This window comes from Bacillus sp. FSL K6-2971, assembly GCF_038006405.1.
Classification (GTDB): Bacteria; Bacillota; Bacilli; order Bacillales; family Bacillaceae; genus Bacillus; species Bacillus pumilus.
Genome location: NZ_JBBOVD010000001.1, coordinates 1,151,307 through 1,374,857, shown reverse-complemented (window position 1 = coordinate 1,374,857; position 223,551 = coordinate 1,151,307). Strand labels below are relative to the sequence as shown.

The following is a 223,551-nucleotide window of genomic DNA, read 5'->3' as shown; positions in this document are numbered from 1 at the left end:
CATTTCTAACGCATCCGGTAGGTCATCGTGCCAATTCGAGCCGTACCGCTCAAACTGCTCGAGTAAGAGCGTTTGACTGCGGTGAAATTCGATCTCACCTTTTTCGATCTGCGGCATGAGTGCTTCGATACGGAGTTCTTTCCGCGATCGTTGATTTATTTTTGTGACGCGCGATCCAGCCGGGTATCCTTGTACTACCAACTCGCGTTTCAGCGTATCAATGAAGAACTCTTGCGCCATTTGAGACTCTGCCGCTATTCGATCGGGTAGGTACTCGATAACCTTCTCCACAATCCTGCGCAGAAACTTATCGGGATGTATTCGTTCTCCGTAAGCGTCAATGACGTAAATCTTTCCGGTCTTTTTATGTTTTGCGATTGTCACGATTGCCGAGAAGTCTCCTCGTTCTTTACCCATTGCGAAATCTATCCCCATATAAACGGCGTAGTCTTTACGATTAAGTTTAAAATCCGTCCAATACGAAAAGGATTCCGGCTTGAATAGCTGCGAATCCTCGTCGATTGGATTATTCATAAATTCGGTATTGAACGCCTTTATGCCGATATTGACCTTTTCGATCATCAGCGCAGGCAAAGGAAAACGCCCCGGCCATAAAACCTCGGCGCCTTCGTCCATTTCCGCTTTATGTTCTTCATAGAAACGGATAGCTGCGCGCGCATTCGGCGTGGACATCGAGTCTTCCGATTCTGCTTGCATCATTTCTTCGACTTCTTCGTCACTTGGTACGTATTCTTTGTAGATACGTTCAAATTTCGCCCATAGGTCGGTTCGCTTCGGCGGCTTGATGATCGCCGGAAAGCTGTTTTTAATGAAGTCGCGACGTTCTTGCAGTACGTAGTTCAGCAAACTATCGAAATGCACAAGTGTTCCCATGAAAATAAAAGCTGTTTTCGTAGGATCGCCCGCTGGCATAAGGTCTTGGTTAAGCCAATCCTTTGCCTTCTGACGCAGTTCAGGCGTATTGTTCGAGTCAAGCGACTCTAAGTCGTCCAATAAAACTAAATCCGGTCGCTGCGAACCATTACGGAAACCACGAATCTGCGTTCCGAGCGACGTCGCTTCCATTTTGATTCCGGTCGTTGTTATAAAAGCCGTTTCGGAATCCTTTTCGTTGCGCGTTTTCTGCTCGTATAGGACCTCGCCAAAGTCTTCGCGTAGCTTTTGGTTGTACTTAAGCTGTCCCGCGACCCATTTAATGAACTTGATCGATCCGGCATTCGTTTCCGAAATAATCAAGATCATGCGTCGTTTTTTATACACGATTTCACGCACCGGATAGGCATTCGATAGATACGCTGACTTTGCGTGTCCCCGCGACGCAGCCCATGCGATACGCGCCGTTTTATTTCGGTTAGATACCGAGTCGAGGATCGACGATAACTTGGTGTGGAAATTCGGCGCGTCGTCCATGTCTACCGCGGTCGTCGGTACAAGGTTATCCGGATTTCCCGGGTTTCTTGCTTCCGAAAAGTATTCGTAGAAGAAATAGAGCATATCGACCTCGGCACGGTGTACCCGTTTTAGTTTGGTGAGTTCGTCGCGGTCTTTCCGCATAAGATCGACATGGTAGTCCGAGTGTTTTCCCGCTTTGATAATGTCGCGTAATTTCTTCAGCCGCTCCGTGACGGCCTCTATCCGTGCCTGTCTTTCTTCACGTTCTAAAAACTTGCCATTTATATACGCCAAGTTATCGTCCTCCTTCCGTCTATTTGCCGTTGACTTACCGTATTCGTTATCGTATAATGAATGTAACTTAAAAATAATTAAAGTACATTGGAGTGAAACGTATGGCTAACGAAGTGAACCCGATCAAAAGTAAACGCGATTTCAATAAATTAAAAAACGCCCTCAAACCGGGGCGCGACCGTCTGTTATTGCAATTAGGGACGGCTTTTGGGCTGAGAATCTCCGATTTACTTTCGCTTAAGGTCGGCGATCTTCGCGGCCAAACGTCTCTTAAAATAACCGAAGCCAAGCGCGGAAAGACGCGTGTCATTACGTTCTCGGCATCCGTCAAAAAGCTCGTCAATGAACTCGAAGGCGCTGACGAAGACTACGTATTTGCCAGCCGCAAGGGCGCCAAGCCAATCAGTCGCGTCCAAGCCTATCGCATTCTAAACGAAGCCGCCGAGCGCGCCGAGATCGCTAAAAAGATCGGCAACATCGGGACTCATACGCTTAGAAAAACGTTCGGCTACCGTCTGTACGAAATGAATATCGCAGTCGATCGGATCATGGCTATACTCGGGCATTCATCCGAAAAAGATACGCTAAAATATATCGGTATCACGGCCGACGAGATTTCGGACGCAGATGAGAGCATCGCGATTTAGGTCGTGGTGCTTTTATTTATTCCGAAGAATCTATGCCGCCCCGACGCCAGTCGAGCGCATACGGTGACTCTACAGTTCCACAGCCGCCTTTTCTGCGATTATTTGGCGTCTTTTCATCCCCTCTCATCGCCGCGTCTAGTTCAGCTAGGGACCTCACCGTCTCTTTTACCTCGCGCTGAACCGCTTTGAGGCCTTTGATAGCCTCCGAAACATCTACGTCTACCTTTACGTTTAAATTGCCGACTGATTCGCGTTTGTTTTCCGCCATTCACGTCATCTCCCTTTCGTTATTAAAGCGTGCTTCACGTTGCAACACGCTTTTTACAGAGGCGACAGGAATCGAACCTGCCCACGCGGTTTTGGAGACCGTATCGCCACCTTGGAACATGCGCCCCTATGTTGTCACACCGGCCGTGGTCCGCTTCTTCGAGAGGCGTGCCGGTGAATGTACGTACGTCAACGGTCATTAGCCGTCTGATCAGTTAGACGCAAGCACAAAAAGACCTCCGTCGAATGGCCGGAAGCCTCGTTCTGATTGCGTGTTATTCGTTAACCTTTTCGTATGTCTCTTCGAAAATCTCCTTTTCAACCGGATAACGCTCGCCCCGAACCCCGGTGACGATGTAATGCTTACCGGCTTCAACCTCATACCAGCCTTCGAGAGTTTTGATCGCCGGTTTGTTATTCGCTTTAGGTATCGGTCCGCCTTTCGGAAAATACCCGATTAATTTGTCCGAAAACACCTGATAACTGGCGTAACCATCTTCCATACCGCTCTCAAAAAGAACCGCTTCGACTACAACCGGCTTTTTGCGATACTTCGTCATCTATTCGTCCTCCTTAAAAATAACATGAAATCAGCGCTTTTCACCATCTACCCTTACGAATACCCTAGTCGGCTACCAAAACGTCTAATTTCGTGCATTTTACGTGTTAAAATCGTTATGATAGTCCGTACCGTTCCCGCAATGCTTTCATATCGGCGGTGATTTCCGATTTGAGCGCGTCGATTGCAGACGGTTCTGAGCCGTCCGTAAGCCGTAATTGCTTAAGCGTCTCGATTTTCGTTCGTAGCGCGCTGTTCGTGATCGCGGTCGGGTAGTGCGTACCACAGACGATGCAGTCAAAGTATGTTTCGACGACGCCTTTTCGTACGGCGCGTTCTTTTAATACGATGGCGGTTCGCTGGTTGCATGCGTCGCAAGTAGCGAATGTAGGTAGCGCGGTCATGTACGTCCCTCCGTTTCCCAAACGATAAGACACACCTGCCCGTAATCGCCTACATACAACGGAGCTTTCTGTACCCACATTTTAAGGTCAGCTGAATCTACGTTATAAAGATATACGCATAATAAGGAACCGGAGAATTGTTCCGTCGGTATCCGATCCGGCACATATTTCGTATATAAACTCGCCAACACTTCCGAGGCGTTTTCTCCGAACGACTCTCGAAATGAATCACTACTGTCGTCGCTAACAAAAACGTTTTCGGCGATTTGAATACATCGGTCAATTTCATCGATCATCCTAACGCCCTCCTTCTCGTATAACAAAAAATACGTATCCGTCTTCGTCAGGAAATAACGGAATCTCTTCCGGAAATACACCCGAGGAGCGCGCAACAAGACGGTATGAATAGGCTCCGATCAGATACAATCCTAAGATTTCTTCTTGATCGCGTCTCAACTCGTACATTTCGTATAAGTTCGGAAGAGATTCCGAAGCGATTGCACCTAAGTATTCCCGCAACTTAGCGCTTGTGCCTCTCGTAAAATAGGCGTTAGAACCGTATTGAATGCAGCCGTCAGTAATTAGCGTCACGTTAGCGCCTCCTCTCCGTTTAATTTAGCGTATTAATCCTCTACCTGCTCCGAACATCTTCGGATAGCCACGACCGCGCGAATCGTAGCATAACGTATGTCTACGTACGGGTAGACGATTAACACCCCGAGTTTAAAAAATTGTGCGCAAGTTTTGTTCACTAGATTCCGCGTTTTTGTTTGGGGCGCTTGGGGGCGGGCGGCTTCCGTTTATTTATCGCATTTATTATTGAATAACGCATTCATAACGTTGCATAACGAAAGTAACAAAAAGACTTTCTGTTACATTCGCATTGATGACGAACGTTGATGCACAGCGGTTGGACGCCGTTAGTTCAGCGCAATGAAACGTATTAACTTTATACATCGCACCAGCCCCGCCATGCCGCTATCCGTGCGGGCTACCTATGCCGGCCGTCATGTATACGATCCTGCATAAACGGATTGGCTTCGGCTTCTGACCCCTCGAGTTTCGGAAGGCCTCGTCCGCTGGCGGCGCTTGCTTGATTACGGATGTCTTCGCCTGTCCCTCACCGTCACCCTACCGTCCGCCTTCGTACTATATTATATACACCACCTGTGCCTACCGTTACATAGCGCCTGTATGACGGTACCCTATTCGGCTAATCAACCGCTGCCTATCGTCTGCTGATACGTTGCCCTACCGTTAGTATGTTACGTTCATTTACGTCCTCATTATATAGGATACATATCCGCATGTTTTATGGGTATACCTACGCAATCATAACGATTAGTCATCGTTTATATGTCCGCTATATTAACGTTGTCCTTTCCGTATGTATTTAAGTACAGCGCCCTCGGCTCCGCCTCGTCCGCAAATAATAAGCCGCCTTCCTTCTATATATGTATTCTATTGCGTTATCTGCGGAACGGAGTGACGCTAGGTCTTTCCCTTAAGAATAAGACAACGTTAACGCCTAAAAACGGCTGTATCCCGTGTGGCTCTAAGCGTCAAGGCGGTTTTGACGTGTTCTGTTTTCGCCACACTGAAAGGCCGTTTTGTTCTGTTTTCGCCACACTGAAACGTCGGCTAACCGTTTTTCGGCGCAAAAAAAAGAGACGCTCGCCCTGAACGTCCCTACTTTTCGTCGCTGTCTTCGTCCTCTATTTCGAACAGATCCTCGTACTTCCAACCGCCCGCCTTCATGATCGCAACGACCTGCCAGTCTTCGTGCCGACTATTCGTATCGAACCGTGAGATAGAACCCTGCGGAACGCCCGACGCTTCAGACAGCCTTATTTGCGTCCAACCATCCGCCTTCATTAATTCTTTCAGACGCGGCCTTACGTTTATGCGCTTGCCCATCCGCACCACCTCCGTATTTATATAAGTAATTATACGATAACGAATATTATTTCGCAATATCCGTTGACATACGTTATACGATATCGTATAATAAAGGTACAGAAAGGAGGTGCACGAATTGATTGAACTAGCTACTAAAATATCCGTCTTGCTTGCGTCGTGGTTGGCGATCATCAAAACCGCAATGGAAATCACGTCATTACGCAAGAAGGCAAAGAAAAAGCGACGGTCTCCCTCCAAGAAGAAACGTCGCAAGTAAACGGACGGGGCGCTAAGCCCCGGTTCAATCAATTATATCACACATGCGCAAAATTAATACGCTTGATACGTTGCTCATTATCGTACTGGTCGTTTGGATCGCGTTCACGGATTACGGCTCAATGCAGCCGATAGATTGCGCAGCTATCGCAACGTTAATCATTTTCGGCTTTACGGTCGCTTTAAAATCACTAATAAAATAAGACGTCGAGCAGCCGTCCCTACCTAGACTATTACGACGCAATTAAGACGGCGCTGACGTACTAAAATCGTGGAGGATTCCTTATGATCGAGTATAATTGCCCGGACTGTTCATTCGCCCGGTTAGACGTAGAAATCGAAACGGCCGCTAAATGTCCGAACATCGAGGAGGAGATCGCTTAGTGGACGTAAAACTAACGGCTTTAGGCGGTACACAAACGACAGCCGATCCGCTGCAAAGAGCCGCCGAACTATTTAAAAGAGAACGCGACGATGCGCCTGCCGGCTTTGACTTCGGCTTTAGACTCGCTCTGATCGCGTTCGGATACGATATAAAACTCGAAGGAGATGACGTATATGAACCGCCTCATCAGATACGTATTTAAGCATAAAAATACAGGCAAGGTCGAAACAAAGCGCTGTTACTTAGCTGATTTAGAAACGAATCCAACGGAAGCTCTCGCCCCATTCGTTAATAACTCAGATTACGACTTAATATCCCGGGATTTATGTTTTGACGAAGAAAAAGGCGTGTTTGTCGGAGATTTAATCTATGTTACTAATTGGTTCGGAAACTATATAGCGTCAGTAAAATTCGGTGAGTACGAACAGGATGGAAGCGGGGATGAATACGGGCCGTCGAAATGTTTCGGTTTTTATGCGGAAGCTACAGACCCTGCCTGCACAAATGAAGGTGGTTATGTAATTGTACCGGATTACCTCGTCCAGGACACAATGCTCAAGCTAGATTCGTATGAGAGAATAGGCACCATTTACGAAAATAATGAACAACGGGAGGAATCAGAATGAAACGTTTTATTACAATAGCAATTGCGGTGGTACTAATGACTCTCGGCTTGGCAACGCCAGCCAACGCGGCATCTATAACGCTAAAGGTTGACGCACCCTACTACACGCCTAAAGCGACGTCAGTGGACGTTGTGGCATCGAAAAGCAGCGGCAGCCGCGTATATTACACAATGACGCTTCAGCAACAATACACGGACGGTTGGAAGTCGAAACAATCGCAAAGCGGCGAGTTTGTTAAAAGCACGCCGACCAAACGCTTTTACACCTCGACAATGACAAACGGGCAATATCGAATCAAATTAACGGCTTACAGTAACGCAGCCAAGACGAAGAAACTCGGCACTTACTATTCAAAGAGCTTCGCAGTGACGAGATGGTAGACGATTAAAATACGAAGGAGGACGACGATATGAAATTCCGCAGATTCTTGTACGGGTGGGCACGGTTCCTAGGCGATGTGAACGCGGTAAAAAAGAACGACGTAGGTGGACGGATCATGCGACGCGGCATCGGAAGGACTTTCGGTAAGTTGTTCAAATAAGCGCCAAGATACGTTATAATACGTAGGTTGTGAGGTGAAAGACGTGACTAGACCGCAGCCAGGCGATTATGACGTATCCGTCGTTTATGATATCCGCGAGTTACCGGACGTTAAGAGCGGACGTTGCGACAATTGCGATACGTCGAAGTTTAACAGTTCGATTAAAGGCGGAGTATTTCTCCGTAAATGCTCCGAATGCGGACTGACTAAGCGAATATAGCGCAAAAATAAAGACGTCCTTTAAGGCGTTCAGAAGGCAGGAGAGTCCGACATTCTAAATGGGGATTTTTTACTAATTTACCATATACATATTGCATCTTAAGGCTATTTAACCGAGAATTGAAATTGCTTTACATAATAGTCAAGGAGGATACGTAATATGAAGAAAGTCGTTTTAGGTTTTATTTCTCTACTGCTGATGTCGTCTGTTTTTGGGTATAATGTCAATGCCGCAGAAAATAGCAAAAGCCGCGATGCTGTTAAAGTAGAGACGATTCAAGATTACAAGAATTATATGGCTGATCAGATTGCTAAAGAAGGATTGGATGGCGATGCTGTTAAAGTTTTAAAGAAGTTCAATGCTCTATCCAAGGATAAACAACAGAAGTTTGTGGATGTCATGAATGATGAGAAGGCTTTAAAGGAAATGGCTGAAATAGATGAGTCTTCTCTCTCTGACAAAGGAGAAACTAAAGCCACTGCACTTAATGGCGATTATGAAGTTGTTAAAGAAAATACCGAAAATAAAGAACCGCAATTCTCTACCAATGCGGCGATTGAATGGAGAGCGGCTGTAGCACATACGCAAAAACTGCTTGGTGTTCCACTCGTTAAGACCACTGTGGAACTATATTATATGGCTGATGGAAATACACTAATAGGCTCTCCTAACAAAGTTAAATCATTTATCAATTACATTTACTTCCCTCCTGTGAAAATAACCAAGAATGGCACTAGGAAAGGCGGTATGGAAGTATTTTATGGTATGCAGAGATGGGCTTGGCACTTGGTCTCTTCAAAGTGGGGTACACAGTATGGGACTAGAGAGCAATACGTCTATGTTGAAGGTGGTACACACAAAGTCTGGGGAGATAATAAGTATATCAAATAAGCTGAAAGGATGTTGGAACTATGAATAATCCAGACAAAAAAAAGAACGAGAAAGAGGTAACAAAAACGAAGTTAGCAACAAAAGTCCTTTTATTGATCGGGTTATTCTGCATAGCACTCCTAGCCATATCAATTCATCTCTTGGTTAAATAAAAAAGTAAAGAGAATAACGTGTTTTCTTTACAATTCGGACGCCTTAATGGGCGTCCTTTTTCGTTTATTTAGACGCAGAACCGCCCGGCTTTACTTCGCCTGTCTTAGTGATAGCTTTGATCATCCGTCTCACCTCCCCGCAGTAAAATCATACCATACTAGCGTGCCTTCTTGGCGTGATCATCGAATAGTTTTCGTACGGCAACCGTCCATTCCGTTTTAAAGCCTTCGGGCTGGCGGAATAATAAATCCGGATGTACTAAGTAACGTACCTCGTTGCGTGTTCCGGTAACTAATACGGCGCCTACACCTTGCAGCCGTCCCATGATTTTCGATACCGTTGATGCGTCGTGTCCGATTAATTCAGCTAACGTTTCGCGTCCGATGTAGTCAATGTCCGCCTTCTTTGCGTTAGGGTCGGCGCAAAGATAATATTCGCTATAATGAAAGAACGGGATGATCTTATAAAGCATGCCGATTTCATTCAGGCGCAGATTATCGATCGTCTGCCGCGCTTTAACCGTATAGACCTTCGTAAATACTTCGTTTTTGATACGGCCACCCATCGTATGAAAACGACTGCTTACGTAAATGCCGTCGGCTTTTAGCTCGATCAAGCCGAGTTCAACCAAGCGTCCGACTAGCGCATTAGCATTCGAGCGGCTACGGTCAAGCAAACGGGCTATGTCCGACTTATTCATCGGCGCTTGATTCGCCCCTTTGACGAGCTTACCGTCGCTTTTGATACGCAACTGAAGCATGATTTTAACCATTGCGCCTGCTTCCGTAAGTGATAGGTCGCGTATGATAGCGCTAAGAGTATCATTGTAAGATACGATATAATTGCGACCATGATGAAACCGTTTCTTTGGCGCTAAGGTCGCTCGAAGTCGCGCCTTTTCGAGTTCATCCGGTGTTCTAATGACGGCTTTTATGGCGTCCGGCACAAATACGCCGAGTTCTCCGTCCTCATTTACTACGCGATCGTACTTCATCATACCCGCCCCTTTTCGTATTTATCGCAAAACAAAAGACGCCTATTGAGCGTCTGACCTTACCGTTTTGATGCCGGTTGCTATATTTACGGTGAATTGTCCGCTAGACTTTCCGCTTACAAAAGCGTTGTATCGTTTCCGCAGTTTCCTGTTTCGTGATTTAACGTCTTTGTTGCTCCATATTTTCCGAACAGGACGTCTGTAACTACGTCCGCCAATATCGACTGAACTAGCTTCACGCAATGAAACCTCTCGACCGGAACCTTCGGGTCTTTTTCTTACATGGCGGTCATCTTTGCGCCTATTTTCTTGATTTTCGGACATGATCGGATATTCTTCTGCCGTCATTTTATTGCGGCGCGTGTCCGATAGTTCTTCGTACAGGATTAAGTCGGAAAGACGTTCTAGTGCGGTTTCCGGCGGTGTGCCCTCATATGTCGCGAGTAAGGCGTCAATTTGTGCGATACGTTCTTCGCGTTCTAAGGCGCCGGCTTTTGTGCGTTCGTATAGAACCGTAATGGTTTCGTGTAGTTCTTCCTTCGTCAATTAGGCGCCCTCCCTTTTCGGTGTTAAAATGTAGCCGCATTTTTCACAGCCGTACACAACATTACTAGATCGATCCTCTAATTCGGCAATAGCTACCGGGTAGTAATGATGGGCGCACAGGAACTGTTTCATACGACTCGCGATACTTACTTTAAGCATCAAATCGCCCCTTTCGTATATCCGTACCCTTCGCCGTGTGACGCCCAATAGTAGTAGATGTCCGCGATTTTGTTAACCGCGACCGCAATATGCTGAGCCACGACATCCTGACGCACCCCGAGCGAGGCACCCGCCTGTGTTTGCGATAGATCATCGAAATAGACTAAACGTAGTGCCTTGTATTGCTTACCGGTCAGGGCCGCTAATTCAATTGCGCGTTCTAGGTCGATTAGAATATCGCAAGCAGCCATGTCGCCTAAGAAACGCCGTTGTCTTAACGTTGTGTAGTCGGCTAGAAGCGCCTTGACGCCGTCCGGTCCGTCGAGCTTATACTGCGCTTCATACCGTAAGTGCTGGTCGGGCTTGTTCGTAGATGCGCCCATTACGACACCTCTGCATCAATTCCGCACAGTAAATGAAGGAATTTAGTTTCAGCGCTAACTGCGCCGAACTCCGTTGGGTTTATTACATGGGCGGGGATCTCTTTCGATTCGATGAGATCGTCATAGGGGATTAAGTCATCATCCCAAGTCACGTCTAACTCTTCCGCGGTGAGGTCGGTATATGGAAGTACGTTCAGCGCTGAGAAATGCATAAAGTCGTCATGGTCGTTTTGAATAAAAAACGCACCTTTACTTTTTCTAGTCAGGACGTCGCAATGCACGACAACGGCATTCATTCCTCGGAATAGTAGATTAAACAACAGGAAAGGTATTGCGCGATCACTCATCTCTTCGCAGTGATAGAAATACCACGAAGGCTTGTAATCAAACGGTGAGTGCTTAATGCGATCAGACTGCCATTTTGCGATTGTGAGTCCGCCTGTACCCGCACACCCATCGTAGCTAGTAGTCGACTCAAGTCCGCCGTCAGTAACCCTCGCTAAAAGATCGGCCACACTACGCGGAGTAAAATCTTGTTTCTTAGTTTTTCTATCCGCGTGCTCATCCTGAAAGTATTCGTGGAAGACGTCCTTCTCAGTAGCATTAAGTACCGGGTCCGCTACGAATTGTCGGAACACCTCCTCACGACGCTCTCGATCAAACAAAATCTCCATAAGCCTTGACGGAGCTTTATACGAGTCATCTATACCAAATATACGATTAATTTTCTCCGTTACTGATTCGCCCAATCATACCGCCTCCTTCGTTTGCTTTCCGTCCGTGAATCGACTATAATCGTCTTATATAATAAGAGAGGTGTATCCGTATGGCATTAGAGTGGATTTCCGCGGTCAGTAATACCGCGTACATAACGTTGGATAGTCAGAAAAGAATATATGTTAACGCTGCGGCTAGGGCTTTACTTGGTATACCGCCAAACACGCCGTTTCAACTTACGATCGGCTACGACAAAGATGAATCGTGCCTAGTCGTTGCAAAGCCGGAAATGGTTAAAGCGGACGTCCAGCCGTTCAATTTCAATAAAGATGCGTATAGTAAGCGTGCTCGACACGTTTTAGAAGGCGCAGGTCTTGAAGAACGTGAATTACCGTTGCGCTTCTTTTTGATTGGCGACGGCGAGGCGTCTAAGCAGCCGCACCTAGCCTATCCGAAAGGTACCTACGCGTTCTCTTTGAGCTGATCGGCCATGATTTCGTCTAGCCGCTTATACAGGTCGTCAAGCGTGCCGTCATTTTCGATTTCATAATCGACCTCGAACCGATCGAGCGCCGTTTCTGTCGGGTGGTTTAAGTCGGCCGCTTTGAATTTGTCGCCACGTCTTTTTGCGCGATCAAAACGTGTTTCATACGGTGCAGTAATACGTAGAATTTTAAACCCCTCCGCCTTTGCGCGTTCGTATTCCTCCGGTGTCCTCATGTCCGTGATTAGTACGTTGCTAGGTCGGCAACAGCGTACCTTTTCGTGTTCCTTGATGCGCCGAAATACTACATTCACCCATACGTCTTTAGCGCCAGGTATCGGTAGTTCTCGGAGGCCCTCAATGAAATCACGCATAGGCTGGCGTTGTTTTGCGTCGCCGCGTAGTTCCGGAAACAGTTCGTAGAATAGCGCCTTACCTTTCGCGGAAAACGTAAACGGAAAGAATTCGTACATGGCTACGAGATAATCGACGGCTACGTCTTTACCGGCGCCTAGCTTACCCGTGATTGCGAGTTTCATAGGCCGGCCCTCGATAGACTTACGATTATCTGCGCGAACTCATCCGCAGTAAACGACAAGGCTCTCGGATCATCAGCCGTTACCTTTGCGAGCTGTTCGCCGAGACGGACTTTATCTTCGTGGAGGGCGTTGATTTCGGCTTGCATACGTCCGATCTCCGATTCGTAATTAGATACAACCGATTTCAGTTCGCTTAGTCCGTTGCGAATCTCCGGAATATACCCCGGCCCCATTTCGTTCCACCCGAGAGCTTTTTCGAATTGTTCGTTTTTCCGCTTTAATTCCGCCACCTCTGCTCCTAGATTGGCAAGTACGGTGATAACGTCGGATTCTTTCGGTTCAGGGTCGTCTTGAACCGGAGTGAGGACGTAATAGAACCCATGATCTATGAAAGTCGCCTTTTTACCGTTAATGATGCGACCGTTAATAATCACGGAGTATCTTAATCTAATGAGGACTTCCGAAACTAACTTCGGCCATTTACCGTCAACATTCTTCGCAATTACTTCTTCGCCTGCTTCCGCCTTACGATCTTCTAAACGGTAGCGCTCACCGTCAATGTGGATGATGTCGGTCGGCTCGAGTACGTGGTATTCCGTATGAAATATAGTGCCCTTATGGCTGAAGTCAGAAATGGCCTCAGCACTTCGTACGCAATCATCCGATTCCGAAAGAGCATCTACTGTAAAAATATCGCCTTCATTATACGGATCTTGACTACCGCTCTTCTCTACAATTACGATCTTCTCGCCAACCTCCGCGTTCCTATCCACCGCAACATATTCACGCTCAACACCGAGCTTTTCGTCCTTTAATACGTGTATGGTACGCTTTTCTTCCGTCATCATTCCGCCTCCTCGTATTGCGCTACATTTAGGTAACTTTCGATATCTTCGCATTCTATCCGTATACCGTTATCGAAAACTATTAAATGATCGCTTGCTTCAACAACTTTCGCGCCAACGATCGCAGTTAATCCGTCATAAACCACCTGAGCAACCTCCGCTATTTTATTTCGTTATGATTTCCGCCTCTAGCCGCTGTCGTCCGAATGCTTTCGCCTCGCCCACGCCCGCAACGTATAGATCGATATGACCTTCCGTAATTGCGCCGCCGCGATCTTCACATACCCTGACGCCGATGCCTTCGATATTCAGCCGCGTCCCGAACGCCAATGAAGGCGGACAGGCGATCGTATGACCCGTTTTGGTACGCGCGCCGCTTGCTGTTACTCCGTAGTCGGAATGGCCGGCTGACTTGCCCGTAGACTCGGCGCCGTTTGTATACGCAGTCACTTCGTATGTTTGCGCTAGTTTTGGCGGCGCCTTCTTGCGATTGACTACGTTTGGCAACGGTTTCTTAGCCGCCGCCTTCTTCAGCGCCTTTAATTCGCCCTCTAACGTCTTGATGCGCTGATTGGCTCGTTGTAAGGCCGCTTGATCATCCGTTAATATAGGCGCAGGCTTTTCCGTCGCTGGTTGCTGCGTACAAAGTAACCCGCACGCAAGCGTCATGGTCGACATTATACCGATGCAGACACCCCCTCGAAGAATTGCGCAGTCCACGGCTCGACTTCGACTACTTCTCGGCGAAGCGCTTCGGCTAGGTCGGCGATTTCCGCCTGGGCGCCGTTGCCCTTCCGTCTCTTAGCGTAGAAGTCTAGTAGAGCGCGCAGATTAACGGTCATTACGAGATTAGTAGCCGCTGCCTGCGGTAGAACTGCTCTCGCATCTTCTGCCGGAATACCGGCTTTACGGAGATCGTCGTAAGCCTTTTGCGCCGCCTCCATTGCGCTAACAAATACGTATTCCGTCGCCCCTATCTTCGCTTCCTTCGGAATCACGTAATCGAATCCACCTGATCGGTCTCCGCTACCCATTCGCACATACCGCTGTGATTGGACGCTGAAGCTAAAGCCGGCGCGGTGGCGTGTTAACTGCGCTAATAAGGCGCGGCTGACGCCTTCGATCGCAAAGGTGAACGTTAGGTGCTCCAAGGTCGACGTATGCTTCGATGCGACGATCTGCCGGAATAGTCGGTCGGCATCCGTGCCTTCGCCGCCATCTGATGCGCTGTTGCCGAAATACTTGGCGCCTTCTTTGGCTACGATTTCGGACGGCTTGTTGGCGCTATAGCACGTTCTAATTGCGGATAAGGCGACTGCTTGGCCGTCGGTCGGATCGAAATCATCGAAATAGTTACCGACACATCGACCGCGTGTAGAATCGTAGTTTACGTGGTCTAGTGATCGATAAAATTTATCGCTTAATTGCGTATGTGCGAGTAGCTGTACGTTCATTTTGGTTTCCGCCATTTATTCGTCCTCCTCTTCATACGTTATTTCCTCATCCGATACGGCGCTGAAAGACCATTCGCGGGGAAAATCTTCGTTGAATAACCAATGGTCGATTTCGTGCGTCACACAAGTTCCGTGAATTAATTCGTCTTTGTCGTAGATTACGTAGCCTTCAATTTTAACTTTTCGCACCTCTCCGCCTCCTTCTATAAATAATCAGTAATTAACCAACTACGACCGCAGCCAGTGCACTCGGCTTCGAAAAGGTTATCACTTACTTCGAATGTCCCATCATCAAACACCGTCACCACTCCTCTTGCGGGCACATCTTTACCGCACTCATCGCACTTATCTGTGACCATTTATCCGCCCCTCCTTGCGTTCTGTTCGATTTCTTCGTAGTCAAATTCGCTCGGCGCGCCTAAGAAATAGCATTCGGATGCTAGCGCTTCTACTTGGATACCGCCAGCTCCTCGTAATGTGAGCGTTTGGTACATTTCTTCATTCGTCGAGTACCCTTCGAAAAACCACAGCTTTCTATCGTGTACAAATAACGACCCATATTCGAATCCCATAAATTACGCCTCCTTCACTACTTCACGCATCTTCTCAACCGTCGTTATTCGGAAAGTCACGTCATTTTTTCCGTACATTTCGCAATCAACGACCCAATCACGAAATAAGTCGTTCATATAAGCGAGGTCGCCAGTTCCGTAAAGTTTTCCGTTTAAGAAACACGCATAGATTTGCGTCATTTGCCGACTCCGCTACTTCCGAAGCCGCCCGCACCCCGTTCCGTATCTTCCAGCGCATCCACAACCGTAAAGGTCGCTTGCTCTACCGGTTTGATGACTGCTTGAGCTATGCGATCTCCTTTGCGGATACTGTACGTTCCTGAATAGACTGTACTCGGAAGATGAATACGTTCCCCATCGGCGGTGTCGATGTGCCAAGCACGCTTGTGAAATACGCTATGAGGTCCGGCCTCCAAATGCTTAGCGCCGAGTATTGTCGCATTATCCACGATCACGCCGACCTCGCCCGCATATCCGCTATCTACCGTCCCTAGCTGAACGCGAAGGTGCGTCTTTAACGTAATGCCCGAACGCGGTCGAATTTGCATTTCGTAGCCCGGCGGAATCTCGAACGCCAAGCCCGTCGGCACTAACACCGTCTCGCCCGGCTCGATAATGACGTCTTCCGCCGCGTATAGATCGAAGCAGGCGTCCGTCGAATGTGCGTATGTTGGCGTAGTTGCGTCGGCGGATAGCCGTTTAATATTTACGTTCATTGCGATTCCTCCCCGATATTCTCAATCGAGACACCCGTAATATCACCGCGTCTGATATGATAAATCCAATCAGTTCGATTACACTGCAGATCGATAAACTCATTATTTTCGTAGTTATGATCGTCTATGAATTTAGATAAACCCCCGCTGTCTACATCTGCGGAATATCTTAAGTTGTTTTTGGCTTCGATTATAATCCGATACATCTACTCGGCCTCCTTTTTAGCGATACCGCCAACTAATAATGCCGACGTAATAGACACATATAAGATAACTGCTTCGATAATCGACGGACTAAAGAATCCCAGCCACGACAAGAATCCGAATATTGTTACGGAAGCTAAAACGTACTTCATCTACTCGCCCTCCGAACTTATTTCAACGGTGTCTTCCGTTACTTCGAAATCATCGCGATCTTCGCCCGTTTCTATCTCACTTACGTAATGTTCACTCCACGCCTTGCGTTCAGCCTCGTCCGCATCATTTGCGTTAACAATTCGTTCAACGTATTTTGTTACCGTATAGTAGCCGGTTACTTTGTATGTTTTCACCTACTCGACCTCCTCCGCCTTCTTACCGTCTTCATCCGTCATTGTTGCTACGTATAGTAAGAACGGCGCTCCCGCCGCCACGAACCACCAAAAGCCCGCTGCATGTGCGTACCAAAATGCCGGCACGATTGACGCCGCAATTAAAGCGCCTCGATTAATCGTCTGTCGCATACGATCAGCTCCTTATTTTCGCTTTCACTTATACAGTCGCATGTAGGCGGCGGAAATCGGGACATTAATCGGCGGGAAAATAAAAATCTTCGTCTTTAAGCGCCTCGGCCGTCGCTTTTTTATAACCCGTGCCCTTCATCGAGAAGAAGTCTTGCGATTTCGTCTTCGTACTCAGTCCGTTAATCACGATCGGGTTGACCAGCTCATCCGGAAAGTGTGCATCGAATCCGAGGTTCATGAGCGCCTTGTTCGCGTTATACCTAACGAATGCCTTAACGTCATGCGCCAAGCCGACCGTTCCGTATACATCGTCCGTATATGCGACCTCGTTTTCGTATAGATCCGCTAATAACCCGACCGACCATTCGTGTAAATCCGCCTTCACGTCGTCCGTCTGACGGTTGTATATTTCCTGCGCAAGCAAACCGACGTAGACGCCATGGATCGCTTCGTCACGGATAATAAGGTTAATTATCTCGCCGCTTTGCATCATCCGCCCCTGTCCGTAGAAATACAACGGATAATAAAAGCCGCTGTAGAATAGGAAACTTTCGAGATACACCGAAGCGACCATCGCTTTATACAACGAAATATCGTCACCTGCCTTGATATCGCGATAAAGGTCGGTGATCAGCTTCGCTTTGCGTTGCAAGTACCGGTTCTCTTTAACCCACTCGAAGACGGCCGTAATAGTTTCCGAAGGCGCCAGCGTTAAGAAGATGTTCGAATAGGACTTCGCATGCACCGCGTTCTCCATCATCGCCATGAAGTTAAGGACGGCTTTGCGTTGATGGCCGTCTACGTGCGCCATAATCGCAGGCATGCCGGTATTGCCTTGTTCCGTATCTAGCAGCGTCAGGCCGGCGAGCACTTTCATATACGTATCGCGTTCGGCTGGCTTGAGTTCGTGCCACGCGAGTAGGTCGCCATTAAGCGAGATTTCCTCCGGTAGCCAAAACTGCTTGACGTTCTGATCGTAGAACATAGCCGTGAAATTATCGTCTGATTGCGACCAGTTGGCCGCTGTGAATGTCGTCAATTATTCGTCCTCCTCAAAAAAGTTTAATAAATCCCTTTACATGCGATGACGCACATGATATATTATAAACAAGAGATGCGATAACGCACATTAAAGGAGGAAATAAAATGGCTAAATTAATCGAATTCCCTAATAACTACGTAAATGATATGGTGGGCAAAGCAGTAATCAGCATAGATGGTCCTGGACAGAGTGAAAAAGACCCTGCAAGATATGGAAAAATCATCGCTGGAACTTCTAATTTTTTTGGTGACTTTTGGGAAGTGCAATGGGATAATGGTAGTCAAGAACTTTACTCTAAAAGAACTATCAAACACATTAATGACCTTTATGGAATCGGAGTGTATTATCAATAATGACTGTGCTAAATAAAATTATGGGTGTAGATGAAGCCTCCGAGTTATGGGGGCTTTCACCCGGTTATATAAAAAATCTCTGCGCTAACGACAAAATTGAATGTAAAAAGATAGGCAAGACCTGGATAATATCAAAAGATCAGCCGAACCCTAAAAAATTATAAAATTATTCAGGGATTCCGTGTGATTTGATATTTGTAATTTCGAATGCGACTTCTTCTGTCATTCTTTCAACATCTTTGCTGTACATGAAAAATCCTGGTAATTTCTCTGCATTCTCGTACATATCAGACAGCTTCTGACTAAGTCTTTTAAGTTCTCCTTTTATTAGTTTTGTGTTAACGTCCTCATAAAAAGCCTGCACATCACCCAACTCAAAGTAACCGCTTCGTATTATTTTCTTAGCGCCCATACCGTCGGTCGTTCCTTCAAACACTATCTCGTATTCATCGTTTATTACCACTTTAACGGAATTTTCTTTGCGATTTACATACGCTTTTAAAGAGCCTTTCGAAATAACGTCCTTAGTTACACCGCGCATGATAAGCAACCTTCCTGACCCGTATCTTTAGTGCGCGCATAATAAAGCGTCTTGATTCCCTTGTGGTGTGCGTACAGGTCAATCCGATTCAGATCACGCGTCGTCATCGTATCTTTTAAGAACAACGTAAATGAGATGCCTTGATCGACGTGTTGCTGAATCGTTGCGATCATATCGACCACTTTAAACATATCCATATCGTACGCTTCTTTATAGAAGAACCAGTTTTGCGGCGATAAGCCCGGCATTGGATAATACGTCTTTGAGTTCCCGTAAGTCCGCTCTTCGATGCGCTCCATAATCGGCATGACCGAAGCCGTAGCCGACTGCACATACGAAATAGATCCGTTAGGCGCAATCGCAAGTCTATAGGCGTGGTAGAGTCCGTGCAGACTTACGTTATCGCGTAAGACTTCCCATTCGAGTGGCGTCGGAATTATGATGTCTTTAAACAACGCGCACACTTTATCCGTTTTTGGTCGGTAATCACCTTCGAAATACTTCTCGAAATACTCTCCGCTTGCATACGTTGATCCCTCGTATCCCTCAAACGTCGTACCCGTTTCCTGCGCCAATTCATTCGAACGTACCAACGTCCAATAGTTAACCGTCGCGAAGAATACGTTAGCAAAGTCCCGCGCTTCTTCCGATTCATATGCGATACCATTTTGCGCTAGATAGCCGTGTAGATTCATCGCGCCGAGTCCGATAGACCGCATCTCTCGGTTAGCCTTTGCGACGGCTGGCGCATTCTTGATATTCGTAGATTCCGAAACTACCGTAAGCGCATCGACGGCTAGTTTGACGGCGTTTTCGATGGAACCGCCCGCCATTACATTCGCGATATTAAGAGAGCCTAGATTGCACGAAATATCTAGGCCGATGTCGTCCGGTTCGCCGTAGTCGGTGTATTCCGAGACGGTCGAAGCCTGAAGCACTTCTGACCTTTTATTCGACGAATGACGCAACTCACTCGCCCGTTCTCTTATGAACTGCTTACGATTACTCGCAAGAGTAGACTATATCATCGACCATTAAGGTCGCCCGCCGTTTCCACCGCCATATGCTTGCGGCGTACTCTACTCCCTTCCGCGTTGTGCGTGGTTTCGATAGTCGTTCGGCATTTACTTCGTCGCAGGTTTTTGACTTACTTATCCAGTTCGTTTATAATTCGGGTAGTTAGGTGAGTTTAGGCGGTATAAAACCGTCGTAACTCCTATGCCGAATAGTTTGCCGTACTCAGTAGAGCTTCTATAGATTTCGCCGTCTATCTCTACCGGCTTACTATTCGCTTTTCTTGTTGCTTCGATCATTGCTTCCGTTTTAGGAACACCAAACATAGGATTTCTGCTGCCGCTTGAGTTACGGCTCTTTAATTTTCTTATTCTCTCTTTTTCCGGATGGCAAGTGAACGTATCTCCGCCGATTGAAGTTCCTTTTAAGTTATAAAACTCTTTACTACCAACCGCGTCAAACATATCAATGTAGTATTCTTCAATTTCACGCAGCTCTTCCTCTGAATCAGCTTCGTCTATAATAATCCGATAGAAATTATCTCTTCCGTATTTCTTTATTGCTCTCTTTAAGTAGACCCCACTTCCGAGATACTTTTCCCACGAATTTATTCTTGTATAAACACACTTACCTATATATCTCATGTTGTTCTTTTTGTTAACCGTTATATAAATGAATCCATAACGTATGTCCTACCGCTCCCTTTCTCCTGCGACGAAGATTTAGCACGGTATTGTCTTTTAAAAGAGTTTCACCGTTTAGGCGGGTTTGCTACGACCATTACTGATCGAAGGTGCTACAGTTAACACAAGTTAGAAAATTTAACGCGGCTGATATGGTTCAGCGCATGCTCTCGGTTAACGTTGTCTTGAAACATCAAGTACGGATACCCCGACTCTGAACGCAGAACGGCCATCTTTTCGAGTAGCTGGCGCGGGTTAATACGTTCCTTCCGCACCGCCGGATTATTCACGAGTTCATCGTACATTGCGCCGATATCCATTTCGTCTAAATGCGTGCCGTACGCCTTATAGACCGTATGCGGATAGAAAACGTAAGCCGGTCGGTCTTCTCGCGCTAGTTCGATGAATTTGTCGGGCACCACAACGCCAATCGATAACGTTTTGACTCGGACGTCTTCATCTGCCGAGATTTTCTTCGTATCTAGGAAATCGTTTATGTCCGCGTGGAATACGTTTAGATACGCTGCACCTGCGCCCTGCCGCTGGCCCATTTGATCCGCATATCTGAACGCATTGTCGAGTAGCTTCATAACGCCGACTACGCCTTTAGTCGCCCCAGCAACGTCCTTTATCGACTCACCTTTTGCGCGAATCTTCGAGAGGCTAAGCGAAACGCCTCCGCCTGACTTCGATAGCTGCATCGAAATGTCGATTGCGCGTGAAATATCGTTCAGCGAATCGTTAACTTCGAGCAGAAAGCACGACACCATCTCGCCTCTGCGTTTGCGTCCGGCATTCAGAAACGTAGGCGTCGCCGGCTGATATTCCTGGCGAATCATTAGTTTCGCAAACTCGATCGCCTTCTGACCGTCGCCTTTTCCGAAGTACAACGCGCAGCAAGCGATACGGTCTTCGTAGCGTTCGAGTATCTTTTTGCGGTCGTTAGTTTTCAACGCATAGTCATTATAGAATTTAAATGCGCTCATAAACGAAGGGAATCGGAACTTGGCGGCGTATGCCGTTTTATAGACCGCCTTGATTTCCTCGAAAGTGTAAGCGTCTAGGAACTCGGTTTCGTAGTAATCGTTGTCGCGTAGATAGTCGAGCTTTTCTTTTAAATCGTGGAAAAATACGGTGTTTTGATTTACGTAGTCGATAAAATAAGCACGGACGGCTTCTGCGTCTTTCTCAAACTGAAACCGTCCGTCTTTTTGAATCATAATTTCGTTATTTAACTCTATGTGTCGCTTCAAAGCGCCTTCACCCTTTCCGTAAATAATCGTACGTCCTCTTCCGTCCCTGCTAATTCGAATTTGCCGATCACCGGCACGTCATAAAGCATCGCAATAACGTCGGCAGCCGCGCCAAATCCGTCTCCCCACGCACGATTTCCCGACGCAGCCACCCCGACCATCAAGTCGCCACTATCCTTAAGCCACTCGCTTACCGTTGCGGGCGGCTGACCGAAGTCGTAAGTCGGCGTTACGAGCACGAACGGTTCCTCTACGACCTCGCCCGTCTTGATTTCGCGTGCCTGACCGCCTAGTTCGGTCTTAGCGATGAACCGCCGGACGTTGCCCGTCAGCGAGTAGAAATATACGTTCACGGCTGAACTCCGGTCGCGTACGCTAATAAAACCGCAGTAGGAATGATCAGCAAGACGAGGCCGGCGATTTTCGTCGTGATTTCTTCGTATGATTTCGCCTTCATTCCGCCCACAAATATGATGAGAATTGCGAGACTGAATAACGCAATGTACGTACTCATTCGTCTCCACCTTCCGATTCATCTAGCGTAGAAAGTTCGGATTCTAGTTTGCACACCTTTTCATACGCGTGACTAACCTCTCTTTCTAAGTCTTCAATTTCGCTTTTTCCGACTTCGATCATTTCGTAAATTTCGAAAAGTTCCGTCTCAATCTCTTCTCTCGTTCTCATCTGCGCCCACCTCTCCGTTCAATTTCCGCTTCTAATTCCGCAATTCTAGCAGCCGTCCGGTCACGCTCGATTTCCGTTTCAATCCGTTTAGAATAGAGTCGACTTAGACGGTATTCATGATCGATCAGATCGACCTCTAATCGGCGCTTCATATCGGTCAAGTTTACGAGTGGAACGCTATACATTTCCGCGTACTCGACCGCACTAACTTTACGTTTCTCAGCCGCTTTGATGTCGTCGCCATACCGTTCTTTAACGGCATCTATCGTCTCTTTTGAGTACGAGAAGAATGCGTTAGCAAACTCGGCTTCTTCAGGCGTAATGATCGCCGTTTTGTCCGCTTCTTTTTGCCGAAACTGATTGACTAGCGCGACAGACGCGTTTATCAAATTATCGTATGACTCCTGCGATATAGTAACGTTAGGCGTATCTTCCATCGTCATTTACCTCCGATCGTGTCAAGGATTTCTTTGATTGCGTAGTATTCCGGATTTAACGCTTGCATGATACCGCTGAACAACGCGATCATTCCGAAGATCACAGCTAAAATTGTAACGATGATTATTACGATAAATATCATACCGGCTCCAGCCTCTCGCAGCTTATAGTAAATCGTCTTCTCTTCTCCCCACGAAGGACATTCGCCTTTTGCGATAATAAGGTAATTCAAACGGAGTAGTACAGCAAAACCCGCCAACAAGATCGCTCCTACAATTATGTTAATTATTCCGAAGACGTAACTCTGATTAACGAGCACCCCGTAAACATGTTCCGCCGCCACTCCGAGCTTTGCGGCTAATTTGTCGATGTAAGCCATCGCTTTATCCATTTGCGCCCGCCTCCTTCGTCAGATTGTCGTCAATACGTTCGGTGATTTTCGTTACGTAGAAGATCGTATAGCCTTCGCCTCTTAACGAGTTAATCATAGATTCAACGTCATACTCGTCGCCACATCTCAGAACCTTCGCGTCTTTGTAATCGAAGCCTTCCGTTTTACCTGCGATAAGAAAATAGCCGTTTTCCATCTATTTCGCCTCCTTTTCTACGTTCTCGATCGCTTTCTGAACCGCCAATCCGTTAAGTAGGTGCGTAAATTCAATCGCGTTCTTATGGTCGCCTGTATAGTGGTTATACATGACTCCGAGAGCTGCGTTTGCAGCCGTAAAGAATGCCGTTAAGTCGACGTTCTTTAGTTCCGCAATAAAATGCTCGGATTCTTCGTTAAAAATTTCCCCTAATGCGCCTGTAATTTTGATTACGTATTCTTCGTGTTTATCCATCCGTAACGCCTCCTATATTTTCATTTCTAACGTAAGGTCATGGCCGCGTTTCTTTAACTCACGATTCAAATTCCGTACATGACTCCGTAATTGCATCTTCGCAATGTTCCAGGCGATCTTATGCGGAAATATACGCTGCCACGAAAAGTACGTGCGGTCGTAGAAGCCGATCGAGGCCGGCTCGCCTTTCTTCCATGCGGAGAAATTTAGCGTGACCGTCCATTTCGTTGCGTAGCTCGACATATCAACGTAGTGCTGTTCGTCAATCCACTTACGACCACTTCCGTTAGCGACGTTAATCTCTACGCGCATCTAGCCCGCCCCTTTCGGTTTCTCAAGTACGCCTTCATCGATCAGCCACGCAAGCCCAATCGCAGCTGCATCCGATTCATCGAAGTTGGCGAAGGTTCCGTCGTAGCCTGTTATCCGTCTCACACCCGCCTCCACTTCGTCCTTTTCTGCGTTGCCCGATCCGGCGACCAACGACTTAACGCGCGTCGCGGATATGCCGAGATCTTCCGTCTTTTTGCCCGGCTTCTTGTATTTATCGAACGTCAGCCCGAATCGTGACGTCGCTCGCTCACAAGCATTCCAAGCGCTGAGTACCGGATAGTTAGACCGTGACGTCTTGCCCGCAAAGTCTTCGCGAACCACGTAATCAAAGCCGGCGGTTCCGACGTGCTTATCGAGAAACAGCATCGCCCATCCTTCGATAACCTCCGCTCGGTGCGCATGCGATCGGCTCGTATTCGGCTTGACGTGGCTTAGCGCCTTGATGATCGGCTTACCCTTACGTACTTCTATGATCGAGACGCCCGGACATGTCATCGACGTGTCGAACGCAAGGCATCGGATAGGCTTGGCGGCGGTCAATTTACTACCTTCCAAGAATAGGCGGACCCCTTTTTCACTTCTTCTAAGGTAATTTCGCCGAGATCCACGTCTTTTAAGAACTTAAATAAATCGCTCATGAATATCTCCCGTCGTATATTCTGCGACTCATCTTCGATAACAAGTCCGGCACTTGATCGCGTAGAGAACCAATCGACGACTTTAAAATTTCCGGTCTCTCGTTTTTTATCGCGTTCGATCAATTCGAGGACATTCCCGCAATGGTGGTGTCTAAAGTGCGGGCTTTGAACTTCCTTATCACATTCGCTGCAATAAAAAATCTTGATTTTCCCGGCCATCAAACCGCCTCCCCTTCTCGTACTCTCTCGATAAATGCAAGCGCCTCTGCGTACTGCTGCTTCGTACTTGCGTATGCTCCCGATTTACGCATCTGCGCCACTTTGCCGCGAATCACCGTCATTTCATCGTCGGTCAGCGACTTGGCAATCGCAGTCTTAAAGTTGTTAAACGTCCATGCTCCGAGGTCTAGCTCCGGCGGCTCGCCCGCATCGACAGCATTTCGGATATCTACGAATCTATCAAGAATCGCGTCGATGTCATGCGGCTTGATTTCGAGGCCAAATGCTCGGATGTCCGGCGTCTTCTCGAACTCGCCTTCCGGATATACCCACGATTTCTTGGACGCATTGACGTATAGAATGACGTAGTAATCAACGCCGTACATCGGTCCGTAAGTCACGCATTGTGCGACGTGCTTCGGGTCCGGCTCTCGCATCGAGTGTAAAGACGTCCTAGCTGCGGACGTTTGCTTCGACTTGATTTCTAGTCCGACCCGTAGGATTTCGCCGTCTGCCGTCACATAGCGAAGAATACCGTCGCAAGTCCCGTATAGGTAGAACGTTTGCCCGCCGCGCTGGATCTTATGATTACGTTTGGCAAAGTCTTCGAATACCGGCGTTCCGTCTTCGTTGCGTTCGAAGTCAAACGGACATACACGACCGGTCTTTTTGCCGAAGTGCTTCGCCATGAATAGGATATCGCGCTGGATCATGTCGCCGATCGCCGTTCCCAGACGCGTCCAACGTCCTTGATATGGCGGCTTTGATTCGACGTCCTTCGGGTCATTCAACGCCTTGTGGTAAAGTTCGCGCGGACATGCGTTTGCTGCCGATGGCGAAAAGTACGGGCGCTTCGGAAATACGTTTGGCGCTTCCGAATACCATCGGTGTATATCCGCATCTAGTTGGTTATCCCACGTCTCGGGCAGCGAGTGCCATTCGTTAAGATACGATACGAGTTCATCCGCGATTGATTGCGCAAATGATGGCTCGGGAGAACCGCCGTTACTAAGTAATTGAGCCGCTAATTTTCGTTTGTCTGTCGTCAATTAATCACGTCCCTTCATATTGCGCTCGATGATAGAGCCGATCTTTAACGACATCGCTTCGTTATCCCTCAACGCTTGGTAAATACGCAGCAGATCCGCTTTAGATAGGGCAACCATTTGAACCTCCCAAACCATGGCGTGCTTAGGAACGAATTTCAACGGCCTATCCGGCGCCTCCATAACAACGTTCATAAAGTCGTTATATTCACCGGATACCTGTGGTAAGTATCTACGGAAAACTTCGATCGTTGCCTCTACGTCATTTAACGCGCGGTGATGTCCGTCTAGCGAAATTCCGTTTCGCTTGGTCACGTCTTTTAATGACGCTGATAACTCCGGCTCTACAAAACGCGCCATAGCTCTCGTACAGTAGAAACGTTCAGGCTCGATGTCGCCGCGACTAATGAACGAAAGATCAAACGGTGCATTCTGCGCAACAACGACAGCGTCTCCGATGAAGTTTTTTAAATCGTCCAGCGCGTCCCATTCTTCCGGAGCATCTTCGAGGTCTTCTTCTGTAATTCCGGTTAAATTCGTAATAAATTCCGGTAGATCGCGACCTTCTTCTAATGCGACCATCGTATGAAAACGGCTTACCTCTTCGAATTCACGCACCCGACCGCCAAGTCGAATTTTAATTGCGCCAATTTCGATAATCTGATCCTTTTTATGATCGAGTCCCGTCGTTTCTAAATCGAGCACTACGTATGTTTGTGGAATCACTAAATCTCCTCCTTATTTTTAAACCATTCGTCTAAGGGGACGCCTTCTCCCCATTTGCGCATAACTTCGATATCAGTTCCGTTAGGCACAACGTCTCCCCAACGATACGAGTTAAGCATAATATTGCGAATATCTTGCGCTTCTTCTCGGGTAAAATCTTCCGGAACTTCGAAAATCAACTCGTCATGTACCGATGACCACAATTTCCATCCCGGCTTGTTTTCGCAATACTCATGCGCCTTAATCATCGTAACTTTCGTTTGAATAGACGATGAACCTTGAACACGTGCGTTGGTCGCCTGACGTAAGGCTCGGTTAATACTCGAATTGTGCTTTCGAGCAGCGTCGTATTTAGGATCGTTCCACTTTCCGAATGGAATGTTTTTTCTTGGCAGTTTTGCGTCGGGAAGTCTGCGTTTACGAGCTTTTAAATCCGCCCATACGTATCCATTTTCGCGAACGAATACTTCGTTTTCTTTTAGCCACGCAGAGAGCTTCGGCATACTTCCGAATAGCTCTTCCTTAAACGCCGTAGCGTCGCTCTTAGAAGTACCGATCATGTCTGCGAGAGAATAGTCGCTCATACCGTATAGCGTCGCCAGCCACACAACCTTCATCTGTTTTCTCTCTTTCGTGTCGGAACCGTCGGGATTCTTATATACTTCCGCATACGGCCTTTTATAAAAGTTAGACGCCATCGTTGCGTACGGGTCGAGATTTCTCAAAAACGCGTCAATTAGAACGGGTTCTTCTGACAAGTATGCCACGCATCTAATTTCCTGAGCTTTGAAGTCGGCACCTACTAGAACTTTTCCTTTCGGAGGTATAAACATAGGTCGCGCTTCCGGCGGTTGGTTCTGCACATTGAACCCCTGCTGAGTCTTATCTTCTTCGTCCTTACCGGAGCTGAATCTCCCTGTCACGGTCCCCATTGGGTTGAATCGCGAGTGCCAACGTTTAGTTGTAGGGTTTTGCTTAGTTGGTAGAGTATCGATATATGTTCCACTCAACTTGCTGATTTTACGGTATTCCAAGAGCTTCGCAATGATATCGTGACTATCTTTTAACGGTTTCAGCGTTTTCTTCGCATCCATATTAGGAAGTTCTTTGCCGATCGATTTCGAGAGTGCGGGGCGCATTTGATGAGTCGAATTTAGATTTATCTGTTCGTCTCCTTCATGAAACGGCATCAACTCTGCGACTAATTCTTCCCGTAATTCTTCGGCACGTTGGTGCAACTTTTCTCCGTATTCCTTAGCGAAGTCCAAGTCGAGTACATATCCGTTGGCTTCTAAGGATACGATTACATATAGCAACGGTACTTCCACGGTTTCGTAGTATTCTAAGACCGTCGGCATTTGCGCCATATGTTTTCGCTGGAATTCGTAAAGTCTCCAAGTTAACTCCGTATCCTTCGCAGCATAAACTAGCGCTATATCTACAGGAACTTCTCTAAATTGCGCATTCTTTCCGAATAGACTGTCGTAGGTGTCCGACGGCGTTTTTAGGTATTTAGGCGCCAAGTCTTTTAGCTTAAACGATCCAGCGCCGTCGGTACTTCGATCACTTTCGTTCTCATTAAGAATATGCATCGCAGTCATCGTATCCCACACGACGCCTTTGAGGTCATGACCATGTCTTCGTAGCATTGCGATATCGAATATGGCGTTGTGCAGGACCTTTCCTATCTCATCGTCGTTAAATACGACCGCTAATTCGCTGAGTACGTATTCTCGACTAAGCTGTTCGCAATCAACGTGATCAATCGGTATATACACATGTCGGTCAGATCGCGGCAATGTCAACGAGATTCCCACGATGACGTCCGTGTACACATCTACGCCAGTTGTCTCCGTATCAACTGCGATTACTTCTTCGTTCCTAAGCTCGGTCAGTAGAGTCGAAAGGTCGTTTTTGGACGTAATAAGTTCGTAGTTGGCGGGCGTTTCCTCAACCATCTTACGTAACTTATCTTCGCGGTTCTGCGCCTGCACCGTTTTCCAAAGACGCAGCGCTTCCGCCTTGCTGAATTTCTTCGGCTTGCCGGCTTTATTAACGCAGTCAGAAGGATCGCGCGCCAACCGGCCGTCCTCCATAGCCGCCTTGACTTCGTTTAATTTCTGCCGGTCCGAATCGCTAAGTTTGCTTGCGTAGATGCGACGCCATGCATCCTCGATTGGCTCGACGGCATTGGCCGCTTGCTTACGTTTGGCAACGTCGGCAGCCGACGCCGCCTTGCCCACATTTACGTTTAGTTTTAACGGCTTGATTTCCACGTCGCGTCCTCCTTTCTTCGTTAAAAGTCGATGCTATCCGTCCACTTCCGCTTATGAACCGTCTCGTTATCCATATAAAACTCCGACCAGCAGTCGCCGTCGCAACAATACTCATCGTATAGTGAGTCGTAGATGGCGCACTGGCCTTCGTTAATGGGCGCTTGGCAGGCGGCGCATTTAGCTGCGGTCAAAACGTGCCTCGACCGGAGTGATTAGCGTAACTCGGCCTTTATTTAAATAATACTCGTTCTTAAATCCGACGCTATCGGTTGCTGCTATACGGACCTGATAGCTTAATAACTGTCCTTCGGAAACTTCTCCGATCCCCGAATTCCCGAACCAATTCGTATCATCATACGCAACAATATCGCCGACTTTGTACTCGCCAACTCTGCGTCCGATCTTCGCCCATTTCGCTTCGACAGAACGTTTATCTTCCGCTTCTCTGACGGCCGTGACTTCGGCTTCAGTTGCGTGGACTAGATCGGATTCTCTCGCCCAAACATAGCCGCCGGCGCTTTTTCCAATAACAACGTCGCATTTAAAAGGAAGTGTAGTTTCGTCGTCCTCCGTTATTTTAACGAAATCCCCCTTAGTAACCGCGTCTTGACCTGAATCATCGACCACCTTCGCATAATCACCGACTTTTAGGCGTGTATGCTTCTTGCGGAATAGTGTGTAGACGTCGCTATAGTAAAGGTATTTTTCATCGACGTCGTCAACTAAGTAAAATTCACCGATCGTCGCATCGCACCAGCTACCGTCCGCACATAAGACTAAATCGCCTACCTTCGCGTCCCCCTCAACGCGTTCATACTCAGAACCTTCATACGAAACTTTCGTGATTTCACCGTTTTTCATATCGATCGTCTTTACGCCTTTTAATGCCGCCATCGTTTCGTCCTCCTTTTATTGACCGTCCGACCCGGTAAGGTCAAACCGCCTCCGCTTCGTTTTCAATCGCCGCCAAGAAATCGCGATCCAAATTAAGTTTTAGTTCGGTCCATTCCCGCTTACCTTCGTTTCGCTTCGGCATCCAATAATCCGTAATGCCTCGGCACTCAAACATGTACGCCTTAGTCACGTCAGCTTCGATCAGGACGCCGATAAAATAGTCCGTGTCGGCTTTCGTGTACGCCATCCCCGTATTCTTGCGTCCACTAACTGTCAGATAGCCGCGGGAGTCCATCCGATCACGAATCGTCTTTACTTGAAACCGCTTGATAGCGCCACTAAACGGATCGGCTGCGAGAATATCATACGGCTCTTCAGTTTCCGGTTTGCTGACGCCTGACCAGCCGGCCGCCATTAAGGCAGCTCGGGCGATCATTTCGGCGAACTTGCCGATCGTTTCTTCTTTGTGCGCCATCTATTCGTCCTCCTTCGGGATGTGTTCCGAAATAATAGTGCCGATGTTCTCCGCAATATCTGACGTACAAACTCCAATCCGATCAATACTGTCTATCGTTGACTCGTTATAATTCCATTCGAGATTATGGTAAACTACGTCGCTATCAATCTCGACGAGGGCCGCGGATAACACGATCAATTCCGCCAACGAAACTTCTACGGTGACCTTTTTCGATAAATCTAACGTCTGCGCTTCCGTTTTAATTTCTCGCATCTTTACGCCCTCCTTAAAATGGCAAGTCTTCGGCTGGTAGTTCGTCGTCTGCTGGCGTTTGGTTCGGTAGCACGCTTTTGTCGATGCCGCCGACCGCCTCGCTCAATAGCGTGACAATGTCGTCCTTTTCGCGGAAATTAGCGAGTTCCTCAAAGCCGAAGTCTGCGCCAATGAACGCTTTTGCTGCTTCGACTACATCGTCTTCTACGTCGCCCGATTCGAGTGAGTACGTCTTATCGACTTGCTTAAAGAACGCCGCTTCCCCTACGATGGAGTATTCCGGATTCTTCGTCGCTTTCTGCATCGTTTTCTCGATCTTATCGTAGTCAGCGATCAGGCTATCCGCATGGAACTCCGCGATGTCAATGACACGGTACGTTTTATATTGCGGATCATAAACCGGAATCATGAAGAACATCTTACGTTTTGCACCGGCTTTGCACGATAAACACTCGTCTTTTCCAGCTCGCAGGTAATTAGCTAATTCGGAAGCCTGAACGACTCCTTTTGGCGAGTGAGAGCACGTATGCTTGCGGAAATTGTGGTCGTAGCCGCGCCCATTATACGTCTTGTCTTCGTGTACAAAATAGATAAACCAATCGTCCGGAGACCCTAACAATACGAGAGTACGGCCGTCTTTATTGATCTCGCCATGTCTGCCGAGTTTTACATAACGCGTGACACCTTCCGGAAACTCACTTTCTCCACTCGCTGCTTTATCACGTGCCTCTGATCGTTGTTTAAGAATATCTCTAATGCTCATCCGATTACCTCCGTTAATTTGTTTTAGGGTTTGACCCTCGCAAAACACCGGTATCTGCGCCCGAGACGCCGCCAGCGCACGGCATAGCGACGCGACAGTTTTACTTAACGAACGCCCCGGTATTCTCCGAGCGTCGGCGGTCATTCGCCGCCTTTATTCCGTCTTTCTTCGCGCACAATCGACCAATACATGCCACTGATAATGAAGGTCGAGATACTGCCGACGAATGAAAAATACATTAGAAAGTCGTCAAACATATAGATCACCGAATTTAGAAATCGCATTAATGTCGGATTCCAATTTTTCTTCGCGTGATTTAAGTGCTGCGTACTCGGCCTCTTCAGCGCTGAGCTTCTCGTTAATCGCATCGATCGTCTTCGGCGCCTTAGCCTTAGCGAGATTGACTTTTAAATGCGCAATATCTAGGTTCTTCTCCGCGATTGCGATCTTCAGCGCGCGCAATGAACGGTTTTTGTTTTTGACGATCGTATTTGATTTACGTTTAATTGCGTCTTTAAGCTCTTCCGGCAATGACTTCGTTTGACTCGTCGTTAATGGTTCAGGCATCTCGTAAACAGTAACGATTAAGTCACCGTCCAGAATTATACGAGTACGTGATTTAATATGATCGCGTACTTCGCAGTTTTTTCCTTGCTTGTTCTGCGTTGTACCGACGTTCGCAGCCGTTTGCATAAGCTGCTGTAAGCGTGATTTTGCGTTACGTCGCTCGTACCCTAAACGTTCAACAGCTCGGTCTTCTGCGTGCTTAGATACTCGGTATTGTTTCATCCGACGCGCACCGCCTTGATCGTAGTTGGTCGGTAAAAGTCAGCCGGATCATCTTCGCGGTTTAGTGAACCTTCGTAGAGTAATTCCGTTAATTTTTGGATGTTTACTACAGGTGGGAAATCGTTTGTAGGTTGTTTCATAGTACGTTAGTCTCCTTTTCAATTAGGTTAAACGTACTAGACGGAGGGTTGTTCGCATGGTGTTCGCTTGAAATTCGATTCTCAATCGATTATCATTAAAATACGTAGCGAAGCCCTCGTGCCTAGATACGTGATTATGCTGTTAGTTCGCGCTGGCAGTGTAAACGGAAACGACGGATGAACTTGCGATGTGCTTCGAAATTTCCTCCTAAACGTTGCGTCAACAACGTGGAGATTTCGGTCATATTCGTACATCCTTCGCTCCAACATCTAAGTATTAATTCTTTGCGAAGATCGCCTTGCGTCAACAGGGCGGTCTTTTCTTTTAGTAAAACTTCGCCTTCGACGTCCGTCAAAACGTCTTGAGGCTCCCACGAGACATTACCGTCATCTCGCATTCCTTCTATAGATAAAGCCGCTTCTTTTCGTGAAGCCTTCAGATACTTATTTCGTTCCCTTACGATAATGCGCTGGATCAACGCTTTCTTATCGCGACCATTCCCTTCATATCGTTCCAGCCAGTAACCTATCGCTAGTAAGGTCCGCTGCTCGAACGACGTTTGGTCGGGGACTAAGTGTGCGATTCGTTGCGATTCTCTTTGAACATACGGAATCGCTCCGTAATCTGCGGCCATCTGAAGTCTATTAAATTTTTCTTTATTCAAGTTTTTTCTCCTCCCGTCCCTTACACTTATACAGTCGCATATGGTCTGTTAGTTTCGGGACATTTGATATAAAGTTTTTTATATTTTTTCTTCCATGACCATATATTAGCATCTGAGGAGGAGAAGTTTGTGGTTTTTGGATAATCTTAGTTTTTTAGACTTTTCCGAAAAATATCATAAAAAAAGACAAAAGAAAAAGGCCAACTGGCCCGTTCTTTTATCCGCCTACTTTTATTGCGCTTGTCTGTATCGGTGTGTTTTCATCCGCTAAATCTTTTGTTGATCCTTCGGTATTAAGAAGCGAAAGAACTAATGCCCCTAAAACAAAACCCGTTAATAAAATCTTTTTCATAAACAACAGCTCCCTTAGTTTTTAATTTAATCGACTTTAAAGCATTAACCTGATCAGGGTCTACTCCAACAATACGTAGGGTTTCCGCTGCGAGTGATGCGAAGAAGAAATTCATCTCTTTGTGGAAATGGCTAAATGCTCTATATATATCGCCCAATTCCCTCCCCTTAACATAGTTAAAGTATACTATAAAATCCTCATCACCTCCTAGAAGTAATCTGTCTGTAAATTTAGTTAGATCAGGTAAATTTCCGCCGTTGAGAAAATCAAAAAGTGTCTTCACGAAATTTAAGTTATTCATCGCTTCTGTTATTAAAACATCTTCATTTGTCATTCTTGCGTAATCTACACTTTTAATTAAAAAATCGATACATGCTTCTCTATCTTCGTATAAACTACTCATACCTAAATAGTAATAACCGTCAGATATATGCTTGTTGTTGAGTCCGGTTTCAACAAGGACCTTTGCATGTTCTTGACATAACTCTAAATCATTTAAATGTAAATATGCTGGCGCTAATAATTCTGATAAACGATAAGAGAATGATTCTCTGAAAAACGCCCTTCTTTTCCCGATCTTTTTTACCGAGTTATTTATATCATTAGCCACCCTTGCCATTCCTAGAAAATCACCTTCATAATAAAGAGAAACGCAGATATAAATATCTTTTAACACTGCAAGGTCTTTGGAACTTGATACTTTTTGTTTTTTTACATTCTTGCATAATTCATTGAAATTGATTCTATCAGTCATAAAATTCAGTAAAAGACTGTACATCTCAATGAATTGCTTCACACCAGGTTCTTCTTTGTTTTTTTCGAGAAGCATCCCTAATAACTCTGAATCTCTCTTTAACGCAGCGTACTCAAATGCTTGTTTAATCCACTCAGGTGACTCGATTTTCATACACCAATCGCGCATTATTTCGTGATATTGTTCTTTATAGAAAAACTTTGAAAGTGTCACTAAGTGCTTAAAACCAATAGACCCGCTGTCAGCGAACTCATATAGTACGTCTTGGTTAATTCCAGTTTTTGTGGAAATACATGATATACTTAAGTCGTATTTTTCTCTGAGGTTGATAAAATCATCTTTAATTGACTGCATAATACACACCCCTTATAGACTTGCGCCTTCTCTCTGTTTATAATATAACATATATGCACACTTTTGTGTGCGGGAATTTAAGGAAAAGGAGATTTTTTTTATGATTAGTTATGAACCGCTTAGGACTTACCTGGCTGAAAGAGGATTAACAACTGGAATTCTAAGGGATAAAGTCATTCATAGGAACCTTGTAACAAAGATTAACGAGGACAAGCCTGTTAGTTTATCAACTATAGAAGCTGTTTGCCTCGAATTGAACGTGCCTATCGAAAAGGTTGTCCGTATTCTTCCAAATCCGCCCGAATGACGGCGGTTATGTGATATAATTTCCTTCGTAAAGCACGCGCATTAGTGCGTGGATTGAAATGCTTTGCGGAGGTGTTTATCTCGCAGTATTCGGTCGTATCTTGCCGGATAAAGGAGCTGTGCTATAAACGCGGCTACACGCTTACCCAACTCGCAGATATGGTCGGAATCTCTAAAACGCACCTTTCCGATTATATTTCGCTAAGGAACATTCCTAACGTTGAAATGGCGTATTCCATAGCGCGCTGCCTCGACTGCCCGGTCGAAGCCTTATATGATTGGCGTCCTTTATCCGGTAGCAACACGGAGGGTTAAGACAACCTCCGCCGACCGGAAGTTCGTATATTCCCGAACCTTACGTTAATACTTTCCGCCTCCGCACGATCAACAACTCGCTTAAGAGCGCCCTCACCTTCCGCTATTAATAATTCATTCGCATCCTTAAATCCTTCCGTTATATAACCGTGCGCAAGCCTGACTTTGCCGCGCATCTTTAGCTCGACCTCCTTCCGAAGTTTTGTTCCGGCTTCGTCATTGTCCGTAATTACTATTAAATATTCGATCGGCGACTGCGCAATTATTTCCGCCTTTCGGTCGGAAAATTTACTGCCGCCTGTCGCAATGCCGCAAAAGCCCACCGTACGCCACGAAAGCGCATCGATTTCAGCCTCGGCAAGCACCGCTGTTTTAGCGCGATCAGCATATACGGTTTCTATTCCGTAGATTAATTCACGGATCGGCCAGCCGCCTTTCGCGTACCAAAACGCTTTATTGCGCGTTGATCGGTATTTTACGTTTGCCAGACGATTGTTAGGCAACCGCCACGGAATCACGGCAGTTTTTCCGATCAAGCCTACGCCTGCTTCGCGCTGGACGTCTTCGCTTATTCCGCGGTTAGTTAAGTAAGCATTCGGGCCGATTTTAACGTCGGTCAGTAAACTTTCGGCTAATGGCCGACTAGGCTCAACGATTTTCAAACGTGGAATGCGGAGTTTTAGGCGTGTATCACCTTCGCCAGTACCATTGGTCTCGACGAGGTAAGAAGCCGTCTCTTCCTCGGTTTCTTCACGCAAGAATGCGAGCAGTTTAATGAATCCGCCACGTTCGCCCGTGCCGCTGTCTCCGAAATAACCGGCCTTGGCTGTCGCTGTGTCCTCGTAATAAACGTAAAAGCTAGGAGTACGGTCGTCACGAAACGGGCTTGCCGCCGTTAAACGGTCAGCGTGCCACGTTGGACGATCCCATTCAAAAAGTTCTAATTCTTCGCGTATGTCGACGTCTACAGCAACGCCATTTATCGTAATTATCGACATGTATATACGACTCCTTTCGTTATATTACACTAAACCAATCGACATTGTAGTCGTAATTTGTCGAAAATATTCAGAATTATTTAGTGTAATTGTTGGTACGTATTCCATTTAAAACCATATTGCTAGAAACCGAAGGCTTTTAACTCAATATCTCCGGCCGCCACTTGCTTAATTAGTCCGACTTGCGGCAGATAAACGATCTCAACGACTTCATCCTCTCCGCCATCGCGTCCCTTATTGACGCCAATCAAGCCGCGTCCTTCTCGTGCGTTCGTATCAACCGGGATCAATGCCGCGGCGTCTTGCAGTAAGGATGACGTTTTCATTACATCCTTTCGTTTCGGCAACTTAATTTCACGGCTACCAGCTTCGTCTTCGGTCGCGTCATCTTCTCCGGCTTGTGTGATAGCGAAAATTACCACGTCCATTGTTCCGGCTAGACGGCGCATCTTCTTAGAGGTATCAGCAGCCGCACCGCCTGTCGTTTTATTCGAGTTTGCCTCGTAGTCAAGGTAGTAGAAGGGGTCAATCATAACAACGTCTGCCTGCGTTTGCTCAATGTCCGCTTTAAGGTCTTTTAGCGAACGAGAATCGAAGTCTTTGTCGTCAACTGCACGCACTGTAATAGAACCGTCGATAATCGTATTTAACGTCTCGATAAAGTCCATAAAGGCCGCCTCGAATTCCTCCGATAACTTGCCCTGGCGAACTGACCTCGAATCAAATCCGGCCTCCATTTGCTGACCGTCAATTTCGGTTAAAGCGACGCCCTGATCCCCGGAAAGTGAAACGTAGATGCGAACGAGAACTTCGAACCAGCCCATCTCCATCGACCATATGAGCGTATTTGCGCCTTGAATTGCGCAGTGAATGACTTCTTCCAGCGTAATCGCCGACTTGCCGCGTCCCGATTTTCCGTAGACAACGTACATGTTCGAGCTGACATAGCCGCCGATTGCCGTATTAAGCGCCGGAAACTTGCTGTTCCATATACGAAATGACTCGCCGGACTTCCGTTTTTCGTATTCGGCACGAAATTTATCGACGTCTGTCACGACGTTTGTTCCCACTGTTTTGCGAACGCTTGTTCTCATTATACTCTGTTCCGCGACGGTTTTCAACCAATCAAATAACTCCTGCGGATTTCCACTTTCCTGCGCGCGGTTGAACCGTTGAACAAAGTCTGAGTCCGCCGTCTTGACACCGTTCGCTCCGTATTTATCATTAAATTTCGAAGCGAAATCGTTCATCACCGCAGCTTCCTTCGCCTTCTTCGCTAAGTATTCAAAGGTCGCGTCAATACTAAATTCCGGCTGGAATGTCGGCACTTCAGTCGCAACCATTTCGGCGGTCGGCGCTTGGTTTCCGTGCTTTTCCGCATATGCGCTGATGTATTCGAAGGCTGCCCGTTCGCCATCCGTTTGAAAATCTTTGCGCGTTAAGCCGTAGCGCAATAAGGCCGACGGGTCGTTCGCTTCGATTACTTTCGATAAAAGACTAGTTCCGAAACTCATCGGCGTTCAGCTCCCTCGACTGTCAATCGCGCCATAGTTTCGTCCATTTTCGCCTTAAACGTCAATTCACCCGTCTTTTCATATTGCGCTTTATACCAGTTGTAGATGTCGAGCAAATTATCGGTTTGTTCCGTTGCATCTTTACGTTCCTGTTTACGCTTTTGTACTCGGCTCATTATCGGCTTCTCTTTTGCCGCCATTTCCTCCGCCTCCGTTTCGTAGTTTATTAGATAAACAGTACTTCTAGCCGGCGGATAGTCTTCGAGGTTGAAGTCCACCAAGAAATCCTCCGCAACAAGCGCGTTAGCTAACAACGTCATGTCCGCCTCGAACGCTTCTAGCCACTCGCCGTTAATCGCGTCGTACAGGTCGTATTCTATGAAGTTAAAGACGGCCTCTTTCGACGTTTCCTCGATGTACCGCGCGCAGTCAATGTAAAAGACGCGTCCTTCGTAGCCGCCGACCGAAACTAGATCGCCAGTTTTATAGGCTGGCGTGTGGTCCGCAAATTCTAGCGCATCGAGTTTATCGAAGATGGCGAGTTTTGCTGCGCCTTCTCCGTTAGCCAACGAATCCGCAACGAGCAGGTCGCGTAGGTACTGAATTTCCGTCAATGATAAGCCGCTCATTTACAGCCGCCTCCTTTTTGATCCGCCCGCAAAGACGATTTCTCTGCACTGGTCGGCGATCCGGTCCGCCAGTCGAGCTTCTCCGAACACTTCCGGCAGGTCTGCCATTTTAATGTTCGACGTATAAACGGTCGGCATTCGGTTAGTCACGCGATAGTTGATTATCGTATGCAAATCGCCGCGAAATCCTTCCGTTACGTCTCTCATGCCTATTTCGTCCAGCACTGCGAAAGGTGCCCGTTTTGCCGCTTCTAGCGCCTCGTAATATCTTTTAGCCGCCGGCTCTGCGATTGAGTCCGGAACTCGCGGTCTATTAAACTCGTTGTATTCGTTCTGCCACGCGTTGACGTCGAGGAAATACGCCGGTCGCTGGTCGGGCTGAACGCCCCGTTTTAAGGCGCCAATGTAATGGACCGTTAAATATTCGTTTAACAGAGCCGCCGCCGTCGTCGTTTTACCGGTGCCTGATTTCGCGCTGTATAAATATAGCGATTTAATACGTTCAGCATCAGCATCGAATTGGCGGTCGAACGTCTGCGCATATACATCGGCCGCCTTGTAAGCTCCGGATTGGTCGGCACGTGCCGGCGAATTCTTAAGCGTCACTAGGCGGTAATCTTCCGCCAATCCAGCCGCGCCCGACCGTCCGCCTCCGCCATCTAAGCCGTGCAAGCCGAGGTATAGTTCGCAGTGTTTCGTACAATTAACGCCGCCGGCTTGGGCGCATTTGCTTGCGAGTAGGCATCGTGATTCATTCGTCATTCATAACCGCCTCCTTTCGATTTAGTTTTCTACGATATTGAGAACGTGAGCCTTTCCGCTATTTTTCTCAACGAAAATATAAACGACACAATTACTGCCTTCGACTACCCGAAGAGTCCCTTCCGTATAATCTAAGTACGGTTCGATGGTTGTGTGGTCGAAAATCATTCGCCCTCACCCGCTCCCGTATCGTCAATGATTACGTAACCACCGCCGGAGCCTTGTAGTGCGCTAATACTTACGGTTGAAACTGGTTTTGTAGTTCGTTGGATATCGTCATCCACGACTTTAAGAATGTAAGCATTGTGGTAATTAATAACATCACCCACACGAACCTCTGTTGGCTGCGGCACGTTTAGAAATTCCGCAGGCACTTCGAGACCTAACGCACGTCTTAACGCAATAGCCTTGCCGATGTGTGCGTTGAAGCAATCGACAGGAGCGCATTTAGCGATTCCATAAAACGCTTTGCGACTATTCGGTACTTTAGCCGTAACTTCAACGGATCTGTTTTCCGCGTTAACACTGATCTCGATATTAAACGCCTTTGATAATCGATTACGCATTTTCAGCGTTTCGACGTCCTCCTTCGCCTTCTCGATGATCTCATCCCGTTTCTGTTGGTCGGACTTCTCATGCGTACCGTGCGCCGCCTCGATATCCGCATCAAATCGTCCTTGATCGTAGCCTAGTTTATATGAACGTGTTCTTAACGTCTTCATTACGTCTTCGCTTAGCGAAACTAATTCGTCATAGTCCATTTCGTCAAGGTTCGGGATTGGCGGGTGTTCTCCGATGATGACTTCGTACTCTTCGTGGTATATGAGGCGCCCAATGTCATCATGTACCGCGTCGTCGCCACGTAATGAGCCCACACGGAGCACTGCTCCATTTTCATAGCGGGTCTCCATCACATTTACGTCCGTAATCAAAATATGCTCGCCTACGTTTGCTTTACGTTTCTCCGTCTTATAATTAGGTTGCGTCATATCAAAACATCTCCCCGTAGTTTATTTGCGACTGTTCCGCCGCCCTTTTATCGTCTTCTTCCGTCTGTTGAGCCGTCTTCTGCTTCGCGAGCAATGGCGGCAAGTGACGGTCTCGCATATACGAAAACATAAAACCGAAGTTGCAGCCCGGCCACTGAGCCGTCGGTTTCTTAGCCGCGAAGCAAGCGTCGATAAAATCCCGGACGATAGCCGCCCCATGTTCGCCGATCATCGTCTTTAAGTTCCGCGCTTCCATGCCGCGATTATTTGCGACGTATTTAATGCCGTAGACTTCGAGGTGGCGGTCGTGTAGATAGACGATGAAGTCGCGTGCCGTCCATTTTTCGATAGGCTTATTTATTTCGGGCATTCTCCCGTTCCTCCTTACGTTTTGCGTCCGGGTTATACTCGAGCTGTAATCTGCATAGACCACGCGTTGAAATGGTAACTTCTCCGTGACAACTGCTGTAATTTTCGTTCCAAGTCGTATCAATCGTTAGTAAGTCTCGATTCATTAAACGCTCAGTACCTAACGCCTTCAGTCGTTTATATTCCTCTTCGGTCGTATAGTACGTAAAGTTTCCGCCTACTCGATATGAACCTTTCACGATGTATAACGGTTTGTCGTACATTACGCATTCACCCCTTCGATTTTGATGCCGAGCGTTTCGAGCGTATACCTGATGGCGTCTTGTATATCGTGACCGGTCGCCTCGTCTCTAGCTGTGTGCAAGGCCTCTACGTAATACTCTTGTAGTGTCTCTTCCGGTGAGCCGGCGACTTTGTATCCGTTGATTAGTGCGGCAGCAAGTGTAAGTAGTCCGATCTCATAAATAACTTCGTAGCCATACCCGGCTAATTCTCTTTCTCCTTTCGAACTGAGGGTGTCTTCAATGTAAAATCTTATTATCCACTCATCACTGTAGATTTCGCGTAGAAACTCGATAGCTTCCGACTGCTCTTTCGTGATTTCCGGCTTCATTTTATCGCCTCCTTCATTCGGTCTAATATGAATCTAACGTAATCCTTAACGTGCTCCGGCGCACTGATCGCGAGTAAATGTTCGGTCGCATTCCGGTCATCAAATTCCTCCGGCATCATGTCTCGTATACGAGCGAGGTGATCTACGTATTGTTCATTCTCCGCAATAAGCCCCGCCATTGCCTGACGTAATTCTGCGATTTCTTGATCCTTCGTTTTAGTCACGATTTAACCGCCTCCTAGCCGTTTTATTTGTCGGTAGTATTAGCTCCCTCGATCGTCAATAAAGCCGCTAATTCCGTGCGAAACTCACGCACCATTTGCGCAATCTCGGATAAAGACACCGCGTCCGACGTTTTGATCCGTCGGTTCATGACGTCCAAGACAGCGCGATCAACCGTAGAATGGAACGAAACTTCTCGCCAGCGCTCGACCGGCGTTGGGTCAGCGTCAGGGTTCTCGGCTAATTTACGCGCCCAGCCCGGCGATTTGGTCGGGTCGGTAAAATAGCGCTCGATGACGATGATGTTGTGTACGTCGGATGTAAGGCGGTAGTCGGGTGATAACGGAATATTAATCGTCATGATTATCGGACTCCTTTTCGTTAGATTCGATTAAGTTCATTAAGTCCGGAAAATACGGCTCGTCGCGATTAATAACAACGTAATCATTTACTGGACGCCTTCCCTGAGCCGTCCGGTTAAGCATGATTTCGACTTGTAAGTCGTATAAATGGCGCTTTTGTTGGTCTGTTGCGTACCGAGCAATTTCGGATTTCTTTAAGACTACGTATGACATACGCTCACTCCTTTTCGTTTATTAGTCGCAATACTTTGTCGCTTAAATCAGCTACCTTTAGTTTTACGCCGTCTTTAAATTGCGCCTGAGTGCTCGGGTGTAGTTCGGTAAGTGCTTCGTATATAGTAACGAGTTCATGTTTCGTAAACATAACGCACCTCTTTTCGTTTTATTTAAAACCGTAGCAATTCGTTCGCTAACGCTCACTCTTTGCAAATAACCTTTATCGCGATAGATATATCTTTTAAATAAGTATCTGCGCGAAAGGTTTTAATTGAGCGCTATTATTTATCTAGTTATTAATGGATCTAGTTAAAAGATGGTTCTAGTTAGTGTGACGCCGAGCCGTGTGCGGGTCGGCCGTATATGAATAGACGTCACACGGCGTTTTATAACTCTTCCGTATCTCCGTCAAATATCGCGAGCTGGCTAATCGGAAGTATCGTATACCGCGCATTTTCCCACCGCTGCGACTTTCCTTCGCGTCCTTGTTTCTTAATGACGAGAGGACGATCCTGCCACCGATATTCACAAAGCGCCTTAATCCGTCTGTTTGCCGTCTCTCGGCTTACGTTTAATGCGCCGGCTATCTGTTCCTGCGTCGGGTAGCATTCCCCGTTTGCGTTCATAAACGATGATAGTACGCAAAGCGTCTGCCAACGTTCCGGTCCGATGTCCGCGATCAAGCCTTTCTTGACGGCATCGACGTACATCTTAACGAAGATACGAGTCTCGGACTTGCCGGACGTTAAGTTATATTCCGACTGAGTTTCTACGGAGACGAGTCGTTGGTGATCGTTTGTCATATAAACCTCCTCCGATATTTTCCGTTGATACTTAATCATACGAACCGTACTTGAATATCGCGCAAAATTTACGAGATTATTTTCGTTTTCATAAGTACAGTCGCATGTGGTCGGTCGATATCGGGACATTTAAAGCAAAAAAAAATAACCCGACCTTATGGCCGAGTCATCTTCTTTTAAGTTTCCGTTGTTTATTCAGTTTTTTTCTTACGGCATTGATTGCGGAATATTTATCGTGTTGTTCTGTTAAAGACCTTCCCGACAGATGAGTATATCTCATAACCATACGCAAGTCGCTATGACCTAGTAACATCTGAAGGTGTCTTATATCCCCTCCGGCTTCTAAGTACATTGTTGCGGCTGTGTGACGGAAAAGGTGCGGATGTACACGTTTCTTTATACCGACTTCCTTTGCGTATTCTACTAACCTTTTTCTAAAATGATCACGCGTTAACGGCTCTCCGTAGTTTGCGAGGAATAAATAGTCAGAATCAAAATCGGCTTTATTCTCGGTAATTAATTCGTTTAAAAGTTTCGCTGTACCAAACTCAATGGGAACGGTGCGCGCCTTCCTATTTTTAGCGATAGAAGCCGGTATATACAACGAACATCCTTTAAAGTCGAAGTTTTCAGTACGCAAACCTAACGCTTCAGAAATACGCATCATTCCGTCCAATAAAACGTTCATTAAAACGTAGTCTCTAAAATCAGCGTAATCACGTTGGTTTGGGGACGCAAATAATATCCGGAGTTCATCCTCATCTAATATAACGATCTCTTCTTCCGGCTCTCTAACGTTCTTTATACCGTACATCGGATTCGATTCAATTAAGCCTTCGTCATGGATCGTTTTAAAGAACACACGCAAAGTTTTAAGTCGAGTATTAATAGTAGACGGCGCCAAGCCTTTTGTCATATGTCGTTCTTTCTTAAATGCGTGGTCCTCGAATTTCACCCATTCATCCTTCATGTAGACGATATATCTACGAATGACGTCCCTATTTATTTCATTGATTGACCGCGCTATTTTGTGACGGTCGAGATATTCGATAAAGAAGCCGTAATTATTTTCGTATTGCTCTATCGTACCTTCAGCTCGCCCCTCCGATTTCTTTATCGCGCGAAATTGAATAAATAATACATCGAGATTGCTCGACGTTTTACGTAACGTCCGTTCTTTTTTAACACGCTTGCCCGATCTATTTGCGGACATAGTATCGCCTCCAAATCGATTAAGTCATCGAAGTGAAAACCGCTACCTTGGCGACTATACGACCGCTACCCTGCGTCATAAAACGCCTAAGTCATCGACTAAGTCAACGCAATAAAAAACGGCTAGAAACGTTGATATAACGCCTCTAACCGCCGTGGATGATTCCGACTGGGCTCGAACCAGCGACCTCTACCCTGTCAAGGTAGCGCTCTCCCAGCTGAGCTACGGAATCGGATTATGTATCAGTTCTGGGCTTTCTGTTACTGACAGTCTCTATTATATAATCATCATGATCCGTCGTCAATGGTTTTGTTGAAAAAAGGTCAAAAAGCCGGCGGCTGTGCCGGCTTTTTCTCTTCTTTATGATTGGTTTACAAGAACGGGCTTTAGTTGATCGAGTGCTTGTTTGAAGTCGCGTTTGAGGTCTTCTCCGTTTTCTACTCCTACACTTAATCGAAGCAGGCCGTCCGTAATCCCTCTTTTTTCTCTTTCTTCTTTTGGCATAGCAGTATGTGACATTTTGGCTGGGTATGACAGAATGGATTCGACGGCGCCAAGGCTGACGGCGAATACTGGTAATGTGACAGCATCCACTAATTTTTTGACCGCTGCTTGGTTTTCTAATTCAAATGAGAGAACTGCTCCAGCTCCGCTCGCTTGCTTTCGCTGAATGTCTGCCCCAGGATGGTCATTTAAGCCTGGATAGTATACTTTTTTCACCGCAGGATGCTCTTTGAGGAATGAAGCGAGTTCAAATGCCGTTTGGCTTGCTTTTTCTAATCTGACTTGAAGGGTTTTTAACCCTCTTAATACGAGCCAGCAATCCTGCACGCCAAGGACCGCACCGAAGGAGTTTTGCAGCGAATAAAGTTCCTCACCCAGTTTCTCGTCTTTCACTACAGCTAAGCCTGACAGTACATCACTGTGACCGCTCAAAAATTTCGTTGCGCTGTGCAGGACTACGTCAACGCCAAGGTCAAGCGGACGCTGAAGAGCGGGTGTTAAAAATGTATTATCTAAAAAAGTCAGACAGTCATGTTCTTTGGCAAGCTGGACGACGCCCCCAATATCCGTAATTCCTAGCGTCGGGTTTGACGGCGTTTCCATGTAAATGACTTTTGTATTCGATTGAATGCCTCTTTTGACTTCATTCAAATCCATCATGTCCACAAAGGTATGCTCAATGCCAAATCGCGAAAGAACTTGAGTAATCATTCTGAAAGTACCGCCATACACATCTCTTGTGACAAGGACGTGATCTCCTTTTGATAATAGAAGAAAAGCAGTTGAGATGGCTGCCATGCCTGATGCAAAAGCAAGCCCTCTTGTTCCTCCTTCTAGCGCCGCAATCGTATCCTCTAATGCTTGACGTGTAGGAGTTCCCGATCTTGAGTAGTCATATTGACCAAAATCATCGAAGCTGCTTTGATGAAAGGTGGATGCATGCTGAATCGGCACACTGACTGCACCTGTTGAACGGTCTGTTTTGAATGCATTATGAACGAGTTGGGTTTCGAATGTCCAATCATGTGTGGTCATTTGGCATGTACCTCCTCTTTTACTTGTGATAGTGCCTGCTTTAAGTCTGCCTTCAGGTCATCTACGTGCTCAATACCAACGGAGAAACGGAGCAGTTTGTTACACACACCGTTTGCAATGCGAATTTCCTCAGGAATATCCATGTGCGTTTGCGTCGCAGGATACGTAATGAAGCTTTCGATTCCGCCAAGACTTTCAGCAAAACAAATCGTTTTCAGCTGCTTTAAAAATGGATTGACCCAGTCCTCTTCGGCTACACGGAATGACAGCATTCCTCCTTTGCCTGGGTAAAGGACATCTTGAATTTCTGGCTGTTTCTTTAAAAACTCAGCTAGCTCCTTCGCATTTGCCTCGTGCTGGCGCATTCTAAGTGCCAGTGTTTTCATCCCTCTCATTAACAGCCATGAGTCAAATGGAGATAAAACGGCGCCAATTGCGTTTTGATGCTGGAACATGTCTTCAGAGAGCTTCTCTCCTTTTGTCACCACAAGCCCGGCAAGAACGTCATTGTGTCCACCTAAATATTTGGTTGCACTATGGATGACAATGTCCGCTCCAAGCGTAATCGGCTTTTGCAAAACGGGTGTGTAAAAGGTGTTATCGACAATGACCAAAGCGCCATGTTCTTTTGCAATCTTCGCTATTTTTTGAATATCCGCTTCCTGCATAAGTGGATTTGTCGGCGTTTCAATAAAGACTGCTTTTGTGTTTGGCGTGATTTTAGAGCGTAAACAGTCTTCATCTGAAAAATCATCGTAAAGAAAACGTAAGCCGTACTTTTTCCATTCGTTTTCAAACAAACGATATGTACCGCCATATAAGTCTGATGAGACGATGAGTTCATCACCGCTTTCAAATAGCGCCATGATCGTTTGGATCGCAGCCATTCCCGAACTGAAGGCAAATCCGGCCGTCCCTTCTTCGAGTGAAGCAATCGCATCCTCTACAAGCTGCCTTGTTGGGTTTTTCGTTCGAATGTAATCAAATCCGGTTGATTCCCCTATGCCTCTATGTCTGTATGCTGTTGAAAGATAAACGGGGGGACTGACCGTACCAGTCGCCTCTTCGCTACGGTTTCCAATTTGCGCTAATGTCGTTTCCACATGTTCTGTCATTTGACACCATCCTAAGTAAAAATCTGATTTCAAAACAGAAAACCCCTTCTTCATAAGAAGAAGGGGTTTTAATCGCTTCCTCTTATCTTCCAAGCAAAAAAGCTGCTTGCTGGATTTAGCACCTTGGTACATCACATGAAGTGATGCATACCGGTTGCTGAGGTTTCAAAGGGCCAGTCCCTCCACCTCTCACGATAAGAATGTGTTGTCTGTCTGTTCTAATTCTTAATACTGTAACGCATTAAATCTCATTTTTCAAGAGGAATCTGAACAATTAATTGAAATTTTCTGTATTTTATAACAGATTCGGTGTTAACTGAATTGATTGCATGTTAGCATATAGGAACAACGCTATTTTTCATGTTACAATGAATGGAAACGTTTCACTTTGTGATGAAATCGGTTAGCTGGAGGAATGGATTATGGTGAAGAAAACAGGCATTATTCAAGAAGAAACCTTACATTCAAAAGAACTTGGGGCGGATATGACCCTTTTGATCTATTTGCCAGTCAATTATTCCCCCCTTTATACATATCATGTCATCATTGCCCAAGATGGTCATGATTATTTCCGCTTAGGAAAAATAGGCAGACAGGCAGAAGAATTGATGCAAAACAAAGAAATGGAACGCTCCATTATCATTGGTGTCCCTTATGAAAATGTCACGGAAAGACGGAATACGTATCATCCAGATGGCACAAAATTTGAAGCATATAAACGCTTTTTAGCAAATGAACTTGTCCCATATATTGATACGCACTATCCAACCTATCAAATTGGCTCAGGACGCACGTTTATTGGTGATTCACTAGGTGCTACGATTTCTCTTATGACAGCGATTGATTATCCTTCTTTATTTGGCGGACTCATTTTGCAGTCTCCTTACGTTGATGATTCAGTCTTAGAAGCTGTTAAACAGTCGACAGCCCTTTCTCATTATGCGATTATCCATCAAATTGGACTGGAAGAAACGGCTGTGAAAACGACAGATGGCCAAGTGCTTGATTTTATTCAGCCAAACGACGATTTAAAGGCACTTCTTGAACAGTCAGGTGCGGATTATTTATTTGAGACATTCGAAGGGGATCATAAATGGACGTTTTGGCAGCCGCTCATTGCGCCTTCGTTAAAAAGAATGCTCCCATATTCGTTAATCAACTGAATTTTGTTATAATAAACAATAATAAATACTTTCTTAATCAGGAGGGAACACGATGAAATACGGAGTTGTTATATTTCCATCAAAAAAATTGCAAGATATTGCGAACTCTTACCGGAAGCGTTATGATCCGAACTATGCACTCATACCGCCTCATTTAACACTTAGAACACCTTTTGAATTAACGGATCTAGAAGCGGCTGAGGTCGTCTCAACGTTAAGAGAGTATGCAAAAAATGTTTCTCCTATTACGTTACGTATTAAAAAATTCAGTTCATTCGCTCCTGTAAACAACGTCATTTATATGAAAGTAGAACCGAACGAGGAAATCATGGCGCTCAATGAAAGATTGTACACAGATCCACTTGCTGGCACACCTGAATATGCCTTTGTTCCGCATGTGACAGTGGCTCAAAAACTATCAGATGATGAGCATTCAGACGTTCTTGGCACATTAAAGCTGAGAAAGATTGACCATGAAGAAACAGTGGATCGCTTCCACCTTTTATATCAATTAGAGAACGGATCTTGGACCGTCTATGAAACATTTATTTTAGGAGAAGAGGGTTAAAGACATTTGAAAACAGTCATCGCAACAGCACAAACACAACGAGAAGATGCATATTACGTTCGAAAAGAAGTATTCGTCAAAGAACAAGAAGTCCCAATAGAGATTGAAATAGATGAACTAGAAGACGAGGCCATTCATTTTGTCATTTATAACGATGAAATGAAGCCTCAAGCAGCCGCTAGATTACGGATCATTGAAGGGCCAAAGGCAAAGCTAGAACGAATTTGTGTGTTAAAAGAGGCGCGTGCTTTCGGCCTTGGCCACAAACTATTAGAAGCGCTGGAAACAGAAGCCATTGCGAATGGAGCGAAGGAAGCAGTTATGCACGCACAAGTCCAAGCTCTTCCTTTCTACGAAAAAAAAGGCTACAAAGCCGTATCTGAACCGTTTGAAGAAGCGGGGATCACACATGTCAAAATGACAAAAACACTGTCTGTTTGACCAAAAGAAAAGCCAGAGCATTCAAGATGCCCTGGCTTTTCTTTCTTTATCATCGTTCGTCAATGGAAGAAAGCGCAATCATTTATATATACGTATTAATATGAACGCCTTTGCCTTCCTCCATAAACATATCTTGTACAAAGCGTTCCCGCTTTTTTTGCTGTACTTTCGTTTCCGCTTCTGTCACTAAGTCCTCTTTTTTCTCCAGCTCTCTGTATATCTTGTCATGAAAGGTGCGAGTAACCTTAGTTACTTTCGCGTAGTCTTCTTTATCCTGAGGAGCAGGACGATTGATATACTGAAAATACAGATCCGGCTGAATCGGGGCTATATATCCCATCAAGAACGCCTCCTTTGCTTCTCTTCTACTCTACTATTCCCTAATTATGACTGTTTGAAACACGTCTCATTTGATATGATTAGATGTGTTTCTTTTTAAGATTGATTAACTATTGGAGGACTAGCTTTGAAATGCGCACGACGACATGATCGAACGATCTCATTACATACGTATTCGAGAGAACATTATCAATTCCTCCATGACGAGGGAAAAAAAGGGCACTTATTCTGCCCATATTGCGGACAACCAGTCTTTTTCAGATTAAATATACATGAAGAACCTGCCTTTATTCATAAACATATGTCTCAGCACGAGCTGTGTGAACAAGCAGAAGAACAAGATAATCAGAAAAAACACGCAGAGCGAGAGGAAAGTGCTTCTTATAAAGAACTTGAGGGCTTCCGTTTTCCAACAGGTAAACAAATCATCTCGCAAACGAATGAATCATATGACTGGCAGGAACCAAGGTCGATTCAATTTAGTGATGCGTTACATTTAGAAGAGAATGAACAAGCACATACCATCGATCTCTTTCCGCATATCACCTTTAGCACACCGCAGCTTCAAGCTGTCACACATAAAGACGGTCCAATGCTGGTGCTGGCTGGCGCTGGCAGCGGGAAAACAAGAGTCCTGACAGCAAGAGCGGCTTATCTCATGTCACATCATCATATTCCTGCCCACCATATCTTACTTGTGACTTTCACCACAAAAGCCAGCAGTGAAATGAAAGAAAGACTGCGCAAGCAATATCAGCTTCATCCATCACAAGCAAGCCAAGTGGTGACAGGCACCTTCCACAGTCTTTTTTATAAAATGCTGCTTCACGATGACGCAAACAAATGGAATGGGCAGCACCTGATTAAGTTTGATTGGCAGAAGGAACAGTACATTCGGAAAGCCATCATGAATGAAGGACTAGATGAAAAAAACTACCCTACCGATCAAGTCCTGCAATCGATCGGCTATTGGAAAAATGCTTTTTTACCAGGTGAGCTTCCTGATTTGAAGGATGAAAAGGAAAAGCACATGTGGACGATCTATCAATCTTATGAACATCAAAAACGAGACAATCAGCAATTTGACTTTGATGACATGGCCATTGCCTGCTTGCACATGCTGACTGAACAGCCTGAACTGCTGGAACGGTATCAAGAACGGTTCAAATATATATTGGTGGATGAATTTCAGGATATAAATCCAGTTCAATATCAATTGATTCAGCTGTTAGCTGGAGAATGTGAGCAGCTATTTTGTGTCGGTGATGATGATCAAGCCATTTATGCCTTTAGGGGCAGTAATCCTGCTTTCATTCTTGAATTCAAACGAGATTATCCTTCGGCTCAGATTGTCCATTTACATGCCAATTATCGGTCGCATCATACAATTGTCGCAAGTGCGGATGCCATTATTAAGAAAAATCAGCATCGTTATGAGAAAACGTTAAAAGCCGTCCGATCGGAGACAATCCCTCCTACGCTCTTTTATCCATATGACGAGGAAGAAGAAGCGACCATGATCGTGGCAGATATTCAGGAGAAAATTAAAAACGGCGCAAAGCCGAATGATATCTGCGTACTCTTTCGCACCAATACGGGAGGCCGCGCGATTTATGAGCGTCTGCATCAATCCGCGATTCCGTATGAGACGGAGGCTGGTGTCAAAGCCTTCTACAGCAGACGAATTGTTCGGGTTCTTCTCGCCTTTCTCTCTTTAAGTCAGGATGCCGATGATGTGGCGGCTATGAAACAGCTGCTTCCGGTTTTCTTTTTAAAGCAGCAGACCTTAAACACAATGAAGGCACTAACCATCACGGAAGATTGTTCAATGGTCGACGCACTCGGAAAACTAACAGATATTCAGCCGTTTCAACAGAAAAAACTGCAATCCATTGTTCCTCTGTTCCGCACGTTACGAAATTTAAAGCCGTCTGATGCTGTGGCGTTTATTGAACAAAAGATGGGACTTGGTGATTACTTAAAAAAACGAGTGAATGATACGAATGTGCTTGAAAAAGGGGCGGATGACGTACGAGATGTAAAAACCGCCGCCAAACGCTTTGAAACGATTGAAGCCTTTCTCGCACATGCCGAACACATGAAATCTGCCGAAAAGGAAAAAACAGACGAACCAGGTGTTCAGCTCATGACGATTCACCGTGCAAAGGGTCTGGAATTCCAAACGGTGTACATCACTTGCGTGGTCGACGGAGCACTGCCTCATGATTTCTCACTTGATGAACTCAGAAACGGTGATGAAGAAGCCTTGGAAGAAGAGCGCCGTTTATTATATGTGGCCATGACAAGAGCTAAACAATCTCTTTATCTATCGGTTCCATCATTTAGACGAGGGAAAACCGCTCATCGCTCGCGCTTTTTATATCCCCTTCTAAAGAAAAACCGAGAATTATTCACAGAAAAACAACAGGCCCCCCTTTAAGCGGAGAGCCTGTTGTTTATTTTTTGTTGTTCATCATTTTAGCGATGGTATTGAAATCAAGCTTTTCTTTTCCACTTGTAATCGATTGAACGATTTTGTCTTCCATTTCTTTCGGTACACGTTTATTCGCAAGCTGCGCTACTTTTTTAATGACGCCTCGAACCGTTGCTTCATCTTTAAAGTTGGCATTTTGCAAAGAACCTGCAAGCTTGAAGACATCGTTCATATTCACACCTGTTTTATTTTCAACGCTTTTAAAGAATTTATTATCCATTCATTTGCCTCCTCTTTGTGGAGTAATCACCTTACTATATGAAAATAGGCGAGATATGTGCCTATCCTAAAGCCTTGTTTGCCCAAAGAGAAAGGAAAGCAAAAGGCTCCCCTATTGCTTCCCTCACCTTCTTACTGTTTAGTTAAAGAAAGAAGCACCAACGATGATTAAAAGGATGAAAAGCACAACGACAAGAACAAATGTTGATCCATATCCGCCGCCATAGCCTCCGCCGTAGCCGCCGCAAGAACCGCCACCGTAACCGTAACAACTCATATATAAGCACCTCCTCTTCTCCCTTACAAAATATGAAAAATACAACAAATGGTTTGGACGATCACATAAAAAAGTGCGGAATTTTTATTTTCGCTGTTTAAAGACGTAATCTGCCTCTCCATGACGTATCATGAATGCTTCTGTTTCTTTCGCAAAAGCATCCATCTTCACGCCAAATGCTTTTAAATGCTCCTCAAGATCCTTCGCTTTATCCGTTAGATCCATTTCAACCTTTTCATGCGCTTGCTCTTTCCCATCATGGGGTTTAGTGAACAAGGAACCGATTAATTGTTCGAATGCATCCATTCTGATCACCCCTTCTTTCTTACATATGCATCACTCAAAAAAAGGGCAACAAAAAACCGGATAAATCCGGCTTTTGTTTTCTCTTCTATTGACGTTTCTTTTTCTTTCCACAGCCGCAGCCTGCTTTTTTAATTTTCTTCGTATAAACAGATTGTTGATTTGACTGCGCTGGATAACCTTGAAGCGTATGTGACGGCGTTTCAGTTGGTTTCATCGCAACCCTTCCTTTCCTATTCCATGATAGTATATGCATTTTTTAAAAGCGTGTCTGATCAGAATGCCTGTTTATTTCACCAGCTTTGAGACGATCGCTTCAATCATGCCTGCTGCTGCGGCAATCGCTAATAGTAAATTAAGCCACATGCTAATGACAGGAAATAATATGTATATCAGAAGTAAAGCAGCAGTGCACCACATGCCAGTACACCAATAACAGCTTAACAGCTCTCCTACCCAAGACCGCAGCCCTTTACCTTTAATGATAATATATGTCTCTACTTCACCTTGTTCATTGACCTCTTCTTGTTCTTCATGAAATAAACGGCGGAAAGGAGCAGTAATGGTATCAAACACAATGAGCCTCGTCAGTCTAAACGATGCGAGGGCAAACACGACAAATGACAAAGCACCGCTCAGGAGCCTCCACCTCCTTCTTTCTTTTTTTTGCGTCCTTTCTTTATATATGCAAAAAGAAAGACCGCCATGATGAATCGAGCGGAAATAAAATTGGGTTGTACTTTTTCACACTTTCCGATTCCACCTTGAGCCTCTGCTGCATTAAATAATGTATAGATAAGAAAGGAGTGAAAGTATTGTCTATTGAAGAAAGTGCTGATTTATTATACACACAACTGTTAAACGAAATAATCAGCAATTATGATGATTTCATTGAGATCAAAGATTCCGAAAATGTCACAATTCATAAAACAGATGTAACAGCCGCACTCTCCCTTCAAGCGACCGTAACGACAATCATTACTCTTTTAATCCAACTTCTTGTACCAGACGATGAATTGGCTACAGACATCACAGATCAGCTTTTAGCCACACAACAAGTGACAGTCCAAAAGAAAACTGTGATCCAAATCATCAATTGCTATAACGTCACGATTACATTATCAGATGCATCTATTATGAACTCTGTCCAAATTCTCACTCAAACATTGAATGTACTATTAGTTGAAGCCGGCATTCTTTGACCCTTTCTTTTTCTAACATTATGTATGAAAGAGGTGAAATAATCGTGGCTGAAGAGAACGAAAAAAAGGAATTCCAAATCAACACCGATGTTGATCCATTAACGAGCCTTCTTGTAAGTGATATTTTAAACAAAAACAATATCACAGATGATCAGAAAGCAAATATTTCAGATGATCAAAGAAGAATGATTTTGAAATTAGTTGAGGACTTACAAAAGAAAGCAGATGACTTCGTACAGCAACAGCAGGAGAAAAAAAGGCAGGCTGAGGCAGCAACACATGTGGAAGAAGCAGAGCCTGAACCGCAAGTACGTCCAAAACGCAATTCACTTCGAGATCGTATTCAGCAGCGCCGTGATGCGCAGCGAAACAACGATTAAATAAAAATGGGTTGCCTGCTAGGGTAAATGCCCGAGACAAAACCATTCATTGCAGCATTTAATAAAGTAAACGGAAGGAGGAATAGAAATGGAATCTAAACCATACTCTTGGGTCGCTCTAGATCGTAACTGTACACACCACGGCGATTACAACAACTACGAAAGAAAAGCAGTTTGTGACGGCCACTATTATGATGATGAAGATGTCTTACAAGACTTTGATCAAGTGAGTTTTACAAAGCAGACGTCTGAGGAAGTCATTATCGTCAGAGACTCTTGTGACATTAACGTATCTTCTGTTGACGCACAGGTTGCAGCATCTATCCAAGTAGCTGTTCAAACAGCGATCATCACCATTACAAATATCTCAATCGCAGACGGTGATTTAGCAGACCGCGTCACACAGGATCTTTTACAAGCCGCTACTCACAAACAAACAAACCGCCAAAAACTTGTTATCGAAAATTCAAGAAACGTTACAGTATCGACAATCGATGCGGACATCTCGATCGCAATCCAAACACTTACTCAAACACTTGTTGCGACAATCGTTGCAATCGGTATCCTCTAATGTCCAAAAGCAGAGCGAAAAGCTCTGCTTTTCCTTTTATAAAAATACAACAAATATAAATAGTCATTTACCCACACCAACTAGAGGGCGCATACATATGTTGTTAAGGACTAAAGTCAAATACCTTGTTAAAGGAGCTGAAATCCATGAGCTGCGGAAAACACCATGGCCGACATGATGAAAACTGTGTATGCGATGCGGTTGATAAGATTTTAGCAGAGCAGGAAGCTGTAGAAGATAAATGTCCTACGAGCTGCTACAGTAATTTATTAAGCCCAACCGTTTCTGGAAAAGATACGATTCCGTTTTTACTTTTCGATAAAAAGGGCGGATTGTTTTCTACTTTCGGAAACATTGGAGGATTTGTTGACGATTGCCAATGCTTCGAATCCATTTTCTTCCGGGTTGAAAAATTACACGACTGCTGTGCTACGTTATCTGTATTAAGACCTGTTGATGTACACGGACATACGCTGAGCGTTTGTCACCCTTGTGACCCTGACTTCTTTGGTTTAGAGAAAACGGACTTTTGTATCGAGGTTGATCTAAACTGCTTCTGCGCGATCCAATGTTTAAACCCAGAGCTTGTCGACAGAGTCATGCCATCGAAAGATAAAAAGCATCATCACCACGGCTAAATCAATCGTCCGTTGACCTAACTTGTCATGAGTCAAAGCATCCCCTTCCTTACGAATGACAGCCAATCATGCGGAGCAGTCAGCATAAGAGCTGCCGCTTCCGCATTGATTGTAAGTAGAAGTATCAACCGGCAAAACAAAAAGCTTGTAGATGATGACAGTGCTCAAACACTCAAACAAATTTCCTAGTATAGGAGGGTTGATTATGAGCCGCAAACATTCATGGAATTGTGTAGCAGAGGCTGTTGAAAATATTAACGACTTACAAAATGCCGTCGAAGAAGAATGCCCGACCAGCTGTTACAGCAATCTCCTTTCTTCATCCCATTCATTAGGTGACACTGTCCCGTTTGTTCTCTTTACATCCAAATCAAAACCATTCGTCGCATTCGGAAACGTTGGAGAAGTAGATGCAGGTCCTTGTTTCAGCACTACATTTTTCAGAGTCGAACACATCTCTGACCACTGCGCAACACTCAGCTTGCTTATCGCATTTGACAAAGACCGTCATATTTTAGATTTTACAGATAAAGACTCCGTATGTGATGTGTTCCGATTAGAAAAATCGAAGTATTGCATTGAAGTAGATCTTGACTGCTTCTGTGCAATCGAGTGCTTAAATCCACGACTCATCAACCGTAACTGCTAACAAAAAAAGTCCCTCTATGGGACTTTCAGGCTGTCGAGAAAATCTCGACAGCTTTATTTTTTTCCTTAAAGTTTCCATTCCCCCGTTTTATAATAGAGAAAAGCATACTAAAGGAAGGTGTTTTTCTCATGTTCCACACTAGAAATTCTTCTCAGCACGAAGCCGAATTTGTATTGCTAGATCAACTGGTCGAAGAGGATCACCTGCTTCGTAAAATTGATCAGTACATTGACTTTTCATTTATCGTAGATAAAGTAAAACCGTATTATAGCGAGAATAAAGGTCGTCCTTCTCTTGATCCACTTATTTTATTCAAAATGATGTTTATCGGATACCTGTACGGTATCCGTTCTGAAAGACAACTTGAAAAAGAAATTTACTATAACATGGCGTATAGATGGTTTTTAGGTTTGAACATCAATGACCCCGTTCCCCACCACTCGACCATTAGCTGGAATCGTCGTACTCGATTCAAAGATACAACGATTTTTCAAGACATTTTTGATGAAATTGTGCTTCAAGCCATTAATCATGATATGGTAGGAGGCCGCGTTCTTTTTACTGATTCGACTCATCTTAAAGCCAATGCCAATAAACATAAATATACGAGAAAAACGATTGAACAAGATACTCAGAACTATATAAATGATTTAGAAGAAGCGATCCAAGAAGATCGAGTGGCACACGGAAAAAAGCCCTTAAAGGTAAAAGAGGAGGTGAAAACGAAAAAAGACATTCGTCAAAGTACGACTGACCCTGAAAGTGGCTATCTTTATCGTGAAAATAAACCAGAAGGCTTTTTCTACCTAGACCACCGTACAACGGATATGAAGTACAATATCATCACGGATGCCCATGTCACGCCCGGCAATATCCATGACTCTGTTCCGTATCTTGATCGATTGGATCACCAAATCGCCCGATTTGGTTTTCAAGTAGAAGCTGTTGCCCTTGATTCTGGTTATTTGACAACCCCAATCTGTAAAGGTTTATCCGATCGCCGTATTTTTGGTGTCATCGCACATAGACGCTTTCATCCAACAAGAGGATTATTTGAGAAGTGGAAATTTCAGTATGACTCTGAACATGATCACTACATATGCCCAAATGGTGAGAAGCTATTATATACAACAACTGATCGAAAAGGTTATAGGTTCTACAAGTCAGATCCTAAAAAATGCGTATCGTGTCCTTTCCTTGAGCGCTGTACAAGATCGAAAAATCATCAAAAAGTGATCTCAAGACATGTATGGGAGGAACACAAAGAAAAGATCAGACAAAATCGTCTGTCTGCCTCTGGAAAAGAGCTATATCAAAAAAGAAAAGAAAAAATAGAGCGAAGCTTTGCAGATTCAAAACAACTGCATGGGCTTCGCTACTGCCGGTTGAGGGGAAAACAAAATGTGAGTGAGCAAGTGCTTCTCACAGCTGCCTGTCAGAACATGAAGAAGATTGCCATACACCTAGCGAAGCTAGGCTAGGTGTGTGGGAGGCCTTTTTCATTAAATCTCATCCATCATCATTACGATGAAAATAAAAAAGATTGTAGAAAAACATGAGTTTCTCTACAATCTGAAAGTCCCTCTATGGGACTTTTTTTTATTTGTTAAAAGCCAAGCGGATGAATTGAGGAAATTTCATCTATTGCTAATTCAACTGGATTTCCCCCGCCTGCTGTTCGAATGACCACTGTATCTTCTTTTCGATCCATGATAATCCCTCTATATGTTTTACCAGCAGCTTCAATCAGGCAAAGGGCTCTTGGCATATTATGAGGCAGGCTTGTGAGAAAATCGACTTTTTCGTCAATGCTCATCTGACTTAAAGGCTTTTTCACTCGTTTTCTTCTAGGTTCTTCTTTTGTTTCATGAAATACACCTTCTGGCGGCTTCTCCTCTTCTCGCTGAGGTTTTTGTTCTTGTATAAGCTCTGGTTCTTTTATGATGTCTTGTTCTTGGGTAAGCTCTGCTTCTTGCATCATGTCTTGCTCTTGCTGACGCTCAGGCGGCTTTGCTTCTTTTTTCTTCTCGATTTCTTGAGCCACGGGTTCCTCGTGTGTACTTTCTTCGACCTTGTCTTTTTTACTCTTAGAAATTTCTTGTGGTTTTTCTGATTTCTTTCGCTTTCTCACAATATTTTGCATGGCCGGCATTGATTCATCATAGCTCGGCTGAACAATATACATAAGCGGCTTCTGGTTCTCATCACCTTTATTTGACATACTAATCCCTCCCGATTGATTCATTCCTTATATATATGAGCGGACGACTCAAATCAGAAGAAAAATAAAAAACAGCATACCCTTATTCGGTATGCTGCAAATCATTTAGTTGTTTAGCGAGCAATGATATGGAAGCCAGAATCAACATGCAGATTCTCACCTGTCATGCCGCGTGATAGATCACTGAATAAGAATAGAGCTGTATCGCCAACTTCTTCAGGAGTCGTTGTACGACGAAGCGGTGCACGCTCTTCAATATCCTTCAGAATGGTATTAAAGCCGCTGATGCCTTTTGCAGACAGCGTACGGATTGGACCAGCAGAAATACTATTCACACGAATACCTTCTGCGCCTAAATCAGCTGCTAAGTATTTCACACTTGCTTCAAGTGCTGCTTTCGCTACACCCATTACGTTGTAGTTAGATACCACACGCTCTCCGCCTAGGTATGTAAGCGTGACAATGCTTCCACCTTCTGTCATCAATGGACGTGCTGCTTTTGCTACAGCTGTTAAAGAGTATGCACTAATGTTGTGCGCCAAAAGGAAACCTTCACGGTTCGTGTTTAAGTATTCACCGACAAGCTCTTCTTTGTTTGCAAATGCAATCGCATGCGCAACGCCATGAATGACTTGTACTTTTTCTTTAATTGTAGCGAAACATTTTTCGATTTCTTCGTCACTTGTCACGTCACATGGAAGAATGATTGAATCATCACGCTCAAGTGTGCTTGCAAGTTCTTTTACAGATTCAGCAAGACGATCTCCAACATAAGTAAAAATCAAACGAGCTCCAGCTTCGTGAAGTGAGCGGGCAATTCCCCAAGCGATGCTTCGTTTATTGGCAACACCCATTACCACGATATTACGGCCTTCTAAAGAAAAGTTCATATGTAATAAAGCCTCCTATTTTTTCAAGACATAGTATTAGTACCTGATCATAATATTATCACAGATCACGAGAGAATGACAATTTCCGCTGAAAGAAAGTTTCTTTTTCATCAAAAAACCGTCCTCGCAAATGAAGACGGTTCGATTCTCTTATCGTTTGAGCCGGTTTTGCTGATAAGCAAAATGGTTGGTAGGTCCGTGTCCAGCCCCAATATTTAAAGGGAACTTGATGGCTTCATGGACAAAGGTTTCTGCTGTGTCAAAAGCCTCCCTCATGGAGGATCCTTTCGCTATTTCAGCTGTTAACGCCGCTGCAAACGTGCAGCCTGTGCCATGTGTATGCGGTGTATCAATATGTTCATTTGTGACTTCTATAAAGCCTTTTCCATCATACAATAGGTCTGTAATCAACCCGCCAGATGGACCGTGACCGCCTTTGATCACGACATGCTTCGTACCAAGCTCATATAAACGCTCCGCTGCTAGATAGCGATCCTCTTTTGTCTGAATGCGCATGCCTGTCAGCACTTCTGCCTCAGGAAGATTCGGCGTTACGGCATAGCTGATAGGCAGCAAGTGTGTTTTCAACGCTGAGACCGCATCTTCATTTAATAAAGAAGCGCCTCCTTTTGCGATCATCACTGGATCGACAATGAGCTTCATGTCATATTGAACCGTTTTTTCAGCAACTATCTTGATCATGTCTGCGCTCCACAGCATTCCTGTTTTGACGGCATCTGGCAGTAAATCCTCTGCCACTGCATCAATTTGACTTTCTAACGCCTCGTTTGAAAGCGGATATACTCCGTGAACACCTAGTGTGTTTTGTGCTGTAATCGCTGTGATCGCAGACATTCCGAACACACCGAGCTCCTGAAAGGTTTTTAAATCAGCTTGAATGCCTGCTCCGCCGCCAGAATCAGAACCTGCAATTGTGAATGCTTTTTTGATCGTCATTTCATCACACCTCTCATTAGCCAATCCATTGATGATAAATGGTTCTTGCTTTTGCCACATCATTTGTGCCATGGACAAGGGCTCTGCCGTCTTTAAATAAGACAAGCTTATATTCATTCTTTTGACAGGAAAGCAAATACGGATTTTCAAGAACATCCATCCCTGCTTTCTTTAACCGAAGAGCCACTTCGTGTAACGACGGCGGGGTTTCGGCTGCACTGCGGATTTGGACCGTATTGCGGCCGCATAGTACATCTGCTTTCGCTCTCTTGTCATAGGAGAGAAAAGGATATGTCTTCAGTCCGCAGCTTGGACATTGTTTCTTCTTTAAGGAGCTGGTTGATCGGATGTCAGACCGCTCATTGGTCCATAAATCAAACGATCTTAAAATTGGCGTCACTTGATGACCTGTTAAATACTTCAGGGCATCTGCCACTTGATATGCTGCCACCTGCTGCACAACTGGACTAATGATACCGGCTGTATCACATGTCATGCCCTGTGCAGGTAAATGTTCAAGCAGACAGTGTAAACACGGCGTTTCACCAGGAATGACAGTAAATTGAATACCATAGCTGGCGACACAAGCTCCATAAAGGAATGGAATTTGATGTTTCACAGCAGCATCATTAGCGATCATTCTCACCTCGAAATTATCCGCTGCATCGACAATAATTGAAGCGCCGCTGACTAGTTCATCAATATGTTCAGCGGTCACATCGACGACGATTCCTTTGACCTGCACGTCACTATTTATCTGTTTGAGTCTATTTTCAGCCGCCACGGCCTTTGGCAGCCGATCCTGCACATCTTGCTCTGTGTAAAGCTGCTGACGCTGAAGGTTGCTCCATTCAATATAATCTCGATCTAAAATGGTGACAGACCCAACGCCAGCACGAACGAGCATTTCCGCACTAGCTGTTCCAAGCGCTCCCGCACCAATAATGACAGCCTTTGAGTCATTTAACCGCTTTTGCCCCTCTATGCCAATTGGCTGAAAGAGCTCTTGTCGTGAATAGCGTGTGCTCAAAATGCCGGCATTCCTTCCTGCGGACTGCTTGCTGTCCCATAGTTTTTCAAAGGAATACGTCCCGCCTCGAAGCCTAGCCTTCCTGATTCAATCGCCAGCTTCATGGCTTTTGCCATTTTCACAGGGTCCTTTGCACCTGACACAGCGGTGTTCAGTAATACAGCGTCAGCCCCTAGCTCCATCGCATAAGCCGCATCCTTTGGAGAGCCTACACCAGCATCAATAATCACCGGTACCTTTGCCTGCTCGATAATAAATGAGAGATTCAGAGGGTTTAGTAAGCCTTGCCCTGAACCAATCGGCGAAGCACCTGGCATGATGGCATGGACACCAAGCTCTTCTAATTTTCTTGCCAGTACCACATCATCAGATGTATATGGAAGCACGATAAATCCTTCTTCGAGTAGCATTTCGGATGCTTTTAACGTTTCGACTGGATCTGGCAGAAGAGACCTTGAGCAGCCAATGACTTCTACCTTGATCATGTCACACAGTCCAGAAGCCTTCGCTAAACGAGCAATTCGAACTGCCTCTTCCGCTGTACTAGCACCAGCTGTATTCGGAAGCAGCGTATATTTTGATAAATCAAGCTGCTCCAAAAAGTTTGGCTGAGATGCTTCGAAAATGTTCATTCTTCTCACAGCAAAGGTTAATATTTCTGCTTCTGATACGTTCACGGCTTCTTTTTGAACTTCAAATGATGGGTACTTCCCTGTACCAAGTAATAATCTAGATGTGAATGTTTTCCCGCCAATGTGCAGCATGTTGTCATCCTCCTCCTACAAAGTGAACGATTTCGATCGTGTCATTAGGTTCAATTTTCACTTGTTGAAACGCTTCTTTATCAATAATTTCTTGGTTCTTTTCCACAATCACTACTCGATTTTCAAGCTGATAGTCTGATAGCAGGTCATAGATCGTTCCATTCTCTTGTTCGAAATCAACGATTCTGCCATTCAATTGAATTTTCATACAAACAGTGCCTCCTTTCGGCCAATACGAAATGCGTGAAGCCATTCCGTTTTGACCGGCTCACCTAATATCAGGTCGCGAATGATTTCTCCAGTAATCGGGGCAAGTAAAATGCCATTTCTGTAATGCCCTGCAGCAAAAAGAATACGCTGATCTTCTGGATGTCTACCAATGTAGGGATGCCGGTCGCTTGTCGCCGGACGAAGGCCAGCCCAGCACTGATCAATCGGCATCTCCTTGATCGAAGGCATCAGCTGTGACGCCTTTTGAATGACAGCTTCGATGCCGCCCAGCGTCGGAACAGTTTGCCACTCGTTTGGCTTCATCGTTGCGCCAACGACCAGTTTGCCGCTATCTCGTTGAACGATGTAACAATGATCATGATAAATGGTGTGTTGGAGTGCTGGACCATGATTCCATACAGACACACATTCCCCTTTTACTGGATAAAGAGAATGAGATAATCCAAGCTCTTCAAAAAAACGGCCAGACCATACACCACTTGCTACAGTGAGATCATCACATGTGAATGTTCCCTTCGTTGTTCTAATCGCTAACTCTTCTTTCTCCCGCTTCACTTCGATCACGGGTGTACACTCTTTCACTTCTGCCCCGTACCTGACCGCCGCCTGCCAAAATGCCCGGCATACCGCATAAGGTTCGACATGAACATCCTCTTTAATCAAACCTGCTCCTAAAATGTTCTCTGCTATTTGAGGCATGCATTTTTTTACGCTGCTTGCGTCAAGCCACTCAAATGTAGACAAATGCTGCATCCGGCAAAGTGCTTGTTTCTCCTCTTCTGAAAAGGCTACCTTCATGATACCGCCCGCTGATGTTCGAATATCAATGCCAGATTCATGCTGTAGATCGACTTTTAACTTTTCGTACAATGCCTGGCTTGCTCTGCCTACTTGAAAAAAAATATCCTCATGACCCTCTCCTTCAGCATGTGCACCGAGCATCCCAGCAGCCGCACTTGTTGTTTGCTTCCCTACCTCATTCGCCTCAAGTAAAACGACCTGCTTTCCTGCTTTTGCAAGGTGATAGGCAATGGACATCCCTATGATTCCACCACCAATGATTGCAACATCATAATGCTTCTTCATAAGGATGCTCCTTTACTTGTTTAGAAAATGCTTGTGCCATCTTGCGCGGCTGATGATGAGTAAAAATTCCAGACATGACAGCAATCCCTTTCACATTCGCATGTCTCAATTCTGGAATGCGGTCAGGTGTCACACCACCGATCGCCACGACTGGAATAGATAGTAGAGATGTCAGTTCTTTCACAAGCTGTACGCCTCTTGCCTGAAGTCCTGGTTTACAAGTGGTGTCATATACGTGCCCAAATATGACATACTCTGCTCCATTTTTCTCAGCTGCTTTCCCTTCTTCTATCGAATGAACAGAGACGCCCGCATGAAGATGAGGGAATTTTTTCCGCAGCTCTTTTGGCGAAAAGCTATGGCCCGGAAGATGTACCCGGTGAATATTGGTGAGCAGCGCAACGTCTACTCTGTCGTTGATGATGAGCTTCTCTTTCGGTACACCTTCTAAAAGGAGACCTTTCACGAGATCAACAAGCTCACTTGCTGTTTTAGACCGTTCCCGGATATGAATAAAATCCACTTCAGGTGCAATGTTTTTTATTTGTTTGATCAGCTCACCCGCAGGAAGCGAATCATTTGTCACTGCGTGGAGTTCCATTTGCACCAACCCCATCTAAACATGCTGTTTGCCACAATTCTTTTTGATACGCCATCTCCCAGAAATGGTATTCGTAATAGCTAGAAATCACAAAATTTTCTTTCATATTGGCCCGTACATGTTCTGGTGCTTTTTCGGCTAGTTCATCAAAGCGGTTGACCTGTTCAAAGACGAGTTCCTTAAACCAATCCCCTCCATATGTCAAAATCCATTCTTGATAAATCGGATGGTCAGGTGTGGTTTGTTTCAGCTTTTCACCCACCTCATAATAAAGCCAGTAGCACGGCAATAACGCAGCTAAAATCTCTTCGAATCGTCCACTTTTCACAGACCGGTACATATGTGAGGTATACGCGTAAGCAGTGGGAGAAGGCTTAAAGTTTTCGATGGCTTCATCTGAAATCTCTAAAAGCTCTGTAAACTTTCTATGCAGCGACAGCTCCGCTTCATACGTTCCCTGCGCATGATACGCCATTCTGCCCGTCGTATGTAAGTCCTCACTAATCGCCGCTCCATATGCTTGCACCTTTGCAAAATGAGTTAAATAATATGAATCCTGCATCACATAATACGTGAAACGATCGAGTGACAGTGTGCCATCTCCAATCCCTTTCACAAAGGGGTGTGTAAAGCTTCCATTCCACCATGTTGCTGCTGCTTCTTTACATTCAATTGAAAACGTCATGTTCCTCTCCTCCTGTTTTTCCATATAAAAAAGCCACTTTCCGCGTGGAAAGTGGCTTGGAATTTGTCAAAAACATAGTCAAAAACCGCACCACTTCCCTACGCAGGTATGAACCTGTTCAGGTAATGAGGGTCTAAAAGTCGATACTTTTATCTCAGCCCTTTTAAAGGACTCCCCTAGTGGATCAAATATATGATGTTGTACTTCTATCTTAATCAGGAATTGTTCATTGGTCAAGGGTTCATTCTCACTCTAATTGGGCTCTAAGTCCTGCTACATACTCACGAGAGCCCGACACAAGCACACGGTCACCGCTTCTAAGCGTCGTATCTCCATGTGGGACTAAACTGTCTACCCCTCTGAAAATACGGACAAAGACCAAATCGCCGGTAAACGGAAATTCCCTCAACATGACATTGTGATAGCGATGATTATTCATTTGAATTTGATACAAGGAAGTATCCTCATTTGTTAATAATCGAATCGCATCCGGTGCTTCAATCAAGGCTCTTAGCACCGTTTTAGATGATAGGAAATTAGAAAACGTATCAATGCCCGCTTCCTTCAATGTCAGCTCTGCCTCAGCTTTGCTCACACTCGCAATGACTTGTTTCGCTCCTTCTTCCTTTGCAAATAAAGCAATTTTCTTATTTTTCGTCTCACTGCCTGTTGCGACGACGAGGACATCCTCCTGGCCGACGCCTGCCTTTCGCAGCGTCTCATCATCGTACTCTTCAATCGATTCGACTTCAAAGGTGGAGTCGGCAAGCATCGCTTCTTTATTTTCTTGAAAGACATGCAAAATTCGAATATCATATTCATCCTGATGTAAATCGAGTGTGACAGGTAAGGTCAGCTGATTTGCACCAATAAAGGTCACACGTTTTTTATGGCTCGCAGCTTGTTCTTTTTTAAACAGCGCTTTAAACCAAACTGGCGTTAAAATACTCGTGAGTATCGCAACTAAAATCAGCGCGCCGGACATTTTATGATCAATGACTCCGAGCCGCTCCCCGATCGTCGCAGCTGCAATGACGAGTGATAATGTCGATGTTAATAAAAAGCCAGAACCGATCACTTTTTTCATGTCATACCATTTTTTCAAATAAAGAATCGGGATGAGCTTACTAATCAGTAATGCAATAAATAGCAGCGGGATCATGATCATAATGGTTGGGTCCTTGAACAGTGCCCATATATTCAAATCCACGCCGACCATCACAAAGAAGATGGGGATCAAAAACCCGTAGCCAAATGAATCCAGTTGCTGGACAAGCTCTTTATTCGGCGAAAGAAGGGACACAAGTACGCCCGCTAAAAACGCTCCAAGAATATTTTCAGCACCGAGTGATTCAGATAAGGCAACTAAGACTATAATGAGAGTAAAGATCGCCCTTGTCCCAATTTGCACGGTCCCTTTTGACATGGACTGAAAAATTGACTTTGTCTTAAATACGCGGCCAAATAAATAAAGAAGGATGCCCGCAGCAAATAATAAGAGCAGAAGCCACATATTCCCTGTACCATCGCCATAAATGGAGGAAAATACAGCAAGTAAAATCATCGTCACCAAATCAGCAATGACAGCGACAAGCAAGATGATTTGACCGATATTCGTCTGCATCAACTTTTCCTCTTTTAAGGTGGGAACCACTACCCCTAATGAGATCGTCGATATAATAAGCGTCATTAAAAAGGCATTTTGGATAAACCCTGCAAGGACAAACGCATAGGACAGAATAAAAGAAATACTAAATACGCCAAGAAAAACAATAGTGGCTGCTTTAAACGTATTCGGTTCTTTTAGACCATTTGGTAGTTCTCGTGCTTTCTTCTTTGACTCGAAAGAAGAAAAATCTATTTCAAGTCCACTTAAAAACATCAGAAAAATAAAACCGAGCATGGATAACGTATCTAACCATGCATCATGTTCAACAACCAGCTGAAGACCGCTTTTTCCAATGATGAGCCCCATGATGATTTCAGCAACAACGACCGGAATGGTCAGCTTAAATCGGTGCAATAAAAGTGGGGTGAAAAAGGCGACAATAATAACGACAACGAGTGATGAAACAGATGTATGCTCCATTGGCTAAAGCCTCCTAACATTGATGTTTAATCTTCTAAGGTTTACGTTAAAGCATTGATTCTAACAATTGCCTAAACGAAAAGAAAGCCATTCGTTATATGTTCTAAAATTCAAACTTCTTTAGCCCCGATGAATGGATGAGAAAAATCAGGAGGAAATCTTATGGAATTTGATATCATTGGTGATATCCACGGCTGCTACGAAGAGCTGCTTACCCTCATACACAAACTAGGATACGAACTCAAACATGGATTACCCGTCCATCCTGATAAGAGAACGCTAGCCCTTGTCGGTGATTTAACAGATCGAGGACCTCAGTCAGTAGATGTGATGCGATTTGTCATTCATGCCTACTCACACGGCGCGATCCGCTACGTACCTGGCAACCATTGCTTTAAGCTTTATCGTTATTTAAAAGGAAATCCGGTGAAATTACTTCATGGCATCGAAACCACAGTGAACGAAATAAAAAAGCTGCCCCTTCATGAACAAACCAAATTGTCACATGAATTTAAGCAGCTATTTGAGAAGGCTCCGCTTTACGATGTACTTATTCCTGATGAACTGATGATTGCTCACGCAGCGATGAAGGAAAAGGACATTGGTAGAAAGCCGAACAAACAGATGCGATCCTATCTATTATTTGGCGCAGTCACAGGAGAGACGTGGCCGGATGGACGACCTGTGCGGAAGGATTGGGCAAAAGAATATCGCGGAAAACCATGGATTGTCTACGGACATACACCAGTGAAAGAACCACGATTTGTTGGCAGAACTGTCAACATTGATACAGGCTGCGTATTTGGCCACCGGCTGTCTGCCCTCAAATATCCTGAGCTTGAAACGGTTTCTGTTCCTTCCTCTATGCCTTATGACGATTCAAGGTTTCAGCATTTCACATCATAAAAAAACCCGGCCCTGCGCTTGCAGGTAGCCGGGTTTCTCTATTTAAAGCAGCAATGATTTCATGTCTTCTGGAAGCGGAGCCGAAAATGTCATTACCTCTCCAGTCATCGGATGAGGAAAGACAAGAGTCTCACTATGCAGTGCCTGCCGGTTCATCCGCTCACTCGTTCCGCCATATAACGTATCTCCGATGAGTGGGTAACCAAGATACTGCATATGAACACGAATTTGATGGGTTCTCCCCGTTTCAAGTGCTAGCGTCACATCTGACATGTTCAACTCAGCGTCCACCGCTCGCACTGTAAAATGCGTCACAGCTTCCTGTCCAGTATCATCGACCATTCGCTCAATGATACTATCTCCTTTTCGGGCAATTTTTGCACGAATGGTTCCATGCTTTTCTTTGATCATGCCATGTGTAAACGCTCTGTATGTTCGTTTGACCGCTCCACTTTTCTGCGCTTTTGATAAAAGGCTGTGGGCAAAACGATGCTTGGCCACAAGCATGACGCCAGATGTATCACGATCCAGACGATTCACTAAATGAACTGTCAGCCGAACAGACTGCTCTGCATAATGGTGCAGCAACCCATTTGCAATACTGTGCTCTGGGTGCTCCCTAGAAGGAATGGACGGGATATATGGCTTTTTATTTAGCACAAGGACATGCTCGTCCTCAAATAAAATATCAAGCGGAATCGGAGCAGGCTTTAGCCCTTCACTCACTTTTTCCTGTGGGAATAAAATGGTGAGCCTGTCTCCGTTATGCAGCTTGTATCTCACAGTCACATGCTCTCCATTAATGAGAAGATCACCGCCATCAAATTTAATATCCGTCAGCATTCTTTTCGAAATGCCAATATCTATTAAATAATCCTTTAAAAGCAGCCCTTCTTCTTTGGCTGTCATGGTTTTGTTTAGTGTAAAGTATTCCAGCGAGAACGACCTCTTTCTTATTCTCCTTTTCCGATAAAGGAATCTTGCACCCTTTTCCAAAACGGAAATGGTCTAAATCGGGCAAAGCGGACATTCTCGTCTGCTACCCGGCATTGAATGGATTTGACATCCTTATGAAGCAGCGTCAAATGATCAATGGTTACCTGAAAATCGACATCATTCCTCGGCTTTATGACACAAGTATGGTGGTCTGGTAAAATAAGCGGCGAACCGACCGTTCGAAACACTCTGTTATTGATTGAAGCCATTTCTGCCAGCTGAATGGCTCTAATGGAAGGATGAATAATGGCGCCCCCAAGTGCTTTATTATAGGCTGTACTGCCAGATGGTGTAGACAGACAAAGACCGTCACCTCTGAATGTTTCAAACAGCTGACCCCTAATTTCAACATCTGCCACAAGTGTCCCTTCCATACTTTTAATCGTACATTCATTCATGGCTAAATATTTCTCTTCTCTGCCACCGTCGTTGTATCTGACAATGACTTCTAAGATCGGATATTCCACAATGTGATAAGGGGTTTTCGCAATAGCTAAGACGAGTTTTTCAATTTCACTTGGCACCCAGTCAGCATAAAAACCAAGATGACCTGTATGAACACCGACAAAAGCTGTTTCATTCAGACGGTCGCTATAACGGTGAAACGCATAAAGAAGGGTGCCGTCTCCACCAACCGTAATGACAAGATCTGGTTCCTCTTCATTGAGTTCCATCCCGAAATCCAATAAATAGGTCTGAATTTTACTTTTGAGTGTGTCAGATACAGAATTCCCTTTCGAAGAAACTGCAAATTTCATGAATTCTTCTCCTTTTCTACCTTGCTGCTATGAGAGGGCAGCATCATATTTGATCAAGCACAGGCTCAGCTATCGTTTTTCTTTTTCCGGGAAAATGCCACTTGTGCTTCTTGAATTTCCCCTCTAATTTCAGACATCTCATCATCAAGAAGAGATGCTGCCTCAGAAGCTCTTTGAAGGCGCAGCTTGACTTTTTCCGGGATATTCCCGCTATATTTATAATTCAGAGAATGCTCAATGGTCGCCCAAAAGTTCATCGCAAGTGTACGAATTTGGATTTCGACGAGGAGCTGCTTCTCTCCGTTGATCGTTTGCATCGGATATAACACAACAAGGTGGTACGAACGGTATCCGCTTTCTTTATGCTCTGCAATATAGTCGCGTTTATCAACAACCACAAAGTCTTTTCGTGACTGGAGCATTTTTTTCACGACTTGTATGTCTTCTACAAACTGGCACATAATGCGAAGCCCAGCAATATCCTGCATCGTTTCGATTTCATGCATTGGGATGTTTTTACGCTTTGCCTTTTCTAATATGCTGGCAACAGGTTTCACTCGGCCTGTAACAAATTCTACTGGTGAATGGTCATCCTCGAATTCATATAGCTTTCGAATGCCTTTTAGTTTCACTTTTAATTCTTCGACTGCTTGTTTATACGGTGCGAGGAATTGATCCCATTGTTTTTTGTCCATGAAACTTCCCCCAATTCCATATACCTAATTATTTCAGAGGAATGTGCTCTTCACTTTCTCTTCCATATCTCCGTAATTGGCATTGTCTTTAATATTGTCGATTAAATAATGTAATTCTTGATGAAGCTGAATGAGTTCTAACGAATGTCCTCCCGCTGTCAAATAGACAGGGATGTCAAGATTCATTGCTTCTTTTAATGGAGCCCATGTATGTTCCCCTAAGATAAGATATGAAAAGGACTGCTCGTTTTCAAGTATGTAAACGAACGCAAAGTGATCAGAATCAACAAGCATTTGTCCTGATGCTTTTGCTTTTTGGATTTGCTCTTCTGACTTGGTCGTCAAAATCAGCCTGTCTTCTTTTAAAGTTGCTTCTGCGATTTCAATTCGGTTTTGCATCATGATCTCCTTTACAACAAAGTACAGCTTTATTTTATCATATCAAGTTCAATATTGATAAACCGAACTTATTGAGAAAATCCTATTTTCTTCTTATAAATGATCCTTTCACGTAATTATCCATTGATTTTGGCACATGTGGAAAGAGAAATAATAGATAAAAACAGTCTTTTACATGATGAACATACTTCATGTACAATAATCATATTTCCTCTAAATGAAAGGTTGATGTCAAAATGGCACAGGAAATTGAAATAGAACTAAAGCAATTGTTAATGAAAGAAGAATTTGAACAGTTGAAACAACATTTTCAATTGAAGGATTCGGATTTTCACACGCAAACCAACCATTACTTTGATACACCTCAATTTGATATAAAATCTCAATTCGCTGCATTAAGAATGAGAGAAAAAAACGGCCAGTGGGTTCTCACGTTAAAGGAACCACACGAAATAGGCTTGCTCGAAACCCACCAAACAATCGCTCCTCCTTCAAGCCTTGACGATTTTCAGCTACCAAAAGGTGAAGTGGCTGATAGGCTAGACCATCTGAACATTCAAAAGGATCAAATTGTGTATTTTGGTTCACTTGAAACGTCAAGAGCTGAAAAAATGATCAAAGAAGGCTTAATTGTTTTGGATCACAGCCGATATTTAACAGTAGAGGACTATGAACTTGAATTTGAAGTGAGCGACCTGGAAATCGGACAAGCCGCATTCTCCGCATTGCTCCAAAAATTCCAAATCCCTGTACGAAACACGAAAAACAAAGTCGTACGTTTTTATGAAGAGAAAATGAAAACACAGAAATAGATGAATTCCTTGAAGGAGGAACATGATGAACGTCAATCAACTTCAATCCTTTATGCAGCTCCAAGCGCTTAAAACATTACAATCAGACCCTGGACAAACGCAAATGCCGGGCGGCCAAGAATCGAATGCTCAAGCTTCCTTTCAGTCGCTGCTGCAAGATTTTTTAGGCGGATCAGAATTATCACGTCTGCCGCTTTCAATTTCTGCATTTATGGGAACGGACCCATCAACGGCTCCGAACACGCAATACGCGCGTACAAACCCATACTTATCTGCTATCGCTGGCGGTGAGCAGCTTCAAGCTCAACCTTCATATGCGAATGACGCTCAATTGAATACAGCGAATGGTATTGGAAATGTCTTAAACAACAGCTACACGCCGCCGCTTCAAAAGGCTGTTTCAAGCGGCTCATCATCAAAAGAAATTAATCAAATTGTGTCACAAATGGCTCAAAAACATGGTGTTCCAGAAAAGCTGATTCATGCGGTCATCAAGCAAGAATCCGGCTATCGTACGAATGCGGTCAGCCATGCAGGCGCGCTTGGCCTTATGCAGCTTATGCCATCTACAGCTAAATCACTTGGCGTGAATAATGCCTTTGATGCGGCCCAGAACATCGAAGGCGGCACGAAGTATATCAAACAAATGCTTCAGAAATATAATGGAAATGTCTCACTCGCCTTAGCTGCTTATAATGCAGGCTCAGGAAATGTTGATAAATACGGCGGCATTCCACCATTTAAAGAAACACAAAATTATGTAAAGAAAATTACAGCACAATATTTCGCTTAAACCGAAGAGAATAACCTCTTCGGTTTTTTGTATGTCGCTTTTCACCCTTTTTTGACTGAATGTGTTATGATATGGTCAATTGATCACGGAACCCGCCTCTCCCCTTATTTCCAATAGACCAAAGCGGTTTGTTTGTGGAATTGAGATGAGGTTGTTAAAATAAGTACAAGAATAGAAACATTAAAATAGAACAAACTGAAAATCACTTTTGAAATAAATGAATTCACAATAGGGCGCTTCATCCTATTAACTACGAGTAAAAGGAGTAGTCAACATGGTACAATCGTTTAACGCACCTTACGAAGCGGTTGGAGAGGAACTTCTATCGCAACTTGTTGATACTTTTTATGAAAATGTAAAGTGTCATCCTTTGCTTCATCCTATTTTCCCGGATGACTTAAAAGAAACAGCAAGAAAACAAAAACAGTTTTTAACGCAATATTTAGGCGGACCTCCGCTTTATACAGAGGAGCATGGCCACCCCATGCTACGGGCGAGACATCTCCCTTTTCCGATTACTGAGGAGCGGGCTGACGCATGGCTTGAATGCATGGAGGATGCAATGGATCAAGTAGGATTAACCGGCGATATTCGTGACTTTTTATTTGAGCGGCTTTCTTTAACGGCTCGTCATATGGTCAACCAAACACCTGAAAAGGATGGACGATCTTGAGCTGCAATACGCACGATCAATATTTCTCACACTGTCACGGACATCCTCAAAAGCCGATTGAAATTTATGTATTCATTGACCCTCTAAGTCCAGACTGCTGGTTATTAGAGCCATCCATTAAAAAATTGAAAATGAAGTACGGCCGTTTTTTCACTTTGCGAACGGTGACAAGCTCTAGTATTAATGCATTGAATCGAAAACGAAAAAAGCATTTACTGACCGAAGCGTGGGGGAAATTTGCGACCAAAACTCAGACAAAAAAAGATCAAATGCTGTCTGAACAAATTGTGACTTCACCTTATCTCGCCTCGCTTGCATTAAAAGCGGCTGAACTTCAAGGCAGAAAATGCGGAATGAAATTTCTACGTCTCATTCAAGAATCACTTTTTTGCCATCAGCAAGATGTTACAAGTGAACATGTACTGCTAGAAAATGCAAAAAGCGCTGGACTAGACATCGAGGAATTCCAGCGCGATATTCATTCTCAAAGTGCTGTCAAAGCACTAAAATGTGATATGAAAATTGCCGCTGAAATGGACGTGTCTGAGCTTCCGACCTTTGCCTTTTTTAATACAGTAAACGGAGATGAAGGATTAAAAATTTCAGGTGCGTACTCTTATGATATATACGAGGAAATCCTTTTTGAAATGATTGGTGAAAAACCAACACCTTCAGAACGGCCTCCAATTGAATGGTTTATTGCTTACTTTCAATTTGCATCTGCCAAAGAGATTGCGGTTGTTTATGACCTGACACTTGAAGAAGTTGAACGAGAAATGAAAAAGCTAGCTTTCGCTAAAAAAGTCGAACGTGTACAAGTGCATCAAGAAATGTTTTGGCGCTATAAAGAAGATGATCATCATTCAGATCTTGATGTCTATCGCTGTGAGAATGAACATGGGTGCTGACCCATGTTTTTTCTTTACCTCAAAAGGGAACATTTGTTCTTTTTTAAACCACGAAGAAACCGCGCCGGGATAAGCGCGGTTTCACTATGTCTTAACGACAACAAAGGGGATGGGAGAAATTTTTCACGGTCAAACAAAGGGGTAATGTTTGTATGTGATTAATTTCACATCTGTAGTATATCAAATTTTGTCGACTTATGACAACAGATATACTATATGTTCATATTTTTGTCACAAAACATAAGAGGGTTGTCACTTTCATATAGTGAAAGTAACGAAAAAATGGAGGGATCTGCATGCGCAGCACAACCATTGGACTTGTTTCCATTGGCTTATGTTTCTTTTTAAACATATTAGGCTTAATGAAAATGCTTCCTCTTTATCTCACATCGCCACTCTTATTTGCTGCAATACTTTTTACACTTTATCGAATGAACCACCGGAAGACCTTTAAGGGATTTAAAGGTTGATGTTAAGGATCGGCCTCTTCATGCGAAGAGGTCTTTTTTGTGAAAAAAACTCCTGTCAAAAGATGAGTATGCACTCACACGTCTGACAGAAGTCTTTTCATTACTCACCCGTTGTGGAGATGAGTTCTTCCATTTCTTTTAATTTTTCTTCGAACAATTGACATGCTGCTTCGATTGGTTCTTTGGAAGCCATATCAACACCCGCTTTTTTCAGCACATTGATTGGATAATCAGAGCTGCCTGCTTTAAGGAAGTCTGTGTAGCGCTCCACCGCAGGTTTTCCTTCTTCTAAGATTTGCTTGCTTAATGCCTGTGCAGCACTATAGCCTGTTGCATATTGATAGACATAATAGTTGTAATAGAAGTGAGGGATTCTCGTCCATTCTAATCCGATTTCTTTATCCACAACCATGCCGTCTCCAAAATACTTCTTGTTCAGGTCGTAATAAAGGTTCGTCATGAATTCTGGCGTTAAAGCCTCTCCTTCTTGTGCTTTCACATGAATCAGATGCTCAAACTCAGCAAACATCGTCTGTCTGAATACCGTTCCTCTAAATCCTTCTAGCAAGTGATTTAACACATACAAACGCTGTTTTTTATCATCTAGATGATTCAGCAGGTATTCTCCTAGTAACGCTTCATTTGTCGTGGAAGCTACTTCAGCTACAAAGATGCTATAGTTTCCATACGGATATGGCTGGTGCTTTCTTGTATAGTAGCTATGAACAGAGTGCCCAAATTCATGAGCCAGTGTAAATAAATTATCAATATTATTTTGCCAGTTCATGAGGATATAAGGATTTGTGCCATAGCTTCCAGATGAATACGCACCGCTACGTTTCCCTTTATTCTCATAAACGTCTACCCAGCGATTATTGAGTCCCTCTTTTAACACGGACACATATTCTTCTCCTAATGGCGCTAACCCTTTTAGCATATAATCCTTTGCTTCATCGTAGGTTAGCTTCATGCCAGCATCTTTTACAAGTGGTGTATACAAGTCATAATTGTGCACTTCATCAAGCTTTAACACCTTTTTACGCAATTCAATATAACGGTGTAATAACGGTAAATATTGATGAACTGTATCAATTAGATTGTCATATACTTCTTCTGGAATACTGTTTCGAGATAGTGCTGATTCTCTTGCCGATTTATAATTTCGTACTTTTGCATAAAAATTATCCTTTTTAATCGAACCGCTCAGTGTCGAAGCAAGCGTGTTTTTATACTGATCATACGTTTTATACACAGCTTTAAAGGCATTCTTTCTCACTTCACGGTCATCACTGTTTAAAAATGTGATAAAGTTGCCGTGGGTAATTTTCTTTTCTTCCCCATTTTCATCCTTTACAGAAGGGAACGAAATATCAGCATTGTTAAACATACTAAAAGTAGTAGATGAAGTTGAGAGAGGTTCAGATGCCTCAGCTAATAAGGCCTCTTGCTCTTCACTTAAAATATGTGGACGTTCTTTATTAATTTCTTCAAGAGCATGGGAATACAGTTTTAATTCTTCTTTTTCCAGAATAAACTGCTGCAATTTATCTTCTTGAATCGATAAAATCTCTGGAACAATATAAGCAGAAGTACTAGAGAGTTGTGTAAATAAATTCGATGCTTTATCATTCAGCGCTTGAAATGATGAGTTAGTTGTATCCTCATCGTATTTCATGTGCGCATATGTATAAAGCTTGCCAAGCTTTTCAGAAAGCTGATCCTGAAAGGTTAGGGCTTCATACAGTACATCAGCAGAATGGGCGAGCTTGCCTTTAAATTGAGCGAGCTTAGGAATTTCTTTTTTGACCGCTTCGAATTCCTTGTTCCATGCATCGACGCTTTCAAAAATATCTTCAAGTCGCCATTTGTTTTCTTCTTTTACTTCGCTTCTGTCTGGTAAATGGTTGTTTTTGCTTTGTGAAGTCATATGAATCCCCCTTGCATAAGTTGTGTTGAACCAACCTTTCGGAAAGTGAAAGAAATTGGTGTTGTATTTATCTTCTTTGTTTTGAACTATATTTGTCAAATCATATGCAGAAATAAATACCAAACAGACTAAAAAAATGAGAAAAAAGCGTTTCTTTCTATTCAATCGCAACACCACCTTTTTCTTATCATGATCAAAGTGGGCATGAAACATGCTAATGAAATAAGAAAGTATCTCGTTTGAACGCTTCATCTACTGTTTGTATTGGCATTTGATTTGACGCTACTTCATAATTACCCTCTTTTGTCATGTGTAAAAACCCTTGTCTAACAAGCGCATGAACATATGCAGTGATGACCTCTTTTATTTCTTCTATTGAAATATCGCCATATCGGAGCTTTACTTCTTTCATCTGGACACACCGCTTGATTTCTTTCATCAGCAGTTGAATCGTTACTGGCCTGTTTCCTTTTTTCCTCATTATCCAATCATACAGACACCCCTGCCAGACGTAAACGGGACTTGTGAAGATATACGCTTCTTTCAGCGGGATAAATAATTCAGTTGGCAGAAAAGGAAAAGCTGTTTGATGATGCTCATAAAAAACGTTTCTCAACTGTTTGCTTTCATTTGATAAAATGCGAGGAGGCCGCTGCCTAAATTGCTGTATACATTTTAGCCATTGTTTGTAGACTTGACGCTTGCTTGAGGGCGGCGATAGAATATCCGAAAGTTTGCGGTATGCTGTTGGCGGTCTGACAGTCATGGCAGCACATATTTTCGTTGGTTGAAATACAAGGAGTTGAGCAAGATGGATGAATCGGTTCTGGAGCGGACAATAAAAAATCAGACTTCCTTTCTGTGATTCCCTTAACATTCCCCAATGAATGGAGGAGAAGGAAAAGAGCTGGGCAGATTTTCGCTTTAAACGATTTGCTCCTATAACCCATATAGGGAAGAGCCCTGCTTCGCGGATTCCTGCTGTCCTTTTACGGAGCTCTTGCCGTGAAATATTTGAGCATTGATATTCGATTGCATAGCTTGTTCCTCCAATAGAGACAGCCACGTCAGGACGCTGATGAATCTTTGACACATACTTTTCAAGCACCGGTTTATGTCCAAGCCTCTGAAGCCAATTCATAATGGCTTCTTTCCCCGCCTGATGATATGCCGTTTCGCCTGAGGCTAGTGGACATGTTGTCAGCTGTTTATGTGCAAAATGATAAACACGTTGTTCACCAAGCCTTAATTGCACTTCTTCCCTGCATTCAGGGCAGTAAAATTTGCACGTCGTCCTGACATGTTCCAACCTGTTTTTAGATAAGTGATGTGTAATTCGAATAAGTTTTCCATTATCCATGATCGCTGTATTCATTCAGTTCGCCCCTTAGTCTTTGTTGACCGTATTATAGCTTTTTCATCTATAAGAGAGCGACTAGGTAAAATGAACTTTTATTGTGTGAAAACATGATTTTACTGTTGTTTTCCTGAGGAAAATGAAAAAACCCCCTCATAAAAAAGGGGGGAAATACAATCTTTATAGTAATGGCGATAATAATCTTGCTGTTGATTCAAAGAGTCTTACCCTTAACGGTCTCTTTGCAAATTCTTCTGGGACAATCTCGTGCGACTGCTCTAAATCACCTAAGAAGTCGTTCACGAGCTTCTCAGTGCTTTTCGTTTTATAGAGGAAGGCATTCACTTCAAAATTCAAATGAAAGCTTCTCATATCCATGTTGGCCGTTCCTATCGAAGCCAGCTCACTATCCACAATGATAAATTTACTATGCATAAAGCCTTGATCATATTCATACACCTTTGCCCCTGCTTCTAAAAGCTCCGGGAAGTATGAACGGGACGCATGGAAGACGATCCGTTTATCTGGATTCTTCGGTGCAATAATCCGTACGTCTACTCCGCTTAATGCAGCAATTTTCAGTGCAGACAAAATATCATCATCTGGCACAAAATATGGTGAAGCGATCCAAATAGACTTTTTGGCAGAGATAATCATGGAGAAAAAGAGATTTTTAATGACCTCCCACTGTTTATCAGGTCCGCCAGCGATCATTTGTACGCCTTGTGTTGTGCTTTCAAGGTGGCTGAAATCTTTAAAGTAGTCCACACCTGCGCATCTTTCATTCGTCATATAGTACCAATCCTGCATGAAAATCTGCTGCAGGTCACGAACAGCTTCACCCTTAATCATCAAATGGGTGTCACGCCAAAATCCATATTGTCTACTTCTACCCATATATTCGTCTCCAATGTTCAGCCCGCCAACAAATCCAACTTCTCCATCAATCACGACAATTTTTCGGTGATTTCGGAAATTGATTTTATTATTTAACAGAGGCAGCCTCACGGGTAAAAATGGAACGATCTGAACGCCAGCCTTTTCGAGGTCAGCAATATATTGACGAGAGAGCTTTAAACTCCCTACATCGTCATATAAAAAGCGGACAATCACGCCATTTTTCGCTTTATCAATGAGAATATCTTTTAATTCTTGTCCAAGGTCATCGTGGCGGAGAATATAATATTCTAAATGAATGTGATGTGTCGCCTTTTTGATTTCTTCAAAAATATGAGAGAATGTTTCTTCTCCATTCGTCAGGACTTTAGAGGACGTGCGATACGTAATAGGGGTATGTCCAAGTCTGTGGGCCAGCTTAAATAAGAGCTGCTGATGATCACCCATATGCGTCATTTTCTCAATCGCTTCTCTATGAATATGTTCATCTTCCTGGATTAACTGTTCGTCCAGGATGGCTTTCTTTTCAAACAACCGGCGCTTTTTGATATTGCGTCCAAAGAAAATATAGAACAAAAAGCCGAATAACGGAAAGCTGCCAAGCAGGACAAGCCACGTTATCGTTTGAGATGGATTCCGGTTCTCCAAGAATATGACAAACCCGATGAAGATAATCGATAAAGTGAATAGAACACTGACAGAACTTAATACACTTACCGCTAAATCACCGGCAATTAATTGAATGACTAAATAAGCACCTATCGTAATGATAAGAAAAAATAGAACTTTGACTAAATTTCTCATTTCATTTTCTCCTTGCCGATCTCTTTATTTACCTATTCATTCAGATAAAAAAGCCGATTCCTCTATAGAAATCGACTTTTGTTGGTTACGAGAAGTGCTGTTGAATCGTTTCAAGGGCATTACCTTCGATAATCAGCTGACCATATTCTTTCAGTCTGTAAATGCTGACCACTGATTCATGAGCATATTCAAGCAAAATGCTGAGCTTATTCTCCACTTGCTCATCTGACAAATCCTCGCGGAAGTCAACATATAGATAATAACGGTTTTCAAACGAATATAAACTTGTGGTAAAATCCTGCATATTTAATTGAGAAAGTGCAATCAAATCTTCAAAGTCATCCATTTTCAACACAAATTGAAGTTGAAGTTTTTTGTCCTTCTCATTATCGTCTTCTTGATCCTGCTCTTCTTTTTGAAAATCATCAAGCAGTGCGTCTAGACTTTCTTCATCTGTTTGATCTTTTTTATCTTCTGGAATCGGCAATTCGAGCTTTTGTCCATCTTTAGAAAGTTGGGCTTTCGTCACGACAATTTCAAGACCTTTGTCAAGTGCCTGCACTTGAATCCAAAGCGGTCCCTCAACTGCAAATTCTTCTTCTTCGTGCACTTCGTCCATTACTTCCCAAAACAGCTCTTCACTGCGTTCACGATTATACCAAATCTCTTCACGGTCAAATCCGCGGTCTTCAATATCACCGTAGGAAATATAAAATTTCACTGTATGTTCATTAATTCTTTCAATTTCCATTTTGCCAACCTTCCCTTCTATATAAGATGTTGAAGGGACATACAAGCTCCCAATTAATAGTACTTTACTACACTTTACCCGTTCCGTCTACATGTTAACCTTTTAAAGAATTGAGGTATTGCTTTGTACTGTCTATTTTATGATATATATTGTTTTCGTGCAATTTTAAGACCTTTCTTTTCCATAAGAACACAACAAATTAAATCATCTTTTCAAACCAAAGGAGATCATACATTTTCGCATTTGAATGCAACTTTTGTTATCTTCGTGTTATCTTTTCTGCAAAGATAACAAAATAACAAAAAAATAACTGTCCTGTGAAAGACAGTCGAAATTGTGAGTAATATAAGAAGAAGTTAACCATTGAAATATACAAATTTTTATAAACCCGTTTCCGTGGGTAAACCGTATATTCTAATTATACACCACATTTAGACACCTCGAAAACATTCTGTTAAAATGTTTTCGAGGCGAGAGTATGACTGATCTCGAAAGAAAAATTTATCGAATCATTTACAATATGAGCAGATTCCGCAAGAACCCCACAATGGACGACTTAAAAATAAAAACAGGTAAAGACGAACAATCTATAAGAAAAGCCGTTAAAAATCTTATGTCAAGAAATGATCTGACATGGGATAAAGAGAAAAAGGAATGGCGGTTCAAATAAAAAAGAAGCCCCTGTAAAGGGCTTTTTCTAATTGAATTTATTAAAGCCGACACTTGATGTATGACCTCTTATCGCCTCATCATGATTCTGTGATAGTGCAAAATAACCGATTGTACTTAATGTCCCCACAATAATAAGGGTTGCTATTACTGACTTAAATTTCATAAAGGCAATCGCTCCTTTTAATTAATTTTTGGAAGAAAAGAACCTTCTCATAAAAGTTCGACGCCCGATCCTTATCTCCTACTGAATTGTACTTTCTTGCTGCATCTTTCGATAATTCTTCAAGAATTGCGTACATGCCTTTTTTGCTCAAATAATCAATGTCACTATGAACTTTATCATAATCTTCCTTTACATAAAGCGCCTTATAGAATGTGAACACTTTAAGCATTACATCATCATTTAATTTTTCAGCCAACTCTATTCCCTGGTAGAGGGCGTATAAGCCGAGATCACTGTCATTATTGTGAAAATACGATCTTGCTAGCATAATCAACGGATCGAGAATTCTGTTCAAGTGTTCATATCCTTGTTCCTTAAAACTTGTCACCGATTCTTTAAAGTATTTTATTGCATTATCTAAATCTTCGGAATGGAAATGGCTTAATCCTAAATTATATAGAGCCGATCCCCTTAATCTTTTAGTCGTACTATCTACTGATTTTTCTAAGGCTTTTTCGAAATGAGGCATTGCTTTTTCGGGGCATCCCATATCAATATAATTCAGTCCGATGATGAAGGAGCATTGAATTTCTCTAATTGTATAGGTGTCTTTTTCTCTATAGCATTCTATGGCTTTCGCTATGTGGTGCATAGACATGTGGGTTTGTTTCATGTGGTAATAGATTTCAGCCATTTTGTAATTGAACTCAGCACGCTCAATATCGTCACTAACTAGAGAAAGTTTTTTTTCAGCACGTTTATAAAATGTAATAGCGTTCAAATAGTTATACTTCTCAAATTCATACATACCGTGGAAGAAGTTAAAATAGTATTCAAGTAATCCCGTTAGCTTCTCTTGTTCCCTTTTTATTTCCAAAGTTAGTTTCTTGAAATCAGCACGCTCATGACCATCTTTCAACGGATCAAGATAATCAAGCATGAGTTTGTGTCTAAACTCCATTAAAGAGAAATATAAAAGTAAATCTTGGTTTTCTTCCATGCGGTCTAACGATGCCTTTATTTCCTCTTTATAAGCCTCTGCATCCGCTACGTTAAACCTTTGAATATGATAATACCATTCGTTGATTTTAACTCCTACGTGCGACGATAGAACTTTCTCCATTCCCATCTAACCTCCCTATATCATCCCTACATTTACATATAATAACATACCCATTTATTACTATCACCGCAAAATTCACGCAATTTAGACATTGATCAATACATTATTATTGATCGTTTTTGCGGTCGTAACGCTTAAAGACATGATTACATATTGTAACTGTTAAATATATCCCGAAGAAAACGAGTAAAGCAATGAATATATCATTTAAACGATTATCAGCAAAATAAACGATAGTTCCGACTACAGTCGCAACCAATACAGTTGTAATAAGATCTTTCATCTAGATCAATCAACCTTTCAATATATTTTCTACATTTTATTACAAAAAAGGTGGTAATCACACAATTAACTGTTTATAATAGTCAATGTATTACAATATTACTAGAAAGAGGGTTATTATGAAAATTTACAAAAGTTTATCTATCGCCGCTATGTCTCTTGTTTTAACGTTTTCTGTAAGCGTTCCCATTTTTGCTAACGAGAAGGTTCAGACTCCAATTGCACATACCGATCAAACCTCTTATTCAGTATTGGATGACAACGTCTTGAAATCAGAAGTAGAAACTCAAGCTAGTTGGGACGGTCAATTCAAATCAGATTATACCATCCCGTCTCATATTGTTGCAGCCGCCGCGGGTGCTGGCGCATATAAAATTAGTCAGTATATGATGAGGACGTTGAATGTCGGTGGAGCTGCTGCGGCTGCGTTTACTGGTATGGTTATGAATTACGTTTCAACAAAAGCCAAAATTAGACTTGTTTCGACTGAAAAATACAGATGGATCAAGAAATACACTAAAGCTGAATATCAAGCGACAACAAAAATATATCTAAATGGCAAGTATAAAACAACTAAAACAAAAAAATGGATTTCGGAAGTAGACACCAATATTGATAGTTTGGATAAATAAAACCAATAAGAACCCCCCATCCAGTAACGGACAGGGGGTTTCTTGTTTAACACTATCTATAGTCGTATGTCTATAGATTTTTATTTTAATAGCTTTTCGAGGGCTGCTTTAGTCTTTGGACCATAAATGCCATCAGCAGCAAGTCCATGCATGAGTTGGAACCGCTTTACTGCATCCGCCGTTTTTGGTCCGTAATAGCCGTCAATACCGTTGTTTTTCGCGCCCTTATCAGGATAGAAGAAAAGAGCGGCTAGGGCTTGTTGTACGGCTTTTACTCCCGCTCCCTTCGTAAGAGGCTTTGTAACTTTTAAAATGCCAGAAGGCAGGTTGTATGTCTTTTTAGCAGGCTTGGAAGCTGGTTTTTTGGATGGTACTGGTGTTGCCTTCGTTGGTTTTGTAACTGTTTGCTTTACTGTACCAGCTAAAACCGCCTTATAATCAAAGACAGGACACGCTTTCCAAGAATAGCCCGGAAACTCATTGTGCCCTCTTGTTCTTTTGTAGTTCGGCATATCTTTCTTCAATGCTGTTACTAAAGCTCGGAAACTTGTTTCCTGTGCAGCTGTCGGCTTTTCACTTCTGAAATCGCCCACAAGACAAATGCCAATCGCAAAGCGGTTTGAATTGCCTACATGATAGGATTTGATTCCTAAATCATGATTCCATTCGATTGTTCCGTCTTTGAGAATGACAAAATGATAAGCTACACCCGGCCAACCATTAGTGCCTACATGATAGTTTGCAAAAGATGCGCTGTTTCCCGATGTTGTTAAACTGTGATGTACTGCAATATCAGTCTTAGCATTGACACCGACATTTGAATAACTCCCTTTACTCTTCGTTTTTCCCCGAAGATCAACAAGCTTGCTTAATTGTCTAAAATTCATTTACATTCTCCCCATTCGTTTAATGGAATATAAAAAGCCACCCGAAGGCGGCTTCTATTTTGTTAATCCTTTTTGTTTTAGGACTTCTTTCTGCTTCTGTCCTTTTGATGTCACATAGTTGTTTTTGAACCATGTGATTAGCGTCATAACCGTTGTAAAGAGTGTAGAAAAAGCAACATATAAAATGTCTGCTAGATTGTTTACGGACTCTTCATCCAATGGTAAAGGCGTTTTGCCGAACATCACTAAAAACTGATTAATCAAAGCAACTAAAAGAAGCACCGTGCGGATCACAGTGCCTTTGTCGAAGTTTTTCATATTAAGTTCCCCATTTCTTTTATTTTTGAATGAGCGTGTACACAAGGGCAATTCCTCCACCGATTAGCCCTGTGGAAAAAGCGGTGATAATTGCGCCAGTAATTGTACGCTTAATCCATGTTGTATTTTCCTCGATTTTGTTGAGCTGACTGTTCAAGCTGATAATTTGCTGGTCATGCTTGTCTTGACCTCTTTCAAGTATATTGACACGCTGCTCCAAAGTAGTATGACTGTTTTTTAATTCCGATATATCCTTTTGTATGATGTTCACATCGTTAACCTCCGTCATTCCTGACATCAGTAAGCCCCCCAACCTATTACATGTTTTTACACCTCCTTAAAGAAGGCAAAATAAAAACGCCTACTCAGCGTGGTTTGAATCGTTTTGTTTGAATTTAAGTAACTCTTCTTTAAGCCGTTTATTTTCATTATCGCAAACTGTAAATTGTGCCCTTGCTTCCGCAAGCTCTAAATGCGCTTTTGTTAGCTGCTCCGATAAAGCCATTGATTTATAAAAAAACAACTCTTCTTTTTCTGTCAGCTGTTGTTTTTGTTCCATCTCAATTCCCCATTTCTTGTATTTGATTTTCTAAAACATACACCCTATCTTTCAATTCCTTAACAATCGGAATCAACAAAGCATACAAGCGGTCATACATAACGCCTTCGATTTGCCTTTCTCCGTTCTCGTCTGGATCACTCCAGAATAGATATTCCTTCAATCCCGCTTCGTAAAGATCCTCGGCTATTAAACCCGGCACTCTTTCAAGATAAGGTCTGTCACCATCATCTGAACTGTTTGACTCAAGTATTTCTGCATATGATTCCACAACTTGTTTATCAAACCATGTTTTCGGTTTCAATTTTAAAATATTTTCTAGCTTGTCATCAGGATATTCTTCAATGTTTAATTTGTATTTTTTTGATGAAACAACACGGCCCAAAGTTCCATATTGTGTTATATATACATTCGCTGATCCTGTGTACATTCTAAAGTATATATCTTCTGACCAGACACGCTTTCCGGTGTTATCCCTTCCGAGAAATAATGATCCGTTCCATGATCCTGCATCTAATGAAATTCCACCGTCTTTTTCTCCCCCTCCTTGTATTACAACACGTCCACTAGATCTTAAAGATATACCCTTATCTCCTATTATAGTAGTCCTGTCTTGAGAGGTTATAGTAACAGATTTCACTGCACGTAATCCTATATCTTGATTTGCATGAAATGAAACAGATTGATCTGCTTCAACTCGATAACCTTTTAAATAAGCTAGATGATCTGTTTTTCTTCCACTAATAAAAAGCCTTGGTTTTCCACCTGCTAAATCAACGTTAACCGTCAAGACGCTTTCATCGTTCTGCGAAAAAGTTAGTTTCGAACCACTCCTACTTACAGTGCCTATTTCAGTAGGAACCCCCGGATTAGACTCTATTCTTAACTTATGTGAAATGTTTTCGTTTTTAGGATTTGCTTCCGCAAAGAAATTGATTCCGCCTCTTTTTATATCAACGGTACTAATCGGTTCTTGCGTTTCATTCTCACCAATTCTATTTCCATATTCTTGTGAAATTAGGCCAGATTTGATTGTGAGTTTTTCATATCTTTTTACAGTGAAATCATATATAACTTTTCTATATTGATAAATTTGATCTGCTTCAATGAAGGATTCAAATGCAGTTGATCCTGAAATAGGTTCAATTCGCGCCCCTCTTATTAGTGAACCTTCTATTGTGATCCCTTTAATCGTTCCAGCATTGATTTTGTCCGCAGATAGATTGGCTATTTTAGCATTTGTAATAGCACCATCTGTTATGTGAGCAGTATCAATAATTGCAGTACCTAGATGTGCTTTTTGGATTGCGGCATTTTGAATGGCTGCCGTTCCGATTGCAGCATCATTTACGTGCAGGGCTGTCACAGATTTTTCAGTGAGCATTACATCGTAAGGGCTGGCAGACCATTCTTTTATTTCATTGCCTACTCGTAATTGGACATTACGTATATCGAATGAAACAGATGTGACATCTAAAGTTTCTATACCTTCTACAGCTGTAGATGATCTCGTGACACTGCCTATAATGGTATCTTGTGAATTTGGTGTAAAATCGATCCAAGTTGAATTATTGTTGTATTGCCATTGAGAGCCGTTATATCGCACTACTCTAAAATCATATGTTTGTACAGTGACACCGCTTGTAAATCTTGAATTATCTGATCCAGTAAACATTAAAAAGGCATTGGATTCAGTAGAATTTGCGCCAGTACCTTCTAAATTTGTGCTAATTTCGGTGCTTCCCTTTGGAAATTTGTAAATAGTACCGTCTGGCGTTGTAAAAGAAGCATTTTCACCGAAGATAACTTGAATTTCCCCCGGATTATACGAAGCAGTGAAGTTCATATTTTTTAAAAACTGTATGTCTCTTACTGCTCCACCACGTTGAACCCCATTTACTATTAGGGCAGGTACCTTTCCACCTAAACCAGCTATTACAATGTAGTAGTCGGAATTTGTTTTACCAGTAAATTCGAAAGGAATATCATATCTCACAAATTCTTCTTCTGGATAATTGGTTATGTCCGTGTATGGTGATGGAATCAGCACACTTTCCGTACTAGTAGCAGTTGTATTTCTTCTTGCGTAAACATAATTAAAGTTATCCATCAAACCTCTTTTTGCTTCGAAAGACAAGATATATTGTTTTCCGTTTGTTAATTTCAACGCCTTTCTTTGACCCGTTATAATCCCCACAGCATTGAAAGTTGAATTTCTCATGACAGTAACCATATTAGATCTTTCATTTTCCTTGAAGAAAAGAAAGCCATTATTCACCGGTGTTAAATCACTTGATCGCAGAAGTGACCCCGGTAATATATTTGAATTCTCAATGTCCGTGTACAGTTTTTCAGCCGTTACTGACAACGAAGCCAGTTTATCAGCTGTGACAGCACCAAACATAATATCATCAGTAAGGATTCTCACCGTCTTTGCTTCATATTCTTCTGACCAATCGCTGGCCGTCCCATGTGTGTTTATGGTTCTCAAGCGGTAATACCATACTTGATCAGCTTCCACGCCGTCTTGATGATGCCACCCGCCTGTTTTGCCTCGGAAAATAAGCTGTGCGGCTGTAGGTGTAAACCCCTTGTTTTGTGATGCGTACACTTCATACGCAGCTATAAAGGATCTAGGGTCATAATCCCATGTAAGTGAAATCGTCTTGTAAAGACCTTCTACTTTGATATTTGCTGGACGGGGCGGCTTTGTATTCGGAAAACTGCCATCTGTCACATTTCCCGCTTCCGGCTTTCTTTCCCAGGTGCCACGATTACTATCAATTATCTTTTGCAGCTGCTTTACTCGATCATCGCCCTGTAAGGCTGACAAGAACTGTCCTATCTCAACGACACACGTATTTTCAGGATCAGTAATGTCATATTCCATTGAGATAATGCGCTGTGAAGTTTCGATCGGGATAGCAAAATTGCGATCAATAGCGATGGTTGTATCTCCAAGATCGACATGCTCGTGCTCATACCCCTCAACGCCTTCAAGCAGACAAACTGATAGCTCATAATTGACCTCTGTTTTTGATGCCACAGTGATTAAATGATTGTAAGTTGCTTTCAACAGCTCTTCTTCATCTTCTATTTCTTCATCACTGAAAATGCCTTCTCTATGGATCAATGATCCATTTTTCAAGCGACCGTATTTTTGCAATAAAGCAGGATCGCCTACCCACTCTTGGCCCTTTGGTTTGTCTACTGGATCGCCTTTTGATTTTTTCCACTCAACTTCCGAAAAATCAATGAAACGGGAATAACCACCTGTTTCTTCTCCGTCATCATCTGTTGTCTCTAATGAAGCACCGTAACCGTATAATGCCGTTTTTGGATAGCTGATCACAGTACGTCTGATACTTTCAGTGTCCTTGTCTATTTCAAAACGTTTGCCGCTGTCTTTTCCTCTTCGTGATAATACCTTGATAGTACGTTTGGTGATGGTATTCCCGTCAAACTCCACCACGTCTTTAAACTCGCCGCCCCATTTGTTCAAAACATCGCTTAGGCACTCGAGAACGGTCATTTTATAGAATGAAGTAGAATTCAAGCCCAGCTCGGCGGTCACCTCTACAGTCCAGCGAGTTCTTTCAAACACTTGATCAAGAACATACTGCGCCGTTTTATCTTTTGGCCGCTTCTCTTTAATGATGGTTTCAGCCAATTCCATCATTGCGGCTTCACATGTTACGAGAGTGTTAATCTCGGCACCATCATCTGTATCATCAAGCTCTTTTATAACAAACGCCCGCAATTCGCCGTCCTTATCTCGGAACACGACTTGATTCTCTTCAAACAGATACTTAGCATCTGGATGTGAAGCATCTGCAATAAAAGAAAAAGAAGAACCCAAGTTGAGTTCTTCTTTGTATTTAGCATCCCAAAAATTACACGAATCCTGTCCGTCACTGGACAGAACAGCCAAAAGTTCATCTTCTGGCGATAAAATGAATATCTCAGCCATGACGGACCCCCTTTCTTATCTATAGATAGGCTTCATTGAATTTGATACTACTTTTATGGCTGAATCTTAGCTTGACCGGCTTTTGAGCAGGAAAATCGAAAAACTCAGATTGGATTTGCAGACCATTCATGATAGCTTTTCCATTGTTCATTATTTTTCGTTTAGCAATGTCAATCACAAGCGTGTCACCAACGATGAAATTATAAACAATTTTAATAGTTTTCCTCACACTGTTATCTGAGTTTAGAAGAGACACCTCATATGAAGTGGCTGCTGCCGTAAATACACATTCAATCTTTGGTTCGATTGTGGCTAAACTTGGATTCGTAAAAGTCCTCAAGCCGCTCTCGAATTCATAAATCGACGCTAATCCGTATTTTTTTGGATCAGAACAAAGGAAAGTTAGTGTGGCATGTTGTAAGCCTCCCTTTGTCTCACCCTCTGTCAAACTCTCAAATATGGCGTTATATGTCCTGTCTGGTTCATCGAAGAAAACAAGCGGCTTTTCTTCATCTGTGTGAAGAATATAGTTTAATTCCTCCTGTTTTTTCTTCAATTCACTTTCACTACTGAATGCGAATAACACTTCTAGGGTTATCACTCTTACAGGCAATCTAGTACCACGAAGAAAACCGCCTGCGCGGTTTCCTATCGTGTCTATTTTCACCTCTCGACCCACAACACCCCTCCCGCTGGGTGTCTCTTTAAGGTAGAAATATTGTGATATATCAGTTCCGTTAAAAGTGATCTTCCATTCGTTGGGGACAAGTTGTTGATAATTGATCATGTGATCCTCGTCCTCCTTGCGTTTGCTCTCTTCTGTTCATTTTCAACCGGCTTGGCAACACCTTGACCAACCTTTTTGCTGTCCATTTCAATAACAATCACTTGTTCAGGAAGTTCAATATTTTGAAGCTCAGCACTCAATTCGTGTTTAACCGCTCCTAATTTACTGTTTGTAATAGAAGCATCGTAAGCGATGTTTAAATCCTCTTGTTTGATGTACATAGCATCCTTTACATCATTCATCGCTTTACTCACAGTACCCACGCCCTGCTGAATCCCCACAGCAATACCAGCTGGCACCATGACACCCACTTGATCACGCATTAAACGTGAAGGCGAATGAATTTTCAGCTTCTTCTTGATCGTTTTTTCAATTGTGGAAGCAATATTGTTGGCTTCCTTCGCAAGCTCGCCTTTCATTCCTTTCATGCCGGATATAATGCCTGACATCGTGTTATATCCAATCGCTTGCCCGCTCTTTTTAAGCGATCCAAGCTGCTTAACATTGACAGTCAATTGTGAAATTTTATTCATGTAATCAATTTTCAATTTGTTCAATTCTGTATTCGCTGCACTTCTCAATTCTGCGATTTTCTTAGTTGTTTCGTTTTTAAGTCCAGCAAGTTCTTTTGTCGCTTGTTCGCTTGCCATATTGTGCTTCTGTTTCCATAGTGAGATATATTTATCTAACTCTGGTTCAGACATAGCAGCAATAGCTTTTATTTGATCAGCTGATCCCACGCCCATTTGTCTTAGTTCCTCAACGAACTCTTTAGGCGCATTACTTGATAATTTCGATAGATCAGATTGGAAACTTTTCATTCTATCAATTTGCGCTTGCAGGTTATTTAACAGCTTGGAACCACTGACTTTTTCAGTTTTCACACTATCAAACAATCCCATTGCATTGTAAATGGAATCAGTACGATCTTTAAGAGCGTTCTTATACTCTTCATTGGCTTTTTTGATGTCACTAGTTAGCTTGTCGTTAATGCTTTTAAACTTAGATAGATAAGAATTGTTTGCTGAAAGAAGACCTTTATTCAGCTTATCAGCCGCTTTTCTCTCATCATCTTTTTTCTTCTGTGCTTCTTTTTGAAGTTTGGTTCTAGTTGCATAAATTTCTTTCTGAACCTTATTGCGTTGTGCAGCTGTCAGTTTTTCTTTCTTTTTTATCTTCTCAAGCTGCTTCATATACGTCTGACCGCTTATTTTCTTGGTGTCATATTTCACTTCTGCATTAGCGATCTTCTGTGAAACCTTCTTTTGATAAGCAAGCTGCGCTTTTGCCTTTTTGCGCTGCGCCTCAAGTGCCTTCTTCTTCTGTTGACTCTGTGTTTTCTTTTGTGCATTGTAAATTTCCCGCTGAATCTTTGCATTTTGCGTGGATGTTAGCTTGTTTTTCTTTTTAATCGCGTTTAATTGTTTGATGTATGTCTTTGAGCTGATCTTACCTGTGTCAAACTTGGTTTCGACAGCTCTAATCTTGTTATCAACGCCTGTTTTTCTTCTCGCATTCGCTTTACGAGCCGCAGCTGCTTGTTTTTTCTTCAAAGCTGCCGCTTGCTTTTGCGCTTTCTTCATTTCAGCTTGCGAAGCTCTCTGCGCTGCCTGTGTTGTCTTTTTAGCAGAAGAAACAACTGTATTTGTTGATCTATCTAAACCAACAGCCATACCGGCACCCAAGTTATAACCGATCTCATCACGCATCCAGCGTGAAGGAGAATGAATGTTAAATAGTTTGGTAAAGGTATTTTTAACGTTACCTACAATATCAGACGCTTTTTTGTATAGATCTCCAGCAACGCCACCTATACCCCTTATCAAACCTCGAATAATGTCTTTTCCTATTTTGAATAAGTCAATTCCTTTAAAAAAAGCCATGACCTTATCCCAAATACTCTTGATCTTGCTTTTGACATCATTCATTTTGTTACCGACAGAGTTTTTTATATCGTTGAATTTGCCGGATACAGCCTTCCATATACCACCGACAACGTTTCCGACTGTCGTTTTGATCTTATTCCAAACACTCCCGATAAACGTCTTTACTGTGTTGAAAACAGTCGTTGTCGTACTTTTGATTTTGTTCCAGTTGTTCACGAAGAAGTTCTTAATTCCAGATAAAACGTTGCTAAAGAATGATTTAATCCCATTCCAAACTTTAGATGCAGTATTTTTCAAACCATTCCAAACAGTTGTGACAACCTTTTTGATAGTGTTCCACGCTGTTGTAAAAATAGTTTTATAGATTTTAAATACTGTCGTAAAGTACGCTTTAATTCCGTTCCATATGGTTGTAGCCGCCTTCTTGATTCCATTCCAGACACCAGTTATAAAGCCTTTGATTCCACCCCAAACACTAGAAGCAACTTTTTTGATACCGCTCCATAAGACTTTCAGAAAAGTCATAATTCCATTCCAAGCATTCTGCGTAAAGCTAGTAACCTTGTTCCACAAGTCGATGAAGAATTTTGAAATAGGTTCCCAGTATTTAATGACAAGGAATACAGCTGTTCCGATCGCAGCAATTGCTAACAATATAGGGTTTGCCATAAATACCTTGGAAACAATCCCAAAAATTGTTCCGATCAATTTAATAGCTGACCCGACTTTTGTTGCTATTGCTACTATATCTTGCCACTTAAACAGTGTAGAGAAAGAAACAATCATCGGGGTTAAAGCTCGCACTACACCAATAGTAGAAAGAAATCCTGCTATTAATTGGCCTATGATCGGATTTGCTTCCATCGCAGCATTGGAAAATTTCAAGAAACTATTTACATTTTCCAAGATCGTCTTTCCTAATGGTGCCATTCCAACAAGTAGATTTATAATAGTCCGGGAAATTTGACCAAGTGTGCTCCACACTGTCGGACCTGTTTTTTCAATGTAGGCGATGAAGTTCTTAAATCCTTCTGTGTGTTGAACACTTCCCGCCCATTCTCTGAATCTAGCGGTCATATCAACCAATGATGTGAGCATGTCGGAAGACATTGGACCAAACGCAGCAAATAGACGGCGCAAAGCACCTGAGAAGTTAGTAATGACTTTTAATAGTTTCGGACCGTTTTCTCTTGTATAAGCTATGAAGTCTTGGAATCGTTGTGATGAGCTTAATCCTGCTGCCCATTTAGCCCAAGACGCTGTGGCTTTTTCCATGCTTGCAGCCATATCATTCCCTAGAGGGCCAAAAGCCACAATAAGGTTCATAACTGTTCTCATGACGTTACCAGCGATATTTCCAAATGTCACAAAAGCTTTTCCTGCATTATTGTTCATCCATTTGATGAAGTTTTGAAGATCAGGAGCTTTAAAAGCATTATCCATGTTCTTTGATAATGTAACCGCTCCATTTGCAACATTCATAAACATAGGTCTTAAACTATTCAGAACAGTTTTAAACGTTGTGAGTGAGTTGGTGAATGATTTAAGAATAGGTTTCTGGGTTATGCTTGCGATCTCTTGCCAGTTATCTTTGAAATCTTCTAAAGTAGCAAGGGCTTTCTTCTCTTCTTTTCCAAGCGACTGCTGTAACACGTTTATCTGTTCCATGATTTTAGCCCGCTCTTTTGCATTGGTGGCATCATCTAGCTTGGCTTGGAGTTTGTCCAGGTCTTGGCCCGTTTTAATGACATTCCCAATGGATGTAACAGCTAATGCACCAAATGCTACTGCACCTGTTCCAGCAGTAGAAAAGGCACTAACAAGCCCCATTAATCCACCTGTAGCAGATCCAATCATTGGCCCAAGTGAACCTAGCACGCCAACAGCACCAGCTAAAGCAGGAGCGATAGCAGGTAGTAAAGCAAGCAATCCGCCACGTAAAGCATTTCCCATGACGTTTGAAATTGAATTTGTGATCTTTGAAAGCCTGTTCATGGCATTTTCAAATTTATCTAGACGCTTTTCAAAACCCTTCCATACTGCCGTTATTTTAATAACAACATTATTAGGAAGGCTCGCCAAAGCCGCTCTTGCAATCGCTACCGAACGAATCAAAGCCGCAGAACTAGCATTTATAATGGTTGTGACTCTATTCGGTATTCTCGCTAAAGCCGCAATTCCTGCACTAACTCCTAAAAGAAGTGGCCCCTCACTTGCTGATAGAACAGTCGTTACTCTAGAAGTAATCGAAGAAAGAGCGGTACGAGCAACGGCAACCGTTGAAACTAGCGGGCTGGCGTTTCCAGCGATTACTGAAGTTACCCTTTGAGAAATAGTAGATAATGCCGTACGTGCAACAATTACAGCTCGTCCTAAAGGAGTAGGATTTCCGGCAATGACGGTTGTCACTCGTTGAGCGATAGACCTCAGCCCCGCTTTAGCACGAGCTATTGAACTCGTTAATGGATTGTTATCACCCGTAAAATAAGTATTGATTCGTTGTGGTATTTCTCGCAATTTTTGACGAGCCATCCGAACAGCCCTTGTTAAAGGGTCTGCATCGGCATCCAGGTCAACCCGGTTGCGTTCATGTCGGCGCAAGAAACTATCCATCTGCTGTTCTGCCTCACGTACACGCCTTTGGAAATCAGCGATTTCAGCATCTACTTCGACAGTGTGATGATCACGCATACGGCGCATCATATCATTCACTTTGTCCATTTGCTTTTTGAATTTACGTGTTTGCGCCTCAACAACCGCCGTTAATTTTTCGATCAAACCCTCACCCCTCTTCTTTTGGTTTTCTAAGCATGTTCCTTAATCCAATGTTGAGATCATTCAAGCGTTTAGCATCCACTTGATTTTTGAATCCATTTCCAGTGACATCACGCTCAAGCTCTGCCCTAGCTTTTTGTGCATCAAACATTTGTGACGGCTTAACTTTTTTGGCATTTTGCGCATACCGATGAAACATAGCATTTATAGTCATTCGATCTATTTCATCAATCTCACGCAATTTAGCCGCTTTAAGCTTGCGTTTATACTCGTTTGGAGTCCATGACATGATGAGATCGTTGTCATAGACACCCATCCAACGAGCTGCATCTTCTATGACTTGGAGGTAGTCGATCCCATCCGCTCTTTTCGGGCTTGCTTGAGCATTTCCATGTATTCCTTCGATTGCTCCTGTTCCTCGATCCGTTTCGCTGCCATTTCTGGCGTTTCGTTCGGTGCCGCTTTCTTCGGTGCCCCCATTTTCTCCATCATGGTCCATTGCTGACGGATCTTGCCTTTGAAAAAACCGGCATTCTCAAGCGTCTGGAATGCTTCGTTAATCAAACGGTCAGTAGCATCACCTTTAGTGTCTTCGTCAATAATTTTCATAATTGCATCTTCAATTTGATCTGATGACGGTTTACTGCCTTTAAGATGAGAGAGAGCACAATCCCAAAAAGCTGAAAGCATTAAAGCATCTTCATTTAGCAAGCCCATGTAAATGTTCATTGTGCCGCCTGCTTTGTCTTCCTCTTTGGTTGTGTATTTTTCGTTTGCTGTACGGTCAAATGCAAAGTCACATCTTGCTGTATATTCTTTTGAACCAATTGTTAAAGTAGCCATTTATAAAAACCCCCGATTTGTTTTTTGGAATAGAAAAGAGCCTCCAGATAATAGAGGCCCTTCAAGTGTTATTCTCCTGTTTCAGCTGGTGCCGTCTGTGTAACGATTTCACTCATTGGAGACTCGCCAACTTCATTTACTGCTGTCACATTAATGGTCAGTTTCGTATCAGGGTTCATCCCTGATGCCGCATAACTTGTATCAGTGACGTTTTTATCAAGACGCTTATCTGCGCCTCTGTATACGTTATATGAAGTCGCCCCTTCTACCGCATCCCACGTAACTGTTATGCTGTCAGACGTGGCGGTAAACGATAGATTTTGGGGCTCCTTAGGGTGTCTCAACTTTTTTATTAAGTTCGCCGAACTGCTTGAAGCTGTCAGCTCCAGCAGTAGAACGAATTTGATCAATAAAAGCAGGATCTAACGCATTTAACTCACCTTTTTGCGTTTTCCCCAATACAGGTAAAGTTGTTGAGACTTCAATGAAGCCATCCTGCGGTGCGCTTTTCTCAAGGTTTTCAATAATGGCATGACCATATTCTGAATCATGCTTTCCGTTTTTATTTAGGTTTAAATTTACTTTCCATACCTGGATAGCTTCTTCGTTGTCAAAAGCTGCTTCAATGGCTTTTTGCCCTGGATCATCATCCGCAGCGTAGAAAGATAATTCCATAGATTCACTTTTCGGACCGTAACCAACAATACGACCTGACTTTGTGCTTTCATCCAGCGTGTCCTGCTCTTTTGTGTGAGAGCCTTCCGTCTGGAAAGCGATAAATAAACCTTCATCGGCAGTTGCATTCATTGGTTGAACAAAATAGAGTTCGTCCTTACCATTCAACAAGTTCATTCAAAACATCCTCTCAATTGTTTATCGTGTATCTCATTCGCAAGATACCATGTCTTGTATATCCATCTATGTCTGTGATGACCTGCATCCCTCGCAGCTCAGAACGGCATAAAGAAAAGCCCTCTATTTCTAGGGGCCTTTTCGTTAATGCTTGCAACATGAGGTCTATGACCTGCTGTGCTTCTTTTTTTCCGTTGTAATCTGACCAGCAATGTAAAACGACATTCACAACTTCGCCAGCAGATGTTTTTGTCTCGAATAAGGCCACATCGTCATCACCCATTGAGACATAAGGCTTTTTAATATCTTTGGAAACCGCATCAAAAACGCCTGTGACTCGTTCGTTTAACCGCTTATCCATAGATAGCCTTTCAAATATGGCAGCCTGTAACGGCCACAATGATGAGCGCATTTGAGCAGCTCCTTTCTATTGCGTTTCACGGGCAAAGTGCCTCATGCCCTCTTCGACAGCTGGGTTAAAGAATGGCTGCGCCCTCATACCTCTAGTCATCACCCATCGGCCTAGCTTTTCATCATAATAGACCCACGGTGTTTGACGGCCGCCGCCTGATTCACTATAAATTCCTGTTCCATATTCAACATAAATCGCATAATCGGCACCAACGGTGATGATGGCTTTCAATCCTTCGTCTCGATATTCAACTTCAATCGAGTTTTTAAGGTTCCCACCATCAATCATTGCTGTTGGCGCATTAATGACAGCATGACTGTATATCAGTTCTGCTGTTTCAGCGACAATTTGTTTTGCTCGATCTATGACTTTTCGCTCGAATTTCTCAACCGTTTTCGCCATTTGTTTAGCCCATTTCCCGGATACCTCAGCCATTGAGCACCTCCGAAACTTGGCATTTGAGACACATGATTTCATGTTCCCCGCCTTGATCAATTGTATCTGATTTCAGGATGAGTATTTTATTTTCGTATTTGATGCGCATAGTCTTTTTGATATCTTCCCTGTACTCGAAATAGACATTGTGATCAACTGGGTTTTGCAGCTGTTGAGCTTGATAAAATTCTCCCGATTTAACACTTGTCACCCGAGCGGGAATTATCAGATGGTCCACATACTCTTCATTGTAGCCACCGCCACCATCCGGCACTTTTTCAAGCTTTTGAAACGTGATTTCATGTGGGAACTCTTCAAACACATAACTCACCAATAAGCCCTCCTATATGGGTAAAGGTACTTAGTGACCGTTTCAGGAAAATCAGTGTCATAAGAGTACAACACATCACCCATGCTTCTACTTTCCAAACCTGCTGGCTTCATGTTGAACTCAACAGCTTTCGCAACAAAGACTTTTACACCCGCTGGCAGGTCATCTGCATCAAACTTGTTCTTACAAAAATCAGAAGCGTATTCAACAAAAATAGGAACAACCTCTGATAAGTAATCATCATGCTTATCTGTGGTCATTCCTATCATTCTTTTTACTTTTTGGATGTCCATTGGATCACCCTTTCAATTTTTCAATCAGTGTTTCACGCTTCATGTTGTAATAACCAGCGATTCCCTTATCTTTCGCTTCCTGCTTTAGCTGCTCAACAGTCATATCTTCATAAGAAAGTTCCTCTTGAGCGGCACTCTTTTCCATGTCAGCGCGCCTTTTCAATTCTTGTTCCAAGAGCCAAAAGGTTGTTGCTCCCATTTACTCAGTGCCTCCTTCTGCTTCCGTTTTAGTTGCGATTTCTGACATTGCAGATTCGCCGCTCTCATTAACAGAAGTGACATTGATTGTTAACTTAGTATCAGGCGTTAGACCGTCCGTGCTGTATTCAGGCTTGGTTACATTCTTATCAAAACGCTTGTCTGCTCCCCGATAAACATTGTATGAATCCGCCCCAGCTACGGCATCCCAATTGACAGTCACAGATTTACTTGTGCTTGTAAACCGTAGGTTTTGGGGCGCATTAGGGCGTAGGAGTAGGCTGTTTCACTGGAAGTGAATCATCAACAATAATAGATTTTTGAAGGTATGTTCCAAAACCTACATCAGCTCTGTTGTTAGGAATGAACTCAATCAAGTTTTGTTTCTGTAAATTTGTATGCGTTACCGAATGCATTGCAATTGAAGTGAATTTCCCTTTAGCATCCCCAAGTAATTGAGCTGCATCAAGAATCACTTCACCGCTTAATTTTGATTTAGCTGCTGCATCTGGCCCTTCATTGGAAATGATCTTCACAATTCGAACTTTCTTTTTGTCATAAACACGTTCATAGTTCTTTGCGCTCGCCAACTCTTTGAATGTAGGCATTTCTTTAGCAACATCAGCTTCAGTCCATTTGAAACCACGTGGATGCATAATAAACTTCTTACGATTGATCAGAATGTCCTCACCTTTTAGTGAGTTTCGATCTGTTTCCGTTGGTGTTTTAGGCATTCCCGGAGCATAACCAACAGCACCGCCAGCAAATAGGTAAGTTGTGTACTTTTTCCCGTCACCGCTCGAAATGTCTAAGACTAGATCACCATCATTGTTAGTGATGTTGCTACCAAAGACACCATCCAACATAAGGAAGATCATTCTTTGAAACTGTCTATCCCAATAGTAGTTCACACGATCCCCAATTGCTCTCATTGGATCTGATCCTGCAAGCTCTCCTGCTAAATCTTCTGCACTCCAAGCCTTTCCATACTCAAATACCCGGGCAACGTCTTTACCTGATTTGATTTTCTCTGGAGTTAAAGCAAAGTCTGATTGAATAGCTTCTGGATCTCCTTCAAGGTCATTCCAGAAAGGCATATTCACTGTATCTCCGCCATTCGGAACAATTAGGCCCGGTACAGGCTGAATAATTCCACTTCGATATACTGCTGTTTGTTCAACAGTGTTGTTCATAGTGTACTGGTTAAAAATTTCCGGGATGATAACATCCTGAACTCTAGTTACTGCCATTTAAATTCTCCTTTATAATCCATAGATTGCAGGATTCCCGCCTGCTTGGATGATTAATTTTTTAGCTTGCTCTGGATCACTGCTTAAAATTTGACCCTGCTCAGTTAGGTTTAAATGGTCCTGACTGAATGGATTTTTAGCAGTTTGCAAATTAGCCACTGAATTTCCTGTTCCATGCGGCTGCCTACCCGCTAAACCCGGAGAACTATCATTCTCTGCATTGAATAGGTAGCTGTCACTCTCTTTTAGAGCGGTTAACTGCTCATCAAGACCAATTACCTTGCCATCAGATAATTTAAGCCCATCAACGTTTAAATTAGCTTTTACAGCCTTGATGTTTTTCGCCTTTGCATCACGTAAAGCACTTTCGAGAGCAAAGTCAAAGGCTTGTTTGTCCAACTTTTGCTGATATTCCTCAGACACCTTTTTATTTTTTTCTTGCAGCTGCTCAATTTCTGATTGTAATTCTTCGTTTCCTTTTGCTTGCTTTTGTAGTGTGCTTAACTGCTGATCCCGCTCGTCAAGCTGGCTTTTCAATTCCTTCTTTTCATTGTTCACTGCGTCAAACCGCTCCTTAGGGAACCATTGACCGTTACTAACAATATCAATTTTTTGATCTCCTGCTTTTTCTACTACTTGAGCATACAGATCGTCACCGAGTAATTCTTTTAAACTCATTTCAACCTCTCCTTTGATGTTTTTTTGCGTGTCCACCTCACGCACAGGATTTACGCTTAGTTTGGCTCCAAGCCTTTAGAATGAGCAAAAGAGCCTTTTTACGTCATGCTCAGGACAGTTCATTAATTGTTCTCTATTGTTTTGTACCACTCTTCATAGGTTTGGTATGGAATGACCTCGCCCGCTCCAGAACCGCCTTTTCTCGCTCTTCTCGTGTCTGGCATTTTGCCATTCACTTTGAAAGAGATCGTGCAGCGGCAGTTTATATCATCCTTGGCGTTATTCATGTGACCAGGAGCGGGACCGACACCACCATAAATAGAAACGAACAAACCATTTTCAGCGGTCTTCCCATCTAGTTTTCTATGACCCGCCCGCGTTTTTAGATCAAGGGTAGCATTCCAAACCTTTTCTAAATTGGCGTGCTTAGAAGCCTTTTCAGCGCTTTCCATTCTTGCTGATACCTGTACCCTATGAACTTCGGTTCTCGCTACGTCACGGGCTTTCTTTCGAGCAAATTCGGTCGCTCTTTCAATTCGCTTGGCTATTTTTGAGTAATCTTCGCCAGCTTGTATGCCTTGAGCAATGGAAATTTGAATCTGCCGGACATAATCATCACGGTGACGCTTATATAAAGCGGATAAAGTCAATTCAGCTATTGGGTTTAGAATAGCTTGCTGAATCATTGCCGTTGTTGGCAACGTATAACCCATTTTCACCGCTGCTTCTATCTCGTAGAGATAAGCTGACCTCATATAGTTCTCAAGAAACTGCTTGGCGGCCAACGCCTCCACAATGATGATCACAGTTTTGAACGCTTTGCTTGATTCCTCTGTCATCCGCTCCATTTCTTTTTTGAAGCGGTTGTATTTGTTGAGATCCGCCATAGACAGCTTGCCATCTATGCTGTATTTCGCATAAAGGGCCGCGATTTGTTGATTGATTTCTTTCAATCTCTTAGCGAAGACAGTATCTATTTTCTTCATTTCTTCCGCTATCATGTCATCTAGCAGTTTATCAATCTCGTTTTGATTCATCTTCATCACCGCCCGCTTCTAGTTCGATCTCAGTTAACGGTGGCATGCTGTTTCTGTATTCGGCTTCCTCTGCCTCGATACGCTTTAATTCCGCTTCTACATCATCTACCCACGGATGATTTGCAATGCGTGTTTCACGGCTTAAATCAGTACTTTGATTAGACATTTGAACCTGCTCAAGCTCGTTTGTCATTCGAGAGCGGTTAAATGTCATCTGTAAGAGCGTGGGGTCGTATTCTCCTTGACCTGTCATTTTTAGATATTCAGTGAAGAACCAAAAAAAGGCGCTTAAAGCTGGCCGGAATTTCCGCTCTGCTTCATTCGCCTTTAGATCAAGCAAGGAATATAGATTTTTAATAGCAACGTTGGTCGGTGAATTTCCCACTTTGTCAGGATTGTTGTTTACACCCTGTCCGAAGCGGTATATATTCTCTTCTAATCGGTCCAGATGTGAATTTGCGCTATCCATTGGAATTTCAGCACTCTTCATTTCTAAACCGCCTTCACCAGACACTTCCACAGCTTTATAGTGACGTAGATTCGTAGTAAATTCGCTCAAGTCTTGACCTGCGAAGTTTTTCAAGACATAGATCAAGTCTTGCATTTCATCAAACGTGTTTGCGTTATTTGAAATGTTGTTATTATATTGATCAATCAAGTCTTTATAGAAGATAAGGTCACTGACACCCTCTTCATTGTTCTTAAACTCGATCATTGGAACCTTACCCCAACCATACCCTTTCCCTTGTTTAGTGTAGAAATGGCTTTCAGGGTTTTTTTCATATTCGAAGTCTAATTCTAAAGATCCGTTACGCTCTACATAGTAGAAAATCTGTTCATCTGTGTACAACTCTACTTTTCGAGTAAGTTCATCATCTATATTTTTAATGTCATAATAACGGATAGCATAAAGCAGGCTGCGCTTTTTTGTTGAATCATAAATCGGTATGACTTCCTCAGCCGGAATGCGAAGATAATCAAAGTTACCTTCTTCATCAACAAATGGATGAAGCCATTCCTTGCCTTTGTTACTGGCGTTTTTAAGAAGCTCCTGCATACAATCATCAAAATCTTCGTCTATAAAGTCATTCACAACTTCAAGGAACGTTTCATCTTCTGCATTGAAGGTGATAGGTTTCCCTAAAAGGTACTGGACCTTCTGTTGCACCAGCAGCTTATGCCAGTTGTGAGAGATTCGATTGTTTGGTTTCTCCGTATCAACCTTTTTTGTGCCGTGCTCATAGAAATAGCGGTTACGCTTCTTGATGTCCGCTTGGTTAAGATAATAAGCCACACCTTCGAGCATCTGATCCCGCTCTACAGCATGTTTATCAATCATCTTTTGAAGGATGGTTGTATCGGGTAGCTTGTCAGATGTTTCTGCGCTGTCCTCGATGATTTTCAGCAGCTCTTCTGTATGTGTTGGTGAAGTTGGGTACATCTATTATTCCTCCTCTCTATACCATTGTTCAAACATGTGATCCATGAGCGTATGTGTCATGTTTAACGCCTCTTGATAAGTTGCGCCTCGATAAAACAATGTGTACTGATCTTGTTCAACCTCAGAAACAGCAATCATCTTGTTTATCTTTCCGCTTTTTGCATCAGCAAGCATTTTTTCCAATGATTCCACTATGTTTTTCTGATCTTCATTAAGCTGCACACGATTCTTTTTACGCCAATCATTCGGCTTTTCAGTTTCAAAACTGACCTTTTTCATGTTAATACCCTCACCCCCGATTGTTGCATATCGCGCTCAAATGCGTATCTAGTCGCATCAATAGAGTGATTTTCTTTATCCTCAAGGCGTGGTTTAGGGTTGCCGTCTTTATCTGTTTGATAATCAATGTTCTCAAATTCACGGGCTAGATTTGGTGTTCTCAATGGATCAATGACTATTTCATCTAAATCACCAAGCCATTCCTCACCATATTGAACCGAGTCAGGGCCTTTCTTTGCTCCTGAAACCCTCCTAATGCCGTGTTCCTTTTTCAGCTCGTCAATACTTTTGGGTTCAGCACTATCGGCTGTGATCTCGTTGCTTTCATAGCCTTTTGATTTAATCCACTTCGCCAGCTCTCTATTTGAAACCTTGTGATCATATAATTCAGCAAGTGCATATATTTTGCTTCGCTTCTTATCATAGTGCCATCTGACGAAAGCAAGCGGATCTGGACCATAACCAAAGTCAACGCCTTGACGTATATTATCAAAGGAGCGGACCATTTCATCAGTTATGCTACCTTTCTTGATATGAAGGTTATCGAACGGAACAACACCAGTTCCGATTGCTTCCCCAAGATATTCCCATCTATATTTCTTATCATTTTTGGCTTTTGTTTCCTCAGCCTCATTGATAAACGCTTTTGATAGATGAGGGTTGTCTAGGTATGTTGAATGATGAATATACGTGTTTTCGGCAGGGAAAGACGTTTCATACTTCTTGTTAACCCAATTTTGCTTACGCTTTGGCGGGTTATAGGTGTAATAGAACGTATAATCAAACTTTGCTGCTCTTTTACGTGGGTTGTCCGGCTTTGTTTTGTGTTTAAGTTCTTCACGTAACACCGAGTTCATGATGGTGCTTACTTCCTCGTCGGATTTGAATTCTGCAAGCTCTTCTATCCACATAACACCTATTGGAAAATCAGCGTCTTTGATTGATTTGAGCTTTTCAGGATCGTCAGCACCAGCAAAGTAAATCTTGTTCCCTCTCGGCTTGTATGTGATTTCTAACCTAGAAGGAACAAACTTGAATAGATGAGAGACTCCCAGCGTTACCGTTGCTTGCTTTATCTGTGCGAAAACAGATTTAACAAGCGTGTTCTGGACTTTACGAAGCACGAGAGCGGAAACAGGGTATTCGATAATATCTGTTACCACACCAACGCCCACGCTGAATGATTTACCAGAAGCACGGCCGCCCTTTAGTACGTAATGAAGATGCTCTTTTGCTCTTCTATATCTCCAAAACTCACGAAATGCCGGTGCCAGCACTTCCGATATTTTAATCATGGTCATCGCTATCACCTATATCATCAACAATACGAACTAGATCAACGTCACCCAATTCCAATTTCTCGACTTCGGCTTTTGTTTTATCAATGTTTAAGCGCATCTGCTCCAGTTTAAGCCGTCTTTCGTCTGTCTCATGGGCTATGTTGTCGAATTGCTTTATCAAGCTTCTCAGCTCAGACATTGCCCTAGATTGAGCGTTTAGGAATGTAGCATGACGGTCCCAAGCAAACTGAAATTCGTATTCCTCTTCTTCAGTTTCTTTTTCTTCAAGGTCGCCCTCATGAAAAACGTACCGTGCTTTTTTCAGCTCTTTGATCATTTCGTCTTTGCTTTCAACGAACATGATCTTTTGTGCCCGTACAATAGCGGTGAACTGAATTTGTATTTGTTCCCAAAGTAAATCAACGGGCGAAAATTCCTGAATGTCCTGCATGATCTCAAACGCTTCTGCTGGCATGTGCTTTGAATAAAAGCCGTGCGTCTTTGCGTTTTGGTTTCGTATTGGTGCTGCTCCCCCGCTATTACCTAACGCATTAACATTACCGGGTTGACCACCCTTTTTTGTGTGCACACTTTTTCTTTTGGGTGCACCCTTTTTTCTTTCCCAACCATGCCGCTTTTTCCATGATTTTATGGTGTTGATCGACACCCCGTATTTCTCGGCAAGGTCCTTGTATTTCATACCTTTGACGTAATCTTTCTCCGCCTGAATGTGCTTGGATTCCATTTACATTCACCTGCCGCCTCCTTCTGATTCGTGTTTGTTTCGGGAATTTTATTTCTTAGCTTGGTTCCTGATGAGGTTGTTGTACTCTTCAAGCCACTCAAAAGGAATTTCTGATCTTGCCGATATTCTTCGTTCAATAGCTGCTGCCAGATCTTCGGTTCTTCGTTCATCATGTATCCACTTAGGCATAACACCTAAAGGCGGTTCCGTTGTCATGTGATTCACTCCTTTAATTTGTTCGCTCTAAACTGCCGCCGCACTCTACCTTTAAGCCGATGCTTGGTGTAAAGAATTATCGGAAGCAGTTTACAGGGAACAAAAAAAGCACCCCGCGGGATGCCTTTGCTTTAATTACTTCACTTTTAAAATTTCATCAAGAACAGACTGTATTTCTTCAGTACTGATCATGCCACGTTTAACAAGAACTGTTATTAACGCCTCAATCTTCGCATCTACAATTTTTAATTGTTCTGTATTCATATATTCACCCCCTACCTTTATTTATCGGCAGAAAGTGAGCATATGGAACTATTCGCAGAATTTGTCGAACGAATCCCAAGCTCGCAAGAGCAAGTGAAAATATATTAAATTGTGGTGACGCGGGAAAATTGTGCCTCCCCGTCCTGCCTTCCATTTTACACTACGGTTTTTTCATCACTCAAGATATGCACAAAGTGGCAATATTGGCATAATTGGTCGATGATATTATCTTTCATTTGCCGTACCTTTTCACGAGACAGCCCCAAGTGAAGTCCAATGGCTCGATAACTCATACCCTCCATCATGCAGTCATAGACCACTCTGTGCTTTTCTCCTTCGATTTTGCTTGCTGCTGCCTCTATTGCATATACACGTTCTTCAAACTTACGAAGTCTCTTAAACAATCTTTCTTCCCTCATATCTATGTCGCGTAATTCAGCTTGGCTCTTTCCTTTGCTCCCCTTTGGCAATGTTGCCTCGATGCCGTATTGAGCAACGCCCCAACTACGCATAGGAATGTCAGTACCATATAAAACACGCTGGAGCCGTTGAACCTCTTTAGCCATCCAGTGATAATTGTGTATGAGTCCTTCAATCTCTTTTTTATTCATGGTTCATGCTCCCTTCGATCGTATTAAATCTAGTTGAATAGCAATCTTTTTCTTTGCTCGTTCTATGTTTTTTTGAACGGTGCCTTTGCTAACTCCCGTGAGACTTGCAATTTTGCCCAGTGAATTGCCATCAGCAACATGTGAGAGGTACATTTCCTTTTGCTTTTGTGTAAGGGTAGATAAGGCGTACTCGATCAGCCTTTTATCTTCATCGCTCACTGTGCGTGGTGACTCTTTCACGATGTTGTAATCATTCGCTAAAGCCTCAAGCACTTCTGGTGAAGCAAATACAGTACGCTGATAAACGGATCTGCGGTCAATCGCTCGTTTTGCTTCTGGCTGCCTACCAGTGGACAACCATTTCACCACGTACTCAAGATCATTTATCATTGCGCTGAAAATTTTGCGGCTTGGATCAGTTTCTTCCATCTGCTCATATCTTCTTTTTGTATCTTTCAACGCTCGTTTATATTCAAGAATCAACTCGTTCATCATTTCCTCCTATTTACGCTTGTACGCCCCGCCTTTGGCTCTTCTCAGTCTTTGCATGTTTTGCCCCATAAGCTCTTTTATCTCTCTTTCTGTAAGCTCCTGCGGTCGTTTTTTCGGCTTTTCCTTCTTCATGGTCGCTCCTTTCCGACAAATAAAAAACGGACACCAACCAGCACCCTTAAAAGGTGTTGATCAGTGTCCGCAGGCTCTCCGTCTTGGACTTATTTAGTTGTTTGATTAATTAAATTCGATTCCGTATTCATCACCATGATCCTCAATGAATTCTTTCAAAAAATCATCTAATTTATCGTAAAAGAACGAATCATCTTCCGCGCCGTTTATGAATTTCTCTATGTCTTTTTCATTAAGCTTTAATTCCGATAGACCTTCTCCATTCTCTAACTGAAATTTAAAGAAATTCCTAAATGCTTGTCTTGGATTCATACTTTATTCTCCTTTTGGCTCGTGCCGCTTTTTATAGTCATTCGAAAACTTTCGACCTTGCATATCTCAATAATTCGTAATCCTTTGCGCTGATATTCACATTTGCTTCACCACAGTGAGCACAATAGATGTTTCCCGGATGATTAAGCTCGTCAATATATGTCCATTCATCACAATCTTCACAGTAGTAGCTGTGCAAGTCTTCTGCTTTCATTCCGCTACCTCCTATTAGGTTAAAATATGTTTGCCCTCATTTTTGATAATTCTCTATTTTCCTTGTTAATTTGGTCAATCATACATGCCGCTTCTTCCTCGGTTACATATTCATTTTCAACTTGGAACCAAAACTTTTCGTCGGAATAATTATTCTTGTATTTATGAAATGTGATTTTTCTACGTTTGCTTACCTCGAATGTGGCGCCGAATACCCTACACATCCCATGCAATACACCTTTTGATACATACACGTCTGGATGTTCGTCTCTTCCAATAGGAACGGAATTATAGAGAGATCGAAGGAGATTTCCAGCCTCTTCTTCTAGCAATTCCTGCTGTTCAGATTCGTTTAAGTATTTCACTTCGCCACCACCTATCGGATATTAAATTTAACTGATTCAAAAGTTCCAATGTATTTTGTCTTTGCTGAATTGGCGTAACAATCAAGCTGGATCACGTATGTTCCTTTACCGGTACGCTTGCGAATTTCTTTTACACTAAACGACTTTAGAGGCGTTGACGCTTTGAAGCTGCCTCTTTGCACTAGATTAGTATCTGTTAAGCCGCCACCGCTTCGCTTTTTGTAAACGCCAGCAGTGTAATAAAGCGTGCTCGATCCCTTCTTTTCAGCTCTCCAATCGACCGTTTTTGCTCCTGCATAGTAATTGGTGTCATCCGTAAAGACTCTCGCTTGGTGCCCGTATCCTTCCGTTTGCCAGTTTGACCAAGCAGCTTGAGCAGACGGCGCATAAAGCACCGCCGCAATAATAATAGTTAGTGTGATTAGTAGTTTTTTCATAATGTTCCCCTTTCTTATATCAAGCTTCCGTCAATGAGCAGCGTCATTTCTTCTTCATTTGTTAAATCTTGAAGGACTTCTTCAAACGGTATCGTTTTTCCGTCCTCACCAACTGTTCGGCTGTATCTGATTGCTGCATATAGTCCTGTTACTTCTTTGATGTTCTCTGCAAGTTCTCCCTCTTCATCATCGGCGACAACATCAGTATAGATTGTCATAGCATTCTCTTTGGTTTTTGCTTTGATCAATGCGTAATATGGATCATGCACCTCGTAAAATTTCATCTTCATTCACCCTCCGTTTTCAATTTAAAGCCTGCCGTTAATGCATCCTGGTAAACTAGGCTTGCACTCAATGCGTGATGATTTCTGGCATCTGTACTACTGCTCCAGCCTTCATAAAAACCTGCCATCGCTTCATATTTTTGTGATATATGGTGATCATAACGAGCTTGAAAAGCCTGTTCTTGTTCCTGTAGCAACTGAATTGCCGTTTCAAGGTATGTCGCAAGATCCAACGTTTCTTCAAGTCCGTGCTGCAACCACCCTTTTAGATCATAGGAGGAGGTTTTGACATAAGCCCCGTACTTTTGCAGGCCCTTTTCCTGCTGTTGGTGCAGCTTTGTAATTACAGATGAGATAATCGGGTTGTTTTCGTTCATCGTGCTTTCTCCTTCTCATCAAACATTTTCAAAATTTCTCTAATAATCCTCTGCTGCGCCAAAAGGTTTTTTTCGCAAGACAAGTTTTCAAGCAACTCTCTGAGTTCTTCTCTTTTCTTCATAACTCTGCTTCCTCCAATAGATCAGGATTTTGATAGATGTTTCCGATGACTTCTGGAAGTCTTCTGTTTACGTTTAGTTCAAACCCTGACCATCCACCGTCGCCAGCGTTAGAGTGATACAAACTTAAAGGAACGAACTTATATCTCGCTTGATGACAGTCATAGCAAATGACACCTTTGATATTTTTATTTGGATCAAAAGCGATGTCTGATTCATAAATCTCAACGCCGTGCTTATCTTTTAGCCCTGTGTATTGCGTGAGGATTGACTTTTCACTATGGTTAAATCTCGGTTGGTGCAAGATGAAGTCATAGATGAACTTTTCTTTATTCTTAATCCACGAACGGAATTTAATCTCTCGCATCAATATCCCTCCTGCTGCCGCTTATGATTGACTTCGTTCTTGTCAATGTATGCTTGTTCTATTTGTTCAGGAGTGAAGCCAAGAGCTATCCCAAGTTCGTTAAATCTCATGAAAATCTCTACAAATGAAGATGAAACCTCTCCGCCAGTTTCTAACTCCACATGAAACGATGAAACTTCATAAAAAACAGCTGAAAATGCATTGACTCCACCATCATAGAAAATAGCTCTTTTCAAAATGTCCATATTATAATTTGATGGATACATAATGTGATTCCCAATACTCAAGATAAAATGCAAGCAGTCCACGTATTCTTCTAAGAGTGGATTTTTCGTGCCTGTCGTTCCTTCTCCGTTGCATTCTTCACACTTGATATATTCGTGTCCTCCGCTTCCTTCTGCGTCCTCTGCGACCCTTTCGTAATTCATATCGCCAGTGCCTTTACAAAGAGAACACTCTATCTCTTTTTCTGTGCATGGCTGCTGGTCATTGCTCCAGAACTTAAAGCCTCGCCACTCGTTAGCGCATTCAGCCAGTTCGACCTGTAGTGCCAAGATAAGTCCGGGAAGAAGGTCTTGACCTTCCAGCCCTTTTTCTCGAATGATTCGGCGGTCTAACTCCGCCTGCATTTTAAACATTTTTCCAAGGTTCATTTCAGTTGGCCCCTTTTCTATTTAATTTAATGAGAATGATGGAACTGCTCGAAATTCAATGTTTTTGTGTTGTCTGGACCAACCGTTTATAAATGGTTTTGAATCTCTGTAAAGTCGCTCAAACATTTCTTTACGAATATCTCTATGAAACTTCCATATCATTAACTCTTCATTCAACGATCCTTCAATATCTTTACGTTCCCATAAGTTCCAATCATCCCATGCATCACTTTCCAGCCAACTTTCTAAATCATAATCTGATTCAAAGACGAAGAAAGAATCACCATCATCGAGCGAATACAGTAGAAATAATTCATCGTGCATGTTACCTTCCTCCATAGATTCTGATGCTGAACTAGGGTCCAAGGTTCGAATTACATTTAGGTTTCTTGTGTTTTGCTCGTCCGTTTTTTTCAGCTCGTCTTTTATAAATTCAACCGCTTCCCTAAGTGTTCCCAATTCCTTTAACACATGTTCACTCATTTCGCATCCTCCTGAATATCCTTCTTTATAACTTTTAAGAAGAATGTTGTTGTATCTTTAACATCCACTTTGTCAAAGCACTTCCTGTCTTTTGTGTCGCAAAGAGGAATTCTTAATTGCATATTTGATTGTTCATAGATTTTATAGCTGGTAGTTTTTCTATTGCATAATGCACACGGTTTACTTTCATATGTTGACATGCTGCCTATTTTCACGATAATTCCTCCTAAGCCGCTAGGCGTTTAATTTCCAAGTAATCCAGCAATAGCAATGACCGCCATGAAAAACAGTAGAGTGAAAATGACAGGCCCGTTTGACTCACGCTTTGCCATGACGACATTGCCCTCTATAACAAGGTCATCATTTTCACGCACCAGCATTGGTACAACGTTTTCCGGCACTTTAAGATGGACAGCAGCATCCTGAATCGTAATCGCTTGATGTTTGCAAGCTTTGACAGTCTGAGAAAGCTCGATATGTTTTGGTAGACTCATTATTTCCCCGCCTCCATTAGCAAAGATCGTTGTAAGTTTTTCAGTTCAATGGTGACATCGGCTAGTTGCTCCGTAGCTAAATTCGCCTGTGTCTCGGCTTTTTTCCACTCGTTCAAATACTGTTCGTTCTTCCTATTAGACTTTCTTAATTCGCCTTTCAATCTCTGAATCTCGTTATATAGGTCCATTTCTGATTCGATAACAGGTACGTCTACTTTTTGCAGAAATTCAGCAGCGAAGTGTCCTGAAAAACCTTCTAGGAAAACAGCAGGTGCGCTTGGATTAAATTCATCAGCTGCACATTTCCACACTCTACCTTCGTTTAGCACCGCTTCCACGCATGTATGCATGACTACCATGTCGCCTTTTTTGAGTTTCTGACTCATACTTTTTCACCGTCCAATCCCTTTCCAAAAGCTCGTTCGTATTTCTTCTCGATGTTTCTCATGGCTGCTAATCCACCTCTGTGAAACTCATCTTTAGTTCTTTCGAAATGTCGCTGCTCCCAATCCAGTTCGTTTAAGAAAAACTGTGAGAATGAGTAAAGAGCATCATTCTTTTTCTCTATTTCTCTTTTTAAACATTCGACCTCATGCAAAAGGGCCTCAACGCTTAATTGATCTTTTGATAACATCGTGGTTCCTCCAATTATTTGATCTTGTATCCTATTTCATGGTCAACTCTCGCAAAGTGACCTTTAGCAGTTTGAATGATTGTTTTTCCGTGTTCAGGTGCGTCTGTGATGTGGGCAGTACCTTCGTTGCCGTCAATCACGATGATGCAGACCTTCCCAGGTTCTAAATTCTGATCAATGGTTGTAGCAAAATCCTTTATTTCTTTTGGCTGGTTCATCCGCTCCGCCCCGCTTCCATGTGTTATAATTAAAGTGTGAGATTTAATTAGCACTGGGGCCGCGGCTTCGGTGTTTTTTTATTTGTCTCTGACATACGGATTCATGAGATCAAAAATGATCAGCTTGGGCTTCAATTCTTCACGGTAAACGATTGGATGTTGATTGATATAAGCTTGTCTTTCTTCTTCTGTCATCTTCCAAGTGACAACCGGCCCATGCTTTCTAACGTTTTCCTTTTGCATTTCTACATCCTCCAATCTTCGGTATTTCTGCGCCGCCCATTCGTTTGCAATCTGAACCAAAACGACTGGCGCAATGTTTAAACTGCTTGCAACGTGTCATACAGGCCATAAGCTTATCTTCCTTTTGAACCCACAACGGACGATCGTCTGCTATTACCACGTTTAACAGTTGGTTTCCCCGCCTTCCTTTTCAGCTTTTTGAGTTTGTCCAGCTCGATAAACCCTAGTGACCGATCAAAAGCAATGACTTTTAGCGGCGTATCAAATTTGCGTTCATACAGCTTTCGCTTGATAGCAAACTCTTTCGTTTCCATTCCCTTGATGTCGATTATTTCTTTTGATCCATCGAGTTTAGTGATCTCGAAGTCTGCAATATATTCAATCTTCCGAAAAGTCTTGTCATGTTTCTTAAAGGCTTCTTGAAGCTCAAAGCGTGGTTGCAATGAAAAGTCTTTTATCTGTTTGGCTTGCTTGAGCCATTTAAGATGCTGATAGTATTTGGCTTCTGCCTTGCTGTCGAAGGTGACGCCATCTACTACCGTTTTGCGTGCGCCGTATTTATTGGACATGTTTTGTTAACCTCGCTTTCCGTTGCTGGAAGTGCTTTTTCAGTTCGGCAACGAGCTTTTCTTTTTCTGTTTCAGTTAGGTCAGTTCTTTTTAGTAAAGACGTGATGCTAGGTTTCATTGCTATTGTTTTGTGTTACCTCCCGTCATCCCGCAGCCATTGCAGGAGCTTCCTTTCCCTTGATGATGCTATTAAAGCGATAGTGATTAGTGCAGCCATCGTCTTCATGCTGTCTTTCCTTCCAGCGCCTGAGCTTTCGCCAACATTTGATCTAGCATTTCTATGACTGGCTTTAGGCTTTGCTTACGTCCTGTGGTGTTACAATCAGGACAAGGGAAGAAGCCCGCCATGAAGCTATTTTCGTTTATGACGACTTTCTCGCCATTGCATGTGTTGCACATCCGACATTCTCCTTTATTCGTATAATTCCAAAAGCAGTTCTTCATTTTCTTTTTGCGCTATCTTTTTCCGAATCTTTTCATTTGGCATAATCACAGGGAACGCTAGTTTTTCAATCCTGCTACTGATCCGACCGCTTTTATAGACTGTGTCAAGATCATCTATACTTAAATTGCTTGTAAGGATCGTAGGTTTCTTGTTTTGAAGTCGGTAATCAAGAATACGTGTGAATGTTTCTTCAACAAAATCAGTTACCTTTTCCACTCCAATATCATCTAGGACAACAAGATCCGCTGTCTTGACAGCATCCATAATGTCGGTACTCTTCACTTTTGATTCGCTATCAAACGTGCTCTTTATTTCTCCGATTAGATCAGCTGTAGACGAATAGATGATTTTAAGTGGTTTGTACGTTTGAGTTTCTTTGTCGTATACCTTGTCATGTGTTTTGGTTATCGCATGAAGAATACTGGCAGCAAGCCTTGTCTTCCCGCTCCCTTTCTCCTTACTAAAGAAATACAAGCCTTTTCCTAGATCCCTCATTTTTTCAAATTTCAAAACATAGTTTTTTGCAACTCTTTTCGCATTGGCTGCTCGCTCTTTTGATTCGGGTTTGTCATAAACATTGATATCAAAAGAGTTTAGAGAAGCGTCTTTGAACTCTTCTGGTAGTCTTGCGCTCATAAGTCTATTTGAGAGCTTTTTCACTTCCTTACAAGGGCATTCTTCCATAAACTCTTTGTTTTGCTCATGATCAATAATCCATATCAACCCCGACCCATCGCATTTCCCATACATGCAATGTTGTTCAGAAATCACAGTGAGTGTCTCGTATCTTTCCTGAGAGGCCCTTTTCACGGGCAAGCGCTTCGAGTCTTTCAACTTCTGCGCTAGATTTGGATTTGCTTTCTCCAACGACTTTAAGGTATCGCCCATACTCTGCATCTTTCTTCACTCCTTCTTGTGCCCGCTGATTTGAAAGGACCCGCTGAACATATTTAATGTTCTGAACACCGTTTTTCAAAGTGACCTCCATTGCTTTAATCACGTTTTCTTCTCCAAAATCATCTATCAGATCACCTATTTGCTGACTTACAAAGCTGTTTAGTGTTCCGCCGAAATGGCTTTCGTAAAATTCAAATGGGTTCATTGGCTTGTCCTCCTGTCGTGTTGGTTTTTCTTCTTTTGGCTTTTCAGGTTCTTCATCAGGTACAGGGGCAATGTTTGCTTTATTCTCAAGACTTATGATGCGATAACTGCCCGCCGCTTTACCTTTAGGCTTGTATTCAATACGGCCGTGTTTCATTAAAATGTCACGATGTTTATCCATGGTATTTTCGGCGACTCCTAACCGCGAATAAAGACGACTGTTTGACACCGTGAACCATTCTTTCCATCCGCAGCCGTTGTTTATATCCATCAAGTGAAACCACAGTGCTTGAGTGGTAGGTTTTAGTTCTGTTGTTTCAAGCCACCTCATGAAGCCGTTTATTTCTTTCAGATAGTTCATCTATTCACGCCCTTTCAACTTACATAGGGCATACATACCGCTAATTTTGATATAAGTAAGCCCAGTTTCGTTTCTCTTAATGAAGTCTTTTACATATGACCTAAACAAACTGGCTTGATCTTTGCTTGATTCTGATAAGGACAAGTAAGCATAAGGAATAGGGACCTTTATCAAAAAATCCTTTTCCATCAACCGATCAGCTCCGAAAAATGAATGATCCTGTTTAGTTGATTAGTGGAACGACAATACTTACATTTTTCGCACCGGTTTGGCGGCTCACCGCCATGTTTCACTTGAATGATTCGCTCCATATGCTTCTCAATATCTTCAAGCTCGACTTCCATTCTGGAATTGTCTATGTTGATAACGGCTTTGTCTGGTGGATCTTCTTTTGAAATGGCAACGATAAGAGGCTCAAGCCATTCATCCCTTTTAGCCATTTGTCTTTCTAACTCTGCATAAATTGCCATTTGTCCTATATATCCGTAAGCCTCTACAAATGAACAATAGCCTAGCTCTTGATCCCAAACTTTTTCACGAAGGGAACGTGTTGTTTTAAGATCAGCAAAACGTCCACCTGCGGGATTGTACACATCGAGTTTTCCTTTCCAAGGCACTCCGAACAGTTCACCTGTGATAATCACTTCTTTATCTCCTTGAAGAACGAACATACACAGATCATCATTTTGAATTGATTCGATCATGAGATCAGCCAATTGATATTGCTTGTACAGCTGGCCCTTTTGAGTGAACAATGATGGTGTATTCATCTTGAAGGAATCGAATGCCTTTTCACCCTCTAACCAAGCATGAACATATTGACCGAAGAGAAGAGCCTCAGAGGACGGCGGCTGCCATTCTCTGTTAATCTTTGCAATCGTAGCCGCCTCACACTCTAAGAAACTTTTATATTGAGAATTAGACATGTAGACTTTATCTATCTCATTAGAGTAATAGTTATCTTGATTGATCACCGGAATCCCCATTTACAGGATCACCCGCCTTTTTATTGCTTTCTTTTTGTTCCTTTTGTTTTTGAAAATCTTCTTCTGCCTTTGACTTGGTTGCACTGCTAACTTTGACATTGAAGTAATCTTCTTTCTTTGCCATACCATCACGTAATGAAGTGTAAATGCGACCAATCTTGAGATAATCTTGTTCAGTAAAGGCATCTAAATTACTACCGACATAATCCTCAATCATTTCCTTAGTAACACCAAAATCAGTTTTAAATGTTGATAATGCTATTCTTAAACGGTCTTCTAAAGGTTCTTGATGACCACTAATCAGTGTTCTTTGGCACATATCAACAGCGGCATCTACAATGTCTCCTGGTATTACTCCAAGAATGCAGGCACGAACACGGCGTGCCCCTAGATTAGCCACAAGCTCATAAATATCTCTCGAATCATTCAACTTGGTTACAGTTCCCTTTGCTTTCCGTTCATGTTTTACCGTGAATATTTTTGTTTGTCGTGTATTTGTCTCAAGATCCCACGCATATGCCATCACTGACGATTCACCGGCTTTTTGTTCGAGTTCCATGATTCCATAATCAATGTTCCCCCAATTTTGCGCTAATGCCTCAGCAAGCCGAATGGAAGGGCCTGAAACTTTCGAGCCGCCTCTCGGATATTCATAAACTGCACTTTCTGCCAACAGCTTTCTTTCACACGCTTTTTTGATTCGTTCAAACGCTGCATAGACATCTCTTGGAAAATTTTTTGCTATCACCATCGCCGCCTGAACCTCTTGCGCCTGCCTGCTCACCATCGCTTCTCTTGTGACGGAAGGTGCTGTGTTTCCTTGAGGCATATAATTCGAGTAATCAATATTGGTTAAACCATTCATTACATTTCCACCTTTCTGCGATATGCTGCCTGTCCTAGCTGAATGTACTTTTGTTTAGCTGCTGCGTTAGGAAAATTAAACACAGGTTGTCCCTTTTTATAGTCGATCCAACCGCCCGCTTGCTCTAAACGCTCCTGCGCTTCACGGCGATGGTCAAAGCTGATTTGATATTTACTCATCTGAATCACCTTCCTCAGATAGTTTGTTTTTGTTTCTATCAAGGTAGGAAAAACCATCACTTGTCAGAACAGCTCCGAAATAAGGAAGCTGGTCTGCTCCTGTTAATCCAGCAATGCTCGGATCATATTGCTCCAGTTCGTCAAGCGGCACCAATTTAACAAATGATGGATCAAACGCTTGAACCTCTCTTAATAAGTGAGCTTCCATGAAACCCCAAATTGTTGCGCCTTCTCCAATGTCTTTCATTATTTGCAGATGATTTTTTGATAATTCCATCATGTATACCTCCGTCATTGATTTTCATGTGTTTTCTTGGTATACTGTCGGTACCTAATCGAAGCAGTACACCTTAAAACTCGCTATGCCAAGCGGGTTTTTTTATTTGTCTTCATCGTCTTCCTCTTCGTAGCCATCGCGCTCCGCTTCATCTTTCCAATGACTCTTCGGATAACCAAAGCTATTAATCTGCGTCACCATCGGATGCTCAATATTCAATGATTTCAGTCCTTTCAGTTCTTGTAACTAGCTCAAGCCGCCCACCATGTTTTTTCTGTATTTCTGCCGCCGCTTGAATTAGAAGACCTTTGTTATTCATCCGTATAAGATCCTCGCTGATATTTCTAATGCTTCCAGCTAGACTTGCTAGTTCCTCATAATCACCATCTTTTAGTGCTTGATGAGCAAGAAGCATAAGCTCTTCTGCGCTTTGAATCTTTACCTTTGCCACAGGAACATCTTCTTTAATGAATTGTTTTTCTATCATGCTCATGCTAGTACAGCCTCTCTATCATGCCTTTTGTGCATTGCTACCTCTGCGACAATGGCCTTTTTCGACCATTTCTCAGTTAAGTCTGTTATCTTTAGTCCAAACTCCCTCGACATTGAATACATGAGCGTTTTGTTTGCCTGCGTTAGATCATAAATCTGTTTTATCGCTTGCATCGGAAGCTCCCCATGTTTTCCCGGACGGGTATTGTTCAGCCATTCGGCAAGCTCTTTAGTTGCTTGCTTGGCATCTTCCATTTCATGCACTAGATTGATCAAAGCCTTATGAGCACAATCATTCAGGGCGGGATCAATTGGAGCTGCAGCAAGTGGATGCATTTTGAAAATGTAGTGTACGAGATCAATATGTTCATAGGCTCCACATGCTTTGAACCAGTTAATGCACAATTCAGGTGTAGGTCTGACATAACCATTTTCAATGTCTGATACATTACGCTGATCACGCCCTCCAATTAATTTGCCTAGCTGATACTGTGAATATCCGGCTTCTTTCCTTACTCTCCTCATGATTTCAGGTAAATTCCGCTGATTATACGGGCTGTTCTGCATTTGTTCCCATCCTTCTTTATTCGATTTTTATTGGTAAAATTTATTAATGAAGGGACAGGCTTAGCTGGCCTGCTGCTTTTTCAAACGGTTGATGATGTAAGCTTGTCCCTTTGGCGTGATTTTCATTGTGAGCCATGCTTTCGATGACCCGTTTACTTCTCGGACACCTTGAGCAATTTCGAAGTAACCACGGTTCACATACTCTTGATAAGGCTCGTTCTTTTGGCTGAAAATCAATTTCCATTCTCTTAGTTGTTGAAATAGTTTTCTTTCGCCTATGACGATGCCTTGCTTTGATGCCAGCTTTGCAACCTCACGAACTAATAGCGACTTTTCTGAGGCCATACAGCTTTCAGCGAAGTTGACAAGCGGTTCTTGAATTTGCAGTGTTCGTTGTAACTGCTGTTTCTCTTCCTGTTCGGCGATCCATCGCTTTGCACGGCTGACTGGATCATCGATCATGTAAGAAGGAGCATTCATTTCTTGGATGTAGTTTTTCATTTTCTTGAATTCATTGATGAATCGAATTTTCATTTTCATTGCCGCCGGTGTTGTATATGACATAACAACTAGCGTGAAAGCATCTTCTGTAAGATTGAATTTGCGATATTTTCGCTTTTGCTCGTTTTCGTAAGTTGACTCCACAAAGTTGTGGAGTGAAAACTCCGTCTCATCAGCTTGTTTCAATTTTTCGATTTGGACCTCGATATCTCTTAAAACTGAATCGTGTCTTTTCTCGAAAACTCGTGAAATCGTAAGGCTGTCCGTAACAACTTGGTTATCTTTAATGAAAACGAGTTTGTTCATGCGGTGACTCCTTTCTTGAAATACTTAGTGTTGTCCTCAACCCATCTTGTGTTGTTCTCAATCCATTTGAACAACATGGCGGTAGGAATCTTTTTCCCAAATTCATTGTTCACAGGGAAATCAGGCCTAGCCATTAATTCAGCCATTTTAGTTGGACCGCATCGTAAAACCTTCATTGCTTCGTCTCTTGTGAGGATTTTTGGAAGCTCGTTGAGCGATGATAGTCTTTCAGTCAGAATTTCTGTTGCACGATCGGCAATCTTGTTGGCAACAGCATCAATGAATTTTTCGTCATACTGCATCGTGAACATTGTCTTTACCTCCTATGCGGTATTTGTTTTTGGATCATTGTAATTCTTCGATTCGTATATTTTATTCACAAAAAAATTTTGGATTGGTTCGTCTAGTACACTGGCAATATCTTTTAACAACTCAACATGAATCTTTCGTCTGCCAAGTTCATATGAGTTGTAAGTAGCTATAGGGACATTTAGTTCTTGTGCTACAAATTTTTGAGTCATTCCCTTTGATTTACGAATGTTGCGTAATTTTTCATTCACTTTCACGTAGATGCACCTCCTTATATACGAATTGAAGAACTTGCTGTTAACCCTATAATAATTCTCCGATTCGTATATGTCAACATAAAAATATACTTTTCGTTTATTTTTTTTACTCATATCGAAGAATGTTGTACAATTTGTAGAAAGTATGAATATCTTGGAGGAATAAAAATGGCTCTGGGAGCACGAATAAGAGCTTTGAGAGAAGCTAAAAAACTCACACAAAAAGCTCTTGCAGATAAATTAAAAATTCCACATCAGAATTTATCCAATTATGAACGTGGTTTTAGAAACCCCGATTATGAAACGTTGATCAAGATAGCTGAATTTTTTGAAGTTACAACCGATTATTTGCTTACTGGAAAAGAGCTTAACTCTTCTTCGAATCCTCATAAGGGTGACTTGATGGATCAGGCATTAAAGGTGTTAGACAGTCCCGAGACATTCATTGCAGCTTCTGACGGAAAAATCACACCTGAAATGCAGGAGTATGTTTTGGAGTATATTCTTGAGGAACTAAAAAAGAAGAAAGACAACAAATAATTATGTTTTGTTTATATTTCTTTATATGTTTTGTTTAGTTTAATTAATGCCGAAGGTTTTGCCTCAATTTTTGAGGTAAAGTCTTAGGTTGAGGAACTTTTCAACCTCATTTTTTGAGGTAATATCTTCGGTTGAATGACTGTTCAACCTCATTTTTTGAGGCAGAGTCTACAATCATTTTTTTCACAACTGAAGATTTTATGAAAAACAAAGACGTTTCGTTCACTATCCCAGTTAAATAAAGCCCTTTTCTTCCAGGGCTCTTTTTTAAAAAACCGAACAGAACATATATTCTCTATATTGATTTTATCCTGAAATTGAAATATCATAAAAGATACAAAATATATACAAATAATGGTTTTATGTAGGGAATTATCTTTAGAATGGAGAATGATGGAATGTTTGGTTTCTTCTTGCAGATTTTCTTTTTTTTAATCGGAGCGGTTTTCTGGATTTATCATCAGTACTTCTACAGACCAGACATGAGAGAAAACATCGTGCTCATAATCATTATCATAAGTTTCACAGCGATCTTCTTTTTTAAAGACATTGAATGGAAAAAAGCTGAATAAGGCCCTAAAACACTGGGCTATTTTTTAAAACTAAAAATAGAACACACGTTCTGAGAATTGTCGAAATTTGTTGAAAATTGGTCGTTATTTCCAGTACAAAATATGACAAAGTTCTCCTATAATTACTCTTAAGACCATATTTTTCCTAGGTGGAAATATAGATATTTTGGAGGGGATCAAATCATCATGGGGTATGTCAAAAGTCATTTAGAAGAATGGATAGAAGATCTCTACAAAAGTATTAACATTGAACACTCTCATCAAATTAATTTTGAACAAATTGCCGCTTCTTTGGGGATAAACATTAAGTTCAGTCCACAGAAAAGCTTTGGTTTCCGCGCACTTAGTAAATACGTAATTGTTTTAGATAGTAGAAAGAATAGGCATGATCAATGGTTGGACTTCGCTCACGAACTGTGCCACATACTCAGACATGAGAACGATTTCAGAATTATGCCTAACACCTGGAACGAATACAATGAAAGACAAGCAACGTATTTTGCATATCACTTTTGCGTGCCAAGTTTTATGTTAAAAAATTTAAGTTTGCCAGCTGATCAAAACATAGCTGCACAACTTGTAGCCGACATTTTCAAGGTAACTTGTGAATTTGCTAAACATAGGCTTAAAATTTACTTTAACAAACTGTCTAGGAGGTAAAACGATGCATTTCAAAGAGTTAGTAAAGGGTAAAAAATGGCTCGCTGTTGGGGATGGCCCACCTGATCCCGTTACCGGTAAACGTAAACAAATACCCAGACGAGGGAAAACAAAAAAAGAAGCAGAACAAAGAGTTCTGAAAGCTATAGCAGCATTAGAAGAAGACGGAATTGATGAATCTGTTGTAAAAAAGATGACTTTTGATAAACTTGCGAACGAGTGGTTAGAAGATTACATGAAAGTATCTGGAAATAAAGATAATACATTCAGAATCCGAAAAACTGAAGTTAAAATTCTTAATAGGAAATTTGCTAAATTAAATATTGCTAAAGTGACAACTAGGCTATATCAAAAAGGGTTAAATGAATTATCTGAGGAGCTTTCTTTAAATACACTTAAAGGAGTACATGCCGCAGCTGGTATGATATTTGATTATGCTGTAAGAGTACAGTTCTTGAAAGATAACCCCGTAAAAAGAGCCGCCATACAAAAGCAGCGATTGACAGTGGAAGCCATTGAAAATAACGGCATTGATGAGAAATACCTTGAAAATGCAGAACTAGAGGATTTTTTAGGAGCTGTAAAAAAGTATGGACTAGAATTGGATGTCGAGAGATTTTTTTTAATGGCATTCACAGGCATGAGGTCAGGCGAATTGTGTGCTTTAAAAGTCAATGATGTATTGTTTGAGACCAAGGAGATTAGGATCACGAAAACAATTTATTCAGATAGTGGGAATAGAAAGAAATACATTCTTACTCCCCCAAAAACAGCAGGGTCAGTACGCACTATCCCTTTAGACGATAAGATACTTGATCAATTGAAAGCCTTAATAAAGAGAAAAAACAAAAAAAGATTAGAATCACCTATAGATGCATCTAAGTATAATGATGATAATTTTCTTTTTTGTGATGACAATGGGTACCCCTATTTGCCGCAGAATATTGGCACCAGAATGAATAGAATACTAACAATGACAAACATCACAAAAAAGGCTACTCCTCATATATTTAGACATACACACATTAGTATGCTTACAGAAGCTGGCGTTGATATTCCAACAATAATGGAGAGAGTTGGACATAGTGATATGAAAACTACAATGCAAGTATACACGCACGTAACCAAAAAAATGAAAGAGAACTCCGTCAATAAAGTAAGCAACACTTTCGGCAAACTTCTTGATTTGGGGATATCTTAATAAGAAATGTTATTTTTTCGTGATTTTTTTGCGCTCTTAAAGCCAGAAACCCCTATAAAATCAAGCATTATAAGCATATATCGAAAATATTTGATCATCTATTTTATGATAAAACATGAATAAAAGAAATAAAAACGCATTTTTTGCAGAGAAAACTTACAGAAACATATATTTGAATTGTCTTCATATATTGGTTGTACGAGCTCTATTAGACATGAGGTGAAATGGATGGAAACAGAGTGGATCATATCCTTACTGATGATTATTGGCATCGATCTGATTTTAGGCGGAGATAATGCGTTGATCATTGCGATGGCTAGCCGCAGCTTGTCAAATGACAAACGCAATAAAGCCATATGGATCGGCACACTTTTGGCAGTGCTGATGAGAATAACAATGACAGGTGCCGCAGTTTATTTATTGACCATCCCTTATTTGCAATTTATCGGCGGACTTTTTCTCCTTTATATAGGATACAATTTGTTAATTGAACAAAAGAAAGAATCGATTCGCATTAAAAGCAGCGGCTCCCTTTGGCGTGCGGTTCAGACCATTGTGATTGCCGACCTCTTTATGTCACTTGATAATGTGATTGCAGTTGCAGGAGCGGCAAAAGGCAACATGCTGCTGACCGCTTTTGGCCTGATGATTTCAGTACCGATTATTATTTGGGGAAGTAAGCTGATTCATGCCGCTTTCACCAATTTTCCGTATCTATTATACGGAGGAAGTGCTCTTTTGGCTTTTACTGGCGGTGAAATGATTGTTCGTGATGTGAAATTGAATGAATTTATGGCTCAGCATGCGACTCTTGAATTGATGCTTCCGTTTTTAACAGTCGTAATGGTCATTTTAGCCAGCCTGTTTTACGAACAAACGGCTGAAAACAAATAAAAAAAGCTGCCAAATGATCGGCAGCTTTTCGTTTTTTCTATTAGTTAGCAAGTCGCTGAGCTTCTCTTAGTTGGAATGTACGAACCGTTCTTGGAAGGAAACGTCTAATTTCATCTTCATTGTAGCCAACTTGTAGTCTTTTTTCATCCAAGATAATTGGACGTCTTAAAAGACCTGGATGCTCATTGATCAGTTTATACAATTGTTGAAGAGGCATTGTCTCAACATTCACATTTAGCTTTTGAAATACTTTTGAACGTGTTGAGATAATTTCATCTGTACCGTCTTCAGTCATTCGAAGAATTTCTTTAATTTCATCGATTGAAAGAGGCTCTGAAAAGATGTTTCTCTCTTGATACGGAATATTGTGCTCTTCTAACCACGCTCTTGCTTTTCTACATGATGTACAGCTTGGTGATGTGTATAATGTTACCATAAATCTTCACTCCTCAATTTGTAGAATGAATATTGATCTGTATTCTTAAATTAAAATTGTTCTAAATAAGTAATCTTTATAGTGATTATACTATAAAAAAGTAAGTGTGAACAGATATTCTTGCAATTTTTGTGACAAAAACTAGACAATTTCATTCATTTTGTGGTGTTGCTTGATGTCTGAACATTCTCATTTAGTCGAGATGATCGAAAATATTTTTTTGTTTTCTATTTTCAATGACCTTCAACACATCATCAACATCCTCATACGACTGCCCATACCATTCTTCATCTTTATACGTATGGATTCGTTCATAGGTCTTCCTCATAGCCTCCATCATTTCTTCCTCATTATCTGTAAGAGGCGACCAATAAAGGATTTCCATGCGGTTCACTTCATTTGTTGCAAGTGACCTGCGTTTATAACCGATTGATTCGGCATGCTTGAAGTGCTCTCTTTGGTAAAACTTTAGGCGTTTTGCAGTATCTGCATCATCTTCATCTACAGGCTCGACCTCAAGCAAGATCGGTTTCTTTTTTTCCTTCAGCTTATGAATGAGCTTTGATCCGAGGCCTTCACCTCTTGCATCTCTGGAAACAAATAAATAATCAATAAAGATGAAAGAATCAAATTCGGCGTACATCATCACATGATGAGGTCCTTCTTCCTTATGATAAATTTCACTTCTTTCCTTTAATAAAGCTTCCATATGCTCTTTTGACTTCATTTCTTCTATCGGGAAGTATTCACTGAGCTTTTCATACCAATTCATGGATCCGCTCCTTATGATATAGTGAAGAACCACTTCCTTATATATTCCCGATTTCCTGCTATTTAAACGCCTGTACTAGTAAGACGCAGCAAAGTCTCCTCTAGTTTCACTTTTTTTCAAACAACAGAAAAAAGTTATCGAACGATTCATGAGTAATTGAAAACAGACAAACAGGATGAGTGTCATCCCAGTTTGGAACATGATGAAATAAAGATACTTCATGCGCCTTGCTTCCTCTTTCTGATTGCTTGTTTTCCGGTGAAGTATATATTCCACGAAAAAAGACAAGATGCCAATGAGCACCATAAATATGAGCATCCACTGCCCTCCATTTGGCTTTCTCAAAAAAGACGTTGAAAAAAATGAATACAATCAGAAAATGAAACAATGAGTAACGAAAAGTTTTCCATCTTAACATCTTATTTCTCCCTATCTTTTTTAATTAGGAATTACCATATTTTCAAAAACACCTTTTATGGTTGATATTGAAGAAAAATAACTTCCTAAAAATAGAATTTAAATTCAATTATTTATTTAATTCTTTTGTAAGAATGTTGATGGCTTCCTTAACTTCTTCAATATTTTCTTTGGTATTCATTTCATTTCTAGCGTGAAGTAATACTGGTCGGATTGATTCAACAGAACGCCCAAAGTTATACATCCAATCATATCTTGGAACCATCCAAGTATGAAAATGATGGGTTGTATCTTCGTTGTAAAAATAATAGACATGTTGAATCCCTAATGCGGTTCTTTGTGCTTTTCTTATCCTTGCTAATACGTCTATGTAGTCTAACCTTTCTAAGTCAGTTAAATCATCTAAACATTTGATGTGTCTTTTTGAAGCTAAAATTATTAACCCCCTAATTGGATAAGCGACATCTTGATGGGCGTGAAAGTGCTCTGTTTCAATAACCACGCCACCTTCTGGTTCAACTAATCCACTCGTTAATGCACAACTATGACACTCAACTTCAACCGTTTCCCCGTTTGATAAGGTTATTTTTCTCAATTGCCCTCTCCCCCAACGAAATAGTTTACAATTCCAACTTTCGTAACTTAAGCGTATCATACCTCCCCTTATTTTGAATTGAAATCCTTATTATCAGTTCATCTATTATTTTGATGACACTTTCTAATATGTGAAACCAAACCTAAATAAAAAGAAGCACTGACATAGCAGTGCTTCTTCCTTCTTATGATTGTTTTGCCTGAAGCTCTTTGAATTCTTCCTCTGTGCAGCTCACAAAGTGACCTGGCTTCACTTCACGGAAATCAGTGTTTGTTCCTTTGTGAACGGAAGGATCATACTTGATTCGCTTGCGGTTACGCTCATAATCTGGATCTGGAAGCGGAATCGCAGATAGTAATGATTTTGTATATGGATGAAGCGGGTTTTCGTATAATTCATTCGCTGGTGCCAGCTCTACCAATTTCCCGAAATACATCACGCCAATACGATCGCTGATGTATTTTACCATGGACAGGTCATGGGCAATGAATAAATACGTTAAGCCTTTTTCTTCTTGCAGTTCTTTCATTAAGTTAACGACCTGCGCTTGAATCGACACATCTAATGCAGAGATTGGTTCATCGGCAATGATGAAATCTGGCTCAACTGCTAATGCACGGGCAATTCCGATACGCTGCCTTTGACCACCAGAGAATTCATGCGGATATCTGTTTGCATGCCCTTTGTTCAAGCCAACGGTTTCAAGCAACTGGTACACACGCTCTTTACGCGCTTGCTTTGATTTCGCAAGGCCATGAATGTCAATGCCCTCTGCAATGATATCAAGCACTGTCATTCTAGGGTTCAGTGAGGCATATGGATCTTGGAAGATCATCTGCATTTGACGGTTGAACTCAAGCATTTTTTGTCTTGATTTCTTCCCGTGTACATTTTCCCCTTTATAAAGAACCTCGCCATCTGTCGCATCATAAAGTCTAATGATAGATCGGCCCGTAGTCGATTTACCACATCCAGACTCACCTACAAGACCTAGTGTTTCACCTTTGTAAATATCAAATGAAACGCCGTCAACTGCTTTCACCGTTCCTCTTGCTGTATGGAAATGCTGCTTTAAATTTTTGATTTCTAACAATTTTTCTGCCATGCTATTCACCCTCTTTTACTAATACAGGTTTTTCGTAGCTACCTTCTAGTTCACGCATTCTCGCCTTTACAGCAGCAGGCGGTTCAACTTTAGGTGCATTTGGATGAAGTAGCCATGATTTCACATAATGCGTATCTGATACTTTGAACATTGGCGGTTCTTGTTCAAAGTCAATTTTCATTGCATAATCGCTTCGGAGTGCAAATGCATCTCCTTTCGGCGGGTTTGTCAGATCTGGCGGTGTTCCTGGGATTGCAGTCAGCTTTCCTTCAGCTCCGCCATCTGTGTCTAGGCTTGGCATTGATGCCAATAGTCCCCACGTATACGGATGTTGTGGATTGTAGAAAATTTCATCAACAGTTCCTGTCTCCACAATTTGACCTGCATACATAACAGCTACACGATCAGCGACGTTGGCGACAACACCTAGATCATGCGTAATAAAGATAATTGACGTTTCAACCTTTTGCTGAATTTCTTTCATTAATTCTAAAATTTGCGCCTGAATTGTTACATCTAGAGCTGTTGTCGGCTCATCGGCAATCAATAGCTTTGGATCTGCTGCAAGTGCCATCGCAATAACAACCCTTTGTCTCATCCCGCCACTAAATTCGTGTGGGTATTGTTTGATTCTTTTTTCAGGCATTGCAATTCCAACAAGCTCAAGTAATTCAATGGCTCTTTTTTCAGCCGCTTCTTTTGAAATTTGTTCGTGCTTGAACAGCACTTCTGTAATTTGTTTCCCGACCTTCATCGTTGGGTTCAAGGAAGTCATCGGATCTTGGAAGATCATTGAGATGTCTTTTCCTCGAATGTTTTGCATTTGTTTTTCAGTTTTCTTGACAATATCTTGCCCATCAAACAGGATCTGTCCGCGCTTGAAATAACCCGGCGGCATCGGAATTAATCTCATGATGGCCTGTGATGTCACACTTTTACCAGAGCCAGATTCACCTACAATAGCAAGTGTCTCGCCTTTATTTAAGTGGAAGTTCACACCACGAATGGCTTGAACCTCTCCACCATATGTTTTAAATGAGATTGCAAGGTCTTTCACCTCTAGAATACGTTCACGTTCCATCCTAATCACTCCTTATTTACGCAACTTCGGATCTAAAGCGTCTCTTAGTCCGTCTCCAACCACGTTAAAACCAAACATTGTAATACAGATAAATGCGGCTGGGAACCATAATCTCCACGGGTAGTACGTCATGGCTGGAATTCCGTCAGACGCCATTGTTCCCCAGCTCGCTAATGGCTGAGGTACACCAAGCCCTAGATAGCTTAAGAATGCCTCTGTGAAAATAGCAGAAGGAATGGTTAATGTCATGGTCACAAGAATTGGTCCCATTGAGTTTGGAATCAAGTGTTTAAATAAAAGTCTAGATGTTTTCGCACCTAATGTTTGTGCGGCAAGAACGTACTCTTGACTCTTCAATTGTAAAACCTGTCCCCGAACGATACGTGCCATGTTTATCCAGCCTACGACTGTCATGGCTAGGATAATCGTTAATAAGCCTTTTGGCAGAACAACCATCATTAAAATAACCATTAATAGTGTTGGGATTGCCCATAAAACGTCTGCGATACGCATCATCACTTCGTCCGTACGTCCGCCTTTGAATGCAGCAATACTTCCCCAGATAATACCGATGATCACATCAAGAACAGCTGCTGCAAGACCGATAAAGATCGAAATTCTTGCCCCAACCCATGTACGAACAAACATGTCTCGGCCTAAATCATCCGTACCAAACCAGTGCTCTTTTGAAGGCGGCTGATCTGCATTAAGCAAATCTGTCGTAGAGTAATCATATTTAGAAAACACCGGAACGAAGATCGCCAGCATCACAACAATAAAAATAATTGTAAGTCCTACCATCGCAAGTTTATTTGCACGGAAGCGAAGCATAGCATCCTTCCATAAAGATAGACTAGGTTTAGAAATTTTTTCGGATTCTGCTGCGTCAGCTGTCGCAGGAACAAATAAATCTTTTCTCATCTCTTCCATGTGTTAGACCCCTTTCTTCGCCTTCGTCAGTTTAATTCTAGGATCGATAATACCGTAAAGGACGTCAACGACTAGAATACTGATTAATAGAATAATACTGTAGAAGACTGTGACACCCATGATGACGGTGTAATCACGGTTTGTAATACTTGTGACAAAGTGAGAGCCTAATCCAGGAATACCGAAAATCTTCTCCACGACAAAACTACCTGTTAAAACTGAAGCAGCCATTGGTCCCATGTAAGTAATGACAGGTAACAATGCGTTTCGAATCGCGTGTTTGATCGTCACAGCTGATTTCGTTAATCCTTTCGCTCTAGCCGTTCTAATGTAGTCACTGTTTAGCACTTCAAGCATACTTGACCGTGCAAGTCTAGCGATAAATGCCATAGGCATGAAGGAAAGTGCAATAGAAGGTAGTACGGTGCTGGCCCAAGACTCCCATCCTGCAACTGGGAAAATCGCTATAACGCTTGCCTCAGATGCAAATACATATTGTAGTAGCGCAGCTAAAATGAAACTTGGAACTGAAATTCCAAAGATCGTTAAAATGGCAATCGTATAGTCTTGCCACTTGTTATGATAGAGCGCTGCAAGGACCCCAAACAATACACCAAATGCTAATGCGAGGAGAATTGCCTCAATTCCGAGGGTAAAGGAAACGGGGAATCCAGAACTGATTAAGTCATTTACAGTTTGTCCTTTATATTTAAATGAGGGACCAAAATCTAATTTTGCAACTGAACCTAAGTAGCTTACATATTGAACAAATAAGGGCTTGTCCAACCCGTAGTGCTCGTTTAGGTTTGCTTCAATTTCAGCAGGAAGTTTCTTCTCACCAGAGAATGGACCACCCGGTGCTGCCTGCATGAGAAAGAAAGTTGCAGTTACAATAACAAACAGTGTGATTAAAATATATATTAATCGCTTACCGATATATTTAAGCAACGGAATTGCACCTCCATGATTTTACAACATTTTCTCTAATCAGCAAGAAAGGTATATGGAGAGACATCCTCCATATACCTTAAGATCCTTGCCGTAGATCTCTTACATTATAACTCTTACTTTTCGAAATGTGCCCATTTGTATTGAACATCACCTAGTCCAGATACGACGACACCTTTAAGTTTTGGATCTTGTACCCAAAGCTGAGTGTAGAAGTAAATTGGTGCTATAGGCATATCGTTGATGATGATTTCTTCTGCTTTTTTCAGCATTTCTTCACGCTTCGTTTTATCTGTTTCTTTCGCAGAATCATTCAACAATTGTTTGTACTCTTTGCTTTCCCATCCAGTGTCGTTGTTTCCACCGTCTTTATCTTTGTAAAGCTCAAGGAAGTTCACTGGATCGTTGAAGTCACCTAACCAGCCCATACGTCCGATTTGGTAATCTCCGCTGTGGATTTTGTCGATGTATACGTTCCACTCAGAGTTATCAAGTTCAACTTTCACACCTAAATCTTTTTTCCACATTTCTTGAATTGCTTGTGCAATCTTTTGGTGGCCTTCATCTGTGTTGTAAGAAAGTTTCAATGCTGGAAGATCAGAAACAGACTTATAACCTAATTCTTTCGCACCTTTTTCAAGAAGTTTTTTAGCAGTATCTACATCGTGATCTTTAAAGTAGCCAGTTTTGTTATCAGTGAATCCTTCCATTGTTGGTGGAACGATTGCCATAGCTGGAACTTGTTCACCTTGCGTAATTTTGTCAACGATCGCTTGACGGTTGATTGAGTATGCAAGGGCCTTACGGATGTTAGCATTGTTTAAAGGTTTTACTTCTGTGTTGAATTTGTAGTTATAAATACCAGCGATCGTTTGGATTTTAAGACCGCCTTCTTTTTTCAATGTTTTTAAAGACTCAGTTGGAAGGCTTCCAGTTGGTGAACCAGCCCAGTCAAGCTCGCCTTTTTTGAACATGCTAAGCTCAGTGTTTGTGTCTTTGATCATAGACATGTTAATCTTTTTCAATTTCACAGTATCTTTATCCCAGTATTCATTGTTCTTTTCAAGCGTGATAGAACCGCCATGTTTCCATTGAGAAAGAACAAATGGTCCGTTAGATACGTAGTTTTCACCAGCATTTGTGAACCAGTTTTTATTCTTTTCAGCCACTTTTTTGTTGACTGGCATATACGTATAGAATGCAGTTAGTTCAGTAAAGAACGGTGTTGGGTTCTCTAGCTCAACTACAAGCGTTTTGTCATCTTTTGCTTTAATACCAACATCAGCAACTTTCGCTTTCCCTTTGTTCGCTGCTTCAGCACCTTTAATATAGTAAAGCTGGTAAGCATATTGAGATTCATTTTTAGGATCTAATGCCCATTTCCAAGCATATTCGAAATCTTTAGCTGTGACAGGGTCACCATTAGACCATTTCGCATCACGAAGTGTGAATGTGTATGTTTTACCATCAGCACTTGTTTTGATATCAGAAGCCATTGCATTTTCTGGCTTTCCTTCAGCGTTAATTCTTGTTAATCCTTCAAAAGTCTGACGGATGACACTTCCTGAAGTTGAATCATTTGCCAATCCCGGATGTAGAGAAAAAGGCTCAGTGGAGATATTCACATTTAGTGTTGTTTTAGCCTCTCCAGAACTGCTCGTGCTGTCGCCTGATTTGTTTCCGCTGAAACCACAAGCGCTTAATACAAGTGTGAAAATAAGCATTAAAGTAACTACAGACCAACGCTTTTTCAACTGTATTCCCCCTTATAATATGTTTTAGTTCAAAGGTCTCGATAGAAGATGAGATTCAGATTTAAGAAATAGCGTAAAAAAGTCCCTAAATAGCTTACTTTCTATTTCTTTTGTTTTTTCTGAATTTTCACTATGTAAAGAGCCTAGCACAAACGTGTGAACAAATTAATTATAATGAATAGAATAATTTATTGCAATATCAATTTCATATATTTTTAAAAAACGTAAATGGGGATAAAGAGGGATTTTTATAAACTAAAGTCTCAATCACTTCAACAAATTAAAGCGGAAATTGATTAAAATAATTTAACAAATTCAGCAGGAATAATGTTTTATACATATAATTAATCATCCTTTTTTAAAAAATTCTGACAGATAGTTGGTATTTTATCTAAAATTTTAAGTGTCAAACGACATGCTGAGAAGGTCACATGAGGGCTTCGTGACTTTTTTATGGTCATCCTTTATAATAGATAGACATACTGTTGCGATGAAAAAGAAGAGTACATATATTCACCATTTACAGAGAGTCTGCGGCCGGTGCGAGCAGATAATGGCATGTATGGAATGGGCTTTGGAGCAGCTAACCGAACACTTTTGAAAGTAAGTAGGCTTAGACGGAGCAGTCTCCGATATCAACGTCTTGAGTGATTTCCATGTGAAATAACAAGGGTGGTACCACGGTTCATTCGTCCCTTTTCTGTTGAAAAGTGACGAGTGGGCCTTTTTATATTGAAGAAAAGAGGTTTTAGTATGACAAAAAAGACAATTTTTTCAGGCATTCAGCCGAGCGGTTCTGTGACATTGGGGAACTATATTGGAGCGATGAAGCAATTTGTCGATTTGCAGCATGATTATCACGGCTATTTTTGTGTAGTCGATCAGCATGCGATTACAGTGAGTCAGGACCGACTAGCCCTACGCCAAAATATTAGAAGCTTAGCAGCTCTTTATTTAGCAGTTGGACTTGATCCAGAGAAGGCGACATTGTTTATCCAATCAGAGGTACCTGCTCACGCCCAGGCAGGATGGATGCTGCAATGTGTTGCTTATATTGGGGAATTAGAAAGAATGACCCAATTTAAGGACAAATCCGCTGGTAAGGAAGCGGTTGTTTCAGGCCTATTAACGTATCCCCCATTAATGGCTGGCGATATCTTATTATATGGTACTGATTTAGTCCCTGTCGGAGAAGATCAAAAGCAGCATCTTGAATTGACTAGAACGCTTGCTGAACGTTTTAACCGCAAATACAATGACATCTTCACTGTACCTGAAGTGAAGATTCCAAAAGAAGGCGCTCGGATTATGTCTTTAGCAGATCCAACAAAAAAGATGAGCAAATCCGATCCGAACCAAAAATCGTTCATTACCTTATTAGATGAACCAAAGCAGCTTGAAAAGAAAATCAAAAGTGCTGTGACGGATTCAGAAGGCATCGTTAAGTACGACAAAGAAAACAAGCCTGGGATCGCCAACTTGCTGACGATTTACTCTGTCTTAGGTAACATATCGATTGCAGAGCTTGAGCAAAAGTATGAAGGCAAAGGGTATGGCGAGTTTAAGGGAGATCTTGCGAACGTCGTCGTTGATGCTTTAAAACCAATTCAAGATCGATACTATGAACTTATTGAGTCAGACGAGCTTGACCGTATTCTTGACGAAGGTGCTGAAAAAGCAAACCGCGCAGCAAACAAAATGCTGAAAAAAATGGAGAATGCAATGGGTCTAGGTAGAAAGCGCAAATAAAAAAAGCTTGCAGCACATCACGCTGCAAGCTTTTTCTAATTCACCTTTGATTCGTTTTCCATTTCCCAAAGCTTTTCAAAAAACGGCTGTCCCTTAATCATTTTTTCACAAAATGCTAAATGATTCTCTGACCATCCATCAATGGTTTCATTGTAAAGCATATTCCAAATCTCTTCGAATGACATTCGTTTGATTTGATTGTACATGCGCGGATTCCATTCCGTATACCAATACGCAATCTCCGCCCTGTTTTGAAGACCTTTTAATTGATCGAGTGCCATAAACATTAGCTGCTTCAGCTGTCTTTCTTTTCTCGTTAATCCGCTGATGTGCTGCGGCGGCAAAGACAAAATGTGATACTCCTTCGCCGACTCAAGACGGTCCTGAGAGAATTCATATTCCTCAGCCTTCACATCCTTCACCATTTCATACACCAATTGCTCCTGCCTTGGGATTAAGCGGCTTTTCCTCACAGGAATGGAATACCCAATCGTATCCACAGCAATAATTCGTATGCCGTCTGTCACCACAAAGCAATATTCTAATTTACGCCGTTCATGATTTTTTCGAATATATGATTTCTCAAAAACAGATTCTAGCAGCGTCTTCGGCAGCTCTGAAAGATCATTCTCTATGTAATCATACAAAGGACTCTGCACCTTGAGTAAAGGTACTTGATCTAACAGCTCCACACTGTCCTCCTTGCGCCACTCATGAAAATGACACACATTGTAGCCATTTTCTTCCCCTTCAAACCAATTCACCCATACGTCATGAAGAAATAACATAACCAATCCCTCACTTTATAAAAACTGTTGTCCACAGTATGGTCAAGGGATAGAGAAATTATTCCAACTTTATTAAACTTCAAGCGGAGTGAATGATGGCATGCTTTTCTTTATGACATAAAGAAAAGCAAGGGTGCCGCAGAGTCCCTTTCATCTTGTCATAAAAATGAGGCATTACTTTAACTTTTTAGGATCAAGCGCATCTCTCAGTCCATCTCCTAAGAAATTAAAGCATAAAACGGTCAGCAATATCAGTAAACCTGGGAAGAGCGGATACCACCACGCTTGCACCATAATCGAGAAGTTTTGTGCATCTTGCAGCATGTTGCCCCAGCTCGCTGTTGGCGGCTGTATGCCAAACCCTAGATAGCTCAGCGTTGATTCGGCTAAAATGACGGAACCTACTTTTAGTGTAGCTGACACAATAATAGGACCGATACAGTTCGGTAAAATATGCGAAAAGATGATGACATGGTTTTTCGTTCCAATGGTTCTTGCTGCGAGTACGAATTCTCTTGTTCGTAGTGATAAAAATTCACTGCGGATCAGTCTCGCGGTTGTGGTCCAGCCGGTCAAAGCAAAGATTAAAATCAATTTATCAATGCCCGGTTTGAAAATGGTAACGAGCGTGATCAAGAGAAAAATATCGGGAATCGACAACACGACATCCACAAGTCTCATTAACAAGGAATCAACAAATCCTTTGAAATACCCCGCTACCGCTCCGACCACCGTGCCAATGGTAATCGCACCGACCACCGAGACGAAACCGACTAATAAAGAGACCCTCGCGCCATAAAGCACCCTTGAGAAAATATCTCTACCAAACTTGTCAGTTCCCATCAAATGCTCAGCACTTGGCGGCTGGAGTCGTTTTAATAAATCTTGCTGCTCTGGTGCGTAAGGGGCAATTACTGGAGCGAAAATGGCTGAAAAGATAATGACCAATAAGATCACGGAGCCGGCAACCGCCAATTTATTTTTGAAAAATTTCTCACAAAATAAACGCAGCATCGTCTCTGGCTTTGGCGGAAGACCTTCCTTTAATTTGATATCTACAGGAGGTGTTCCCATATTAGGCTGTGCCAATTGTGCTTCAGCTCCCTTCTAATATTCAATACGCGGATCAACGATCGCATAGAGAATATCCGCTATTAAATTTCCAACCACCACGAGCACTGCGGAAATAACAGTCATCGCCATAATGACCGGATAATCTCTCGAAAAGGCAGAATCAATGAACAGCTTTCCAAGCCCTGGCCAAGTGAAAATTTGTTCCACCACGACTGCACCACCAATAAAGGATGGAATCATCAATCCGAAAATCGTAATGACAGGCATAAGACCGTTTCTTAACCCATGCTTGAAAATGACTTTGTTTTCTCGAAAGCCTTTCGCTCTTGCGGTACGAATGTAATCCTGCCTCATGACATCAAGCATACTCGACCTTGTGTATCGGGTGAGCCCTGCCATATCAGCGGTTGCTAAAACAAAGGCTGGTAAAATGATGTGATGAAGCCGGTCAAATACATTAAAATCGGCATTTAAGGTAGAGACGCCGCCTGTTGGGAACCATCCTAAATTCACAGATAAAACCATTATTAGAATGAGTCCAAACCAAAAATTCGGAATAGCCAGTCCGATAAAAGATGTAACCGTAATGCCATAGTCTAGCTTTGTATATGGACGTTTTGCTGAAAGAACACCGAATGGGATGGCGATAATCAGGGCGACTAATGTAGAAAAGATCATGAGGATGAGGGTATTTGGCAGCCGGGCAAAAATCAAATCAGCCACAGGCGTTCCCTTTTTAACAATAGAGGTGCCAAAGTCACCTTGAAGCATATTGCCAAGCCATTTCATATACTGCACATATTCAGGGTCGTTCAAGCCGTACTTATCAATAAAAGCTTCCCGGTCTGCCGCACTAATGGTTGGGTCCATCATAAGTGACATCGGATCGCCTGGTGCTGCTTTCATAATGGCGAAGGACAAAATGGTAATCCCAAATAAGATGGGAATGGAAAGCAGTGTCCTTCTAATGATATATGTAACCATATGCACAACTCCTTTTTCATCGGATCGCCATACTGTGATGAAAAAGGGCTAAAATGGTCTTTATTTTAGCCCTCTGTCTTTTTTGGTGACTTCACGCTGAAAGGGGAGAACCTTCCCCTTTTTCACTAGCAGCCTACTGTTCAATCCACCATTTCTCGATTTTGTAATACTCATCTTTCGGGTGGTAAGAGTAGCCTTGGAGATTAGATGGCATCGCACGATGTGAGTTGGCATAATAAAGGAACGTATATGGCTGATCTTCTGCGATCAATTCATAAATTTTTTCATATGCCTTTGAATATTCTTTTCGATCGCTTAAGTTCTTAGCATCCACTAACAGCTTATCGACCTCCTCATTTTTATACCAGATGTTATTCAAGCCTTTTTCTGACTGGCTTGAGTGGAAGATGCTGAATTGATCAGGGAATGTGGCAAGGCTCCAGCCGAGCAGCAACGCATCATAATCCCACTTAGGAGGTGTCGTCTGCTCAATGAGTGCACTGAATTCCACAATTTGCGGCTTCGCTTCCACACCAATTTCTTTGAGCTGCTGCTGGACAACGACAGCAATATCTTCACGGACTTTGTTTCCTTGGTTGGTCTTTATGACAAAGGAGAATTTTTTGCCGTCCTTATCAAGATAGCCATCTCCATCTGTATCCTCCCAGCCCTCTTCTTTCAGCATCTTTTTCGCTTTTTCTTGATCAAACTCAAACACTGGAACACTGTCATTCTTTGGATAGTTCCATGACAGCGGACTTTCTGGAATGTTGGCTACTTTGCCGTCTCCATCTAACACTTGATCAACAATCGTTTGACGATTAATGGCATGTGTCAGCGCTTGACGGACCTTTTTACTTTTAAACAGATCATTTTTCTGGTTCCAGCCAATGTATGAATAATTGAGCCCTAGATCAGATTCAATTTTAATGTTGCTGACTTTTTCAGCCGTTTGCAGCTCTGCTCCCGGTACAGCAAAGAAATCAATATCACCTGCTGACAGCTGGGCAATCGCTGCGTTCTGATCAGGAATGGTTTTAATCGTGACGGTATCAAGATATGGACGTCCATCCCAATAATCGTCAAAGGCTTCTAGTTTCACGTAGTCGCCTTCTTTCCACTCGGCAAATTTAAATGGACCTGAACCAATTGGTTTTTTTCGGTTAAATTCATTTTCACCGAGATCCTTTACAGGCACATCACCTAAAATATGCTTAGGCAAAATGCCATAGCTTCCTAGTGTGACATTATAGAAATAAGGATCTTTTTTATTGAGCTTGAATTCGATTGAGTAATCTCCTGTCTTTTTAACAGAATCTAATACTTCAAAGCCTGATCCGCGCTCCCCGTTGTAGTCCTTATTGATCGGAATGCTGTATGTAAACACAACATCATCAGCTGTCAATTCTTCTCCATCATGAAACTTTACGCCTTTTTTAATGGTCACATCAAACTGCTTCCCGTCATCAGATTCTTTAATATCTTCTGCGAGTGATAGCTGAGGGTTCAACTTTCCGTCCGTTTGAAGCAAAAAGCTGTAGATTCTTTCTTCAATATCAGAGCTAGCCACATCTGTTGAATACAACGAGTTAAATAATGTTGGTTCTGCAATAGAACCGATGACAAGATCTCCGCCCTGTACAGGTTTACTGGTGGATTTCTTTTCACTGTCTCCAGAGGTTTTATTTCCACTAGAGCAAGCCGCAAGCATGAGCGTGAAAATCAGCAGTAAACTGATCAAAATGGATTTTCTATTTCTACCTTTCATATACAATTCCCCCTATCCTTTTTTAGAAATGACGACAGATGCCGCTTCATCCCCCCTCTCAAAGATGAAATCATCCAAGCTGATTAAGCGTCGTAGAGGTGGCAGGCAACGAAGTGATTTGGTTTTAATTCTTGAAATGCTGGTATTTTTTCTTTACAGATTTGTTTCGCATGCGGGCATCTTGTGTGAAATACGCACCCTTTTGGCGGATTCGCAGGACTTGGCAGATCGCCTTGAAGCATGATCCGTTCTCTTTTGATCTGACCCTTTTTACGGGTAACAGGTACAGAAGAAAGCAGTGCCTGTGTATATGGATGGAGTGGTTCATCGTACAGGCTTTGCTTATCGGCAAGCTCCATCATTTTGCCGAGATACATCACGCCGACTCGATCACTAATGTGCCTGACCACACTTAAGTCGTGAGAGATAAATAGATAGGTCAGGTCAAATTCCTCCTGAAGCTCCTCCATCAAATTAATCACCTGCGCCTGAATGGATACATCCAGTGCTGATACTGGCTCATCTGCGATGATCATTTCGGGATTCATGGCAAGCGCACGAGCGATGCCGATTCGCTGCCTCTGTCCGCCAGAAAATTCGTGGGGATAGCGATTAGCAAAGCTTGGATGAAGGCCCACCTTTGATAAAAGCTGTTCTACTTTTTCATTTCTTTCTTTTAAGGAATATAAGTGGTGTGTTTTGTAGGGTTCTTTGATGATGCTTCGAAGTGTTTTTCTAGGGTTGAGTGATGCAAAGGGATCTTGAAAAACCATTTGGATGTTTTTTCGTGTTGATTGTCTTAGCTTTGATTCTGATACACGGGAGATATCTTGCCCTTTAAAAAGGATTTGACCGTCAGTTGGTTCATATAAACGAATCATGGTCCGGCCTAATGTCGATTTACCGCATCCTGATTCCCCCACTATCCCTAACGTTTCACCTTTATAAATCTTCAAATCTATGCCGTCAACAGCTTTGACTGCACCGACTTTCTTCTGAAAGACGCCTGCTTTAATCGGAAAATGTTTTTTGATTTGTTTCAGTTCAAGAATGGTTTCTTTCTCTATTAGATCTGTTGCATGTGGTTGATTTTGAGCAAGAGTCATGTTTGGTCTGCCTCCTCATATAAGAAGCATCTGACGCTTCTGCCATTTTCAAAAGTCCTCAGCTTAGGCAGTTCACCTAGGCAGCGCTCCTTCACTTGCGGGCATCTAGGAGCAAAGCGGCAGCCGGCTGGAAGCTGATCTGGCGCAGGGACATTCCCTTTTATCGCTGTTAGCGGCTGTATGTCTCCGTCAATGACAGGAATCGATTCAAGCAGCCCTTCTGTGTAAGGATGCAGCGGCTGATCAAATAATTCTTCGACGGTCCCATTTTCAACAACCTGTCCGCAGTACATGACAATGACTCGATCTGCCACTTCAGACACGACACCTAGATCATGAGTAATGAGGAGAATCGATGTACCAAATGTCGTGCATAAATCTTTCATCAATGTGAGCACCTGGGATTGAATGGTCACATCTAGTGCCGTTGTCGGTTCATCTGCAATGAGAAGCTTTGGATCACAGCTTAGCGCAATGGCAATCATCACTCTTTGCCGCATACCGCCGGATAAACGGTGCGGATAATCTTTGATGATTTGTTCCGGTCTGGAAAAACCAACAAGCTTCAGCAGATCAATCGCTTTTTTCGTCGCTTCTTTTTTTGAAAGTTTTTTGTGATAGATGAGGATTTCTGTTATTTGTTCCCCGATGGTTAAGACGGGATTGAGTGAGGTCATGGGCTCCTGAAAGATCATCGACACGTCATTACCACGAATGCTGCATAATTCCTTTTCACCATATGTAACGAGATCCTTACCATCTAGCTTGATGGAACCGTCCATAATTTTTCCACCAGTGCCGTTAATCAAGCCCATAATGGATAAGGACGTAATGCTTTTGCCAGATCCAGACTCACCGACTAATGCAACAGTTTCTCCTCTGTTGATGCTGAAATCAACGCCATCTACAGCAGGTATCGCTTCTTTTTTTCGAAAAAAATAGGTTTTTAAGTTCTGCACTTCAAGCAGCGTGGTCATGTATTCGCCCCTTTCACCATCAATCAATCGAACTAAATCTAAAAATTCCGTCTTTTTTGAATAAAAAGAATTATCAAAATTTATATTTGTATATTATTACATTGTTATGACGAAATCAAGAAGAATTTAGTAAATTTGTAATATGTCTCTTTTTATGTGAATCATTCACTTTATGAGTCTATCGCCTTTAAAAAAGTTTCGGACGGCTCTGCAATCATAGACTCCTCGCTGATTCTGTGTTCACTGAAATACTTTTTCACAATATAATACCCAGTGGCGTAACCAAGCATTTTGGGGTAGTTCCCTTTTCCATAAAGGAGGTTCTGTATCAGTCTTTCGTCGTCCTGCACTTTTTGATCAAGATGACTGGATACCCATTTCTGATACATACGCTGAAGCTGCGTTTCGTCATAGAGAGTGGTCCATTTGGCTGTATAGCTTTCTCCGTATCTATGATACACAGCATATTCAGCGAGCCCCTCCATCATGATTGTATCAAGGAATGTAAAATCTTTTTCTTCTTTCGTGAGAAAATGCAACCTGCATACATGGTGATATTCATGAGTCAGCAATGTGCCGATACGTTCTTTCGGGGTATTTGGCGACAAAAAGAGAAAGACCTTGTCGTCAAATGCCATGCCGGATTGATAATAAAATTGCTCTCTAATTTCTTTACTGCTCTCATTGACTGGCAAAATAAAGACTGGAATGTCAGGGCCTTTCCACTGCTTTTGGAGCGCCTTGTATTCTTTCATGACGAGCTGGAAGTACCCTTTTTCTTTGAGCTTGTCGATCATGTCTTTGCATGATCGAAAAGACCGAATCATGCCGTGATGTTGCAGGTGGGAGAGAATAGAGGACCATTCTTTTTCCTCCGCCCCTTTAAAATAAGGAACAAAGCGCGACGCAAGCTCCTGAAATGATGAAGATTGATGAATGAGATATTGTGTATTGACTAGACCCATACCGCTAAACACCTCCATTTTCATCATATGCAAAAAAGCAGCGATCTGTTTATAGATCGCCGCTTTCCTAGGAAATATTACGCTTCGTATTTTTTAAAGATAATTGTCGCATTGTGTCCGCCAAAGCCAAGTGAGTTACTTAGAGCCACTTGTACTTCTTTTGAACGTGCTTCATTTGCCACATAATCAAGATCACATTCTTCATCCGGTGTTACAAGGTTAATGGTTGGAGGAATAACACTGTCTTTAATCGCAAGCACAGAGAAAATAGCTTCTACTCCACCTGCTGCACCAAGTAAGTGACCTGTCATCGATTTTGTCGAACTGATCGCAAGCTGATTCGCATGCTCTCCGAACACTTCTTTAATCGCCATTGTTTCAAATTTATCATTGTACGGTGTGCTTGTTCCGTGGGCATTGATATAATCAATTTCTTCCACAGACAAACCAGCATCTCGAATCGCTTCTTTCATTGCGCGTACGCCGCCTTCTCCGTTTGGAGCAGGTGCTGTAATATGATACGCATCTCCAGTTGATCCATATCCAACAATTTCTGCATAAATCGTCGCGCCACGTTTTAATGCATGCTCAAGTTCTTCAAGAACGACAATCCCTGCGCCCTCTCCCATAACAAATCCGTCACGGTTTTTGTCAAATGGACGGCTTGCTGTCTCTGGATCAGGATTTGTCGAAAGAGCTTTGTTCGCACAGAAGCCAGCAAACGACATTTTTGTTAACGGCGCTTCTGTTCCGCCTGTGATCATCGCATCTGCATCTCCGCGCTGAATGACTTTAAATGCATCACCAATTGAGTTTGTACCTGTTGCACATGCTGTTACAGTACAAGAGTTAACCCCTTTTGCGCCAAGTGCAATTGAAATTTGGCCTGTTGCCATATCTGGAATCATCATTGGAACAAAAAACGGGCTTACGCGTCTTGCCCCTTTATTTGAATACACTTCAAACTGCTCTTCAAATGTTTCAAGTCCGCCAATACCAGATCCAACCCATACACCAACACGCGGTGCGATTTCATCTGTGATTTCAAGACGTGAATCTTCTAGCGCCTTTTGAGCAGCAACGACTGCATATTGCGTGAAGCGTGCCATTTTTCGTGCTTCTTTTTTCTCCATGTAATCTTCAATGTTAAAATCTTTTAATTCTGCAGCCACTTTTGCTGTATATTCACTTGAGTCGACACGTGTGATCGGTCCAACTCCTGATACACCTGCTAAAGCATTTTTCCATGTTGATTCTACATCGTTGCCAAGAGGTGTCAAAGCACCTAATCCTGTAACAACTACTCGTTTTTTATCCATTAATTTGTGCACCTCACTCTTTTATCGGCCCCATCGCATAGCGATTGCGCCCCACGTTAATCCGCCACCAAAACCTACCATTACAATCACATCGCCGTCATGAATTTTTCCGGCTTCGATTTCTTCACATAGTGAAATTGGAATGGATGCTGCTGATGTGTTTCCATATTTATGGACTGTCTTCGACATTTTTTCAACTGGCAGCTCTAGGCGTTCGCGGGCTGCTTCCATAATGCGAATGTTTGCTTGATGCGGGATCAAGAAGTCAACGTCTTCTTTTGATAGTCCAGCTTTTTCGATGACGTTTACGCTTGACTCGCCCATTTGTCTTACAGCAAATTTAAATACTTCTCGTCCATTCATGATTGTATGATCTTTTTCATCTAAGTACAAGTGCTTACCGCCTCTTCCATCGGCTCCAAGCTCAAATGAGAGAATTCCTTTCCCTTCGCTGACCTCTCCTAACACAGCAGCCCCTGCTCCATCTCCAAACAGAACAGCAGTATTGCGGTCATCCCAGTCGGTAATGCGAGAAAGTTTTTCAACGCCAACGACGAGTACGTGCTTGAACGTACCTGATTCGATAAATTGTTTTCCAGTAACAAGCCCGTACATAAAGCCAGCACACGCAGCGCTAATATCCATTGCACATGCTTTATGTGCACCGAGCTGCTCTTGAATCATACAAGCGACTGTCGGAAATGATTGATCTGGCGTGACTGTCGCCACAAGAATCATATCGATATCTTCTGCAGCTACATTTGCGTCAGCTAATGCTTTTTTTGCAGCAGCAAGCGCCATATGTGATGTATTGACATCATCAGAAGCAATTCTTCTTTCTTCTATACCTGTTCTAGTACGAATCCATTCGTCAGAAGTTTCAACCATTTTTTCTAAATCAAGATTTGTTAACACTTTTTCAGGTATATAGCGGCCAAGGCCAATAATTCCAGCATTCATTGAATAAGACTCCTTTTACTCATACGAGCATGTGATATTGTGATCTTATATTAGTATCTGGTACTAATTTTAACTTATTTTTTTCTCCTTGGCAATACAAACGTCTAACCTTTCCTCTCACTTTTTTCATAGATTATTGATATACCAATAGTAGAAAGGAGCATTTGATATGGCGCAAAAAGATATTTTTTCAGCTATGATGTTTGGACAGCCGCTTGAAAAGGAGAAAAGCAAGGAAGAAACAAAGGAGGAACGCGTGGAGACATCTTCAAGTGAAGAGTCCATTGACTACATGCATGTCATGAACCAAATTGGGAACATTATGAACTCCATCGATGAGCTGAAGCCTGTGTTTAAAGATGTTGGCCCTATGATTAGTGCCTTCAAAAAAAAATTATCATAAAAAAAAGCCACTATTCTGTGGCTTTTTCTGATTCTGCATCTGCTTTTCCAAGCTCATAAGCCTCTTGCATAACAGATGTAAACAATGATAAAAGCGGCTGAAGAGCTTCGGGCTCAAGCTGAATACCTGCTTTATCTAATTCTTCTTTTGCCTGCGGAAAATACTTCATGGCAATTTGTAAAAATTCCATCGATTTTTCGTGCTGCATCGCCTTGTCCTCACTTTTCATTTGGCAGTTTGCCAGTTTTTTTGTAAGACGCAATATCACTTTCAATGTCTTTCAAAAAAGCACGGTCAATGGTGGAACTAAATTTCCCCATTTCGATCACTCCTTCTTTAAAGTCAAAGGAGTACTCACCTTGTGCATTTAGCTTGCCTTCATTAAATTTCTTCGCAATAATACTATACGCTTTATCCACATGCTGGACTGTGCTTGTTAAGACAGTATGGCTGCCGAGGTTAGATTGATCGGTGACATATCCGATCGCTGATAAATTATCGGCTTTGATTTGTTCAATGACAGGGATATTATAACCATCACCTGCTGGATATACAACATCTACGCCCTGTTTTTTCAATTTTTGATAGAGCTCCACGGCTTTGTCCGCATCATCCCAGTTTTCGACAAACTCGGCAAGCACTTGTACATGTTCATCTTGATACTTTGCACCTTTGATAAAGCCGTCTACTTCGCTTTGCCAATCATATGTAGCAAGAATACCAATCTTTTTTGATTTTGACATATGTGCTGCTGTCATGCCTCCAAAAAAGCCCATCGCTTCACCTTTAAACGTCACATTCGCAACATTATCCGCCTGAGGCTTGTTTCCATTTACCGTGATAAATTGTGTTTTCGGATAATCTTCACTAATGATGTTGAAAATTTCGCTGTATTCATTGCCATGGCCAATAATCAAATTGACTCCTTTTTTGTGAAATTCTTCAATGGCATCAACGATTTTCTCTTTGTCGACCATTCCTTCCTTATAATAAACATCTACACCAAATGTCGATTGAATACTTAATAAGCCTTTATAACCTTTCGTTCCCCACACTTGATCATTAATTGTATCGGGGACGAGTAAACCCACCTTCTCAATCTGTCCTTTTAAAGGTGCCTGTGAGCAGGCAGATAATAGGAGAAGGAACGAAAAGATCATGACAAGCCGCTGATACTTCATGCCATGTTCAACTCCCTTTGCCACATGCAGGCATGAACCTGTATGTTAAATATAGGTTTATTTTATACTGAAAAAAGATAAGATGGAAGATCATTCTTGCTTTTTGTCGAAAAATGTTGAGTTTTGTCTTTTCCATTCTGCCATCATTTCTTCTGCTTGTTTGTCATCTGTTTGTCTTTCTACCTTCAATTCATGTGTTATTTCCTGTCTTTGTTCAGAGCCTGATGCCCACTTGAACAAATCCCTTGCCACATCTTCTACAAAAAATGCCTCATCACGCTTCGTTCTTTCTTTATCAAGTGTCCATGGTCCAAACATGCGAGGAAGAATAATAGCCGGCACTTTCTGATTGGATGATTCACCTTCGTTTTTTTCGTAAAGTACTCGGTACATGCCATGCGCCGCTTTCAAGTCTTCCTGTCTTTTATCTGGTTCTTCTGATTGAATAAAGATCAGATCATACGTGTCTTTTCCATCCTGAAAGTCAATGACACGGAAAAGATCATTTCTGCCAAGCCACATCATTCGTTCTTCTAATAACCTCTTTTGCTCTTCTGTTTGATTATGAGGGCATGTGATATCCACATGAATGCCCTCTTTCATCATATATTCACACAGCGCTAGGCCAAAAAATTCATCTGCCCCTATGATCAGTCCTGTCTCCATGTTCATGTCCCCTTTTTTAGCTTATCAAATAAAAAGAAGAGCCCTTTCCATGAAGGGCTGTTATCATCCTATTCATCACAATTCTCTTTCATGCGATTTATAAAACTTGTGAATGGATTGAAAGATTCTTCTCGGATGATCAAACATATGCAAGGTGAGATCGATTTGACAATGCTCTGGATTCTTCATGTGCTGATCAATAAAAGGCTTTGCATGCAGTTCATATGCATAGGGTGCACCGTTTAGTCTTTGCCATATGTGAATCGGTACATGAGCAGAATGAACAGGGCAAGCTGGGAGCGGATACGTTTCCGCTTCCTTTTCAGAGCAGCCGTAGCTCTTCGCTAATTCTTTGATTAGCTGTTTATAAAAGAATTTGTGTTCCTTTTCTCTTTCTCGTTGTGCATAGAGATGCAGACATGGATTCACCATCGCAATGGATCTTAGCACTTCTGGCATCTCTTCAGCAAGGCTCATAGCAACGAGTGCACCCATCCCCTCTGCCAGCACATGAATTTCCCGGTTTAATATTTCTTGTTTTAATGTGTGATGAACGAGCTGCTTTGTACTAAAAACAGCATCTTCGCATCCCCAGTGATTCCCATGAAGATGACTATTAAACAATGTATATCCTTCATCCTTTAAGGCAGTTAAAAGCTGGTTTCTTCCATAGTGCTGAAGCCAGAATGATGTATTTTCCTGCACAAAGTGATTTCGGTCACCGAGGATAAGAATGCCAAAGCCATTTGGTTTTTGAGGAAGGTGAATGACGTTCCACTGGGAACCAAGCTGGAAAAACCGTTCGCTTACACCCATATGGCCAGCCTCCTTTCAGTGATTCTGCTTTCTATGATATGAACAACAACTCTTGTAGGAATAAGGAAATCCCCTAATGACAGAAGAATTCTTTTTATTTTTATAGAAGAAGGTCTAAAAATGGTCACATAAAGGCTAAAACAGTCTTTTCCCCTCACTCGTATCTATGGTATGATAATCAATAGATTGTTACATAAAGGACGGTGGGATTATGCATTATATTATCACCCTCATTTGGACTTTTCTGCTGACACATATGGCTGGTTACATCGTTGCTTCGATGAATGGCGCTGCTTATGACTTTACTTTGACTTCTATTCTTGCAGTGGTGTTTACGGTTATTTTATTCATCTTTGCTGAAGTAAGTCCAATGAAAGAAACGGAAAGTTCAACAAAACACTCTTAATACGTAAGAGATGAATGTGAGAAAGAGCTAAAATGATCTTGATTTTAGCTCTTTTTCTTTTTGCTTGAAAAGCGGTACGCTAAAACCCCCTGCAGCCACAGGGGGTTTTTTATTGCTTACACCTCGACGGTTTCGGATTTCTGTTTGTCTGCTGTCAAATGGCTTTTCGCAAGCCCTGTAAACAGGAAGATCGCGATACCTGATAAAATTTCAAGGACCCCACCACCAGCAATGACAGGTCCCGCTCCAAATCTTTCTGCCAGGACGCCTGATACGACAGCTGCAAACGGGAGGAAAACATTTGATGAAGCATTGATCACCGCGTATACTTGCGGCTGATCATCTTGGTCGACAGACGTTTGAATAATGACCATTTCCGGTACATTGATCGCACTAACGGCGGCACCAAATATAAAGGAAGCAAGTAAAACGACCGGCAGCCATGTACTCATCCCTGTGATAAAGAATGCAGCCCCTTCAATCATACCAGCGACAATAAAGAACAAACCAAATCTCTTAATTTTTACCTTCGCCAAAGCAAAGCCCATCATAAACGCGCCGACTGCAGCAACTCCTCTTAAAATGGAATACACCATGGAATCACTTTGCAGCGCTTCTGCTACGTATACAGCAGATAGTGCCTGCCACGGAGCTGCGGCGACATTCATTAAAATACAATACAACGTCAGCGCAAATAAAATGTGATGATTTTTGACGACGAGAAACCCTCTTTTTAAGTTATACAAATATGTATTCTTTGCTTGTTTTATACCTGCTGCTTTATCTTCATCGGTTTTCTTTAATTTAACACCGATAATAAACAGGCCGGATATGATGAATAAGGCAGTGGTGATGAGCAGGGTATCTGCAGGTCCGATTAATTTGACTAAGAGACCAGCGACCATGACTGCTGCAAGTGCAACAATTTCAAAAGAAGATTGCAGGATGGCATTTGCTTTTTGAATCAGATGCTTCGGTACAATCTGCGGTAAAATCGCCACCGAGGCTGGGTTATACGCTGCACCTGTTGCCGATTGAATAACCATTAATGAGATCAATAACCATAATGGCAATAGATGCGAAAAATGCAGTAGCGGAATAATGAGTACAATGGTTGCTCGAACGACGTCTGAAGCGAACATCCATTTAGACAAATGGTGCTTTTTCATAAGAGGTCCTAGTATTGGGGCTAGCAAAGATGAAGGAAGTACGGTTACTGCTAGGAGAAGTCCTGTACCGAGCGCTCCATCCCCTCTCAAAATCAATAGCCAAAGGACGGATGTAAAAGCAAAACTTTCTCCTGTGTTTTTGATGAGTCTTGATATGAATAATGAGGTGAAGCGTTTATTCCAAACACTTTCACTGAGATTCGTCTTTTCCATCACACAAATCCTTTCAACAATGTATTACAATTACATATTTTACCTTATCTTCTCTTTTATTCATACTATTTATTTGAAAATTTGAACTTAATTGTTTTTTATTATAAAGAAAAAAGAGGCATGACACATGCCTCTAAAGACTTATTCCAACCGACTCTTAGTCAATTGCTTACGGCTTTCTCTGATAGGTCCAAACACGGTTATGGTTCGAGTTATCCGGAAAGACGTCGCCTGCTTGAAGCTTAATCTTTAAAGGATCTTTCACCATACTGCCGGTTTCACCGATCTCGACATACACACCATTATTTGGTGCTTTATTCCCTGATTTAAACTGATGCTGCTGACCCATTTCCATCCTCCTTTCTCGATGATGTTATTATGTCCCGTGACTTGCCTCTCCAATCCTTTATGCAAAAAGTCCCTGCTCCTACGAGTCAGGGATACTTTTCATTTATTTGGTTTGTTGATACATGAGCTCTTTGATTAATGCTTTTTGAACATGCAGGCGGTTTTCTGCCTGCTGAAATACTTTTGAGTGCGGTCCGTCAATAATGTCTGCTGTCACTTCTTCTCCGCGATGTGCCGGGAGACAATGTAGGAAAATATATTCTTTTGCTGCATGACGCATTAGTTTGTCATTGACTTGATATTCTTTAAATTCAGCAAGGCGTTTCTCTGTTTCTGCTTCCTGCCCCATGCTTGTAAACACATCGGAATAAATGACATCTGCATTTTGGACAGCAGAGATTGGGTCTGTTGTAATGATGACTTCTGCGCCTGATTGTTTTGCAAACTCACGTGCTGTGTCTGTTACTTCTTGAAGTGGTTCATAGCCTTTTGGTGATGCAACTGCAATATCACAGCCTAGCTGCGCACAGCCAACCATCAAGGAGTGTGCCACGTTATTTCCGTCACCGATGTAGGCGACTTTGATTCCTTTTAATGTTCCTTTTGCTTCTTTTATCGTCAATAAATCAGCAAGTGCCTGGCATGGATGGGAGTAGTCAGTCAGTCCATTGATGACAGGAATGGACGCGTATTGTGCCAGCTCCTCGACCTTCTCATGTTCAAATGTTCGAATCATAATGCCGTCTACATAGCCAGACAGCACCTGCGCTGTATCACTGATCGTTTCTCCTCTGCCGATTTGCAAATCATTTGAGCTGAGGAAGAGCGCATGTCCCCCCAGCTGCGTCATTCCGGCTTCAAACGACACGCGGGTTCTAGTTGACGATTTTTCAAAGATCATCGCTAACGTTTTCCCTTTGAATAAATCTTGGTATGGGTTTTGTTTCATTTCTTCCGCTTTTTCAATTAAATAAGCAATGTCTTTGATTGAGAAATCTTTTAATGATAAAAAGTCTTTTCCGTATAATGTTGGTTGCAGATCAACTTGACTCATGCCGTCACTTCCTTTTTGTATAATTCTTGGAGCGATACTGGTGATACATCTCCATTTTTTCCTTGCAGGAATGCTTGAACTGTTTCATATTCGGTTAGAACCTGGACGCCATGTGTGAGTGCTTTTACGCGTTGCTCTTTTGCCTCTTCATCTTCGCCTAAATGGATGTGAAGGGATTTATCTTCGTTTTGCAGCCAAGTGTCAAAGCTGTCCGTCCAGACATCAAATCCTACATGTTTTGCTTCATCTACCAATTGTTCACTGCCTTTTATAAAGAGGCTACCTTTCTGATGCCAGATCGACGCAAACACTTTTTTCAAAGCGCTTTCTACGTTCTTGCCTACACACATTCCTTCTCCTGTCGCTTTCATTTCAGGTGTCAGCTTTAAGTCAATATCTTGAATGGCATGTGATGAGAAGACTGGGAATTTGACCGCTGTTCCCCCTTTGTTTTTCGTTACTGGGTTCAGTTCTTCAAGCGTTGCACCCGCTAATAATTGAGTCGCAAGCGGAATCATGTCAATGCCCATCACCTTGCTGACAACTGGAACGGTCCGGCTCGCCCGCGGATTCACCTCTAGTACAAGCGCCTGATCCCCTTTGATCACAAATTGGATATTCATAATGCCCTTAAACGCTAATTTCTTCGCTATTTGTTCGGACGCAATATGCACCTGCTGTTTGATGTCTTCACTGATGGAGACACTTGGTAAGATTGCAAAGCTGTCACCTGAATGGACGCCCGCTTTCTCAATATGCTCCACGATCGTTGGGATGAAAGTCGTTTTTCCGTCAGAAATCAGATCCACTTCAGCTTCTTTTCCAGTGACATACTCATCAATTAAAATTGGATATGGCAGATGATCTGGCTGATCAAGTAGTGACGTCAAATGCGCTTCTGACTGGACAACAATCATTCCCATTCCGCCAATGACATACGATGGGCGAATTAACACAGGGTAACCGATGCTTTTAGCATGCGTGAGCGCTTCTTCTTTTGAATGAGCTGTATTTCCTTTTGCATGAGGTAGGTTCAGTTCATCAAGAAGCTGATAGAACAGATCACGATCTTCCAGCGCATCTAGCGTGTCAAAGGATGTACCTAACAACGTAATGCCCGCTTTTTCTAAACCTTCTGCTACATTGATGGCAGTCTGTCCGCCAAATTGAACGATGACGAAATCAATTTGCTCTGCTTCCACAACGTTTAAGATGTGCTCTAATGTAATGGGCTCAAAATATAAACGATCTGCGATTTCATAATCCGTACTGACCGTCTCTGGATTGTTGTTCATCATAATGGTTTCAAAGCCAAGCTTTTGTAGGGTAAGAACGCCATGCACCGCACTATAGTCAAACTCGACTCCTTGCCCAATCCGAATTGGACCAGAGCCAATGATGAGTGCACGCTGTTTGGTTTTCTCTTGATGCTCTCCATCACTTTTGCCAAAGTATGTGGAATAGAAGTAGTTCGTTTTTGCATCAAATTCCGCTGCACATGTGTCGACAATCTTAAATGAAGCCGTAATGCCATATTCTTGACGAAGCTGTCTAATAGCCTCTTCACTATTGCCTGTTAGAAGAGCAATCGTTTCATCAAGGAAGCCCTTTTCCTTTACCTTTTTCAAGGTGTCTTTTGAGAGCGTTCCCTCATGGTTTTTCAATTCCTGTTCGAGAGTGATCATATTGTTGAACACATGTAAGAAGAATAGATCGATTTTCGTCGCTTGATGGATCGCTTCAACCGTTTCCTGTCTTGAAAGAAGCTCCATGACAGCAAAGAAACGTCGATCGTCTGGTGTTTTGACAAGCTCAAATAGTTGCTCAGTCGATTGGTCTTTCAATTCTGGCAGGTGGAAGCCCTTTGTTTTGATTTCAAGAGAGGCGACCGCTTTTTGGATGGCTGATTCTAAATTACGGTCAATCGCCATGACTTCGCCAGTCGCCTTCATTTTTGTACCTAATTGCCGATCTGCCTGTTTAAATTTATCAAACGGCCAGCGTGGGAATTTCACGACGACATAATCGAGTGCCGGCTCAAAACTAGCATAAGTTGTGCCTGTGAGCGGGTTTTTCAGTTCGTCTAGTGTATAGCCGACCGCAAGCTTTGCTGCCATTTTAGCAATCGGATAGCCCGTTGCTTTTGAGGCAAGAGCAGATGAACGACTAACCCGCGGATTCACCTCAATGACAAAGTATTCTTTACTGAGTGGATCAAGGGCGAATTGGATGTTGCATCCCCCAACTACATCCAGTGCTGAAATGATTTTCAGGCTCGCTGAACGAAGCATTTGATAATCCTGATCCGTTAATGTTTGCGAAGGTGCAACGACAATCGAGTCTCCTGTATGCACGCCAACTGGATCGATATTTTCCATATTACAAACCGTAATACACGTATTTTGACGGTCTCTCATGACCTCATATTCGACTTCTTTAAAACCCGCGATGCTTTTTTCAACTAAACACTGATGAATCGGGCTCGCTAAAAGGGCTCCTTCAATAAGCGGTTTAAACGCTTCTTCTGTTAAAGCAATTCCGCCGCCCTTTCCGCCAAGTGTGTATGCTGGTCTTAGGATGACTGGGAAGCCTACTTCTTTTGCAAATTGAAGGGCATCCTTTGCATTATCCACAATTTCACTATCTGGCACAGGTTCGTTCAACTGCTTCATGAGAGCACGGAATTTCTCTCGATCTTCACCGTTTTCAATTGTTTCAACTGACGTTCCGAGCAGGGTTACCCCGTGCTTTTTCAGCACATCGGCTTTTTCGAGCTCGACAGCAAGGTTTAAAGCGGTCTGTCCGCCAAGGTTGGCTAAAAGACCATCTGGTTTTTCCTTTTCGATGATTCTTGTCACTGAATCAACTGAAAGCGGTTCAAAATAGATTTCATCAGCAAATGATTCGTCTGTCATAATGGTTGCTGGGTTGTTATTCACTAAAATGACTTTGTAGCCTTCTTCTTTTAGGGCCATACATCCTTGTGTTCCTGAGTAATCAAATTCTGCTGCCTGACCAATGATGATTGGACCAGACCCGATGACTAGAATGGTTTGTATGCTTTGATCTTTAGGCATGTGCAACTTCTCTCCTTGCTTGTTTCACTTTCTCAATAAAATCATCGAATATCCATTCACTTTCAGCAGGACCTGGGTGTGCTTCTGGATGAAATTGAACTGACATAATAAGCTTCTCTTTATGAATGAATCCTTCGACAGATCCATCATTAACATGAAGGAATTTCACGTCCACTTCTTTGTCATTCATGCTTTTTTCATTCACCACATAGCTGTGATTCTGACTTGTCATGAAAACACGTTTGGATTCTGTATCTTGTACAGGGTGATTCGCCCCGCGGTGGCCAAATGGAAGCTTATACGTATCCCCGCCAAGTGCAAGAGCGATTAATTGATGACCTAAGCAGATTCCAAGTGTCGGGAAGGTCATCATGATGTCATGAATGGTTTTTAAATATGGCTTCATTGTTTTGGGATCTCCAGGCCCATTTGATAGCAGGACCGCATCTGGCTTAATCTCAAACACCTTTTCCAGTTGTTTGTACGGAATGACGGTTACTTTACAGCCGCGCGCTTCAAGCGAATCTGCTATTGATTTTTTAAAGCCAAAATCAATAAGCGCTACATGTTCCTCGCCGCTGCCTTGAGTGTAGATTTCATCCTCTGTCACCTGTGCGACCACATTGTCTTGTTTCATGGCCGGCGGTGTTTCGTTTTCGTCTACACTGATCACAGCGTTCATCGTCCCATTTGCCCGGATGTTTTGCACGACTGCTCGTGTATCTGTATGAGTCAGAAGCGGAATGTTCCACTTCTGTAAATAATCTTTTAAGCTAACCGCTGCCAGATGGTGAGAGAAATGATCCGCTGCTTCATACACAACGACAGCTTTCACTTGTGGTTTTTTGCTCTCAAAGTCTTCATGATTAATGCCGTAATTTCCGATGAGTGGATATGTGAAAACAATGATTTGTCCCTTATAGGAAGGATCTGTGAGCACCTCTTGGTAACCTGTCATTCCTGTAAAGAAAACCACTTCACCTGTCATGCCAGCTTCTCCTGTCAGATCTCCTTCAAAAGAGGCTCCATCTTCTAAATTTAAATAACCTTTCATGCTTGTGTCACCCCAAATTGAATAATTAGTAATATAAATGCATTTTTATGCGTTTTGATGTAAAAAAATTTATACCGTCACTGTTTCATTTGCTAAAACCTGAGTAATCGCTTCTATTGCTTGATCTATTTCTGCTTTTTCTACATTCAGCGGAGGTAATAACCGAATCACATTCGGACCAGCTGGAAGTACCAGCAATCCCTGTTCTCTCAGAGCTGTGATATAATCACCGACTGGCTGATGACATTCAATCCCTGCCATCAATCCTTTTCCGCGTACTTCTTTTACGATATTCAGTTGTTTCAGATCTTGCAGCTTTTCTAACAGATAAGCGCCTTTTTCTTTGACTTCTGTCAGAAACTCTTCTTTGAAAACGACATCGAGTGTTGCATTCACTGCAGCCATGGCAAGCATGTTGCCACCAAAAGTTGTTCCATGTGAACCTGGTAAGAATGCGTCTCCTAAAGCCTTTTTCCCGATGACTGCACCGACTGGGAAGCCATTTCCTAATCCTTTAGCAGAAGAGATAATATCAGGATCAAGTCCCGTCTGTTCGTATGCAAATGCTGTTCCTGTACGTCCAATACCCGTTTGAATCTCATCTACGATCAGAAGTGCTTCATGCTTTTGGCAAAACGCTTGAACAGCTTCTAGAAATTCTGTTGTCGCTGGATTTACGCCACCTTCTCCTTGCACAACCTCAAGCATCACCGCTGCCACATCATCGACTTCACATGCGGCAATCGCTTCTGGGTCATTAAACGGGACATAATGAAAGCCTTCCAGCATGGGGCCAAAGCCCGTTTTGATTTTATCTTGACCTGTAGCAGCCATACCAGCATACGTGCGCCCATGAAAAGAGTGCAAAAATGTCACGATATTTATTTTCCCTGTTGCTTTACGTGCTAATTTGATTGCACCTTCATTCGCCTCAGCTCCGCTATTACAAAAAAATACGAGATCCCCTGAACTGTTTGCAGCCAGCTTTTCTGCTGCTTTTTCCTGCAGCCCATTTTCAAATAGATTCGATACATGCCAGACGTGATCGAGCTGCTTCTTGATGGCTTGATTGACCTTTGGGTGATTATGACCGAGATTTGTGACCGCAATGCCTTGTATAAAGTCTAAATATTTTTTCCCATTTGTATCGACTGCCCAAGAACCTGCTGCCTCTTTAATTTCAACATTCCACCGTCCATAAGTTTGAAAGAGATGACTCACAGGACCGCCTCCTTTTCCTTCACAATTCTTGTTCCTTTAAAGGTTTCCCCTGTAAAGATACTTCCTTTACCATTGACGATCATGACTTCATCCACATCTCCTGATAAAGCACTCAAAGCGGATTGTACTTTTGGAATCATTCCCCCGGAAATAATGCCTTCATCAATGAGCGTGAGAGCTTCTTGTTCGGTGACGACATCTAATAATTCACCATTTTTTAAAATGCCTTCCACATCTGTAACAAACATGAGCTTATCAGCTTTCATCGCTCCTGCGACAGCTGATGCTGCTAAATCAGCGTTTACGTTTAACGTTTGGCATTCTTCTGTCATAGACAACGGTGCAATCACAGGAATAAATTGTTTTTCCATTAATGCTTCTACCATCTCTGGATGCACTTCTTTGATTTCACCAACGTACCCGTACACGTCTTGATCAAGAAAATCAGCGACAAGCATCTGACCATCTTTCCCAGACACGCCGACAGATGAGATATCATGCTTTGCGAGCTCTGACACAAAGTATTTATTGACCGTTCCCGAGAGGACCATTTCGGCTACCTCTAATACCGGCTTCGTTGTTTTACGCTGCCCGTCAACAAATTCTGTTTTCACTTCTAATTTTTTCAGCATGCTAGTGATTTCAGGGCCTCCGCCATGGACGATAGCCAGCTTAAATCCAGCAGCTTGAAGTGAGCGGACATTTTCATAAAAGGTATCTGAAAGTTCTCGAATGACACTGCCTCCACACTTGAATACGATCGTTTTATCCATGTCTATCTCCTTCATTATGTGCGATAGCTCGCGTTAATTTTCACATAATCATAGGTAAGGTCACAGCCCCATGCCGCTGCCTGACCATTTCCCTCATTCATTTGAATCAAAATCGTAATCTCATCCTGCTCTAGATACGCTTTTGCTTCCTCTTCTGAGAATGGCTGCGGTTCGTTATGTTTAAAGAGACATTGTCCACCTAAATACACTTCTACCTCTTGTGGTGTGACGGACGCTGCGCTATGGCCAATCGCTCCAATGATACGTCCCCAGTTGGCGTCGGTACCGTATACGGCTGTTTTCACTAGACTTGAACCGACGATTTTCTTCGCTATGATGCCAGCTTCTAAATGATTTTTAGCGCCAGCGACTTGCGCTTCAATTAATTTCGTTGCACCTTCTCCGTCTCTTGCAATCTCTTTAGCAAGATCCTCACAAGCTAGCTTTAATCCTTCTTTGAACAATGGCCATTCTGGATGCTCTTCATTTAGCACATCATTTTCTGCCATGCCATTTGCCATCACGAGCACCATATCGTTTGTCGATGTTTCTCCGTCGACAGTAATTTGATTAAAAGTCACATCGGTAATATCACGAAGTGCATTTTGCAGAGCTTCTTGTTCGACATTTGCATCCGTTGTCACGAAGCCAAGCATTGTTGCCATGTTCGGATGAATCATGCCAGAGCCCTTCGCTGCACCTGAAATGAGAACCTCTTTGCCGTTTATCGTCAGGGTGTATGTTGTGTTTTTAATGACTGTATCTGTCGTTAAGATTGCCTCTTCAAAATGACCATTTCCTGCTTTTGCTTCTTTCAGCTGAGTGATGCCTTTTTTGATTTTATCCATATCCAGACACTCTCCAATGACACCAGTAGAAGAAACAGCAATGTAATCAGGTTCTATCCCTAACATATCTGCGCAGGCTGCCTGCATTTCGTATGCGTCTTTCAAACCTTGCTCACCGGTACATGCATTGGCGATAGCACTATTGACAATGACCCCTTTTAATTGCCCTGTCTTTTTTAAGCTTTTCTGAGTGACTTGTAGAGGCGCAGCTTGAAAGTGACTTTGTGTGTATACAGCTGCACTCGCTGCCGGTACTTCACTGACGATCAGTCCAAGGTCTTTTTTTGAATAACGTAATCCAATATGAATCCCCTTTGCTTCAAAGCCTTTTGGTGATGATACGTCACCGTCTATTTTAACAATGCTTTTTTCATTCAATTCGATCATGTTTGTTGTCTCCCCTATTCTTATGGATAGAGAGGTGTCATTGTGAGGCCCGCCTCTTCATCTAAGCCTTTGATGATGTTGAAGTTTTGAACCGCTTGGCCGGCTGCGCCCTTCATGAGATTGTCGATCACAGACACAATCGTGAGTCTGCCTGTACGTTCATCTAAATGAAAGCCAATGTCACAGAAATTACTGCCGTATACTTCCCTTGTTTTTGGATACACCCCGTGATCTCTCACTCTGACAAAATAGGAATCTTCATAAAAGCCTTTCATATGCTTCATCAATTCCTCTTTTGTGATATCTGATTTCAGCTGGGTATACATCGTTGCCATAATCCCCCTTGTCATCGGGACAAGGTGCGTTGAAAAGGTGATGTTCGCCGTTTGCGGATTCCATTCTCTTAATATTTGCTCTATTTCAGGTGTATGTTGATGTTCATTTACCTTATAAATTTTGAAGTTGTCGTTTAGCTCTGAAAAATGCGTTCCAAGTGAGGCAGATCGTCCTGCACCGGACACTCCTGTTTTTGCATCTATGATGATCATAGATTCATCGATTAGATTCTGTTTCATCAGCGGTGCTAAGCCGAGAAGAACTGCGGTAGGGAAGCACCCTGGGTTTGCAATGACTTCAGCCTGCTCAATCGTTTCACGATTCAATTCAGGTAACCCATACACAGCTTGTTGAACAGATGATTGATCAGCTGCCCTTCGTTTATACCAAGCTTCATAGGTTGCACCATCTTGAATGCGCAAATCACCTGATAAATCAATGATAGGCACTCCTTGGTTCATGAGCTTCGGTGTGAGTTCACTTGATACGCCTGCTGGTGTCGCTAAAAACACAGCATCTGTTTCTCGCACAATGGCAGCAGGATCAATGGCTTTTAATGTTTGATCAGTAATCGTTGTTAGATGCGGATAAGATTGACTGTATAATTGCCCATCACCACTCGATGAATACAATATACATTCATCCACGTGTGGATGTTGCTTGAAGATACGAACTAATTCCGCACCACCGTATCCCGTAGCACCTATAATACCTATTTTCAACGTCAATACACCCTCTTGATCTTTGTGAAATTATTTAACATTATAACATGTATAAAAATTAATTCAATTGTATATTTAATATTTCTTTTCATTTTTTTTCATAAAAAAATCCACATATCTTCGTGAGACATGCGGATTTATCTTTCGTATTTCATCATGATGACGATGAGGGCACTGCATAAATATAATATGGAGCTTGCATAAAAAATGAAATACACGGTGAAGAAATCTGCAAACAGGCCGCCAAGCATAATCGCTATCGATGAAAAAAGAGCTGTCCAAAAATGATAGCGGCCGACCTCTTTCATTCTCTTATTCTCTGTTGTCAGCTCTGTGACAAGCAGTTTTTCCCCGTGCTTTTGAAAGCCGCCTAGCGCACCAAGAGCCAGTTGAATCATATACACTTGCTCGACTTCTGTTATATGAGGAAATAGCAGTAAAAGAAATGCCATTCCGAACGAATGAATGATTAAAAAGAGACGCCTGTCAGTGGTTTCGGGCAGTTTCCCTAAGAGTAAATGAATAAACGCTCCGCTTAAACCAAACAAGCCATAGGCAAGACCAAACTGTGAATAGCTTGAACCAACATTTTTAATAAAAAGAATGTAAAAAGGGAAAATCAAACTACTGGCGAAAAACAGCAGGCTTTGTGAGTAGACGAACCATTTCATTGCTTTTGCATTCATTGTGTATTGTACCTTTCATAAAAGTAATTGATAAACCTGCCATCTGGATCTGCTTGCTTTTTCTTTTGGAAGAATACATCGGTTTTAGGATAGGCCTGCTTCATTTGTATCTTCGTTTGATAAGGCATGTACGGTAAGTAATAGCTTCCATGGTGCTGAAGCGTGATATCTGTCATTTGCCGGATGATCCGCTCTGCTTCTGCCTTCTTTTCTTTCTCAAAACCATAATTCACTAAAAGAACAAGTGCAAACATATCTTCTTTCGCATATGAGAGATCCGCTTTTTCATTTTTTTGTACGTAGCGGATCGTGATGTTCATTAAATTCAATTCTTCCTGTTGTAAAAAGTGTCTCATTTCATCGATATACGCACGAAAGCGGTCGACTGGGACGAAATATTCCTGAAGCACATCTGTATCTGATTCATTTTCATATTCTAAAAAAGCAGAATCTGAGCGCATCACATTGTTTCTTGTGATCAGCTGATCATTTTGACTTTGGAAATACTTCTTTTGCAAATGCCATAGCAGATCTTTCCCCATATCAAATCTTCTTGAAAGACCGAGCATAAATTTGAGTGGCATAACGAGTTGATCCTCTTTCAACTCTTGATATGATTCAATCTCTTGTTGTGAAGTGAGGGAATAATTCGTCACATACATCTCTTTCAAAAAGTTTGTTTTCGCTGTTGAGATTCTGGCAAGATGCATGCGTACTTCTTTATTTTGTTTGACATGTTTTTGAAAATAATCACTGTATTCGCGATAATCTAGAGAGGTTGTCTCCATTTTGTATAATTCATCTCTCGTTAACGAAAGCTCAACATCTAAAATGACGCCGAACAAACCATATCCGCCAATCACGGCAGTAAACAAACCATCGCCCGGCTTCACTGTAACGATCTCCCCATCTGCCTTAAGTAGCCTAAAGGAACGAACAGTGTCTATGAGTGAGCCGTAGCGAATGTCACGTCCATGTGCGTTTGCACTGAGAGAACCGCCAATCGTGAAGATATTCTGTGATTGCATGACCTTCACGGCAAGACCATATGGGTTCACATATGTTTGTATATCATCCCATGTAACGCCGCTTTGGACCCGAATCGTTTTCTTTTTTTCATCAAACGCTAAAATTTGGCGGAATTCTGTCATATCGAGCACAATGCCATTTTCATAATACGTGTGGCCGCCCATGCTATGCTGTTTGCCGGCTATTGATATCGGCAAGTTTTTTACTTTCGCTTCTTCTACTACTTCTTTTAAAGTATCTATTTCTTTACCTTGAACGACTTTTTTTATTTTAACAGGCATGAGATGACTGACATCTGTAAACGCCTTAAGATCTTGTTTTTTGTGTGCTTGCTCCTCGCGGATGGTGATTGATGTAAAAAATGCAGCAGCGTATCCCATTAAAAGAACAATCCATAACCATTTTCGTTTCATTATGAGGTACTCCGATCTGTCATATTACACCCATTATATCAATCCATTCTCTTCCTCCACCTTATTTTTTCATAAAAAAACCTGGTATGAGTTCAACTCATACCAGGCATTTTCATTTGTGCTTATTGAATACCGAGCGCAATTTTTGCGTATCTTGACATTTTGTCTCGTGTCCAAGGCGGATTCCATACGATGTGAACTTCTGTTTCTTTCACTTCTGGAAGATCACTTAATGCTTTTTTCACTTCATCCACGATAACTGGTGCAAGGGGACACCCCATTGATGTTAAGGTCATCGTGATATCCGCTTTTCCATTCTCATCAAGATTGACATCATAGACAAGTCCAAGGTTGACGATGTCGACATTCAGTTCAGGGTCAATCACCTGTTCTAGGGCGCCTAAAATATTTTCTTTCAATGCTTCATCCATGATATCCACTCCTTTTCCATTAGTATAACGTACTTTTTCTTTTGACTAAACGTTTGTGCTTTTCAGATGTGTCACAAACCAGTCAATCGTTTCAAACATTGCTTGTCTTGAGACCTTATGGCCAGCCTGTCCATCTGTAATAAAACGAATCAGGTGCTGATCTTCTTTATATTGGGTTGCTGCTAACTCGTCATAAAGAGCTTTTGCATGCCGGTAAGGGACAACTGGATCATTTTCTGCATGCCAGAATAACAGCGGTCTTTTGTTTAATCGATCTGTTTGCAGCGTTAAATCATAAGGACGCAGCACGTCTAATTGCTGATGAACCTCTTCGTCTGTAATCTCTTTCATCAACCCTTTGTGACGCATGTCCATAATTTGTGCTTGTAGAAATGTCGTATATTTCGGACTGCCCATCAAGCTAACTGCCGCTTTAATCCAATCATGCTTGGCGAGTGCACCAAAGGTCGTGATGCCGCCCATGGAAGTACCTGCAACACCGATCAGATCGGCTTCAATCAAATGTTTTTCTTCAAAGTATGTTTTGAGTATATCGATTTCACGTATTTCGTTCAAGACAATTTCCCAGAACCTTGACGCCAGTTCCTCTAAGCTGAGGTTTTCTGATCTTACACCATGATAAGCACAGTCAGGCAAAATCACTCTCATGCCTTTTTCCGCCAAATGAAAGGCGAAGTGTAAGTTGTGCTCGCGTGCACTTGTAAATCCGTGTATAAAAAATACAAGCGGTAGCGGTTTGTTTTTATTTTCAGCTTTTACGATATGTAAAAATGGAATATCGCGCGCAATTTGCTCATCAATGGTGATCACTGCCTATGAATCCTCCTTTATCATTCCCGTCTTTGTTTATTTTAACATGTAGACAACAAAGATGTGATAAAGATACACTATAGGTAGAGGCGCCGCACGAACTGCCTCCTATCACTTACAGATCAAAGGAGATTTTATGGAGACTAAACCTTACCTAATCGCACTTGACCTGGATGGCACGTTATTAAAAGATGATAAAACCATCTCTACACACACACTTGACGTCATTCAAAAAGTGAAAGACAGCGGGCATCATGTCTGTATTTCAACCGGCCGGCCATTTCGTTCCAGCTCTCCTTATTATCAGCAATTACAGCTTGATTCACCCATTGTGAATTTTAATGGAGCGTTTGTCCATCATCCTCTTGATGAAAAATGGGGCAGATTTCATACGTCACTTGATCTTCAAGTCGTTAAACAGCTTGTAGACATTAGTGAGGAGTATAAAGTGCATAATGTGCTAGCTGAAGTGTTAGACGATTTGTATTTCCATTATCATGATGAGAAGCTCATTGATATATTTAATATGAATGCAAATAAAGTCACTGTTGGAGACCTTCGGGACAACCTTGGAGAGAATGTGACGAGCGTGTTAATTCACGCAAAAGAAGAGGACGTCGGAGCCATTCGAAGCTATTTATCAGATGTTCATGCAGAAGTGATTGATCATAGGCGATGGGCTGCTCCGTGGCACGTGATTGAGATCATTAAAACAGGCATGAACAAGGCCGTTGGACTGCAAAAGATCAGTGATTATTACGGCGTTCCACAGGAGCGGATTGTGGCATTCGGAGATGAAGACAATGATTTAGAAATGCTTGAATTTGCTGGATGCGGTGTGGCTATGGGCAACGGAATCGATGCCGTGAAACGTGTTTCAAATGAAATCACAGATACAAACGAACAAGATGGGATTGCAAAGTTTCTAACGAATTACTTCTCCCTTTAATTTTTCCATTCATACATAACCGAAGGAAGCGGGCATACTACCTTTAGACAGGTTGTCCTGTCAGCTTGTGTAAAGGGGCGGATTCCGAATGGGTAAAAGAAGCAAATCGAAACGCTTTATACAACAAGGTAAAGATTCAGTCAGTCTGCATGACGCACGTTTTCCTTATCGTTCTACGCTTGAAGAAGCGTCTGGCAGAGAAAATATGAAGACTGATGCTTCTGGAGGTTCATTGTGAGAAACGAACTTTTTGATCAAGCCAAATCATTTACTGAAGAAGCCCTTACTTCTTCATTTTCATCTGGGTTAGAGCGTCAACAGGCGGTCAAACGAGCCAAAAATGCCGTATCTTCTGCATTTGCCAATTCGACAGATGCAGAAAGAAACCAGCTGCATACCTTCCAAGACTTGCTCGATGATCTCTAACATAAAAAAGCTGTCCAACATTGGACAGCTTTTTCTGATTCTCATGAAGCTGAAAGCACTTATTTCACTTGGAACGTTTTCTTTTCCGTGATTTGCTTCAGCCCTTCTGCTTTTCCTTTAAATGTGACGACCGCTTCATACGTTCCCGGCTTGACACCATTTGACCACGTATCTTGAAAATCATAGGCTTCGCCTTTCTTCAGCACAAATGATTGGATGGCCTGTGTGAACATACGGTCTTTTGAATAGCGGTATTGTTCATTTCCGTTTTCATCATACACACTGAGTTCGAATTTCTGGCTTGTGTTAAAGGTAAATTCAATATCTCGATCTGATTCATTTTTCAATGACATGTTAAATTGAACCGAAGAACCTTTCTGGACGGGGTCTACTGTGAGTACAACCGTTTTTTCTCCCATTTGACCTGATACCTCCTTGTTTGGTTCATCCTTTTTTTGTTGTCCACAAGCGGTTAAAATCAATACAACGAGGAGAAGCACCAACCCTTTTTTCATTCGCTACCCACCTTTTAATCTCGTCTGAAAAATCCAAGAATATTAGTTGTTTGCACAATATTTGTAAAGGCTTTTGGATCGACTTCTTTAATAATTTGTTCAAGTTCATACAGCTCATACCTTGTAATGACGATCACCATCATTTCTTTTGGCTCATTGGTAAAAGCTCCCTTTGCAGGTACAGTCGTAATACCTCTGACCATTTTTCCATAAATGGCTTCCTTGATTTCATCAGCCTTCTTCGTCACAATCATCGCGGTCAGCTTCTCATGTCTTGTATGGATGGCATCAATGACCCTTGTGGTCACATACAATGTGACAAGGGTATATAATGCTTTCTCCCAACCTTGTAATAATCCTGCTGTAAAAATGATGATACCATTTAAAATGAAGAAATACGTGCCGACTGGTTTATCCTTCCACTTCGCTAAGATCATGGCTATGATGTCGAGTCCGCCTGTCGATGCCCCAAATTTGAGCGTGATCCCAATCCCTACTGCGGATATCACGCCGCCAAACACAGCATTTAGTAAAATATCATGTGAAACACTCGTTTCTGGTAAGATGCCGAGGAAAATGGTCGTCAGAGCCACACTGATGATGCTGTAAAACGTAAAGGAACGGCCCACTTTCATCCAGCCTAAAATGCCGACTGGAATATTTAAAATAAATAATAGAATCCCTGTGGATACATAAAATGGCGCATATTGATCCATTAAGCTGGATAACAGCTGGGCTACCCCTGTAAACCCACTCGCGTATACATCAGCTGGGATTAAAAATAAATTCAGTCCAATCGCATTGAGCAGTGCACCAATGACGACGACAATGAGTTTTTTTGCTTCTCCGATGAACATATTGTCATTCCTCCACTTACCATTCTCTCTATGGTTTTCCCTAAAATTTAGAATTTGAACACGAAAAGTTGATTTCTGTGATATAGTTAGGCTAAAAAGTTGTAAAATATGGCTGATTTTTTTAGAAAGAAGGGATTTTGATGACTGTTCATATCATAGCAGACAGTGCTGCTGATCTGCCTCTTTCTTATTATGATGAACATAACATGACGGTTATTCCGCTCCGTGTATTGCTTGGCGAGCAGGAATTTGAAGATTTGGTCACCATTGAACCAAAACAAGTATTTGATGCGATGAGACAAGGTGCCAGCCCAAAAACGTCACAAGCTTCACCAAACCGAATCAAAGAAGCCTTTGTTTCTCTCGCACAAACCCATACATCTGCAATCTATGTTGCCTTTTCATCAGAGCTTTCTGGTACATATCAAACCGCTATGATGATGGCAAACGAAGTGAAGGAAGAATACCCTGATTTTGATTTACGAATTATTGATTCTAAATGTGCTTCACTCGGCTATGGGCTTGCTGTCAAACACGCTCAATCACTTGCCATTGACGGAAATACAATACAAGAAATTGAAACGTCTGTAAAGCATTTTTGCGAATCTTTACAACATATTTTTACTGTAGACGATTTATCGTATTTAGCAAGAGGCGGAAGAATTAGTAAAGCGTCCGCATTTGTTGGCGGTTTATTGAGTATTAAGCCCATTTTACACGTCGAGGATGGAAAGCTCATCCCCCTTGAGAAAATCCGCGGACGTAAAAAGCTGTTGAAACGCATTATTGAACTGATGAAAGAACGTGGAACGGATTGGTCAAATCAAACTGTTGGCATTAGTCATGGTGATGATCCTGCACTTGCAGAAGACATGAGACAATTGATTGAAGCCGAATTTCATCCAAAAGAAATTGATATTCAGATTGTCGGCGCAGCTGTTGGGTCCCATTCAGGCCCAGGCACGCTTGCCATCTTCTTTACAGGCAAACCATCATAAAAAGCACCCTTCCCTGACACATCACGGGAAGGGTGCTTTTCTTATGACTTATGAAAGTTTAAAACGGTGGACGGTTTCATTTAACCTTGCCGTCATACTCATCAGTTCTTCTACCTGTTTGTTCATTTGATGGAATGATTGCAGCTGTTCATTGGCCGAGGCAGAAATTTCTTCACTGCCAGCTGCTGTTTCTTCTACAACTGCACTAATATTTTCAATCGAGTTGAGCACTTGTCCGCCAAGCTCTGTTGATTGAACAATTTGGTCATTTAAGACCGCCATTTCTTGTTTAATGTGCTGCGCTTTTGTTTCTATATCTTCAAAGGAGTGTGAGGTTTTGTCCATCGCATCCTGCTGTTGAAGTGAAAGCTTGACTCCTTCTTTGACAGTTTGACTAATGGATTGAATGCCTCTTTCAATATGACTGACCATATCAAAGATTTGTCTTGTAGCGTTAGATGATTCGTCGGCAAGCTTACGAATTTCATCTGCTACAACGGCAAAGCCTTTTCCAGCCTCACCTGCTCTTGCCGCTTCGATTGCCGCATTTAGCGAAAGTAAGTTTGTCTGATCCGCAATGTCAGAAACTGTTTTGGCCATAGCCGAGATCCCGCTAGCATATTGCGTGAATTCTCCTGCCGACTGCTCGATTTGCCTTGTGGCATGTGTATTTTTTTCAATCGCCGTTTTTGTTTCTGTTAACGTGTGCTTTCCACTTTCCACTGCTTCTATCGCATCCTCTGTACTTTGGATGACTGTTTGTGAACGTTCGGAATTTTTACGTCCATGCTGATCCATCTTTTCAATCAAGCTAACGCCATGCTGGAGATCCTCTGAAATGGCTTGTGACCCATTTGCCATTTCGTCTGTCGAGACAGATACTTGATTTGCAGATTCCATCAGCTTTTTGTTTTCATCATCTAACTGGATCGAGAATGTCTCTACTTGACTTGAGACATTACTGATTTCTTTAATCAAACTAATCAGTTGATCTGTCATTTGATTAAAGGATTCATTCAAGCCGCCGATTTCATCCTTACGCTGAATATCCATTCGCTCGACAGCAAGGTTGCCTTCTGCGATCTGCTTCGCTCGGTAGGAAAGTGATTTAATCGGTGTCACGATGGATCTTGTTAATCCAATATTTAAAAAGACAGCAATGACAATCAGTGTGAGGGCTGCGACGAGTGCACTTGTGATGATCCATTGCACATTATCCGCTGTATTCTCTAGATTTTGTTTATATGCTTCTTCTGCTCTTTTATTCATTGTATGGATGTCGTTTAAAACACCATCAATTCTTGCAGCGACCCGTCTTGTATCCGATGCGTTTTTTTCACCAATGGCATTATTTGCTTCTTTGGTCCACGTGTCATATTTTGCATTTAACCTTGTTAATTCACCTTTATTTATATTTCCTGCATGTTTGTTTAAGGTTTGCAGTTGTTTTTTTGCTGTAGAAATACCGGTTTGAACAACCTCTAGCTGTTCATCAGAAAGTGTCATTGAATAATTGGTCATGGTTTGTTCGACGCTTTCAAAGCTTGCCTTTGTTTTTTGAACATTTAATAAGGTTTGAACTTCTGTTTCATTTGATGATTGGATCTTTGTCATACTGACAATGATAAAGGCGATGACGCCAACTGCTAAAAGAAGTGAGACGAGTGAGTTGAGTAAAATTTTGATGCGCAAGCTCATGATGCGTCCCCCTCATCTTTTAGCAATTTCTCCTTCAGTTCATTTACTTTTTTGGTCAATGTTTCAGCATCTTTGAGCACCCGAATTCTTGCCATATCGATTCCGTCATTGCTTAAGTCGTAAATAACATGCCCATTTTTGATTTGATTGCTCTTGACGAGCTGTTCGCTGAATTGATAGACCACTTCATCGACTTTTTTTACCATGGACGAAATCACCGCTTTTTCAGCGGTGTAGTACTGATCACTATCTACACCAATGGCATATTTGCCCTGCGCTTGCGCTTCTTTTAATACACCGACACCTGTATAGCCAGCTGCGGCATATAAAACGTCTGCTTTCTTTTTGATCATGCCTTTGGCTATTTTACTGCCTTTGTCCGCATCACTAAACGTATTAGCATAGGTGGATAAGATCTTGATGTTCGGATTCACTGATTTGGCGCCTTTTTGGAACCCTTTTTCAAAACGATGGATCAACTCCGCATCGACACCGCCAACAAATCCAATGACATCACTTTTCGTTGTCATTGCAGCAAGTGCGCCCGCTAAATAGCTGCCTTGCTCTTCTTTAAACGTCACGGAGGTCACATTTTTCAGCTCAGATACGGCATCGATGAGCAAAAAGTGCTTCTTCGGATATCTCTTTGCGACTTTTTCTAAGTCTTCTTGCATACTAAAGCCTACCCCGATGACGAGATCATTGCCAGCTTTTACAAGCTCGGTCAGTCCTTTTTCATATGTATCGGTTTCTGCAATTTCTCTATAATCAAATTCAATGCCTAGGTCATCACGTGCTTTTTCTAATCCTTTAAACGATGAATCGTTAAATGATTGATCACCAAGACCATCATCTGTGAGCATAACGCCAATATGCTTCGCATTTGATGCTGGTGGTTTCCCTTGTTGATTGCTGCATGCGGCGAGCACCATAAGCACGGCTGCCAACAGAAGCAATGAAATTTTCACTTTCATCCAAACACACACTCCTTTTATCATCCTTACTCCTTTCTTATCGGATTTGAGAGGCGTTGTTTCAATGATTAAGTGAAGGTTTTTCAGCTTTTTTCATGACTTTTTTCACTAAAAAAACCCATTATTTATCACAAATATAAAAAAAGGGATAAAACCATGATGATTTTATCCCTTTTTCTTCATTTCAGTGTGATATGAAAACCCATGAGGTTAGGGTTCTCTTTCACGCTGCTCACTTTTTCTCGTATGTCCAGCCCTCTTTTTGGTAAACTAGGCCGTTTTTCATCAAATGACCTAATGCTCGTTTAAAGGCTGCCTTGCTCATTTGGAATCGTTCGCGGATGTCTTCTGGATCACTTTTGTCTCCATAAGGCATAGCACCATTTCTCGTTCTCATATAGGTTAAGATTTCTTCTGCATCGACAGATAACGCTTCCTGTTTTCTAGGAAGCAGAGAAACATTCACGGTTCCATCCTCTTTCACTGCAATGACGCGTCCTGTCACGGTCGATCCTAATCTTGGCTCTTCCTTTCGTTCCGTACGGTGGATAAACCCTCGCACGCCTGTATCTGTCAGCATAAAAGAGCCTGTCGCAATTAAGCGATAAATCGTACCAGTGATTTCTTTGTTCATTAAGGTTTCGGGTGCTTCAGTAAACAATTCACTGATCACATCTTCAGTGGCTGGCTTTGCGAACATTCTGCCGTAGCTTGTGACTTTCAGCATACAGTAAAGTTTGTCTCCTTTTTTCGGCCATGCTTCCTCGAAAGGCGGAAGGTGTTCTATTGCAACAAGTGCATCCTTTGACAGCCCAACATCCACAAATGCGCCCATGTCTTCTAGGACGTCTACGACTTCTACCCAGCCATATGTATGCGCATTGATTGTCGGTATTTTCATCGTCGCAGCTAGCCTTTCTTCATGATCTACGTATAAGTAGACCTCTACTTCATCTTGGTCACCAATATCTTCTGTCATTTCACTGCGGTGCAAGAGGACAGAATCTTCACCATCTGTCAAAAAGTAACCGTATTCCATCTCGTTCTCTATTTGCAAGGTCAGTTGCTCACCTGGTCTCATGTTCTCTTCCTTCCTATCTGCTCATAAAAGAGCGTTCGTTCATCTTTTGATTCACTTTATTCTACTATACTTCTCTTCACATGAACATCTCTAGTTCTGTTAGCTAAAGTGGTCAAACCGAACGCGATTTATACCGCTGCCAGCAGAACTCTTTGACTCGTCTCTTCGATAAAGTTTCTTCTTCTCCACGTTGCATGATAAAATAGACGCAATATCTATCCATGGAGGTCATGTGTTATGGCAAAAGAAAGCTCATTTGACATTGTATCGAAGGTTGAACTGCCAGAGGTGCAAAACGCCGTTCAAGCAGCGCTGAAGGAAATTAAAAACCGTTATGATTTTAAAGGAAGTAAAAGTGATATTTCTCTTGAAAAAGAAGAGCTTGTGCTCATCTCTGATGATGACTTTAAGCTTGAGCAGCTAAAAGATGTACTTGTGTCGAAGCTGATCAAACGAAATGTTCCAACTAAAAACATCGACTACGGAAAAACCGAGCATGCCCTTGGCGGAACCGTACGCCAGCGTGCAAAGTTGATCAGCGGAATTGATCAAGACAACGCCAAAAAGATCAATGCACTCATTAAGCAATCCGGCATCAAAGTAAAGTCACAGTTTCAAGATGACCAAGTGCGTGTAATAGGAAAAAATAAAGATGATTTACAAGAGGTTATTTCTCTTATGCGCAAGGCAGATTTACCGATTGACGTTCAATTTATAAATTTTCGATAAATTTCAAATTTTCCATTGATTATTTCCGATTTTTTCGATACAGTGGATGGAAGTTCAATTTATTGACATGTTCATATCGCTTTCTTATCAAGAGAGGCAGAGGGACTGGCCCTGTGAAGCCTCAGCAACCGGTGTAGTAGAAATATATTTTCTATGACCAAGGTGCTAAATCCAGCAAGCAACTGCTTGGAAGATAAGAAGAAGAATTACGATACAGCCAAAAAGTCTTCTTCTTATCAGAAGGCTTTTTTTGTTACATAAAAATAAGGAGGAAACCAATGGGCCTATTACAAGACTTACAAAACCGCGTACTGATTGCTGACGGTGCAATGGGAACACTTTTATACTCTTACGGCATTGACCGCTGCTTTGAAGAATTAAATTTATCGAAAGAAGATGAAGTAAGGCGCGTGCACGAAGCATATGTGCAGGCTGGTGCGGACATCATTCAAACAAATACGTATGGCGCAAATTATATTAAACTATCCCGCTACGGCTTAGAGGAAGAAACAAAGCGTATCAATACAAAGGCGGTACAAATCGCAAAAGCAGCCGCAGGCTCTGCTTATGTCCTTGGAACGATCGGCGGCATTCGAACGTTTAACAAAAATGCCTATACGATTGAAGAAATTAAACGAAGCTTTAGGGAACAGCTATACATTCTATTAAATGAGCAGCCCGATGGATTATTGCTAGAAACGTATTATGACATGGAAGAAGCGAAGGCCGTTCTCCAAATTGCACGAAAAGAAACGACTCTCCCGATTGTCATGAACGTCTCCATGCATGAACAAGGTGTGTTGCAGGATGGAACACCGCTCAAGGATGGTTTATCTGAATTGTCCTCTCTTGGCGCAGACGTCGTTGGCATCAACTGCCGGCTGGGCCCTTATCATATGATTCAGGCACTCGAAGGCGTTCCAATTTTAGAAAATTCCCATTTATCAGTCTATCCTAACAGCAGTCTTCCCTCTCTTGAAGAAGGCAGACTCGTCTATGATACAGATAACGATTATTTTCGAAAAAGTGCACTTGAATTTAGAAATCAAGGCGCACGTATTATCGGCGGGTGCTGCGGAACAACGCCTCAGCATATTCACGCAATGGCTGAAGCGGTCAAGGATTTAGCCCCGATCACTGAAAAAGAAGTAAAAGTATTAAAAGAAGAAATCATTTCGATTCAAGATCAGCGGACTGAACCAGGTCTTGATGAGCTCGCTACGAAAAAACGGACGATTATTGTAGAGCTTGATCCGCCGAAGAAGCTGAACTTCGAAAAATTCCTCGTCGCAGCAAATGAATTAAAGAATGCAGGTATTGATGCCTTGACATTGGCTGATAATTCTCTTGCGACTCCTCGCATTAGCAATGTGGCTTGCGGCGCTTTATTGAAACAGCAGCTTGATATGCGTTCACTCGTCCATATCACATGCCGTGATCGTAATTTGATTGGGCTTCAATCCCATTTGATGGGTCTTGACACCCTTGGTTTAACTGATATTTTAGCCATTACAGGCGACCCTTCTAAGATTGGAGATTTCCCAGGGGCAACGTCTGTGTATGATTTAACCTCCTTTGATTTGATTCGGCTGATTAAGCAGTTTAACGAAGGCCTTTCTTTCTCAGGGAAGCCCCTTGGCAAAAAGACCAATTTTTCAGTAGCTGGCGCGTTTAATCCGAATGTTCGTCACATTGATAAAGCGGTCAAACGTCTTGAGAAAAAAATCGAATACGGTGCTGATTATTTTATTTCACAGCCTGTTTATTCTGAGGAACAGCTTGTGAAAATTCATGAGGAGAGCCGTCATTTAGATAAACCGATTTATATTGGCATTATGCCATTAACAAACAGCCGAAATGCGGAGTTTATTCACCATGAAATTCCAGGCATCAAGTTATCTGATTCCATTCGTGACATTATGGCCAAGGCTGGTGAGGATAAAGAGAAGCAGCGAGCAGAAGGCTTAGCGATTGCCCGCTCTTTATTAGATACAGCCTGCGAATTGTTTAACGGCATTTATTTAATTACCCCTTTCCTTCGATCAGACTTAACAGCAGAACTAACCACCTACATTCATCAGAAAGAAAAGGAGTCAAACACCCATGTCAACTATCACTGAACAGCTTAAGAAACGCATCCTCGTCCTTGATGGTGCAATGGGGACCATGATTCAAAATGCCAATCTCACAGCAGAAGACTTTGGCGGAGAAGAGTATGAGGGCTGTAACGAGTATTTGAATGTGACAGCCCCTCACACCATCCGCGCGATTCATAGAGAATACCTTGAGGCAAGCGCTGACCTCATTGAAACAAATACGTTCGGGGCTACAAAGCTCGTCCTTGACGAATACGGGCTTGGCCACCTTGCCTATGAACTCAATATACGGGCTGCCCAGCTGGCAAAGGACGAAGCTGACCGTTTCTCCACGCCGGAGCAGCCCCGATTTGTTGTAGGCGCGATGGGTCCCACTACGAAAACATTATCTGTGACAGGCGGCACAACCTTCGATGAGCTCGTCAGAAACTATGAAGAGCAGGCCCGCGCCTTGATTGATGGCAAATGTGATGCCCTTCTTTTAGAAACAAGTCAAGACATGCTGAATGTAAAAGCTGGTTTCAAAGGCATTCAGGAAGCCTTCCAGCAGACAGGTATTGAGTTGCCTCTTATGGTATCAGGTACGATTGAACCGATGGGCACTACCCTCGCTGGTCAGGATATTGAAGCCTTTTATATCTCTCTTGAGCATATGAAACCAATGAGTGTCGGCCTGAACTGTGCGACGGGTCCTGAATTCATGACAGACCATATCCGCACGCTCTCCTCCATCGCCAAGTCAGCAGTTAGCTGCTATCCAAATGCTGGTCTACCAGATGAAGAAGGTCAATATCATGAATCCCCTGCTTCACTTGCTAAAAAAATTTCCGCCTTTGCCAAGGAAGGCTGGTTAAATATTGTTGGCGGTTGCTGCGGAACAACACCTGCACATATACAGGCATTGTCAGATGAAGTACGAATGATTCAGCCGCGTCACATTGCGCATGAATCGTCTCAGCATACCGTATCAGGAATTGAGCCCCTGATATATGAGGAATCAATGCGCCCTCTTTTTGTAGGAGAACGGACCAACGTGATTGGTTCACGCAAATTCAAACGACTCATTGTGGAACAAAAGTTTGAAGAAGCATCAGAAATTGCTCGTGCACAGGTAAAAAACGGCGCTCACGTGATTGATGTGTGTCTCGCTGATCCAGATCGCGAGGAGGCGGCTGACATGGAAGGCTTTTTACAAGAGGCTATGAAAAAAGTCAAAGCCCCTTTTGTCATTGATTCAACGGATAAACACGTGATCGAAAAGGCGCTCACATATTCCCAAGGGAAAGCCATCATCAATTCCATTAACCTTGAGGATGGCGAAGAACGCTTCGAAGAAATTCTTCCACTTGTGAAGCTGTACGGCGGTGCACTTGTTGTCGGCACGATCGATGAAACAGGGATGGCCGTAACAGCAGAACGAAAGCTGGAGATTGCGGTACGCTCTCATGATCTATTAACGAAGAAATATGGCATTCCCGCAAGTGACATCATTTTTGATCCACTTGTCTTTCCAGTAGGCACTGGAGACGAGCAGTATATTGGCGCTGCCGAAGAAACGATCAAAGGCATCAAGATGATCAAGGAAAACCTGCCTGAGTGCTTGACGATTTTAGGCATCAGCAACGTGTCTTTTGGACTCCCGCCTCTTGGGAGAGAAATCTTGAATGCCGTCTACTTGTATCACTGCGTCCAAGCAGGACTTGACTATGCCATTGTGAATACAGAAAAACTTGAACGCTTCGCTTCTATTCCAAAGGAAGAAATCAAACTGGCCGAAACGTTGCTCTATGAAACAAATGATCAAACCCTTGCTGAGTTCACCCAATTTTACCGCGGCAAAAAGAAAACGGTGAAAAAACCAAAGGTCTCCTTATCACTTGATGAAAGGCTAGCACTCTACGTCGTCGAAGGAACAAAAGAAGGTCTTATCGATGATTTATCCCTTGCTCTAGAGCAATTTGAATCACCACTTCATATCATCAATGGTCCGTTAATGCAGGGAATGGCTGAGGTTGGACGTCTTTTCAATCAAAACGAACTGATTGTGGCGGAAGTGCTTCAATCGGCAGAGGTCATGAAGGCATCTGTATCGTATCTCGAGCAATATATGGAAAAGCAGCATGCAAGCGGGAAAGGTAAGATTCTACTTGCCACTGTAAAAGGAGATGTCCATGATATTGGGAAAAACCTTGTCGACATCATTTTGAGCAATAACGGCTTTCACGTGGTCGACCTCGGGATTAAGGTGACACCACAAACATTGATCGAAGCTGTGCAAAAGGAAAAGCCCGATATGATTGGATTATCAGGATTACTTGTGAAGTCAGCCCAGCAAATGGTACTCACCGCTCAGGATTTACAAAAGGCGAATATTTCCGTGCCCATTTTGGTCGGCGGCGCTGCACTTTCTCGTAAATTTACGAAAATGAAGATTTCGCCTCATTATGACGGACCGGTCCTTTACGCAAAAGATGCGATGGACGGCTTATCTTTAGCCAATGAGTTAAAAGCAAATCCTTTTCAGTTTCAAATAAAGCCCGATGAAGAGTCTGTGGCACCTGTCAAAGAGAAAGAAACAAAGCAGCCACAAGCTGTCATTGAATTACTAGAAAAACGTGTGGCACTCCCTGAGGCACCTATTTTCACGCCGGAAAATACGGCACGTCATTATGTAAGGAATATCGACCTGCACCACATTATGCCTTATGTGAATGAACAAATGCTCATCGGCCACCACCTTGGATTAAAAGGAAAGGTCAAAAAGCTGTTGGCCGAACAGCATCCAAAAGCATTGGAATTAAAGCAGCTTGTCACAGATCTTCTAAACGAAGGTAGAGAAAAAAACTGGTTTGCCCCAGCGTTTGTCTATCAATTTTATCCTGCTAGTTCAAACGGAAATGATCTGCATATTTATGATCCCGAAGTGCCTAACCGTATCATTGAAACATTCCAATTTCCAAGACAGGAGAAGCTTCCGTACCGCTCCATTTCTGATTATGTGCGGGGAAGCGGTGAAAAGGAGAAAGATTATATTGCTTTATTTGCCGTTACAGCTGGTGCGCGTATACGTGAAGTCGCGCAGCAATTTAAGCAAGAAGGAGATTATTTAAAAATGCATGCAGTTCAAGCTCTAGCACTTGAGCTTGCAGAAGGATTAGCCGAAAGAACCCACCAAGTGATTCGTGACAAATGGGGCTTCCCTGACCCAGTCGATTTCACAATGGAAAAACGATTCCAAGCGAAATATCAAGGGCAGCGCTATTCCTTTGGTTATCCCGCTTGTCCAAATCTTGAAGACCAAGAAAAGCTGTTCAAGCTGCTTCAGCCTGACAAAATCGGCATCCATCTAACAGAAGGATTTATGATGGAACCTGAAGCATCTGTTTCAGCGATCGTCGTTTCTCATCCTGAAGCTCGATATTTTAATGTTCATTAATGCAGAACCTCCGAAACTGGAGGTTCTTTTTTGCTGGGAAAATTAGATAAACTTCAATTTTTACACTATACCTTCTTATGGTACGATACACATAGATGAATTCAGCTAAGAAGGAGTTGCGTGTCATGACAAACGTTGTTCAACGAGCATTAACACTCGATGACATACCAGATCTTATCGCATTGTCTCAAGAGGTAGACTGGCCTGATTACAATGCGGAAGAGCTCTCATCTCTTTTAACAAATGGATATTTCACAGGTTTTTCAACAGCGGATGGACAAGTCATCTCATGTGCAGGACTTTTCCAATATGATCGAATGGCGTCAATTGGTGCTGTCATTGTATCTGAGACACATCGCGGCTTAGGTCTTGCAAGGAAAATGATTGACACCCTGCTAGATCAATGTGATCAAAGCGTTCCTGTCGTTTTAACCGCTACTGTCCAAGGGCGGCCAGTTTACGAAAAAATCGGGTTTCACACGGCTGGTTACATTACGACTTACAAAGTCCAAAAACCAAACCCAGAAGCGCTTCGTGTGTCAGATGACATCCACCTGTCTCCTGCCGATGAATCGCACCTTCCATGTATTGAAGCACTAGATGAAAAAGGCGCAGGCACAAATCGATCAAGCTTTTTAAAAAACCGGATGAACCGAGCAGCACGGCGTATCATTGCAAAGAATGAACGTCACGAAACAACTGGCTTTGCGTTTGGTGTTGAAACACCTGCCAATTTAATGATTGGACCGCTTGCTGCAAATGATGAACTTACAGCTCTCTCGCTGATCCGTTCGCTCATTTCGTCTTATTCGGGTCCAATTCGTTTAGATATGCAGGAGGAAACAGCTGAACGCCTCCATGAATCACTTGTTGAAGCAGGTTTTACGAAAACAAACAAGGCGCATTTTATGATGATTCGTGGAAAAGAAAAGCTGAACGATCCCGCACTTCTTTATTTCCTTGCCTCTCAAGCATTTTCGTAAAATATAAAAAGCTGTAGACACTTAATGTCTACAGCTTTAGATTGTTGACAAAGTGCTAAAATGATGTTTATTTTAGCACTTTGTCTTCTTTTCAGCGTGATAGAAAACCTTTGAAGTCTAGGAAGGGTGAGCACCAGCGCGCAGACCTGACAACGAATGCGAGGGTTTGTCTACAGCTTTTCTATTATTTCTCGCCGACGGACGAAAGAACATGCGCGAGTGCATTTGTGACCTTTCCATGCTCTGATGCATGCGGACGGTCATCTCCATCTCCATACCCATAATCAATCATTCGATTTCGATTTAAGCACAGCTTTGTCAGCTTCGGCTGGAATAGATCAAATAGGTCAAAACGGTCCTTCAGCTGTGGGAATTGCTTTTGATACTGCTGAATTTCTTCAGCAAGCAAGCGCCAAAGCGCTGTTTCATCTAACAGTTGATGATTGTCTAACACATTTGATACGTAACGCAGGTTACAAATAAACAATCCTGTAAAGATAAACTGCACTAACCCTTCCGGCGGCTCACTCCGCAGCACTTCTTTTAAATCTTCTCCTAGAGAAGCCAATTCAGGCAGCGGCTGATCACTAATGTTCACATCGTCAACAAAATCTTTGATCGCTAAACGATGAGGCTGATGATCTTTTAACACAAGAATCGTATTTTGTCCGTGCGGTGAAAAGACGGTGCCGTATTGATACATAAAGTGCAATAGCGGTGGCATCACCACATGGAAAAATTTCGCCATCCACTCTTTTGCTGAGAGACCTGATTTTTCAATCAGCTGTTTCACATAGGGCTCACCTTCATGATCCTCATAAGTGAGTGCCGCAAGTGTAACAGGATTCTCTCCTTCATCTAAGTACGAGTAAATGCTTTCTCTAAAAATGACACCGAGCATTTCAAGATATTGATACGGGGCACCAGGCAGTTTGCTATAGTAAGGATGATCGACATTGATACTTGCATTCTCACCAGATAATATCACGCGGCAGACATCAGATAAAAATGAATCTTGATCCGCGATCCCTTTAATATGCGCTGTAATGCGAGGGGCAATGACTGTCCGTTCTGACGGAAGTCCTCGGTACACAAGTGTATTTAAAATGCTCATTGGCAGTTTAATATGATGCTTGCCTTTATTTGAGATGTTCGTAAAGGTTCTGATCGACTGCTGCGGGATATATTGATCCAGTCCCTCTCCTACATACACAATCCGGCGCAACGCCAAATCTTCTGGGAAATGTTGAATAATCATATGTGTCCACTGCCATTTATGAACAGGCATCAAATAATAATCAGCTGCAATCAATCCTTCATCCTTTAGCACGCGGTGAAATTGACGAATCGTGACTTCATCTAACTCTTTGGCAATTACCTGCTCATAGTTTTCATGATCGACTGCATGGAATGTGGCAAGGTCCCGGTGAACAGCAATCCAAGACAGCTGCACACTTTCTTGCCTTTCAGGTGCATAGGCTAGGTAGTCATCGTAACTGAACCCAATGCGTCCTTTGTTATACACAATCCAAGGATGACCTGTCATTTCTCCTTCAATCCATGCATAATCAGTATCTGTCAGTTCATCCGCACGAAGTGCTTTTTTCGACAGCAAATGTACATCTGCTAACAGGGTGTGATGAAGCTCTTTTATTAGGTGTCCTGTTGTCTCAGAAGACATTGGAATGAGCGGCTGAATGTCTAGTAAAAACACAATTGCACTGACATCCTTTGACCATTTTCCGTCTTGACAGCACTCGATTGATTCAGCGATTGTATCAAAACTATCAAACAAACGAGGTTTTGCAAGATAGCGATATTTCTTATGTTCGTGAATGATTAATTCATACTGAGCAATGCCATCCTTATGATCTAGCTGCACGGGATGAAGCATATCCTCATACATGTATTCAGACAGCATTTTTGCCACCATTCGCTGGTTTGCCTTTTTCCAAGCAGCAGGATTCACCGCTTTTTTCAATTCATCTTGTACACTCATCGCTTCATCCTCCTTAACCTTTGATTTCTTCGAATGTATTGACGTGCTTTTGTGTACCAAATGTCTGGAAGACGTGCTTTTGATAAAGTGGATACACGGTTTGACGAGCAAGTTCATTGATAATCACACTGTTTCGATAAGCGCCAAGACCTAAATCCGGAGCGCCAACGCCATGTGTATGAAGCTCTGCATTTTGGACAAAAATATCATTTTCACCCATTGTATTTGTTTTCAAGCGATATTCACGTTCGACTTGGAACCGTCCTTGATCATCCCATTGAATGTGATGAGAAATTGGGTTGATAAACGGCGGCAGTACGGATTGATAGCCCGTCGCCAGCACGACAATATCTGTCTCGTGGGTAAAGGTATCCTCTTTGACCCATTGCGTGCATGAAAGGGACAAGCCGCAAGCTGTTTCCTCAATCAAGTTGACCTCTGTCATCGCTTGAAGCACTGTGTTCAACTGCTCTCCGCAGGCAGAACGTTCATAAAGCAAATGATAAATATCACGGATCATTGCAGAGCTGATGCCCTTATACAGCAAGTCTTGCTGCTTTAACAACGCATCCTTTTTTGTTTGCGGAAGCTCATAAAAGAAATCAATATAATCTGGAGAGAAATATTCAAGACCAAGGTTTGAATATTCCATTGGGAAAAATCCTTTAGAGCGTGTGAACCAGTGAATATCCTTCGCCTCATCATCTGATAAAATATCATAGAATACTTCTGCCGCACTTTGACCAGAGCCGATCACTGTCACAGATTTCCCTTTGAAACAGCCTTCTTTCTTTCGTTTTAAATAGTCGGCAGAATGAAAAACTTTCTCTCCTAAAGCTGGCTGGAGCGATGCTGGTATCGCCGGCTGTGTACCAATTCCTAAGACGAGATGCTTACTTTCAAACACCTCTACCGTTTGGTCTTTCACATGACGCACATGCACTTCATATCGCTTTTCTCCTGCTTTCTCGATCAATGAGACAGATTCGACGTTCATGCCAAATCGGCAAGAGTCTAACTGGTCTGCGACCCAACGGCAATAATGACTATATTCCTTGCGCGGGATATGAAAATCCTCTAGAAAGTAAAATGAATACAAACGGTTTTGTTCCTGTAAATAGTTGAGAAAGCTATATTTACTTTTCACATCTGCCATACTGACAAGGTCCGCTAAAAAGGGAACCTGCAGTGTCGTCCCCTCAATGAGCATCCCTGGGTGCCAATGAAAGGCTTCACTTCTTTCAAAAAACAAAGCGTCAATTTCATTTACCTCTTCAGATAATGCGGCAAGTCCTAAGTTAAACGGGCCAATGCCAATTCCTATTACATCCACTACATTATTTTGCTTGTTGAACCGCGTCATGGTTATACTTCCTTTCGAATCGTTCTCGATCACAAAACATTAAAAGACCTGTTTTATCCGGTAAATTGACTGGTTTTACACGTTCAAAGCCGCATTTTTCAAATACATGAATCATTTTTTCATTGCGAATATCCGGCTCAGCGACGACTTTTTCTGTTCGTTTGTTCTGCTCAAATTGAAATGCTGTCATGGCCAGAAGTAGCGGGGTCGCAAAACCTTTTCCCACATAATCCGGCTCCCCTATTAATAGATGGATTCCTTGATCATGCGGAGAAGGCTGATAGTAAGATTCAATGATGTCACCTTTGACGTTGTATGCCTCAAAATAACTCATGGGCGTCCCATCAATTGTGCCTAAATATAGGGTTTGATGCGGATCATGAATCGCCTGATAAAAATGCTTTTCAAAAGCAGGAAACGGAATATTCAAATGCCAAAATGGGTGAACATACTCCTCTTGCATCCACTTGTGGACAAGCCGGACATCTCTTTCATATTCAGCGCGAATAAAATGAATACGATCCCTCATCCAATCAGCGCCTCCTTATGTAAAAAGAGCGGATTCAAGACAGCTGTGTAACGAGACTGTGTTTCCAGAGATCCTGTCAGTTCATCCATATCTTCAAACCGTGTCAGCAAATTCGCTTTTGAAGGCAGTTCTTTTGAGCGCAGAAGGCTGTTTGTCAGCTCAGATGCCCCGTAAGTTTCCTCATGAGCAAGCAATGTGTCTCTCACGAGTGCGAGCAAGTCTTCTTCTTTCGCCAGACCTTCTGTACCAAAACCGTTAATGAGACCAAATAAATGATTAAAGAAGAAATAATAACGCAGTCTCTCAACGGCTACCTCATCTGCACAAATCGTTTCACTTCTCACGCTCAGGTTTTGGACAAGATTTGCGAGTTTATCCTTTTTCGATTCACTATAGTAGTAGCCTTGGTTGTCACGATAATAGAAGGTGTGCGGGTAACCACCCTTCATTTGCACAACAGCGTTTTGCTGATGGGCTTCCAGTGCAAGACCATACGTTTCAAACAGCCAGAGCATCGGTTCTAACGAAATGGTTAAATATTGCTTAAACCAATCTTGGCTTACAGCCTCTGGTGATCGACCTTCTGCGTCTGCAAGGTCATGGATGATCCCTGCTAATCGCGATTTTCCACCATACGCATGATCCTGACATAATCCAGCAATTAAGCTTGCCCCTTTTTCACGATGTAAAAATGGATTTTGACGAATGACTACTTCAAAGCCAGATTCCGCCTCTTCTCCTTGAATGGATAAATAGGCAGGATCTTCAATGACCCGAAATCCAGAGAATTCGTCGTATAGAGAAACGCCTAATTCTGTTTTTAAAATGCGCGACATCTCTACTCCGCGATCCAGTTCCTTTTGTTTATTGATACGTAAGGAGTTTGTAATTTTCACAGGAACAGAGAATTTGAGCATGTAAGCAGAATCCTTTTGATAGACGGTTCTGAAAGATGAAGTCGCTGTGTATTCAGAACCCATCGGTCCTAAATAAGTGAGTTTCCCTTCCTCTATATAACGGTTCACGAACGCTTTCTCCATGACCACCTTCACTTGAAGCGGGTGAATCGGAATGAGCACATATTCTCCGTTTTCTACTAACGTATTCAGTCTCTCTTTTTCTGCTGGTACCTGTCGCAAGAGCTCCTCTAGCATGAGGCTTGCCGCAGACTGTGTAATTGACGAATCCTGAAGCACAATCGAATGATGCGCTTTAAAGTAATGAAGCTGGAAAGTCCCTTTCAGCTCAGGAGAATAGATCGCTTCCTCCTCCTCTGTCATTCCTTGTCTGCTTTTTGGGGTAGGATGCGTTAAATGACCAAGGAGAAGTGACTGCTCAGCCTCGATATACTCAAAATCGGCTTCAGAAAGAGCGGCTCGATCACTTTCTCGCTCCTTTAAGAACCGTTCAATATTTCGGCAGCTTAAAATGATGCGAAGCATGAATTCATCCTCTGCATCTGTACGGCCATATTCAATGAGAAGCTCCTTTGAACATAAAGCAACAAGTGTCGTGTAATCGACGATTGCACCCTCTTGTTCACTGCCTTGCGGACGAAAGCGAATCGGAAAATCAAAGAGATGGCGGCCAACAGATGAAACATATCGGATCGGAATCACAAGCTCTAGATCTTGCTTTGCTAGTTTTGCGATGAAGACAAGCGAGCCATCTGCTCTCGTCTCTTTTTTTGCAGATCGATCGATTCCTGTTTCGCGTAAAAAACAGTTTAAAAAGCTTTGCATGGTTGCATTTTCAGCCATTTGTTTATATTGACTCAACGTAGTACCCTCCCGGATTGAATATGAGCGATCCCGATATCAACGATGTCAGAAAGGATTTCCTCAATATGTGTGATTGTCGTTCTCGGATTTAACAAAGTGAATTTTAAGCAGGTTTGACCATCCACTACTGTTTTTGCAACGACAGCAGTTCCTGTTTGGAATAATGTGCGATGAATGATTTTATTGACATCATCTGTTTGGTGGTCATCCTTAAATCGGAACACAACTGCATTGATTTCTGGCTCAGGATTGATCACTTCAAGGTCATCATTTTTCTCAATAAGCGCGGCCATATCCTTTGCAAAATGGATCGTATGGTCTATGATATCGCCAAACCCTTCTTCTCCAATAAGACGAAGTGATAGAAGTAATTTCAGCGCGTCAAATCGACGCGTTGTTTGGACAGATTTATTAACGAGATGTAGAATTCCTTCCAGCTCATCTTCCTTTGGATTGAGATAATCTGCATGATAATCAATCAAACCAAAATGCCTTTTATCCTTTAGCAAAAATGCTCCGCAGGAGATCGGCTGATAAAATTGTTTATGAAAGTCGATCGTGATCGAATCTGCAAGCTCAATACCGTCTAATTTCTTACGATAGGTTTCGCTTAATACAAGTGCTCCGCCGTAGGCAGCATCCGCGTGAATCCATAGGCCGTATGTCTTGACGAGGTCATATACCTCTCGAACTGGGTCAATACTGCCAAAATCCGTTGTCCCGCAAGTTGCTACTACCGCAAAAGGCAGCAAGTTCTGCTCCTTCAACTCAGCCAGCTTCTTTTTCAAATAATTGAGGTCCATTCGATGATGCTCATCTGTCTCGACTAGTACGACTGCCTGCTCTCCTAAACCTAACTGGGAGGCAGATTTTTTCACAGTAAAGTGAGCATTCTTCGAGCAAAGGATTCTCATGCGGTGAGATTCACTTGGCAAGCCTTTCTGCTGAACATTCCACTGCCATGTGTTTTCACAAAAGGCATCTCTCGCCAGAAGCAGCCCCATGTAGTTAGATTGGGTTCCACCGCTTGTAAAAGTCCCATCTGCTAGGCCGCCATAAGAAAACTTCGCACATAGCCACTTGAGAATTTCTTCCTCAACCAAAGAAGCAATACCGCTTTGATCAAACGAATCCATTGATTGGTTAAAGGAACTTACCATCACCTCTGCGGCAAGTGCAGGAATGAGCGGTGGACAATGCAGATGTGCCAAGCATTTAGGATGCGATACATCAATCAAATGCGGCAAAAGATGTTCTTTTATATCTTGAAAGACGGATTCAATGGATTCACCAAACGGTTGAAATCGGAATAGTAATTCGACACTAGCCGCTAATTTCCCAGGCAATATTCCACTGTAGGGGCCTGTGTCTTTTTGCCATTGATCCAGTAAGCTGTCGATAGATGTATGAAGAGCCGCTTGGAAGGACTCTCTTCCAAGCTGGCTTTGATTGATAAATAATGAATCCACAGAAGCTTTAGTTGATGGCATCGTACACGGCCTCTTTAAAAATAGCGATGACTTTTTCAAGCTGTTCTTCTGTCATAATGAGTGGTGGCAGAAATCGAATGACACTTCCGAAACGGCCTCCTGTCTCCACAATTAATCCTTTATCAAAGCAATTCTTTTGAATAAGACTGGCCAGCTCTGGATTCACTGGATAGCTTCCATCCACATCCTGTTTCTCATTTGGATTGACTACTTCAACGCCAATCATTAAACCTCTCCCTCGAACATCACCGAGAGCAGGGACTTGTTTTTGGATGTCTTTTAGATGAGCCTGCATACGATCTCCTAACCGTTCTACATGATCAAGCAGGTTGGTTTCTTTGATAAATTTAAGCGTAGCAGTTCCAGCAGCCATCGCCATTTGATTCCCTCTAAATGTCCCGATGTGTGCACCTGGATTCCATTGATCTAAATCTTGATCATAAATCACAACTGAAAGCGGCAGGCTTCCACCAATGGCTTTTGACAGCACAATAACGTCAGGTACAATTCCTGCATGTTCAAAGGCGAACATCTTACCTGTTCGGCCAATGCCTGATTGAACCTCATCAATAATGAGTGGGATCCCTTTTTCTTTTGTGATTCTTCTCATTTCTTTCATCCATTCAATCGATGCTGGAATGGAGCCTCCCTCGCCCTGCACTGCTTCAAAGATCATACCTGCTGGCGGAAGAATACCACTTTCAGGATCATTTAATACGCGCTCAATATACGAACTTGAGATGCGGTGCGAATCCTTCCCACCAATTCCAAATGGGCAGCGATATTCATATGGGTAAGGCATAAAATGAACATCAGGTATTAACCCTTGCACTCTTTCCTTCGGAGATAAATTCCCGCTTAATGACATCGTGGCATGTGTCGCACCGTGATACGCACCATGGAATGTTAGAATGCTTCGATTCCCTGTCGCTGTTTTGACTAATTTAATTGCTGCTTCTATGGCGTCACCACCAGTTGGCCCACAAAATTGAATTTTGGCTCTTTTTGCAAACTCTTCTGGCAAGTGTGAAAAAATTTCATTCACAAATTCTTCTTTAATTTCTGAGGTTATGTCCAGCGTATGCAACGGTCTTTTTTCATGAAGCATACGTTCAATAGCTTCTATAACAACTGGGTGATTGTGACCAAGTGCAAGTGTTCCTGCGCCTGCCAGGCAGTCATAAAACTCTCTGCCATCCGCATCTGTCACGATCATACCCTCGGCTTTTTGCATGGCTAATGGGAACCGTCTCGGGTAAGACCTTGCATTCGATTCTCTTTGACTTTGCTGCTCTAAAAATTGCTGATTTTTAGAAACGGTTTTGATGGACATAATAAAACACTCCTCCAATTGATAAAGATTATCATTTTCATTTACTAGCCTAGAGGATGTGAGATATGAAAGTCAATTGTATTCAAAAAGATGATTCGAAAAGCATATGAATGCTATATTCTCTTTTTAGCGAGTATTTTCGTGTAATCTTTACAAACCTCTACTGCCATAAAGACATAAAACGGATGAGACGGAATGATGTAGAAAAAAATTACAAATCATTATTCCTAGTTCTTTTGCTCTAATCATGATGAAACTCTCATTTTATATAGGAAACTGGATGAAAATGATGTAGAAAAAGAAAGAAAGAAACGTCATTCTATATTGATATAAATGGTTATAATGGTATAATTTCTCTGAAACAAAAGGGATTGGAGAGGGATCTGATGATTTTAACAAAGCATGATCTTCACCACTACTTAGCTCAGGACAAGAAAGCATTAGCCATTAAGCGCAAACGACCTAAGTGGTTTGGGGATGATATATGGAAATATCAAAGGATTTTACGAAAATATGAATACTATTCTAATAGCGGTGCTGCACTTCGCAAATGGTTTTATCGCTATTTACATAAAAAGAAAGGCATGCAGTTTGGCTTTGATATCCCGATTGGTGTCTTCGGTCCCGGTCTTAGAATCAATCATACGGGGCTCTTAATTGTGAACAAGTATGCAAAAATTGGGGCATTTTGTGATATTCATCAAGGGGTGAATATTGGTCAGAATCATCATAAAAAGGATGTGCCAACCATTGGGAATCATGTATGGATCGGCCCAGGTGCTAAGCTGTTTGGGGATATCCATATTGCAAATCATATTTCCATCGGAGCAAATGCTGTGGTAAACCGTTCTTTTCACGAGGAGAAGATTGTTATTGCAGGTGTGCCTGCGCAAAAGGTAAAAGAAAAAAGCCCTTCTTCATGAAGGACCCACCTGATAAAAAAGAATGATACCGATCAAAACAGAGATGAGCAGCATGAGGTAAAACAAAATCGTTAAAATAAGAATGGTCCAGCCAAGTCCCTTCCTCTCTGTCTTGATCAAATAAATACCGAGAACGATCGTACTAAATAAGACACCTAAAATGGCCCACAGCCATTTGTCTTTATCATGCTTTGGCGCATCAAACCATAAATAAATGGCAACAGCAAGTGAAACGAATAAACCCGTGATTCTCAAGATCAAACTCCCCCTTATGTACACACGTGCTTTCTATTATGCGTTTGAGTATCCGATCATCAGCAATAAGAAGTAAAAGACATAGACTAGAATGAAAATAGAATAGATGATAATGGACACGATCAGAACCGTCCAGCCCAATCCTTTTCTTCCTGTTTTGATCAGGTATATTCCAAATGTAAAGAGCCCGAATAAAAGGCCTAAAATCGCCCACAGCCATTTATTCTTCCCATGTTTAGGCGCATCTACAAATAGGTAAACGGCCACTATAATCGACACAAACCATCCGGTAATCCAACGCAACTCATTCGCCACCCTTCTTTTTTAGTTTATTCAATCCCGCTACTTTTTTACTAAAAAGAAAAGGAATTATTCAGTTGAATGTTGCAGAAGGCTTTGCCATTCCTCTCTCAGCATCCCGTAACGCATAGAATCATAATACTCTCCTTGGTAGTAACGGACCTTTCTCAGTCTTCCCTCAAGGGTAAACCCGCATTTCTCTGCGCACCGCATCATTCGTTCATTCCCAGACCAGGTGGTGAGACCGATTCGCGGGATATCAATGTGTGAAAATAACTCATTAATCCATAGATTTAAGGCCTTTGTTCCAACTCCTCCATTCCAAAAACATGAGTCATAAATAAGAATCCCGCATTCAAGCCAGCGCGTTCGTTCATTCTCCCAATAATAAGAAACGGTGCCTTTCAATTCGCCACCTATGACAATGCCATATAGCTTTGGCGGAATGGCGTCATCCTGTACATATCGTTTCTTAAATGCAGCAAGCGGGATCTCGTGTTCATGAAAATAAGGTGCATTCCACTTTCGATAGGACTGGTCTGATGCTTTAAACTTTAAATGCCACACGACCTCTAGATCAGTTTCGTCTAATGGACGTATGCTCACATGCTCTTTTTTCCCTTTCATCATTTCACGTTCCTTTACTTTGTCGTTCTTTTTGCGAGATGACGGTACTCGATAGGCGTCATGCCTTCGTTTTGCCGAAACAGCTTAGAAAAATAAGTAGGGTCGTCAATGCCTATCTGTTCAGCAATCGCTGCGATTTTATCATTCGTTGAGGCAAGCATGCTTTTGGCTTTTTCGACCTTGAGACGATTGATATATTGGTTTGGCGTCAGTCCATAGACAGTCTGCATACACCTTGTCATGTAATCAGGGTGATAGTGCAGTTTCTCTGCAAGCTCCTCCATTTGCAGTTTCTTCATAAAGTGACGCTCAAGATAATGAACCACTTCTGAGGCGACATTCTCCTTTGCACTTGGAATGTGAAATGCTTCTTTTTGTAAATGAATGAGCAGTTCTTCAAACTGAAGCTGTTTTTTCAGTGGCAGTTCAGATGCATCATCATTTAGTGCCCGCATCTGTGCAAGGTGCTTTTCTAATACATTTCTTCCTTTCACTTTTCCTTTACGGGGCAGGCTAAATTCATATGTTGCCGGTTTTTCAAAGGTGGCTTGATTTTGTTTCATATCAAACCAATGTTCTCTCGCCCGATTCGTGAGCTCATATGGGTCAATTGAGAAATGCAGCCACTCATAGTGCGTTTCTTCTTCGCATGGCAGGTGTCCGCCATGCGACAAGCCAGGTGAGAGAATGATATATTCTCCTTCTTTTACGTGATGAGCCTCTCTGTCTTCTATGATCCATAGCTGCCCTCTTGTGACATAAAGAAGATCAAACACGGTGAAGGTTCTAGAGATATGTCTTTCTCCTTGATAAAATACGCCTTTGCCTGAAACGATATAAACCGGGAACGGCGGTACAGTAAATGTAATAAATCGATTCATATTCATCCCCTTATGAAGTCGGATTTCTCCAATAAGTTTCGGTTTCATCTCTTCTTATTATAGTCGATGCAAGGTACACTATAAATCGGATTTATACGAAAGGAGGCTTATGATGAAACCTCAAGCACTGCCAATTCAAAAGATTCAAGCCAAGGATAAGAAAACCCATCCTTCATTATTTGCATTAACTTGGCCTATTTTTATTGAAATCTCTTTATATATGCTGATGGGAAGCGCGGATACCCTCATGCTCAGCCAATATTCCGATAATAGTGTTGCCGCAGTTGGTGTAAGCAATCAGCTCCTGAATTTATTGATTGTCATGTTCAGCTTCATTACAACTGGAACGACGATTGTGATTGCACAGCTTTTAGGAGCGAGCCGCAGGCAGGAAGCGACTCAAGTCGCCTATATCTCACTAGGAACCAATTTCTTGATTAGCTTTGTCATTAGTCTTCTCATGTTTGTATTAGCTGTTCCCATCTTACACCTGATGGGCCTATCAAGTGAGCTCATGCCGGATGCGACTGTATTTTTACAAATTGTCGGGCTGCTTTCTTTTATTCAAGCGCTCATTATGACGTATAGTGCTATTTTAAAAAGCTACGGATATACAAGAGATACGATGTATGTCACCATCGGAATGAACTTGCTAAACGTTGCCGGTAACTATTTGGTGATTTTTGGTCCGTTTGGTTTCCCTGTATTAGGTGTCATGGGGGTCGCTTTTTCGACCTCACTCGCTCGATTGATCGGATTAATGGCCATGATCCTCATTGTACGCCGCCGAATTGGATTACGCTTTTCACTGAAGAAAATGTTTCACATCCAGCGGACATATTTAAAAAAGTTGCTAAAAATCGGCATTCCTTCTGCTGGAGAGCAGCTTTCTTATAACGGCTCTCAAATGATCATTACACTGTTTATTACATTTATGGGGACGCAGGCATTAGCTGCAAAGGTTTATACTCAAAATGTCATGATGTTCATTATGCTATTTGGTGCAGCCATTAGCCAAGGGACACAAATTTTAATCGGGCGCCATATTGGGGCGAAGGAATTCGATGCTGCCTATCACAGATGCATGAAAAGCTTATACTGGGCCATTGGCATCTCCCTTCTTTCTTCTATTGCTTTATCTTTATCATCGACGCATTTGCTTGCTTTCTTTACTAGCAACAGCGAGATCATTCAAACCGCCGCCACCCTCCTCCTTTTGACCATTATTTTGGAACCGGGCCGTTCTTTTAATATGGTCATTATTAATTCCTTGCGGGCTGCTGGCGACGCGAAGTTTCCAGTGTATATGGCGATGATTTCAATGTGGGGTATTGGGCTTCCAATCGCTTACTTGTTAGGCATCCAGCTTGAGATGGGCCTCATTGGGATTTGGATTTCTTTTATCGTGGATGAATGGGTAAGAGGCATCTTTATGTATAGGCGGTGGCGTTCAAGGGTTTGGACGGAATATCGCTTTTCTTCCACATAAAAAGGACTGCGGGTGCAGTCCTTTTTTACGTAATATTTTCTAAAATAAGTGCTTTTTCTTGGTTCGAAATAAATGATCGCTGTGTAAATACGCGGTATTCATTTTCTCTTGTCTTATCTAAAATGGCTTTATAAAAGTGAGCAGCTGCTTTCACTGGTATACGTGAATAAAGCGGGAATTCATGAAGATGGTCAAAAAACTCCTCGTAGTATGCCTCTGCCTCAAAGGCAATGTACTCCCATACGTGCTGAAATGCTTGATTGACAATGCCTTCTTGCAATTCTTGCTCTGTATATCCGAATTGATCCATGACTTGCTTTGGCAAATAAATGCGGTCTCTTTCAGCCTTATCTTCGCCGATGTCACGAAGAATATTGGTCAGCTGCATGGCAATCCCTAATGAAATCGCTGCTTCTTTTAGCTGTTCTTTTTTACGCGGTGCAATAATAGGAAGCAGCATAAGTCCAACGGTACTAGCAACATGGTAGGAATAAATGAGCAGTTCATCTAACGTTTCATAGCGGTGCTGCTCTAAATCCATCTCCTGACCTTGGAGCAAGTCACGGAACGGAGCTTCATCCATACGGAACTCTTGAAATGTATGTTCTAGCGCCACCCACATCGGATCATTCCGATCTACCTCACCTTGTAAAAATCGATCAAACGTCTCTCGAAAGGAGGCAAGCTCCTCTTTTGGCGAGGGGGACTCATCTACAATATCATCTGCTTTCCGGCAAAAGGAATACACAGCCCAGACGGCCTGTCGTTTCTTTTTAGGCAGCATGGAAAAGGCACGGTAAAACGTTTTAGAATGGGTTTGAATCGTCTCCTCACATAATTTCAATGCTGTTTGTACATCAACCACTTAGCTTCACTTCCTTTCTGTCATTCAAATCTTTTAACAGCACAGAGGCCATCAGCTTCGCACTTTGCATCACGATCGGCACTCCGCCACCAGGATGGATGGAAGCACCTACTGCATAAAGATTATCAGTCTCAGCTGCCTTCACTTGCGGGCGGAACACACCTGATTGAAATAAGTTAGGCGCAAGTCCAAAGCTGCCACCTTCAAACAATCCTTCTCGCAAGGAATCATTTGGTGTTCTGATTTTTTTCCAGACAATCGACTCTCGCAAGCTTGGAAAGCCTCTTTTCTCAAGACGATCGACCATTTTCTCTACAAAATCTGTCTCCTCTTCCCAGTTGATATGATCTCCTGAGGGAACGGGAATCAGCATATATAAAACACTACAGCCTTCCGGGGCAAGAGATGGATCAATAATCGATGGATTAAATGTATAAAACGACGGGTCTTGAGGGATCGTCTTCGTTTGAAAAACCTCTTTCATATGCTGATCAAAGTGTTCGCCCATAAAGAATTGGTGCACAGGCGCATCATGGTACATTTTGTTTAACCCGAGATACACCATTACACAGCCAGAAGACGGCACGTATTTACGCCGATCTTGTTCGTCTAAACCAAGCTGTTTTAACGCAGCTGGATAATCTCCGTTGATGACAAAAGCATCAGCTGCTATATGGGCTTCACTGACTTTTGCTTTAACCACGCGCTTCCCATCAAACTCTAGCTCCGTGACTTCTGCATTTTTTCTCACATGCACACCCTTTTTCATGAGCTCCCTCTCCAATATATCTACTAAACTCGCATAGCCGCCTTTTAAATAGTAGATTCCATGTGCGTGCTCACTATATGAAACAAGCGAATATATAGCAGATGATTCATATGGATTTCCTCCGACATAGAGGGTTTGAAGTGCATATGCATCTCGCAGGCGTTCGTCTGAGAAATACTTTTTCAGGGCACTTTGAACCGTGCGATACGCCTTTAATTTCATTAAAATTTTCATGTTTGCTTTTGTAAAAAATGTACGTTTTTCATGAAATGATTTCTCTAGAAAGGCTTGTTGTCCTTCTTGAAACCGGTCTGTCATTTCTTCCATAAACCTTAGGAATCCTTGATCTTCCTTTGGAAATACACGTCTGATTTCCTCTAGCTGACGAAGTGCATCGGAGTACTTCGTGTAGGAGGTACCATCTTGAAATTGAATCGTATACAGCGGATCAAGCTGCAAAAGATCAAGAGATGCTTCGTCAATTCCAACCTCATGTAAAATACCTTTTAACATATCTGGAAGTAGGACAATGGTCGGACCTTCATCTACTTTATATCCTTTCTCACGTACAAAAGCAAGTCTTCCGCCAAGTCGCTCATTTTTTTCGACAAGCGTGACATCATGTCCCGCTTTTTTTAAATAAAGTGCTGAGATCATCCCGCCAATACCGCCACCTGCAATCAATATATGTTTTTTCATGAGGCGCTCCCCTTTTCTTGTTGCGGCAATGTTTTGTGCGTATGTTTCTCTTTTGAAAGAATCGCATTTGTCGTGATACGTGCTGATTCTAAAATGGTCGGCAGTCCGCTTCCTGGATGCGTTCCTCCTCCTACGAGCCAGCAATGATCCAATTCATCAAATTCATTGTGCGGCCTTAGAACCATCATCTGCGTCAGCTGGTGACCAAGGTTAAATGTGGCTCCTTCGTATACGTAAAGGTCTTCCTCCCATTGCTTCGGTGTGATCATCCGCTCGACTTCTATATGCTGCCTTACATTCTTAAAACCGGTTTTTCGCTCCAGTGTATTCAGTACAAGTTCTCTGAATTCATCTTGATGCGCTTCCCAGTCAATGCCGCTTTGATTGTTAGCAACGGGTGCCAATACATAAAGAGCTGACTTTCCTTTTGGCGCAAGTGAGTCATCTGTGACACTAGCATTTTGAATATAAATAGATGGATCATCTGGCAGCTCATATGTTTTCGTAATGCCTTTGACAAATTGCGCATAATCATCAGAAAAAACGATGGTATGATGCGGCTCCTCATATATGGTATCTAATCCTAAATAAAGCATAAAGGTGGAGCATGAGAATTTTTTCTTTTTTAATTTTTTCTCGCTATATTTCTTTAAAAGTCCTGGCTCTACAAGCTTTGTCATCACATGTGCAAAATCTCCATTTACGACAACCTCATCTGCCTGTATTTCTTCCCCAGATTCTAAGCGAATGCCCTTTACTTTCCTGCCTTCTGTCAGCAGTTTTTCGACGCCGGCTGACAGATGAATCGTTGCTCCAGCTTCAATTGCCGCTTTTGCCATCGCTTCTGACAGCTGATTGACCCCGCCCTTCGGATGGAACACACCTGTGTCATGCTCCATAAATGATAGAATGGAGAAAGCACCAGGGCACTCCCACGGTGACATGCCTAAATATTTTGATTGAAATGTAAACGCATATTTCACTGATTCATTTGAGAAATAATCTGACAGCACATCATATAAACTCTTATTCAATGAAAGCTGCGGAAGTGCTTTGAGCACCTTTGGACGCAGATAATGATGAAAACGATCCATTTTACTTTGTAAAATAGGTGTCAGCCGATCCATTTTGCGCTTCGTATCGTTCATAAATCGTATATACCCTTCGCCCTCTCCAGGTGCAAAGGCTTCTAACCGTCTATACATTTCATCACGATCTCGTATCATATCTAGCTGATCGTCTTGGAAAATCAATCTATACATTTCTTTTAATTCAATCACATCAATATAGTCATAAAGATTTTTACCAGCAAAGGTGAACAGCTCCTCTGCAATATGAATCATGCTGAGAAAGGTAGGACCTGTATCAAACGTGAAATCACCAAGTTGAAACTTAGAATTACGTCCGCCAACAAAGGGCTGTTTTTCGTAAACATGAACATCATGTCCTTTGCTTTGAAGCATCATAGCTGCCGCAAGTCCCCCTGGTCCTGCTCCGATCACAATGATTTTCATTATCCTTTTTCCTCCAAATTAATTCACTTTAAGTTAATTATATAAATTAGAAAGATTAGATCAACTTTCGATGTGCTCTATTCGTCTCATGTTATGTATCAAAAAAAGCCGGCTTCCCTTCAACAAATGTAAGAAAGCCGACCCTTTATTACGCTTCTATATCAATTCGATACGTTTCAAACCAATGATGAATTTGCGCCAGATGAGCGATTAATTGCGGGCCCTTCATGAGCTGGCCATACCAAGGCACTTGAAAGGAAGCTCCTTCCGTTTCAATCAGCTGCTTTAATTGATGTGGATCTAGAAATTCGTGAAGGACAGAATCTTTTTGCGCAAGGCAGTCTGTTAACATCTCTTTCACAGCCTGGGTATAGGCTGGATGATGTGTTTTCGGGTAAGGACTCTTCTTGCGATAAAGCACTTCATTCGGTAAAATTCCCTCTAATGCTTTCCGTAAAACCCCTTTTTCACGATTTCCATGCATTTTCATTTCCCAAGGAATATTCCATACATATTCGACAAGACGATGGTCCGCAAATGGTACACGTACCTCAAGACTCGCCCCCATACTCATTCGGTCTTTTCGATCTAGCAGCGTTGTCATAAACCAGACCATATTTAAGTAAAAAAGTTCTCTCCGGGCTTTATCTACTCCAGTTTCTCCATCTAAAAGAGGCGTTTCAGCCACGGTTTCTTCATATTTGCTTTGTGCATATTCTTTTAGTGACAGCTTCTTTTGCCACGAGTCTTGTAAGAGCTGCGTTCTAGCTTCCGTCGATCTCATCCAAGGAAAACCATTCGTTTCATTTGCCGAATGGAACCAAGGATAACCTCCAAAAATTTCATCCGCACATTCACCTGACAAACCGACAACAAAGTCCTTTTTAATTTCTCGACAGAACCAAAGCAAAGAAGAATCAATATCTGCCATACCCGGTAAGTCTCGGACCTCAACCGCTTCCTTTAAATAAGCAGCCAGCTCCTTTTGTCCAATGATGCAGCTGTGATGATTCGTTTGAAACGCCTTGGTCATGTGGTCAATCCATGGACCGTCCGCATTTGGCTGGAATTGACTTGCTTCAAAGAATTGATCATTCCCTTCGTAGTCAACGGAATACGTATGAAGCGGTGCTTTCCCTATTTTCTCAAAGTGCTTAGCGGCAATGGCGGTAATGGCACTCGAATCGACGCCACCCGATAAAAATGTACAAACAGGCACATCAGAGACGAGCTGCCTTGTGACGGCATCTGTAAAGAGATCCTTGACGTGCTGTGCGGTGTCATCAAGTGAGTCCGTATGCACCTTGCTTTTGACATTCCAGTATCTCCACACACGCAATCCGTCTTTTGAAAAGGTCAAGGCATGAGCAGGTCTCAGCTCTTTTACCCCTTTAAACACTCCTTGCCCTGGTGTTCTAGACGGTCCTAAACCAAAAATCTCCGATAATCCCTCATGATCGACTTTTGCTTTCATATCAGGGTGAGCAAGAAGCGCCTTGATTTCTGAACCAAATAAAAAGGAATGATGACGTTCTGTATAGAAAAATGGCTTGACGCCGAGCCGGTCTCTCCCTGCAAATAATAATTCACGCTCACTATCCCAAATCACAAATGCAAAAATACCATTAAAATGGGTCACACACTCTTCCTTCCATTCTGTGTAGGCGTGAAGAAGTACCTCTGTATCAGAATGCCCTAGAAAACGGTGGCCTCTTTTTAACAATTCTTTTCTTATATCCTCTGTGTTATAAAGCTCTCCATTGTATACAACGGTATAAGCATGGTTTTGATGTGTATATGTCATCGGCTGTTTTCCGCCTTCTACATCTACAACCGCTAACCTTTTATGCCCAAATAGAACGTGCTCACTTTTCCACGTATTTGTATCGTCTGGCCCTCTTTTAGATAATGTATCTGTCATTTGATTGATTACATGGTCCTGTTGGATGAGCTGCTTTTTAAAGTCTGCCCAGCCTGTTATTCCACACATCATCATCAGCTCCCATCCGTTTTTCCTCAAGTGTTCTCATTCAGCCTTTCTTAGTTTATGCATCGTCTCCTTGATAGTTGATTTGTCCTTTTTTCTCGGGCGTATAGGACAAGCATGATTTGGTAAGAAAAGAAAGAGGAAAGGAGTGTCTGCAAATGGAAAAACGAATGAAGCAGCTTGAACGCTGCAGCCGAAGATGGCGCAGCGGGTATTTACTCATTGAAAACGGGCATTGTCTGATTGAAGATGAAGAAGGAGAAATCATGCTACCAGAAAGTCTTCAAAGCACGATGATCTGTTTGAAGGAAAATGACACGTGGACAAAAGGGGAACTGCTCGGGTCCATGATCCTTCATGAAAGTGGACAGCTTGTAGAAGTACAAGGCGGTGAAGTGATTCAATATACGGCATCACTTGCCAAAGGATGGCTTGACCTACTGATGTTCGTACCTGAAAACGTCTTTTATGAAATCATTGCACAGGTAGAGCAGCTTGGTTTTTCCGTCTACGATTGTGTTTTCTCCTCCTTTCATTCTTTTCAACGAGTTTCTTTCTTTCAGTTTTCGACAGATACACAATCACTTGCTCTTCAATGTCACCACGACTCTGCCGCAGGTCAAATTCGTTTTGAATGGACCTCTTCTGACGGTCACCGGTCGGTTTCGCAATTTGAAGGCATATAAAAAGGACACTGCTTCGTATAAGCAATGTCCTTTTTATGTTAAAAGATATGGAAGCCGATCGGCAGACGTAAACCGAGAAGAATGGTCACAATCGCGAGTACGATAAAACCAATCAATACACCAGTCACCGATTTTCCTTTTTTCTTGCGTACAAGAACCATTTCCATGAAGCCGATCACAAGGATACCGAAAATCATTTTACCGATATACTCGCCACCGAAACCTGGAATCTTCATTCCTGTGCGAACATACAGCTCTACGCCTGTTGCAATAATGATCAAGTACAATAGTCTGACAATCATGTGCACAATTTTAGCACCTTTGTCGTTTTTACCTGCTAGAGCAAAGGCCACGAAGAATAAAATAATTCCTAGCACCCATGCTGTAATATGTAAATGCGTTCCCATCTGTTATTTCCCCCTTTATCAGAACAATTACCTTCTCATCGTACCACGAAATAAGTCGAACACAAAGCGACAATCCTGTGTCACCTCACTCTTTATTTGACGCGATTTGATAGCGTCCCAATCGGTTCAATCGTGATGTCGATTCGATCCCCTGAAGCTAAGAATTTAGGCGGTTCAAAGCCTTTGCCAACCCCAGAAGGTGTTCCCGTTGCAATGATGTCACCAGCTTCTAGTGTCATCCCTTTTGAAAGAGTAGACACAATGTTCTCGATGGAGAAAATCATTAATTCTGTACTTGCAGACTGGCGAACCTCTCCGTTAACCTTTGTTTCCACATGGAGCGCGCCGTGATCCTCGATCACAGACTTATGCACAATATAAGGTCCTATCGGGCAGGTTGTATCTAAGCTTTTACCTACAAAAAATTGTTTGTGTTTTTTCTGTAAATCTCTTGCCGTTACGTCATTTAAAATAGTGTAACCAAATAGATAATCATGGACTTCTTCAGGTGCAATATTCTTCCCTGATTTGCCCATCACGATCGCAAGCTCTCCTTCATAATCCAGTTCACTCGTCACATCTTCATGAAGGAGGATATCCGCTTCATGTCCAACGACTGAAGTAGGTGCCTTTGTAAAGATCATCACATCTTTAGGGATATCCGCTGCACTTCCCATCTCCATGACATGATCTTGATAATTCTTTCCAACACACATAATGTTTTTAACTGGCTTTGGAATCGGCGCATGGAGTTTCACGTCTGACAGCGGATATACATAAGAACCCCGATCCTCTTCTTTTTTCTCAGCCCAGTCAAGGAGCTGTTTGACATGCTCAACAAACTTGTCCCCCATATGAATACATTCAGCTAAAGAGTTTGGCAGTGTCTCAAGCTCGAATAATTTGGCTTCTGCCTTTTTAACGTCCATGACCCATTCATCATCAATGACTACCCCGATAAACATCCTGCTATGTATCTCACCTGTAAAAAACTTCATGTCTTCCCCTCACAATCTTCTTTTCGCTAAGTGATGATGTCTCATTTTATTTCTCTATGAAATAAAAAAAACCCTTTTTTATCATACTCTCTTTTAAAAAGGGTTTCAAAAAAGATGATCTGATGTTTAGCGGTAGCGGCGATACTCCCACATGTTCCCTTGATCCCATTTGCGATCAACATTTCCTCTGCTGCGGGAATGATGCTTTTTCTTCCCACATCTTTTGCAAGAGCGGCTGCGTCTATGGTGATGAGATCGCTTAGATCGATGGCTGCGGCGCGACTTGCGGCTCTTCTTATGATGCGATCTGTGCTTGCTGCGATGTGACTTGCGGCAGCTCTTCTTATGATGCGATCTGCATTTGCTGCGGTGTGACTTGCGGCAGCTTTTCTTATGATGGGATCTGTGTTTGCTGCGACATGACTTTTTCGGTTCGCTCTTTTTGCTTCTGCAAGATTTCTTGCTTTTATATGACTTTTTACTCTTCATGCTTTTCTTCGAGCGATAACTTTTCTTTGAACGATAGCTTCTGTAGCTTTTTTTACTGCGGCATGATTTACGGCGTCCACCACCGCCAAAGAACCAATTACCGCGATTTGAATGACGAGAACGAGCTGACTTGTGCGATCGTCTCGATTCTGGTTCACGATCTAAGTGATGATCACGTCCTTCACTTCGAAGTGAATCCACTGCATGTTCAATATGTGAATGATCAAATGTGCTCACGAACGATTCCCCTCCCAGTCTATACTTTGACAAAACAAACAGATCAAACTGTTTATCTTCTCTGCTTTATGTTACGAGACTTGGTAGACAAGTGTTCTTGGCGGATGCCCCTTTCTTTTAAAACTCCATGAATACCTAACAAACGGGTACAGGACATTCCTTCATTTTCATATCGTAAAGAAGAGCATAGGAGGAGGATGAACGTATGACCACAGAACCTTTAAAGCAAATGGATATTTGGATTCACCCAAAGGACCTGATTGAATTACGAAAAGACATATGGAACGACGAACCTGTTGAGGGCATATTGAAAACTGGTCAGATCAAATCACACATTTATGCTTCATACCGGGGGTCTCACATCAGAAAGCTGAAAAAAAAGTCCTATCAAATTGAATATCGAAAGCCAAAACAAAGACAAGGCGAATCTATCTTTCATTTAAATGCAGAATACAATGACCCTTCGTTTATCCGAAACAGACTGTCCTTTTATTTCTTTGAGCAGATAGGGGTGCTGAGCCCTGCTGCGTCTCATGTGTTTCTTACTATAAACGGAAGAAAAGAAGGCATTTATTTAAAAATAGAATCCGTCGATGAGCACTTTTTTCAGAAAAGACTGCTTTCAGAAGGCGGCATTTATTATGCAGTCGATGACGACGCCAACTTTTCCCTTTTGAGTTCGTTTGATAAAAAGCCAAAAAAACACCTTCTCCTCGGGTACGAGAAAAAAACAGGGACTTCTCAACATGATCAGCAGCTAAGTGAATTTATTTACTTTCTCAACACAGCGAAAGATGACATATTTGCAGAAAAGATTGAGCATTACCTAGATGTGACCCAGTATTTCCGCTGGCTCATTGGTGTCGTGTGCACTCAAAACTTTGACGGCTTTGTCCATAACTACGCTCTTTATGTGAATGAACAAGGCAGATTCCAAGTGCTTCCTTGGGATTATGATGCGACATGGGGCCGTGACATTCATGGAGAAGAAATGGCGTTTGATTATATTCCAGTAAGCGGCTTTAATACGTTAACTGCTAGATTACTAGATATCCCTTCGTTTAAGAGAGCCTATTACACGCTTTTCCAGCATGTACTCGATACACAATTTTTAGAAGAACGTCTTTGTCCAATTATTGAGAAATGGCATGCTTCTATTGAGAACCGAATTGGAGATGATCCTTATACGAGAGATAGAAAAGACATCCTACAATCAGAACGAGAGGTCATCCGGCAGTATATCAACAAAAGACGACGTTATTTACAGGCTGAAATAAGAAAAGAGAGAGATCGCACGTAAGGACGCTTTCGAATTTTGTCACTTTATTACTCATATTGACGAAACAACTTTTTTTATAGAAAAATAGGGTATACTAACCATATCCTTCTATTCGATAAAAAATGTGAGAGTTGGCGTCCGTTATGATCAATTATGAAATTGAACAAAAAAGATTACATTTAATTGAGACCGCAAAAAAATTCGGGATGAATGCCGAAGAAACCATCAGGTGCAGTCAAGAGCTTGACACACTCTTAAATAAAGGCAGCAAATACACCTCGAATGAATGCTCTAAAAAAGGGTAAACCATACACCTCAACCCTCTCATCAAAAGCTTTCAAAAAGACAATCACACATTAAAAGACCCATCATAAGCTATGGTGAAACGCCCAAAAACAAAGTGCCTTATTTTTATAAAGGATGTGCACCGCTATGCCGGCTATTGTTGGAGCCTTTAAAGTAAATGCCGTCGGAACGAGCGGAGTCGTTCATGTTGGAGACTGCATCACCATTTCTCCAAATAGTCAGGTTAAAACGTTTGCTGGCGCAGGCAGTTTTAACACTGGTGATCAATTGCGCATTAGCAACTATAAAAGTGTGACAAATACGTATGACAGTGATGTCATTGATCAACCGCTTGTTGGTAACTTGTAAGGAGTGAGAATCCGTTGAACTTCTATATTAATCAAGCGATACAAATTAATTATTTACGCGTGGAGTCTGTCAGTAACTCATCTGTTCTGCAAATTGGGAGTGCTGGATCAATCAAGGCGCTTTCCAACCTGTATAACACAGGCAGCTACGTAGAATCAGCACCTGCCGCAGCAGGCTCACAAGGAATTGAAGAATCCCAAGGCGCAAGCACAGCACCTTTTGTACCGCTTCAGTCACCAACAACTTAAGTTCATCTGCAATCCCCGGAGGTGTATGTAAATGTATGACTATCAAAGCAACGCTTCACAAGTGTATGGCATCATTCAAAAACAAACACAACAAATCATGATGCTTGAAAAAAGGCTTAACGAGCTTCAGCAGGAAATGCAAATGATCAAAGATAAACCGACAACGAATATTGAACGGATTGATTATCAATTTGATCAACTGAAAATCGAGCGGCTGGAAGGTACATTGAATATCGGCCTCAATCCATCTGATCCAAACAGTGTTCAAAATTTTGAAGTGGGCCAAACAACAACCCCGGGCATTGGTATGATGCAGCAAGAAACGGCTGATCAATTTTTCAATCAAACACGCCAGCTTGTCGACGCATTCTTAAACGAAGAAGCGCCAGAACTTCTTGAAGAACTAGAGCAGCGATATGAAGGCTCTCTTGATGAAAGCAATAAACACCATATCATTGAGGACATTCGCAAGCAAATTGACAGCAGAATCAAATACTATGCAGGACAGCTCCCGCACCGGGAAGATATGACCCCGCTGCAACGTTCAGAGCAAATTGCTGAATATGTGAAGCATGATGTCAAACGGGCAATTGAACACTTCTTAGCCCATATTCCAAATGAAACGAAAGGAGAGGAAAACGGATGAATTTCACAGTCGTCAACCGCAACATCGAGACCGGAAGCATTAAAGTAGTTGGGGTTTCGTCCTCTTCCCTATTTATCATCGGGGACACAGATCACGTACAATTATCCTCCATTTTTGATACACCGCCAGAATCTTTGATCATTGGCCCGTTTGTTCCTCTGGCTCCTCGATAATGATAAAGCGCACATCTCAAGTGAAGTTCACGAAGGTGAATTCTGTCGGGATCTCAAGTGTTGTTCAAATCGGCGATACGCAGGAGCTATGCCCGAAGGTCAAGGTGTTAGCTGTTCAACGGACGCTTAGTTTGTTTTATGGCTATGAAGCAGAAAACTTAAATGCGAAAGAATTTGAAGTATATTTTGAGCCGATTCCATTGATGCTGCCAGAACGATCAGTTAGAACGGCATTTTACCATGAAAAGCCTGTGATTAAAGTTTCTTCGATACATGTAGAAGGGGTATCATCGTCCTCTGTCTATCAAATCGGCTCTACTTGTAGAATGAATGCCGTTGCGCGAGTGAAGCATATTCGAGAGTTATTTAGCAACGACGAAAGTCCGCCAAACTCACAAATGGACCTACCTGCGCATATGATGGTGATATGACTTCGAATAAAGGATGTCGATTATGCCAGCAATTGTCGGACCCATTTACATTAACTCTATTTCTGGAGGCGTCGTAAACGTCGGTGACTCATTCTACTTGTCGCCTAAAAGTTCGTCGAAATCTGCTTTAGGCTCTGGAGCGGGAAATACCGGAGATTTCTTGATATTAAATAATGGCATTAGCGCCACCAACTATGTGGATCCTGACTTAAATGATCAGAATATGGTAGGCAATGCATAAAGCAGCTCCTCTACAGTCATTTCATGAGAGGAGCGCTTTTTATGCTTATTTTTTTCTGTGTTGTCTCGATTTTTTTGTTTTGACCAGCTTGCTTGCGGGCTGTTTTCGAATCCATTTGATGTACGAAGCAAGCTTTTCATCCTGCCTTAGTGCATCAAGTGTGTTTAAGCGCACGGCAAGCTCCTGGTTTGTAAAGAGGGCATGCACTTGTTTATGGCAAGGGATACACAGGAAGGCAGTCGGTAAAAAAGCCCCACCTTCTTCTCTTGGTGTTAAGTGGTGTTCTGTGAGCAGGACATGTTGTCTTCCGCACAGCTCACATAATCCAATGGTTTGCTTTGCCACCCTGTCATCACCTCAACATTTACATTAATTCCATTGAGACCGTTGTCCCTTTCCCGCTTGGATCTGCTGGATGGACAATCAGTTTCTTCGGTAGTCTCATTTTCAATTCTTCCACGTGGCTAATAACACCAACTGCTAAATTGTGAGACTGAAGCTTTTCTAATGCGGTAATGACCGTATCAAGCAAGTCTTGATCGAGCGTACCGAATCCTTCATCAAGGAAAAAGAATTGCAGCGGGAATTCACCTCTCAGCTGAATTTGTGCAGAAAGAGCAAGCGCAAGCGCCAATGATGTCAAGAAGGTTTCCCCGCCGGACAAGCTGGACACGGGACGCCTAACACCGCCATTTGCATCATCACGCATAACAAAGCCGCCTTCTGAGTCGACCTCAATCGCATATCTTTGTCTCGTCAACATACCTAAGCGGGCGGATGCATCACGACTGACACTTTCCAGCTGTTCTTCTGCTAAAAATTCAACAAACGTATTCCCTTTAAAAACAGTTTGCAGTTTATCAAGGCGATCAATTTCTTCCTGCAGTGCTTCCAATCGTTCGTGAATACTTGCAAAGCGCTTATGATTCTCTTCAATCACACGCAGGTGTTCATGTGCGGACCCACTCATTGCTGTCGCTTCTTCCAATGCTTTTTCAGCTGCAGCTTTTCTGTGCTGAATGTCCGTCCACTGCTTTTCATCCAGTGACTCTTCTTTCAGTAATTCAGAAATTCGCTTTAAGTTTGCGGCACATTCCTTTCTTTTATCCTCAAACTCCTCAATTTCCTGTTTGACCGATTGACGTACTGGCTGTTCCATTGAAACAGACTCAATTTCCTGCGGCATATGAAAAGGAGAAGATTCTGCTTCTTTTTCCCATGCTGCTTCTGCTTCTTGTTTTCGCCTGTTCGCCTCTTGAAGCTGACGCTCACTGCTTGAAAAATGACTTTGCGCCTCACTAAACAACTGCTGCGCGTGCTGCAATTGCTTGTACGATTGCTGCTCTTTTTCATTAAGAAGAGAAAGGGTGTGTTCAACCTCTATAAGTTCATCAGAAATAGAGGCAGCTTTTAATGGATATCGGCCTAAATCTATTTCATATTGTTGGATAAGCTGATGCTGACTTTCTAGCTGATGCGCTAGTTTATCAAGTTCTTTCTCGACATTGTATATCACTGTCTGCAGCTGCTCTTTTGCTAGCTGTTTTTCTTCCAAAAACGAAATGCTTTTCTCAATACGTTCTTTATAGCCTTCCGCTTGTTGGTCCTTTTCATCGATTTGCTTTTGCATTTCTTGTACTTGATTCAATATAAGATGCGGGAAGGTCTGTTCAAATTGAGTCGTTTGCTCTGAAAGCTCAGCATCAAACTCTTTGATCAGCACCTCTAATTCTTCGATGCGCTGCTGTTCAAAAGTCAATTGCTCTTTTATCTTGCTCATCTCTGCTGCTTGATCATGCGTTTCATCCATTAAACGAGCTCGTTTATGTTCAACTTCTTGAATATCTTGCTTTATGCCTTTCCATTCTTGCATTAGATCCTGCAAAGACTGCGAATTTTGTACTGTTTCTACTGCTGCAGCGACTTCCGCCCCAGGGGCTTTCTGAGATAAGAAAGCGAATTGCTTCACTAATTGATTGGCATGCGTTTCGAGAAGCTGCTTTGCGGCATACATGTCTCTCCCATAATCCTCTGCCTGCTTGAGCTCTTTGTCCATCCGTTGAATGACTTCATCAACTTGTGCCACGGTTTCTTCATGGTCATTGGATTTCAAAGCCTTTGGATCATGATGAATCGACCCACAAACCGGACATGGCTCACCATCTACTAGCTCTGCCGCTAATTCTTTTCTTAATTCTGCAGCCCTTACCGCATCTCGCTGCTTTAATTTTTCGAGTTTCTGTTGTTGTTCTTTTTGACTCCATTCTGTCAGAGCTCGTTCGAGTTCACATACATAAAAATAGAGGTGTTCAATTGCTTGAAACGATTGGTCTATTTTTTCATGATGGTCGCTTTGCTGCTTTTGAAGCTTTTCATATGCTTCTGAAGTCTGTGAGGCTCGCTTGTTGAGCTCCTCCAGCTTTTGCTTTTCCTTTTGAATACTAAGGTTTATTCTTTTAACATTTTCACTTAAACGTAAAGCATCCTGTACACTTTTGCGTTCTTTCACTGAAACTTGTAACTGCTCCAGCTCATTCTTCAGCTGTGTTTGTTTCGTTAGTGCACGCTCTAATAGAGATTGGAGATTCTCCGCTTCTTTCTTCTTTTGAAGGAGTTGCTGCGCTTTTTCATTTTTTTGGCGCTCTATGCTCGTCTTTTCCTGAAGAGCTGCCTCTTTTTTACGTTCAATTTCTTTTAGCTGAATCAGCTGTTCTTTCTTTTGGAGAAGGTCTGGCTCTGTCTCTATTTTCTTTTGCCGGGCTTGCTCATACTCCCGCGCCATTTGATCATAGATCGTTCGTTGATGCTGCAGCTGCTTTTCTGCTTCCTGTTTCTCTTTCGATGCTTGAGAAAGCTGTTTTTCAGCCTTTGTCAATGCATCCGCATAAGGCTTTAGCGTCTCTGCCTGCTCTGCGATATGGAGCTTCGTCTTTTTCTCTTCTATTGATGGTGCCAGTAAATTCAGCTTGTTTTGTTCAGTCTCGTAAGCTTCTTGTTCCTTTTGATACTGCCAGATCGCTTGCGCCTTTGTAAAAGCAGTGAACGCTTCGTCCCGCGCTTGTTTTTTCTCATGAAAAATAGCCTTTGTCTGCTCAGCTGCTTCCTTTGCTTTTGCCAGCGCCTCTGGACCAGCTTCTCCTAAACCATTCAGTTCAGCCAGCAGTTCATTTTTTTGCCCATAATGTTTTTGAGCCTTTGCACGCAATCGCTTGACGAGTTGATCCCCATATTTCTCCAAGTTAAACAACCGCTGAAGCATTTGACGTCTGTCTGTCCCTTTGAGTGAAAGAAATTCTGCAAACTTCCCTTGAGGTAAGACAACCGCACGGGTAAAGTCATCAATGGTTAATCCGAGTAGTTCTTCTACTTTACGATTCACCTCACTCGCTTTATCTGCGAGAACTGTCTGCGTATCACCGATTTCAATTAGGCGGCATAATGTCGTTCTGACTTTCATTTCATCCGCTCGTTTGAAAGCACGTTCAACTTTATAAGAAATGTGGTGTTCCTTTTGCAAAGCAAATGTAAAGGAAACCGACAGCTTTTCTTCCGCTTGGTTCAAAATACCATGTGTATTATTTAACGCACGCTCCACTTTGCCATAGAGTGCCAGTGTCATGGCGTCTAATATGGACGACTTTCCACTTCCTGTCGGTCCAAATATGCCAAACACACCCGCATCACATAATGAGCTAAAGTCAATTATTTGTTCTTCTCTGAAGCTATGAAGTCCTTTAATGGTCAGCGTAATCGGCTTCAAGTCGCTTCCTCCTCTTGCATATCATTGGCTAGCTCTAAAAACAGTTTGACTGTTTTTTCATCAGGCAGACCGCCACCTGTCTGGCGCTCATAAAACTTCACGAACCTCTCTTCGATCGAGAGTTTTTCCACTTGCTTTTGCTCTTCTATTTGCTGTAGTTCTTTGAATTTTGGACGAATGTGAACAAATCCACTATGCTGCTTTCGGAGCTGATGAATCTCTTCAATAGAGAGCTGATCTGTTAAATGAATCTCTAGATCAATCCATGCCTGAAGATCCCGTTTTTCATCCAGCCACTCGTACACTTGACTCAGTCCCTCAGTCGCCTTCCATTTCATAAGTGGTTTTCCGCTTGATAAAAACACTTCTTTCCAGCTCGCTTTTTCATTCGGTTTTGCCTCCACAATTGTGACTGATTTGGCATAGCCTGATTCAGAAAAGCTATAAGCAAGAGGTGATCCAGAATACCGGGCAATCGTTTTGGCACGTTTGATCGTTTGCGGGCGGTGCAAATGACCAAGGGCAACATAGCAAGCGGCTTCTGGCAGACTTTCAGCCGCAACAGTATATGCGCCGCCTACTTCAATCGGTCTTTCTGAATCTGTTTGACTTCCCCCTGCCACATAAATGTGGCTTGTTGCCATATTGACCGTATCCGGTTGAAATTGATTACTTAAATGTTGAAACGCTTGTTGAATCTTTAAATTGTAATGATCACGAAGCAATTTCTCTTCAAATGTTTCAGCTAGCACCTCATTTAGTCTCGCCTCAGACGGATAAGCGAGTGCTGCAATGGATAAACGTTCATCCGCAGAAGGAACATCGACACGGATGATGTCATTTGTCGGATATCCAATTAAATGAATCCCTTGATCATTTGTTAAAGGTGATGCGGCTGATAAGCGATCCGGATTATCGTGGTTGCCTGAAATGACCACTACCTGGCGTTTTCCTTTATCAGATAAAGCAGATAGACTTTCATAAAAAAGCTGCTCTGCTCTAGCAGGTGGATTCACTGTATCAAAGGCATCACCGGCCATCACAATGACATCAATGTGTTCGTCTTTCACGATTTGATATAGTTCATCTAAAAACTGTGCTTGCTCATCAAGCCGGCTTCGACCTTCAAGGGTTTTCCCTAAATGCCAATCCGCTGTATGCAGAATCCTCATGTGATTCACCTCTCATTCCGATACATTTATAAAGAAATTTCTAAATTCCCATCGAAGAAATAGAGAATTTTCTCCTCTAATGTTCTGTTTGTCAAACGTTCTACAGCTTTTGCATATAACGCTATTTGGATTTCATAACGCTTTTTCAAGATCGGTTCAGCAGCGTCAACTGTATATCTGCCTTGTACTCTATCAGTTTTATAATCTAGTAAATATAGCTTTCCATCTGTTTCAAATAAACAGTCAATCATCCCTTGAATCAGAACAGGCTCTCCCTCAGTATCAATATGACTGTATACCTCTTTAACAGGTAACACCATACTAAATGACACTTCTCGTTTCACCCAGTCCGCTTTTAGCAGTTTTTGACCAATTGAAGTAGAGAAGAAAGCAGCAATTCCCTCTTGATTTATTGACTGGATCTGCTCATCTGTTAGCAAGTCTCGCTGCTGTAAGGATTCGAGCAAGTGTCCTATACGTGATTCATCATAGGGCTCCTCAGAAGGAAGCGGGATATGCTGCATCACTGTATGCATTGCGGTGCCTTGTTCTGCGGCAGTGAGTGTTTTTTTCTTCATGAAAGCCGGCCGGTCATACAATGTTGCACGAGCTTTTCGAATAGAAGAAGGAACACTGTACTCATCCTGTATTTCTTTCATTCTTTTTATCTCGGAAACAGACTGCTTTGTGCCGACTTGCGAGGCCGCTAGATACGGATATTTCCATGAGAGCCTCTCTGCCACCTGCTCATCAGCATCACCATATCCTTCAACAGGCAGACCATTGATCAATGCTTGTACAATCTCGTCTTGCTCATTCTTTTCAAGTGACATATCTTCCTTTAAAAGATCAGAAGCTTGCGTAAATGAGATAGTGAATGTAGACGGATGCGAAAGAACAACATCTCCTGTTTCTTCTAAAACAGATGACATCGCTTGATGACGGATGAGGGCAGGGCCAATGAAATCTAAGTATGTTTTCGATTGATACCGTTCAAAATCAGGGAGCAGCCACTCTTCTCCGGTTGCGGCATTTTGCCATTTGCTTAATGCTCTCACCTGATTTTTGACAGAGCCGACCAGAAATAATTTTTCTTTAGCCCTTGTGAGCGCTACATATAGGACCCTTAATTCTTCAGATAATAACTCTTTTCTCATCTTTTTTTTCATCGCCACAAGCGGTAATGTCGCATAACTAATTCTCAGCTCAGGATGGATATACTTGCTTCCAAAGCCTAGTTCTTTATCAAGTAAATAGGACTGGTTTAAGTCCATCATATTAAAGTTCCTGCCGAGGCCTGCGGTAAAGACGACTGGAAATTCTAATCCTTTACTGCTATGGATCGTCATCATGCGCACAACGTCCTCTGTTTCACTGAACGTTTTTGCCGCACCAAGATCATCCCCACGCTCCTGCATTCTTTCAATAAAACGAAGGAATCGAAATAGCCCTCTAAAGGCAGCTTTTTCATATTGCTTGGCCCGGTCATAAAGGGCACGAAGATTCGCCTTCCGCTGCTTACCTCCAGGCATCCCGCCAACATAATCAAGATACTGCGTGTCACGGTAGACTTCCCAAATTAATTCTGCCACCGAATGATTGATAGAAAAATCACGCCACTTGCGCAGTAATTGAAAAAATCGCTCTAGTTTTTTGCATGTAGGGTGATCAGAATGCGTCACACTCATAAATGCCTTTACAGCATCATAATACGTGCCTTTTTTATCACTTGTTCGAATCAGTGCCAATTCATTTTCGTCTAAATAAACAATAGGTGATCTTAAAACAGCAGCAAGCGGGATATCCTGATATGGATTATCGATGACTTTTAACAAAGAAAGAATGACAGACACCTCTGTTGCTTCAAAATAACCAGAGGAAAGATTCGCATATACAGGGATTCCCTGCTTCTTTAATTCCTCCATCATTTGCGGAGCCCAAGGCATAGATCGAAGCAAAATGACAATGTCACGATACTGTAAGTTACGGGTCATTTGCTGCTTTGCATCGTACACTTGAAATGGCTGCTCCACTAATTCTTTTATTTTTTTAGCAATGATTCTCGCTTCAAATTGGACGGTCTCGAGCTCTTCTCGCTCTTCGCCGGGTTCTGTTTCCTGCTGATCTAAGTGGACAAGAAGCATTTCTGTCGTTGTATCTTTGCTTTCTGGATAACTCGCTCCAAGCTTTAATTCAGCTTGTTCATCATATTCAATTTCTCCAACTGTTTCCCCCATCAGCTGCTTGAACAAAAAGTTCGTACTATCTAAAACATCTGAACGGCTGCGGAAGTTTTTATTTAAATCGATCCTCTTCCCTGTTTCTTTGCCGTCTGGTTGAAAGTGTTTATATTTGTTTAAAAAAAGCATGGGCTCAGCCAGTCTAAAACGATAAATAGACTGCTTTACATCACCAACCATAAACAGATTGCCCTCTGCAGAATGTTTCCCCTTAGATACAAGCTTTAAAATCGTTTCTTGTACAAGGTTTGTATCCTGGTATTCATCAACGAGTACTTCTTCAAACTGCTGTTGATAGTACTTGGCAGCTTCTGTTTCGATCAAATGTCCTTCTGCATCCTGCTCCGCTAAAATGCGTAAGCAATAGTGCTCTAAATCCGAAAAGTCGACAATTGACTTTTCCTGCTTCGCTCTTTCGAAACGCTCACCAAATTGGATCACAAGCTCTACAAGTGTCTCCACAACTTGCTTCATTTCAGCTAAGCTTTTTAAATGCTGGGCAGGACTGCGCATGAAATATTCATCTTTTAGTTTTTCTAATTGTTTTTTTGCTTGATTACGTGCATCTGTGGCTTTTTCTATTAAAGCAGGGTCATATTCGTCCCCTTTGCACGTTTTGAGCCTTTTAAAATTGACGTTCGGCAAAAGCTCATAAAGTTTCTCAAAATCATCTTGATGACGGATTAATTCATTAACTTGCTCTAAATCATCTATAAAATTCTCTGCTCTCGGTGCTGGGCCGCTCGGTTCTTTTGATAGCGAAAGAGCTCGTTCAAGCAGCTCCTGGCAGCTCCGGAGAACGAGAGAAAGATCTTCTTTGATATATGGATAAAACGGTAATTCTTCTACTTTTGTTTGAGCATCTACATCATAAAGTGAAAGAAATGCCCGCATCCATTGCTCCGGAGAAGGATGTGATCTCGAAAACTCATAAATTCTCTTCACGAGCCATTGCAAATCTAAGTCGTGACGGTCAGACGTGTAACGATCAACCAATTCAAAGAATGATGGCTTTCCAGCCTTATATTCATCCTCAAACAGTTCGTCTAACACTTCATCTCCTAATAGTTCTCCTTCTGTTTGGTCAGCCAAACGAAAGCCTGGATCAAGATCAATTTCATAGTAAAAGGTGCGCAAAACCTGCAAGCAAAAGGAGTGCAAGGTTGAAATATTGGCTCGATTCATGAGGGACAGCTGCCTTCTCATATGAAGAGACCCAGGGTTTTTGGCTAATTCTTTTTCAAGTGCTTCTGTGATCCGATGCTTCATCTCTGCCGCAGAAGCATTTGTAAAAGTCACAACGAGCAGACGGTCCACATCAACTGGATGTTCAGGCCGGGTCATTTTTCGAATCAGGCGTTCAACCAAAACAGCTGTTTTACCTGACCCAGCCGCCGCCGCAACCAAGATATCTTGTCCTTCTGAAACGATGGCTTCCCACTGGTCATCCGTCCACGTACTGTTATTCGGTTTTGGTATTTGCATACTGATCCCCTTCTTTTTTGATCCGTTCTATCACAACATCATCCTTTTCAGAGGTGAGCACCCTAAAATCATTATCTTCTATTGATTCATCGAATTGGCAAATAGACTTGAATGAACAAAAGCGGCAAGGTGTTTGATCCTTTAATTTATATGGATTAATTGCGACCTCTCCATTTGTAATTCTTTCGCCTGCTTCTTCAAATGTGCGCCGAACGTGTTGTGTGAGTATATGGAAATGATCTTCACTTAAAACTGCCGAATCAGAACGGAAAGACCCATCCTTTTTCAAACCGGCTTGAATGACTTGCGATCTACCTGAATCAAGCGTTTGATCCATTAGCTTTACTGCTTCCACATCTTCAAGCAATAAACCCTTCATTTTAAATTTCTTGAATATTTCCTGCTCAATTTCATCCTCTGCAAGTGGAATCGGTGCTTGAATGAGCGGATCATGAATATGGAAATATAAAATGCCAGCAGGCGTTGCTTCTACGCCGAGCCACTCTTTCGAATACGTAATGGTTAGGTCTAAGTATGTGAGCATTTGCAAGGCAAGACCATAGTATACTTCTGCTAGGTCAAGACCTTTCTCACTGGATTTGTAATCGACGATTCTTAAAAGCAGCCCTTTTGAACCTTCTGCTTTATCTACCCTGTCAATTCTTCCGACAAGCTCCATCGTGCAGCCATTCTTTAATTGAAAAGTAAACGGCGGCAAAGGCCCTTGGCCCCCAAAACCTAACTCAAGCCCTACTGGAGAAAATCCACTCAATTTGGCATGTTCACTTAATATAGAAGAGACTCGAATTAAGATTTTCTGAAGCTTTTCTTTAATATAAGCATGCCGATTAGAGCTTAATAGAATCTCCTTTTGAAGACGCGGAGCAAGCTGTTCGATTGCATATCTTGAGTAGTTTACACAATCTTCCTTCGTTAGGTTTTTCCAATCCTTTTTTTGTTCAACTAGCGTATCTGAAATATGCTTCAAAGCCGAGTGAAACAACTGGCCAATATCGGGTGCTTCCAATTTGTAAAATTGTCGATCCTTTAGTTTTAAACCGTGGGAAGCAAAGTGAGAAAATGCACACGCATTGAATTTCTCCATTCTTGAAACACTGCCCTGAATATGGTCACCGTAAAGTTCTTTTGTGACATTAGGTTTTAATGGCTGCGCTCGATTTGTAAAAAACAAACTTGACATGATGTTTTTTGATACATCCCGATGAGGAGATGTCATTAAGTAGTTATAGACACTCCACCATACACCGCTAATGGGATATTGATTGAGCCATTGCTGCAGCTGTGAGACGGTATACGACAACGAAACATGCTCATTCGCTACAAATTTTAATTGCTCCTCATCTTCTAGCTGTTCTGGATCTAACACATAAAGAGCCTGCTGATGATTTGGCATAAGCTCTTGGCAATACTTGATGAGTGTCGAAGGCAATAGAGAACGTCCTTCTGCATCAGAAGCCGCATAGGATAGATACAAATGTCGGGATGGACTTGATAACGCTTGGTAAATTAAAAATTGCTCATCTAGCAGCCGTTCCTTTCCTGTCTCTGCTAGCTCTGCTCCTGCTCGTTTTAACCATTCTCGGTCATCCTCAGACAATACACTCTCATCAGAGGGGCGTGCGGGAATAACGCCATCATTTACACCAATGATAAACGTACACTTCACTTGATACATTCTGGATAAATCCATACTTCCGATAAATACTTGGTCGAGTGAAGGCGGAATCAAAGCGAATTTTAGAGAAGCTAATCCTGTATCTATCATCTGTTGGAATAAAGGAAATGAGAGCTCTTCGTCACCTAGCATGTCAACAAATTCATCCATTAATTGAATCACCGCATCCCATACTTGCCCGTGCTGCATTGCTTCAGCTAATCGACCTGCTTCTTCAGCCTCAAGCCTCGCTTTTTCAAGCTTATCTGGTACTTGTATCTCTTCTAAAAAGACATAGACAGCCTCTACCATGTCCCTTACCTTTTGCGCTTTTTTGAGCCCTTTTTGCAACTGGTAAAGCGGGGGCGCGATCCATTCTTTGACGTCATTTAGCATTTGTTCCATTTCAATTTCTTGATCTGTTTGTCCGAAATCCTCATCTAATGATTGGAAACGCCTGTAATGAAACCGGGAACCGTTTGTCCAGCGCTCTCCTTTTACACCATAAGCAATACAATAGTTTTCAAGCTGATCTGCATGCTCTCTCGCTTTGTTCTTAGTGATTTCAGCCGGAAATAAGAACTCTGTTTTCACGCAGCGAAATACCGCTTCATACCGCCAATTTCCTTTTATGACATCCAAGCTCGAACGAATCAATTCGATGAGCGGATGATACTGCATCGATTCATTTCCATCAATAAAAAAAGGAATATCGTAATCTCTAAAAACCTCTTTTAACGTATCTTTATAGTCATCTACATGCCGCGCTACAATCGAGATATCTCGCAGTCTGAGTCCTTTTTCTCTCACTAAATCAAGAATATCTCTTGCTACTCCCTCAATTTCAGCTCGTTTATTTGCACTTTTAGACACTGTGAGATGAGGGGTGTTTTCCTGATATGGCTGCACGGGCCGCTGCTCATATTGGTGTTCTAAATAAGCAAGATCTGGTGTATAAAGGTGCCGATGATTTCTTTCAAAAATGTTTTCAGAAATGTCAGCTCCGCACTCTTTAGCAAGCTGATAGAGCTGGAAATACGTTTTACCTGTCATACGAAATAAATCAAGTTCATTTGGCTGCCTATCATGATAGGATCGATCTACTGTGAAAGCCGCAGTTATTTTTGCTGCATGCAGCAAGAGCTGTTCAATGACAAGAAGCTGCTGCGGTGTAAATTGATAAAAACCATCTATATAGATGTGTGCTCCTTTTATTTCTTCAGCTGAAGGAATTTGCTGGGCAAGAAGAGTCAAATAGTCTTCTGAGTGCACATATTCATCTTGTAAATGCTGCTCCATCTGCTGATAAAGAACATGGAGATCATGCAATTTTTCGGCTGCCCGTCTTTCTTCTGTATACTCTGAATGCATGCTAGACGCTGAAATTTTCTCAATATCCTCCGGCAGCATACAGTATCTTTTGAATTCAGCCATCGTTTTTTCGATTTGCTCCACAAACCCCGGCTTATCACTCGCTTTTTTGAATACTTTAAACTTGTCTTTCTGCTCTTCAATCACTTTTCTTAAAAGCATTTGAATTCCTGTGCTTGTCACAAATTGCCGGTTCGCTCCACCAGTCTGCTGTAAAATAGACCAAGCAAGACGAGTGAAACTAAATACTTTAGCTCTGATCATTCCACCAGCTTCAGACGTTTTCGCAAGCTCATATTCCATTAAAAATGTCATTTGATCCGGGACTAAAAAAATGATTGGCGGACCCAACGGATCAAGCCGAAGCTGTTCTTTGATTTCCTCTAAGATTGCAGTCGTTTTTCCACTCCCCGATCTGCCTGCTAAAAACTGAATCTCCACGTTCCACAACACCTTTCTTATGTACTCATATTCTAGCGAAAATAAAGGTAAATAGCTATTTTCCTATCACGTTCCCATTCTCCTTTCTGAAAAAAACATAGGCACCTTTCCTCACTCTTTTCATATCATAAACCATCATGAACTAAAAGGAGGCTGGCAATATCATGTATTACGGTTACTATGACTACTCGCCTTATGACATGCGCCAAAACACAAGAATCATTTCAGACCTTGAGAAAGCGATCAATGGTGAGTATTCTGCGATCCAATGCTACGAAAAACTTGCCCAAAAGGCAAAAAATCCTGAAGCAAAGAAGATCATTCAAGAAATACGCCAGGATGAAGTCAGACACTATCAACTATTTTCAAAGCTATATTATTCTTTAACAGGTAAAAACCACAAACCAAGCGTAACAGAACCTTGTCCAGACCAATTCAGAGAAGGACTTATGTTTGCCTTTAAAGATGAACAAAAAACGGTCGATTTTTACTTAAGCGTATCAGACTATGTCCGGGATCAAGGAACAAAAGAGCTAATGAAACGTATCGCTCAAGATGAGCAGCAGCACGCTGTATGGTTTTTATATCTTTTAACGCACCATGCATCATAGATAGTCCTATTTTAATAGGAGATCGTATGTTCCGTCAAAAAATGAAATCGATATTTCGTTCATTCAATCTGTCAAAGAAAGCGCTAAATATAGCAAAGCCTCACATCCCTTCCTTATTTTCAAACGAGAAAATGAGAATTCGACCATTAAAAAAACTCCTCTGCCACAAAGAGCAGAAGGAGTTTTTTATCATCTTTTAATGAAATTTTGCTTCATTGCTTTGCTGCTGATGCTTGAGAATCCCATCAATTGATAACAGCTTACTGCCACTAAGAGTTAAATAAAGCGCCATGACGAAAAGCGAAAGTTCAAATTCATAACCACCAACAAATCCTTTAGAAAAACCAACAGTGATAATCGCTACTGCCATAATTGGTACGAATAATGCTGCGAAAATACGTGTTCCTAGACCTAAAATCAAGGCGATACCACCGACTAGCTCAATTGTCTTGACAATGTAGGCCATGAATTCAGGTACACCGATTTGTCCGAAGAATGCTGCTGTGCCTCCCAGCCCTTCTTGATATGCCTGAAGCCCATGTAAAAAGAAAATAATACCTAAAATAACGCGTACAAAAAGTGTTCCTATTTCTTGATTTGTTTTCATATAGTGATTTCCTCCTGTTTTTACACTACATAATGTAATGTTAATAAGTAAAAAAATTAGTAATTAAGGTTGAGCATAATCATTAAGACCACCATCAGAATCGCTGAAGTGACGATTGGAATCATTGGTACATTAAAAGGAATATTGTAAGTTGGATTTAAAATTTTTTGTATTCTTAAATTCAATGCCCGATCCCCAAAGGACACCGCAAACTTTGTTTGTTTTTGAAACTGGGTTCTCTTTTTAATCAGCTTCAAAAGGGCCTGCCCTACTCCAAGCTCAGTACCTGTCTGCTGAATGGCATAGTCATCTGCAATCACTTCACGAAAAACAGAGTAGCTTTGTCTCATATGCTTTAACACTGGAATGTACCAAATGACTTTTGTGAGCATTGAGAACATGAAAGCCTTTAAAGGATCATAGCTGTATTTGTGATGCAATTCGTGATGAACAACAGCGTCAATCTCTTCTTCATCTAGCATGTCCATGAGAGCTGTTGATAAATAAACCTTTGGGTGAAGCATCCCCATTGCAAAAGCAAGCGGTTCATGACAATGAAACACGATGATGTCATTGGCATATTTCTCAGATAAAGATTCGGTCGACTGGTGATCGACTGCAAGCATCAGATTTTGCTTGAATTGAATGTACTTTTTGATTTGTTTCGTCATATAAAAAATCGCAAAACCCAATGTGTAAAAGACTAAGGCATCCAGAAAGTATTTTAAAGGAGTGAACCCATAGAATTCGAGCACAGACTGGCATACATGGATCAGGTTATATGCTTGACTCCAGCCAAAAAAGCTTGAAAGTACGTAATACCCCATCTGATAAAAAATGGCTAAACCAATCAATATACCGCCTGAAAACAGCAGACTCGACTTCATTTTATTCATTTTGCTGCTCCTCTTTTTTAGACGCTAGTCGTGCTTCTAGTACTTTGAGTAATTCAGGATCAGCACTTTCAATCGCATCCACCATATGATTCACTGCCAGTGGACCGAAATCGTCCATCAATCCTTGTGTAATCCATTTTGTTTGCTCATTTAGAAATTCTTCTTTTGTTAAAATAGGATTATAAATAGATGAGCGCCCTTTTGTTTTTTTCTCCACAATTCCTTTTTCGGTTAAGCGGTTCAGCACAGTCATCACGGTGTTGAAATTAATCGGCTTCTCATCTGACAGCTTTTGCTGCACCTCTTTAATCGGCATATCCTCACCTTCATAAAGGATCTCCATAATTCTTCCCTCTAAAGGACCAAAAAAACGATTCAATCCCTTTTCATTATATTTAAAAGAAGGAATTTTCATGTTATCACCTCACACTAAGCATTGTAGTGTAATTGAAAATGATAGTCAACTGATAACATAAATAGGGGAAAATCGTTGTATATTGACTTTGTTTTTGGTAAAAATTATATCTTTCTTTATAAAAATATACTAACCATTTAGCGATAAGATAATCTTATGAAAATAGTGAAAAAATTCGTATTTTATTTATAGAGACTTTTGTATTATAGTGAAGTTAACAACATTTCACTTACTGAACAAACATATAGGAAGAAGGTTTACATGTGATGAAACAAGGAAACAGCCTTCGAACCGATCTCATTCTCATTGCGATAAGCGGTTTAGGTGGATTTCTTTTGTCTTTAACAGGTATGTCTATTGGCTGGATGGTAGGTACATTAATTACAGCAGCTTTTATTGCTATGCGCCGCCCCACCCTGTTTCAGCGTAAAGGAACCAGCACCTTACGTATTCACAGCAGATGGCTGCTCCTTGGTCAATTCATTCTCGGAATCGAACTCGGACAGAAAATGAATATGAAGGTCCTTCACATTTTCGCTGAAAATTGGCTCCCTGTGAGTTTCATGCTCGTCTTTTCTATTCTACTGGCGATGCTCTCAGGCTTTGTCTTATGGAAGCTGAGCAAAACAGATATGCTGACAAGCTTTGTCGGAACTGCCCCCGGCGGTTTATCCGCTATGCCGGGGATTGCCCAAGAGGTGGGAGCCAATACAGCTGTTGTGAGTCTTGTGCAAACGATACGTGTATTAATGGTTGTACTCACTATCCCATTTACAGTGTTTTATTTAAATACAAAAAACCAAGCGGATGCGGCTGTAGTTACGCAAGGGAGCGCTTTTTCTTCGGGTGTTTTCACCCTTTCAAACATCTCTTGGACCGCTGCGCTTATTTTAGGTGCCTGGCTCATGTCACGCCTAGCAGTTCGTCTTCATTTCCCTGCTCCTTGGCTGATCGGCAGCATGCTAGGCGTCGCAGCTCTTCAAGTTGGTGCGGGCGCACTCATAGGTTATGATTTGATTCCTTATTGGCCGGCACAAGCGAACATTGCGTCTCAAGTATTTCTAGGTGCAACCATTGGTTCAAAAATGAATAAAGAGATGTTTGTCGGGCTAAAAAACACTCTCATTGTGGCTGTCGTCAGCTCAGCTGGGCTAATTGCTGCGACTGTCCTCAGCTCTATTGCCATTGCTGAAATCACAGGTATCTCTGTCATTACAGCCATTCTTGCTTTTTCGCCTGGCGGTATTGCAGAGATGGCAACAACTGCAGTCACACTGCACGAGGATTCTACCTTTGTTGTGGCTGTACAAGTCGTCAGAATTATTCTCGTTATTGCAATGCTGCCACCGTTTTTCCGGTTCTTACACCATGTATGGGCAAAAAGGCAGCCTGATTATAAAGCCGCAAAATAAAAAAAGAGACGCTTTGCATGTGCAGAGCGCCTTTTTTTATTCGCTGGTATTCCTTTTGACACCGACAACTTGATCCTTTGAAATGGTGCCAAAATGCCGGCTGTCAAAGCTATGTATTCGGTTATCTCCGACCACAAAGTAATGATTGTTTTTGATTTTATCGTCTCCTGTGATGGCTTTCAGCTGAAAATCCCCTGTCAGGACGTTCCCCATTTTATGTTGTTTCTGCTCTTTTAAATAAGGTTCCTTCTTTTTTTCACCATCGACAAATAACTGATCATCTTCATACTTGATCGTTTCTCCTGGGAGTCCAATGACCCGCTTGATCAAGATTTGATTTTTAGGTCCGTGAAATAACACATAATCAAACCGGCTAATTTTCGTGAGTTTTGGCGAGAACTTATTGATTAATAATTCTGTTCCATCTGTAAAAGTTGGGTCCATACTAACCCCTTCTACTTTGTACGTGACAAACATGAAATTCTTTACTTGGAACAATAAGACGATGCCTGTAATAATCATCAACCATAGCAATGGCTTCTTTTTCATTAAGAGCCTCCTTTGTCCTCACGTTTACTCATTCGAATGTTCAATCTATTTTCTACTCTCTTTCCAACATACCATAATAACGCAATAACTAGAACCGCAAAAACACTTCTTAACGGATTCTTAACTAAAGCAGAAAGATCATAACCAATAAAACTAATGATAAAAAGCATGACACACTTGCCAGATAAAGTAGCTAATGAGAATTGCCAAAAACTAATTCTTGATAAACCTGCTACAACATTGACGGCAGCAGAGGGCGTGAAAGGAAAGCAAAGTAAAATAAATAATGGACCAAACCCCCGCTTCTCCACCCAAAGCATCAATTTTTTAATGGAAGGATGCCTGCTGATAAAGTTGAGCATTCTCATCTGTCCAAATTTTCTGATCAGTAAAAAGACAAGAATAGACCCTGCACTTGCGCCAATCCAGGTCAATAAAAATCCTTCCCAAAGACCGAATGCATTTGCATTCGCTACAGCAAACGCAACGAGTGGTAAAAACGGAAGAAATGCTTCTATTAAAGGGAGCAATATGGCCACAATCGGTCCAAAGGCCTTGTAGCTCTCAAAAAATGATGTGATATTTTCGTGAGTAAATAGAGAAAGAAATGATGTCAACTTGTTTGACTCCTTCAAGATTTGTCTACTTTTCATTTTACATGGAAAACATAAAAATATACAAATGAATCCCCCCCTTGAGATTATTTGACTCATTCGGTATAATAAACAAGAACATGTGTTCTATCAAGAAAGAAAGCAGGCTTGGACATGACGAGACTATCAAGAATACAGCTTCAGATGATGGAACAGGCCATCTTTCTTCCAATGGTCGTCTCCATCCTCAATCGTGATTTGACTCTCTTAAAACAACATCAAACATTCAAACTAAATGAACCATACATTCAGCTTGTGACCTCCGCCTTAAAGGAAGCACAGAAAGCACTTTATGAACTAAAGCAGCATTTACGTAAAGAAAAAATGAAGGTACAGCAAATTGAACACGATGAAGGATTTACAACGTATCTATTTATCATGGATGGCTATGAAGAAACACATAAATACTTTAATCCACGTATACGTCACCGGGTAGAGGAACTACTGACTCGTTATTTTCTTCATCAAGCGAATTGAAGTTGCTTCATTGTCGCGCTTCCCCATTCAAAGCAAAAAGCCTGCCACAGCGGCAGGCTCCTACTTATTTATGATAATTCAAGCTGTTCTCTCAGCTCTGTTCTCACTTCTTCTAATCCAGCGCCATCTAACTCAAAGTAATACACATTCCCAGGCTGATAATCATGGCCCTTTAGCTGAATGGGATCCACTGATTTCAATGAGCTCAATAATGGAAAAAGACCGATAAACTGCTTCATGGACAGATTGGTTGAAACATTATCACCAAGTGTATCAATGATGTTGTCATAGGATGGGATCGAAGAAATAGATTTAGACTTTTCAAAGATGGCTTGAAGTGCTTCCATTTGGCGCTTCCCGCGCATGAGGTCACTATCTGCCTTTCTCGTTCTTACAAAGGCTAATGCTTCTTCGCCATTTAACGTATGTGTTCCTGTTTGCACATGAACTTTCCCTTTTGAATCCTTTTCCATTTGTTTTGCGATACCTTCATCTTCAATCGTTACTTCAATTCCATTTAACTCATCTACAATGTCTTGAAACGCCTTAAAGTTCCCTGAAATCACATAGTCTACCGGAATATTCAACAGGTTTTCGACCGTTTTGACTGACAAATCTGCACTCCCAAACGCATGGGCGTGGGCGATTTTATCATATCCTCTTCCCGGAATATCTACATAAGAATCACGAGGAATACTAAGGAGCTTGATGGTTTTCTCTGTTCGGTTCACAGCCGCCAGTAAGACCGCATCACTTCTTGCTTCGTCTACCGTTTCACCTGGACGGCTGTCAATTCCAAGCAGCAGGACCGAGAAGCTGTCCTTTCCTGGATCAAAAGCTTTCACACGCTTTTGCGAGGTGTCTCCTCTTTCTAATGACACTTGCGCCTTATTCGACGCTTTTGAAATTTTATAGTAGGCATATCCTGTCACGGATATTGCCATCACCATGACAAATGCCATGATAAACAGCACGACTTTCACCCAAGGTCTCAGCCTTCTTTTTGATCTTGTTTTCTCCTTCATCCTTTCCGAACCCTCACTCTATCTTAGTCTATCAATGTAGGTTCCACTATAACATATTTCAATGAAAGTTTCCTGCACGCAACATATTTTTATGAATCCACAATAAAAAAAGCCGCTCAGTATGAGCAGCTTTTCTTCCATTATTTTTGGTCAATTCCTTGTTTTACTTCATCAATCATGGCAGTCAATGATTCAAGGCCGCCGCCAGATAAATACCACATGTCAGAGTTCAAATACACCACATGGTTGTTTTTGACCGCTTTGACTGATTTCACATAATCATTCTCAACAAGCTGTTTCGCAGAAGTTTCTTCTCCGATCGCTGCGCCTCGATCAATGACAAATAAGTAATCCGGATTCGTTTTGACCATGTACTCATACGAAATGCTTTGCCCGTGTTTGTCAGATGGCTCAAGCTTTTGATCTGCCGGCGTGATACCAAACACATCATGAATGAGTCCGTATCTTGACTTAGCACCAAAGGCTGTCATTTTACTGTCGTTGGCCATGATCACTAAACCATTCTGTTTCAACTCTTTTGCCTGTTTCTTTAATGCATCTACTTTTTGATCAATAGCTGCTAGTTCTTTTTTGACTTCGTCTTCCTTATCAAAAATTTCCCCTAACGTCGTGGCATTCTTTTTAAATGATTCCATATAGTTGGCAGTATCTACATCCATCAAAATCGTAGGAGCAATTTCAGAAAATTCATCGAATGCATCTGATTGACGTGACTGAATAATAATCAAATCGGGCTTAATCTCTGCAATTTTTTCGAAGTTCGGCTCTTTTAAACCGCCGACATTCTCATATTTGTCATCCTCATATTTGGATAGATATTTTGGGACCACTTGTTTTGGTAATGCTGTCACATTTACACCTAGCTTGTCTAACGTATCAAGACTTCCCATATCAAACACGACGACTTTTTTCGGGTTTTTCTTGATCTTCACGCCATCTTTATTCAGCATGTCTTTTACCGTGACGGTTTCCTCTTTTGTTCCTTCTGTTTTTCCTTGGTTCCCGCAGGCAGCGAGTACAACAATCGCTGTTAATACAGTCATCATCCAAATCCATCTTTTCATACGTGATCACCTCTTCATTTTTTTAAGAAAAATATAAGCAAATACGCTCACCGTGAATGACTTCAATCGGTATGCGCATGTCATAAATTTGTTCAAGTGCATCTGCTTGAATCACTTCTTCTACTCCGCCTTCTTTGATCACCTGACCATCTTTTAAAGCGACGATATGATCGGAATACACAGATGCAAAGTTAATATCATGGAGAACCACAACAATCGTTTTCTCAAGATCGTTGACGAGCTGCTTAAATAGCTTCATCATCTCAACAGAATGATTCATATCCAAGTTGTTTAAAGGCTCATCTAAGAAAATATAATCCGTATCCTGAGCCAGCACCATCGCAATAAAGGCTCTTTGCCTTTGTCCTCCGCTCAGTTCATCTACATATTGATGCTGGATATCGGCAAGCCTCATGTATTGGAGGGACACATCAATCATTTTCTCATCCTCTTTTGTCAGATGGCCCTGTGAGTAAGGAAAACGACCAAAGCTGACAAGTTCTCGAACGGTCAGGCGCACACTCATGTGATTGGCCTGCTTTAAAATGCTCATCTTTTTTGCTAGTTCCTGTGGTGGGTACGCGCTATATGGCTTGTCTTCTAAATAAGCTGCACCTGAGTCTGGCTGAATCAAGCGGCTCATGATTGATAAAAGTGTGCTTTTCCCCGCTCCATTGGGACCAATGAGAGAGGTCAGCTGTCCTTTTTTCACACTGACAGTTGTTTTGTGAAGCACTGTTTTTCCGTTATATGTCTTACTGACTCCCTTCATCACGACCATGAGCGACTCTCCTTTAAAAGTAAGTAAATAAAATACAACCCGCCTACTAAATCAATCAGGACACTCAGCGGCGTTTGAAAAGTAAATACCTTTTCTACAAGAAACTCCCCGCCTACAAGGGCAATCACACTGATGAAAAAAGAGCCTAGTAGCAAGTATGTATGCCGGTACGTCCGAAAGAGCTCTCGTGCGACATTTACGACGAGTAAGCCAAGGAACGTAATCGGTCCGACAAGTGCTGTTGCGATGGACACAAGAACGGCTATCACGATCAGCATCTTTTTTGTGATGCTGTCATAGTCAATTCCCAGATTCACCGCATGCTCCTTCCCAAGTGACATGACATCTAATTTGGAGCGGAATGTCCAAATGTAAAGGCACAGCGCCGCAAATAAAACAGAAGCAATGAGTAAGATATCTGTGTTCATGTGATTAAAGCTTGCAAAGGATTTATCTTGTACGACCTGGTATTCATTTGGATCAATCAGCATTTCCATAAAAGAAGAAAGGCTTTTGAACAATGTCCCAAAGACAATACCAACAAGCAGAAGCAAGAAAATGTGTTTATTTTTGCGTTTGAACATCACCGTATATAACAGCACAGAAAATAGAATCATCAGCCCAACGCAAAGGAAAAAATTCAGGTTTTTATTGACGATCATAAAATTGGTCGAGCCAAACAGATAAATAATCGCTGTTTGCAAAAACAAGTATAGTGCGTCTAAACCCAGTATGCTCGGCGTTAAGATTCGATTGTTGGTCAAGGTTTGGAAGACAACAGATGAAAAGGCAATTGCGCCTCCAGTCAATGTCATCGCCAGCACTTTCTTTAATCGACTTGGCACTGTGTACTGCCAGTACCCCATTTGAAAGGTAATGAAAATCACGATCAGTACGGCTGCAATGGCTGCAATCAGGCATAATGTTCGTTTCTTATGCATAGCGTTTCCTCCTTAATAACATGTACAGGAAGATCCCACTTCCGATGATGCCTACCATGAGCCCAACTGAAATTTCATATGGATAAATGATCACCCTTCCGAGCACATCACAAATCAGAACAAAAATGGCTCCTAGTAAGGCTGTATGCGGAAGGCTCTTTTTCAAGTGATCGCCGCGGTAGATCGATACAATATTCGGAATGATTAAGCCTAGGAATGGCAGCATCCCGACAGTTAATATGGTGACAGATGTAATCATCGAAACAATCACCAAACCAACCGCCATCACACGTTTATACGTTAAACCTAAGTTGATGGCAAAGCTCTCACCCATACCCGCCACTGTAAAGCGGTCAGCATATAAATACGCGATGATCAATAGTGGAACACTCACATAGAGAAGTTCATAACGCCCCTGAACAATAAGAGAAAAATCCCCTTGAAGCCATGCGGATACGTTTTGAATCAGATCATATTTATAGGCTATAAACGTAGATATTGAACTGACAATCCCGCCAAACATTAAACCGACTAAAGGTACATAGATCGTATCGTTCACCTTAATATGCCGCAGGATTTTTAAGAAAAGAAGATTCCCAGCTAAAGTAAATAGAAACGCGATTCCCATTTTCATGAGCGGGCTCGCATGTGTAAAAACAAGCATTGCTGCTAAAATACCAAGCTTCGCCCAATCCATCGTTCCTGCAGTGGTTGGTGAAACAAATTTATTCCTCGTCATGCTTTGCATAATAAAGCCGCATAAACTAAGGCTCATGCCAGCAAGCACAATACTCATGAGACGCGGGATGCGACTTGAAACTAACGTATGCACTTGTTCATCTGTTAAATGAAACAGCTGTAAAATGGACAGATCCTGTACACCGACAAACAGTGATACACATGCCAAACACACAAATAATAAACTTAATTGATACAACTTCATACTGGTTTCTCACTTTCTATCTAGCTCTTTCCACTAAAAATGATTATCATTATCAATTAAACGACAATTCATATATTATCACATCTAGTAAAATATTCAAATAGCAGAATGAGAAAGACGGAAACTCATAAAAAAACAGCCTGCGGTAGCGGCTGCTTTTTCACCATTATTGAATACTCACTTGAAATTGTCCCTTCAATTCCTCTTCTGCTTCTTGAAATAACTGCTTTACGCTTTCTGCATACTCGCCAAGAGCGTCCTTGCTTGTGTCAAAATTCACCCATGTTAGCTCTACTGGCAGATTTACTTCTCCTGTCAAACAGTCCCATAGGGCATCAAGATTTTTCCCGTAATAGTCAGGAAGGTGTAAAACTGTTTTTAGTTGGTCATGAAGCTCTTCTTGCGACCTGCACGATGCGCCGTCCAGCTGCACTTTTTTCATGTCATCTTCCCCTCTCATGCCTTTATTCTAAACGAATGGAAAGAAAAAGAGAAAGCAAGACTCCTCATTTTTGTTTCTGTTTGACACTCGAGATCAAAAGGATGAGACAAGCTGCCAAAACGACCAAGAAAAAGACGGTTAACACCATCTGGGTTCCGTACAGATCAGCGAAAAGCCCGACAAAAACACTTGGAAGTCCCAGACCTAAATAGGCAAACAAATAAAAACCTGCAACGGCTCTAGCTGCCTCCTTTTTTCCCCGCTCGACAATAAGCTGAAGACCACCTAAATAAGTAAATCCATAGCAGGCAGTTCCCGCAATCATCGTTCCGGCAAGCACAAGAATGATGGACCCACTATTTGCTCCAAATAGCAAGAGACCGTATCCGCATGGAAGACAGATAAATCCGGCAAGGAGCGCTGCTGTGCTATTCATTTTGCGAACAAAAGGCTGCATCAGGACACCTGCCATATTAATCAAAAACAGTGCCGGACCTACCCATAATTCATATCCATTCAATTTAAGCTGTGCTGGCAAAACCGAAATGACGAGGCCGCACACCGACCACGCGACAGCAATCGCTGCATTCGCTGGCATTGTTCCTTTTGGAAATGTTGGCATATTCATCATCCGTTTACCTGAATCTCCTTGTACAGGTGGAACGAAAAAGAAGACACCCACGATCGTTAGGATTAAAAAGCCCAGCACAATCCAATAACTAAGCGGCGCAAGCGACACATGCTTAAAAGAAAGAAGTGCCGTAAAAAGAGCACCGCCCCCAAAGCCAACCGAACTGCATAACGCAATAAAAGTTGGAATCCAGCTTGATTTTTCTGGATATAAAGCAATCAAATAAGCGGTGCATGTACCAACACTCAGGCCAAGCCCCACCCCTTGCAGCAGCCGGGCCAAAAAGAGCATCTGAATGGTAGGATGTACGGTCATCAATAAGGTAGCACATAACGAAAAACTAAGTGCGACCAATAAAACCGGTTTGCGTCCAGCCCGGTCAGATATCCCGCCAAGAAAAAGCAAAACTGGAATCAGTCCGAAGACATATGCAGCAAATACAAAGGCTGTAGCTGCTTTTCCGTACCCTGCTTGTTCGGCATACAACGTATAAAGGGGCACCTGCAGATTCACTGCGGTTGTAATCATAAAAAGACCAAATAAAACAAATATAAATGGAATGATGGATAGGGGTGCGATTTCTTCTTTAGATGCAGGGATCATTTCACTCTCTCCTCTAGTCATAAGCATATGAGAACAGTGTACACACCTTTTGGCTTACTTCCTATATCCAAAAATGACGCTGTTGACCACTCCATATTTCCGTGTCATCATCATGTTATATGTGACAATGAGAGAAGGTGCCCGATGTATATTTATTTAGACCGCTCAAGTACTACCCCGCTCTGGCAGCAAATCGTGACTGGGATCATTCAACAAATTCATTCCAAAAAACTGAATCCT

277 protein-coding genes, 1 tRNA gene, 4 pseudogenes, 3 riboswitches and 1 other annotated feature (2 of these 286 running past the window's edge) are annotated in these 223,551 nt (G+C 42.3%); of the genes and pseudogenes, 60 read left to right on the top strand and 222 right to left on the bottom strand.

Annotated features, from left to right (window positions below; translation table 11 throughout):
- Window positions 1-1,707 carry the 5' portion of a phage terminase large subunit gene (gene terL, locus MHI33_RS07120; protein ID WP_340910283.1) on the bottom strand. It extends 60 nt beyond the left edge of the window, so the window shows 1,707 of its 1,767 coding nt (coding positions 1-1,707); the start codon lies at window positions 1,705-1,707; its stop codon lies off the left edge, out of view.
- Window positions 1,708-1,808: 101 nt separating this feature from the next.
- Here terL and MHI33_RS07115 point away from each other — a divergent pair, with 101 nt between their 5' ends.
- Window positions 1,809-2,354 carry a tyrosine-type recombinase/integrase gene (locus MHI33_RS07115; protein ID WP_340910280.1) on the top strand — a complete coding sequence of 182 codons (546 nt, stop codon included), beginning with the start codon at window positions 1,809-1,811 and terminating at the stop codon, window positions 2,352-2,354.
- 16 nt (window positions 2,355-2,370) lie between these two features.
- Here MHI33_RS07115 and MHI33_RS07110 read toward each other — a convergent pair whose 3' ends face one another.
- From MHI33_RS07110 to MHI33_RS07085, 6 genes are all read right to left on the bottom strand, one after another.
- Window positions 2,371-2,622, bottom strand: a complete 252-nt coding sequence (locus MHI33_RS07110; RefSeq protein ID WP_340910278.1) for a hypothetical protein — start codon at window positions 2,620-2,622, stop codon at window positions 2,371-2,373.
- A gap of 274 nt (window positions 2,623-2,896) precedes the next feature.
- The gene (locus MHI33_RS07105; protein WP_340910275.1) at window positions 2,897-3,181 is read right to left on the bottom strand and encodes a hypothetical protein; all 285 of its coding nucleotides are present in this window, start codon (window positions 3,179-3,181) and stop codon (window positions 2,897-2,899) included.
- 115 nt (window positions 3,182-3,296) lie between these two features.
- Window positions 3,297-3,584, bottom strand: coding sequence for a hypothetical protein (locus MHI33_RS07100; protein WP_340910274.1), 288 nt, complete (start codon window positions 3,582-3,584; stop codon window positions 3,297-3,299).
- Entirely contained in the window at window positions 3,581-3,880 is a 300-nt protein-coding gene (locus MHI33_RS07095) for a hypothetical protein (protein ID WP_340910272.1), read from the bottom strand. The genes MHI33_RS07100 and MHI33_RS07095 overlap by 4 nt, the downstream gene beginning before the upstream one ends.
- A 1-nt stretch (window position 3,881) precedes the next feature.
- Window positions 3,882-4,175: a hypothetical protein gene (locus MHI33_RS07090; RefSeq protein WP_340910271.1), complete on the bottom strand. Its 294-nt coding sequence runs from the start codon at window positions 4,173-4,175 to the stop codon at window positions 3,882-3,884.
- Window positions 4,176-5,273: 1,098 nt separating this feature from the next.
- The gene (locus MHI33_RS07085; protein WP_340910269.1) at window positions 5,274-5,501 is read right to left on the bottom strand and encodes a helix-turn-helix domain-containing protein; all 228 of its coding nucleotides are present in this window, start codon (window positions 5,499-5,501) and stop codon (window positions 5,274-5,276) included.
- Window positions 5,502-5,619: 118 nt separating this feature from the next.
- Here MHI33_RS07085 and MHI33_RS07080 point away from each other — a divergent pair, with 118 nt between their 5' ends.
- From MHI33_RS07080 to MHI33_RS07055, 6 genes are all read left to right on the top strand, one after another.
- The gene (locus tag MHI33_RS07080) at window positions 5,620-5,760 is read left to right on the top strand and encodes a hypothetical protein (protein ID WP_186320273.1); all 141 of its coding nucleotides are present in this window, start codon (window positions 5,620-5,622) and stop codon (window positions 5,758-5,760) included.
- Between the two features lie 352 nt (window positions 5,761-6,112).
- On the top strand, window positions 6,113-6,346 hold the full coding sequence (locus tag MHI33_RS07075) for a hypothetical protein (RefSeq protein ID WP_340910264.1): 234 nt from the start codon (window positions 6,113-6,115) through the stop codon (window positions 6,344-6,346).
- Complete coding sequence (locus MHI33_RS07070) at window positions 6,318-6,770, top strand: hypothetical protein (protein WP_340910262.1); 453 nt, start codon at window positions 6,318-6,320, stop codon at window positions 6,768-6,770. Before MHI33_RS07075 ends, MHI33_RS07070 begins: the two co-directional genes overlap by 29 nt.
- On the top strand, window positions 6,767-7,150 hold the full coding sequence (locus MHI33_RS07065; protein WP_340910259.1) for a hypothetical protein: 384 nt from the start codon (window positions 6,767-6,769) through the stop codon (window positions 7,148-7,150). The genes MHI33_RS07070 and MHI33_RS07065 overlap by 4 nt, the downstream gene beginning before the upstream one ends.
- A 204-nt stretch (window positions 7,151-7,354) precedes the next feature.
- Complete coding sequence (locus tag MHI33_RS07060) at window positions 7,355-7,531, top strand: hypothetical protein (protein ID WP_445661774.1); 177 nt, start codon at window positions 7,355-7,357, stop codon at window positions 7,529-7,531.
- Window positions 7,532-7,690: 159 nt separating this feature from the next.
- Complete coding sequence (locus MHI33_RS07055; RefSeq protein ID WP_340910253.1) at window positions 7,691-8,422, top strand: hypothetical protein; 732 nt, start codon at window positions 7,691-7,693, stop codon at window positions 8,420-8,422.
- Between the two features lie 310 nt (window positions 8,423-8,732).
- Here the strand turns inward: MHI33_RS07055 and MHI33_RS07050 are convergent, their stop codons facing one another.
- The 4 genes from MHI33_RS07050 to MHI33_RS07035 all read right to left on the bottom strand — a co-directional run bounded on the left by MHI33_RS07050 (window position 8,733) and on the right by MHI33_RS07035 (window position 11,406).
- The gene (locus MHI33_RS07050) at window positions 8,733-9,569 is read right to left on the bottom strand and encodes a MarR family transcriptional regulator (protein WP_340910250.1); all 837 of its coding nucleotides are present in this window, start codon (window positions 9,567-9,569) and stop codon (window positions 8,733-8,735) included.
- Window positions 9,570-9,611: 42 nt separating this feature from the next.
- Window positions 9,612-10,115, bottom strand: a complete 504-nt coding sequence (locus tag MHI33_RS07045; protein WP_340910247.1) for a hypothetical protein — start codon at window positions 10,113-10,115, stop codon at window positions 9,612-9,614.
- 158 nt (window positions 10,116-10,273) lie between these two features.
- Window positions 10,274-10,657, bottom strand: coding sequence for an RNA polymerase subunit sigma (locus tag MHI33_RS07040; RefSeq protein ID WP_340910244.1), 384 nt, complete (start codon window positions 10,655-10,657; stop codon window positions 10,274-10,276).
- Window positions 10,657-11,406 carry an N-6 DNA methylase gene (locus MHI33_RS07035; protein WP_340910242.1) on the bottom strand — a complete coding sequence of 250 codons (750 nt, stop codon included), beginning with the start codon at window positions 11,404-11,406 and terminating at the stop codon, window positions 10,657-10,659. Before MHI33_RS07035 ends, MHI33_RS07040 begins: the two co-directional genes overlap by 1 nt.
- A 77-nt stretch (window positions 11,407-11,483) precedes the next feature.
- On the opposite strand from MHI33_RS07035, the gene MHI33_RS07030 reads away from it, so the two are divergent.
- Entirely contained in the window at window positions 11,484-11,858 is a 375-nt protein-coding gene (locus tag MHI33_RS07030) for a hypothetical protein (protein WP_340910240.1), read from the top strand.
- Here the strand turns inward: MHI33_RS07030 and MHI33_RS07025 are convergent.
- The 13 genes from MHI33_RS07025 to nrdF all read right to left on the bottom strand — a co-directional run bounded on the left by MHI33_RS07025 (window position 11,837) and on the right by nrdF (window position 17,745).
- Entirely contained in the window at window positions 11,837-12,397 is a 561-nt protein-coding gene (locus MHI33_RS07025) for a dephospho-CoA kinase (RefSeq protein WP_340910238.1), read from the bottom strand. The genes MHI33_RS07030 and MHI33_RS07025 overlap by 22 nt on opposite strands.
- The gene (locus tag MHI33_RS07020; RefSeq protein WP_340910235.1) at window positions 12,394-13,242 is read right to left on the bottom strand and encodes a hypothetical protein; all 849 of its coding nucleotides are present in this window, start codon (window positions 13,240-13,242) and stop codon (window positions 12,394-12,396) included. The genes MHI33_RS07025 and MHI33_RS07020 overlap by 4 nt, the downstream gene beginning before the upstream one ends.
- A 165-nt stretch (window positions 13,243-13,407) precedes the next feature.
- Window positions 13,408-13,920, bottom strand: a complete 513-nt coding sequence (locus MHI33_RS07015; RefSeq protein WP_340910233.1) for a 3D domain-containing protein — start codon at window positions 13,918-13,920, stop codon at window positions 13,408-13,410.
- Complete coding sequence (gene thyX / locus MHI33_RS07010) at window positions 13,920-14,711, bottom strand: FAD-dependent thymidylate synthase (protein ID WP_340910231.1); 792 nt, start codon at window positions 14,709-14,711, stop codon at window positions 13,920-13,922. The genes MHI33_RS07015 and thyX overlap by 1 nt, the downstream gene beginning before the upstream one ends.
- Entirely contained in the window at window positions 14,712-14,885 is a 174-nt protein-coding gene (locus MHI33_RS07005) for a hypothetical protein (protein WP_340910229.1), read from the bottom strand.
- A 14-nt stretch (window positions 14,886-14,899) separates the two neighbouring features.
- Window positions 14,900-15,055, bottom strand: a complete 156-nt coding sequence (locus tag MHI33_RS07000) for a hypothetical protein (RefSeq protein ID WP_340910226.1) — start codon at window positions 15,053-15,055, stop codon at window positions 14,900-14,902.
- Entirely contained in the window at window positions 15,056-15,268 is a 213-nt protein-coding gene (locus tag MHI33_RS06995) for a hypothetical protein (protein ID WP_340910224.1), read from the bottom strand.
- 3 nt (window positions 15,269-15,271) lie between these two features.
- A complete protein-coding gene (locus tag MHI33_RS06990) occupies window positions 15,272-15,448 on the bottom strand; it encodes a hypothetical protein (protein WP_340910221.1) in 177 nt (58 codons plus the stop codon).
- Entirely contained in the window at window positions 15,445-15,984 is a 540-nt protein-coding gene (locus MHI33_RS06985) for a dUTP diphosphatase (protein WP_340910219.1), read from the bottom strand. Before MHI33_RS06985 ends, MHI33_RS06990 begins: the two co-directional genes overlap by 4 nt.
- Complete coding sequence (locus tag MHI33_RS06980) at window positions 15,981-16,190, bottom strand: hypothetical protein (protein WP_340910216.1); 210 nt, start codon at window positions 16,188-16,190, stop codon at window positions 15,981-15,983. Before MHI33_RS06980 ends, MHI33_RS06985 begins: the two co-directional genes overlap by 4 nt.
- A 150-nt stretch (window positions 16,191-16,340) precedes the next feature.
- On the bottom strand, window positions 16,341-16,535 hold the full coding sequence (locus tag MHI33_RS06975) for a hypothetical protein (RefSeq protein WP_340910212.1): 195 nt from the start codon (window positions 16,533-16,535) through the stop codon (window positions 16,341-16,343).
- The gene (locus MHI33_RS06970) at window positions 16,536-16,706 is read right to left on the bottom strand and encodes a hypothetical protein (RefSeq protein WP_340910209.1); all 171 of its coding nucleotides are present in this window, start codon (window positions 16,704-16,706) and stop codon (window positions 16,536-16,538) included.
- Between the two features lie 64 nt (window positions 16,707-16,770).
- Window positions 16,771-17,745 carry a class 1b ribonucleoside-diphosphate reductase subunit beta gene (nrdF, locus tag MHI33_RS06965; protein WP_340910206.1) on the bottom strand — a complete coding sequence of 325 codons (975 nt, stop codon included), beginning with the start codon at window positions 17,743-17,745 and terminating at the stop codon, window positions 16,771-16,773.
- Between the two features lie 107 nt (window positions 17,746-17,852).
- Between nrdF and MHI33_RS06960 the strand changes: the two genes are divergently transcribed.
- Both MHI33_RS06960 and MHI33_RS06955 read left to right on the top strand, forming a co-directional pair.
- Window positions 17,853-18,101 (top strand): hypothetical protein, encoded by a 249-nt coding sequence (locus MHI33_RS06960; protein ID WP_340910203.1) that lies wholly within the window; start codon window positions 17,853-17,855, stop codon window positions 18,099-18,101.
- Window positions 18,101-18,265 (top strand): helix-turn-helix domain-containing protein, encoded by a 165-nt coding sequence (locus tag MHI33_RS06955; protein WP_309415855.1) that lies wholly within the window; start codon window positions 18,101-18,103, stop codon window positions 18,263-18,265. The genes MHI33_RS06960 and MHI33_RS06955 overlap by 1 nt, the downstream gene beginning before the upstream one ends.
- 2 nt (window positions 18,266-18,267) lie before the next feature.
- Here MHI33_RS06955 and MHI33_RS06950 read toward each other — a convergent pair whose 3' ends face one another.
- The 24 genes and pseudogenes from MHI33_RS06950 to MHI33_RS06835 all read right to left on the bottom strand — a co-directional run bounded on the left by MHI33_RS06950 (window position 18,268) and on the right by MHI33_RS06835 (window position 34,235).
- Window positions 18,268-18,642: a hypothetical protein gene (locus tag MHI33_RS06950; protein WP_340910197.1), complete on the bottom strand. Its 375-nt coding sequence runs from the start codon at window positions 18,640-18,642 to the stop codon at window positions 18,268-18,270.
- Window positions 18,630-19,598: pseudogene (locus MHI33_RS06945) on the bottom strand (ribonucleoside-diphosphate reductase subunit alpha); the annotation flags it as partial. The gene MHI33_RS06950 and the pseudogene MHI33_RS06945, both read right to left, overlap by 13 nt.
- 195 nt (window positions 19,599-19,793) lie before the next feature.
- On the bottom strand, window positions 19,794-20,300 hold the full coding sequence (locus tag MHI33_RS06940; RefSeq protein ID WP_431805510.1) for a hypothetical protein: 507 nt from the start codon (window positions 20,298-20,300) through the stop codon (window positions 19,794-19,796).
- 161 nt (window positions 20,301-20,461) lie between these two features.
- A pseudogene (locus tag MHI33_RS06935) lies at window positions 20,462-21,592 on the bottom strand (ribonucleotide reductase N-terminal alpha domain-containing protein); the annotation flags it as partial.
- On the bottom strand, window positions 21,589-21,945 hold the full coding sequence (gene nrdI, locus MHI33_RS06930) for a class Ib ribonucleoside-diphosphate reductase assembly flavoprotein NrdI (RefSeq protein WP_340910194.1): 357 nt from the start codon (window positions 21,943-21,945) through the stop codon (window positions 21,589-21,591). The gene nrdI and the pseudogene MHI33_RS06935, both read right to left, overlap by 4 nt.
- Window positions 21,942-22,106, bottom strand: coding sequence for a hypothetical protein (locus MHI33_RS06925; protein ID WP_003213052.1), 165 nt, complete (start codon window positions 22,104-22,106; stop codon window positions 21,942-21,944). Before MHI33_RS06925 ends, nrdI begins: the two co-directional genes overlap by 4 nt.
- Window positions 22,103-22,276, bottom strand: a complete 174-nt coding sequence (locus MHI33_RS06920; RefSeq protein WP_340910189.1) for a hypothetical protein — start codon at window positions 22,274-22,276, stop codon at window positions 22,103-22,105. Before MHI33_RS06920 ends, MHI33_RS06925 begins: the two co-directional genes overlap by 4 nt.
- A complete protein-coding gene (locus MHI33_RS06915; RefSeq protein ID WP_340910186.1) occupies window positions 22,273-22,713 on the bottom strand; it encodes a hypothetical protein in 441 nt (146 codons plus the stop codon). The genes MHI33_RS06920 and MHI33_RS06915 overlap by 4 nt, the downstream gene beginning before the upstream one ends.
- 2 nt (window positions 22,714-22,715) lie before the next feature.
- A complete protein-coding gene (locus MHI33_RS06910) occupies window positions 22,716-23,105 on the bottom strand; it encodes a hypothetical protein (RefSeq protein ID WP_340910183.1) in 390 nt (129 codons plus the stop codon).
- Window positions 23,098-23,301: a hypothetical protein gene (locus tag MHI33_RS06905; RefSeq protein ID WP_340910180.1), complete on the bottom strand. Its 204-nt coding sequence runs from the start codon at window positions 23,299-23,301 to the stop codon at window positions 23,098-23,100. Before MHI33_RS06905 ends, MHI33_RS06910 begins: the two co-directional genes overlap by 8 nt.
- Window positions 23,302-23,556, bottom strand: a complete 255-nt coding sequence (locus tag MHI33_RS06900) for a hypothetical protein (RefSeq protein ID WP_105926523.1) — start codon at window positions 23,554-23,556, stop codon at window positions 23,302-23,304. It lies immediately after the preceding gene.
- A gap of 312 nt (window positions 23,557-23,868) precedes the next feature.
- On the bottom strand, window positions 23,869-24,444 hold the full coding sequence (locus tag MHI33_RS06895; RefSeq protein WP_445661773.1) for a hypothetical protein: 576 nt from the start codon (window positions 24,442-24,444) through the stop codon (window positions 23,869-23,871).
- A complete protein-coding gene (locus MHI33_RS06890) occupies window positions 24,426-24,746 on the bottom strand; it encodes a hypothetical protein (protein WP_113755045.1) in 321 nt (106 codons plus the stop codon). Before MHI33_RS06890 ends, MHI33_RS06895 begins: the two co-directional genes overlap by 19 nt.
- Complete coding sequence (locus tag MHI33_RS06885; protein ID WP_340910176.1) at window positions 24,746-25,795, bottom strand: hypothetical protein; 1,050 nt, start codon at window positions 25,793-25,795, stop codon at window positions 24,746-24,748. Before MHI33_RS06885 ends, MHI33_RS06890 begins: the two co-directional genes overlap by 1 nt.
- Window positions 25,796-26,518 carry a 3'-5' exonuclease gene (locus tag MHI33_RS06880; RefSeq protein ID WP_340910173.1) on the bottom strand — a complete coding sequence of 241 codons (723 nt, stop codon included), beginning with the start codon at window positions 26,516-26,518 and terminating at the stop codon, window positions 25,796-25,798.
- A complete protein-coding gene (locus tag MHI33_RS06875) occupies window positions 26,518-28,794 on the bottom strand; it encodes a DNA polymerase (protein ID WP_340910171.1) in 2,277 nt (758 codons plus the stop codon). The genes MHI33_RS06880 and MHI33_RS06875 overlap by 1 nt, the downstream gene beginning before the upstream one ends.
- Window positions 28,795-28,971: 177 nt before the next feature.
- Entirely contained in the window at window positions 28,972-29,688 is a 717-nt protein-coding gene (locus MHI33_RS06870) for a hypothetical protein (RefSeq protein WP_340910168.1), read from the bottom strand.
- 40 nt (window positions 29,689-29,728) lie between these two features.
- Window positions 29,729-30,163 carry a hypothetical protein gene (locus MHI33_RS06865; RefSeq protein ID WP_340910166.1) on the bottom strand — a complete coding sequence of 145 codons (435 nt, stop codon included), beginning with the start codon at window positions 30,161-30,163 and terminating at the stop codon, window positions 29,729-29,731.
- Window positions 30,164-30,418 (bottom strand): hypothetical protein, encoded by a 255-nt coding sequence (locus tag MHI33_RS06860; RefSeq protein WP_113755052.1) that lies wholly within the window; start codon window positions 30,416-30,418, stop codon window positions 30,164-30,166.
- Window positions 30,419-30,431: 13 nt separating this feature from the next.
- Window positions 30,432-31,181, bottom strand: coding sequence for a single-stranded DNA-binding protein (locus tag MHI33_RS06855; protein WP_340910163.1), 750 nt, complete (start codon window positions 31,179-31,181; stop codon window positions 30,432-30,434).
- Between the two features lie 249 nt (window positions 31,182-31,430).
- Entirely contained in the window at window positions 31,431-31,970 is a 540-nt protein-coding gene (locus tag MHI33_RS06850) for a hypothetical protein (RefSeq protein WP_340910160.1), read from the bottom strand.
- Entirely contained in the window at window positions 31,967-32,110 is a 144-nt protein-coding gene (locus MHI33_RS06845; protein WP_181462042.1) for a hypothetical protein, read from the bottom strand. Before MHI33_RS06845 ends, MHI33_RS06850 begins: the two co-directional genes overlap by 4 nt.
- A gap of 134 nt (window positions 32,111-32,244) precedes the next feature.
- Complete coding sequence (locus tag MHI33_RS06840; protein ID WP_340910155.1) at window positions 32,245-32,775, bottom strand: hypothetical protein; 531 nt, start codon at window positions 32,773-32,775, stop codon at window positions 32,245-32,247.
- 293 nt (window positions 32,776-33,068) lie between these two features.
- Window positions 33,069-34,235 carry an AimR family lysis-lysogeny pheromone receptor gene (locus MHI33_RS06835; RefSeq protein WP_340910152.1) on the bottom strand — a complete coding sequence of 389 codons (1,167 nt, stop codon included), beginning with the start codon at window positions 34,233-34,235 and terminating at the stop codon, window positions 33,069-33,071.
- 100 nt (window positions 34,236-34,335) lie between these two features.
- Here MHI33_RS06835 and MHI33_RS06830 point away from each other — a divergent pair, with 100 nt between their 5' ends.
- Together MHI33_RS06830 and MHI33_RS22020 are read left to right on the top strand one after the other, a co-directional pair.
- On the top strand, window positions 34,336-34,542 hold the full coding sequence (locus MHI33_RS06830; protein ID WP_340910149.1) for a helix-turn-helix domain-containing protein: 207 nt from the start codon (window positions 34,336-34,338) through the stop codon (window positions 34,540-34,542).
- Window positions 34,543-34,586: 44 nt separating this feature from the next.
- On the top strand, window positions 34,587-34,856 hold the full coding sequence (locus MHI33_RS22020) for a helix-turn-helix domain-containing protein (protein WP_445661772.1): 270 nt from the start codon (window positions 34,587-34,589) through the stop codon (window positions 34,854-34,856).
- Here MHI33_RS22020 and MHI33_RS06825 read toward each other — a convergent pair.
- From MHI33_RS06825 to MHI33_RS06750, 16 genes are all read right to left on the bottom strand, one after another.
- On the bottom strand, window positions 34,853-35,854 hold the full coding sequence (locus MHI33_RS06825; protein WP_340910146.1) for a toprim domain-containing protein: 1,002 nt from the start codon (window positions 35,852-35,854) through the stop codon (window positions 34,853-34,855). The two genes, MHI33_RS22020 and MHI33_RS06825, sit on opposite strands and share 4 nt — an antisense overlap.
- A gap of 122 nt (window positions 35,855-35,976) precedes the next feature.
- On the bottom strand, window positions 35,977-37,368 hold the full coding sequence (locus MHI33_RS06820; RefSeq protein WP_340910143.1) for a DnaB-like helicase C-terminal domain-containing protein: 1,392 nt from the start codon (window positions 37,366-37,368) through the stop codon (window positions 35,977-35,979).
- A complete protein-coding gene (locus tag MHI33_RS06815) occupies window positions 37,365-37,997 on the bottom strand; it encodes a hypothetical protein (protein WP_340910141.1) in 633 nt (210 codons plus the stop codon). The genes MHI33_RS06820 and MHI33_RS06815 overlap by 4 nt, the downstream gene beginning before the upstream one ends.
- Window positions 37,998-38,759, bottom strand: coding sequence for an ATP-binding protein (locus MHI33_RS06810; RefSeq protein ID WP_003213054.1), 762 nt, complete (start codon window positions 38,757-38,759; stop codon window positions 37,998-38,000).
- A 164-nt stretch (window positions 38,760-38,923) separates the two neighbouring features.
- Window positions 38,924-39,748, bottom strand: coding sequence for a hypothetical protein (locus tag MHI33_RS06805; protein WP_340910137.1), 825 nt, complete (start codon window positions 39,746-39,748; stop codon window positions 38,924-38,926).
- Between the two features lies 1 nt (window position 39,749).
- Window positions 39,750-40,118, bottom strand: a complete 369-nt coding sequence (locus MHI33_RS06800; protein ID WP_340910134.1) for a hypothetical protein — start codon at window positions 40,116-40,118, stop codon at window positions 39,750-39,752.
- Window positions 40,102-40,380: a hypothetical protein gene (locus MHI33_RS06795; protein ID WP_340910131.1), complete on the bottom strand. Its 279-nt coding sequence runs from the start codon at window positions 40,378-40,380 to the stop codon at window positions 40,102-40,104. The genes MHI33_RS06800 and MHI33_RS06795 overlap by 17 nt, the downstream gene beginning before the upstream one ends.
- A complete protein-coding gene (locus MHI33_RS06790) occupies window positions 40,380-40,730 on the bottom strand; it encodes a hypothetical protein (RefSeq protein WP_340910129.1) in 351 nt (116 codons plus the stop codon). The genes MHI33_RS06795 and MHI33_RS06790 overlap by 1 nt, the downstream gene beginning before the upstream one ends.
- On the bottom strand, window positions 40,727-40,954 hold the full coding sequence (locus MHI33_RS06785; RefSeq protein WP_340910126.1) for a hypothetical protein: 228 nt from the start codon (window positions 40,952-40,954) through the stop codon (window positions 40,727-40,729). The genes MHI33_RS06790 and MHI33_RS06785 overlap by 4 nt, the downstream gene beginning before the upstream one ends.
- Before the next feature lie 23 nt (window positions 40,955-40,977).
- Window positions 40,978-41,313: a hypothetical protein gene (locus MHI33_RS06780; RefSeq protein ID WP_340910122.1), complete on the bottom strand. Its 336-nt coding sequence runs from the start codon at window positions 41,311-41,313 to the stop codon at window positions 40,978-40,980.
- Window positions 41,303-41,527 (bottom strand): hypothetical protein, encoded by a 225-nt coding sequence (locus MHI33_RS06775; protein WP_340910120.1) that lies wholly within the window; start codon window positions 41,525-41,527, stop codon window positions 41,303-41,305. Before MHI33_RS06775 ends, MHI33_RS06780 begins: the two co-directional genes overlap by 11 nt.
- A gap of 389 nt (window positions 41,528-41,916) precedes the next feature.
- On the bottom strand, window positions 41,917-42,213 hold the full coding sequence (locus tag MHI33_RS06770; RefSeq protein ID WP_340910117.1) for a helix-turn-helix domain-containing protein: 297 nt from the start codon (window positions 42,211-42,213) through the stop codon (window positions 41,917-41,919).
- A 286-nt stretch (window positions 42,214-42,499) separates the two neighbouring features.
- The gene (locus tag MHI33_RS06765; RefSeq protein ID WP_340910115.1) at window positions 42,500-43,546 is read right to left on the bottom strand and encodes a tyrosine-type recombinase/integrase; all 1,047 of its coding nucleotides are present in this window, start codon (window positions 43,544-43,546) and stop codon (window positions 42,500-42,502) included.
- A 159-nt stretch (window positions 43,547-43,705) separates the two neighbouring features.
- Window positions 43,706-43,778: transfer RNA gene (locus MHI33_RS06760), tRNA-Val, on the bottom strand.
- Window positions 43,779-43,906: 128 nt separating this feature from the next.
- Window positions 43,907-45,085 carry a cystathionine beta-lyase gene (metC, locus tag MHI33_RS06755; RefSeq protein WP_340910112.1) on the bottom strand — a complete coding sequence of 393 codons (1,179 nt, stop codon included), beginning with the start codon at window positions 45,083-45,085 and terminating at the stop codon, window positions 43,907-43,909.
- A complete protein-coding gene (locus MHI33_RS06750) occupies window positions 45,082-46,200 on the bottom strand; it encodes a methionine biosynthesis PLP-dependent protein (protein WP_044140432.1) in 1,119 nt (372 codons plus the stop codon). Before MHI33_RS06750 ends, metC begins: the two co-directional genes overlap by 4 nt.
- 79 nt (window positions 46,201-46,279) lie before the next feature.
- A riboswitch (SAM riboswitch) is annotated at window positions 46,280-46,401 on the bottom strand.
- Window positions 46,402-46,622: 221 nt separating this feature from the next.
- Here MHI33_RS06750 and MHI33_RS06745 point away from each other — a divergent pair.
- Genes MHI33_RS06745 through MHI33_RS06735 form a run of 3 tightly spaced genes read left to right on the top strand, consistent with a single transcriptional unit; the run spans window position 46,623 to window position 48,372 of the window.
- Window positions 46,623-47,363, top strand: a complete 741-nt coding sequence (locus MHI33_RS06745) for an alpha/beta hydrolase (protein ID WP_044140431.1) — start codon at window positions 46,623-46,625, stop codon at window positions 47,361-47,363.
- Between the two features lie 52 nt (window positions 47,364-47,415).
- The gene (locus tag MHI33_RS06740) at window positions 47,416-47,931 is read left to right on the top strand and encodes a YjcG family protein (protein ID WP_044140430.1); all 516 of its coding nucleotides are present in this window, start codon (window positions 47,416-47,418) and stop codon (window positions 47,929-47,931) included.
- 6 nt (window positions 47,932-47,937) lie between these two features.
- Window positions 47,938-48,372, top strand: coding sequence for a GNAT family N-acetyltransferase (locus MHI33_RS06735; RefSeq protein ID WP_044140428.1), 435 nt, complete (start codon window positions 47,938-47,940; stop codon window positions 48,370-48,372).
- Window positions 48,373-48,454: 82 nt separating this feature from the next.
- Here the strand turns inward: MHI33_RS06735 and MHI33_RS06730 are convergent, their stop codons facing one another.
- The gene (locus MHI33_RS06730; protein ID WP_065098845.1) at window positions 48,455-48,712 is read right to left on the bottom strand and encodes a hypothetical protein; all 258 of its coding nucleotides are present in this window, start codon (window positions 48,710-48,712) and stop codon (window positions 48,455-48,457) included.
- A 126-nt stretch (window positions 48,713-48,838) separates the two neighbouring features.
- Between MHI33_RS06730 and MHI33_RS06725 the strand changes: the two genes are divergently transcribed.
- Complete coding sequence (locus tag MHI33_RS06725) at window positions 48,839-51,151, top strand: UvrD-helicase domain-containing protein (RefSeq protein WP_283924325.1); 2,313 nt, start codon at window positions 48,839-48,841, stop codon at window positions 51,149-51,151.
- A gap of 16 nt (window positions 51,152-51,167) precedes the next feature.
- Here MHI33_RS06725 and MHI33_RS06720 read toward each other — a convergent pair whose 3' ends face one another.
- The 5 genes from MHI33_RS06720 to MHI33_RS06700 form a co-directional block, all read right to left on the bottom strand.
- Window positions 51,168-51,425, bottom strand: a complete 258-nt coding sequence (locus MHI33_RS06720; protein ID WP_003212292.1) for a stage VI sporulation protein F — start codon at window positions 51,423-51,425, stop codon at window positions 51,168-51,170.
- Between the two features lie 138 nt (window positions 51,426-51,563).
- Window positions 51,564-51,701: a YjcZ family sporulation protein gene (locus MHI33_RS06715; protein WP_003212017.1), complete on the bottom strand. Its 138-nt coding sequence runs from the start codon at window positions 51,699-51,701 to the stop codon at window positions 51,564-51,566.
- Between the two features lie 84 nt (window positions 51,702-51,785).
- The gene (locus MHI33_RS06710; RefSeq protein WP_044140426.1) at window positions 51,786-52,007 is read right to left on the bottom strand and encodes a hypothetical protein; all 222 of its coding nucleotides are present in this window, start codon (window positions 52,005-52,007) and stop codon (window positions 51,786-51,788) included.
- Window positions 52,008-52,092: 85 nt separating this feature from the next.
- A complete protein-coding gene (locus MHI33_RS06705) occupies window positions 52,093-52,221 on the bottom strand; it encodes a hypothetical protein (protein WP_265209154.1) in 129 nt (42 codons plus the stop codon).
- A 71-nt stretch (window positions 52,222-52,292) separates the two neighbouring features.
- Entirely contained in the window at window positions 52,293-52,643 is a 351-nt protein-coding gene (locus tag MHI33_RS06700; RefSeq protein WP_044140434.1) for a DUF1360 domain-containing protein, read from the bottom strand.
- Between the two features lie 176 nt (window positions 52,644-52,819).
- Between MHI33_RS06700 and MHI33_RS06695 the strand changes: the two genes are divergently transcribed.
- The 6 genes from MHI33_RS06695 to MHI33_RS06670 all read left to right on the top strand — a co-directional run bounded on the left by MHI33_RS06695 (window position 52,820) and on the right by MHI33_RS06670 (window position 56,925).
- Window positions 52,820-53,206 carry a spore coat protein gene (locus MHI33_RS06695; RefSeq protein WP_340910102.1) on the top strand — a complete coding sequence of 129 codons (387 nt, stop codon included), beginning with the start codon at window positions 52,820-52,822 and terminating at the stop codon, window positions 53,204-53,206.
- A gap of 44 nt (window positions 53,207-53,250) precedes the next feature.
- Window positions 53,251-53,586: a spore coat protein gene (locus tag MHI33_RS06690; RefSeq protein WP_340910099.1), complete on the top strand. Its 336-nt coding sequence runs from the start codon at window positions 53,251-53,253 to the stop codon at window positions 53,584-53,586.
- Between the two features lie 88 nt (window positions 53,587-53,674).
- Complete coding sequence (locus MHI33_RS06685; protein WP_340910095.1) at window positions 53,675-54,157, top strand: spore coat protein; 483 nt, start codon at window positions 53,675-53,677, stop codon at window positions 54,155-54,157.
- Window positions 54,158-54,303: 146 nt separating this feature from the next.
- Entirely contained in the window at window positions 54,304-54,795 is a 492-nt protein-coding gene (locus MHI33_RS06680) for a CotY/CotZ family spore coat protein (protein WP_003211658.1), read from the top strand.
- 205 nt (window positions 54,796-55,000) lie between these two features.
- Complete coding sequence (locus MHI33_RS06675) at window positions 55,001-55,444, top strand: CotY/CotZ family spore coat protein (protein ID WP_044140422.1); 444 nt, start codon at window positions 55,001-55,003, stop codon at window positions 55,442-55,444.
- 128 nt (window positions 55,445-55,572) lie between these two features.
- Window positions 55,573-56,925, top strand: a complete 1,353-nt coding sequence (locus tag MHI33_RS06670) for an IS1182 family transposase (RefSeq protein WP_265209170.1) — start codon at window positions 55,573-55,575, stop codon at window positions 56,923-56,925.
- 125 nt (window positions 56,926-57,050) lie between these two features.
- On the opposite strand, the gene MHI33_RS06665 is transcribed toward MHI33_RS06670, so the two are convergent.
- From MHI33_RS06665 to MHI33_RS06620, 10 genes are all read right to left on the bottom strand, one after another.
- Window positions 57,051-57,665 carry a CotO family spore coat protein gene (locus tag MHI33_RS06665; protein ID WP_113768430.1) on the bottom strand — a complete coding sequence of 205 codons (615 nt, stop codon included), beginning with the start codon at window positions 57,663-57,665 and terminating at the stop codon, window positions 57,051-57,053.
- A 113-nt stretch (window positions 57,666-57,778) separates the two neighbouring features.
- Entirely contained in the window at window positions 57,779-58,555 is a 777-nt protein-coding gene (gene fabI, locus MHI33_RS06660) for an enoyl-ACP reductase FabI (RefSeq protein ID WP_003211867.1), read from the bottom strand.
- Window positions 58,556-58,705: 150 nt separating this feature from the next.
- Window positions 58,706-59,512, bottom strand: coding sequence for a bifunctional hydroxymethylpyrimidine kinase/phosphomethylpyrimidine kinase (gene thiD, locus MHI33_RS06655; RefSeq protein WP_340910092.1), 807 nt, complete (start codon window positions 59,510-59,512; stop codon window positions 58,706-58,708).
- 16 nt (window positions 59,513-59,528) lie between these two features.
- Window positions 59,529-60,542 carry a thiazole biosynthesis adenylyltransferase ThiF gene (locus tag MHI33_RS06650; protein ID WP_113768428.1) on the bottom strand — a complete coding sequence of 338 codons (1,014 nt, stop codon included), beginning with the start codon at window positions 60,540-60,542 and terminating at the stop codon, window positions 59,529-59,531.
- Window positions 60,539-61,306: a thiazole synthase gene (locus MHI33_RS06645; protein ID WP_034322849.1), complete on the bottom strand. Its 768-nt coding sequence runs from the start codon at window positions 61,304-61,306 to the stop codon at window positions 60,539-60,541. The genes MHI33_RS06650 and MHI33_RS06645 overlap by 4 nt, the downstream gene beginning before the upstream one ends.
- A gap of 4 nt (window positions 61,307-61,310) precedes the next feature.
- Complete coding sequence (gene thiS, locus MHI33_RS06640; RefSeq protein ID WP_044139614.1) at window positions 61,311-61,514, bottom strand: sulfur carrier protein ThiS; 204 nt, start codon at window positions 61,512-61,514, stop codon at window positions 61,311-61,313.
- Window positions 61,511-62,623: a glycine oxidase ThiO gene (gene thiO / locus MHI33_RS06635; RefSeq protein ID WP_044139615.1), complete on the bottom strand. Its 1,113-nt coding sequence runs from the start codon at window positions 62,621-62,623 to the stop codon at window positions 61,511-61,513. The genes thiS and thiO overlap by 4 nt, the downstream gene beginning before the upstream one ends.
- On the bottom strand, window positions 62,607-63,224 hold the full coding sequence (gene tenI, locus MHI33_RS06630; RefSeq protein ID WP_044139616.1) for a thiazole tautomerase TenI: 618 nt from the start codon (window positions 63,222-63,224) through the stop codon (window positions 62,607-62,609). Before tenI ends, thiO begins: the two co-directional genes overlap by 17 nt.
- Window positions 63,199-63,909: a thiaminase II gene (gene tenA, locus MHI33_RS06625; RefSeq protein ID WP_106065000.1), complete on the bottom strand. Its 711-nt coding sequence runs from the start codon at window positions 63,907-63,909 to the stop codon at window positions 63,199-63,201. Before tenA ends, tenI begins: the two co-directional genes overlap by 26 nt.
- 78 nt (window positions 63,910-63,987) lie before the next feature.
- Window positions 63,988-64,097: riboswitch (TPP riboswitch) on the bottom strand.
- Window positions 64,098-64,156: 59 nt separating this feature from the next.
- On the bottom strand, window positions 64,157-65,998 hold the full coding sequence (locus MHI33_RS06620; RefSeq protein ID WP_340910080.1) for a monovalent cation:proton antiporter family protein: 1,842 nt from the start codon (window positions 65,996-65,998) through the stop codon (window positions 64,157-64,159).
- 162 nt (window positions 65,999-66,160) lie between these two features.
- Between MHI33_RS06620 and prpE the strand changes: the two genes are divergently transcribed.
- Complete coding sequence (gene prpE, locus MHI33_RS06615; RefSeq protein ID WP_113768423.1) at window positions 66,161-66,904, top strand: bis(5'-nucleosyl)-tetraphosphatase PrpE; 744 nt, start codon at window positions 66,161-66,163, stop codon at window positions 66,902-66,904.
- A 42-nt stretch (window positions 66,905-66,946) separates the two neighbouring features.
- On the opposite strand, the gene MHI33_RS06610 is transcribed toward prpE, so the two are convergent.
- From MHI33_RS06610 to MHI33_RS06595, 4 genes are all read right to left on the bottom strand, one after another.
- Entirely contained in the window at window positions 66,947-67,813 is an 867-nt protein-coding gene (locus MHI33_RS06610) for an RluA family pseudouridine synthase (protein WP_340910078.1), read from the bottom strand.
- 44 nt (window positions 67,814-67,857) lie between these two features.
- Window positions 67,858-68,658, bottom strand: a complete 801-nt coding sequence (locus MHI33_RS06605; protein WP_003211364.1) for an NAD kinase — start codon at window positions 68,656-68,658, stop codon at window positions 67,858-67,860.
- Window positions 68,659-68,723: 65 nt separating this feature from the next.
- Window positions 68,724-69,353: a GTP pyrophosphokinase gene (locus MHI33_RS06600; RefSeq protein WP_044139621.1), complete on the bottom strand. Its 630-nt coding sequence runs from the start codon at window positions 69,351-69,353 to the stop codon at window positions 68,724-68,726.
- A gap of 33 nt (window positions 69,354-69,386) precedes the next feature.
- A complete protein-coding gene (locus MHI33_RS06595; RefSeq protein WP_044139623.1) occupies window positions 69,387-69,752 on the bottom strand; it encodes a UPF0738 family protein in 366 nt (121 codons plus the stop codon).
- 236 nt (window positions 69,753-69,988) lie between these two features.
- Between MHI33_RS06595 and MHI33_RS06590 the strand changes: the two genes are divergently transcribed.
- The 5 genes from MHI33_RS06590 (at window position 69,989) to MHI33_RS06570 (ending at window position 73,408) form a co-directional block, all read left to right on the top strand.
- Window positions 69,989-70,564 (top strand): CYTH domain-containing protein, encoded by a 576-nt coding sequence (locus MHI33_RS06590; RefSeq protein WP_044139624.1) that lies wholly within the window; start codon window positions 69,989-69,991, stop codon window positions 70,562-70,564.
- A gap of 25 nt (window positions 70,565-70,589) precedes the next feature.
- Entirely contained in the window at window positions 70,590-71,357 is a 768-nt protein-coding gene (locus MHI33_RS06585; protein WP_003212377.1) for a lytic transglycosylase domain-containing protein, read from the top strand.
- A gap of 274 nt (window positions 71,358-71,631) precedes the next feature.
- A complete protein-coding gene (locus tag MHI33_RS06580; RefSeq protein ID WP_008355333.1) occupies window positions 71,632-72,030 on the top strand; it encodes a globin domain-containing protein in 399 nt (132 codons plus the stop codon).
- Window positions 72,027-72,938, top strand: coding sequence for a ClpXP adapter SpxH family protein (locus tag MHI33_RS06575; protein ID WP_278178635.1), 912 nt, complete (start codon window positions 72,027-72,029; stop codon window positions 72,936-72,938). The genes MHI33_RS06580 and MHI33_RS06575 overlap by 4 nt, the downstream gene beginning before the upstream one ends.
- A 296-nt stretch (window positions 72,939-73,234) precedes the next feature.
- The gene (locus MHI33_RS06570) at window positions 73,235-73,408 is read left to right on the top strand and encodes a hypothetical protein (RefSeq protein ID WP_044139629.1); all 174 of its coding nucleotides are present in this window, start codon (window positions 73,235-73,237) and stop codon (window positions 73,406-73,408) included.
- 100 nt (window positions 73,409-73,508) lie between these two features.
- Here the strand turns inward: MHI33_RS06570 and pepF are convergent, their stop codons facing one another.
- The 5 genes and pseudogenes from pepF to MHI33_RS22015 all read right to left on the bottom strand — a co-directional run.
- Complete coding sequence (gene pepF, locus MHI33_RS06565) at window positions 73,509-75,335, bottom strand: oligoendopeptidase F (RefSeq protein ID WP_282959899.1); 1,827 nt, start codon at window positions 75,333-75,335, stop codon at window positions 73,509-73,511.
- Window positions 75,336-75,549: 214 nt separating this feature from the next.
- Window positions 75,550-76,710: a competence protein CoiA gene (locus MHI33_RS06560; protein WP_340910064.1), complete on the bottom strand. Its 1,161-nt coding sequence runs from the start codon at window positions 76,708-76,710 to the stop codon at window positions 75,550-75,552.
- 162 nt (window positions 76,711-76,872) lie between these two features.
- On the bottom strand, window positions 76,873-78,393 hold the full coding sequence (cls, locus tag MHI33_RS06555; RefSeq protein WP_003212118.1) for a cardiolipin synthase: 1,521 nt from the start codon (window positions 78,391-78,393) through the stop codon (window positions 76,873-76,875).
- Window positions 78,394-78,478: 85 nt separating this feature from the next.
- Entirely contained in the window at window positions 78,479-79,144 is a 666-nt protein-coding gene (mecA, locus tag MHI33_RS06550; RefSeq protein WP_265208983.1) for an adaptor protein MecA, read from the bottom strand.
- Window positions 79,111-79,231: pseudogene (locus tag MHI33_RS22015) on the bottom strand (hypothetical protein); the annotation flags it as partial. The gene mecA and the pseudogene MHI33_RS22015, both read right to left, overlap by 34 nt.
- Before the next feature lie 391 nt (window positions 79,232-79,622).
- Between MHI33_RS22015 and MHI33_RS06545 the strand changes: the two are divergent.
- Entirely contained in the window at window positions 79,623-79,814 is a 192-nt protein-coding gene (locus MHI33_RS06545; RefSeq protein WP_340910059.1) for a hypothetical protein, read from the top strand.
- A 27-nt stretch (window positions 79,815-79,841) separates the two neighbouring features.
- Here the strand turns inward: MHI33_RS06545 and MHI33_RS06540 are convergent, their stop codons facing one another.
- Both MHI33_RS06540 and MHI33_RS06535 read right to left on the bottom strand, forming a co-directional pair.
- Window positions 79,842-79,979 carry a hypothetical protein gene (locus MHI33_RS06540; protein WP_340910056.1) on the bottom strand — a complete coding sequence of 46 codons (138 nt, stop codon included), beginning with the start codon at window positions 79,977-79,979 and terminating at the stop codon, window positions 79,842-79,844.
- Entirely contained in the window at window positions 79,969-81,102 is a 1,134-nt protein-coding gene (locus tag MHI33_RS06535) for a response regulator aspartate phosphatase (RefSeq protein WP_340910053.1), read from the bottom strand. The genes MHI33_RS06540 and MHI33_RS06535 overlap by 11 nt, the downstream gene beginning before the upstream one ends.
- Window positions 81,103-81,503: 401 nt before the next feature.
- Here MHI33_RS06535 and MHI33_RS06530 point away from each other — a divergent pair, with 401 nt between their 5' ends.
- A complete protein-coding gene (locus MHI33_RS06530) occupies window positions 81,504-82,016 on the top strand; it encodes a hypothetical protein (protein WP_340910050.1) in 513 nt (170 codons plus the stop codon).
- Between the two features lie 80 nt (window positions 82,017-82,096).
- Here MHI33_RS06530 and MHI33_RS06525 read toward each other — a convergent pair whose 3' ends face one another.
- From MHI33_RS06525 to MHI33_RS06240, 58 genes and pseudogenes are all read right to left on the bottom strand, one after another.
- On the bottom strand, window positions 82,097-82,903 hold the full coding sequence (locus MHI33_RS06525; RefSeq protein WP_340910047.1) for a peptidoglycan recognition protein family protein: 807 nt from the start codon (window positions 82,901-82,903) through the stop codon (window positions 82,097-82,099).
- Window positions 82,904-82,957: 54 nt separating this feature from the next.
- Complete coding sequence (locus MHI33_RS06520; RefSeq protein WP_217012887.1) at window positions 82,958-83,221, bottom strand: phage holin; 264 nt, start codon at window positions 83,219-83,221, stop codon at window positions 82,958-82,960.
- Between the two features lie 19 nt (window positions 83,222-83,240).
- Window positions 83,241-83,519 carry a hemolysin XhlA family protein gene (locus MHI33_RS06515; RefSeq protein ID WP_144521548.1) on the bottom strand — a complete coding sequence of 93 codons (279 nt, stop codon included), beginning with the start codon at window positions 83,517-83,519 and terminating at the stop codon, window positions 83,241-83,243.
- A gap of 63 nt (window positions 83,520-83,582) precedes the next feature.
- A complete protein-coding gene (locus tag MHI33_RS06510; protein ID WP_340910042.1) occupies window positions 83,583-83,780 on the bottom strand; it encodes a hypothetical protein in 198 nt (65 codons plus the stop codon).
- A 1-nt stretch (window position 83,781) separates the two neighbouring features.
- Entirely contained in the window at window positions 83,782-87,750 is a 3,969-nt protein-coding gene (locus MHI33_RS06505; RefSeq protein WP_340910039.1) for a phage tail spike protein, read from the bottom strand.
- Between the two features lie 19 nt (window positions 87,751-87,769).
- Complete coding sequence (locus MHI33_RS06500) at window positions 87,770-88,537, bottom strand: distal tail protein Dit (protein ID WP_217012886.1); 768 nt, start codon at window positions 88,535-88,537, stop codon at window positions 87,770-87,772.
- Window positions 88,534-93,201 (bottom strand): phage tail protein, encoded by a 4,668-nt coding sequence (locus MHI33_RS06495; RefSeq protein WP_340910033.1) that lies wholly within the window; start codon window positions 93,199-93,201, stop codon window positions 88,534-88,536. Before MHI33_RS06495 ends, MHI33_RS06500 begins: the two co-directional genes overlap by 4 nt.
- A gap of 4 nt (window positions 93,202-93,205) precedes the next feature.
- Complete coding sequence (locus tag MHI33_RS06490; protein ID WP_340910030.1) at window positions 93,206-93,514, bottom strand: hypothetical protein; 309 nt, start codon at window positions 93,512-93,514, stop codon at window positions 93,206-93,208.
- A gap of 17 nt (window positions 93,515-93,531) precedes the next feature.
- Window positions 93,532-94,041 (bottom strand): tail assembly chaperone, encoded by a 510-nt coding sequence (locus tag MHI33_RS06485; RefSeq protein ID WP_340910027.1) that lies wholly within the window; start codon window positions 94,039-94,041, stop codon window positions 93,532-93,534.
- A 68-nt stretch (window positions 94,042-94,109) separates the two neighbouring features.
- Window positions 94,110-94,394, bottom strand: coding sequence for a fibronectin type III domain-containing protein (locus tag MHI33_RS06480; RefSeq protein WP_340913786.1), 285 nt, complete (start codon window positions 94,392-94,394; stop codon window positions 94,110-94,112).
- A complete protein-coding gene (locus MHI33_RS06475; protein WP_144521561.1) occupies window positions 94,372-94,893 on the bottom strand; it encodes a phage major tail protein, TP901-1 family in 522 nt (173 codons plus the stop codon). The genes MHI33_RS06480 and MHI33_RS06475 overlap by 23 nt, the downstream gene beginning before the upstream one ends.
- 13 nt (window positions 94,894-94,906) lie before the next feature.
- The gene (locus MHI33_RS06470; RefSeq protein WP_340910022.1) at window positions 94,907-95,305 is read right to left on the bottom strand and encodes a DUF3168 domain-containing protein; all 399 of its coding nucleotides are present in this window, start codon (window positions 95,303-95,305) and stop codon (window positions 94,907-94,909) included.
- Between the two features lie 15 nt (window positions 95,306-95,320).
- Entirely contained in the window at window positions 95,321-95,740 is a 420-nt protein-coding gene (locus MHI33_RS06465) for an HK97-gp10 family putative phage morphogenesis protein (RefSeq protein WP_340910019.1), read from the bottom strand.
- Window positions 95,733-96,074: a phage head closure protein gene (locus MHI33_RS06460; RefSeq protein WP_445661771.1), complete on the bottom strand. Its 342-nt coding sequence runs from the start codon at window positions 96,072-96,074 to the stop codon at window positions 95,733-95,735. The genes MHI33_RS06465 and MHI33_RS06460 overlap by 8 nt, the downstream gene beginning before the upstream one ends.
- Window positions 96,068-96,364: a phage head-tail connector protein gene (locus MHI33_RS06455; protein WP_340910014.1), complete on the bottom strand. Its 297-nt coding sequence runs from the start codon at window positions 96,362-96,364 to the stop codon at window positions 96,068-96,070. The genes MHI33_RS06460 and MHI33_RS06455 overlap by 7 nt, the downstream gene beginning before the upstream one ends.
- A 4-nt stretch (window positions 96,365-96,368) precedes the next feature.
- Window positions 96,369-96,563 (bottom strand): Rho termination factor N-terminal domain-containing protein, encoded by a 195-nt coding sequence (locus tag MHI33_RS06450; protein ID WP_216927864.1) that lies wholly within the window; start codon window positions 96,561-96,563, stop codon window positions 96,369-96,371.
- Window positions 96,564-96,812, bottom strand: a pseudogene (locus MHI33_RS06445) (fibronectin type III domain-containing protein); the annotation flags it as partial.
- A 13-nt stretch (window positions 96,813-96,825) separates the two neighbouring features.
- The gene (locus MHI33_RS06440; RefSeq protein WP_340910009.1) at window positions 96,826-97,812 is read right to left on the bottom strand and encodes a coat protein; all 987 of its coding nucleotides are present in this window, start codon (window positions 97,810-97,812) and stop codon (window positions 96,826-96,828) included.
- 12 nt (window positions 97,813-97,824) lie between these two features.
- Window positions 97,825-98,490 carry a phage scaffolding protein gene (locus tag MHI33_RS06435; RefSeq protein WP_340910006.1) on the bottom strand — a complete coding sequence of 222 codons (666 nt, stop codon included), beginning with the start codon at window positions 98,488-98,490 and terminating at the stop codon, window positions 97,825-97,827.
- A gap of 122 nt (window positions 98,491-98,612) precedes the next feature.
- Complete coding sequence (locus MHI33_RS06430) at window positions 98,613-99,527, bottom strand: phage minor head protein (protein WP_144521577.1); 915 nt, start codon at window positions 99,525-99,527, stop codon at window positions 98,613-98,615.
- Window positions 99,508-100,968 (bottom strand): phage portal protein, encoded by a 1,461-nt coding sequence (locus MHI33_RS06425; RefSeq protein ID WP_144521579.1) that lies wholly within the window; start codon window positions 100,966-100,968, stop codon window positions 99,508-99,510. The genes MHI33_RS06430 and MHI33_RS06425 overlap by 20 nt, the downstream gene beginning before the upstream one ends.
- Window positions 100,969-100,971: 3 nt before the next feature.
- Complete coding sequence (locus tag MHI33_RS06420) at window positions 100,972-101,247, bottom strand: hypothetical protein (RefSeq protein ID WP_144521581.1); 276 nt, start codon at window positions 101,245-101,247, stop codon at window positions 100,972-100,974.
- Window positions 101,244-102,548 carry a PBSX family phage terminase large subunit gene (locus tag MHI33_RS06415; RefSeq protein WP_144521583.1) on the bottom strand — a complete coding sequence of 435 codons (1,305 nt, stop codon included), beginning with the start codon at window positions 102,546-102,548 and terminating at the stop codon, window positions 101,244-101,246. Before MHI33_RS06415 ends, MHI33_RS06420 begins: the two co-directional genes overlap by 4 nt.
- Complete coding sequence (gene terS, locus MHI33_RS06410; RefSeq protein WP_144521585.1) at window positions 102,535-103,272, bottom strand: phage terminase small subunit; 738 nt, start codon at window positions 103,270-103,272, stop codon at window positions 102,535-102,537. The genes MHI33_RS06415 and terS overlap by 14 nt, the downstream gene beginning before the upstream one ends.
- Window positions 103,273-103,320: 48 nt before the next feature.
- Window positions 103,321-103,488 (bottom strand): hypothetical protein, encoded by a 168-nt coding sequence (locus tag MHI33_RS06405; protein WP_186325102.1) that lies wholly within the window; start codon window positions 103,486-103,488, stop codon window positions 103,321-103,323.
- Between the two features lie 135 nt (window positions 103,489-103,623).
- Window positions 103,624-103,752: a hypothetical protein gene (locus MHI33_RS06400; protein WP_260983049.1), complete on the bottom strand. Its 129-nt coding sequence runs from the start codon at window positions 103,750-103,752 to the stop codon at window positions 103,624-103,626.
- A gap of 155 nt (window positions 103,753-103,907) precedes the next feature.
- Complete coding sequence (locus MHI33_RS06395) at window positions 103,908-104,363, bottom strand: sigma-70 family RNA polymerase sigma factor (RefSeq protein ID WP_340909990.1); 456 nt, start codon at window positions 104,361-104,363, stop codon at window positions 103,908-103,910.
- Between the two features lie 3 nt (window positions 104,364-104,366).
- Window positions 104,367-104,855, bottom strand: coding sequence for a sigma factor-like helix-turn-helix DNA-binding protein (locus MHI33_RS06390; protein WP_309415394.1), 489 nt, complete (start codon window positions 104,853-104,855; stop codon window positions 104,367-104,369).
- Window positions 104,856-104,864: 9 nt separating this feature from the next.
- Window positions 104,865-104,987, bottom strand: a complete 123-nt coding sequence (locus MHI33_RS06385) for a hypothetical protein (RefSeq protein ID WP_309415392.1) — start codon at window positions 104,985-104,987, stop codon at window positions 104,865-104,867.
- Between the two features lie 105 nt (window positions 104,988-105,092).
- The gene (locus MHI33_RS06380) at window positions 105,093-105,299 is read right to left on the bottom strand and encodes a hypothetical protein (protein WP_217012874.1); all 207 of its coding nucleotides are present in this window, start codon (window positions 105,297-105,299) and stop codon (window positions 105,093-105,095) included.
- A gap of 37 nt (window positions 105,300-105,336) precedes the next feature.
- Window positions 105,337-105,513 carry a hypothetical protein gene (locus MHI33_RS06375; RefSeq protein WP_217012873.1) on the bottom strand — a complete coding sequence of 59 codons (177 nt, stop codon included), beginning with the start codon at window positions 105,511-105,513 and terminating at the stop codon, window positions 105,337-105,339.
- 19 nt (window positions 105,514-105,532) lie between these two features.
- Window positions 105,533-105,877, bottom strand: a complete 345-nt coding sequence (locus MHI33_RS06370) for a hypothetical protein (protein WP_217012872.1) — start codon at window positions 105,875-105,877, stop codon at window positions 105,533-105,535.
- 11 nt (window positions 105,878-105,888) lie between these two features.
- Window positions 105,889-106,314, bottom strand: a complete 426-nt coding sequence (locus tag MHI33_RS06365; RefSeq protein WP_340909980.1) for a hypothetical protein — start codon at window positions 106,312-106,314, stop codon at window positions 105,889-105,891.
- A 14-nt stretch (window positions 106,315-106,328) separates the two neighbouring features.
- Window positions 106,329-106,598 (bottom strand): hypothetical protein, encoded by a 270-nt coding sequence (locus tag MHI33_RS06360; protein ID WP_340909977.1) that lies wholly within the window; start codon window positions 106,596-106,598, stop codon window positions 106,329-106,331.
- Between the two features lie 2 nt (window positions 106,599-106,600).
- Complete coding sequence (locus MHI33_RS06355) at window positions 106,601-106,975, bottom strand: hypothetical protein (protein ID WP_268382508.1); 375 nt, start codon at window positions 106,973-106,975, stop codon at window positions 106,601-106,603.
- Window positions 106,972-107,097, bottom strand: a complete 126-nt coding sequence (locus MHI33_RS06350) for a hypothetical protein (protein ID WP_268382510.1) — start codon at window positions 107,095-107,097, stop codon at window positions 106,972-106,974. The genes MHI33_RS06355 and MHI33_RS06350 overlap by 4 nt, the downstream gene beginning before the upstream one ends.
- On the bottom strand, window positions 107,094-107,462 hold the full coding sequence (locus MHI33_RS06345; protein WP_340909970.1) for a YopX family protein: 369 nt from the start codon (window positions 107,460-107,462) through the stop codon (window positions 107,094-107,096). Before MHI33_RS06345 ends, MHI33_RS06350 begins: the two co-directional genes overlap by 4 nt.
- On the bottom strand, window positions 107,462-108,115 hold the full coding sequence (locus MHI33_RS06340) for a dUTP diphosphatase (protein WP_340909967.1): 654 nt from the start codon (window positions 108,113-108,115) through the stop codon (window positions 107,462-107,464). Before MHI33_RS06340 ends, MHI33_RS06345 begins: the two co-directional genes overlap by 1 nt.
- A gap of 21 nt (window positions 108,116-108,136) precedes the next feature.
- Window positions 108,137-108,598 carry a hypothetical protein gene (locus tag MHI33_RS06335; protein ID WP_340909964.1) on the bottom strand — a complete coding sequence of 154 codons (462 nt, stop codon included), beginning with the start codon at window positions 108,596-108,598 and terminating at the stop codon, window positions 108,137-108,139.
- Window positions 108,595-108,813 carry a hypothetical protein gene (locus MHI33_RS06330; protein WP_340909962.1) on the bottom strand — a complete coding sequence of 73 codons (219 nt, stop codon included), beginning with the start codon at window positions 108,811-108,813 and terminating at the stop codon, window positions 108,595-108,597. The genes MHI33_RS06335 and MHI33_RS06330 overlap by 4 nt, the downstream gene beginning before the upstream one ends.
- Window positions 108,814-108,840: 27 nt before the next feature.
- Complete coding sequence (locus tag MHI33_RS06325; protein ID WP_340909959.1) at window positions 108,841-109,092, bottom strand: hypothetical protein; 252 nt, start codon at window positions 109,090-109,092, stop codon at window positions 108,841-108,843.
- Window positions 109,092-109,478 carry a hypothetical protein gene (locus tag MHI33_RS06320; protein WP_281201599.1) on the bottom strand — a complete coding sequence of 129 codons (387 nt, stop codon included), beginning with the start codon at window positions 109,476-109,478 and terminating at the stop codon, window positions 109,092-109,094. The genes MHI33_RS06325 and MHI33_RS06320 overlap by 1 nt, the downstream gene beginning before the upstream one ends.
- Window positions 109,475-109,726 carry a hypothetical protein gene (locus tag MHI33_RS06315; protein ID WP_340909954.1) on the bottom strand — a complete coding sequence of 84 codons (252 nt, stop codon included), beginning with the start codon at window positions 109,724-109,726 and terminating at the stop codon, window positions 109,475-109,477. The genes MHI33_RS06320 and MHI33_RS06315 overlap by 4 nt, the downstream gene beginning before the upstream one ends.
- Before the next feature lie 14 nt (window positions 109,727-109,740).
- Window positions 109,741-109,944 carry an XtrA/YqaO family protein gene (locus MHI33_RS06310; RefSeq protein WP_340909951.1) on the bottom strand — a complete coding sequence of 68 codons (204 nt, stop codon included), beginning with the start codon at window positions 109,942-109,944 and terminating at the stop codon, window positions 109,741-109,743.
- A 78-nt stretch (window positions 109,945-110,022) separates the two neighbouring features.
- The gene (locus tag MHI33_RS06305; RefSeq protein ID WP_017360274.1) at window positions 110,023-110,187 is read right to left on the bottom strand and encodes a hypothetical protein; all 165 of its coding nucleotides are present in this window, start codon (window positions 110,185-110,187) and stop codon (window positions 110,023-110,025) included.
- Between the two features lie 113 nt (window positions 110,188-110,300).
- Window positions 110,301-110,756 carry a DUF1064 domain-containing protein gene (locus MHI33_RS06300; RefSeq protein WP_340909948.1) on the bottom strand — a complete coding sequence of 152 codons (456 nt, stop codon included), beginning with the start codon at window positions 110,754-110,756 and terminating at the stop codon, window positions 110,301-110,303.
- 222 nt (window positions 110,757-110,978) lie between these two features.
- Window positions 110,979-111,155, bottom strand: coding sequence for a hypothetical protein (locus MHI33_RS06295; RefSeq protein ID WP_340909946.1), 177 nt, complete (start codon window positions 111,153-111,155; stop codon window positions 110,979-110,981).
- Between the two features lie 13 nt (window positions 111,156-111,168).
- Window positions 111,169-111,924, bottom strand: coding sequence for an ATP-binding protein (locus tag MHI33_RS06290; protein ID WP_217012860.1), 756 nt, complete (start codon window positions 111,922-111,924; stop codon window positions 111,169-111,171).
- Window positions 111,925-111,961: 37 nt separating this feature from the next.
- Window positions 111,962-112,663, bottom strand: a complete 702-nt coding sequence (locus tag MHI33_RS06285) for a DnaD domain-containing protein (RefSeq protein ID WP_340909943.1) — start codon at window positions 112,661-112,663, stop codon at window positions 111,962-111,964.
- A gap of 188 nt (window positions 112,664-112,851) precedes the next feature.
- Window positions 112,852-113,649 (bottom strand): PD-(D/E)XK nuclease-like domain-containing protein, encoded by a 798-nt coding sequence (locus tag MHI33_RS06280; RefSeq protein ID WP_340909940.1) that lies wholly within the window; start codon window positions 113,647-113,649, stop codon window positions 112,852-112,854.
- Window positions 113,621-114,514, bottom strand: a complete 894-nt coding sequence (locus MHI33_RS06275; protein ID WP_126741402.1) for a hypothetical protein — start codon at window positions 114,512-114,514, stop codon at window positions 113,621-113,623. Before MHI33_RS06275 ends, MHI33_RS06280 begins: the two co-directional genes overlap by 29 nt.
- Window positions 114,514-114,693 carry a hypothetical protein gene (locus MHI33_RS06270; RefSeq protein WP_340909935.1) on the bottom strand — a complete coding sequence of 60 codons (180 nt, stop codon included), beginning with the start codon at window positions 114,691-114,693 and terminating at the stop codon, window positions 114,514-114,516. Before MHI33_RS06270 ends, MHI33_RS06275 begins: the two co-directional genes overlap by 1 nt.
- Window positions 114,686-114,970, bottom strand: a complete 285-nt coding sequence (locus MHI33_RS06265; protein ID WP_340909932.1) for a hypothetical protein — start codon at window positions 114,968-114,970, stop codon at window positions 114,686-114,688. The genes MHI33_RS06270 and MHI33_RS06265 overlap by 8 nt, the downstream gene beginning before the upstream one ends.
- Before the next feature lie 208 nt (window positions 114,971-115,178).
- Window positions 115,179-115,463, bottom strand: coding sequence for a YqaH family protein (locus MHI33_RS06260; protein WP_340909929.1), 285 nt, complete (start codon window positions 115,461-115,463; stop codon window positions 115,179-115,181).
- Window positions 115,460-116,029 carry a helix-turn-helix domain-containing protein gene (locus tag MHI33_RS06255; protein WP_340909926.1) on the bottom strand — a complete coding sequence of 190 codons (570 nt, stop codon included), beginning with the start codon at window positions 116,027-116,029 and terminating at the stop codon, window positions 115,460-115,462. The genes MHI33_RS06260 and MHI33_RS06255 overlap by 4 nt, the downstream gene beginning before the upstream one ends.
- Before the next feature lie 60 nt (window positions 116,030-116,089).
- On the bottom strand, window positions 116,090-116,836 hold the full coding sequence (locus MHI33_RS06250) for a Rha family transcriptional regulator (protein WP_340909925.1): 747 nt from the start codon (window positions 116,834-116,836) through the stop codon (window positions 116,090-116,092).
- Window positions 116,833-117,147, bottom strand: coding sequence for a hypothetical protein (locus tag MHI33_RS06245; RefSeq protein WP_111290046.1), 315 nt, complete (start codon window positions 117,145-117,147; stop codon window positions 116,833-116,835). Before MHI33_RS06245 ends, MHI33_RS06250 begins: the two co-directional genes overlap by 4 nt.
- 12 nt (window positions 117,148-117,159) lie before the next feature.
- The gene (locus MHI33_RS06240) at window positions 117,160-117,402 is read right to left on the bottom strand and encodes a helix-turn-helix transcriptional regulator (protein WP_340909920.1); all 243 of its coding nucleotides are present in this window, start codon (window positions 117,400-117,402) and stop codon (window positions 117,160-117,162) included.
- A 168-nt stretch (window positions 117,403-117,570) separates the two neighbouring features.
- Between MHI33_RS06240 and MHI33_RS06235 the strand changes: the two genes are divergently transcribed.
- The 4 genes from MHI33_RS06235 (at window position 117,571) to MHI33_RS06220 (ending at window position 121,269) form a co-directional block, all read left to right on the top strand.
- Window positions 117,571-117,942, top strand: coding sequence for a helix-turn-helix domain-containing protein (locus MHI33_RS06235; RefSeq protein WP_319610402.1), 372 nt, complete (start codon window positions 117,571-117,573; stop codon window positions 117,940-117,942).
- A gap of 758 nt (window positions 117,943-118,700) precedes the next feature.
- Window positions 118,701-119,174 (top strand): ImmA/IrrE family metallo-endopeptidase, encoded by a 474-nt coding sequence (locus MHI33_RS06230; RefSeq protein ID WP_319610401.1) that lies wholly within the window; start codon window positions 118,701-118,703, stop codon window positions 119,172-119,174.
- Between the two features lie 4 nt (window positions 119,175-119,178).
- Window positions 119,179-120,375: a tyrosine-type recombinase/integrase gene (locus tag MHI33_RS06225; protein WP_340909916.1), complete on the top strand. Its 1,197-nt coding sequence runs from the start codon at window positions 119,179-119,181 to the stop codon at window positions 120,373-120,375.
- Window positions 120,376-120,603: 228 nt separating this feature from the next.
- Window positions 120,604-121,269, top strand: coding sequence for a TerC family protein (locus tag MHI33_RS06220; protein ID WP_217012848.1), 666 nt, complete (start codon window positions 120,604-120,606; stop codon window positions 121,267-121,269).
- Between the two features lie 40 nt (window positions 121,270-121,309).
- On the opposite strand, the gene spxA is transcribed toward MHI33_RS06220, so the two are convergent.
- The 8 genes from spxA to MHI33_RS06180 all read right to left on the bottom strand — a co-directional run bounded on the left by spxA (window position 121,310) and on the right by MHI33_RS06180 (window position 129,307).
- The gene (gene spxA / locus MHI33_RS06215) at window positions 121,310-121,705 is read right to left on the bottom strand and encodes a transcriptional regulator SpxA (protein ID WP_003211421.1); all 396 of its coding nucleotides are present in this window, start codon (window positions 121,703-121,705) and stop codon (window positions 121,310-121,312) included.
- Window positions 121,706-121,898: 193 nt separating this feature from the next.
- Window positions 121,899-122,477, bottom strand: coding sequence for a GNAT family N-acetyltransferase (locus tag MHI33_RS06210; RefSeq protein ID WP_065098855.1), 579 nt, complete (start codon window positions 122,475-122,477; stop codon window positions 121,899-121,901).
- 526 nt (window positions 122,478-123,003) lie between these two features.
- Complete coding sequence (locus MHI33_RS06205) at window positions 123,004-123,489, bottom strand: HIT family protein (RefSeq protein WP_044139644.1); 486 nt, start codon at window positions 123,487-123,489, stop codon at window positions 123,004-123,006.
- Between the two features lie 184 nt (window positions 123,490-123,673).
- On the bottom strand, window positions 123,674-124,594 hold the full coding sequence (locus tag MHI33_RS06200; RefSeq protein WP_044139933.1) for an ABC transporter ATP-binding protein: 921 nt from the start codon (window positions 124,592-124,594) through the stop codon (window positions 123,674-123,676).
- A 1-nt stretch (window position 124,595) separates the two neighbouring features.
- A complete protein-coding gene (locus MHI33_RS06195; RefSeq protein WP_003211577.1) occupies window positions 124,596-125,675 on the bottom strand; it encodes an ABC transporter ATP-binding protein in 1,080 nt (359 codons plus the stop codon).
- Window positions 125,676-125,687: 12 nt separating this feature from the next.
- On the bottom strand, window positions 125,688-126,605 hold the full coding sequence (locus MHI33_RS06190; RefSeq protein ID WP_003211545.1) for an ABC transporter permease: 918 nt from the start codon (window positions 126,603-126,605) through the stop codon (window positions 125,688-125,690).
- A 3-nt stretch (window positions 126,606-126,608) separates the two neighbouring features.
- On the bottom strand, window positions 126,609-127,553 hold the full coding sequence (locus MHI33_RS06185) for an ABC transporter permease (RefSeq protein WP_044139932.1): 945 nt from the start codon (window positions 127,551-127,553) through the stop codon (window positions 126,609-126,611).
- A 116-nt stretch (window positions 127,554-127,669) separates the two neighbouring features.
- The gene (locus MHI33_RS06180) at window positions 127,670-129,307 is read right to left on the bottom strand and encodes a peptide ABC transporter substrate-binding protein (protein ID WP_003211080.1); all 1,638 of its coding nucleotides are present in this window, start codon (window positions 129,305-129,307) and stop codon (window positions 127,670-127,672) included.
- Window positions 129,308-129,788: 481 nt separating this feature from the next.
- Window positions 129,789-130,007: a binding site (T-box leader), on the top strand.
- A gap of 53 nt (window positions 130,008-130,060) precedes the next feature.
- On the opposite strand from MHI33_RS06180, the gene trpS reads away from it, so the two are divergent.
- A complete protein-coding gene (trpS, locus tag MHI33_RS06175; RefSeq protein WP_012009563.1) occupies window positions 130,061-131,056 on the top strand; it encodes a tryptophan--tRNA ligase in 996 nt (331 codons plus the stop codon).
- 35 nt (window positions 131,057-131,091) lie between these two features.
- Here trpS and MHI33_RS06170 read toward each other — a convergent pair whose 3' ends face one another.
- The 9 genes from MHI33_RS06170 to MHI33_RS06130 all read right to left on the bottom strand — a co-directional run bounded on the left by MHI33_RS06170 (window position 131,092) and on the right by MHI33_RS06130 (window position 140,997).
- Window positions 131,092-131,844 carry a YjbA family protein gene (locus MHI33_RS06170; protein WP_050945290.1) on the bottom strand — a complete coding sequence of 251 codons (753 nt, stop codon included), beginning with the start codon at window positions 131,842-131,844 and terminating at the stop codon, window positions 131,092-131,094.
- A 174-nt stretch (window positions 131,845-132,018) separates the two neighbouring features.
- Window positions 132,019-132,918: an oligopeptide ABC transporter permease gene (opp4C, locus tag MHI33_RS06165; RefSeq protein WP_106064987.1), complete on the bottom strand. Its 900-nt coding sequence runs from the start codon at window positions 132,916-132,918 to the stop codon at window positions 132,019-132,021.
- A 33-nt stretch (window positions 132,919-132,951) separates the two neighbouring features.
- Window positions 132,952-133,902: an ABC transporter permease gene (locus MHI33_RS06160; RefSeq protein WP_044139928.1), complete on the bottom strand. Its 951-nt coding sequence runs from the start codon at window positions 133,900-133,902 to the stop codon at window positions 132,952-132,954.
- A 133-nt stretch (window positions 133,903-134,035) separates the two neighbouring features.
- The gene (locus MHI33_RS06155) at window positions 134,036-135,670 is read right to left on the bottom strand and encodes a peptide-binding protein (protein ID WP_340909909.1); all 1,635 of its coding nucleotides are present in this window, start codon (window positions 135,668-135,670) and stop codon (window positions 134,036-134,038) included.
- An 83-nt stretch (window positions 135,671-135,753) separates the two neighbouring features.
- Window positions 135,754-136,776 carry an ABC transporter ATP-binding protein gene (locus MHI33_RS06150; RefSeq protein ID WP_340909907.1) on the bottom strand — a complete coding sequence of 341 codons (1,023 nt, stop codon included), beginning with the start codon at window positions 136,774-136,776 and terminating at the stop codon, window positions 135,754-135,756.
- Complete coding sequence (locus MHI33_RS06145) at window positions 136,773-137,753, bottom strand: ABC transporter ATP-binding protein (protein ID WP_044139925.1); 981 nt, start codon at window positions 137,751-137,753, stop codon at window positions 136,773-136,775. The genes MHI33_RS06150 and MHI33_RS06145 overlap by 4 nt, the downstream gene beginning before the upstream one ends.
- Before the next feature lie 170 nt (window positions 137,754-137,923).
- Window positions 137,924-138,718, bottom strand: a complete 795-nt coding sequence (locus tag MHI33_RS06140) for a DUF2268 domain-containing protein (protein ID WP_185107555.1) — start codon at window positions 138,716-138,718, stop codon at window positions 137,924-137,926.
- 77 nt (window positions 138,719-138,795) lie between these two features.
- Window positions 138,796-140,037, bottom strand: coding sequence for a beta-ketoacyl-ACP synthase II (gene fabF / locus MHI33_RS06135; protein ID WP_003211631.1), 1,242 nt, complete (start codon window positions 140,035-140,037; stop codon window positions 138,796-138,798).
- Between the two features lie 21 nt (window positions 140,038-140,058).
- A complete protein-coding gene (locus tag MHI33_RS06130; RefSeq protein WP_003212296.1) occupies window positions 140,059-140,997 on the bottom strand; it encodes a beta-ketoacyl-ACP synthase III in 939 nt (312 codons plus the stop codon).
- A 169-nt stretch (window positions 140,998-141,166) separates the two neighbouring features.
- Here MHI33_RS06130 and MHI33_RS06125 point away from each other — a divergent pair, with 169 nt between their 5' ends.
- Window positions 141,167-141,400, top strand: coding sequence for a hypothetical protein (locus tag MHI33_RS06125; RefSeq protein WP_319610399.1), 234 nt, complete (start codon window positions 141,167-141,169; stop codon window positions 141,398-141,400).
- A gap of 10 nt (window positions 141,401-141,410) precedes the next feature.
- On the opposite strand, the gene MHI33_RS06120 is transcribed toward MHI33_RS06125, so the two are convergent.
- The 4 genes from MHI33_RS06120 to MHI33_RS06105 form a co-directional block, all read right to left on the bottom strand.
- Window positions 141,411-141,608: a ComZ family protein gene (locus MHI33_RS06120; protein WP_003211983.1), complete on the bottom strand. Its 198-nt coding sequence runs from the start codon at window positions 141,606-141,608 to the stop codon at window positions 141,411-141,413.
- A 10-nt stretch (window positions 141,609-141,618) separates the two neighbouring features.
- A complete protein-coding gene (locus MHI33_RS06115) occupies window positions 141,619-142,581 on the bottom strand; it encodes a BMP family ABC transporter substrate-binding protein (RefSeq protein ID WP_106067197.1) in 963 nt (320 codons plus the stop codon).
- Between the two features lie 90 nt (window positions 142,582-142,671).
- Entirely contained in the window at window positions 142,672-143,247 is a 576-nt protein-coding gene (locus MHI33_RS06110; RefSeq protein WP_065098862.1) for a nad binding enzyme, read from the bottom strand.
- Between the two features lie 75 nt (window positions 143,248-143,322).
- A complete protein-coding gene (locus MHI33_RS06105; RefSeq protein WP_003211061.1) occupies window positions 143,323-144,063 on the bottom strand; it encodes a hypothetical protein in 741 nt (246 codons plus the stop codon).
- A 211-nt stretch (window positions 144,064-144,274) separates the two neighbouring features.
- Here MHI33_RS06105 and MHI33_RS06100 point away from each other — a divergent pair, with 211 nt between their 5' ends.
- Window positions 144,275-144,469 carry a YjzD family protein gene (locus MHI33_RS06100; RefSeq protein ID WP_003211779.1) on the top strand — a complete coding sequence of 65 codons (195 nt, stop codon included), beginning with the start codon at window positions 144,275-144,277 and terminating at the stop codon, window positions 144,467-144,469.
- A 116-nt stretch (window positions 144,470-144,585) separates the two neighbouring features.
- Here the strand turns inward: MHI33_RS06100 and MHI33_RS06095 are convergent, their stop codons facing one another.
- From MHI33_RS06095 to MHI33_RS06035, 13 genes are all read right to left on the bottom strand, one after another.
- A complete protein-coding gene (locus tag MHI33_RS06095; RefSeq protein ID WP_065098863.1) occupies window positions 144,586-145,851 on the bottom strand; it encodes an MFS transporter in 1,266 nt (421 codons plus the stop codon).
- 169 nt (window positions 145,852-146,020) lie between these two features.
- Window positions 146,021-146,200 carry a YjzC family protein gene (locus MHI33_RS06090; protein ID WP_003211282.1) on the bottom strand — a complete coding sequence of 60 codons (180 nt, stop codon included), beginning with the start codon at window positions 146,198-146,200 and terminating at the stop codon, window positions 146,021-146,023.
- A 102-nt stretch (window positions 146,201-146,302) separates the two neighbouring features.
- Window positions 146,303-147,253: an ornithine carbamoyltransferase gene (gene argF / locus MHI33_RS06085; RefSeq protein ID WP_065098864.1), complete on the bottom strand. Its 951-nt coding sequence runs from the start codon at window positions 147,251-147,253 to the stop codon at window positions 146,303-146,305.
- Window positions 147,250-150,330: a carbamoyl phosphate synthase large subunit gene (locus MHI33_RS06080; RefSeq protein ID WP_340909899.1), complete on the bottom strand. Its 3,081-nt coding sequence runs from the start codon at window positions 150,328-150,330 to the stop codon at window positions 147,250-147,252. The genes argF and MHI33_RS06080 overlap by 4 nt, the downstream gene beginning before the upstream one ends.
- Complete coding sequence (locus MHI33_RS06075; protein ID WP_106067194.1) at window positions 150,323-151,384, bottom strand: carbamoyl phosphate synthase small subunit; 1,062 nt, start codon at window positions 151,382-151,384, stop codon at window positions 150,323-150,325. Before MHI33_RS06075 ends, MHI33_RS06080 begins: the two co-directional genes overlap by 8 nt.
- A 69-nt stretch (window positions 151,385-151,453) precedes the next feature.
- Entirely contained in the window at window positions 151,454-152,605 is a 1,152-nt protein-coding gene (locus MHI33_RS06070) for an acetylornithine transaminase (RefSeq protein ID WP_340909896.1), read from the bottom strand.
- Window positions 152,602-153,378, bottom strand: coding sequence for an acetylglutamate kinase (argB, locus tag MHI33_RS06065; protein WP_268507241.1), 777 nt, complete (start codon window positions 153,376-153,378; stop codon window positions 152,602-152,604). The genes MHI33_RS06070 and argB overlap by 4 nt, the downstream gene beginning before the upstream one ends.
- Before the next feature lie 14 nt (window positions 153,379-153,392).
- On the bottom strand, window positions 153,393-154,613 hold the full coding sequence (argJ, locus tag MHI33_RS06060) for a bifunctional ornithine acetyltransferase/N-acetylglutamate synthase (protein ID WP_340909888.1): 1,221 nt from the start codon (window positions 154,611-154,613) through the stop codon (window positions 153,393-153,395).
- A 20-nt stretch (window positions 154,614-154,633) separates the two neighbouring features.
- Entirely contained in the window at window positions 154,634-155,671 is a 1,038-nt protein-coding gene (gene argC / locus MHI33_RS06055; RefSeq protein WP_340909885.1) for an N-acetyl-gamma-glutamyl-phosphate reductase, read from the bottom strand.
- A 137-nt stretch (window positions 155,672-155,808) separates the two neighbouring features.
- Window positions 155,809-156,357, bottom strand: a complete 549-nt coding sequence (locus MHI33_RS06050; protein ID WP_012009539.1) for an MFS transporter — start codon at window positions 156,355-156,357, stop codon at window positions 155,809-155,811.
- Entirely contained in the window at window positions 156,354-157,799 is a 1,446-nt protein-coding gene (locus tag MHI33_RS06045) for an FAD-binding oxidoreductase (RefSeq protein ID WP_340909882.1), read from the bottom strand. The genes MHI33_RS06050 and MHI33_RS06045 overlap by 4 nt, the downstream gene beginning before the upstream one ends.
- Before the next feature lie 122 nt (window positions 157,800-157,921).
- Entirely contained in the window at window positions 157,922-158,230 is a 309-nt protein-coding gene (locus MHI33_RS06040; RefSeq protein WP_073415111.1) for a metal-sulfur cluster assembly factor, read from the bottom strand.
- A 45-nt stretch (window positions 158,231-158,275) separates the two neighbouring features.
- Window positions 158,276-159,061, bottom strand: a complete 786-nt coding sequence (locus MHI33_RS06035; RefSeq protein ID WP_340909875.1) for an alpha/beta fold hydrolase — start codon at window positions 159,059-159,061, stop codon at window positions 158,276-158,278.
- 136 nt (window positions 159,062-159,197) lie between these two features.
- On the opposite strand from MHI33_RS06035, the gene MHI33_RS06030 reads away from it, so the two are divergent.
- The 3 genes from MHI33_RS06030 to MHI33_RS06020 all read left to right on the top strand — a co-directional run bounded on the left by MHI33_RS06030 (window position 159,198) and on the right by MHI33_RS06020 (window position 160,436).
- Complete coding sequence (locus MHI33_RS06030) at window positions 159,198-160,010, top strand: Cof-type HAD-IIB family hydrolase (protein WP_113768411.1); 813 nt, start codon at window positions 159,198-159,200, stop codon at window positions 160,008-160,010.
- A gap of 88 nt (window positions 160,011-160,098) precedes the next feature.
- Complete coding sequence (locus MHI33_RS06025) at window positions 160,099-160,248, top strand: hypothetical protein (RefSeq protein ID WP_060699564.1); 150 nt, start codon at window positions 160,099-160,101, stop codon at window positions 160,246-160,248.
- A complete protein-coding gene (locus MHI33_RS06020) occupies window positions 160,245-160,436 on the top strand; it encodes a DUF3813 domain-containing protein (protein ID WP_024425070.1) in 192 nt (63 codons plus the stop codon). Before MHI33_RS06025 ends, MHI33_RS06020 begins: the two co-directional genes overlap by 4 nt.
- A 59-nt stretch (window positions 160,437-160,495) precedes the next feature.
- Here the strand turns inward: MHI33_RS06020 and MHI33_RS06015 are convergent, their stop codons facing one another.
- Together MHI33_RS06015 and MHI33_RS06010 are read right to left on the bottom strand one after the other, a co-directional pair.
- Window positions 160,496-160,951: a BsuPI-related putative proteinase inhibitor gene (locus tag MHI33_RS06015; RefSeq protein WP_044139906.1), complete on the bottom strand. Its 456-nt coding sequence runs from the start codon at window positions 160,949-160,951 to the stop codon at window positions 160,496-160,498.
- Between the two features lie 14 nt (window positions 160,952-160,965).
- Window positions 160,966-161,808, bottom strand: a complete 843-nt coding sequence (locus MHI33_RS06010; RefSeq protein ID WP_003211320.1) for a YitT family protein — start codon at window positions 161,806-161,808, stop codon at window positions 160,966-160,968.
- Between the two features lie 140 nt (window positions 161,809-161,948).
- Between MHI33_RS06010 and MHI33_RS06005 the strand changes: the two genes are divergently transcribed.
- Window positions 161,949-162,806, top strand: coding sequence for a DegV family protein (locus tag MHI33_RS06005; protein ID WP_065098873.1), 858 nt, complete (start codon window positions 161,949-161,951; stop codon window positions 162,804-162,806).
- Window positions 162,807-162,854: 48 nt separating this feature from the next.
- Here MHI33_RS06005 and MHI33_RS06000 read toward each other — a convergent pair whose 3' ends face one another.
- The 3 genes from MHI33_RS06000 to MHI33_RS05990 all read right to left on the bottom strand — a co-directional run bounded on the left by MHI33_RS06000 (window position 162,855) and on the right by MHI33_RS05990 (window position 166,559).
- Window positions 162,855-164,504, bottom strand: coding sequence for a methyl-accepting chemotaxis protein (locus MHI33_RS06000; RefSeq protein ID WP_106067193.1), 1,650 nt, complete (start codon window positions 164,502-164,504; stop codon window positions 162,855-162,857).
- Window positions 164,501-165,478 (bottom strand): BMP family lipoprotein, encoded by a 978-nt coding sequence (locus tag MHI33_RS05995; protein ID WP_340909868.1) that lies wholly within the window; start codon window positions 165,476-165,478, stop codon window positions 164,501-164,503. Before MHI33_RS05995 ends, MHI33_RS06000 begins: the two co-directional genes overlap by 4 nt.
- A 232-nt stretch (window positions 165,479-165,710) precedes the next feature.
- Window positions 165,711-166,559: a CvfB family protein gene (locus MHI33_RS05990; protein WP_340909864.1), complete on the bottom strand. Its 849-nt coding sequence runs from the start codon at window positions 166,557-166,559 to the stop codon at window positions 165,711-165,713.
- A 237-nt stretch (window positions 166,560-166,796) separates the two neighbouring features.
- Between MHI33_RS05990 and MHI33_RS05985 the strand changes: the two genes are divergently transcribed.
- The 4 genes from MHI33_RS05985 to MHI33_RS05970 all read left to right on the top strand — a co-directional run bounded on the left by MHI33_RS05985 (window position 166,797) and on the right by MHI33_RS05970 (window position 173,803).
- Window positions 166,797-167,288 carry a YajQ family cyclic di-GMP-binding protein gene (locus MHI33_RS05985; protein ID WP_044139900.1) on the top strand — a complete coding sequence of 164 codons (492 nt, stop codon included), beginning with the start codon at window positions 166,797-166,799 and terminating at the stop codon, window positions 167,286-167,288.
- Between the two features lie 81 nt (window positions 167,289-167,369).
- A riboswitch (SAM riboswitch) is annotated at window positions 167,370-167,488 on the top strand.
- 78 nt (window positions 167,489-167,566) lie between these two features.
- The gene (locus MHI33_RS05980) at window positions 167,567-169,408 is read left to right on the top strand and encodes a bifunctional homocysteine S-methyltransferase/methylenetetrahydrofolate reductase (RefSeq protein WP_126741325.1); all 1,842 of its coding nucleotides are present in this window, start codon (window positions 167,567-167,569) and stop codon (window positions 169,406-169,408) included.
- Window positions 169,392-172,820: a methionine synthase gene (gene metH / locus MHI33_RS05975; protein ID WP_340909853.1), complete on the top strand. Its 3,429-nt coding sequence runs from the start codon at window positions 169,392-169,394 to the stop codon at window positions 172,818-172,820. Before MHI33_RS05980 ends, metH begins: the two co-directional genes overlap by 17 nt.
- Before the next feature lie 125 nt (window positions 172,821-172,945).
- A complete protein-coding gene (locus MHI33_RS05970) occupies window positions 172,946-173,803 on the top strand; it encodes a GNAT family N-acetyltransferase (RefSeq protein ID WP_340909850.1) in 858 nt (285 codons plus the stop codon).
- A gap of 184 nt (window positions 173,804-173,987) precedes the next feature.
- Here the strand turns inward: MHI33_RS05970 and MHI33_RS05965 are convergent, their stop codons facing one another.
- Genes MHI33_RS05965 through MHI33_RS05940 form a run of 6 tightly spaced genes read right to left on the bottom strand, consistent with a single transcriptional unit; the run spans window position 173,988 to window position 182,298 of the window.
- Entirely contained in the window at window positions 173,988-175,802 is a 1,815-nt protein-coding gene (locus MHI33_RS05965) for an IucA/IucC family protein (RefSeq protein WP_340909847.1), read from the bottom strand.
- Between the two features lie 13 nt (window positions 175,803-175,815).
- The gene (locus MHI33_RS05960; RefSeq protein ID WP_065098879.1) at window positions 175,816-177,165 is read right to left on the bottom strand and encodes a lysine N(6)-hydroxylase/L-ornithine N(5)-oxygenase family protein; all 1,350 of its coding nucleotides are present in this window, start codon (window positions 177,163-177,165) and stop codon (window positions 175,816-175,818) included.
- Window positions 177,140-177,694: a GNAT family N-acetyltransferase gene (locus MHI33_RS05955; protein ID WP_065098880.1), complete on the bottom strand. Its 555-nt coding sequence runs from the start codon at window positions 177,692-177,694 to the stop codon at window positions 177,140-177,142. The genes MHI33_RS05960 and MHI33_RS05955 overlap by 26 nt, the downstream gene beginning before the upstream one ends.
- The gene (locus tag MHI33_RS05950; protein ID WP_340909843.1) at window positions 177,691-179,472 is read right to left on the bottom strand and encodes an IucA/IucC family protein; all 1,782 of its coding nucleotides are present in this window, start codon (window positions 179,470-179,472) and stop codon (window positions 177,691-177,693) included. Before MHI33_RS05950 ends, MHI33_RS05955 begins: the two co-directional genes overlap by 4 nt.
- Entirely contained in the window at window positions 179,469-180,965 is a 1,497-nt protein-coding gene (locus MHI33_RS05945) for a pyridoxal phosphate-dependent decarboxylase family protein (protein ID WP_340909841.1), read from the bottom strand. Before MHI33_RS05945 ends, MHI33_RS05950 begins: the two co-directional genes overlap by 4 nt.
- Window positions 180,952-182,298 carry an aspartate aminotransferase family protein gene (locus MHI33_RS05940; RefSeq protein WP_340909839.1) on the bottom strand — a complete coding sequence of 449 codons (1,347 nt, stop codon included), beginning with the start codon at window positions 182,296-182,298 and terminating at the stop codon, window positions 180,952-180,954. The genes MHI33_RS05945 and MHI33_RS05940 overlap by 14 nt, the downstream gene beginning before the upstream one ends.
- A 386-nt stretch (window positions 182,299-182,684) precedes the next feature.
- Here MHI33_RS05940 and MHI33_RS05935 point away from each other — a divergent pair, with 386 nt between their 5' ends.
- Complete coding sequence (locus tag MHI33_RS05935) at window positions 182,685-183,221, top strand: serine O-acetyltransferase (protein ID WP_065098884.1); 537 nt, start codon at window positions 182,685-182,687, stop codon at window positions 183,219-183,221.
- Here the strand turns inward: MHI33_RS05935 and MHI33_RS05930 are convergent.
- The 4 genes from MHI33_RS05930 to MHI33_RS05915 form a co-directional block, all read right to left on the bottom strand.
- Window positions 183,216-183,476, bottom strand: coding sequence for a hypothetical protein (locus MHI33_RS05930; RefSeq protein WP_044139886.1), 261 nt, complete (start codon window positions 183,474-183,476; stop codon window positions 183,216-183,218). The two genes, MHI33_RS05935 and MHI33_RS05930, sit on opposite strands and share 6 nt — an antisense overlap.
- Window positions 183,477-183,512: 36 nt before the next feature.
- A complete protein-coding gene (locus MHI33_RS05925; protein ID WP_003212235.1) occupies window positions 183,513-183,779 on the bottom strand; it encodes a hypothetical protein in 267 nt (88 codons plus the stop codon).
- Window positions 183,780-183,845: 66 nt separating this feature from the next.
- A complete protein-coding gene (locus MHI33_RS05920; RefSeq protein ID WP_106064967.1) occupies window positions 183,846-184,403 on the bottom strand; it encodes a GNAT family N-acetyltransferase in 558 nt (185 codons plus the stop codon).
- Window positions 184,404-184,417: 14 nt separating this feature from the next.
- Window positions 184,418-185,284, bottom strand: a complete 867-nt coding sequence (locus tag MHI33_RS05915) for an AraC family transcriptional regulator (protein WP_340909834.1) — start codon at window positions 185,282-185,284, stop codon at window positions 184,418-184,420.
- 112 nt (window positions 185,285-185,396) lie between these two features.
- On the opposite strand from MHI33_RS05915, the gene MHI33_RS05910 reads away from it, so the two are divergent.
- Window positions 185,397-186,773 (top strand): MATE family efflux transporter, encoded by a 1,377-nt coding sequence (locus tag MHI33_RS05910; protein WP_340909831.1) that lies wholly within the window; start codon window positions 185,397-185,399, stop codon window positions 186,771-186,773.
- Window positions 186,774-186,798: 25 nt separating this feature from the next.
- Here the strand turns inward: MHI33_RS05910 and MHI33_RS05905 are convergent, their stop codons facing one another.
- The 4 genes from MHI33_RS05905 to asnB form a co-directional block, all read right to left on the bottom strand.
- Window positions 186,799-187,638 carry a phytoene/squalene synthase family protein gene (locus MHI33_RS05905; protein ID WP_065098887.1) on the bottom strand — a complete coding sequence of 280 codons (840 nt, stop codon included), beginning with the start codon at window positions 187,636-187,638 and terminating at the stop codon, window positions 186,799-186,801.
- Complete coding sequence (locus MHI33_RS05900) at window positions 187,631-189,106, bottom strand: phytoene desaturase family protein (protein WP_065098888.1); 1,476 nt, start codon at window positions 189,104-189,106, stop codon at window positions 187,631-187,633. Before MHI33_RS05900 ends, MHI33_RS05905 begins: the two co-directional genes overlap by 8 nt.
- Complete coding sequence (locus MHI33_RS05895; protein WP_335351530.1) at window positions 189,103-190,620, bottom strand: phytoene desaturase family protein; 1,518 nt, start codon at window positions 190,618-190,620, stop codon at window positions 189,103-189,105. Before MHI33_RS05895 ends, MHI33_RS05900 begins: the two co-directional genes overlap by 4 nt.
- Before the next feature lie 148 nt (window positions 190,621-190,768).
- The gene (gene asnB / locus MHI33_RS05890) at window positions 190,769-192,610 is read right to left on the bottom strand and encodes an asparagine synthase (glutamine-hydrolyzing) (protein ID WP_106067184.1); all 1,842 of its coding nucleotides are present in this window, start codon (window positions 192,608-192,610) and stop codon (window positions 190,769-190,771) included.
- A 155-nt stretch (window positions 192,611-192,765) separates the two neighbouring features.
- On the opposite strand from asnB, the gene MHI33_RS05885 reads away from it, so the two are divergent.
- Window positions 192,766-193,293 carry a DUF2777 family protein gene (locus tag MHI33_RS05885; protein ID WP_340909818.1) on the top strand — a complete coding sequence of 176 codons (528 nt, stop codon included), beginning with the start codon at window positions 192,766-192,768 and terminating at the stop codon, window positions 193,291-193,293.
- A gap of 38 nt (window positions 193,294-193,331) precedes the next feature.
- On the opposite strand, the gene MHI33_RS05880 is transcribed toward MHI33_RS05885, so the two are convergent.
- The 3 genes from MHI33_RS05880 to cotG form a co-directional block, all read right to left on the bottom strand.
- Window positions 193,332-193,700: a YisL family protein gene (locus tag MHI33_RS05880; protein ID WP_003212021.1), complete on the bottom strand. Its 369-nt coding sequence runs from the start codon at window positions 193,698-193,700 to the stop codon at window positions 193,332-193,334.
- A gap of 92 nt (window positions 193,701-193,792) precedes the next feature.
- The gene (locus MHI33_RS05875; protein ID WP_065098892.1) at window positions 193,793-194,698 is read right to left on the bottom strand and encodes a fumarylacetoacetate hydrolase family protein; all 906 of its coding nucleotides are present in this window, start codon (window positions 194,696-194,698) and stop codon (window positions 193,793-193,795) included.
- A gap of 126 nt (window positions 194,699-194,824) precedes the next feature.
- Window positions 194,825-195,424 (bottom strand): spore coat protein CotG, encoded by a 600-nt coding sequence (gene cotG / locus MHI33_RS05870; RefSeq protein WP_081277205.1) that lies wholly within the window; start codon window positions 195,422-195,424, stop codon window positions 194,825-194,827.
- Window positions 195,425-195,629: 205 nt separating this feature from the next.
- Between cotG and MHI33_RS05865 the strand changes: the two genes are divergently transcribed.
- From MHI33_RS05865 to MHI33_RS05830, 8 genes are all read left to right on the top strand, one after another.
- On the top strand, window positions 195,630-196,724 hold the full coding sequence (locus tag MHI33_RS05865) for a CotH kinase family protein (protein WP_065098893.1): 1,095 nt from the start codon (window positions 195,630-195,632) through the stop codon (window positions 196,722-196,724).
- Between the two features lie 122 nt (window positions 196,725-196,846).
- The gene (locus tag MHI33_RS05860; protein WP_065098894.1) at window positions 196,847-197,008 is read left to right on the top strand and encodes an aspartyl-phosphate phosphatase Spo0E family protein; all 162 of its coding nucleotides are present in this window, start codon (window positions 196,847-196,849) and stop codon (window positions 197,006-197,008) included.
- Between the two features lie 127 nt (window positions 197,009-197,135).
- Window positions 197,136-197,357 (top strand): spore germination protein, encoded by a 222-nt coding sequence (locus tag MHI33_RS05855; protein ID WP_003211745.1) that lies wholly within the window; start codon window positions 197,136-197,138, stop codon window positions 197,355-197,357.
- Between the two features lie 14 nt (window positions 197,358-197,371).
- Window positions 197,372-197,605 carry a spore germination protein GerPB gene (locus MHI33_RS05850; protein WP_034323585.1) on the top strand — a complete coding sequence of 78 codons (234 nt, stop codon included), beginning with the start codon at window positions 197,372-197,374 and terminating at the stop codon, window positions 197,603-197,605.
- A 31-nt stretch (window positions 197,606-197,636) separates the two neighbouring features.
- Window positions 197,637-198,251, top strand: coding sequence for a spore germination protein GerPC (locus MHI33_RS05845; RefSeq protein WP_065098895.1), 615 nt, complete (start codon window positions 197,637-197,639; stop codon window positions 198,249-198,251).
- Entirely contained in the window at window positions 198,248-198,424 is a 177-nt protein-coding gene (locus MHI33_RS05840; protein WP_003210893.1) for a germination protein GerPD, read from the top strand. The genes MHI33_RS05845 and MHI33_RS05840 overlap by 4 nt, the downstream gene beginning before the upstream one ends.
- The gene (locus tag MHI33_RS05835; RefSeq protein ID WP_065098896.1) at window positions 198,424-198,855 is read left to right on the top strand and encodes a spore germination protein GerPE; all 432 of its coding nucleotides are present in this window, start codon (window positions 198,424-198,426) and stop codon (window positions 198,853-198,855) included. Before MHI33_RS05840 ends, MHI33_RS05835 begins: the two co-directional genes overlap by 1 nt.
- Window positions 198,856-198,877: 22 nt before the next feature.
- Window positions 198,878-199,096: a spore germination protein gene (locus MHI33_RS05830; protein WP_003211468.1), complete on the top strand. Its 219-nt coding sequence runs from the start codon at window positions 198,878-198,880 to the stop codon at window positions 199,094-199,096.
- A gap of 45 nt (window positions 199,097-199,141) precedes the next feature.
- Here MHI33_RS05830 and MHI33_RS05825 read toward each other — a convergent pair whose 3' ends face one another.
- Genes MHI33_RS05825 through addB form a run of 5 tightly spaced genes read right to left on the bottom strand, consistent with a single transcriptional unit; the run spans window position 199,142 to window position 211,240 of the window.
- Window positions 199,142-199,441, bottom strand: coding sequence for a hypothetical protein (locus tag MHI33_RS05825; protein WP_044139870.1), 300 nt, complete (start codon window positions 199,439-199,441; stop codon window positions 199,142-199,144).
- Between the two features lie 19 nt (window positions 199,442-199,460).
- Window positions 199,461-202,856: an AAA family ATPase gene (locus MHI33_RS05820; RefSeq protein ID WP_106067180.1), complete on the bottom strand. Its 3,396-nt coding sequence runs from the start codon at window positions 202,854-202,856 to the stop codon at window positions 199,461-199,463.
- Window positions 202,853-204,028, bottom strand: coding sequence for an exonuclease subunit SbcD (gene sbcD, locus MHI33_RS05815; RefSeq protein WP_106064954.1), 1,176 nt, complete (start codon window positions 204,026-204,028; stop codon window positions 202,853-202,855). Before sbcD ends, MHI33_RS05820 begins: the two co-directional genes overlap by 4 nt.
- A gap of 26 nt (window positions 204,029-204,054) precedes the next feature.
- Window positions 204,055-207,753, bottom strand: a complete 3,699-nt coding sequence (addA, locus tag MHI33_RS05810) for a helicase-exonuclease AddAB subunit AddA (RefSeq protein ID WP_340909804.1) — start codon at window positions 207,751-207,753, stop codon at window positions 204,055-204,057.
- Entirely contained in the window at window positions 207,731-211,240 is a 3,510-nt protein-coding gene (addB, locus tag MHI33_RS05805; protein ID WP_065098901.1) for a helicase-exonuclease AddAB subunit AddB, read from the bottom strand. The genes addA and addB overlap by 23 nt, the downstream gene beginning before the upstream one ends.
- 164 nt (window positions 211,241-211,404) lie before the next feature.
- Here addB and MHI33_RS05800 point away from each other — a divergent pair, with 164 nt between their 5' ends.
- Entirely contained in the window at window positions 211,405-211,851 is a 447-nt protein-coding gene (locus MHI33_RS05800; RefSeq protein WP_044139865.1) for a ferritin-like domain-containing protein, read from the top strand.
- A gap of 196 nt (window positions 211,852-212,047) precedes the next feature.
- Here the strand turns inward: MHI33_RS05800 and MHI33_RS05795 are convergent, their stop codons facing one another.
- Genes MHI33_RS05795 through MHI33_RS05785 form a run of 3 tightly spaced genes read right to left on the bottom strand, consistent with a single transcriptional unit; the run spans window position 212,048 to window position 213,769 of the window.
- Window positions 212,048-212,458 carry a DoxX family protein gene (locus MHI33_RS05795; RefSeq protein ID WP_065098902.1) on the bottom strand — a complete coding sequence of 137 codons (411 nt, stop codon included), beginning with the start codon at window positions 212,456-212,458 and terminating at the stop codon, window positions 212,048-212,050.
- A 56-nt stretch (window positions 212,459-212,514) separates the two neighbouring features.
- Window positions 212,515-213,354, bottom strand: a complete 840-nt coding sequence (locus tag MHI33_RS05790) for a M56 family metallopeptidase (protein ID WP_065098903.1) — start codon at window positions 213,352-213,354, stop codon at window positions 212,515-212,517.
- On the bottom strand, window positions 213,347-213,769 hold the full coding sequence (locus tag MHI33_RS05785; RefSeq protein WP_003210872.1) for a BlaI/MecI/CopY family transcriptional regulator: 423 nt from the start codon (window positions 213,767-213,769) through the stop codon (window positions 213,347-213,349). The genes MHI33_RS05790 and MHI33_RS05785 overlap by 8 nt, the downstream gene beginning before the upstream one ends.
- 266 nt (window positions 213,770-214,035) lie before the next feature.
- On the opposite strand from MHI33_RS05785, the gene MHI33_RS05780 reads away from it, so the two are divergent.
- The gene (locus MHI33_RS05780) at window positions 214,036-215,181 is read left to right on the top strand and encodes an AbrB family transcriptional regulator (protein WP_044140720.1); all 1,146 of its coding nucleotides are present in this window, start codon (window positions 214,036-214,038) and stop codon (window positions 215,179-215,181) included.
- Window positions 215,182-215,217: 36 nt separating this feature from the next.
- On the opposite strand, the gene lepB is transcribed toward MHI33_RS05780, so the two are convergent.
- Window positions 215,218-215,730: a signal peptidase I gene (gene lepB / locus MHI33_RS05775; protein WP_041815362.1), complete on the bottom strand. Its 513-nt coding sequence runs from the start codon at window positions 215,728-215,730 to the stop codon at window positions 215,218-215,220.
- Window positions 215,730-216,347 carry a TVP38/TMEM64 family protein gene (locus tag MHI33_RS05770; protein WP_080772985.1) on the bottom strand — a complete coding sequence of 206 codons (618 nt, stop codon included), beginning with the start codon at window positions 216,345-216,347 and terminating at the stop codon, window positions 215,730-215,732. Before MHI33_RS05770 ends, lepB begins: the two co-directional genes overlap by 1 nt.
- Window positions 216,348-216,497: 150 nt before the next feature.
- Between MHI33_RS05770 and MHI33_RS05765 the strand changes: the two genes are divergently transcribed.
- On the top strand, window positions 216,498-216,860 hold the full coding sequence (locus MHI33_RS05765) for a hypothetical protein (RefSeq protein ID WP_340909797.1): 363 nt from the start codon (window positions 216,498-216,500) through the stop codon (window positions 216,858-216,860).
- A gap of 68 nt (window positions 216,861-216,928) precedes the next feature.
- Here MHI33_RS05765 and MHI33_RS05760 read toward each other — a convergent pair whose 3' ends face one another.
- The 7 genes from MHI33_RS05760 to MHI33_RS05730 all read right to left on the bottom strand — a co-directional run bounded on the left by MHI33_RS05760 (window position 216,929) and on the right by MHI33_RS05730 (window position 223,311).
- The gene (locus MHI33_RS05760; protein WP_113768389.1) at window positions 216,929-217,885 is read right to left on the bottom strand and encodes an LCP family protein; all 957 of its coding nucleotides are present in this window, start codon (window positions 217,883-217,885) and stop codon (window positions 216,929-216,931) included.
- A 140-nt stretch (window positions 217,886-218,025) separates the two neighbouring features.
- Window positions 218,026-218,970, bottom strand: a complete 945-nt coding sequence (locus MHI33_RS05755; RefSeq protein ID WP_106064948.1) for a siderophore ABC transporter substrate-binding protein — start codon at window positions 218,968-218,970, stop codon at window positions 218,026-218,028.
- A 22-nt stretch (window positions 218,971-218,992) separates the two neighbouring features.
- On the bottom strand, window positions 218,993-219,751 hold the full coding sequence (locus MHI33_RS05750) for an iron ABC transporter ATP-binding protein (RefSeq protein WP_044140715.1): 759 nt from the start codon (window positions 219,749-219,751) through the stop codon (window positions 218,993-218,995).
- Window positions 219,742-220,692 (bottom strand): iron chelate uptake ABC transporter family permease subunit, encoded by a 951-nt coding sequence (locus MHI33_RS05745; protein WP_340909790.1) that lies wholly within the window; start codon window positions 220,690-220,692, stop codon window positions 219,742-219,744. The genes MHI33_RS05750 and MHI33_RS05745 overlap by 10 nt, the downstream gene beginning before the upstream one ends.
- Window positions 220,685-221,635 (bottom strand): ABC transporter permease, encoded by a 951-nt coding sequence (locus MHI33_RS05740; protein ID WP_044140713.1) that lies wholly within the window; start codon window positions 221,633-221,635, stop codon window positions 220,685-220,687. Before MHI33_RS05740 ends, MHI33_RS05745 begins: the two co-directional genes overlap by 8 nt.
- Window positions 221,636-221,801: 166 nt before the next feature.
- The gene (locus MHI33_RS05735; protein ID WP_044140712.1) at window positions 221,802-222,077 is read right to left on the bottom strand and encodes a barstar family protein; all 276 of its coding nucleotides are present in this window, start codon (window positions 222,075-222,077) and stop codon (window positions 221,802-221,804) included.
- 64 nt (window positions 222,078-222,141) lie between these two features.
- Window positions 222,142-223,311: an MFS transporter gene (locus MHI33_RS05730; protein WP_340909786.1), complete on the bottom strand. Its 1,170-nt coding sequence runs from the start codon at window positions 223,309-223,311 to the stop codon at window positions 222,142-222,144.
- A gap of 144 nt (window positions 223,312-223,455) precedes the next feature.
- Between MHI33_RS05730 and pdxR the strand changes: the two genes are divergently transcribed.
- Window positions 223,456-223,551, top strand: partial view of a MocR-like pyridoxine biosynthesis transcription factor PdxR gene (pdxR, locus tag MHI33_RS05725; RefSeq protein WP_340909784.1) — the 5' end (the start) only. Its footprint extends 1,344 nt past the window's final position; 96 of the gene's 1,440 nt are visible here — the first part of the coding sequence; its start codon is at window positions 223,456-223,458; its stop codon lies beyond the right edge, outside the window.

Bases quoted from the DNA above. Each gene is read 5' to 3' on its own strand.
- MHI33_RS06315 (WP_340909954.1), bottom strand. From the start codon at position 109,726: ATGTTATCAAAAGATCAATTAAGCGTTGAGGCCCTTTTGCATGAGGTC.
- MHI33_RS06120 (WP_003211983.1), bottom strand. From the start codon at position 141,608: ATGCAGCACGAAAAATCGATGGAATTTTTACAAATTGCCATGAAGTAT.
- MHI33_RS06200 (WP_044139933.1), bottom strand. From the start codon at position 124,594: ATGGCAGAAAAATTGTTAGAAATCAAAAATTTAAAGCAGCATTTCCAT.
- MHI33_RS07075 (WP_340910264.1), top strand. From the start codon at position 6,113: ATGTCCGAACATCGAGGAGGAGATCGCTTAGTGGACGTAAAACTAACG.
- argF (WP_065098864.1), bottom strand. From the start codon at position 147,253: ATGAGTCAAGTTGATCTGCAACCAACATTATACGGAAAAGACTTTTTA.
- MHI33_RS06090 (WP_003211282.1), bottom strand. From the start codon at position 146,200: ATGGGTCAGCAGCATCAGTTTAAATCAGGGAATAAAGCACCAAATAAT.
- MHI33_RS05860 (WP_065098894.1), top strand. From the start codon at position 196,847: ATGATCAATTATGAAATTGAACAAAAAAGATTACATTTAATTGAGACC.
- MHI33_RS06845 (WP_181462042.1), bottom strand. From the start codon at position 32,110: ATGAAACAACCTACAAACGATTTCCCACCTGTAGTAAACATCCAAAAA.
- MHI33_RS06355 (WP_268382508.1), bottom strand. From the start codon at position 106,975: ATGAACGAAAACAACCCGATTATCTCATCTGTAATTACAAAGCTGCAC.
- thiO (WP_044139615.1), bottom strand. From the start codon at position 62,623: ATGAAGAAGCATTATGATGTTGCAATCATTGGTGGTGGAATCATAGGG.
- MHI33_RS05760 (WP_113768389.1), bottom strand. From the start codon at position 217,885: ATGAAGGAGAAAACAAGATCAAAAAGAAGGCTGAGACCTTGGGTGAAA.
- MHI33_RS06835 (WP_340910152.1), bottom strand. From the start codon at position 34,235: ATGCAGTCAATTAAAGATGATTTTATCAACCTCAGAGAAAAATACGAC.
- MHI33_RS06645 (WP_034322849.1), bottom strand. From the start codon at position 61,306: ATGCTGCACATTGGCGGGAAAACATTCACATCTAGATTATTACTTGGT.
- MHI33_RS06970 (WP_340910209.1), bottom strand. From the start codon at position 16,706: ATGCGACAGACGATTAATCGAGGCGCTTTAATTGCGGCGTCAATCGTG.
- MHI33_RS07070 (WP_340910262.1), top strand. From the start codon at position 6,318: ATGAACCGCCTCATCAGATACGTATTTAAGCATAAAAATACAGGCAAG.
- MHI33_RS06485 (WP_340910027.1), bottom strand. From the start codon at position 94,041: ATGGCTACTTTAACAATTGGTTCAAAAGAATATACAGCAAGATGTGAC.
- asnB (WP_106067184.1), bottom strand. From the start codon at position 192,610: ATGTGTGGAATAACAGGCTGGGCAGACTTTAAAAAGCAGCTCATCCAA.
- MHI33_RS06715 (WP_003212017.1), bottom strand. From the start codon at position 51,701: ATGAGTTGTTACGGTTACGGTGGCGGTTCTTGCGGCGGCTACGGCGGA.
- MHI33_RS06720 (WP_003212292.1), bottom strand. From the start codon at position 51,425: ATGGATAATAAATTCTTTAAAAGCGTTGAAAATAAAACAGGTGTGAAT.
- MHI33_RS05835 (WP_065098896.1), top strand. From the start codon at position 198,424: ATGATAAAGCGCACATCTCAAGTGAAGTTCACGAAGGTGAATTCTGTC.
- MHI33_RS07065 (WP_340910259.1), top strand. From the start codon at position 6,767: ATGAAACGTTTTATTACAATAGCAATTGCGGTGGTACTAATGACTCTC.
- MHI33_RS05750 (WP_044140715.1), bottom strand. From the start codon at position 219,751: ATGGTCGTGATGAAGGGAGTCAGTAAGACATATAACGGAAAAACAGTG.
- MHI33_RS06865 (WP_340910166.1), bottom strand. From the start codon at position 30,163: ATGGCGCACAAAGAAGAAACGATCGGCAAGTTCGCCGAAATGATCGCC.
- MHI33_RS06685 (WP_340910095.1), top strand. From the start codon at position 53,675: ATGGAATCTAAACCATACTCTTGGGTCGCTCTAGATCGTAACTGTACA.
- MHI33_RS06320 (WP_281201599.1), bottom strand. From the start codon at position 109,478: ATGAGTCAGAAACTCAAAAAAGGCGACATGGTAGTCATGCATACATGC.
- MHI33_RS07085 (WP_340910269.1), bottom strand. From the start codon at position 5,501: ATGGGCAAGCGCATAAACGTAAGGCCGCGTCTGAAAGAATTAATGAAG.
- tenA (WP_106065000.1), bottom strand. From the start codon at position 63,909: ATGACGTTTTCAATTGAATGTAAAGAAGCAGCAGCAACATGGTGGAAT.
- MHI33_RS06275 (WP_126741402.1), bottom strand. From the start codon at position 114,514: ATGAATGGTTTAACCAATATTGATTACTCGAATTATATGCCTCAAGGA.
- MHI33_RS06830 (WP_340910149.1), top strand. From the start codon at position 34,336: ATGATTAGTTATGAACCGCTTAGGACTTACCTGGCTGAAAGAGGATTA.
- MHI33_RS06670 (WP_265209170.1), top strand. From the start codon at position 55,573: ATGTTCCACACTAGAAATTCTTCTCAGCACGAAGCCGAATTTGTATTG.
- cls (WP_003212118.1), bottom strand. From the start codon at position 78,393: ATGAGAAATTTAGTCAAAGTTCTATTTTTTCTTATCATTACGATAGGT.
- MHI33_RS06775 (WP_340910120.1), bottom strand. From the start codon at position 41,527: ATGTCATACGTAGTCTTAAAGAAATCCGAAATTGCTCGGTACGCAACA.
- MHI33_RS06475 (WP_144521561.1), bottom strand. From the start codon at position 94,893: ATGAACTTGTTGAATGGTAAGGACGAACTCTATTTTGTTCAACCAATG.
- MHI33_RS06745 (WP_044140431.1), top strand. From the start codon at position 46,623: ATGGTGAAGAAAACAGGCATTATTCAAGAAGAAACCTTACATTCAAAA.
- MHI33_RS06125 (WP_319610399.1), top strand. From the start codon at position 141,167: ATGGCGCAAAAAGATATTTTTTCAGCTATGATGTTTGGACAGCCGCTT.
- MHI33_RS05790 (WP_065098903.1), bottom strand. From the start codon at position 213,354: ATGAATAAAATGAAGTCGAGTCTGCTGTTTTCAGGCGGTATATTGATT.
- MHI33_RS05855 (WP_003211745.1), top strand. From the start codon at position 197,136: ATGCCGGCTATTGTTGGAGCCTTTAAAGTAAATGCCGTCGGAACGAGC.
- MHI33_RS06015 (WP_044139906.1), bottom strand. From the start codon at position 160,951: ATGAAAAAAGGGTTGGTGCTTCTCCTCGTTGTATTGATTTTAACCGCT.
- metH (WP_340909853.1), top strand. From the start codon at position 169,392: ATGTCAACTATCACTGAACAGCTTAAGAAACGCATCCTCGTCCTTGAT.
- MHI33_RS06030 (WP_113768411.1), top strand. From the start codon at position 159,198: ATGGAGACTAAACCTTACCTAATCGCACTTGACCTGGATGGCACGTTA.
- argJ (WP_340909888.1), bottom strand. From the start codon at position 154,613: ATGATCGAATTGAATGAAAAAAGCATTGTTAAAATAGACGGTGACGTA.
- MHI33_RS06150 (WP_340909907.1), bottom strand. From the start codon at position 136,776: ATGACTCTTGCTCAAAATCAACCACATGCAACAGATCTAATAGAGAAA.
- MHI33_RS05730 (WP_340909786.1), bottom strand. From the start codon at position 223,311: ATGATCCCTGCATCTAAAGAAGAAATCGCACCCCTATCCATCATTCCA.
- MHI33_RS07025 (WP_340910238.1), bottom strand. From the start codon at position 12,397: ATGAAACTCGCAATCACGGGTAAGCTAGGCGCCGGTAAAGACGTAGCC.
- MHI33_RS07020 (WP_340910235.1), bottom strand. From the start codon at position 13,242: ATGACGGAAGAAAAGCGTACCATACACGTATTAAAGGACGAAAAGCTC.
- MHI33_RS06765 (WP_340910115.1), bottom strand. From the start codon at position 43,546: ATGTCCGCAAATAGATCGGGCAAGCGTGTTAAAAAAGAACGGACGTTA.
- MHI33_RS05780 (WP_044140720.1), top strand. From the start codon at position 214,036: ATGAAACAAGGAAACAGCCTTCGAACCGATCTCATTCTCATTGCGATA.
- MHI33_RS06415 (WP_144521583.1), bottom strand. From the start codon at position 102,548: ATGACCATGATTAAAATATCGGAAGTGCTGGCACCGGCATTTCGTGAG.
- MHI33_RS06515 (WP_144521548.1), bottom strand. From the start codon at position 83,519: ATGTCAGGAATGACGGAGGTTAACGATGTGAACATCATACAAAAGGAT.
- MHI33_RS06600 (WP_044139621.1), bottom strand. From the start codon at position 69,353: ATGGACAAAAAACAATGGGATCAATTCCTCGCACCGTATAAACAAGCA.
- MHI33_RS07115 (WP_340910280.1), top strand. From the start codon at position 1,809: ATGGCTAACGAAGTGAACCCGATCAAAAGTAAACGCGATTTCAATAAA.
- MHI33_RS06710 (WP_044140426.1), bottom strand. From the start codon at position 52,007: ATGGATGCATTCGAACAATTAATCGGTTCCTTGTTCACTAAACCCCAT.
- MHI33_RS06270 (WP_340909935.1), bottom strand. From the start codon at position 114,693: ATGAGTAAATATCAAATCAGCTTTGACCATCGCCGTGAAGCGCAGGAG.
- MHI33_RS06990 (WP_340910221.1), bottom strand. From the start codon at position 15,448: ATGACGCAAATCTATGCGTGTTTCTTAAACGGAAAACTTTACGGAACT.
- MHI33_RS05740 (WP_044140713.1), bottom strand. From the start codon at position 221,635: ATGAAGTTGTATCAATTAAGTTTATTATTTGTGTGTTTGGCATGTGTA.
- MHI33_RS06595 (WP_044139623.1), bottom strand. From the start codon at position 69,752: ATGCAAAACCGAATTGAAATCGCAGAAGCAACTTTAAAAGAAGACAGG.
- MHI33_RS07015 (WP_340910233.1), bottom strand. From the start codon at position 13,920: ATGTCGACCATGACGCTTGCGTGCGGGTTACTTTGTACGCAGCAACCA.
- MHI33_RS06250 (WP_340909925.1), bottom strand. From the start codon at position 116,836: ATGAACAAACTCGTTTTCATTAAAGATAACCAAGTTGTTACGGACAGC.
- MHI33_RS06385 (WP_309415392.1), bottom strand. From the start codon at position 104,987: ATGAAGAAGGAAAAGCCGAAAAAACGACCGCAGGAGCTTACAGAAAGA.
- MHI33_RS05955 (WP_065098880.1), bottom strand. From the start codon at position 177,694: ATGAGGGATCGTATTCATTTTATTCGCGCTGAATATGAAAGAGATGTC.
- MHI33_RS05940 (WP_340909839.1), bottom strand. From the start codon at position 182,298: ATGTCCATCAAAACCGTTTCTAAAAATCAGCAATTTTTAGAGCAGCAA.
- fabF (WP_003211631.1), bottom strand. From the start codon at position 140,037: ATGGATAAAAAACGAGTAGTTGTTACAGGATTAGGTGCTTTGACACCT.
- MHI33_RS06045 (WP_340909882.1), bottom strand. From the start codon at position 157,799: ATGAAACGAAAATGGTTATGGATTGTTCTTTTAATGGGATACGCTGCT.
- MHI33_RS06265 (WP_340909932.1), bottom strand. From the start codon at position 114,970: ATGGAATTATCAAAAAATCATCTGCAAATAATGAAAGACATTGGAGAA.
- addA (WP_340909804.1), bottom strand. From the start codon at position 207,753: ATGCAAATACCAAAACCGAATAACAGTACGTGGACGGATGACCAGTGG.
- MHI33_RS07030 (WP_340910240.1), top strand. From the start codon at position 11,484: ATGGCATTAGAGTGGATTTCCGCGGTCAGTAATACCGCGTACATAACG.
- MHI33_RS06950 (WP_340910197.1), bottom strand. From the start codon at position 18,642: ATGCGCGGTGTAACTAAGGACGTTATTTCGAAAGGCTCTTTAAAAGCG.
- MHI33_RS06195 (WP_003211577.1), bottom strand. From the start codon at position 125,675: ATGGAACGTGAACGTATTCTAGAGGTGAAAGACCTTGCAATCTCATTT.
- MHI33_RS06855 (WP_340910163.1), bottom strand. From the start codon at position 31,181: ATGAGCATTAGAGATATTCTTAAACAACGATCAGAGGCACGTGATAAA.
- MHI33_RS05980 (WP_126741325.1), top strand. From the start codon at position 167,567: ATGGGCCTATTACAAGACTTACAAAACCGCGTACTGATTGCTGACGGT.
- MHI33_RS06730 (WP_065098845.1), bottom strand. From the start codon at position 48,712: ATGGGATATATAGCCCCGATTCAGCCGGATCTGTATTTTCAGTATATC.
- MHI33_RS05995 (WP_340909868.1), bottom strand. From the start codon at position 165,478: ATGAAAGTGAAAATTTCATTGCTTCTGTTGGCAGCCGTGCTTATGGTG.
- MHI33_RS06095 (WP_065098863.1), bottom strand. From the start codon at position 145,851: ATGGAAAAGACGAATCTCAGTGAAAGTGTTTGGAATAAACGCTTCACC.
- MHI33_RS06145 (WP_044139925.1), bottom strand. From the start codon at position 137,753: ATGACCACGCTGCTTGAAGTGCAGAACTTAAAAACCTATTTTTTTCGA.
- MHI33_RS06390 (WP_309415394.1), bottom strand. From the start codon at position 104,855: ATGAACGAGTTGATTCTTGAATATAAACGAGCGTTGAAAGATACAAAA.
- MHI33_RS06505 (WP_340910039.1), bottom strand. From the start codon at position 87,750: ATGGCTGAGATATTCATTTTATCGCCAGAAGATGAACTTTTGGCTGTT.
- MHI33_RS05865 (WP_065098893.1), top strand. From the start codon at position 195,630: ATGACCACAGAACCTTTAAAGCAAATGGATATTTGGATTCACCCAAAG.
- MHI33_RS06490 (WP_340910030.1), bottom strand. From the start codon at position 93,514: ATGGGTGTCTATGACAACGATCTCATCATGTCATGGACTCCAAACGAG.
- MHI33_RS06260 (WP_340909929.1), bottom strand. From the start codon at position 115,463: ATGAGCATGATAGAAAAACAATTCATTAAAGAAGATGTTCCTGTGGCA.
- MHI33_RS06620 (WP_340910080.1), bottom strand. From the start codon at position 65,998: ATGGAGCATACATCTGTTTCATCACTCGTTGTCGTTATTATTGTCGCC.
- MHI33_RS06995 (WP_340910224.1), bottom strand. From the start codon at position 15,268: ATGGGATTCGAATATGGGTCGTTATTTGTACACGATAGAAAGCTGTGG.
- MHI33_RS06280 (WP_340909940.1), bottom strand. From the start codon at position 113,649: ATGGGGATTCCGGTGATCAATCAAGATAACTATTACTCTAATGAGATA.
- MHI33_RS05910 (WP_340909831.1), top strand. From the start codon at position 185,397: ATGAAACCTCAAGCACTGCCAATTCAAAAGATTCAAGCCAAGGATAAG.
- MHI33_RS06985 (WP_340910219.1), bottom strand. From the start codon at position 15,984: ATGAACGTAAATATTAAACGGCTATCCGCCGACGCAACTACGCCAACA.
- MHI33_RS06510 (WP_340910042.1), bottom strand. From the start codon at position 83,780: ATGGAACAAAAACAACAGCTGACAGAAAAAGAAGAGTTGTTTTTTTAT.
- MHI33_RS05745 (WP_340909790.1), bottom strand. From the start codon at position 220,692: ATGCATAAGAAACGAACATTATGCCTGATTGCAGCCATTGCAGCCGTA.
- MHI33_RS05795 (WP_065098902.1), bottom strand. From the start codon at position 212,458: ATGAAAACAAATCAAGAAATAGGAACACTTTTTGTACGCGTTATTTTA.
- MHI33_RS06910 (WP_340910183.1), bottom strand. From the start codon at position 23,105: ATGGATAAAGCGATGGCTTACATCGACAAATTAGCCGCAAAGCTCGGA.
- MHI33_RS06080 (WP_340909899.1), bottom strand. From the start codon at position 150,330: ATGCCTAAAGATCAAAGCATACAAACCATTCTAGTCATCGGGTCTGGT.
- thiD (WP_340910092.1), bottom strand. From the start codon at position 59,512: ATGACGATCAAAAAAGCATTCACAATTGCAGGTTCTGATTCTGGCGGC.
- MHI33_RS06560 (WP_340910064.1), bottom strand. From the start codon at position 76,710: ATGAATACAGCGATCATGGATAATGGAAAACTTATTCGAATTACACAT.
- MHI33_RS06465 (WP_340910019.1), bottom strand. From the start codon at position 95,740: ATGGCTGAGGTATCCGGGAAATGGGCTAAACAAATGGCGAAAACGGTT.
- MHI33_RS06005 (WP_065098873.1), top strand. From the start codon at position 161,949: ATGACTGTTCATATCATAGCAGACAGTGCTGCTGATCTGCCTCTTTCT.
- MHI33_RS05785 (WP_003210872.1), bottom strand. From the start codon at position 213,769: ATGAAAATTCCTTCTTTTAAATATAATGAAAAGGGATTGAATCGTTTT.
- prpE (WP_113768423.1), top strand. From the start codon at position 66,161: ATGGAATTTGATATCATTGGTGATATCCACGGCTGCTACGAAGAGCTG.
- MHI33_RS06580 (WP_008355333.1), top strand. From the start codon at position 71,632: ATGGTACAATCGTTTAACGCACCTTACGAAGCGGTTGGAGAGGAACTT.
- MHI33_RS06295 (WP_340909946.1), bottom strand. From the start codon at position 111,155: ATGTGCAACACATGCAATGGCGAGAAAGTCGTCATAAACGAAAATAGC.
- MHI33_RS05755 (WP_106064948.1), bottom strand. From the start codon at position 218,970: ATGAAAAGATGGATTTGGATGATGACTGTATTAACAGCGATTGTTGTA.
- MHI33_RS05845 (WP_065098895.1), top strand. From the start codon at position 197,637: ATGTATGACTATCAAAGCAACGCTTCACAAGTGTATGGCATCATTCAA.
- MHI33_RS07100 (WP_340910274.1), bottom strand. From the start codon at position 3,584: ATGACCGCGCTACCTACATTCGCTACTTGCGACGCATGCAACCAGCGA.
- MHI33_RS06115 (WP_106067197.1), bottom strand. From the start codon at position 142,581: ATGAAGTATCAGCGGCTTGTCATGATCTTTTCGTTCCTTCTCCTATTA.
- MHI33_RS06665 (WP_113768430.1), bottom strand. From the start codon at position 57,665: ATGTCAAATAAAGGTGATGAGAACCAGAAGCCGCTTATGTATATTGTT.
- MHI33_RS06780 (WP_340910122.1), bottom strand. From the start codon at position 41,313: ATGACGATTAATATTCCGTTATCACCCGACTACCGCCTTACATCCGAC.
- MHI33_RS06925 (WP_003213052.1), bottom strand. From the start codon at position 22,106: ATGAGTACGTACATTGCGTTATTCAGTCTCGCAATTCTCATCATATTT.
- MHI33_RS06010 (WP_003211320.1), bottom strand. From the start codon at position 161,808: ATGTTCATCGGAGAAGCAAAAAAACTCATTGTCGTCGTCATTGGTGCA.
- MHI33_RS06110 (WP_065098862.1), bottom strand. From the start codon at position 143,247: ATGGAGACAGGACTGATCATAGGGGCAGATGAATTTTTTGGCCTAGCG.
- argB (WP_268507241.1), bottom strand. From the start codon at position 153,378: ATGGATAAAACGATCGTATTCAAGTGTGGAGGCAGTGTCATTCGAGAA.
- MHI33_RS06980 (WP_340910216.1), bottom strand. From the start codon at position 16,190: ATGTATCGGATTATAATCGAAGCCAAAAACAACTTAAGATATTCCGCA.
- thyX (WP_340910231.1), bottom strand. From the start codon at position 14,711: ATGGCGGAAACCAAAATGAACGTACAGCTACTCGCACATACGCAATTA.
- MHI33_RS05990 (WP_340909864.1), bottom strand. From the start codon at position 166,559: ATGAGACCAGGTGAGCAACTGACCTTGCAAATAGAGAACGAGATGGAA.
- MHI33_RS06825 (WP_340910146.1), bottom strand. From the start codon at position 35,854: ATGTCGATAATTACGATAAATGGCGTTGCTGTAGACGTCGACATACGC.
- terS (WP_144521585.1), bottom strand. From the start codon at position 103,272: ATGGAATCCAAGCACATTCAGGCGGAGAAAGATTACGTCAAAGGTATG.
- MHI33_RS06675 (WP_044140422.1), top strand. From the start codon at position 55,001: ATGAGCCGCAAACATTCATGGAATTGTGTAGCAGAGGCTGTTGAAAAT.
- MHI33_RS07105 (WP_340910275.1), bottom strand. From the start codon at position 3,181: ATGACGAAGTATCGCAAAAAGCCGGTTGTAGTCGAAGCGGTTCTTTTT.
- MHI33_RS06920 (WP_340910189.1), bottom strand. From the start codon at position 22,276: ATGAGAACGAGAGAAGAGATTGAGACGGAACTTTTCGAAATTTACGAA.
- MHI33_RS06890 (WP_113755045.1), bottom strand. From the start codon at position 24,746: ATGGCCGGGAAAATCAAGATTTTTTATTGCAGCGAATGTGATAAGGAA.
- opp4C (WP_106064987.1), bottom strand. From the start codon at position 132,918: ATGGGAACACCTCCTGTAGATATCAAATTAAAGGAAGGTCTTCCGCCA.
- tenI (WP_044139616.1), bottom strand. From the start codon at position 63,224: ATGGAACTCCACGCAGTGACAAATGATTCGCTTCCTGCGGGTGAGCTG.
- MHI33_RS06850 (WP_340910160.1), bottom strand. From the start codon at position 31,970: ATGAAACAATACCGAGTATCTAAGCACGCAGAAGACCGAGCTGTTGAA.
- MHI33_RS06605 (WP_003211364.1), bottom strand. From the start codon at position 68,658: ATGAAATTTGCAGTTTCTTCGAAAGGGAATTCTGTATCTGACACACTC.
- MHI33_RS06360 (WP_340909977.1), bottom strand. From the start codon at position 106,598: ATGAAATTTTACGAGGTGCATGATCCATATTACGCATTGATCAAAGCA.
- MHI33_RS06350 (WP_268382510.1), bottom strand. From the start codon at position 107,097: ATGAAGAAAAGAGAAGAACTCAGAGAGTTGCTTGAAAACTTGTCTTGC.
- MHI33_RS05765 (WP_340909797.1), top strand. From the start codon at position 216,498: ATGACGAGACTATCAAGAATACAGCTTCAGATGATGGAACAGGCCATC.
- MHI33_RS06915 (WP_340910186.1), bottom strand. From the start codon at position 22,713: ATGGAAGATACGCCTAACGTTACTATATCGCAGGAGTCATACGATAAT.
- MHI33_RS06235 (WP_319610402.1), top strand. From the start codon at position 117,571: ATGGCTCTGGGAGCACGAATAAGAGCTTTGAGAGAAGCTAAAAAACTC.
- MHI33_RS07000 (WP_340910226.1), bottom strand. From the start codon at position 15,055: ATGGTCACAGATAAGTGCGATGAGTGCGGTAAAGATGTGCCCGCAAGA.
- MHI33_RS06335 (WP_340909964.1), bottom strand. From the start codon at position 108,598: ATGAGTGAACATGTGTTAAAGGAATTGGGAACACTTAGGGAAGCGGTT.
- MHI33_RS05840 (WP_003210893.1), top strand. From the start codon at position 198,248: ATGAATTTCACAGTCGTCAACCGCAACATCGAGACCGGAAGCATTAAA.
- MHI33_RS05970 (WP_340909850.1), top strand. From the start codon at position 172,946: ATGACAAACGTTGTTCAACGAGCATTAACACTCGATGACATACCAGAT.
- MHI33_RS06105 (WP_003211061.1), bottom strand. From the start codon at position 144,063: ATGGGTGTAAGCGAACGGTTTTTCCAGCTTGGTTCCCAGTGGAACGTC.
- spxA (WP_003211421.1), bottom strand. From the start codon at position 121,705: ATGGTAACATTATACACATCACCAAGCTGTACATCATGTAGAAAAGCA.
- pepF (WP_282959899.1), bottom strand. From the start codon at position 75,335: ATGACTTCACAAAGCAAAAACAACCATTTACCAGACAGAAGCGAAGTA.
- MHI33_RS06680 (WP_003211658.1), top strand. From the start codon at position 54,304: ATGAGCTGCGGAAAACACCATGGCCGACATGATGAAAACTGTGTATGC.
- MHI33_RS06305 (WP_017360274.1), bottom strand. From the start codon at position 110,187: ATGCAAAAGGAAAACGTTAGAAAGCATGGGCCGGTTGTCACTTGGAAG.
- MHI33_RS06955 (WP_309415855.1), top strand. From the start codon at position 18,101: ATGACTGTGCTAAATAAAATTATGGGTGTAGATGAAGCCTCCGAGTTA.
- thiS (WP_044139614.1), bottom strand. From the start codon at position 61,514: ATGAAAATTCAATTGAATGGCAGAATCGTTGATTTCGAACAAGAGAAT.
- MHI33_RS06000 (WP_106067193.1), bottom strand. From the start codon at position 164,504: ATGAGCTTGCGCATCAAAATTTTACTCAACTCACTCGTCTCACTTCTT.
- MHI33_RS06225 (WP_340909916.1), top strand. From the start codon at position 119,179: ATGCATTTCAAAGAGTTAGTAAAGGGTAAAAAATGGCTCGCTGTTGGG.
- MHI33_RS06430 (WP_144521577.1), bottom strand. From the start codon at position 99,527: ATGAATCAAAACGAGATTGATAAACTGCTAGATGACATGATAGCGGAA.
- metC (WP_340910112.1), bottom strand. From the start codon at position 45,085: ATGACCACACATGATTGGACATTCGAAACCCAACTCGTTCATAATGCA.
- MHI33_RS06500 (WP_217012886.1), bottom strand. From the start codon at position 88,537: ATGATCAATTATCAACAACTTGTCCCCAACGAATGGAAGATCACTTTT.
- MHI33_RS06470 (WP_340910022.1), bottom strand. From the start codon at position 95,305: ATGCGCTCATCATTGTGGCCGTTACAGGCTGCCATATTTGAAAGGCTA.
- MHI33_RS06285 (WP_340909943.1), bottom strand. From the start codon at position 112,663: ATGAACTATCTGAAAGAAATAAACGGCTTCATGAGGTGGCTTGAAACA.
- MHI33_RS06810 (WP_003213054.1), bottom strand. From the start codon at position 38,759: ATGACGAATGAATCACGATGCCTACTCGCAAGCAAATGCGCCCAAGCC.
- MHI33_RS06905 (WP_340910180.1), bottom strand. From the start codon at position 23,301: ATGGAAAACGGCTATTTTCTTATCGCAGGTAAAACGGAAGGCTTCGAT.
- MHI33_RS06220 (WP_217012848.1), top strand. From the start codon at position 120,604: ATGGAAACAGAGTGGATCATATCCTTACTGATGATTATTGGCATCGAT.
- fabI (WP_003211867.1), bottom strand. From the start codon at position 58,555: ATGAACTTTTCTTTAGAAGGCCGTAATATCGTGGTAATGGGTGTTGCC.
- MHI33_RS06705 (WP_265209154.1), bottom strand. From the start codon at position 52,221: ATGAAACCAACTGAAACGCCGTCACATACGCTTCAAGGTTATCCAGCG.
- MHI33_RS06300 (WP_340909948.1), bottom strand. From the start codon at position 110,756: ATGTCCAATAAATACGGCGCACGCAAAACGGTAGTAGATGGCGTCACC.
- MHI33_RS06450 (WP_216927864.1), bottom strand. From the start codon at position 96,563: ATGGGAGCAACAACCTTTTGGCTCTTGGAACAAGAATTGAAAAGGCGC.
- MHI33_RS05885 (WP_340909818.1), top strand. From the start codon at position 192,766: ATGGAAAAACGAATGAAGCAGCTTGAACGCTGCAGCCGAAGATGGCGC.
- MHI33_RS06870 (WP_340910168.1), bottom strand. From the start codon at position 29,688: ATGGCGGCATTAAAAGGCGTAAAGACGATCGATATGAAAAACGGTGAA.
- MHI33_RS07110 (WP_340910278.1), bottom strand. From the start codon at position 2,622: ATGGCGGAAAACAAACGCGAATCAGTCGGCAATTTAAACGTAAAGGTA.
- MHI33_RS06590 (WP_044139624.1), top strand. From the start codon at position 69,989: ATGGCACAGGAAATTGAAATAGAACTAAAGCAATTGTTAATGAAAGAA.
- MHI33_RS05900 (WP_065098888.1), bottom strand. From the start codon at position 189,106: ATGAAAAAACATATATTGATTGCAGGTGGCGGTATTGGCGGGATGATC.
- MHI33_RS06750 (WP_044140432.1), bottom strand. From the start codon at position 46,200: ATGACAGAACATGTGGAAACGACATTAGCGCAAATTGGAAACCGTAGC.
- MHI33_RS06245 (WP_111290046.1), bottom strand. From the start codon at position 117,147: ATGTTCACGATGCAGTATGACGAAAAATTCATTGATGCTGTTGCCAAC.
- MHI33_RS05945 (WP_340909841.1), bottom strand. From the start codon at position 180,965: ATGCCATCAACTAAAGCTTCTGTGGATTCATTATTTATCAATCAAAGC.
- MHI33_RS06540 (WP_340910056.1), bottom strand. From the start codon at position 79,979: ATGAAATTTAAGTCAGTAATAGCAACCCTTATTATTGTGGGGACATTA.
- MHI33_RS06940 (WP_431805510.1), bottom strand. From the start codon at position 20,300: ATGAGATATATAGGTAAGTGTGTTTATACAAGAATAAATTCGTGGGAA.
- MHI33_RS06375 (WP_217012873.1), bottom strand. From the start codon at position 105,513: ATGAAAGCAGAAGACTTGCACAGCTACTACTGTGAAGATTGTGATGAA.
- MHI33_RS05880 (WP_003212021.1), bottom strand. From the start codon at position 193,700: ATGGGAACGCATTTACATATTACAGCATGGGTGCTAGGAATTATTTTA.
- mecA (WP_265208983.1), bottom strand. From the start codon at position 79,144: ATGGAAATTGAAAGAATTAATGAACATACAGTGAAATTTTATATTTCC.
- MHI33_RS05915 (WP_340909834.1), bottom strand. From the start codon at position 185,284: ATGAATCGATTTATTACATTTACTGTACCGCCGTTCCCGGTTTATATC.
- MHI33_RS06050 (WP_012009539.1), bottom strand. From the start codon at position 156,357: ATGAATGCAAAAGCAATGAAATGGTTCGTCTACTCACAAAGCCTGCTG.
- MHI33_RS06530 (WP_340910050.1), top strand. From the start codon at position 81,504: ATGAAAATTTACAAAAGTTTATCTATCGCCGCTATGTCTCTTGTTTTA.
- MHI33_RS06520 (WP_217012887.1), bottom strand. From the start codon at position 83,221: ATGAAAAACTTCGACAAAGGCACTGTGATCCGCACGGTGCTTCTTTTA.
- MHI33_RS06435 (WP_340910006.1), bottom strand. From the start codon at position 98,490: ATGAGTTTAAAAGAATTACTCGGTGACGATCTGTATGCTCAAGTAGTA.
- MHI33_RS06395 (WP_340909990.1), bottom strand. From the start codon at position 104,363: ATGAATAAAAAAGAGATTGAAGGACTCATACACAATTATCACTGGATG.
- MHI33_RS05830 (WP_003211468.1), top strand. From the start codon at position 198,878: ATGCCAGCAATTGTCGGACCCATTTACATTAACTCTATTTCTGGAGGC.
- MHI33_RS05800 (WP_044139865.1), top strand. From the start codon at position 211,405: ATGTATTACGGTTACTATGACTACTCGCCTTATGACATGCGCCAAAAC.
- MHI33_RS06130 (WP_003212296.1), bottom strand. From the start codon at position 140,997: ATGAATGCTGGAATTATTGGCCTTGGCCGCTATATACCTGAAAAAGTG.
- MHI33_RS06440 (WP_340910009.1), bottom strand. From the start codon at position 97,812: ATGGCAGTAACTAGAGTTCAGGATGTTATCATCCCGGAAATTTTTAAC.
- MHI33_RS06800 (WP_340910134.1), bottom strand. From the start codon at position 40,118: ATGCCCGAAATAAATAAGCCTATCGAAAAATGGACGGCACGCGACTTC.
- MHI33_RS05965 (WP_340909847.1), bottom strand. From the start codon at position 175,802: ATGAGTGTACAAGATGAATTGAAAAAAGCGGTGAATCCTGCTGCTTGG.
- MHI33_RS06790 (WP_340910129.1), bottom strand. From the start codon at position 40,730: ATGAAGCCGGAAATCACGAAAGAGCAGTCGGAAGCTATCGAGTTTCTA.
- MHI33_RS06325 (WP_340909959.1), bottom strand. From the start codon at position 109,092: ATGAGTCTACCAAAACATATCGAGCTTTCTCAGACTGTCAAAGCTTGC.
- MHI33_RS06455 (WP_340910014.1), bottom strand. From the start codon at position 96,364: ATGGACATCCAAAAAGTAAAAAGAATGATAGGAATGACCACAGATAAG.
- MHI33_RS06025 (WP_060699564.1), top strand. From the start codon at position 160,099: ATGGGTAAAAGAAGCAAATCGAAACGCTTTATACAACAAGGTAAAGAT.
- MHI33_RS06585 (WP_003212377.1), top strand. From the start codon at position 70,590: ATGAACGTCAATCAACTTCAATCCTTTATGCAGCTCCAAGCGCTTAAA.
- MHI33_RS06960 (WP_340910203.1), top strand. From the start codon at position 17,853: ATGGCTAAATTAATCGAATTCCCTAATAACTACGTAAATGATATGGTG.
- MHI33_RS06075 (WP_106067194.1), bottom strand. From the start codon at position 151,384: ATGAAAGGTTATTTAAATTTAGAAGATGGAGCCTCTTTTGAAGGAGAT.
- MHI33_RS06040 (WP_073415111.1), bottom strand. From the start codon at position 158,230: ATGGATGAAGCATTGAAAGAAAATATTTTAGGCGCCCTAGAACAGGTG.
- MHI33_RS05875 (WP_065098892.1), bottom strand. From the start codon at position 194,698: ATGAAGTTTTTTACAGGTGAGATACATAGCAGGATGTTTATCGGGGTA.
- MHI33_RS06425 (WP_144521579.1), bottom strand. From the start codon at position 100,968: ATGTACCCAACTTCACCAACACATACAGAAGAGCTGCTGAAAATCATC.
- MHI33_RS06310 (WP_340909951.1), bottom strand. From the start codon at position 109,944: ATGAACCAGCCAAAAGAAATAAAGGATTTTGCTACAACCATTGATCAG.
- trpS (WP_012009563.1), top strand. From the start codon at position 130,061: ATGACAAAAAAGACAATTTTTTCAGGCATTCAGCCGAGCGGTTCTGTG.
- MHI33_RS06570 (WP_044139629.1), top strand. From the start codon at position 73,235: ATGCGCAGCACAACCATTGGACTTGTTTCCATTGGCTTATGTTTCTTT.
- MHI33_RS06820 (WP_340910143.1), bottom strand. From the start codon at position 37,368: ATGAGTTTCGGAACTAGTCTTTTATCGAAAGTAATCGAAGCGAACGAC.
- MHI33_RS06610 (WP_340910078.1), bottom strand. From the start codon at position 67,813: ATGACAGCCAAAGAAGAAGGGCTGCTTTTAAAGGATTATTTAATAGAT.
- MHI33_RS06255 (WP_340909926.1), bottom strand. From the start codon at position 116,029: ATGCAGAACAGCCCGTATAATCAGCGGAATTTACCTGAAATCATGAGG.
- MHI33_RS06190 (WP_003211545.1), bottom strand. From the start codon at position 126,605: ATGGAAGAGATGAGAAAAGATTTATTTGTTCCTGCGACAGCTGACGCA.
- MHI33_RS05935 (WP_065098884.1), top strand. From the start codon at position 182,685: ATGATTTTAACAAAGCATGATCTTCACCACTACTTAGCTCAGGACAAG.
- lepB (WP_041815362.1), bottom strand. From the start codon at position 215,730: ATGAAAAAGAAGCCATTGCTATGGTTGATGATTATTACAGGCATCGTC.
- MHI33_RS07040 (WP_340910244.1), bottom strand. From the start codon at position 10,657: ATGGGCGCATCTACGAACAAGCCCGACCAGCACTTACGGTATGAAGCG.
- MHI33_RS06860 (WP_113755052.1), bottom strand. From the start codon at position 30,418: ATGCGAGAAATTAAAACGGAAGCGCAGACGTTAGATTTATCGAAAAAG.
- MHI33_RS06170 (WP_050945290.1), bottom strand. From the start codon at position 131,844: ATGTTATTTCTTCATGACGTATGGGTGAATTGGTTTGAAGGGGAAGAA.
- MHI33_RS06365 (WP_340909980.1), bottom strand. From the start codon at position 106,314: ATGAAAAAACTACTAATCACACTAACTATTATTATTGCGGCGGTGCTT.
- MHI33_RS06420 (WP_144521581.1), bottom strand. From the start codon at position 101,247: ATGAAAAAGGTCAGTTTTGAAACTGAAAAGCCGAATGATTGGCGTAAA.
- MHI33_RS06210 (WP_065098855.1), bottom strand. From the start codon at position 122,477: ATGAATTGGTATGAAAAGCTCAGTGAATACTTCCCGATAGAAGAAATG.
- MHI33_RS06100 (WP_003211779.1), top strand. From the start codon at position 144,275: ATGCATTATATTATCACCCTCATTTGGACTTTTCTGCTGACACATATG.
- MHI33_RS05735 (WP_044140712.1), bottom strand. From the start codon at position 222,077: ATGAAAAAAGTGCAGCTGGACGGCGCATCGTGCAGGTCGCAAGAAGAG.
- MHI33_RS06545 (WP_340910059.1), top strand. From the start codon at position 79,623: ATGACTGATCTCGAAAGAAAAATTTATCGAATCATTTACAATATGAGC.
- MHI33_RS05895 (WP_335351530.1), bottom strand. From the start codon at position 190,620: ATGAAAATCATTGTGATCGGAGCAGGACCAGGGGGACTTGCGGCAGCT.
- MHI33_RS05920 (WP_106064967.1), bottom strand. From the start codon at position 184,403: ATGAAAGGGAAAAAAGAGCATGTGAGCATACGTCCATTAGACGAAACT.
- MHI33_RS07050 (WP_340910250.1), bottom strand. From the start codon at position 9,569: ATGAAGTACGATCGCGTAGTAAATGAGGACGGAGAACTCGGCGTATTT.
- MHI33_RS06140 (WP_185107555.1), bottom strand. From the start codon at position 138,718: ATGGGTCTAGTCAATACACAATATCTCATTCATCAATCTTCATCATTT.
- MHI33_RS06900 (WP_105926523.1), bottom strand. From the start codon at position 23,556: ATGGATAAACACGAAGAATACGTAATCAAAATTACAGGCGCATTAGGG.
- MHI33_RS06230 (WP_319610401.1), top strand. From the start codon at position 118,701: ATGGGGTATGTCAAAAGTCATTTAGAAGAATGGATAGAAGATCTCTAC.
- MHI33_RS06805 (WP_340910137.1), bottom strand. From the start codon at position 39,748: ATGACGCAACCTAATTATAAGACGGAGAAACGTAAAGCAAACGTAGGC.
- MHI33_RS06740 (WP_044140430.1), top strand. From the start codon at position 47,416: ATGAAATACGGAGTTGTTATATTTCCATCAAAAAAATTGCAAGATATT.
- MHI33_RS06380 (WP_217012874.1), bottom strand. From the start codon at position 105,299: ATGAATCCAAGACAAGCATTTAGGAATTTCTTTAAATTTCAGTTAGAG.
- MHI33_RS06160 (WP_044139928.1), bottom strand. From the start codon at position 133,902: ATGGTTACATATATCATTAGAAGGACACTGCTTTCCATTCCCATCTTA.
- MHI33_RS07095 (WP_340910272.1), bottom strand. From the start codon at position 3,880: ATGATCGATGAAATTGACCGATGTATTCAAATCGCCGAAAACGTTTTT.
- MHI33_RS06535 (WP_340910053.1), bottom strand. From the start codon at position 81,102: ATGGAGAAAGTTCTATCGTCGCACGTAGGAGTTAAAATCAACGAATGG.
- MHI33_RS06340 (WP_340909967.1), bottom strand. From the start codon at position 108,115: ATGAACCTTGGAAAAATGTTTAAAATGCAGGCGGAGTTAGACCGCCGA.
- MHI33_RS06525 (WP_340910047.1), bottom strand. From the start codon at position 82,903: ATGAATTTTAGACAATTAAGCAAGCTTGTTGATCTTCGGGGAAAAACG.
- MHI33_RS06405 (WP_186325102.1), bottom strand. From the start codon at position 103,488: ATGACAACGGAACCGCCTTTAGGTGTTATGCCTAAGTGGATACATGAT.
- MHI33_RS06400 (WP_260983049.1), bottom strand. From the start codon at position 103,752: ATGAATACAGAACAATTAAAAATTGTAGATGCGAAGATTGAGGCGTTA.
- MHI33_RS06815 (WP_340910141.1), bottom strand. From the start codon at position 37,997: ATGAGCGGCTTATCATTGACGGAAATTCAGTACCTACGCGACCTGCTC.
- MHI33_RS05985 (WP_044139900.1), top strand. From the start codon at position 166,797: ATGGCAAAAGAAAGCTCATTTGACATTGTATCGAAGGTTGAACTGCCA.
- MHI33_RS05960 (WP_065098879.1), bottom strand. From the start codon at position 177,165: ATGACGCGGTTCAACAAGCAAAATAATGTAGTGGATGTAATAGGAATT.
- MHI33_RS06155 (WP_340909909.1), bottom strand. From the start codon at position 135,670: ATGAAAGGTAGAAATAGAAAATCCATTTTGATCAGTTTACTGCTGATT.
- MHI33_RS06345 (WP_340909970.1), bottom strand. From the start codon at position 107,462: ATGCGAGAGATTAAATTCCGTTCGTGGATTAAGAATAAAGAAAAGTTC.
- MHI33_RS07055 (WP_340910253.1), top strand. From the start codon at position 7,691: ATGAAGAAAGTCGTTTTAGGTTTTATTTCTCTACTGCTGATGTCGTCT.
- sbcD (WP_106064954.1), bottom strand. From the start codon at position 204,028: ATGAGGATTCTGCATACAGCGGATTGGCATTTAGGGAAAACCCTTGAA.
- MHI33_RS06795 (WP_340910131.1), bottom strand. From the start codon at position 40,380: ATGTACGACAAACCGTTATACATCGTGAAAGGTTCATATCGAGTAGGC.